Annotated in this window: 191 protein-coding genes, 2 tRNA genes, 13 pseudogenes and 3 riboswitches (2 of these 209 cut by a window edge); of the genes and pseudogenes, 118 read left to right on the top strand and 88 right to left on the bottom strand. The window is 63.1% G+C overall.

What is annotated here, in order from left to right; genetic code table 11:
• The 11 genes from PQV96_RS11465 to PQV96_RS11415 all read left to right on the top strand — a co-directional run.
• Positions 1-640: the 3' portion of a TIGR03749 family integrating conjugative element protein gene (locus PQV96_RS11465; protein ID WP_012761428.1), read on the top strand. It extends 278 nt beyond the left edge of the window; the window shows 640 of its 918 coding nt (coding positions 279-918); its start codon lies off the left edge, out of view; its stop codon occupies positions 638-640.
• Positions 630-2,099 carry a TIGR03752 family integrating conjugative element protein gene (locus PQV96_RS11460; protein WP_012761429.1) on the top strand — a complete coding sequence of 490 codons (1,470 nt, stop codon included), beginning with the start codon at positions 630-632 and terminating at the stop codon, positions 2,097-2,099. Before PQV96_RS11465 ends, PQV96_RS11460 begins: the two co-directional genes overlap by 11 nt.
• Positions 2,080-2,514 (top strand): TIGR03751 family conjugal transfer lipoprotein, encoded by a 435-nt coding sequence (locus PQV96_RS11455; RefSeq protein WP_012761430.1) that lies wholly within the window; start codon positions 2,080-2,082, stop codon positions 2,512-2,514. The genes PQV96_RS11460 and PQV96_RS11455 overlap by 20 nt, the downstream gene beginning before the upstream one ends.
• Positions 2,514-5,396 (top strand): conjugative transfer ATPase, encoded by a 2,883-nt coding sequence (locus PQV96_RS11450; protein WP_012761431.1) that lies wholly within the window; start codon positions 2,514-2,516, stop codon positions 5,394-5,396. Before PQV96_RS11455 ends, PQV96_RS11450 begins: the two co-directional genes overlap by 1 nt.
• A 13-nt stretch (positions 5,397-5,409) precedes the next feature.
• Positions 5,410-6,156 carry a DsbA family protein gene (locus PQV96_RS11445; RefSeq protein WP_012761432.1) on the top strand — a complete coding sequence of 249 codons (747 nt, stop codon included), beginning with the start codon at positions 5,410-5,412 and terminating at the stop codon, positions 6,154-6,156.
• Between the two features lie 194 nt (positions 6,157-6,350).
• The gene (radC, locus tag PQV96_RS11440; protein ID WP_012761433.1) at positions 6,351-6,845 is read left to right on the top strand and encodes a RadC family protein; all 495 of its coding nucleotides are present in this window, start codon (positions 6,351-6,353) and stop codon (positions 6,843-6,845) included.
• Positions 6,846-7,002: 157 nt separating this feature from the next.
• A complete protein-coding gene (locus tag PQV96_RS11435; RefSeq protein WP_012761434.1) occupies positions 7,003-7,449 on the top strand; it encodes a TIGR03757 family integrating conjugative element protein in 447 nt (148 codons plus the stop codon).
• Positions 7,446-8,396: a TIGR03756 family integrating conjugative element protein gene (locus tag PQV96_RS11430; protein ID WP_012761435.1), complete on the top strand. Its 951-nt coding sequence runs from the start codon at positions 7,446-7,448 to the stop codon at positions 8,394-8,396. The genes PQV96_RS11435 and PQV96_RS11430 overlap by 4 nt, the downstream gene beginning before the upstream one ends.
• Positions 8,397-8,405: 9 nt before the next feature.
• Positions 8,406-9,809, top strand: a complete 1,404-nt coding sequence (locus PQV96_RS11425) for an integrating conjugative element protein (RefSeq protein ID WP_012761436.1) — start codon at positions 8,406-8,408, stop codon at positions 9,807-9,809.
• Entirely contained in the window at positions 9,806-10,159 is a 354-nt protein-coding gene (locus tag PQV96_RS11420) for a hypothetical protein (protein WP_012761437.1), read from the top strand. The genes PQV96_RS11425 and PQV96_RS11420 overlap by 4 nt, the downstream gene beginning before the upstream one ends.
• A 15-nt stretch (positions 10,160-10,174) precedes the next feature.
• Positions 10,175-11,692, top strand: coding sequence for a conjugal transfer protein TraG N-terminal domain-containing protein (locus tag PQV96_RS11415; RefSeq protein ID WP_012761438.1), 1,518 nt, complete (start codon positions 10,175-10,177; stop codon positions 11,690-11,692).
• A gap of 5 nt (positions 11,693-11,697) precedes the next feature.
• Here PQV96_RS11415 and PQV96_RS11410 read toward each other — a convergent pair whose 3' ends face one another.
• The 3 genes from PQV96_RS11410 to PQV96_RS11400 all read right to left on the bottom strand — a co-directional run bounded on the left by PQV96_RS11410 (position 11,698) and on the right by PQV96_RS11400 (position 12,937).
• Positions 11,698-12,069: a DUF3742 family protein gene (locus PQV96_RS11410; protein WP_012761439.1), complete on the bottom strand. Its 372-nt coding sequence runs from the start codon at positions 12,067-12,069 to the stop codon at positions 11,698-11,700.
• 86 nt (positions 12,070-12,155) lie between these two features.
• On the bottom strand, positions 12,156-12,620 hold the full coding sequence (locus PQV96_RS11405; protein ID WP_012761440.1) for a type II toxin-antitoxin system YhaV family toxin: 465 nt from the start codon (positions 12,618-12,620) through the stop codon (positions 12,156-12,158).
• Complete coding sequence (locus PQV96_RS11400) at positions 12,620-12,937, bottom strand: type II toxin-antitoxin system PrlF family antitoxin (RefSeq protein WP_003454724.1); 318 nt, start codon at positions 12,935-12,937, stop codon at positions 12,620-12,622. The genes PQV96_RS11405 and PQV96_RS11400 overlap by 1 nt, the downstream gene beginning before the upstream one ends.
• Before the next feature lie 313 nt (positions 12,938-13,250).
• Here PQV96_RS11400 and mobH point away from each other — a divergent pair, with 313 nt between their 5' ends.
• Positions 13,251-15,098 carry a MobH family relaxase gene (gene mobH / locus PQV96_RS11395; RefSeq protein ID WP_012761441.1) on the top strand — a complete coding sequence of 616 codons (1,848 nt, stop codon included), beginning with the start codon at positions 13,251-13,253 and terminating at the stop codon, positions 15,096-15,098.
• A gap of 26 nt (positions 15,099-15,124) precedes the next feature.
• Here the strand turns inward: mobH and PQV96_RS11390 are convergent, their stop codons facing one another.
• Positions 15,125-15,430: a helix-turn-helix domain-containing protein gene (locus PQV96_RS11390; protein ID WP_003454714.1), complete on the bottom strand. Its 306-nt coding sequence runs from the start codon at positions 15,428-15,430 to the stop codon at positions 15,125-15,127.
• Between the two features lie 104 nt (positions 15,431-15,534).
• On the opposite strand from PQV96_RS11390, the gene PQV96_RS11385 reads away from it, so the two are divergent.
• Positions 15,535-16,161 carry a LysR substrate-binding domain-containing protein gene (locus tag PQV96_RS11385; RefSeq protein ID WP_012761442.1) on the top strand — a complete coding sequence of 209 codons (627 nt, stop codon included), beginning with the start codon at positions 15,535-15,537 and terminating at the stop codon, positions 16,159-16,161.
• Between the two features lie 32 nt (positions 16,162-16,193).
• On the opposite strand, the gene PQV96_RS11380 is transcribed toward PQV96_RS11385, so the two are convergent.
• The 3 genes from PQV96_RS11380 to PQV96_RS11370 form a co-directional block, all read right to left on the bottom strand.
• A complete protein-coding gene (locus tag PQV96_RS11380; RefSeq protein WP_012761443.1) occupies positions 16,194-18,050 on the bottom strand; it encodes a tyrosine-type recombinase/integrase in 1,857 nt (618 codons plus the stop codon).
• 238 nt (positions 18,051-18,288) lie between these two features.
• Positions 18,289-18,362: transfer RNA gene (locus PQV96_RS11375), tRNA-Gly, on the bottom strand.
• Positions 18,363-18,428: 66 nt separating this feature from the next.
• Positions 18,429-19,919 (bottom strand): NAD-dependent succinate-semialdehyde dehydrogenase, encoded by a 1,491-nt coding sequence (locus PQV96_RS11370; protein ID WP_273622976.1) that lies wholly within the window; start codon positions 19,917-19,919, stop codon positions 18,429-18,431.
• A gap of 371 nt (positions 19,920-20,290) precedes the next feature.
• Between PQV96_RS11370 and alaS the strand changes: the two genes are divergently transcribed.
• The 3 genes from alaS (at position 20,291) to PQV96_RS11355 (ending at position 24,430) form a co-directional block, all read left to right on the top strand.
• Positions 20,291-22,912, top strand: a complete 2,622-nt coding sequence (alaS, locus tag PQV96_RS11365; protein WP_198846440.1) for an alanine--tRNA ligase — start codon at positions 20,291-20,293, stop codon at positions 22,910-22,912.
• Between the two features lie 162 nt (positions 22,913-23,074).
• Positions 23,075-23,839 carry a 2OG-Fe dioxygenase family protein gene (locus PQV96_RS11360; RefSeq protein WP_066696081.1) on the top strand — a complete coding sequence of 255 codons (765 nt, stop codon included), beginning with the start codon at positions 23,075-23,077 and terminating at the stop codon, positions 23,837-23,839.
• A gap of 153 nt (positions 23,840-23,992) precedes the next feature.
• Positions 23,993-24,430, top strand: a complete 438-nt coding sequence (locus PQV96_RS11355; protein WP_044398472.1) for a universal stress protein — start codon at positions 23,993-23,995, stop codon at positions 24,428-24,430.
• Between the two features lie 219 nt (positions 24,431-24,649).
• Here the strand turns inward: PQV96_RS11355 and PQV96_RS11350 are convergent, their stop codons facing one another.
• The 4 genes from PQV96_RS11350 to PQV96_RS11335 all read right to left on the bottom strand — a co-directional run bounded on the left by PQV96_RS11350 (position 24,650) and on the right by PQV96_RS11335 (position 28,034).
• Positions 24,650-25,633: a Bug family tripartite tricarboxylate transporter substrate binding protein gene (locus PQV96_RS11350; RefSeq protein ID WP_066696044.1), complete on the bottom strand. Its 984-nt coding sequence runs from the start codon at positions 25,631-25,633 to the stop codon at positions 24,650-24,652.
• Between the two features lie 167 nt (positions 25,634-25,800).
• Positions 25,801-26,985, bottom strand: coding sequence for a beta-ketothiolase BktB (gene bktB / locus PQV96_RS11345; RefSeq protein WP_273622973.1), 1,185 nt, complete (start codon positions 26,983-26,985; stop codon positions 25,801-25,803).
• A 93-nt stretch (positions 26,986-27,078) separates the two neighbouring features.
• Positions 27,079-27,840, bottom strand: a complete 762-nt coding sequence (locus PQV96_RS11340) for an SDR family NAD(P)-dependent oxidoreductase (RefSeq protein WP_044398478.1) — start codon at positions 27,838-27,840, stop codon at positions 27,079-27,081.
• 29 nt (positions 27,841-27,869) lie between these two features.
• Positions 27,870-28,034, bottom strand: coding sequence for a hypothetical protein (locus PQV96_RS11335; protein ID WP_233100148.1), 165 nt, complete (start codon positions 28,032-28,034; stop codon positions 27,870-27,872).
• 49 nt (positions 28,035-28,083) lie between these two features.
• On the opposite strand from PQV96_RS11335, the pseudogene PQV96_RS11330 reads away from it, so the two are divergent.
• A pseudogene (locus PQV96_RS11330) lies at positions 28,084-28,230 on the top strand (EamA family transporter); the annotation flags it as partial.
• 72 nt (positions 28,231-28,302) lie between these two features.
• On the opposite strand, the gene PQV96_RS11325 reads toward PQV96_RS11330, so the two are convergent.
• Complete coding sequence (locus PQV96_RS11325) at positions 28,303-28,953, bottom strand: RluA family pseudouridine synthase (RefSeq protein WP_273622971.1); 651 nt, start codon at positions 28,951-28,953, stop codon at positions 28,303-28,305.
• Complete coding sequence (locus PQV96_RS11320; protein ID WP_273622970.1) at positions 28,937-31,135, bottom strand: PAS domain-containing hybrid sensor histidine kinase/response regulator; 2,199 nt, start codon at positions 31,133-31,135, stop codon at positions 28,937-28,939. The genes PQV96_RS11325 and PQV96_RS11320 overlap by 17 nt, the downstream gene beginning before the upstream one ends.
• A gap of 307 nt (positions 31,136-31,442) precedes the next feature.
• On the opposite strand from PQV96_RS11320, the gene PQV96_RS11315 reads away from it, so the two are divergent.
• Positions 31,443-32,105: an NAD(P)H-dependent oxidoreductase gene (locus PQV96_RS11315; protein WP_207372967.1), complete on the top strand. Its 663-nt coding sequence runs from the start codon at positions 31,443-31,445 to the stop codon at positions 32,103-32,105.
• A 163-nt stretch (positions 32,106-32,268) separates the two neighbouring features.
• Here the strand turns inward: PQV96_RS11315 and PQV96_RS11310 are convergent, their stop codons facing one another.
• On the bottom strand, positions 32,269-32,661 hold the full coding sequence (locus PQV96_RS11310; RefSeq protein ID WP_420482207.1) for an FKBP-type peptidyl-prolyl cis-trans isomerase: 393 nt from the start codon (positions 32,659-32,661) through the stop codon (positions 32,269-32,271).
• Between the two features lie 116 nt (positions 32,662-32,777).
• Between PQV96_RS11310 and PQV96_RS11305 the strand changes: the two genes are divergently transcribed.
• Complete coding sequence (locus PQV96_RS11305) at positions 32,778-34,106, top strand: IS4 family transposase (protein WP_082758840.1); 1,329 nt, start codon at positions 32,778-32,780, stop codon at positions 34,104-34,106.
• A gap of 293 nt (positions 34,107-34,399) precedes the next feature.
• Here the strand turns inward: PQV96_RS11305 and PQV96_RS11300 are convergent, their stop codons facing one another.
• Both PQV96_RS11300 and PQV96_RS11295 read right to left on the bottom strand, forming a co-directional pair.
• Positions 34,400-35,449, bottom strand: a complete 1,050-nt coding sequence (locus PQV96_RS11300; RefSeq protein WP_027814485.1) for an IS110 family RNA-guided transposase — start codon at positions 35,447-35,449, stop codon at positions 34,400-34,402.
• 93 nt (positions 35,450-35,542) lie between these two features.
• Positions 35,543-35,920: pseudogene (locus PQV96_RS11295) on the bottom strand (IS5 family transposase); the annotation flags it as partial.
• A 48-nt stretch (positions 35,921-35,968) separates the two neighbouring features.
• Here PQV96_RS11295 and PQV96_RS11290 point away from each other — a divergent pair.
• From PQV96_RS11290 to PQV96_RS11270, 5 genes are all read left to right on the top strand, one after another.
• Complete coding sequence (locus PQV96_RS11290; RefSeq protein WP_142082744.1) at positions 35,969-36,901, top strand: IS5-like element ISAav2 family transposase; 933 nt, start codon at positions 35,969-35,971, stop codon at positions 36,899-36,901.
• Between the two features lie 153 nt (positions 36,902-37,054).
• On the top strand, positions 37,055-38,065 hold the full coding sequence (locus tag PQV96_RS11285) for a porin (protein WP_207375697.1): 1,011 nt from the start codon (positions 37,055-37,057) through the stop codon (positions 38,063-38,065).
• A gap of 295 nt (positions 38,066-38,360) precedes the next feature.
• On the top strand, positions 38,361-38,642 hold the full coding sequence (gene copK / locus PQV96_RS11280) for a periplasmic Cu(I)/Cu(II)-binding protein CopK (protein WP_207375698.1): 282 nt from the start codon (positions 38,361-38,363) through the stop codon (positions 38,640-38,642).
• A gap of 97 nt (positions 38,643-38,739) precedes the next feature.
• Entirely contained in the window at positions 38,740-39,672 is a 933-nt protein-coding gene (locus PQV96_RS11275) for an IS5-like element ISAav2 family transposase (RefSeq protein ID WP_142083902.1), read from the top strand.
• Positions 39,673-39,695: 23 nt separating this feature from the next.
• Positions 39,696-40,505, top strand: coding sequence for an integron integrase (locus PQV96_RS11270; RefSeq protein WP_273622962.1), 810 nt, complete (start codon positions 39,696-39,698; stop codon positions 40,503-40,505).
• A gap of 69 nt (positions 40,506-40,574) precedes the next feature.
• Here PQV96_RS11270 and gcvP read toward each other — a convergent pair whose 3' ends face one another.
• The 6 genes from gcvP to PQV96_RS11240 form a co-directional block, all read right to left on the bottom strand.
• A complete protein-coding gene (gene gcvP, locus PQV96_RS11265; RefSeq protein ID WP_273622961.1) occupies positions 40,575-43,460 on the bottom strand; it encodes an aminomethyl-transferring glycine dehydrogenase in 2,886 nt (961 codons plus the stop codon).
• A 125-nt stretch (positions 43,461-43,585) separates the two neighbouring features.
• Positions 43,586-43,960, bottom strand: a complete 375-nt coding sequence (gene gcvH / locus PQV96_RS11260; RefSeq protein WP_044401996.1) for a glycine cleavage system protein GcvH — start codon at positions 43,958-43,960, stop codon at positions 43,586-43,588.
• Positions 43,961-44,066: 106 nt separating this feature from the next.
• Positions 44,067-45,233 (bottom strand): glycine cleavage system aminomethyltransferase GcvT, encoded by a 1,167-nt coding sequence (gene gcvT / locus PQV96_RS11255; protein ID WP_273622960.1) that lies wholly within the window; start codon positions 45,231-45,233, stop codon positions 44,067-44,069.
• Positions 45,234-45,280: 47 nt separating this feature from the next.
• Positions 45,281-45,406: riboswitch (glycine riboswitch) on the bottom strand.
• Between the two features lie 13 nt (positions 45,407-45,419).
• Positions 45,420-45,525, bottom strand: a riboswitch (glycine riboswitch).
• Positions 45,526-45,533: 8 nt separating this feature from the next.
• Positions 45,534-46,811, bottom strand: a complete 1,278-nt coding sequence (locus tag PQV96_RS11250; protein ID WP_273622959.1) for a TRAP transporter large permease — start codon at positions 46,809-46,811, stop codon at positions 45,534-45,536.
• Positions 46,808-47,302, bottom strand: coding sequence for a TRAP transporter small permease (locus PQV96_RS11245; protein WP_273622958.1), 495 nt, complete (start codon positions 47,300-47,302; stop codon positions 46,808-46,810). Before PQV96_RS11245 ends, PQV96_RS11250 begins: the two co-directional genes overlap by 4 nt.
• A gap of 80 nt (positions 47,303-47,382) precedes the next feature.
• Positions 47,383-48,354 carry a TRAP transporter substrate-binding protein gene (locus PQV96_RS11240; protein ID WP_273622957.1) on the bottom strand — a complete coding sequence of 324 codons (972 nt, stop codon included), beginning with the start codon at positions 48,352-48,354 and terminating at the stop codon, positions 47,383-47,385.
• Between the two features lie 345 nt (positions 48,355-48,699).
• Here PQV96_RS11240 and PQV96_RS11235 point away from each other — a divergent pair, with 345 nt between their 5' ends.
• On the top strand, positions 48,700-49,155 hold the full coding sequence (locus PQV96_RS11235; RefSeq protein WP_044402098.1) for an Lrp/AsnC family transcriptional regulator: 456 nt from the start codon (positions 48,700-48,702) through the stop codon (positions 49,153-49,155).
• A gap of 96 nt (positions 49,156-49,251) precedes the next feature.
• Here the strand turns inward: PQV96_RS11235 and PQV96_RS11230 are convergent, their stop codons facing one another.
• The 4 genes from PQV96_RS11230 to PQV96_RS11215 form a co-directional block, all read right to left on the bottom strand.
• Positions 49,252-50,046, bottom strand: coding sequence for an ABC transporter ATP-binding protein (locus tag PQV96_RS11230; protein ID WP_273622955.1), 795 nt, complete (start codon positions 50,044-50,046; stop codon positions 49,252-49,254).
• A gap of 22 nt (positions 50,047-50,068) precedes the next feature.
• Complete coding sequence (locus tag PQV96_RS11225; RefSeq protein ID WP_142084410.1) at positions 50,069-50,959, bottom strand: ABC transporter permease; 891 nt, start codon at positions 50,957-50,959, stop codon at positions 50,069-50,071.
• A 103-nt stretch (positions 50,960-51,062) separates the two neighbouring features.
• Positions 51,063-52,034, bottom strand: coding sequence for an ABC transporter substrate-binding protein (locus tag PQV96_RS11220; protein ID WP_142084408.1), 972 nt, complete (start codon positions 52,032-52,034; stop codon positions 51,063-51,065).
• A gap of 216 nt (positions 52,035-52,250) precedes the next feature.
• Entirely contained in the window at positions 52,251-53,951 is a 1,701-nt protein-coding gene (locus PQV96_RS11215; protein ID WP_273622952.1) for an electron transfer flavoprotein-ubiquinone oxidoreductase, read from the bottom strand.
• Positions 53,952-54,094: 143 nt separating this feature from the next.
• Here PQV96_RS11215 and PQV96_RS11210 point away from each other — a divergent pair, with 143 nt between their 5' ends.
• Together PQV96_RS11210 and PQV96_RS11205 are read left to right on the top strand one after the other, a co-directional pair.
• Complete coding sequence (locus tag PQV96_RS11210; RefSeq protein ID WP_044402016.1) at positions 54,095-54,877, top strand: SDR family oxidoreductase; 783 nt, start codon at positions 54,095-54,097, stop codon at positions 54,875-54,877.
• A gap of 33 nt (positions 54,878-54,910) precedes the next feature.
• Positions 54,911-55,324, top strand: a pseudogene (locus PQV96_RS11205) (acyl-CoA thioesterase); the annotation flags it as partial.
• Positions 55,325-55,438: 114 nt separating this feature from the next.
• Here PQV96_RS11205 and tnpA read toward each other — a convergent pair.
• The 3 genes from tnpA to PQV96_RS11190 all read right to left on the bottom strand — a co-directional run bounded on the left by tnpA (position 55,439) and on the right by PQV96_RS11190 (position 57,413).
• Entirely contained in the window at positions 55,439-55,870 is a 432-nt protein-coding gene (tnpA, locus tag PQV96_RS11200; protein WP_026437438.1) for an IS200/IS605 family transposase, read from the bottom strand.
• Positions 55,871-56,112: 242 nt separating this feature from the next.
• On the bottom strand, positions 56,113-56,835 hold the full coding sequence (locus PQV96_RS11195) for a hypothetical protein (RefSeq protein WP_273622942.1): 723 nt from the start codon (positions 56,833-56,835) through the stop codon (positions 56,113-56,115).
• A complete protein-coding gene (locus tag PQV96_RS11190) occupies positions 56,832-57,413 on the bottom strand; it encodes a peroxidase-related enzyme (RefSeq protein WP_066697741.1) in 582 nt (193 codons plus the stop codon). Before PQV96_RS11190 ends, PQV96_RS11195 begins: the two co-directional genes overlap by 4 nt.
• A 96-nt stretch (positions 57,414-57,509) precedes the next feature.
• On the opposite strand from PQV96_RS11190, the gene PQV96_RS11185 reads away from it, so the two are divergent.
• Positions 57,510-57,902 (top strand): carboxymuconolactone decarboxylase family protein, encoded by a 393-nt coding sequence (locus tag PQV96_RS11185; protein ID WP_066697743.1) that lies wholly within the window; start codon positions 57,510-57,512, stop codon positions 57,900-57,902.
• Positions 57,903-57,908: 6 nt separating this feature from the next.
• On the opposite strand, the gene PQV96_RS11180 is transcribed toward PQV96_RS11185, so the two are convergent.
• Complete coding sequence (locus PQV96_RS11180) at positions 57,909-58,454, bottom strand: PAS and helix-turn-helix domain-containing protein (RefSeq protein WP_044402105.1); 546 nt, start codon at positions 58,452-58,454, stop codon at positions 57,909-57,911.
• A 123-nt stretch (positions 58,455-58,577) separates the two neighbouring features.
• Between PQV96_RS11180 and PQV96_RS11175 the strand changes: the two genes are divergently transcribed.
• From PQV96_RS11175 to PQV96_RS11150, 6 genes are all read left to right on the top strand, one after another.
• The gene (locus PQV96_RS11175; protein ID WP_066696721.1) at positions 58,578-59,285 is read left to right on the top strand and encodes a CoA transferase subunit A; all 708 of its coding nucleotides are present in this window, start codon (positions 58,578-58,580) and stop codon (positions 59,283-59,285) included.
• 32 nt (positions 59,286-59,317) lie between these two features.
• Positions 59,318-59,959, top strand: coding sequence for a CoA transferase subunit B (locus PQV96_RS11170; protein WP_066696707.1), 642 nt, complete (start codon positions 59,318-59,320; stop codon positions 59,957-59,959).
• Between the two features lie 149 nt (positions 59,960-60,108).
• Positions 60,109-61,314: an MFS transporter gene (locus tag PQV96_RS11165; protein ID WP_273622933.1), complete on the top strand. Its 1,206-nt coding sequence runs from the start codon at positions 60,109-60,111 to the stop codon at positions 61,312-61,314.
• A 130-nt stretch (positions 61,315-61,444) separates the two neighbouring features.
• Positions 61,445-62,500 carry a methionine ABC transporter ATP-binding protein gene (locus PQV96_RS11160; protein ID WP_207373363.1) on the top strand — a complete coding sequence of 352 codons (1,056 nt, stop codon included), beginning with the start codon at positions 61,445-61,447 and terminating at the stop codon, positions 62,498-62,500.
• Between the two features lie 5 nt (positions 62,501-62,505).
• Positions 62,506-63,171 carry a methionine ABC transporter permease gene (locus tag PQV96_RS11155; RefSeq protein WP_044402037.1) on the top strand — a complete coding sequence of 222 codons (666 nt, stop codon included), beginning with the start codon at positions 62,506-62,508 and terminating at the stop codon, positions 63,169-63,171.
• A gap of 269 nt (positions 63,172-63,440) precedes the next feature.
• Positions 63,441-64,067, top strand: coding sequence for an Lcl C-terminal domain-containing protein (locus PQV96_RS11150; protein ID WP_207373362.1), 627 nt, complete (start codon positions 63,441-63,443; stop codon positions 64,065-64,067).
• A 21-nt stretch (positions 64,068-64,088) separates the two neighbouring features.
• On the opposite strand, the gene PQV96_RS11145 is transcribed toward PQV96_RS11150, so the two are convergent.
• Positions 64,089-65,825 carry a cation:proton antiporter domain-containing protein gene (locus tag PQV96_RS11145; protein ID WP_207373361.1) on the bottom strand — a complete coding sequence of 579 codons (1,737 nt, stop codon included), beginning with the start codon at positions 65,823-65,825 and terminating at the stop codon, positions 64,089-64,091.
• Positions 65,826-66,067: 242 nt separating this feature from the next.
• Between PQV96_RS11145 and PQV96_RS11140 the strand changes: the two genes are divergently transcribed.
• The gene (locus PQV96_RS11140) at positions 66,068-67,159 is read left to right on the top strand and encodes a DUF6817 domain-containing protein (RefSeq protein ID WP_207373360.1); all 1,092 of its coding nucleotides are present in this window, start codon (positions 66,068-66,070) and stop codon (positions 67,157-67,159) included.
• A gap of 151 nt (positions 67,160-67,310) precedes the next feature.
• Positions 67,311-68,108 (top strand): MetQ/NlpA family ABC transporter substrate-binding protein, encoded by a 798-nt coding sequence (locus PQV96_RS11135; protein ID WP_207373359.1) that lies wholly within the window; start codon positions 67,311-67,313, stop codon positions 68,106-68,108.
• Between the two features lie 248 nt (positions 68,109-68,356).
• On the opposite strand, the gene PQV96_RS11130 is transcribed toward PQV96_RS11135, so the two are convergent.
• From PQV96_RS11130 to PQV96_RS11120, 3 genes are all read right to left on the bottom strand, one after another.
• Positions 68,357-69,595: a GGDEF domain-containing protein gene (locus PQV96_RS11130; protein WP_273622920.1), complete on the bottom strand. Its 1,239-nt coding sequence runs from the start codon at positions 69,593-69,595 to the stop codon at positions 68,357-68,359.
• A 7-nt stretch (positions 69,596-69,602) separates the two neighbouring features.
• Positions 69,603-70,646 carry an ABC transporter substrate-binding protein gene (locus PQV96_RS11125; RefSeq protein ID WP_273622917.1) on the bottom strand — a complete coding sequence of 348 codons (1,044 nt, stop codon included), beginning with the start codon at positions 70,644-70,646 and terminating at the stop codon, positions 69,603-69,605.
• Between the two features lie 242 nt (positions 70,647-70,888).
• Positions 70,889-71,503: an FMN-dependent NADH-azoreductase gene (locus tag PQV96_RS11120; RefSeq protein WP_066696686.1), complete on the bottom strand. Its 615-nt coding sequence runs from the start codon at positions 71,501-71,503 to the stop codon at positions 70,889-70,891.
• A gap of 145 nt (positions 71,504-71,648) precedes the next feature.
• Here PQV96_RS11120 and PQV96_RS11115 point away from each other — a divergent pair, with 145 nt between their 5' ends.
• Together PQV96_RS11115 and PQV96_RS11110 are read left to right on the top strand one after the other, a co-directional pair.
• Positions 71,649-72,596 carry a LysR family transcriptional regulator gene (locus tag PQV96_RS11115; RefSeq protein WP_273622912.1) on the top strand — a complete coding sequence of 316 codons (948 nt, stop codon included), beginning with the start codon at positions 71,649-71,651 and terminating at the stop codon, positions 72,594-72,596.
• 137 nt (positions 72,597-72,733) lie between these two features.
• On the top strand, positions 72,734-73,621 hold the full coding sequence (locus PQV96_RS11110) for an HDOD domain-containing protein (RefSeq protein WP_273622910.1): 888 nt from the start codon (positions 72,734-72,736) through the stop codon (positions 73,619-73,621).
• A 60-nt stretch (positions 73,622-73,681) separates the two neighbouring features.
• Here the strand turns inward: PQV96_RS11110 and argA are convergent, their stop codons facing one another.
• Complete coding sequence (gene argA / locus PQV96_RS11105) at positions 73,682-75,028, bottom strand: amino-acid N-acetyltransferase (protein ID WP_198847020.1); 1,347 nt, start codon at positions 75,026-75,028, stop codon at positions 73,682-73,684.
• A gap of 197 nt (positions 75,029-75,225) precedes the next feature.
• On the opposite strand from argA, the gene hrpA reads away from it, so the two are divergent.
• Complete coding sequence (gene hrpA / locus PQV96_RS11100) at positions 75,226-79,272, top strand: ATP-dependent RNA helicase HrpA (protein WP_273622905.1); 4,047 nt, start codon at positions 75,226-75,228, stop codon at positions 79,270-79,272.
• 188 nt (positions 79,273-79,460) lie between these two features.
• Entirely contained in the window at positions 79,461-81,161 is a 1,701-nt protein-coding gene (locus tag PQV96_RS11095) for a long-chain fatty acid--CoA ligase (RefSeq protein ID WP_273622903.1), read from the top strand.
• A gap of 27 nt (positions 81,162-81,188) precedes the next feature.
• Here PQV96_RS11095 and PQV96_RS11090 read toward each other — a convergent pair whose 3' ends face one another.
• The gene (locus PQV96_RS11090; protein ID WP_207373352.1) at positions 81,189-81,566 is read right to left on the bottom strand and encodes a PilZ domain-containing protein; all 378 of its coding nucleotides are present in this window, start codon (positions 81,564-81,566) and stop codon (positions 81,189-81,191) included.
• A 226-nt stretch (positions 81,567-81,792) separates the two neighbouring features.
• Between PQV96_RS11090 and PQV96_RS11085 the strand changes: the two genes are divergently transcribed.
• Positions 81,793-82,248: a hypothetical protein gene (locus PQV96_RS11085; protein WP_273622900.1), complete on the top strand. Its 456-nt coding sequence runs from the start codon at positions 81,793-81,795 to the stop codon at positions 82,246-82,248.
• Between the two features lie 46 nt (positions 82,249-82,294).
• Here the strand turns inward: PQV96_RS11085 and PQV96_RS11080 are convergent, their stop codons facing one another.
• Positions 82,295-83,365: an AI-2E family transporter gene (locus PQV96_RS11080; RefSeq protein ID WP_273622898.1), complete on the bottom strand. Its 1,071-nt coding sequence runs from the start codon at positions 83,363-83,365 to the stop codon at positions 82,295-82,297.
• A 243-nt stretch (positions 83,366-83,608) separates the two neighbouring features.
• Between PQV96_RS11080 and PQV96_RS11075 the strand changes: the two genes are divergently transcribed.
• The 5 genes from PQV96_RS11075 to PQV96_RS11055 all read left to right on the top strand — a co-directional run bounded on the left by PQV96_RS11075 (position 83,609) and on the right by PQV96_RS11055 (position 91,256).
• Positions 83,609-86,485, top strand: a complete 2,877-nt coding sequence (locus tag PQV96_RS11075) for a 2-oxoglutarate dehydrogenase E1 component (protein ID WP_142084375.1) — start codon at positions 83,609-83,611, stop codon at positions 86,483-86,485.
• 48 nt (positions 86,486-86,533) lie between these two features.
• Positions 86,534-87,793: a 2-oxoglutarate dehydrogenase complex dihydrolipoyllysine-residue succinyltransferase gene (gene odhB, locus PQV96_RS11070; RefSeq protein WP_273622895.1), complete on the top strand. Its 1,260-nt coding sequence runs from the start codon at positions 86,534-86,536 to the stop codon at positions 87,791-87,793.
• A gap of 117 nt (positions 87,794-87,910) precedes the next feature.
• Entirely contained in the window at positions 87,911-89,338 is a 1,428-nt protein-coding gene (gene lpdA / locus PQV96_RS11065) for a dihydrolipoyl dehydrogenase (RefSeq protein ID WP_273622893.1), read from the top strand.
• Between the two features lie 119 nt (positions 89,339-89,457).
• Positions 89,458-90,555: a cell division protein ZapE gene (zapE, locus tag PQV96_RS11060; RefSeq protein ID WP_273622890.1), complete on the top strand. Its 1,098-nt coding sequence runs from the start codon at positions 89,458-89,460 to the stop codon at positions 90,553-90,555.
• Positions 90,552-91,256 carry a hypothetical protein gene (locus PQV96_RS11055; RefSeq protein ID WP_273622888.1) on the top strand — a complete coding sequence of 235 codons (705 nt, stop codon included), beginning with the start codon at positions 90,552-90,554 and terminating at the stop codon, positions 91,254-91,256. Before zapE ends, PQV96_RS11055 begins: the two co-directional genes overlap by 4 nt.
• 183 nt (positions 91,257-91,439) lie before the next feature.
• On the opposite strand, the gene PQV96_RS11050 is transcribed toward PQV96_RS11055, so the two are convergent.
• Positions 91,440-92,237 carry a PP2C family protein-serine/threonine phosphatase gene (locus PQV96_RS11050; protein WP_207373347.1) on the bottom strand — a complete coding sequence of 266 codons (798 nt, stop codon included), beginning with the start codon at positions 92,235-92,237 and terminating at the stop codon, positions 91,440-91,442.
• A 220-nt stretch (positions 92,238-92,457) separates the two neighbouring features.
• On the opposite strand from PQV96_RS11050, the gene PQV96_RS11045 reads away from it, so the two are divergent.
• Complete coding sequence (locus PQV96_RS11045) at positions 92,458-94,545, top strand: DNA repair helicase YoaA (protein ID WP_273622885.1); 2,088 nt, start codon at positions 92,458-92,460, stop codon at positions 94,543-94,545.
• Here PQV96_RS11045 and PQV96_RS11040 read toward each other — a convergent pair.
• Positions 94,508-95,308, bottom strand: coding sequence for an outer membrane protein assembly factor BamD (locus tag PQV96_RS11040; protein ID WP_207373346.1), 801 nt, complete (start codon positions 95,306-95,308; stop codon positions 94,508-94,510). The genes PQV96_RS11045 and PQV96_RS11040 overlap by 38 nt on opposite strands.
• Positions 95,309-95,485: 177 nt before the next feature.
• On the opposite strand from PQV96_RS11040, the gene dnaE reads away from it, so the two are divergent.
• From dnaE to PQV96_RS10995, 9 genes are all read left to right on the top strand, one after another.
• Positions 95,486-99,022, top strand: a complete 3,537-nt coding sequence (dnaE, locus tag PQV96_RS11035) for a DNA polymerase III subunit alpha (protein WP_273625252.1) — start codon at positions 95,486-95,488, stop codon at positions 99,020-99,022.
• A gap of 119 nt (positions 99,023-99,141) precedes the next feature.
• Positions 99,142-99,510 carry an ATP-dependent Clp protease adapter ClpS gene (clpS, locus tag PQV96_RS11030; protein ID WP_198847052.1) on the top strand — a complete coding sequence of 123 codons (369 nt, stop codon included), beginning with the start codon at positions 99,142-99,144 and terminating at the stop codon, positions 99,508-99,510.
• Positions 99,511-99,567: 57 nt separating this feature from the next.
• Complete coding sequence (gene clpA / locus PQV96_RS11025) at positions 99,568-101,913, top strand: ATP-dependent Clp protease ATP-binding subunit ClpA (protein ID WP_273622882.1); 2,346 nt, start codon at positions 99,568-99,570, stop codon at positions 101,911-101,913.
• Positions 101,914-102,058: 145 nt separating this feature from the next.
• Positions 102,059-103,366 (top strand): IS4 family transposase, encoded by a 1,308-nt coding sequence (locus PQV96_RS11020; protein WP_273622879.1) that lies wholly within the window; start codon positions 102,059-102,061, stop codon positions 103,364-103,366.
• Between the two features lie 292 nt (positions 103,367-103,658).
• Positions 103,659-103,781: a hypothetical protein gene (locus PQV96_RS11015; RefSeq protein WP_273622877.1), complete on the top strand. Its 123-nt coding sequence runs from the start codon at positions 103,659-103,661 to the stop codon at positions 103,779-103,781.
• Positions 103,782-103,866: 85 nt separating this feature from the next.
• Positions 103,867-105,174: a dicarboxylate/amino acid:cation symporter gene (locus PQV96_RS11010; protein WP_273622874.1), complete on the top strand. Its 1,308-nt coding sequence runs from the start codon at positions 103,867-103,869 to the stop codon at positions 105,172-105,174.
• Between the two features lie 157 nt (positions 105,175-105,331).
• Positions 105,332-106,450, top strand: a complete 1,119-nt coding sequence (locus PQV96_RS11005; protein WP_242638034.1) for a cache domain-containing protein — start codon at positions 105,332-105,334, stop codon at positions 106,448-106,450.
• A 3-nt stretch (positions 106,451-106,453) separates the two neighbouring features.
• Entirely contained in the window at positions 106,454-107,215 is a 762-nt protein-coding gene (locus tag PQV96_RS11000) for a sensor histidine kinase (protein WP_273622873.1), read from the top strand.
• Positions 107,212-108,558: a sigma-54-dependent transcriptional regulator gene (locus PQV96_RS10995; protein ID WP_207373342.1), complete on the top strand. Its 1,347-nt coding sequence runs from the start codon at positions 107,212-107,214 to the stop codon at positions 108,556-108,558. Before PQV96_RS11000 ends, PQV96_RS10995 begins: the two co-directional genes overlap by 4 nt.
• A gap of 25 nt (positions 108,559-108,583) precedes the next feature.
• On the opposite strand, the gene PQV96_RS10990 is transcribed toward PQV96_RS10995, so the two are convergent.
• Positions 108,584-109,945: a lytic murein transglycosylase gene (locus tag PQV96_RS10990; protein WP_273622871.1), complete on the bottom strand. Its 1,362-nt coding sequence runs from the start codon at positions 109,943-109,945 to the stop codon at positions 108,584-108,586.
• Between the two features lie 332 nt (positions 109,946-110,277).
• Between PQV96_RS10990 and sbcB the strand changes: the two genes are divergently transcribed.
• The 3 genes from sbcB to PQV96_RS10975 all read left to right on the top strand — a co-directional run bounded on the left by sbcB (position 110,278) and on the right by PQV96_RS10975 (position 114,378).
• Positions 110,278-111,723, top strand: a complete 1,446-nt coding sequence (gene sbcB, locus PQV96_RS10985; protein WP_273622869.1) for an exodeoxyribonuclease I — start codon at positions 110,278-110,280, stop codon at positions 111,721-111,723.
• A gap of 74 nt (positions 111,724-111,797) precedes the next feature.
• A complete protein-coding gene (locus PQV96_RS10980) occupies positions 111,798-113,042 on the top strand; it encodes a cystathionine gamma-synthase family protein (RefSeq protein ID WP_273622867.1) in 1,245 nt (414 codons plus the stop codon).
• A 22-nt stretch (positions 113,043-113,064) separates the two neighbouring features.
• Entirely contained in the window at positions 113,065-114,378 is a 1,314-nt protein-coding gene (locus tag PQV96_RS10975) for a protein kinase domain-containing protein (protein ID WP_273622866.1), read from the top strand.
• Between the two features lie 86 nt (positions 114,379-114,464).
• Here the strand turns inward: PQV96_RS10975 and PQV96_RS10970 are convergent, their stop codons facing one another.
• Positions 114,465-115,694, bottom strand: coding sequence for a nucleoside recognition domain-containing protein (locus tag PQV96_RS10970; RefSeq protein ID WP_273622865.1), 1,230 nt, complete (start codon positions 115,692-115,694; stop codon positions 114,465-114,467).
• Positions 115,695-116,061: 367 nt separating this feature from the next.
• On the opposite strand from PQV96_RS10970, the gene PQV96_RS10965 reads away from it, so the two are divergent.
• From PQV96_RS10965 to PQV96_RS10935, 7 genes are all read left to right on the top strand, one after another.
• Positions 116,062-117,846 carry a methyl-accepting chemotaxis protein gene (locus PQV96_RS10965; RefSeq protein ID WP_273622864.1) on the top strand — a complete coding sequence of 595 codons (1,785 nt, stop codon included), beginning with the start codon at positions 116,062-116,064 and terminating at the stop codon, positions 117,844-117,846.
• Between the two features lie 304 nt (positions 117,847-118,150).
• Positions 118,151-118,732, top strand: coding sequence for an RBBP9/YdeN family alpha/beta hydrolase (locus PQV96_RS10960; protein ID WP_273622863.1), 582 nt, complete (start codon positions 118,151-118,153; stop codon positions 118,730-118,732).
• A 236-nt stretch (positions 118,733-118,968) separates the two neighbouring features.
• Entirely contained in the window at positions 118,969-119,973 is a 1,005-nt protein-coding gene (locus tag PQV96_RS10955) for a sulfate ABC transporter substrate-binding protein (RefSeq protein ID WP_067513165.1), read from the top strand.
• Between the two features lie 24 nt (positions 119,974-119,997).
• Positions 119,998-120,867 carry a sulfate ABC transporter permease subunit CysT gene (gene cysT / locus PQV96_RS10950; protein ID WP_273622860.1) on the top strand — a complete coding sequence of 290 codons (870 nt, stop codon included), beginning with the start codon at positions 119,998-120,000 and terminating at the stop codon, positions 120,865-120,867.
• On the top strand, positions 120,864-121,766 hold the full coding sequence (cysW, locus tag PQV96_RS10945; RefSeq protein WP_198846423.1) for a sulfate ABC transporter permease subunit CysW: 903 nt from the start codon (positions 120,864-120,866) through the stop codon (positions 121,764-121,766). The genes cysT and cysW overlap by 4 nt, the downstream gene beginning before the upstream one ends.
• 12 nt (positions 121,767-121,778) lie before the next feature.
• On the top strand, positions 121,779-122,903 hold the full coding sequence (locus PQV96_RS10940; RefSeq protein WP_273622847.1) for a sulfate/molybdate ABC transporter ATP-binding protein: 1,125 nt from the start codon (positions 121,779-121,781) through the stop codon (positions 122,901-122,903).
• Positions 122,904-123,050: 147 nt separating this feature from the next.
• Complete coding sequence (locus PQV96_RS10935) at positions 123,051-123,581, top strand: disulfide bond formation protein B (RefSeq protein ID WP_066691781.1); 531 nt, start codon at positions 123,051-123,053, stop codon at positions 123,579-123,581.
• Between the two features lie 73 nt (positions 123,582-123,654).
• Here the strand turns inward: PQV96_RS10935 and PQV96_RS10930 are convergent, their stop codons facing one another.
• Together PQV96_RS10930 and trhO are read right to left on the bottom strand one after the other, a co-directional pair.
• Positions 123,655-124,308 (bottom strand): glutathione S-transferase, encoded by a 654-nt coding sequence (locus PQV96_RS10930; RefSeq protein WP_066696109.1) that lies wholly within the window; start codon positions 124,306-124,308, stop codon positions 123,655-123,657.
• The gene (gene trhO / locus PQV96_RS10925; protein WP_207373331.1) at positions 124,305-125,324 is read right to left on the bottom strand and encodes an oxygen-dependent tRNA uridine(34) hydroxylase TrhO; all 1,020 of its coding nucleotides are present in this window, start codon (positions 125,322-125,324) and stop codon (positions 124,305-124,307) included. The genes PQV96_RS10930 and trhO overlap by 4 nt, the downstream gene beginning before the upstream one ends.
• A 60-nt stretch (positions 125,325-125,384) precedes the next feature.
• Here trhO and PQV96_RS10920 point away from each other — a divergent pair, with 60 nt between their 5' ends.
• Positions 125,385-126,989, top strand: a complete 1,605-nt coding sequence (locus PQV96_RS10920; RefSeq protein WP_273622846.1) for a GAF and HD-GYP domain-containing protein — start codon at positions 125,385-125,387, stop codon at positions 126,987-126,989.
• A gap of 24 nt (positions 126,990-127,013) precedes the next feature.
• On the opposite strand, the pseudogene PQV96_RS10915 reads toward PQV96_RS10920, so the two are convergent.
• A pseudogene (locus PQV96_RS10915) lies at positions 127,014-127,878 on the bottom strand (LysR family transcriptional regulator).
• Between the two features lie 104 nt (positions 127,879-127,982).
• Between PQV96_RS10915 and PQV96_RS10910 the strand changes: the two are divergent.
• Both PQV96_RS10910 and PQV96_RS10905 read left to right on the top strand, forming a co-directional pair.
• Positions 127,983-128,447 (top strand): serine hydrolase, encoded by a 465-nt coding sequence (locus PQV96_RS10910; protein WP_337930627.1) that lies wholly within the window; start codon positions 127,983-127,985, stop codon positions 128,445-128,447.
• A complete protein-coding gene (locus PQV96_RS10905; protein ID WP_031635932.1) occupies positions 128,396-129,346 on the top strand; it encodes an IS30 family transposase in 951 nt (316 codons plus the stop codon). Before PQV96_RS10910 ends, PQV96_RS10905 begins: the two co-directional genes overlap by 52 nt.
• 133 nt (positions 129,347-129,479) lie before the next feature.
• On the opposite strand, the pseudogene PQV96_RS10900 reads toward PQV96_RS10905, so the two are convergent.
• The 3 genes and pseudogenes from PQV96_RS10900 to PQV96_RS10890 all read right to left on the bottom strand — a co-directional run bounded on the left by PQV96_RS10900 (position 129,480) and on the right by PQV96_RS10890 (position 136,872).
• Positions 129,480-132,397: pseudogene (locus PQV96_RS10900) on the bottom strand (Tn3-like element IS1071 family transposase).
• 295 nt (positions 132,398-132,692) lie between these two features.
• Entirely contained in the window at positions 132,693-133,757 is a 1,065-nt protein-coding gene (locus PQV96_RS10895) for a class I SAM-dependent methyltransferase (RefSeq protein WP_170207446.1), read from the bottom strand.
• A 197-nt stretch (positions 133,758-133,954) separates the two neighbouring features.
• Positions 133,955-136,872 (bottom strand): annotated as a pseudogene (locus PQV96_RS10890) (Tn3-like element IS1071 family transposase).
• 120 nt (positions 136,873-136,992) lie between these two features.
• Between PQV96_RS10890 and bla the strand changes: the two are divergent.
• On the top strand, positions 136,993-137,649 hold the full coding sequence (gene bla / locus PQV96_RS10885; RefSeq protein WP_337931940.1) for a class A beta-lactamase: 657 nt from the start codon (positions 136,993-136,995) through the stop codon (positions 137,647-137,649).
• Positions 137,650-137,687: 38 nt separating this feature from the next.
• Here bla and PQV96_RS10880 read toward each other — a convergent pair whose 3' ends face one another.
• The 5 genes from PQV96_RS10880 to PQV96_RS10860 form a co-directional block, all read right to left on the bottom strand.
• Positions 137,688-138,737 (bottom strand): GGDEF domain-containing protein, encoded by a 1,050-nt coding sequence (locus PQV96_RS10880; protein ID WP_273622843.1) that lies wholly within the window; start codon positions 138,735-138,737, stop codon positions 137,688-137,690.
• Positions 138,738-138,769: 32 nt separating this feature from the next.
• Positions 138,770-139,501, bottom strand: a complete 732-nt coding sequence (gene trmB / locus PQV96_RS10875) for a tRNA (guanosine(46)-N7)-methyltransferase TrmB (protein ID WP_370541224.1) — start codon at positions 139,499-139,501, stop codon at positions 138,770-138,772.
• Positions 139,502-139,515: 14 nt separating this feature from the next.
• The gene (gene gluQRS / locus PQV96_RS10870; RefSeq protein WP_273622841.1) at positions 139,516-140,538 is read right to left on the bottom strand and encodes a tRNA glutamyl-Q(34) synthetase GluQRS; all 1,023 of its coding nucleotides are present in this window, start codon (positions 140,536-140,538) and stop codon (positions 139,516-139,518) included.
• Positions 140,539-140,552: 14 nt separating this feature from the next.
• On the bottom strand, positions 140,553-141,656 hold the full coding sequence (locus tag PQV96_RS10865) for an NAD(P)/FAD-dependent oxidoreductase (RefSeq protein WP_273622839.1): 1,104 nt from the start codon (positions 141,654-141,656) through the stop codon (positions 140,553-140,555).
• Between the two features lie 97 nt (positions 141,657-141,753).
• Positions 141,754-142,692: a LysR family transcriptional regulator gene (locus PQV96_RS10860; protein ID WP_273622838.1), complete on the bottom strand. Its 939-nt coding sequence runs from the start codon at positions 142,690-142,692 to the stop codon at positions 141,754-141,756.
• A 106-nt stretch (positions 142,693-142,798) separates the two neighbouring features.
• Between PQV96_RS10860 and PQV96_RS10855 the strand changes: the two genes are divergently transcribed.
• The 3 genes from PQV96_RS10855 to PQV96_RS10845 all read left to right on the top strand — a co-directional run bounded on the left by PQV96_RS10855 (position 142,799) and on the right by PQV96_RS10845 (position 145,061).
• A complete protein-coding gene (locus PQV96_RS10855) occupies positions 142,799-143,500 on the top strand; it encodes a pirin family protein (RefSeq protein WP_273622836.1) in 702 nt (233 codons plus the stop codon).
• A 53-nt stretch (positions 143,501-143,553) separates the two neighbouring features.
• Entirely contained in the window at positions 143,554-144,108 is a 555-nt protein-coding gene (locus PQV96_RS10850; protein ID WP_044395197.1) for a flavodoxin family protein, read from the top strand.
• Between the two features lie 65 nt (positions 144,109-144,173).
• Positions 144,174-145,061, top strand: coding sequence for a pirin family protein (locus PQV96_RS10845; protein ID WP_273622835.1), 888 nt, complete (start codon positions 144,174-144,176; stop codon positions 145,059-145,061).
• A gap of 71 nt (positions 145,062-145,132) precedes the next feature.
• Here the strand turns inward: PQV96_RS10845 and PQV96_RS10840 are convergent, their stop codons facing one another.
• The 4 genes from PQV96_RS10840 to PQV96_RS10825 all read right to left on the bottom strand — a co-directional run bounded on the left by PQV96_RS10840 (position 145,133) and on the right by PQV96_RS10825 (position 149,420).
• Positions 145,133-145,906: a sulfurtransferase gene (locus PQV96_RS10840; protein WP_207373322.1), complete on the bottom strand. Its 774-nt coding sequence runs from the start codon at positions 145,904-145,906 to the stop codon at positions 145,133-145,135.
• Between the two features lie 128 nt (positions 145,907-146,034).
• On the bottom strand, positions 146,035-146,877 hold the full coding sequence (locus PQV96_RS10835) for a MinD/ParA family protein (RefSeq protein ID WP_142084325.1): 843 nt from the start codon (positions 146,875-146,877) through the stop codon (positions 146,035-146,037).
• Between the two features lie 10 nt (positions 146,878-146,887).
• Complete coding sequence (locus tag PQV96_RS10830) at positions 146,888-147,664, bottom strand: GGDEF domain-containing protein (protein ID WP_273622831.1); 777 nt, start codon at positions 147,662-147,664, stop codon at positions 146,888-146,890.
• Between the two features lie 79 nt (positions 147,665-147,743).
• A complete protein-coding gene (locus PQV96_RS10825) occupies positions 147,744-149,420 on the bottom strand; it encodes a SulP family inorganic anion transporter (RefSeq protein ID WP_273622829.1) in 1,677 nt (558 codons plus the stop codon).
• A 211-nt stretch (positions 149,421-149,631) separates the two neighbouring features.
• On the opposite strand from PQV96_RS10825, the gene PQV96_RS10820 reads away from it, so the two are divergent.
• The 4 genes from PQV96_RS10820 to PQV96_RS10805 all read left to right on the top strand — a co-directional run bounded on the left by PQV96_RS10820 (position 149,632) and on the right by PQV96_RS10805 (position 152,685).
• The gene (locus tag PQV96_RS10820; protein ID WP_142084320.1) at positions 149,632-150,174 is read left to right on the top strand and encodes a BON domain-containing protein; all 543 of its coding nucleotides are present in this window, start codon (positions 149,632-149,634) and stop codon (positions 150,172-150,174) included.
• Between the two features lie 41 nt (positions 150,175-150,215).
• Positions 150,216-151,454, top strand: a complete 1,239-nt coding sequence (locus tag PQV96_RS10815) for a PLP-dependent transferase (protein WP_273622826.1) — start codon at positions 150,216-150,218, stop codon at positions 151,452-151,454.
• 177 nt (positions 151,455-151,631) lie between these two features.
• Positions 151,632-152,447, top strand: coding sequence for a DUF2189 domain-containing protein (locus tag PQV96_RS10810; RefSeq protein ID WP_142084316.1), 816 nt, complete (start codon positions 151,632-151,634; stop codon positions 152,445-152,447).
• Positions 152,448-152,505: 58 nt separating this feature from the next.
• Positions 152,506-152,685, top strand: coding sequence for a hypothetical protein (locus tag PQV96_RS10805; protein ID WP_142084315.1), 180 nt, complete (start codon positions 152,506-152,508; stop codon positions 152,683-152,685).
• Between the two features lie 110 nt (positions 152,686-152,795).
• On the opposite strand, the gene PQV96_RS10800 is transcribed toward PQV96_RS10805, so the two are convergent.
• A complete protein-coding gene (locus tag PQV96_RS10800) occupies positions 152,796-153,431 on the bottom strand; it encodes an arylesterase (RefSeq protein ID WP_170207415.1) in 636 nt (211 codons plus the stop codon).
• A 60-nt stretch (positions 153,432-153,491) separates the two neighbouring features.
• Between PQV96_RS10800 and PQV96_RS10795 the strand changes: the two genes are divergently transcribed.
• Both PQV96_RS10795 and rlmB read left to right on the top strand, forming a co-directional pair.
• Positions 153,492-154,187, top strand: coding sequence for an ABC transporter ATP-binding protein (locus PQV96_RS10795; protein ID WP_066784428.1), 696 nt, complete (start codon positions 153,492-153,494; stop codon positions 154,185-154,187).
• Between the two features lie 141 nt (positions 154,188-154,328).
• Positions 154,329-155,078, top strand: a complete 750-nt coding sequence (gene rlmB, locus PQV96_RS10790; RefSeq protein ID WP_044395219.1) for a 23S rRNA (guanosine(2251)-2'-O)-methyltransferase RlmB — start codon at positions 154,329-154,331, stop codon at positions 155,076-155,078.
• Positions 155,079-155,138: 60 nt separating this feature from the next.
• Here rlmB and PQV96_RS10785 read toward each other — a convergent pair whose 3' ends face one another.
• The 4 genes from PQV96_RS10785 to PQV96_RS10770 all read right to left on the bottom strand — a co-directional run bounded on the left by PQV96_RS10785 (position 155,139) and on the right by PQV96_RS10770 (position 158,110).
• Positions 155,139-155,744, bottom strand: coding sequence for a chromate transporter (locus tag PQV96_RS10785; protein WP_273622821.1), 606 nt, complete (start codon positions 155,742-155,744; stop codon positions 155,139-155,141).
• Positions 155,741-156,343 (bottom strand): chromate transporter, encoded by a 603-nt coding sequence (locus PQV96_RS10780; protein ID WP_273622820.1) that lies wholly within the window; start codon positions 156,341-156,343, stop codon positions 155,741-155,743. The genes PQV96_RS10785 and PQV96_RS10780 overlap by 4 nt, the downstream gene beginning before the upstream one ends.
• 224 nt (positions 156,344-156,567) lie before the next feature.
• Positions 156,568-156,855 carry a 7(1) septoil knot domain-containing protein gene (locus PQV96_RS10775; RefSeq protein WP_273622818.1) on the bottom strand — a complete coding sequence of 96 codons (288 nt, stop codon included), beginning with the start codon at positions 156,853-156,855 and terminating at the stop codon, positions 156,568-156,570.
• A gap of 211 nt (positions 156,856-157,066) precedes the next feature.
• Positions 157,067-158,110, bottom strand: coding sequence for an IS630-like element ISStma10 family transposase (locus PQV96_RS10770; RefSeq protein WP_273622816.1), 1,044 nt, complete (start codon positions 158,108-158,110; stop codon positions 157,067-157,069).
• A gap of 89 nt (positions 158,111-158,199) precedes the next feature.
• Here PQV96_RS10770 and PQV96_RS10765 point away from each other — a divergent pair, with 89 nt between their 5' ends.
• Positions 158,200-159,333 carry an NAD(P)/FAD-dependent oxidoreductase gene (locus PQV96_RS10765; protein ID WP_273622815.1) on the top strand — a complete coding sequence of 378 codons (1,134 nt, stop codon included), beginning with the start codon at positions 158,200-158,202 and terminating at the stop codon, positions 159,331-159,333.
• Between the two features lie 44 nt (positions 159,334-159,377).
• On the opposite strand, the gene PQV96_RS10760 is transcribed toward PQV96_RS10765, so the two are convergent.
• From PQV96_RS10760 to PQV96_RS10745, 4 genes and pseudogenes are all read right to left on the bottom strand, one after another.
• Entirely contained in the window at positions 159,378-159,593 is a 216-nt protein-coding gene (locus tag PQV96_RS10760; protein WP_066691925.1) for a YjfB family protein, read from the bottom strand.
• A gap of 76 nt (positions 159,594-159,669) precedes the next feature.
• Complete coding sequence (locus PQV96_RS10755) at positions 159,670-161,085, bottom strand: dihydrolipoyl dehydrogenase (protein WP_207373317.1); 1,416 nt, start codon at positions 161,083-161,085, stop codon at positions 159,670-159,672.
• Between the two features lie 92 nt (positions 161,086-161,177).
• Positions 161,178-161,765: an IMPACT family protein gene (locus PQV96_RS10750; protein WP_207373316.1), complete on the bottom strand. Its 588-nt coding sequence runs from the start codon at positions 161,763-161,765 to the stop codon at positions 161,178-161,180.
• A 56-nt stretch (positions 161,766-161,821) separates the two neighbouring features.
• Positions 161,822-162,022: pseudogene (locus PQV96_RS10745) on the bottom strand (GNAT family N-acetyltransferase); the annotation flags it as partial.
• 222 nt (positions 162,023-162,244) lie between these two features.
• On the opposite strand from PQV96_RS10745, the gene PQV96_RS10740 reads away from it, so the two are divergent.
• Positions 162,245-164,662, top strand: a complete 2,418-nt coding sequence (locus PQV96_RS10740) for a YgiQ family radical SAM protein (protein ID WP_207373315.1) — start codon at positions 162,245-162,247, stop codon at positions 164,660-164,662.
• 24 nt (positions 164,663-164,686) lie between these two features.
• Here the strand turns inward: PQV96_RS10740 and PQV96_RS10735 are convergent, their stop codons facing one another.
• The 3 genes from PQV96_RS10735 to PQV96_RS10725 form a co-directional block, all read right to left on the bottom strand.
• Positions 164,687-165,148: a hypothetical protein gene (locus PQV96_RS10735; RefSeq protein WP_066691906.1), complete on the bottom strand. Its 462-nt coding sequence runs from the start codon at positions 165,146-165,148 to the stop codon at positions 164,687-164,689.
• Between the two features lie 242 nt (positions 165,149-165,390).
• Positions 165,391-166,137 carry a DUF1294 domain-containing protein gene (locus PQV96_RS10730; protein WP_066691903.1) on the bottom strand — a complete coding sequence of 249 codons (747 nt, stop codon included), beginning with the start codon at positions 166,135-166,137 and terminating at the stop codon, positions 165,391-165,393.
• Positions 166,138-166,154: 17 nt separating this feature from the next.
• Positions 166,155-167,045 carry a CoA transferase gene (locus PQV96_RS10725; RefSeq protein WP_207373314.1) on the bottom strand — a complete coding sequence of 297 codons (891 nt, stop codon included), beginning with the start codon at positions 167,043-167,045 and terminating at the stop codon, positions 166,155-166,157.
• 120 nt (positions 167,046-167,165) lie between these two features.
• Here PQV96_RS10725 and PQV96_RS10720 point away from each other — a divergent pair, with 120 nt between their 5' ends.
• The gene (locus tag PQV96_RS10720; protein WP_475557859.1) at positions 167,166-167,552 is read left to right on the top strand and encodes a DODA-type extradiol aromatic ring-opening family dioxygenase; all 387 of its coding nucleotides are present in this window, start codon (positions 167,166-167,168) and stop codon (positions 167,550-167,552) included.
• A 108-nt stretch (positions 167,553-167,660) separates the two neighbouring features.
• Here PQV96_RS10720 and PQV96_RS10715 read toward each other — a convergent pair whose 3' ends face one another.
• Positions 167,661-168,869 (bottom strand): amino acid aminotransferase, encoded by a 1,209-nt coding sequence (locus PQV96_RS10715; protein WP_207373313.1) that lies wholly within the window; start codon positions 168,867-168,869, stop codon positions 167,661-167,663.
• A 106-nt stretch (positions 168,870-168,975) separates the two neighbouring features.
• Here PQV96_RS10715 and uvrB point away from each other — a divergent pair, with 106 nt between their 5' ends.
• The 15 genes and pseudogenes from uvrB to PQV96_RS10640 all read left to right on the top strand — a co-directional run bounded on the left by uvrB (position 168,976) and on the right by PQV96_RS10640 (position 180,951).
• A complete protein-coding gene (uvrB, locus tag PQV96_RS10710; RefSeq protein WP_273622812.1) occupies positions 168,976-171,066 on the top strand; it encodes an excinuclease ABC subunit UvrB in 2,091 nt (696 codons plus the stop codon).
• A 242-nt stretch (positions 171,067-171,308) separates the two neighbouring features.
• Positions 171,309-171,845 carry a Fe-S cluster assembly transcriptional regulator IscR gene (gene iscR, locus PQV96_RS10705; protein ID WP_273622811.1) on the top strand — a complete coding sequence of 179 codons (537 nt, stop codon included), beginning with the start codon at positions 171,309-171,311 and terminating at the stop codon, positions 171,843-171,845.
• Positions 171,846-171,949: 104 nt separating this feature from the next.
• Complete coding sequence (locus PQV96_RS10700) at positions 171,950-173,170, top strand: IscS subfamily cysteine desulfurase (RefSeq protein ID WP_044395273.1); 1,221 nt, start codon at positions 171,950-171,952, stop codon at positions 173,168-173,170.
• A gap of 32 nt (positions 173,171-173,202) precedes the next feature.
• On the top strand, positions 173,203-173,598 hold the full coding sequence (iscU, locus tag PQV96_RS10695) for a Fe-S cluster assembly scaffold IscU (RefSeq protein ID WP_273622809.1): 396 nt from the start codon (positions 173,203-173,205) through the stop codon (positions 173,596-173,598).
• A gap of 4 nt (positions 173,599-173,602) precedes the next feature.
• On the top strand, positions 173,603-173,926 hold the full coding sequence (iscA, locus tag PQV96_RS10690; protein ID WP_066691893.1) for an iron-sulfur cluster assembly protein IscA: 324 nt from the start codon (positions 173,603-173,605) through the stop codon (positions 173,924-173,926).
• A gap of 103 nt (positions 173,927-174,029) precedes the next feature.
• On the top strand, positions 174,030-174,548 hold the full coding sequence (gene hscB / locus PQV96_RS10685) for a Fe-S protein assembly co-chaperone HscB (protein ID WP_207373312.1): 519 nt from the start codon (positions 174,030-174,032) through the stop codon (positions 174,546-174,548).
• A gap of 65 nt (positions 174,549-174,613) precedes the next feature.
• Positions 174,614-176,453: pseudogene (gene hscA, locus PQV96_RS10680) on the top strand (Fe-S protein assembly chaperone HscA).
• Between the two features lie 23 nt (positions 176,454-176,476).
• Complete coding sequence (gene fdx, locus PQV96_RS10675; RefSeq protein ID WP_066691884.1) at positions 176,477-176,815, top strand: ISC system 2Fe-2S type ferredoxin; 339 nt, start codon at positions 176,477-176,479, stop codon at positions 176,813-176,815.
• A complete protein-coding gene (gene dnaQ / locus PQV96_RS10670) occupies positions 176,815-177,531 on the top strand; it encodes a DNA polymerase III subunit epsilon (RefSeq protein WP_207373310.1) in 717 nt (238 codons plus the stop codon). The genes fdx and dnaQ overlap by 1 nt, the downstream gene beginning before the upstream one ends.
• A gap of 31 nt (positions 177,532-177,562) precedes the next feature.
• Positions 177,563-177,637, top strand: a tRNA-Val gene (locus tag PQV96_RS10665).
• Positions 177,612-177,839, top strand: coding sequence for a hypothetical protein (locus PQV96_RS10660; protein WP_207373309.1), 228 nt, complete (start codon positions 177,612-177,614; stop codon positions 177,837-177,839). The genes PQV96_RS10665 and PQV96_RS10660 overlap by 26 nt, the downstream gene beginning before the upstream one ends.
• On the top strand, positions 177,836-178,876 hold the full coding sequence (locus tag PQV96_RS10655; RefSeq protein WP_207373308.1) for a histone deacetylase family protein: 1,041 nt from the start codon (positions 177,836-177,838) through the stop codon (positions 178,874-178,876). The genes PQV96_RS10660 and PQV96_RS10655 overlap by 4 nt, the downstream gene beginning before the upstream one ends.
• Positions 178,877-178,921: 45 nt before the next feature.
• Positions 178,922-180,028, top strand: a complete 1,107-nt coding sequence (locus tag PQV96_RS10650; protein ID WP_207373307.1) for an NAD(P)/FAD-dependent oxidoreductase — start codon at positions 178,922-178,924, stop codon at positions 180,026-180,028.
• Positions 180,029-180,214: 186 nt separating this feature from the next.
• Positions 180,215-180,517, top strand: coding sequence for a DUF883 domain-containing protein (locus tag PQV96_RS10645; RefSeq protein ID WP_067512465.1), 303 nt, complete (start codon positions 180,215-180,217; stop codon positions 180,515-180,517).
• A gap of 38 nt (positions 180,518-180,555) precedes the next feature.
• Entirely contained in the window at positions 180,556-180,951 is a 396-nt protein-coding gene (locus tag PQV96_RS10640) for a phage holin family protein (RefSeq protein ID WP_066693003.1), read from the top strand.
• 427 nt (positions 180,952-181,378) lie between these two features.
• Here PQV96_RS10640 and PQV96_RS10635 read toward each other — a convergent pair whose 3' ends face one another.
• Positions 181,379-182,470 (bottom strand): quinone-dependent dihydroorotate dehydrogenase, encoded by a 1,092-nt coding sequence (locus PQV96_RS10635; protein ID WP_066692997.1) that lies wholly within the window; start codon positions 182,468-182,470, stop codon positions 181,379-181,381.
• 37 nt (positions 182,471-182,507) lie between these two features.
• Between PQV96_RS10635 and rpiA the strand changes: the two genes are divergently transcribed.
• Positions 182,508-183,197, top strand: a complete 690-nt coding sequence (gene rpiA, locus PQV96_RS10630) for a ribose-5-phosphate isomerase RpiA (protein WP_066692994.1) — start codon at positions 182,508-182,510, stop codon at positions 183,195-183,197.
• Between the two features lie 75 nt (positions 183,198-183,272).
• Here the strand turns inward: rpiA and PQV96_RS10625 are convergent, their stop codons facing one another.
• The 7 genes from PQV96_RS10625 to PQV96_RS10595 form a co-directional block, all read right to left on the bottom strand.
• Positions 183,273-183,932, bottom strand: coding sequence for a DUF4124 domain-containing protein (locus tag PQV96_RS10625; protein ID WP_207373306.1), 660 nt, complete (start codon positions 183,930-183,932; stop codon positions 183,273-183,275).
• Positions 183,933-183,973: 41 nt separating this feature from the next.
• Positions 183,974-186,007 carry a M3 family metallopeptidase gene (locus PQV96_RS10620; protein ID WP_273625211.1) on the bottom strand — a complete coding sequence of 678 codons (2,034 nt, stop codon included), beginning with the start codon at positions 186,005-186,007 and terminating at the stop codon, positions 183,974-183,976.
• A 69-nt stretch (positions 186,008-186,076) separates the two neighbouring features.
• Complete coding sequence (gene folD, locus PQV96_RS10615) at positions 186,077-186,928, bottom strand: bifunctional methylenetetrahydrofolate dehydrogenase/methenyltetrahydrofolate cyclohydrolase FolD (protein WP_044396751.1); 852 nt, start codon at positions 186,926-186,928, stop codon at positions 186,077-186,079.
• Between the two features lie 185 nt (positions 186,929-187,113).
• Positions 187,114-187,740, bottom strand: coding sequence for a response regulator transcription factor (locus PQV96_RS10610; protein WP_044396750.1), 627 nt, complete (start codon positions 187,738-187,740; stop codon positions 187,114-187,116).
• Complete coding sequence (locus PQV96_RS10605) at positions 187,737-190,298, bottom strand: PAS domain S-box protein (protein ID WP_273625210.1); 2,562 nt, start codon at positions 190,296-190,298, stop codon at positions 187,737-187,739. The genes PQV96_RS10610 and PQV96_RS10605 overlap by 4 nt, the downstream gene beginning before the upstream one ends.
• Positions 190,299-190,341: 43 nt before the next feature.
• Positions 190,342-193,311 (bottom strand): Tn3 family transposase, encoded by a 2,970-nt coding sequence (locus PQV96_RS10600; protein ID WP_273625209.1) that lies wholly within the window; start codon positions 193,309-193,311, stop codon positions 190,342-190,344.
• 2 nt (positions 193,312-193,313) lie between these two features.
• Positions 193,314-193,871: a recombinase family protein gene (locus PQV96_RS10595; protein ID WP_004213590.1), complete on the bottom strand. Its 558-nt coding sequence runs from the start codon at positions 193,869-193,871 to the stop codon at positions 193,314-193,316.
• Positions 193,872-194,427: 556 nt separating this feature from the next.
• Here PQV96_RS10595 and PQV96_RS10590 point away from each other — a divergent pair.
• From PQV96_RS10590 to PQV96_RS10580, 3 genes are all read left to right on the top strand, one after another.
• The gene (locus PQV96_RS10590) at positions 194,428-195,150 is read left to right on the top strand and encodes a hypothetical protein (protein ID WP_059401174.1); all 723 of its coding nucleotides are present in this window, start codon (positions 194,428-194,430) and stop codon (positions 195,148-195,150) included.
• 112 nt (positions 195,151-195,262) lie between these two features.
• Positions 195,263-198,028 (top strand): magnesium-translocating P-type ATPase, encoded by a 2,766-nt coding sequence (mgtA, locus tag PQV96_RS10585; RefSeq protein ID WP_059401175.1) that lies wholly within the window; start codon positions 195,263-195,265, stop codon positions 198,026-198,028.
• Positions 198,029-198,038: 10 nt separating this feature from the next.
• Positions 198,039-198,755, top strand: coding sequence for an MgtC/SapB family protein (locus PQV96_RS10580; RefSeq protein WP_059401176.1), 717 nt, complete (start codon positions 198,039-198,041; stop codon positions 198,753-198,755).
• 11 nt (positions 198,756-198,766) lie between these two features.
• Here PQV96_RS10580 and PQV96_RS10575 read toward each other — a convergent pair whose 3' ends face one another.
• Positions 198,767-199,408, bottom strand: coding sequence for a recombinase family protein (locus PQV96_RS10575; RefSeq protein ID WP_273625208.1), 642 nt, complete (start codon positions 199,406-199,408; stop codon positions 198,767-198,769).
• Between the two features lie 93 nt (positions 199,409-199,501).
• Positions 199,502-202,419, bottom strand: a pseudogene (locus PQV96_RS10570) (Tn3-like element IS1071 family transposase).
• A 163-nt stretch (positions 202,420-202,582) separates the two neighbouring features.
• On the opposite strand from PQV96_RS10570, the gene PQV96_RS10565 reads away from it, so the two are divergent.
• Positions 202,583-203,101, top strand: a complete 519-nt coding sequence (locus PQV96_RS10565) for a hypothetical protein (protein WP_273625207.1) — start codon at positions 202,583-202,585, stop codon at positions 203,099-203,101.
• 530 nt (positions 203,102-203,631) lie between these two features.
• Here the strand turns inward: PQV96_RS10565 and PQV96_RS10560 are convergent.
• Together PQV96_RS10560 and PQV96_RS10555 are read right to left on the bottom strand one after the other, a co-directional pair.
• On the bottom strand, positions 203,632-204,942 hold the full coding sequence (locus PQV96_RS10560; RefSeq protein WP_273625206.1) for an IS4 family transposase: 1,311 nt from the start codon (positions 204,940-204,942) through the stop codon (positions 203,632-203,634).
• 183 nt (positions 204,943-205,125) lie between these two features.
• The gene (locus tag PQV96_RS10555) at positions 205,126-205,674 is read right to left on the bottom strand and encodes a phasin family protein (protein ID WP_066695745.1); all 549 of its coding nucleotides are present in this window, start codon (positions 205,672-205,674) and stop codon (positions 205,126-205,128) included.
• 203 nt (positions 205,675-205,877) lie between these two features.
• Between PQV96_RS10555 and PQV96_RS10550 the strand changes: the two genes are divergently transcribed.
• From PQV96_RS10550 to cobT, 12 genes are all read left to right on the top strand, one after another.
• Positions 205,878-206,816, top strand: coding sequence for a histone deacetylase family protein (locus PQV96_RS10550; protein WP_142080934.1), 939 nt, complete (start codon positions 205,878-205,880; stop codon positions 206,814-206,816).
• Positions 206,813-207,298 carry an acyl-CoA thioesterase gene (locus tag PQV96_RS10545; RefSeq protein WP_066695747.1) on the top strand — a complete coding sequence of 162 codons (486 nt, stop codon included), beginning with the start codon at positions 206,813-206,815 and terminating at the stop codon, positions 207,296-207,298. Before PQV96_RS10550 ends, PQV96_RS10545 begins: the two co-directional genes overlap by 4 nt.
• Positions 207,299-207,513: 215 nt before the next feature.
• Positions 207,514-208,734, top strand: coding sequence for a nicotinate phosphoribosyltransferase (pncB, locus tag PQV96_RS10540; protein WP_142080932.1), 1,221 nt, complete (start codon positions 207,514-207,516; stop codon positions 208,732-208,734).
• A gap of 79 nt (positions 208,735-208,813) precedes the next feature.
• Positions 208,814-210,232 carry a sodium:proton antiporter gene (locus tag PQV96_RS10535; protein WP_420482198.1) on the top strand — a complete coding sequence of 473 codons (1,419 nt, stop codon included), beginning with the start codon at positions 208,814-208,816 and terminating at the stop codon, positions 210,230-210,232.
• A gap of 14 nt (positions 210,233-210,246) precedes the next feature.
• Positions 210,247-211,236 carry a 2-hydroxyacid dehydrogenase gene (locus PQV96_RS10530; protein WP_273625205.1) on the top strand — a complete coding sequence of 330 codons (990 nt, stop codon included), beginning with the start codon at positions 210,247-210,249 and terminating at the stop codon, positions 211,234-211,236.
• Positions 211,237-211,311: 75 nt separating this feature from the next.
• Complete coding sequence (locus PQV96_RS10525) at positions 211,312-213,162, top strand: DNA recombination protein RmuC (protein WP_273625204.1); 1,851 nt, start codon at positions 211,312-211,314, stop codon at positions 213,160-213,162.
• Positions 213,159-214,343 (top strand): MFS transporter, encoded by a 1,185-nt coding sequence (locus PQV96_RS10520; protein ID WP_067513071.1) that lies wholly within the window; start codon positions 213,159-213,161, stop codon positions 214,341-214,343. Before PQV96_RS10525 ends, PQV96_RS10520 begins: the two co-directional genes overlap by 4 nt.
• Positions 214,333-215,337 (top strand): adenosylcobinamide-phosphate synthase CbiB, encoded by a 1,005-nt coding sequence (gene cbiB / locus PQV96_RS10515; RefSeq protein WP_142080926.1) that lies wholly within the window; start codon positions 214,333-214,335, stop codon positions 215,335-215,337. The genes PQV96_RS10520 and cbiB overlap by 11 nt, the downstream gene beginning before the upstream one ends.
• A gap of 3 nt (positions 215,338-215,340) precedes the next feature.
• Positions 215,341-216,420 carry an aminotransferase class I/II-fold pyridoxal phosphate-dependent enzyme gene (locus PQV96_RS10510; RefSeq protein ID WP_142080924.1) on the top strand — a complete coding sequence of 360 codons (1,080 nt, stop codon included), beginning with the start codon at positions 215,341-215,343 and terminating at the stop codon, positions 216,418-216,420.
• Positions 216,421-216,503: 83 nt separating this feature from the next.
• Positions 216,504-218,123, top strand: a complete 1,620-nt coding sequence (locus PQV96_RS10505; protein ID WP_142082463.1) for a cobyric acid synthase — start codon at positions 216,504-216,506, stop codon at positions 218,121-218,123.
• A 22-nt stretch (positions 218,124-218,145) separates the two neighbouring features.
• A riboswitch (cobalamin riboswitch) is annotated at positions 218,146-218,336 on the top strand.
• A gap of 46 nt (positions 218,337-218,382) precedes the next feature.
• Positions 218,383-219,144: a 5,6-dimethylbenzimidazole synthase gene (gene bluB / locus PQV96_RS10500; protein ID WP_142080921.1), complete on the top strand. Its 762-nt coding sequence runs from the start codon at positions 218,383-218,385 to the stop codon at positions 219,142-219,144.
• A 94-nt stretch (positions 219,145-219,238) separates the two neighbouring features.
• Complete coding sequence (gene cobT / locus PQV96_RS10495; protein WP_142080920.1) at positions 219,239-220,303, top strand: nicotinate-nucleotide--dimethylbenzimidazole phosphoribosyltransferase; 1,065 nt, start codon at positions 219,239-219,241, stop codon at positions 220,301-220,303.
• Between the two features lie 455 nt (positions 220,304-220,758).
• On the opposite strand, the gene PQV96_RS10490 is transcribed toward cobT, so the two are convergent.
• Entirely contained in the window at positions 220,759-221,265 is a 507-nt protein-coding gene (locus PQV96_RS10490; protein WP_142080918.1) for a cupin domain-containing protein, read from the bottom strand.
• On the opposite strand from PQV96_RS10490, the pseudogene PQV96_RS10485 reads away from it, so the two are divergent.
• Positions 221,254-221,458 (top strand): annotated as a pseudogene (locus PQV96_RS10485) (IS1595-like element ISAte2 family transposase); the annotation flags it as partial. The gene PQV96_RS10490 and the pseudogene PQV96_RS10485 sit on opposite strands and share 12 nt — an antisense overlap.
• Before the next feature lie 137 nt (positions 221,459-221,595).
• Here the strand turns inward: PQV96_RS10485 and PQV96_RS10480 are convergent.
• The 4 genes from PQV96_RS10480 to PQV96_RS10465 all read right to left on the bottom strand — a co-directional run bounded on the left by PQV96_RS10480 (position 221,596) and on the right by PQV96_RS10465 (position 225,287).
• Positions 221,596-222,582, bottom strand: a complete 987-nt coding sequence (locus tag PQV96_RS10480; protein ID WP_273625203.1) for a Bug family tripartite tricarboxylate transporter substrate binding protein — start codon at positions 222,580-222,582, stop codon at positions 221,596-221,598.
• A gap of 130 nt (positions 222,583-222,712) precedes the next feature.
• Positions 222,713-223,702 carry a tripartite tricarboxylate transporter substrate binding protein gene (locus PQV96_RS10475; protein WP_370541213.1) on the bottom strand — a complete coding sequence of 330 codons (990 nt, stop codon included), beginning with the start codon at positions 223,700-223,702 and terminating at the stop codon, positions 222,713-222,715.
• A gap of 41 nt (positions 223,703-223,743) precedes the next feature.
• Complete coding sequence (catC, locus tag PQV96_RS10470) at positions 223,744-224,019, bottom strand: muconolactone Delta-isomerase (RefSeq protein ID WP_273625202.1); 276 nt, start codon at positions 224,017-224,019, stop codon at positions 223,744-223,746.
• A gap of 44 nt (positions 224,020-224,063) precedes the next feature.
• Positions 224,064-225,287 carry a muconate cycloisomerase family protein gene (locus PQV96_RS10465; protein WP_273625201.1) on the bottom strand — a complete coding sequence of 408 codons (1,224 nt, stop codon included), beginning with the start codon at positions 225,285-225,287 and terminating at the stop codon, positions 224,064-224,066.
• A 301-nt stretch (positions 225,288-225,588) separates the two neighbouring features.
• Here PQV96_RS10465 and cynR point away from each other — a divergent pair, with 301 nt between their 5' ends.
• Positions 225,589-226,455 carry a transcriptional regulator CynR gene (cynR, locus tag PQV96_RS10460; protein ID WP_273625200.1) on the top strand — a complete coding sequence of 289 codons (867 nt, stop codon included), beginning with the start codon at positions 225,589-225,591 and terminating at the stop codon, positions 226,453-226,455.
• 18 nt (positions 226,456-226,473) lie between these two features.
• Here the strand turns inward: cynR and nth are convergent, their stop codons facing one another.
• Complete coding sequence (gene nth, locus PQV96_RS10455; RefSeq protein WP_044396274.1) at positions 226,474-227,112, bottom strand: endonuclease III; 639 nt, start codon at positions 227,110-227,112, stop codon at positions 226,474-226,476.
• 147 nt (positions 227,113-227,259) lie between these two features.
• A pseudogene (locus tag PQV96_RS10450) lies at positions 227,260-227,571 on the bottom strand (LysR substrate-binding domain-containing protein); the annotation flags it as partial.
• Here PQV96_RS10450 and PQV96_RS10445 point away from each other — a divergent pair.
• A pseudogene (locus PQV96_RS10445) lies at positions 227,560-228,237 on the top strand (amidase family protein); the annotation flags it as partial. The pseudogenes PQV96_RS10450 and PQV96_RS10445 sit on opposite strands and share 12 nt — an antisense overlap.
• A gap of 106 nt (positions 228,238-228,343) precedes the next feature.
• A pseudogene (locus PQV96_RS10440) lies at positions 228,344-228,543 on the top strand (Bug family tripartite tricarboxylate transporter substrate binding protein); its annotated part runs 190 nt beyond the window's last position; the annotation flags it as partial.

Here is a 228,543-nt window from a genome sequence, read left to right as displayed (position 1 = left end):
ATCCGGCGCGCTGATCCTGCTGGACATCGCCGCCGAGCCGGCCAAGGCGGGCCAGCCTGCGCTCGAACCCGTGCGCATCGTCGATGGCGATGTGCCGGCCACCCGCTACGGCGAGCCGGCCAGCCCCTCGGCCACCGCGGACGACGATGCGCAGCGCCCGACACCAGCCGCCCGCCGCGCAACGCCGGTGGCCGTGGTGCTGACGCGCTACGCGGCGCAGAACCTGTACGCGCCGCTGCGCACCGTGGAGCCCATGGCCGGCATCGGCCGCGTCAACCTGCGTCGCAACCTCGCGCTGGACACCTTGCTGCCCACGCTGCCGGTGCGCGCGCAGGCGCTGGCCGTATGGCGGCTCGAAGACCAGTGGGTGACGGCCGTGAAGCTCACCAACACCTCCGGACGCTGGCTCGACCTCGATCCGCGTGCGCTGCAGGGCGACTTCCTCGCCGCGACCTTCCAGCACCCGACCCTGGGGCCGGCCGGCCGCGCGGCCGACACCACCGTGGTCTATCTCGTCACCCGTGGCCACGGCCTGGCCGAGTCGCTGCTGCCCAAGGTGGCGCCGATCGACGCGACGGTAAACCTGCCGCCGGCGGCGGCCGGCCAGGCCGAAGGAGGAGGAGCGCGCGATGAAAAGTAACCCCCTCCTGAAGTGGCTGCTGATCCCGATGGCGCTGGTGCTGGTGTTCGTCGGCATCAAGCTCTTCTCGGGCGAGCGCAGCGCCAGGCCGGCACCTCCCGGCAGCGCCAACCCGCTCACGCCCGAAGAGATGAAGGCGCTCGGCATCGAAGGCGACACGCCACGCGATACCGTCGCCACGCTGGTGGCCCAGGTCAAGCAGTTGCGCAACGAGCTGCAGACGGCACTCAACGACAACAAGAACCAGAAGACCGAGAACGAGCGCATGCGCGCGCGGGAAAGCGCGATCGACCAGCGCATCCAGTCCGCGCTCGACGGCGAGCGCGGCCGCCTGCAGCAGGACCGCGAGCAGTTGGCCGGCGACCGCCAGCAGACCCAGGGCCTGCTGCAAGACCTGCAGCGGCGCCTGGACGGCCTCTCCGGCAAGAGCGGCCAGGCCGACCTGCCGGTGGGCCTCGGGCTGGAGGAAGGCGACGGCAAGGGCTTCGGTGGCAACCAGGGCGGCAGTGCGCGCAACACCAACGGCACGCGCTGGGTGGAGCCGGACGATGCGAAACCCTCGGCGAAAAACGGCAGCAGCGGCGGCTTGAACTTCCCGACCAGCTTCGGGCCGGCGCAGAAGACGCTTTCCGACACGGCCGACGGCGTGGCAAGCACCGTCGCGGATGCAGGCAGCCGCGCCGTGGGCGCATCGTCCAAGCCGGTCTACACGGTACCGTCGAACTCGACGCTGATGGGCTCGATCGCGATGACCGCGCTGATCGGCCGTGTGCCGATCGACGGCACGGTCAACGACCCGTATCCCTTCAAGGTGCTGATCGGCCCCGACAACCTCACCGCCAATGGCATCGACATCCCCGACGTGGCCGGCGCGGTGGTCAGCGGCACGGCCTCGGGCGACTGGACGCTTTCCTGCGTGCGCGGCCAGATCCGCTCGGTCACGTTCGTCTTCAACGACGGCACGATCCGCACCGTGCCGGAGGACGGCAATCGGAATCGGAGCAGCGGCAATCAGGGCAACAGCGCGAACAGCACGACGCAGGGCGGCCTGGGCTGGATCAGCGATCCCTACGGCATCCCCTGCGTCAGCGGCGAGCGGCGCAGCAACGCGCAGCAGTACCTGGGCTCGCAGGCCCTCATCACCGCGGCCGGGGCTGGAGCGGCGTCCCTCATCAAGTCGGACAACGGCAGCGTGGCCGTGGTCGCCAACAGCAACGGTTCGCTCGGCACCGTCGGCATCAGCGGCAACGAGGCAATGGGCCGCATCCTGGCCGGCGGCGTGCGCGACATGGCCGATTGGGTCAACAAGCTCTACGGGCAGGCCTTCGCCGCAGTCTACGTGCGGCCCGGTGCCAAGGTCGCCGTGCATCTGGAGCAGCCGCTCAACATCGACTACGACGCCAAGGGGCGCCGGGTCAATCACCGCATCGGAGGTGCCCATGCGTCGGATTTGGATTGAATCGGCCGCGGCCCTGTGCGCGGTCATGGTGCTGGGCGGCTGCGCCACCAGCAAGGACGAGCTGCTGCCGCACGGCGATCACACCATGCTCGACGTGTGGAACCAGGAGACGGGCGGCAGCGCCGGTGGCGGACAAGCCGCCCGGCAACTGCTCGATGCGCGCCAGGGCCTGCGCCGGCCGCTGACCGAGGCCGACGTGCAGGCGGCGCCCGCCGCCGCTGCCGCCTACACGCGCACCGCGGCCAACGAGATTTACCGCCAGTTCCACCGGCTGCCGAACCCGGACCTGGTGATGTACGTGTTCCCGCACCTGGCCGGCACCGACCCGGTTCCCGTGCCCGGCTACACCACCGTGTTCCCGCTCTACCAGCGCGTGCAGTACGCGATGCCTGGCGAGCGCCTGGAGGACTACTGATGGCCTGGTCGTTGCCCTGGGCACGCAAGGTCGCCACGCCTGCCGGCCCCAGCCTGGAGGCCGATGACGCCTGGTCGCAGCATGTCTCGACGCTGGCCGCGCACGGTGTTCCCGAGCCCGGCAGCGCGGTGGGCGGCCAGCCGCGCCGGCCGGCCACCGAGGCGGACCTGCAGGCACTCTACGGCGTGGCGCCGTCCTTCGCCGACCTGCTCCCCTGGGTGGAGTATCTGCCCGACTCCAAGAGCGTGCTGCTGGAAGACGGCCAGTCGGTGGCGGCCTTCTTCGAGCTGGCGCCGGTCGGCACCGAGGGCCGCGAGATGGCCTGGCTGTGGCAGGCGCGCGATGCGTTGGAGAACGCGCTGCAGGACTCGTTCGACGAACTCGACGAGAACCCCTGGGTGGTGCAGCTCTACGCCCAGGACGAAGCAACCTGGGACAACTACCTGCGCGGGCTCACGAACTACGTGCGGCCGCGCGCGCAAGGCAGCGCCTTCACGGACTTCTACCTGCGCTTCTTCGGGCATCACCTGCGCGCCATCGCCAAGCCCGGCGGCCTGTTCGAGGACACGACGGTGACGCGCCTGCCGTGGCGCGGCCAGGTGCGGCGCGTGCGCATGGTGGTCTACCGGCGCGCGAGTGCGTCTGGCGCGTCCCGGCGCGGCCAGTCGCCCGAGCAGGCGCTGACGACGATCTGCGACCGGCTCGCAGGTGGCCTCGCCAATGCGGGCGTGAAGGCCCGGCGCATGGAGGCGCACGACATCCACGACTGGCTGCTGCGCTGGTTCAATCCGCACCCCACCATGCTTGGCCCTGCCGCCGACGACCGCGAGTGCTTCTACGCGCTGACCCGCTACCCCGAGGAAGCCGAGCAAGGCGAGATCGAGCTGGCCAGCGGGGACTTCGCGCAGCGCCTGTTCTTCGGCCAGCCGCGCTCGGACGTGGCGAACGGCACCTGGGTGTTCGACGGCATGCCGCACCGGGTCATCGTGATGGACCGGCTGCGCATGCCGCCCGCCACGGGCCACGTCACTGGCGAGACGCGCAAGGGCGGCGATGCGGTCAACGCGCTGTTCGACCAGATGCCCGAGGACACGGTGATGTGCCTGACGGTCGTGGCGACGCCGCAGGACGTGCTCGAAGCGCACCTGAACCACCTGAGCAAGAAGTCGGTCGGCGAGACGCTGGCCTCGGAGCAGACGCGCCGCGACGTGCAGGAAGCGCGCGGCCTGATCGGCAGCGCGCACAAGCTGTACCGCGGCGCGCTGGCCTTCTACCTGCGCGGGCGCGACCTCGCGCAGCTCGACGCCCGCGGCCTGCAACTGGTCAACGTCATGCTCAACGCGGGCCTGCAGCCGGTGCGCGAGGAAGACGAAGTGGCGCCGCTCAACAGCTACCTGCGCTGGCTGCCGTGCGTGTTCGATCCGGCCGCCGACAAGCGCCAGTGGTACACGCAACTGATGTTCGCGCAGCACGCGGCGAACCTCGCGCCCGTGTGGGGCCGCAGCCAGGGAACCGGCAATCCGGGCATCACGTTCTTCAACCGCGGCGGCGGGCCGATCACCTTCGACCCGCTGAACCGGCTCGACCGGCAGATGAACGCCCACCTGTTCCTGTTCGGCCCCACCGGCTCGGGCAAGAGCGCCACGCTCAACAACATCCTGAACCAGGTGACGGCGATCTACCGGCCGCGCCTGTTCATCGTGGAGGCGGGCAACAGCTTCGGCTTGTTCGGCGACTTCGCGGCGCGGCTGGGCATGAAGGTACATCGCATCAAGCTCGCGCCCGGCGCCGGGGTAAGCCTCGCTCCGTTCGCCGACGCCCACCGGTTGGTCGAAACGCCCAGCCAGGTGCAGACGCTGGATGCCGACGCCCTGGACGAGGATCGCGACGAGGCGGCACAGGCAGCGGATGCCGACGAGCAGCGTGACGTGCTGGGCGAACTGGAGATCACCGCGCGGCTGATGATTACCGGCGGCGAGGACAAGGAAGAGGCGCGCATGACGCGCGCCGACCGCAGCCTGATCCGCCAGTGCATCCTAGATGCGGCTCAGCGTTGCGTGGCCGACCAGCGCACCGTCCTCACGCGCGACGTGCGCGATGCGCTGCGCGAGCGCGCCCGCGACACGGCACTGCCCGAGGTGCGGCGCGCGCGGCTGCTGGAAATGGCCGACGCGATGGATATGTTCTGCCAGGGCGTGGACGGCGAGATGTTCGACCGGCCCGGCACGCCCTGGCCCGAGGCCGACATCACCATCGTCGATCTGGCGACCTTCGCACGCGAGGGCTACAACGCGCAGCTTTCCATCGCCTACATCAGCCTCATCAACACGGTCAACAACATCGCCGAGCGCGACCAGTTCCTCGGCCGCCCGATCATCAACGTGACGGACGAGGGGCACATCATCACCAAGAACCCGCTGCTCGCGCCCTACGTCGTGAAGATCACGAAGATGTGGCGCAAGCTCGGCGCCTGGTATTGGCTGGCGACGCAGAACATCGACGACCTGCCCAAGGCCGCCGAGCCCATGCTCAACATGATCGAGTGGTGGATCTGCCTCTCGATGCCACCGGACGAAGTGGAGAAGATCGCGCGCTTCCGCGAGCTGAACGCGGCGCAGAAGGCGCTGATGCTGTCGGCCCGCAAGGAGGCCGGCAAGTTCAGCGAGGGCGTGATCCTTTCCAAGAGCATGGAAGTGCTGTTCCGTGCGGTGCCGCCCAGCCTGTACCTGGCGCTGGCTCAGACCGAGCCGGAAGAGAAGGCCGAGCGTTTCCAGTTGATGCAGCAGTACGGCATCGGCGAACTGGATGCCGCTTTCAAGATCGCCGAGAAGATCGACCGCGCCCGCAGCATCGAGCCGCTGGCGCTCGATGCGCTGGCGTGACGGGGAGTCCACGATGCGCATCCCTCGCTTCGCGCCGTCCCGCACCGTCCTTGTCGTCGCGCTGCTGGCGGCCGCGGCCCTGACCACGGCCGCGTGGCTCGGCCTGCGGCCGCCGTCGCCACCCGCCGAGCCCGATTCTCCTTCGGCAGAAGCAACGCCTGCGCCGGCAACGGCGCCAGCCGGCCCGCCCTGGCGCTATGGCCGCGCCGATGCGCGCTTCACGGTGGTCGAGTACGCCGACCTCGAATGCCCGTTCTGCCGCGCGTACTTCGCGGTGCTCAAGCGCTGGATCGACGCGCACCCTGACGTGAGCTGGCAATGGCACCACCTGCCGTTGCCGTTGCACGAGCCGGCGGCGTCCGCCGGTGCGCGCCTGGTGGAGTGCGTCGGCGAGGCCGGCGGCCAGGCCGCGTTCTGGCAGGCTGCCGAGTGGGTCTACACGCACACCCGTGGCGACGGTCAGGGCCTGCCCGAGGGCCTGCGCTATCCCGACCTCACGCCGGCCGCGCAGCACTGCCTCGACAGCGACCGCCCCGACACGCTGATCCGCGCACAGTCGGCGAGCGCGGCGCAGGAGGGCATCAAGGTCACGCCCACGCTGCGCCTGCAGGATCGCCAGTCCGGCAAGACGCTGCTGCTGCACGGCCCGGTCGAAGGAGATGCCTTGCTGTCCGCGATCGACCTGCTGGCGGCCGGTGCAGCGACCGAACCCGCATCGAAGGAAATGCCTGCCGAGTCTCTCGGCGACATGCCCAGGTAGCCACGATCTTCAAGGCTACGACGCGGCTTGGCCGCGCTGATCGACCCCGTTCGCTGCGCATCCCTGGACGCGAACAGCCACTGCGCATGCGGTGGCGGATGCCCGCTCTTCTGCCGCTTGTTCTTCATCGTCCCCCGGAGGGTTTGTCCCTCCCGGGACAGGCGTCCTCCGACTTCATCCCGTGGAGGTTCGCCATGTCCTATGTCGTCGCCGACTCGTGTCCCGAGTCGCTCAGCCTGATCGCCGCCCAGCACGAAGACTGGATCATCCGCCAGGCCATCACCTTGCTGGAGCAACGCATCTTCAAGGCCGGTCCGATGCTGAACAGTCCCGCCGCCGTGCGCGACTACCTGCATCTGAAGCTGGTCGCGGAGCCCAACGAGGTCTTCTCCGTCGTGTTCCTCAACTGTCAGCACCAAGTCCTCGCCTACGAGCCGATGTTCAAGGGCACGGTCGATCAAACCTCGGTGTACCCGCGGGTGCTGGTGCAGCGCGCCCTGGCCCTCAACGCCTCGGCGGTCATCCTGGCCCACCAGCATCCATCCGGCATGACCGTGCCATCGGCCGCCGATCAGGTGCTGACCGACCGGCTCAAAGCCGCCCTGGCGATGGTCGATGTCCGGGTGGTGGATCACCTCATCGTCGGCAAAGGCACGCCGTACTCCTTCGCCGAATCCGGCCTGCTGTAGCGCCGCTGACCGCTCGGTCCCCGCGGGAGCCTCGGCTCCCGCTTTTTCTTTCACCTGTCTGCCCAAAGCGGAGCGCGCGCGGTGCGGATTCCTTGTCGCGGGTGGACTGCCTTCGGCGTTCGACTAGAGCCTTGCTCTCATTCCCAGGACGCCCGCCATGACGGCTCCCTTCTTGAAACCCATCCCGCGGCTGCGGGCCACGCGCATCGCCTGCGCGGGAGGGCTGCTGCTGTGCCTGCTCGGACAGGACGCATCCGCAGCCGACGTGCTGGTCGTGACCGACAGCCGCCATCCCGTGCAGTCCGCATCCGGCGCGCGCGTGATCGAGCTGGACCTGCCCGAGCGCATCGAGGCCGAGCTGGCCGCGGGCCTGCCTGCCGATCCGGGCCGCGCGGCCGCGCTCGTGCAGCAACGCCTGCGCGATGGCGGCCAGGCACTGCAGCGCCGCATCGGCAGCGCCTACCAGGGCGTCGCCGACGCCTGGGGCTTAGGGCTGGCCAAGGTGCCCGCCGTGGTGGTCGATCGCCGCTACGTGGTCTACGGAGAGCCCGATGTCGCGCGCGCCGTGGCCCGCATCGAATCCCACCGGAGGGCACAGCCATGAACCGCCTGCTGTCGGCGTCGTCGCGCCGGGCCCGCCTTGCCATCGCCTCGGTGCTGCTCGGCGGCGCCGCTTCGACGTTCGCGCTGAACACGGCCACCATCGTGTCCTCGGCCCTGTCGCCCGACTGCCTGGAGTACCGCGTGGTCGGCATCTGCTACTGGTTGTTCTGCACCTGGACGGGCTGCACGGTGCGCACCTCGGTGAAGGTGCGCCACTACGTGCCCGACGCCGTGGTATCGAGCTACAGCAACACCGGCGAGAACCCGTGGATCGAGGTGCGCGCCATGAGCATGCCCAACCCCACGGCGCAGGCCGGCGGCGACGGGACGACGAACCACGACAACGAGAACAACCTGGCGAAGTTCAAGAACGCCGACGTGATCGGGCATCCCGGTGGCTCGGTATTCAGCCAGTTCGCCAGCGCCTCCGGCTACGCCTGCCAGGGCGCAGGCACGGCCTTCATGCCGTACCTGCTGAGCACCCTCGACACGCTGGCCTGGCGCTACAACGTGCCGGAGATGGTGTACCCCGAGGCGCTGATCCCCGGCATGCGCGAGATCGGCGGCCGCACGACGCTCAACCTGTGGGGCAACGTCTATCCGCGCGGCGGCTTCCTGCACCAGACCGACGACTACAAGAGCGGCGCCGTCGTCGCGCAGCGCGCGGGCGATGTCGTCACGCGGCGCATGCAGCCGCACGTCTACCAGCCGCTGCTCGCGAGTTCGAGCGACGGCTACTGGCCGGCCGGCGCCCTGATGGAGAGCGATGCCTCCACGGGCAAGTGGCAGGAGCTGACGCCGACCCTCTCCAACTCCTGCGCTGTGTTCCCGCACAGCAATACGCGCGTGCAGGCCCAGCAAGGCGACTACGCCTGGGCGCTGTGGCGGCCCTATGCCTGCTGCCAGCGCCGCGGGCAGGTCTTCCTCGGCAGCGTCGATTTCCTCTGAGGTGTTCCCATGAAAGCGTCCCTTTCCCGTTTCGCACAGCGCGCCAGGCCCTACGCGCTCAGCATCGCGCTCGCCTGCGCCGTCACGGCCGCAGCCGGCGTCGCCTGGGCGCAGACCCGCATCGGCCCCACCGGCGTCGGCGTGAGCGGCAGCGTCATCGGCGACGACGTGCTCTACAGCATCGGCGGCGGCCGGGCCGTGTCCATGGGCGGCGCCGGGAACATGCAGAGCATCGGCGTGGGCATCGGCTGGAACAGCAACCTGATCTGCGGAAACATGAGCATCACGACGACGCTGCAGAACCAGTTGAACGGCCTCACCAATGGCTTTCAGCAGATCATGTCCTCGGTGATCCAGAGCGCCACCAGCGCCGTGGCGTCGCTGCCGGCCCTGATCATCCAGCGTGCCGATCCGGGCCTCTACAACCTGCTGACCAACGGCGTGCTGCAGGCGCGGCTCGATTTCGACCGCAGCAAATTGACGTGCAAGGCGATGGCCAACCGGATGGCGGACATGGCCGGCGGCCAGGCCGGGTGGGATCAGCTCGCCGAAGGTTTCGCGCTGCGCGATGCGGTGAGCAGCACCGATGCGGTGTCCGCCGTCGAGCAGGCCGAATCGAACAAGGGCAACAACGGCGTGCCCTGGGTGGGCGGCGGCAACGCGGGCGGCTCGGGCCAGGGTTCCATCAAGGTGGTCGGTGATGTGACCCGTGCCGGCTACAACCTGCTCAACAGTCGCGGTGTCAGCGACACCTCATCCATCCCGCGCGCGTCCTGCGGCAACCGGCTGACCTGCCAAACCTGGTCCTCGCCGCAGGCCGCAGCGGACTTCGCGACCCGCGTGCTCGGCGAGCGCGAGCAACGCACCTGCGAGACCTGCACCAAGACGCAGACGACGCCTGGCGTCGGCCTGACGCCGGTGATCCAGGAAGAGTACGAGACCAAGCTGCAGGCGCTGCAGGAGCTGGTGACGGGCGCGAAGCCGACGACGGTGGCGAACCTCGAAGCCGCCGGCAGCAACTCGCTGCCGATCACGCGCGGCGTGATCGAGGCGCTGCGCGACGAACCCGATCAAGACCTGCTCGGCAAGCGCCTGGCGTCCGAAGCCGCGCTGTCGAGCGTGCTGGAGAAGGCCCTGCTGTTGCAGCGCACGCTGCTGACCGGCAAGAAGGAGCCCAACGTCGCCGCCAACGAGCTGGCCGTGAAGGCCGTCGATCAAGAGAACACCGCGCTGGAGCAGGAGATCAACAACCTCAAGACCGAGCTGGAGCTGCGGCGCACGCTGGCCGGCAATTCGGCGATGGCGATCGTGCAGCGCCACGGCACCCGCGCCGCGGGCTCGCGCGGCATCTTCGAGGGCGACACGACGCGCGACCGCCTCAAGGAAGTGCAGAAGCCGCGGAGCGGGCCATGACCAGCCGGGCCTGGCTGCGGCCGGCATGGCTGCTCGGCCGCCGCGTCGGCATCGTGCTGCTGTGGGTGCTGCTGGTGGCGGGCATCGCGGTCGGCGTGAACGTCGTCGGCCTGCACGTCGTCGGCAGCATCGACGGCTGGGAGCAGTGGCTGCGCGAGCACTCGGGCCACTTCCTCGTCTGGCGGCTGCTGCTCTACGCGGCGACGGCCTGCGGCTGGTGGTGGATGCGTCGGCGCCTGCGCGAACGCGAGCCGTCGGCCGAGGCGCACCAGCGCCTGCTGCGCGTCGAGATCGCGGCCGTCGCCACCCTCGTGCTGCTCGAAGGCAGCCAGCTACTGCGCAATGGCTGAGCCCCGGAGAACGCCATGACGCTCAACACAACGGACTACCTGGAGTATTACCTGACCCTGGTCGGGTGGATCGTCAGCAACGGCATCTGGAACATCCTCGTGGCCAGCGGCGTGTTCGCGTTGCCGTTCGTGGTCATCGTGGTTCAGGAATGGCTGCGCGCGCGGGCCGAGGGCGCCGACGAGGGCAACAAGGGGGTGCTGTCCTCGATGCGCATCGAGAACCGCGTGTGGGTGGCGATCGTCGTCATCCTGTTCGCCGGCATTCCCTTCATTCCAGTCGACCTCAGCACCATCAAGTTCGACACGACGCGCTCCGCGCAATGCCAGGTCAGTGTCCCGCAGCCCACCGACACGGGATGGTCGAACGCCTACACCACGCTCAACAACCAGAGCGCGCTGGTGCCGGTGTGGTGGTTCTTCATGCACGCCATCTCGAAGGCGGTGACGGGCGGCGCGGTGGCGGCCATCCCCTGCGGGACGGATCTGCGTCAGATGCGCATGGACGTGGATGCCACGCGCATCGACGACCCGGTGCTGGCCCAGGAGGTCGGCGACTTCGTGCATGACTGCTACGGCCCCTCGCGCGCCAAGCTGTTCATGTCTCGGCCCGCACTCTCCGACGAGCAGATGAACGACGTGACCTGGATCGGTTCGAGCTACTTCCTGAACAACGCGGGCTTCTACGACACCTACCACTCCAACACGCCGCGCACGGCCTGGCCCTACGACGCGACGCGCGATGCAGGGCTGGCCCAGGTGGACAGCGGCGGGGGCTACCCCACGTGCCGGCAGTGGTGGTCGGACGGCGGCAGCGGCTTGCGCGCGCGCCTGCTGGCCCAGGTCGATCCCGACCTGCTGACGCGCATCGGCCGCTGGGCGGGCTTCCTGTCGCAGGCCGAGGTGAACGACTCGGTGATCCGCGCCGTGGTCTCGCCGCGGCAGCAGAAGATGAACCAGGGTTCGGTCTACACCGACTACGGCGGCCAGATCGAGAAGACGCTGCCCAACGTCGTGACGCGCGGCGCCGGCGACCTGGGGATGACCATGGGCTCGCTGGGCTTCTTCCCGGCGATGGACGTGGTGCGCCAGGCGCTGCCGATGGTGCTGTCGCTGCTCAAGATGGCGCTGGTGATCTGCATCCCGCTGGTGCTGGTCTTCGGCACCTACGAGCTGAAGGCGCTGGTCGCGGTGAGCTGCGTGCAGTTCGCGCTGTTCTTCGTGGACTTCTGGTTCCAGCTCGCGCGCTGGCTGGATTCCACCATCCTCGATGCGCTCTACGGCTGGGGGTTCGGCGCGAACCGGCCGCACAGCAACTTCGATCCGCTGATCGGCCTGAACAACGCCTTCGGCGACATGCTGCTGAACTTCGTCATGGCGACGATGTTCATCGTGCTGCCTACCTTCTGGGTGGCTGCGCTGGGCTGGGTAGGCGTGCGCGCGGGAACGGCAATTCAAGGGCTGGCGGCAGGAACCAGGGATGCCCAAGCTGCTGGCGGCAGGGGTGCGGGTGTCGCTATGAAAGCAGCGAAGTAATGCCTCTAGGCTTGCTCGTCTTCTGGATCGTGGGGGTCGATCCGGTAATCGTCATGGGTGTAGAGGCCGTACCCGGCAGGGCCGTATCGCCATTCCGGCTTGTGTTCCTCGTCGTAGCTCGCATCGTCGTTGCGGACTACCCAGGCGCCGACCAGCGCGAACGCAAGCAACAGCGCCAGCCAGAACGCGGTGTAGAGCAGGACACCGATCGCAGCGAGCTTGACGGCCAGCAGCGCGGCCTTGGCAATACCAGGCGCCCATCCCCGCGCGAGCAGCCAGCCCTGCGCCCGCTGATCCAGACGCGCGCAGCCTCTCCACGCCCGGCCCAGTGTCCGGCCGAGGCGTTCTGCGAAGGTGGTCTGTGCGGCGGTCTTCATGGTGGCTACCTCATGTTCATCCTGTCGTGTGGCTGTGATCCCTGTCCGTGTTGCGATTGAAACCTGTGCTGTTCTTCAACCGCGGTCTAGTCCTTGTCTACTGCGCGCCAGTCGGCCTGGCTTGCGGCCACCAGCGCCGCCCAATCGTCCGGCGGGTTGCCGCGTCCCAACATCTTCTCGAACACCGCATAGGGGTCGGACTTGCTGCCCGCCGACCGCAAGGTCTGCTCGTCGTTGACCCAGGCGAACACGATCGCCTTGGCCTTGGAGTCGTAGCGGAAGAACAGCCGGAACCGCCTCCCGATCTTCGCGCGCCGCCAGTGCCGGTAGGCCGGCCCCAAGGTGTTGCCCTGGCGGAATTCGTCGCGCGCAGGATCGCTCGGCACGACATCCATGATCAACTGGCTCAACGCCCGGAACAGCTTGACGTTGGCGTTGCTCTCGAACCCCTGCGGGTCGTTCTGTTCGGCCCGTTCCGCGGCCGCGTGCAGCTTGCGCAACTGCTCGATCACGCCCTCGTGGAACAGGAGCGTCCAACCGTGCCGCTGCATCAGAGCGCCACTTCGCCTTCGATGTCTTCATCGAGGTTCACCGCGTGGTGCGCGTTGGCCAGCATGGCCCGCGCCAGATCGTCCGGCAGGGACTGGACGTGCCGCCCGGCCCGGATGTCCGCTTCCAGCAGCCCCAGGAAGGCGCCGATGGCCGGGTCTTCATGGTCGGCGTCGGCGCGGGTCACGACGACTTCGCCGCCGCGCAGGTCGAACGCCACCTTGCCGCCGGTGTCCACGCCCAGCGCTTGCCGGATGGACTTGGGCAGCGTGATCTGACCCTTGGAGGTCAGCGTCGCGACTTCGTGGATTTCGGGCATGGCGGCACTCCTGATGGCAATGCCTGGATGGTAAGGAAATTTCCTTACCTTGTCAATCTGGGTGTGCATGGTGCTCCGTCCGGTCGATGAAACGGCTCCATCGTAGGGGCGGCACAGCCAGCCTTCCCGCATCAATCCGACTTGGGCCAAACCCGCATTGGTTGTGGTTCGGCAGGCGTCGTTGCCCTATATCCAAAGGTTTCCGTAAAGGCCAAAGGGCTGGGGAAGGGGCAAGGGAATGGGGCCAAGGGGAAAGGCCCTACCCGAAAAGGCCAAAAGGCTCTCCCGACCGGCCCGCCGTCCGGGGTTCGCCATGCTTTCGCTGTTCCAACGCAAACGGGTGTCGCCTGCCGCCAGTGCGCCAACGCCCAAACCTCCCGCCGAGCCCGGCAAAGGGCTGATGCGGCCGGAGCCGGCCGCATCGCTGCTGGCGGCACCGCGCCGACAGAAGCTGCTGGAACACATCTGGCAGCGCACCTCGCTGTCGCGCCGGCAGTTCGTCACGCTGTACCTCGCCCCGCTGGAACGCTACGCCGAGCTGGTCCAGCAATTCCCCGCGTCGGAGGCCCATCACCACGCCTATCCGGGCGGCATGCTGGACCACGGCCTGGAGATCGTCGCCTACGCGCTCAAGCTGCGGCAGTCGCATCTGCTGCCCGCCGGCGCCACGCCGGAGACGCAAGCCGCCCAGGCCGAGGCCTGGACCGCAGGCACCGCCTACGCGGCGCTGCTGCACGACATCGGCAAGATCGCGGTCGACCTGCACGTCGAGTACGCAGACGGCACGGTCTGGCACCCCTGGCACGGCCCGCTGCGGCGGCCGTACCGCTTCCGCTACCGCAGGGAGCGCGAATACCGGCTGCACAGCGCCGCCACCGGGCTGCTCTACGCCCGGCTGCTCGATCCGGGCATCTTCGACTGGCTCGCCGGCTATCCCGACCTCTGGGCCGCGCTGCTGTACGTGCTGGCCGGCCAGTACGAGCATGCCGGCATGCTCGGAGAACTGGTCGTGCAGGCGGACCAGGCATCGGTCGCCCAGGAACTCGGCGGCGATCCGAGCAAGGCCCTGGCAGCGCCCCGGCACGCACTGCAGCGCAAGCTGCTCGATGGCCTGCGCTACCTCCTGAAGGAAGAGTTCAAGCTGAACCAACCCCAGGCCTCGGATGGCTGGCTGACCCAGGACGCGCTCTGGCTGGTGAGCAAGACCGTCTCGGACAAGTTGCGCGCGCATCTGCTGTCGCAGGGCATCGACGGCATCCCGGCCAGCAACACGGCGGTGTTCAACGTGCTGCAGGATCACGGCATCGCCTTGGCCACACCGGACGGCAAGGCGATCTGGAAGGCCACCGTCACCAGCGATGCCGGCTGGTCGCACAGCTTCACCTTCCTGAAGCTGTCTCCGGCCATGGTCTGGGATGCGGCAGACCGGCCGGCACCGTTCGCGGGTCGCGTGCAGGCTGACGAGGAACCAGGGGCGCCGACGCCACAGGCACCGGCAGCCGAAGCGCCGGGCTTGGAAAGCGCCGATACCGTGCCACCGAGCACCGCGCCGACCGCGCCCGTGCCCGCCGACAACGGCGTGGCCGCGCTGCTCGATCTGCTGAGTGACACGGCCCCACCCGTAGCGCCGGAGGCTCCGAGCGACCCCGAGCCGGCCTCGCCACCGGCGCCTACGGTGCTGCCGCAGGTGAGCCCCGCGCCATCCCAGGATCGGCCGGAGCCTTCCGGCGAGCATTTCATGGCCTGGCTGCGTCAGGGTATCCAGACGCACAAGCTCATCATCAACGACGCCAAAGCCTTGGTGCATAGCGTCGTGGGAACGGCCTACTTGGTGAGCCCCGGCGTCTTCCAGCGCTATGCGCAAGAACATCTGCAAATTGCCGCACTGGCGAAACCGGAGAACCTGGAGGGATGGCAGTGGGTGCAGAAGCGTTTTGAGAAGCTGGGCCTGCACCGCAAGCAAGCAAGCGGGCTGAATATCTGGACCTGCGAAGTCACGGGGCCGCGCAAATCCAGGCGACTGCACGGCTACCTGCTGAGCGCTCCCGAAGCGCTGTTCCAGGAAATGCCTCCGGACAATCCATACCTGCGCCTCCTCACCGAGGCCGTAAAGCGCGAAAATTCAGCCGCCGGTAATAAGAACGACAACGAACAGGGGTAGACAAGGGGCCACGGCGCGGGCCGGCTTCAGTCCGCTGATTTAGGCGGAGCCGTCTCTGCCAGCTTGGCTTCAGTCAGCGCCATCAAGTGGGCAGAACTGCATTTCAGCGCACGGGCGATTTTGAGAATGAGGGGGAGCGTGGGGACATGCTCGCCACGCTCGATCTTTCCCATGTGTGAACGCTCGATTCCTGACAGATGAGCCAGCGTTTCCTGGGCGATGCCTTGACTGGTTCTTTCTTCGCGCACGGAGGCCCCAAACGCGATGGCTGGTTCCGCTTCGTAGGTTGTTGTGCCGGTGGGCCGGCCTCTTTGAATCGAACGCTTTTGCATTGCCAAAAGCGTCGAGGATTGACACGATATAAACCACGTTAAACTTAACTCACGAGAAGCGACTTCATCGGTCGCCGCGAGTTCACTGCCTGGGGGAACTGGACGTGAAATCGAGCGATGCCTCCACTGAAATCCGGGTGGCTGTGCTCGGCGAGTGGGTGCCTTCACCGCTTGCCGACTTGCTGGCGTTGCAGCGCGCCGAAGAGCCAGAGACCGCCACTGCTCTGATCGGATGCAGTGCCACGGCGCAGACGCACGAACTGCCGCACGATAACTTTGACTTGGCCTTGTCCACAGCCGCCTGGGAGTGGCCGGGCTGGGTGTGCGAGCCGTTGTGGCATGACACGCTGGCGGTCGCCGTCGCCAAGCGCTCGCACCTGCTGTCCTACCGTGAAGTGCCTCGCCAAGAACTGCTCAAGCAGCCGTTGATCTGCGCGCAGTCAACGGCCGTCGAGCCGTGGCGCGCGGTGGCGCATGGCCTGGTCGAGGATGCACCGCAGGGCCATGAGCAGACCGTCAGCACCTTTGACATGGCGATGACGCTCGTCTCCGCGGGCTACGGTATCGCCGTCGCACCCGCCGCGAGACTGACCTGCTACCTGCGTCGCGGCATCGCCGCGCGGCCATTGGCTGGCTCACCCATCATCGTAATGGCCTACCTGCTTCGCCCGTCCTCGTCCTTGACCGAGCCCCAGGAAAGATTCACTCGGCGCGCGCGCTCTGTGTCCTGACACAGGGGCGCGCACTGCTGGGCGCTGACGCGCTACGCAAACGCCACCTGCTGCGGGGACCACTCGCTTTCCTTCACCGTCGTGCTCACCGCCATGATGATCTTGTCGAGATTCGTGGCGCTGACGCTTTCCAGGGCCGAGCGGCCGCGCAGCATCGCGCGCGGCTGCAGGAGCGCGTTGTAGATCTGCCAAGGGTCGGCGCCCCTGGTCAGCTTGAGGACCGCCTGGATCAGCGCGTGCTTGACCGGATCGAGATGCCAATCCGGCACGCGCTGACCACGGTTGCCCAGGTTCAGCGCCAGCAGGTTGCCGGCCTTGATCTCGTAGCTGATCCACCGGCGGGACTTGCCCGCCATCTTCGCGTACTCGGCGACTGGCAGGTTGTGCGGTGCCTCGAAGACATCGACCAGTTCCATCCGCTGGCGCTGAATGTCGGACAGCGGTTCCTCCATGACGGAGCGCGGCAACGGCACTGCGGGCAGCCGATGCGTCTCGGCCGACACCAGTGGCATCGCGTCTCCCGGCTTGGTCACGATCAGGAGCGGCGCCGACGTGGCCGCTGCCTTGGGTGGCGCGCTCGCGGCTTCCTCGTCCGAGAGGACGGGTACGCCCTCCAGATGAATGGTGAGCGGCATGCTCGCTGCTTCGACCATGTTCTGCTCGAAGAGATCGAGCCGGTCGGCCCAGTCCTGCATCATCCGCCGCCGCTGCTCGACGTACTCGGCGTGGTTGTAGGTGGCGCTGACCTTGTTGGGATCGACGTGCGAGAGCTGCGCATCCACCCACACCTTCGGGTAGCCGATCTCGTTGAGCGCGGTGGACATCGTGCCCCGGATGCCGTGCCCGGTCAGCAGGTCGCGATAGCCCATGCGCTTGAGCGCACCGTTGAGCGTGTTCTCGCTCATGCGCTTCTTCAACTCGCTGTCGTGCCGGAACAGATAGTGCTGGGCCGGTTTGAACTGTTCCAGTAGGTGCCGGACGATCTCGATGGCTTGCACCGATAGCGGCACGATGTAGGGTGGAATGTCCTTGGGCAACTGGCGCTTCCTGCGCATGTCCACCTGGAGCTGCTTCACGACCTCGGGCGGGATGATCCACAGACCCCGATCGAGGTCGAACTGATCCGGCGTCGCCAGGCGCAGCTCGCCCGTGCGCACGCCGGTGAATAGCAGCAACCGCAGACCGAGCTGGGTCTGCAGCCGGCCACGATACTTGCGCAAGCGCTGCAGCAGCTTCGGCAACTCGGCCATGCGCAGGAACGGGTTGTGATTCACGGGGGGCAGCGGCAGCGCCACCACGTCGAGGTCGGAGGCCGGGTTCTGCTCTAAGCCCGGCACGACCACCAGCGCGTAGCGGAACATCTGGTTGAACCACGTCCTGACTTTCTCGGCGACGGAGAGCGCCTTGCGCCGCTCAATCCTGGCGATCACTTCCAGCAAGTCAGGGCGTTTGATGTCGTAGATCGAGCGCTTGCCCAGCAAGGGCAGCACATCCTTGGCGAAGACGCGAGGGAGGATCGAGAGCGTGGTCTGCCGGCCCTTCTTGAGGCCGAGTTCGCGGTGTGCAAGCCACTTCTTGTAGATCGCCTCGAAGGTGTTTTCACCAGCGAGTTTGACCGCGGCGCGCTTTTGCTTGCGGTGAAGACGCGGGTTGATGTCCTTGGCCACCAAGGCGCGTGCCTCGTCACGCAGGGCGCGTGCCTCACGAAGGGACACCTCGGGATAGGTGCCCAGCGACATGCGCTTGGGCTCCTTCATCCAGTAGTAACGGAAGTGCCAGCTCTTGCTACCCGTGGTCGTCACGGCCAGGGAGAGACCATCGATGTCTGGAAGGGTGTAAGCCTTGCCGGTGGCCTTGGCTTGGCGGACCACCAAGTCTGAGAGTGCCATGCTCTAGCTCCTGAACATGAGTCAGGAACCAGATGCTTAACCCATCGACCTCAGCACCCTAGCAACAATCCGGAAGCCGCCGTGCCCGCAAAAATGGACACAAAAATGGACATAAACGTCGTGGCTTCAGGTGGATTTCCGTGGAGCCCACTGGAACATCGAAGTGTCGAAAACTCAGCCTGAATCAACGACTTACGATGCTTATTGGACTTCCTCAGAATTCCCCGGAATGATGCAGTGGAGCGGGTGAAGGGAATCGAACCCTCGTATGAAGCTTGGGAAGCTGCCGTTCTACCATTGAACTACACCCGCACAGCCGCGCATTATAGACATGCCCTGCGCGGATTCAGGGGCGCTGGCGCGCCCCGCGCGGGGTGGTCATTTCTGAATGTCGCCAAGGCACAGGTACTTGATTTCCACGTAGTCATCCATGCCGTGGTGTGAGCCTTCGCGGCCCAGGCCGGACTGCTTCACACCGCCGAAGGGAACATGTTCGGTGGCCAGAATGCCCACGTTGATGCCCACCATGCCGTACTCCAGCGCTTCGCCCACGCGGAAGATGCGACCCACGTCGCGGCTGTAGAAGTAGCTGGCCAGGCCAAACTCGGTGTTGTTGGCAGCATCAATCGCTTCCTGTTCGGTCTTGAATTTGAAGACCGGCGCGAAGGGGCCAAAGGTTTCTTCGCGGGCGCAAAGCATGTCGGGCGTGGCGTTGGCCACCACGGTGGGCTCGAAGAACTGGCCTGAGCCCAGGGTCTTCAGGCGCTGGCCGCCGGCCACCACCTGGCCGCCCTTGGCCAGCGCGTCGTCCAGGTGGCGCTGCACCTTTTCCAGCGCGGCTTCCTCGATCAGCGGGCCCTGGTTCACGCCGTCTTCAAAGCCGTTGCCGACCTTGGCGGTCTTCACCTTGGCGGCAAACTTGGCCACGAACTCGTCGTACACGCCTTCCTGCACATAAAAGCGGTTGCTGCACACGCAGGTCTGGCCCGCGTTGCGGTACTTGCTGGCAAAGGCACCTTCCACGGCGCTGTCCACATCGGCATCGTCGAACACGATGAACGGCGCGTTGCCGCCCAGCTCCAGCGACATCTTCTTGACCGTGGGGGCCGACTGCGCCATCAGGATGCGGCCCACCTCGGTGCTGCCGGTGAAGCTGATGTGGCGCACCACGTCGCTTGCGCACAGCACCTTGCCAATGGCGATGGAGTTCGCGCTGTCAGCCGTGAGGATGTTGAGCACGCCTGCAGGAATGCCCGCACGGATGGCCAGCTCACCTGCGGCCAGGGCGGTGAGGGGTGTGAGTTCAGCAGGCTTGATGACCACGGGGCAGCCTGCGGCCAGCGCGGGCGCGACCTTGCGGGTGATCATGGCCAGCGGGAAGTTCCAGGGCGTGATGGCGGCGCACACGCCAATCGGCTGCTTGAGCACCAGCAGGCGGCGGTTGTTGTCGAACTGGGGCAGCGTCTCGCCGTTGACCCGCTTGGCTTCTTCGGCAAACCACTCGACAAAGCTGGCCCCGTAGGCCACTTCGCCTTTGGCTTCGGGGAAGGGCTTGCCTTGCTCGGCGGTCATGATGCGGGCCAGGTCGTCCTGGTGGGCCATGAGCAGGTCGAACCACTTGCGCAGAATGGCGCTGCGTTCTTTGGCTGTCTTGGTCTTCCACGGGCCCCAGGCGGCGTTGGCGGCGGCAATGGCGGCTTCGGCGTCTGCCGGGCCCAGGTTGGCCACGTCGGCCAGCTTCAGGCCGGTGGCCGGGTCGTTCACGTCAAAACGGCTGCTGCCGTCCAGCCAGTGGCCGTTGACCAGTGCAGCGGTCTTGAGCAAGCTGGGGTCTTTCAACAGGGCGAGGGGAGTGCTTGGGATGTCCATGTGTGTCTCGTATCGTTGTTTGATGTTTTGCGGCTTAAATGAAGGAGCGTAGCACCGCGAACGCCTTTGTGCTGCACGACAAGTTCTTCTGAATATGCTGTGGCTCAGGGCTTGCCATGCTCGGTATCCGTCTGGCCAGGCTGCAAGCACCAGCAATGCCCCCCCGGTGTAACCACGGTACCCGTGCGTTGATGGTCGGCCCGCCCCCGCATGGCTGGAGGCTGGACATGGAAAACTTCTACAGGCAGGGCGGCGTGAGGCACTGCGGCGGTGCGCCGCCAGAATCCGCTTGAAACCCCCTAAAATGCCCAGTTCGCCTGCTTTTTGCAGTGCAATCCTGCCGCAGCATTCTTGTTCGTGAAGAAGAGCCCATGACCCCCACATTCACCGTTGCCGATATCCGCAAGACCTTCCTGGATTTCTTTGCCTCCAAGGGCCACACCATCGTGGCATCGTCGTCGCTGGTGCCGGGCAACGACCCCACGCTGATGTTCACCAATTCGGGCATGGTGCAGTTCAAGGACGTGTTCCTGGGAACCGACAAGCGCTCCTACAACCGCGCTGTGTCGGTGCAAGCCTGCCTGCGTGCGGGCGGCAAGCACAACGACCTGGAAAACGTGGGCTACACCGCGCGCCACCACACCTTCTTTGAAATGCTGGGCAACTGGTCGTTCGGCGACTACTTCAAGCGCGAATCGCTGAAGTGGGCCTGGGAACTGCTGACCGAGGTCTACAAGCTGCCACCCGAGCGCCTGCTGGCCACGGTGTACCAGGAAGACGACGAGGCCTATGACATCTGGACCAAGGAAATCGGCCTGCCGCCCGAGCGCGTGATCCGCATTGGCGACAACAAGGGCGGCCGCTACAAGTCCGACAACTTCTGGATGATGGCGGACACCGGCCCCTGCGGCCCTTGCTCCGAGATCTTTTACGACCATGGCCCCGAAATTCCTGGCGGCCCTCCGGGCAGCCCTGAAGAAGACGGCGACCGCTTCATCGAGATCTGGAACAACGTGTTCATGCAGTTCGACATGAAGGAAGACGGCTCTGTGGTGCCGCTGCCTGCGCCCTGCGTGGACACCGGCATGGGCCTGGAGCGCCTGGCTGCCATCTTGCAGCATGTGCACAGCAACTACGAAATCGACATCTTCGACCAGCTCATCAAGGCCGCAGGCCGCGAGACCGGCGTGACCGACCTGGACAACAAGAGCCTACGCGTGATTGCTGACCACATCCGCGCTACCGCCTTCCTGGTGAGCGACGGCGTGATCCCCAGCAACGAAGGCCGCGGCTACGTGCAGCGCCGCATCGTGCGTCGCGCTATCCGCCACGGCTACAAGCTGGGCAAGAAGACACCGTTCTTCCACAAGCTGGTGGCCGACCTGGTGCGCCTGATGGGCGACGCCTATCCCGCTATCCGCGAGCAAGAGCAGCGCATCACCGACGTGCTCAAGACTGAGGAAGAGCGCTTCTTTGAAACGCTGGCCAACGGCATGGAAATTCTGGACGCTGCGCTGGACGGCGGTGCCAAGGTGCTGCCCGGCGAAGTGGCCTTCAAGCTGCACGACACCTATGGCTTCCCGCTCGATTTGACCAACGACGTGTGCCGCGAGCGCGACGTGGAAGTGGACGAGGCTGGCTTCAAGACCGCCATGGAAAAGCAGAAGGCCCAGGCCCGCGCTGCCGGCAAGTTCAAGATGGACAAGGCGCTGGAATACACCGGCGCTGCCAACCAGTTCACCGGTTATGAGCATCTTGCAGAAACTGCAAAAATCGTAGCGATCTACGTAGACGGGACAAGCGCTGCAGCCCTGAAGGCCGGTCAAAACGGCGTGGTGGTGCTGGACACGACTCCGTTCTACGCAGAAAGCGGCGGCCAGGTGGGCGACGAAGGCGTGATCACCAGCGGCTCGGCACGTTTTGCGGTGCGCGACACCCTCAAGATCAAGGCCGATGTGTTCGGCCACCACGGCACGCTGGAAGAAGGCACCCTGAACGTGGGCGACACCGTGCAGGCCCAGGTCAACACCGCAGTGCGTGCTGCCACCATGCGCAACCACTCGGTCACGCACATCATGCACAAGGCCCTGCGCGAAGTGCTGGGCAGCCATGTGCAGCAAAAGGGCAGCCTGGTGAATGCCGACCGCACCCGCTTTGACTTTGCGCACAACGCTCCCCTCACCGACGCCGAGATCCGCGAGATTGAACGCCGCGTGAACGAAGAAATTCTGGCCAACACCGCTACCGATGCGCGTGTGATGGACATTGAATCCGCCCAGAAGACCGGCGCCATGATGCTGTTTGGCGAAAAGTACGGCGAGACCGTGCGCGTGCTCGACATCGGTACCAGCCGCGAGCTGTGCGGCGGCACCCACGTGCAGCGCACGGGCGATATCGGCCTGTTCAAGGTGGTGGCCGAAGGCGGCGTGGCCGCTGGTGTGCGCCGTATTGAGGCCGTGACGGGTGCCAACGCGCTGGCCTACCTGCAAAGCCTGGAAGACACCGTGAACCAGGCTGCTGGCGCGCTCAAGTCCCCCGTGGCCGAGCTGAATGCCCGCATCGCCCAGGCTCTGGAAAACGCCCGCGCGCTCGAAAAAGAAGTGGCAGCCCTCAAGGGCAAGCTGGCTTCTGCCCAGGGCGACGAGTTGCTGACCCAGGCTGTGGACGTGAAGGGCCTGAAGGTGCTGGCTGCGGCACTGCCTGGCGCGGACGCCAAGACCCTGCGCGACACCATGGACAAGCTCAAGGACAAGCTCAAGACCGCCGCCATCGTGCTGGCCGCCGTGGACGGCGACAAGGTGCAGCTGGCCGCTGGTGTGACGGCTGACAGCGTGGGCAAGGTCAAGGCCGGTGAGCTGGTGAACTTTGTGGCCCAGCAAGTGGGCGGCAAGGGCGGCGGCAAGCCCGACATGGCCATGGCAGGCGGCACAGATGCCAGCAAGGTTCCTGCCGCACTGGCGTCGGTGCAGGCCTGGGTGGCAGAGCGCGTGTAACCACGGCGTTTGCCCCTGGCACGGCGCTGAGCCGTGTTCGTCAACAAAGCCGCTTCCCTGCACGGGGCAAGCGGCTTTTTTGTTGATCTGCCTTGTGCCGGGTGTGGCTTGCGCTGCAGCTCGCCCTGGCAGGCCCGCGCTGCGGTTAAGCTCGGCAGCTCTATGAGCCAAATCACTTTTTCACCGCCTTTTGTTCGTCCTTCCCAGGTGTCTGAGCAACTGCGCAGTGCCGGTTACGCGGTGCTGGCCCCCGCCGATGTGGCCGCCTGGGCTGGATGCGACTTGCAAGCCTTGATGGCGCTGAATGCCGACTGGAGTGGCTTGCCGCCCGATGAATTCCTGAAAGACGGCGGGCGCTACCGGCGCAGGCGCCACTCGTGCTTTGTGGTGACGGGCGCGGAGGTGCAACAGGTGCCGCATCGGCCCCACTGGCAGCCGGTGGAGTACAACGCCTTGCACGGCGGCATGCAGCGCTTGTTCGCCCCCATGCAGGATGCGACAGTGACAACCCCCGTGTGGAACCAGCTGCTGCGCTCTTTGGCGGGTGTGTCTGGCGAAGTCTTTGCCCATGCCGCAGGTGCTGAGCCCTGGTACCTGGAAGCGCACCAGTTCCGCATCGACACCAGGGACGGCATTGGCCGCCCGACGCCGGAGGGCGCGCACCGCGATGGCGTGGATCTGGTGGCCGTGTTCCTAGTGGGGCGCCACGCTGTCAAAGGCGGTGAAACCCGTGTTTTTGAGGCCGACGGCCCCAGCGGCGTGCGATTTACCCTGACCGAGCCCTGGTCCTTGCTGCTGCTGGATGACGCGCGCATGATCCACGAAACCACGCCAATCCAGCCTGTGGCCGAGGGTGGTTACCGCGACACACTGGTCGTCACCTGCCGGCGCGGCAACTTTCAGGGCGCTGATGTGCTGGGGGCGTGAGCCTCTGGTTTATAAACACCCGAGCCTGATCAGAACGCCACGCAATGAACCGCCCAGATTTGATGCGAATCAAGTCGCTGAAGGCGGTGCGGGGTCACACTCTGGCTTGTATTCGGGCCACCGCCTGATTTCCACTACCTAAGGAGCAACACCATGTTCAAGCACATTCTGGTTCCCATCGACGGTTCCGAAACCTCCATGCTCGCCGTATCCAAGGCGACTGCCCTGGCCAAGACTTTCGGCAGCGTCGTGACGGCACTGTACGTGGTGGACCCCTATCCCTTCACCGGCGTGGGCGCTGATTTTGCCTACGGCCAATCGCAGTACCTGAGCGCCGCCACGGCGGAAGCCAATACAGCCCTGGACGCAGCGCGCAAGGCCATGACCGAAGCGGGCGTGCCTGTGACCACCGTTGTGGGCGAAGGCCACGCAGTGCACGACGGCATCGTGCGCGCGCTGGAAAGCACTGGCGCTGACCTGATCGTGATGGGCTCCCATGGCCGCCGTGGCCTCGAAAAGCTCGTGCTGGGCAGCGTCACACAACGCGTGCTGGGCCTGGTGCATGTGCCTGTGCTGGTGGTGCGCGACTGACCCGTCAAATCACTTCTTGCAGAGCATGCACCACCACGTGTGTAGCATGTGCTGAAAAACAAAATGGCTCCAGATTGGAGCCATTTTTCATTGGATATCTCGGACACTGCGCCGTCCGTAGAGCAAGCGCGTCCTCAACCAATGCACCCGTGGAACTGGCTCTGCCAGGCCACCGGGTGCGTCCCCCTTCAGGGGGAAGGCGCAAAGCGCCTCAGGGGGTTACTCAATCTTCGCGCCAGAGGCCTCGACGATGCCCTTCCACTGGGTGTATTCCTTCTTGAGCAAGGTGCCCAGCTGTGCGGGCGACATGGCTTCAGGCTCAGCGCCTTGGGCCTGGATGGCCGCCTTCATGTCGGCGGTGGCCAGCAGCTTGTTGATTTCTGCGTTGACGGTGGTGACCACCGCAGCAGGCGTGCCAGCGGGGGCAAACACACCGTACCAGGTACTCACATCAAAGTCCTTGAAGCCCGATTCGGCCACGGTGGGCACATCGGGCAGCGAAGAGCTGCGCTTGGCAGAGGTAACGGCCAGCGGACGCAGCTTGCCTGCCTTGATCTGACCCATGGCCGACGGCAGCGAAGACACGAGCAAGTCCACATTGCCTGCCAGCGCGTCCATCAGCGCGGGGTTGGAGCCCTTGTAGGGGATGTGGCTGAGCTTGACTCCGGCGGCCTGTTCAAACAGGTGGCCCGCCAGGTGGATGGAGGTGCCATTGCCTGGAGAGCCGTAGGTGATGGTGCCGGGCGCTGCCTTGGCGCCATTCACCACGTCGGCCAGCGTCTTGTATTTGCTGTTGACGCTGGTGGCGATCACCACGGGGGTGTAGGCCACGTGCGCCACGGGCGTCAGGTCTTTGGTGGGATCCCAGCTCAGGTTCTTGTACAGCCAGGGGCCGATGACGAGGTTGTCCTTCTGGCCCATCACCAGGTCGTAGCCGGTGGGGGCAGCCTTCACGGCTTCACCAATGCCAATGGTGCCGCCAGCGCCCGCCTTGTTGTCGGCCACCACGGTCCACTTGGCGCCTTCGGTGAGCTTGGTGGCCACCAGGCGCGAGAGGATGTCAGTGCCGCCGCCGGGAGGGAAGGGCACGATCAGGCGGATGGGCTTGGTGGGGTAGGCGGCCGCTGGAGCGGGGGCCTGGGCGTATGCAGTGGTGCCCAGGGCCAGTGCCAGGGTGGAGAAGGAAAGCAGTTTGCGAATCATGGTCGGTGATGTCTCGGAAATTGTGGGGAAAGGCAGCGGTGCGATGTGCTGCCTGGCGTGCGGGTACGGTGCCGGCACGGGATGTGATGATCGCTGATCACCGGCCCGTGGGGCCTTGCCGATCCAGGATGGCGGCATCGCCACGGGCGATGCTGCCGCCGGGGCGATCACAGGCGTTCAAAAATCGCCGCAATGCCCTGGCCGCCGCCAATGCACATGGTCACCAGCGCGTAGCGGCCTTGCACGCGTTGCAGTTCGTGCAGCGCCTTCACGGTGATGAGTGCACCCGTGGCACCGATGGGGTGGCCCAGCGAGATGCCCGAGCCGTTGGGGTTGACCTTGGCGGGGTCCAGGCCCAGGTCTTTGGTCACAGCGCAGGCCTGGGCTGCGAAGGCTTCGTTGGCTTCGATCACATCCAGATCGTTGACGGTGAGACCCGCCTTTTTCAATGCCAGCTGGGTGGCAGGCACGGGGCCAATGCCCATGTACTTGGGGTCCACGCCCGCGTGGGCGTAGGCCACCAGGCGTGCCAGGGGCTTCGCGCCGCGTGCTTTGGCCGCGGCTGCGTCCATCAGCACCACGGCAGCAGCGGCGTCGTTGATGCCCGAGGCGTTGCCTGCCGTCACCGTGCCGTTTTCCTTCACGAACACGGGCTTGAGCTTGGCCATGTCGTCCATGGTGGCGCCGGGGCGGAAGTGCTCATCGGTGGCGTATTGCACATCGCCCTTTTTGCTCTTCAGGGTGACGGGGACGATCTGGTCCTTGAAGTAGCCGGCCTGCGTGGCGCGCTCGGCGCGGTTGTGGCTTTCCACGGCCAGCTTGTCCTGGTCTTCGCGCGTAATGCCCCACTTGGCGGCGATGTTCTCGGCCGTTACGCCCATGTGGATGGTGTGGAAGGGGTCGTGCAGCGCGCCGATCATCATGTCCACCATCTTGGTGTCACCCATGCGGGCGCCCCAGCGCATGTTCAGGCTGGCGAAGGGCGCGCGGCTCATCACCTCGGCACCTGCGCCAATGGTCACATCGGCATCGCCCAGCTGGATGGCCTGCGCGGCCGACACAATGGCCTGCAGGCCCGAGCCGCACAGGCGGTTAACGTTGAACGCAGGCGTGCCTTCGGCGCAGCCGCCGTTGATGGCCGCCACGCGCGAGAGGTACATGTCCTTGGGTTCGGTGTTCACCACATGGCCGAACACCACATGGCCCACATCCTTGCCTTCCACGCTGACGCGTGCCAGCGATTCCTTGACGACCAGCGCGCCCAGTTCGGTGGGGGGCACATCCTTGAGGCTGCCGCCAAAGGTGCCAATGGCCGTGCGCACTGCGCTGACGACGACGACTTCACGGGTCATGGGAAAGTCCTTTCAGATCAACTTAGAACCAAATAGGCCGCCAGCGCTTGATGGATAAGCGCTAGCAGCTATGAAAAGATGAGCAAATCATGCTCAGGCATCGCGCACATCGGCCACGGGGTTGGTGCCGAAGTCTGCGCGCTCCAGCCAGGCGAGCACGCGGGTAGCGGCGTCGGCAGGCGAGGTGAGCTGGCCACCCGTCTTGAGGTTGGCGAAATTCTGGCGGTCCGGGAAGGCGGCCGGGTCGGCGCCGCGCAGCTGGACCTGCATGTCGGTGTCGATCACACCGGGAGCCAGTGAGCATACCTTGGCCCCATGGGGCTTGATGGCTTCGTCCAGCGCCACGCAGCGCGTGAAATGGTCCATGCCCGCCTTGGCAGCGCAGTAGGCGGCCTGCGAGGCCATGGCCCGGCGGCCGAGGCCCGAGGAAATGTTGAGCACCTTGCGGGGCACAGTCCAGCTTTCGGTGGCCGCCAAAAATGCGGCGGTCAGCAGCATCGGCGCCTCCAGCCCCACGCGCAGCGCGTTGGCCAGGTCGGCCGCGTCGCTGGCAGACAGCGGCGCAATGCGCGGGATCACCCCCGCGTTGTTGATCAGTGTGGCGCTGGCAAACGCTTGCGGGCCCTGGGCATTCAGCCACGCCTGCAGCTGGTGCGCCGCCTGCTCGCCTTGCGACAGGTCTTGCTGCCATTGCTCCAGCGTGACGCCAGCGGCCTTGGCTTCCAAGGCCAGGTCGGGGTTGGCACTGCGGGCAATGCAGATCAGGGTGTTGCCGCTTTTGAGCAGCTGCTGGGCCATGGCCAGGCCCATGCCGCGCGAGGCGCCGGTGAGGATGGTGAGGTGGTTTTGAGGCATCCCACCATGTTACTGCGCTGGGCGCAGGATCACTGCTCCTCTGGGGACTCCAGCGCCGCCAGCAGCAGCGCCAGCCTGTGGTCCAGCGCCGCCAGATCGGCCGCCTTCAGGGCCGAAAGAATGCGGTGTTCGTTGGCCACGTGGGTTTCCACCGCACGGTCGATCAGCGCCAGCCTTGGGAGCGTGAGTTGCACCAGTGAGCTGCTGGAAACGGCCGGGTTGTGTAATAGCGCCCGCCAGGGCTGGTTGTTATGGTGTCGCGGCATTGCACGGTTGCCGTCGGTGGCGGTGTCATCGCTGGGTTTGCTCAGCCCCGTCACGGCCGTGTTGCTGGGTTGGGTGCTGCTGGGGCAGGCCATGACGCGTGCAGCGCTGCCAGCGGTGCGCTGAATGCACGGCTTTGAATGCTATTAAAAGTATAGCTGGTAGCGCTTGCTGGTTGTGCGCTAACGGCCGATTTTCTTAAAAATCAGCGGCCCACTCCAGCGCCACCGCATCCCCCGTGCTGGGGTGCGCAAAGGCCAGGTGACTGGCGTGCAGCAGCAGCCGGGGGGCAAGGGTCTGCACCTCTGCGGGTGCATACAGCGCATCCCCCAGGATGGGGTGGCCGATGGCTGCCATGTGCACGCGCAGCTGGTGTGTGCGGCCGGTGACGGGTTCCAGTTCGATGCGTGAGGTGCCAGTGGCCGCGTGGTGGCCCAGCAGGCGCCAGCGGGTCAGGCTGGGCTTGCCGTGTGCGGGGTCGATGACGCGCAGAGGGCGCCTTTCCCAGTCGGCAGCGATGGGTAGATTGATCTCGTTCCATGCGCCTTCCTGCGCCGCCAGCAGGCCCCACACCACCGCCTGGTAGCGCTTGTGCACTTGCCGCTCGGCAAAGGCATGGCTCAGGCGGCGCTGGGCGTCGATGTGCCTTGCCATCAGCACCAGGCCTGAGGTGGCTTGGTCCAGCCGGTGCACGATGAGTGCGCCCGGCCAGTGTTGCTGGGCGCGTGCGCTCAGGCAGTCTTGCTTGTCAGGGCCGCGCCCGGGCACGCACAGCAAGCCTGCGGGCTTTTGCAGCACCAGCAGGTCGGCGTCTTCATGCACCGCCTGCACATCAGCCAGCAACGTCATCCCCGGCAATCAGTCGCTGCACGGTGGCGCACAGCTCTTCCACATCGTTGGGCTTGTGAATCAGCGCGCGTGCGCCTTCGGCGATGGCGGCCTGTTCAATTTCGGCCGTGACGTAGCCAGAGGCCAGGGCCACCGGCAGATCGGGGCGGATCAGGCGCGCCTCGCGCACCAAATCCACGCCACAAAAACCGGGCATGTTGTAGTCGGTCACCAGCAGGTCGTAGTGGTGCGGTGCTTCGCGCAGCGCGGCCGTGGCCTCATGGGGGTCGGTGAAACCGCTCACGTCATAACCCCTGCGGCGCAGCAGGCGCTGCACCAGGAAGACCAGCGCCTGGTCGTCGTCCACGTACATGACGTGCGGCTTTTGGCGGGTGGCAGTGGGCGCGGCTGCGGGTGCCTGGGCAGGTGCTGCGGGCAGGGCGGCCACCGCCGTGCTGCTGGCGGCGGCTTGAGCGGTAGCGACCGGAAAGTACAGCGTAAACCGGCTGCCTTGCCCCGGCACACTTTGCACATCAATGCCGCCTTCGTGGGTGCGCATCACCCCATGCACCACGGCCAGGCCCAGGCCTGTGCCCTGGCCCACAGGCTTGGTGGTGAAAAAGGGTTCGAAGATGCGTTCCAGGGTCGCCGCGTCCATGCCCGGGCCGCTGTCGTGTACCGTCAGGGCCACATAGTCGCCGGGGGCCAGGCCCAGACGCTCGCCGAGGCGCTGGTCGGGGTGCACCAGCGCGGCTTCCACCAGAATGCTGCCGCGTTCACTGCCCTGGCCTTGAATCGCATGGATGGCGTTGGTGCACAGGTTCAGCACCGCCTGCTCCACCTGGGTGGCATCGGCCAGCACCGGCGGCAGGCCCGGCTGCAGTTGCATGTGCAGTTCAATGGCGGGGGGCAGGGTCACGCGCAGCAGGCGCTCGGTGTCGTGCACCACTTCGGCCAGCGACACGGCGGTGCGCTGTGGTGGCTCGTTGCGGCTGAAGGTAAGAATCTGCCGCACCAGGTCGCGCGCGCGGCGGCCTGCCTTGTCGATTTCAAGCAGGCTCTCCAGCACCGGCGAGCCCGGCGCGCAGTCGGCCTTGGCCAGTTCCACGTTGCCGAGGATGGCACCCAGGATGTTGTTGAAGTCGTGCGCAATGCCGCCCGCCATGGTGCCCACGGCCTGCATCTTGTGCGATTCGCGCAGCTGCGCTTCCAGCTCACTGCGGTGCGCCTCGGCCTTTTTGCGGCCGGTGAGATCGCGCGCAAACACGGTGGTGGTTTCACCCTCGGCATGGCGCTCGAACGACACGCTCACCTCTACCGCCAACTCTTTGGCGCTGGCGGTGCAGGCCGTCATTTCGCCCAGCATGGCCTGGGTGGTGAGCTGCGCAAACGCCAGCGCCTGCCCCGCCGCAGGCAAAAAACGCTCCAGCGGGCTGCCCAGTGCATCTTGCGCGCTGCACTGGAAGAGCGCCGCCGCTGTGGGGTTGAACACGGTGATGAGGCCGTTCTGGTCCACGCAGATGATGGCGTCGAGCGCGGAGTTGATGACGGCTTCCAGCCGCTTCTCGCTGGCGTGCAGCTGCTCGTTGCGCTGTTGCAGCGCTTGCGCGCTTTGCTGTAGCGCGTGGCGCTCGGCCAGCAGGGGGCCCTGGTCGATCACAGCGCACAAAAACTGCAGTTGCACGGGGCCGTCGCCCTGGTGGTCTTCAATGCGGGCAATGTGCAGGTCGCCGGTGATGCGGATGTGTGGCGCGATGGTGAACACCACCTCGGTCACCTCGCTGTGCCCCTGGGTGCGCGCCTGCGCAAAGGCCTCTTGCACGCGGGGGGCGTCGGTGTCTGACACGAACGGCATCAGCGCGGTGAGGGGGCGGTCGCGCTCAGTGGGCTGAAACGAGCGGTGCGCCATCGAATTGGCCTGCACCACCATGTCGTACTCGTCCACCACCATCAGCGCCAGCGGCACGCTGGCAAACAGGGTTTCAAACCGCTCAGACGCGCTCTCCGCCACCGTCTGGCTGTAGCGCAGCACCTTGTTCTGGCTTTCCAGCTCGGCCTGATAGGCGCGCAGCTCTGCAATCAGCGCGCTTACCGAGCCCTCTGGCGGTTCGGCAGTCACCGCTGGCGTGGGCTGCTCAGGCTCAGGGGCGGCAGCGGTGGGCTGCTCGGCTTTCAACAAGAAGGAGAGGTCCGGTTGGCTCATGGGGCGTGGTGCGAAGGGCGCGGGCAACCCTGCAAGGGCGGCAGGGCTCCTGCGAAGACTGGTGCGGCAGTGCCATCGCAGGGCGTCAGTGTAAGGGCCTGCGCCCCGGGGGCCAATCTGCAGCGCGCAACGCAATGGAGGCGATGGGCAGTATGGGTTGGCACAAGTTTCGCGCCTCAAAAGGCTTGATTGTTGCCAAGCGGCGAACAATGTGTTGCCTGTGGTGGGCTATTTGATGTCACGAATCAAAACTACATTTATCCCTGTCAACCCAACGGTTCGCCTTATTCCGAAAGTGATTCAGACCATGTCCAACACCACAACCCATTCTGCCGACAACGCCTTGCTCGACAAGCTGCAGTGGCGCTATGCCACCAAGAAGATGAACCCCGCCAAGGTGGTGCCCCAAGACAAGGTGGACCGCATTGTCGAAGCCGCACGCCTGGCGCCCACATCCAGCGGCCTGCAGCCGTTTGAGGTGTTTGTGGTGACCGATGCCGCTGTGCGCGAACGCATCAAGCCCATCGCCTGGAACCAGGGCCAGATCACCGATGGCTCGCACCTGCTGGTGTTTGCCGCCTGGGACGACTACACGCCCGAGCGCATCAACGCCATGTTTGACTACACCAACGAGGTGCGTGGCTTCAAGAACGAAGGCTGGGAAAACTACCGCAACATGCTGCTGAGCACCTACCCCCAGCGCGGCGCCGAAGTGAACCACCAGCACGCAGCCCGCCAAGCCTACATTGGCATGAGCGCTTCCATCATTGCCGCTGCCTTTGAAGAAGTGGACAGCACCCCCATGGAAGGCTTCGACCCCGCTGCCCTCGACGAAATCCTGGGCCTGCGCGCCAAGGGCCTGCGCAGCGTGGCCATCCTGCCGCTGGGTTACCGCGCGGATGAAGGCGACTGGCTGGTGGACTTGAAGAAGGTGCGCCGCCCCACTGAGCAGTTTGTGACCACCGTGTAAGCTGCAAAGCCCACACGGCCATAAAAAAGTAAGCCTCCCGTCCAAAAGACGGGAGGCTTTTTGCTTGGTGAGCTGGCCCTTTGAACTCAATACATCCGTTCGTGCTCAGTATGTCGATACCCAGCGCTTCGCATCAAGCACGCGAAGCCAGTTCTGCGGCGCTTCAGCGTTTCACAGAAATCAACTCGACCTCAAAGTTCAAAGTGGTGTTGGGCGGAATCACGCCACCCGCACCGCGCTCGCCATAGGCAATGCTGGCAGGGCAGGTCAGCTTGGCCTTGCCGCCCGGCTTCATGCGCTGCACACCTTCCGTCCAGCAAGGAATGACGCGGTTCAGCGGAAATTCGGTGGGCTCGCCACGCTTGTAAGAGCTGTCGAACTCCTTGCCATCCAGGAACATGCCCTTGTAATGCACCTTCACGGTGTCAGTGGCCTTGGGCGACTCGCCCGCGCCGTCCTTGATCGATTCATAGACCAGGCGGCTTTGTTGCACAAACCAGCCCCATTGCACTGGTAACCTCGGCGCATGAATGAACCCCAAGGGCCTAAGAACCATCCCTTTCAAGGTGTTGTCCCTGCTCCCGCAGCAGTAACCTTCGCCCCACAGAGGGAGAACTGCGGATGTGGAAAGAAGTCTTGGAGAGGTTTGAGAGCCATGCGCCGGTGAGCGTGATGACCCGGGTGGCGTTGGAGCATGCCTTGCCGGCGTGCTGGGTGGATGAAGTGTTCCAGACCAGCCGCCAACGCCAATATCCACGCGAGTTGCTGTTCTCCAGCGTGGTGGAGCTGATGATGCTGGTGAGCCTGGGGCTGCGCCCCTCGCTGCACGCGGCGGCCAAGAAGATGGCGCAGTTGCCCGTCACGCTGGCGGCGCTGTACGACAAGGTCAAGCGCACAGAGCCCCAGGTGCTGCGGGCACTGGTGCAAGGCAGCGCGGCGCGCCTGCAGCCGGTGGTTGCTGCGGTAGGCAGCCAGCCCAGCCTACAGGGCTGGCAACTGCGCATTCTCGATGGCAACCATTTGCCAGCCAGTGACAAACGCCTGGCGCCACTGCGCTCGCACCGGGGAGCGGCCATGCCGGGCCACACGCTGGTGGTCTACGACCCCGACAGCGCCCTGGTCACGGACATCCTGGCCTGCGAGGACGCGCACGAGAGCGAGCGCGTAGGCGCGGCCACCTTGCTGCAGCAGGCCCAGCAGGGCCAGGTGTGGATCGCCGACCGCCACTTCTGCACCCGCACCCTGCTGCAGGGCTGGCAACAGCGCCAAGCGGGCTTTATCGTGCGTGAGCACGCCAGGCACCCGAAGTTGGACAATACCGGCCCCTGGAGCGAAGCCGTGCCAACAGAGACAGGGCAGGTGCGTGAGCAAGCCATTGAGCTGGCGGCCACCCAGGAGACGGTGCTCGCCCCGCCGTCCTGGCGCCGCATCGAGATCCAGTTGCAGGCGCCCACCGAAGCGGGTGACCAAAGCATTGCCTTGTGGAGCAACCTGCCGGCGAGCATCGACGCGGCCACCATTGCGCAGTTGTACCGCAAGCGCTGGCGCATCGAGGGCTTGTTCGGACGGCTCGAATCGGTGCTGCACAGCGAGATCCGGACCTTGGGCCACCCGCGTGCGGCGCTGTTGGGGTTTGCTGCAGCAGTGCTGGCGTTCAACGTGTTGGCGCTACTCAAGCGCTGCGTGGAGCAGGCGCACTGCGAGCGAGCGCCTGGTCTGGATGTCTCGACCTATCACCTGGGCGTGCATGTGGCCAGCGACTACCAGGGCATGCTCATCGCGCTGCCATCTGAGGTGTGGCAATCGTGGTGCGAGGCGTCAGGCGGGGAGGTTGCGCAGCATCTGCTGCGCTTGGCAAGGACGGTCAACCCGCGCAGTGTTGCCACGGCCAAGCGCGGCCCCAAGAAGGAAAAGCCTGGGGGATACGTGGCTGGCGCTGTGGCTCGCAAGCAGCTGTCCACCGCTCGTGTCCTCAAACAGGCTGCGGGGACAAGACCTTGAAAGGGATGGGCCTAAGAACCTTATATGGACGCCCCGAATAAGCCAAGCCCTCACTCACTGCTGCCAAGAAGGTAAAGATTGCACCCGTATATCCGGACTTGTTGTGGCGCGAGCCACGGTCCCTGATGGGAATCGCTGGTGGAGGTCCTATCGGTTCAACGCACTCCAAGTGCCACGTTCTTATCGGATTTCATCCACCACGGTCTGACCTGTCTTGCCATCACTTCATGATTGCTTGAGCAATCGGTTGGTTTTCTCCCGCTCCTCGTTCTTGTCGTGCCGGCGCTAGTTGCTCAGACCGACTCTCGTACGTAGCCCGGCTCGTAGCTCCTGTCATGCGCGAGCAACGCCCACACGATGCGGGCATTCTTGTTGGCCAGCGCCACCGCCGCTACGTTCTTGTTGCGCCGCTGCAGCACACCATTGAGCCAGCCACACTGCGCGCTGCCCTGGCCTTGGTGCTGGTCTTTTTTCTGGGCGTGATAGATCACCGAGCGCGCTCCGTGAATCAGCAAGGTGCGCAAATACGTGTCGCCCCGTTTGCTGATACCCAGCAGGTTTTGTTTGCCCCCGCTGGAGTGTTGGCGTGGCACCAGCCCTAGCCAGGCTGCCACCTGCCTGCCATCCTTGAAGTTCTTTGCATCCCCCAGAGATGCCACCAATGCGCAGGCCGTGATGGGGCCAATGCCGGGGATCTGCCCGAGTTTGCGACTCAAGTCGCTTTGGCGGTGCCAGGCCACGATTTGTGCCTCCAGCTCCTGCACCTGGCAGTCAAGCTCCTTGAGGTGCTCGAGCAGACGTTGTATCAACAGTCTAAACACGCCGGGCAACTCGTTGGCTGCATCCTCAATGAGCATTGGCACCCGTTGGGTAATGTGGCCTATGCCTTGGGGAACGATCACCCCAAACTCGGCCAGCAGGCCCCGGATCTGGTTGGCCTGTGCAGTGCGGGCCTTGACAAAGCCCTGGCGCACCCGGTGCAGGGCCAGCACGCCTTGCTGCTCCACGTTCTTGATCGGTACGAAGCGCATGCTCGGGCGGGTGACGGCTTCGCAGATGGCAGCCGCATCGGCTGCATCGTTCTTGTTGGTCTTGACGTAGGGCTTGACGAACTGGGGTGCCATCAGGCGCACGGTGTGGCCCATGCCCTGAAGCTTGCGCGCCCAGTGGTGGGCGCTGCCGCAGGCTTCCATGCCAATCAGGCAGGGCGGCAGGTTCACGAAGAAGGCAGCCATCTGTTCGCGCTTGAGCGGCTTGTTGAACACGGCTTTGCCGTGCTCATCCACGCCGTGGACCTGGAACACATTCTTGGCCAAATCGATGCCAATGGTTGTAATCTTCATGGTGGACGCTCCTGCTCGTTGAGGTGGAAAAACTGACATCTCCACTGTGGCACTTTCGATGCCGTTTAGGGTGGGGGCGTCCATCCCATTGGTTCAAGATCTTTTGAGCAGCAGAGCCAAGAATGCCAGATGGACGAACTGCAAGCTGGTGTTCAGCAACCTCTCGCAGTTCTTCCACAACCGCCTGTTCTTCTCCAACCAGGCAAAGCTGCGCTCCACCACCCAACGCTTGGGCATCACCTTGAACGTATGCAGTTCACTGCGCTTGGCGATCTGTACCGCGACGTGTCCGCCCAGAATGTCTTGGACGCCCTGGGCAAACGGCCGGCCCACATAGCCGCTGTCACACAAAAGAGCTTGCACCCGGCTCAAAGAAGGTTTGCAGCGCTGCAGTGCCTGCAAGGCTCCTTTGCGGTCCGTTACCTGCGCCGTGGTCACCGCAATAGCGTGCGGTAGCCCCTGTGTGTCCACTGGGCGTTGTTGCACAAATGCCGGTCGCAGCTGATGTAGGCTCGGGAGATGAGAGAGACGAGCTGGGGTCGGGTTAAGTACCGCACAACGAACTGGAAGGCTTACAACGCAGCGTTGAAGGCGCGAGGTGAGCTGACCATTTGGCTCGATAGGGATATGCAGTGGCTAGCTCAGCCCACGGGCAAGCGTGGTCGTTGCCAAAAATTCTCAGATGCGGCCATTCAGTTTTGCCTGACCATCAAGTGCTTGTTTGGCCAGCCCTTGCGCCAGACACTGGGCCTGGTTGAGTCGCTATTGGGTATGGCAGGCCTGGATTGGCCAGTGCCCGACTACAGCACGGTGTGTCGCAGGCAAAAGAGCTTGGATGTGCAGGTGCGCTACCGTGCAAGTGACAAAGGCTTGCACATGCTGGCCGACTCCACGGGCATCAAGTTCTTGGGCGAAGGTGAGTGGAAAACCAAAAAGCACGGCGCACAGCGGCGCCGCCAGTGGCGCAAGGTGCATCTGGGTATTGATGCCCAGACACTGCAGATTCGGGCCATCGCAGTAACAACCAATGAAGTGGGCGACTCGCCCATGGCAGCAGACCTGCTAGGTCAAATTCCAAGCAATGAAGAGATAGCTAGCTTTACCGGTGATGGGGCGTACGACACGCAGGATGTACATAAGGCGTGCTACCTGCGGGGAGCCATTCCAATCATCCCGCCGCGCAAAGGAGCGAAGCTGCGCAAAGGGCTGGCATTTGCTCACCGCAATGAAGCGGTCAAGGCGTGTAGGCAGTTGGGGCGGGCTATCTGGAAACGCTGGAGCGGCTACCACCGAAGGTCACTGGTGGAGACCAAGATGAATTGCTTCAAGCGCCTGGGCGAGAAGGTCATGGCCAGGACGTTTGAGCGCCAGGTGACCGAGCTGCACATCCGAGCTTCAATCCTCAATCAATTTACCGATCTGGGCACGCCCCAGACGGTCGCTGCTGCGTAAATCTTTTTGGGATTGGGGATGCCTTGGCCTATGGCCGATTTATGCAACAAAGCCATATCACGCAACTGTAATATAGGATTGATACCATCGGTGCCGATGTGAATACAGCATCAATGTTGAAAATTTTTTCCTACTGACTTCCCGGAGATTTAAATGCAATATAAATTTGTGGCTGCGGCACTGCTCGCATCAATTCCGTTCGCGGCTGTCGCGCAATCCAGCGTCACGATCTATGGCATCGCTGATGCCGCCGTAGCGGCCGAGAATGACGGCAGCAACAAGGTCGTGAAACTCAACAACGGCGGTCGGTCCGCCAGCCGTCTGGGCTTTCGCGGTACCGAAGATCTGGGAGGCGGCCTGAATGCCCTTTTCAATCTTGAGTCCGGCATCGATCTCACTACCGGACAAAGCTCTAGCACGTCTACTTTTTTTAATCGCCGTGCGATCGTCGGTCTCAAAGGCGGCTTCGGCACAGTGACGCTGGGCCGCGAGTACTCGCCGATCGATAGCCTGGCTAGCCCTTCCGACATTATGGAACTGAGCTTTGCTGGTGGCTCCCTGAGTGCATTCGGTAGCGCCCGTAATCGTTTGACACGCCGTTTAGACAATTCGATCAATTACAAAACGCCGTCGTTCAACGGCTTGGTGGGCAGCCTCGCGTATGCCCTGGGCGAACAAGCCACGGGACCGTCGAAAGATTTGCTCGGCCTGGGGGTCAACTACTCAAATGGTAAGCTGTTCCTGGGCGCCGCCTACCAGACGTCCAAGCGCGTTGCCGCCGGCGACGACAAGGAGTACGCAGTTGGCGCCGGCTACAATTTCGGCGCGTTTGACGTGAAGGCAAACTATCTGGTCTCCGATCCGGATGGAGCAAACATCAAGTTCGAACAGTTCAACCTCGGCGCATCGGTTGGCTTGGGTAGCGGCCGCTTGTATGCCAACCTCCAGCAGAACAAGATCGAATCCGGCGCCAAGGGCAAGGGTTTTGCGGTTGCATATGCATATCCGCTGTCGAAGCGGACCAGCCTGTATACCTCGTATGCCACGCTGCGCAACAACGCTATCGGCCAATTCGGTATGGAATCGTCGGGCACGAAGCTAGCGCCAGCGGCGCTCGGCACCGATCCATCGGTGTTTGCGGTCGGCGTGCGGCATTTGTTTTAACGGGTAAACCGTGCATCGATAAATCGATGCACTGAATGGGCGATTGCAGGCCAATCGCTCTTCAGGATTTGGACGTGCTTGGCGATTTCGAACGCCAACACCGGTTATCGCGTCAACGGATACGCCGCCAGTGACGTATGGGGATGTCGTGAGCAAGAACACCGGGGAGAGCCAATCGGATACAATTGATCAGTCTGACCGATGAGTGACTGAATTGTCACTCATCGGTTGGCAAATTGTCAGGATCAACAACCTAATATTCACAGTGCAGTACAACTTCTTGAGGAGATTAAAAATGTTGAAGAAAATGCTTGCAATCGTGGCCCTGAGCTCACTGGGTTTTTCCGCCTACGCCGTTGATGCATCTCAAGTTGAGAAATCCATCGAACTGAAAGATGGCTCGACGGTTTATATCTTCAAAGACGGAAAGATGGCCATGGAAGATAAATTTGGCCGCTCGGTCCGCATGAAGAAGGATACCGTGATGGAAACCAAAGATGGCCAGAAAATCATGATGCACGGTGATGAGGTTATGCGCCTCGAGAATATTCTCCGCCTAGTGAGTAGTCGCGGTTAAGACTATTCTGCCGCAGTCACGGCTCCTTCGGGAGCCGTTATCAATTTGAAGGGCGTTGTTGCACAAATGCCGGTCGCAGCTGATGTAGGCTCGGGAGATGAGAGAGACGAGCTGGGGTCGGGTTAAGTACCGCACAACGAACTGGAAGGCTTACAACGCAGCGTTGAAGGCGCGAGGTGAGCTGACCATTTGGCTCGATAGGGATATGCAGTGGCTAGCTCAGCCCACGGGCAAGCGTGGTCGTTGCCAAAAATTCTCAGATGCGGCCATTCAGTTTTGCCTGACCATCAAGTGCTTGTTTGGCCAGCCCTTGCGCCAGACACTGGGCCTGGTTGAGTCGCTATTGGGTATGGCAGGCCTGGATTGGCCAGTGCCCGACTACAGCACGGTGTGTCGCAGGCAAAAGAGCTTGGATGTGCAGGTGCGCTACCGTGCAAGTGACAAAGGCTTGCACATGCTGGCCGACTCCACGGGCATCAAGTTCTTGGGCGAAGGTGAGTGGAAAACCAAAAAGCACGGCGCACAGCGGCGCCGCCAGTGGCGCAAGGTGCATCTGGGTATTGATGCCCAGACACTGCAGATTCGGGCCATCGCAGTAACAACCAATGAAGTGGGCGACTCGCCCATGGCAGCAGACCTGCTAGGTCAAATTCCAAGCAATGAAGAGATAGCTAGCTTTACCGGTGATGGGGCGTACGACACGCAGGATGTACATAAGGCGTGCTACCTGCGGGGAGCCATTCCAATCATCCCGCCGCGCAAAGGAGCGAAGCTGCGCAAAGGGCTGGCATTTGCTCACCGCAATGAAGCGGTCAAGGCGTGTAGGCAGTTGGGGCGGGCTATCTGGAAACGCTGGAGCGGCTACCACCGAAGGTCACTGGTGGAGACCAAGATGAATTGCTTCAAGCGCCTGGGCGAGAAGGTCATGGCCAGGACGTTTGAGCGCCAGGTGACCGAGCTGCACATCCGAGCTTCAATCCTCAATCAATTTACCGCTCTGGGCACGCCCCAGACGGTCGCTGCTGCGTAAATCTTTTTGGGATTGGGGATGCCTTGGCCTATGGCCGATTTATGCAACAAAGCCCCCAGAATCAGGCGAAAGCCGCAATTTTGTATTTGTACAAGCAGGTGCTGGGTGTGGATTTGCCTTGGCTGGACGATGTGGTGCAAGCCAAAACGCCCAGGCGTCTGCCGGTGGTGTTGACGGCCGCCGAGGTGCGCACTTTGCTGCTGCACACGCAGGGCACCACCGGGCTGATTGCGCAGTTGCTGTATGGCACGGGTATGCGTTTGCTGGAGGCGCTGCGCCTGCGCGTCAAGGATGTGGAGTTTGCCCGGCGCGAGATTGTGATTCGCGAAGGCAAAGGTAATAAAGACCGCATCACCGTGTTGCCCGAAAACCTGATCGGCCCTTTGCAGCAGCAATTGCAGAAGGCGCGGGCGTTGCACGAGAAGGATTTGGCGGCGGGATTTGGCCGTGTGCATTTGCCGCACGCGTTGGCGGTGAAGTACGCCCAGGCGGACCGCAGCTGGGCCTGGCAATGGGTGTTTCCGTCGCCTGTGCGCTCAGTGGATCCGCGCCCCGACGCGGCGTCGGGTGCCTTGCTGGAGCGGCGCCACCATGTGTACCCTGAGTCGGTGCAGCGCGCGGTACGCGAGGCGGCCCAGTTGGCGCAGATCGACAAGCCGGTGAGTCCGCATGTGCTACGCCACTCGTTTGCAACGCATCTGCTGCAAGCGGGCTATGACATTCGCACGGTGCAAGAGTTGCTCGGCCATGCGGATGTGAGCACCACCATGATTTATACGCATGTGCTGAGCAAGGGCGGGCGCGGGGTGCTCAGCCCGCTCGATGCTCTGTAATGCACAAAGGCCCGTCACCGGGCCTTTGTTTTTATGGGCAGCGCCATCACAGCGCTGCATCAGCGGGCTTTACGCCAATTCGCTCACCGGCAAGCAGCTGCAGAACAGGTTGCGGTCGCCGTAGACGTTGTCCACCCGGCCCACGGGCGACCAGTATTTGGACTGGCGCAGGGCGGCCACGGGGTAGGCGGCGGCTTCGCGGGTGTAGGGGCGGTTCCACTCGGTGCCCAGCAGGCTTTCTGCGGTGTGGGGCGCGTTCTTGAGCGGGTTGTTGTCCTGTGGCAGTTGGCCGTTTTCGATCTGGCGGATTTCTTCGCGGATGGCGATCATTGCGTCGATGAAGCGGTCCAGCTCAAACAGGGTTTCGCTCTCGGTGGGCTCCACCATCAGCGTGTTGGGCACAGGGAAGCTGAGCGTAGGGGCGTGGAAGCCGTAGTCAATCAGGCGCTTGGCCACATCTTCGGCCATCACGCCGCTGGTGTCCTTGAGCTGGCGCAGGTCCAGAATGCACTCGTGGGCCACGTGGCCGTTTTCGCTGGCGTACAGCGTGGGGTAGTGGTCCTTGAGGCGGGCGCTGATGTAGTTGGCGCTGAGGATGGCGGTTTCGGTCGCGGCCTTCAGGCCTTCGGCGCCCATCATGCGGATGTACATCCAGCTGATGGGCAGCACGGCAGCATTGCCCAGGGGCGCGGCGCTGACGGCACCCACGCCGCCCTTCACGCCGCCGGTGTCATGGCCGGGCAGGAAGGGCACCAGGTCTTCCACCACGCAGACGGGGCCGACGCCAGGGCCGCCACCGCCGTGGGGGATGCAGAAGGTTTTGTGCAGGTTCAGGTGGCTCACGTCGCCGCCGAACTCGCCGGGGGCGGCCACACCGACCAGGGCGTTCATGTTGGCGCCGTCCACGTACACGCGGCCGCCGTGGCTGTGCACCAGGGCGCACAGTTCTTTCACGCTGGTTTCAAACACGCCGTGCGTGCTGGGGTAGGTGATCATGATCGCGGCCAAATTGGCGCTGTGCTGTTCGCACTTGGCCTTGAGGTCGGCCATGTCCACGTTGCCGTTGTCGTCGCACTTGGTCACCACCACCTGCATGCCCACCATCTGGGCGCTGGCGGGGTTGGTGCCGTGGGCGCTGCTGGGGATGAGGCAGATGTTGCGGTGGCCTTCGCCACGCGATTCGTGGTAGCCCTTGATGGCCAGCAGGCCAGCGTACTCACCTTGCGAACCCGCGTTGGGTTGCAGGCTGATGCCTGCGTAGCCGGTGGCCTGGCACAGCCAGGCGCGCAGCAGTTCGTCCAGTTCCTTGTAGCCTTGCTGCTGGTCTGCAGGGGCAAAGGGGTGCACGTTGGCAAACTCGGGCCAGGTGATGGGGATCATCTCGCTGGTGGCGTTGAGCTTCATGGTGCACGAGCCCAGCGGGATCATGCTGCGGTCCAGTGCCAAGTCTTTGTCAGACAGCGCGCGGATGTAGCGCAGCATGCCGGTTTCGGAGTGGTGGGTGTTGAACACCGGGTGTGTGAGGTAGCTGCTGGTGCGGCGCAGGGCGGCAGGGATCAGCGACTCCACGCCGTTTTCAAAGGCGTCGAAGGTGGGAAGCTGCTGGCCTTCTTTGGCAAACACCTTCCACAGCAGCTCGATGTCGGCGCGTGTGGTGGTCTCGTCCAGCGAGATGCACAGGTATTCTTCAAAGTAAATTCGCAGGTTAGCGCCCATGGATACAGCGCGAGCAGCTATGGATTTGGTAGCGGCTCCGGTGTGCAGGCTCAGCGTGTCGAAGCTGGCTTGTTCACGCACGGGGGCGCCCAGTTGCTTCAGGCCTTGCGCCAGGATGGCGGTGTAGCTGGCCACGCGCTGTGCGATGCGCTTGAGGCCTTCGGGGCCGTGGTACACGGCGTACATGCTGGCGATGACGGCGGGCAGCACCTGCGCAGTGCAGATGTTGGAGGTGGCCTTTTCGCGGCGGATGTGCTGTTCGCGTGTTTGCAGCGCCAGGCGGTAGGCGGGCTTGCCATGCACGTCCACGCTCACGCCCACCAGGCGGCCGGGCATGCTGCGCTTGAATTCGTCGCGGCAGGCCATGTAGGCGGCGTGCGGGCCGCCCGCGCCCATGGGCATGCCAAAGCGCTGGGTGGTGCCGACCACGATGTCGGCGCCTTGTTCGCCGGGCGGTGTGATCAGCGTCAGGGCCAGCAGGTCGGCTGCCACGATGAAGGCGGCTTGCTTGGCGTGCGCCTTTTCCACATCAGCGCGCAGGTCGTCGATGCGGCCGCTGGTGGCGGGGTATTGGGCCAGCACGGCGAAGTAATCGCCGTCCAGCAGGGTGTTCCATTCTTCGGCCGAGTTGGCCAGGCGCACTTCCAGGCCCAGGGGCTTGGCGCGGGTCTGGATGACTTCAATGGTTTGGGGGTGGGCATCGCCCGCCACCACGAACACGTTGCTCTTGCTCTTGACCGAGCGCCTGGCCAGCGTCATCGCTTCGGCGGCCGCCGTGGCTTCGTCGAGCATGGACGCATTGGCAATGGGCATGCCCGTCAGGTCGCACACCATGGTCTGGAAGTTGACCAGGGCTTCCATGCGGCCTTGGGAGATTTCAGCCTGGTAGGGCGTGTAGGCGGTGTACCAGGCGGGGTTCTCCAGAATGTTGCGCAGGATGACGCCCGGCGTGTGCGTGCCGTAGTAGCCCTGGCCGATGAAGCTCTTGAGCAGCTTGTTCTTGCCCGCGATGGCCTTGAGCTCGGCCAGCGCCGCTGCCTCGGTGGTAGCCGGGGGCAGGTCCATGGCCTGGGTGCGCGCGATGGAGCGCGGCACGATGGAGTCGATGAGCGCGCGGCGCGAGGCCTCGCCAATCACAGACAGCATGTGGGCTTCGTCCGCTGCGTCGATGCCGATGTGGCGGGGCAGGAATTCGGCGGCGTTCTCAAGCGCAGACAGGGGCAGGGCAGGCGCGTTCATGGTGCGGGCAAGGGTGGGCAGGTGAAAGAAAAGCTGCCGCGCTGTGTGGTTCCTGTTTCAGAGGTTTTTGGCTCTGAAGGCTTCAGGAATAAGCGCTGGCAGCTATGATTTTTATAGTGAAAGAATCAGGCGCTGGCAGCGAATGCGCTGTAGGCGGTTTCGTCCATCAGGTCGTTGAGCTGTGCAGCGTCTGCCAGCTTGACCTTGAAGAACCAGCCAGCGTTGAGCGGGTCGCTGTTGGCAAGGGATGGGTCTGCGCGCAGGGCTTCGTTCACTTCCACGATTTCGCCGGTGACGGGCATGTACACGTCTGCAGCGGCTTTCACCGACTCGACCACGCCAGCCACTTCGCCTTGCGCGAAGGTCTTGCCCACTTCGGGCAGGTCCACAAACACCACGTCGCCCAGCGCGTCTTGCGCATGCACGGTGATGCCCACCACAGCGGCGTTGGCATCAGCAGCGTTGATCCACTCGTGGTCTTTGGAGAATTTGACGGTCATGGGGAGCTCCTCAAGCAATTGAAAAAGTTTAGGAATCTGCAATGTAAGCGGCTTGGCCCGTTTTGTGGCGGGCCGTTCTGCGCCCGGTGGGGGCGCGCTGGGCTGCTTATCCGCGGAAGTAGTTGGCGGGCACGAAAGGCATGGCGCGCACTTCCATGGGCACGGCCTTGCCGCGCACCATGGCGTTGACGCGTGTGCCCACCGCTGCGAAGGCGGGTGTGACATAGCCGATGGCGATGGGTTCGTTCACGGTGGGGCCCAGCAGGCCGCTGGTCACTTCGCCAATCTTCTGGCCGCCTTCGCTTTGCAGTTCGGTGTGTTCGCGCACGGGCACGCGCTCCAGCGCCACCAGGCCCACGCGCTTGCGTGGCAGCGTGGCGGGGTTGTCGATCTGGGCCAGCACCTTGTCGGCGCCGGGGAAGCCGCCTGCACGGGCACCACCGGTGCGGCGCACCTTCTGAATGGCCCAGTTCAGCGCAGCTTCAGGGGGCGTGGTGGTGGTGTCGATGTCGTTGCCATACAGGCACAAGCCGGCTTCCAGGCGCAGCGAGTTGCGAGCGCCCAGGCCAATGGGCTTGACTTCGGGCTGGGCCAGCAGGGCGCGGGCCAGGGTGTCGGCCTGTGCGGCGGGCACCGAGATTTCAAAACCGTCTTCACCGGTGTAGCCGCTGCGGGTTACAAAGCAGTCGCAGCCTGCGATGCTGAATGCGCCACCGGTCATGAACACCAGCTTTTCCACACCGGGTGCCAGGCGGGCGAGGGCCGTGGCTGCCTGCGGGCCTTGCAGCGCCAGCAGCGCGTGGTCGGGCATGGGCACCACTTTGCAGCGCTGGCCGATGCGCGCCTGGATGTGGGCAATGTCACCCACCTTGCACGCGCCATTCACGATGACGAACAGCGTAGGCTCGCCATCCACCACGCCCTGGTTGAAAAACATCAGGTCGTCGATGATGGTGCCTTCGTCGGTCAGCAGCAGGCCGTAACGCTGCTTGCCCACGGGCAGGTCGATCACGTCCACGGGCATCAGGGTTTCAAACGCGGCAGCAGCATCCGCTCCGATGAGCTTGAGCTGGCCCATGTGCGACACGTCGAACAGGCCTGCAGCGGTGCGGGTGTGTACGTGCTCGGCCATCAGGCCAGCGGGGTACTGCACGGGCATGGAGTAACCGGCAAACGGCACCATGCGGGCACCCAGTTTGATGTGCAGGGCGTTCAGCGGTGTGGTGAGCAGGGGAGCGGCTGGCGTGGCAGGTGCGGAAGAGGCTGCGGACATGGGATGACTCCAGGGCAAATGGGGGCCGCAACCCGGTGGGTTACGGAATTTGCCCTGCTGTCCGCTTTACCTGAGAGATTCACCGCAGCGCCTTGGCTGGCCGTGCGGTTTGCTCCTTCGGTGGATGGCTTCATCACGCACTGTGCGAGCCATCTCTCTCCAGCAAGGGAACGCCCGCATCACTGCGGGCGGTTGTCAGTCCTTTTGCCTGAGCGTTCGGCTGCTGCCTGCGCCTTCGGCGGTGCCGCGCTGCCTTCATCGAAGGTGGGGCACTCTCTCCTGACGGCCGCGATTGTAAGCCTACTTTGCGTAGACCAGGTCGCGCAGCCCTAACGAGATCGATGGCACATAGGTGATGACCAGCAGGCACACCAGGATCACGCCCACGAACGGCAGCAGGTGGCCGACGATGCGATCGAGCGAAATCCTGGCCACCGTGCAGGCCGCAAACAAGTTCACGCCGAAGGGCGGCGTGATCATGCCCAGCGCCAGATTCACCACCATGATGAGCCCGAAGTGCACCGGGTCCACACCAAAGTGCATCGCCACCGGCGCAAGGATGGGCGCCAGCACGATGATGGCGGCGCTGGTCTCGATGAACATGCCGATGATGAACAGCGCAGCATTCACCCCCAGCAGGAACATGGTGGGCGACTGCAGCACGGCTTCAAGCCAGCGGCCAATCGCATCGGGCACACCTGCGCGCGTGATGAGGAAGGCGAACAGCCCGGCGTTGGCAATGATGAACATGATCACGGCCGACGAGAGAGCCGACTTGCGCAGGATGGCGTACAGGTCTTTGACCTTGATCTCGCGGTAGATCACCACGCCCACGAGGAGTGCATAGAACACCGCCACGGCCGAGGCTTCGGTGGGGGTGAACACGCCGCCATAGATGCCGCCCAGGATGATGACGGGCATCAGCAGCGCCCAGCCCGCCTGCAAGGTGGCCTTGCCAAAGGACAGGCGCCCATCTCCATCGTTCTTGCCCCAGCCTTTGATCTTGCAGTACACCCACACAAACGCCATCAGCGCCAGGCTGATGAGGATGCCGGGGCCAAAGCCCGCGATGAACAGCTCGCCAATCGACACTTCGGCGCTCACGCCGTAAAGAATCATGGGGATGGAGGGTGGAATGATCACGCCCAGCTCGGCACTGGTGGCCTGCAGGGCTGCTGCGTAGCTGGTGGGGTAGCCGTGCTTGATGAGCGCAGGAATCAAAATGGCGCCAATCGCAAACGTGGTGGCCACCGACGAGCCCGACACCGCCGCAAAGATCATGCAGGTGAGCACGCAGGTCATGGGCAGGCCGCCTTGCACGCCGCCCACAATGCTCTTGGCAAATTCCACCAGGCGGCGTGAGATACCGCCGGTTTCCATCAGGTTGCCTGCGAGGATGAAGAATGGAATGGCCGCCAGCGGAAACTTGTTGATCGAGGCGAACATTTCCTTCACCGAGATCAGCATGTTGGCGTTGGATACCTGAATGCCCAGAATGGACGCAAGCCCGATGGACACGGCCACCGAGACGGTGAGTGCAAAGCACAACACCATGGTGAAAAGCATGGTGGTGGTCATTGCGCTGTCTCCAGTTCCTGGCGTTGGGGGTCAACCCAGTTGCCGATGATTCCTACGGCGCTGAACAGCCCACCCACGGGCAGCGCCAAATAGGCCCAGAACATGGACACCGATTCCAGCCCCGCCATGGTCTGCACACCGCCGCGCTTGGCGTAGTCCCAGCCAAACCAGACGATCACCGCAATCAGTGCCAGTGCGGCCAGGCTCACCACCGCATCCAGCACGCGGCGCAGGGCTGGCGGGCTCCAGCGGTAGAGGACGTCCACGCTCACCATCGCCCCCTGGCGAAAGGCTGCGGGAATGGCCAGAAACACCATCCAGATCAGGCTGAAGCGGATGAGCACCTCGGTCCACTCGGCAGGCTGCTCCAACACAAAGCGCATCAGGATCTGGAACATGCCCAGCGACGAGGCGATGGCCAGCATCAGGCAGGCCGCTGCCATGGCTGCGCCGGTGGTCCACCGCTCTAATTGAAGAAAAGTTTTTTTCATGAACGAAAAAGCCCGTTGGCGCAATGCCAACGGGCGGTACTAGCTATGATTTGTGTAGCGAACGCGAAGATTCCATGCGATTACTTCACGGCACGGATCTTGTCGAGTGTGGCCTTGCCGAATTGCTTTTCAAACTCGGCATTCACTGGGGCCAGGGCTGCCACAAACTTGGACTTGTCGGGGTTGTCCACCACGGTCATGCCCTTGGCGCGCAGGTCGGCCACGCCCTTGGCGTCGTCTTCGTCCACACGGGCGCGGTTGGCCTTGGTGCCTTCCTTGGCGGCGTCGATGAAGGCCTGCTTGTCTGCAGCGCTGAGCTTGTCAAACGCGGCCTTGTTCATCACGAAGATGCAGGGCGAGTAGACGTGGCCCGTCAGCGTCAAGTGCTTTTGCACCTGGTCGAACTTGGCCGAGATGATCACGGGCAGGGGGTTCTCCTGGCCGTCCACGGTGCCTTGTTGCAGAGCAGTGAACACTTCAGGGAAGGCCATGGGCGTGGTGATGATGCCAAAACCCTTGTAGGCGGCGATGTGCACGGGGTTCTCCATGGTGCGCATCTTCAGGCCCTTGAGGTCTTCAGGGCCGTTTACCGAACGCTTGCTGTTCGTCATGTGACGGAAGCCGTTTTCTGCCCAGGCCAGGGCCTTGAAGCCCTTGGCGTCGAACTTGGCCAGCAGCTCTTGGCCGATGGGGCCATCGAGCACCGCGCGGGCATGGGCCTTGTCGCGGAAGAGGAAGGGTACGTCGAGGATTTTGGTCTCGGGCACAAAGTTGGGGATGGGGCCACTGGAGCTGAAGGCCAGCTCTTGCGTGCCCAACTGCACGGCTTCGATGGATTCGCGCTCACCGCCCAGTGCGCCGTTGTAGAAGGTCTGAACCTTGTAGCGGCCGCCCGTGCGCTTTTCCACTTCCTTGGCAAACGTGTCGATGGCCACGCCCTGGTGCGAGTTCTGGGCGACAGAGATGCTGATGCGCATGGTGGTCTGCGCGGCCGCTGTGGCAACAAAGCCCAAAGCAAGGCTCAGGCCGACGACGAGTTTGGTCAATTGCATGGTGTCTCCTGTGGTGGGGCGCAGCCACGGTGGCGCGCCGGTTCAATTCCATTATGTTGGCCTCCGTCGCGCCAGAGCATCGGGGTTTGTGCTGGTAAGTGTGCTTATCAGTCGCCTGGGCAACTGCGCAGTCTGCCCATAGCTGTTGTGGGGCCCTGAATGGCAAGCGCCCCGTGCTGGCGGTAACCAGCCGGGGCCTTGGCAGTTGGGGCGGCTCCGGTAAGAGCGCCTTGATGCAGTGAGTATGCAGACCGCGCCCCGGTTTTGTTTTCTGTTTTGTCTTCAAATTTTGAATAAAACAGAAATATCTTCTGATTTGGTGTCCGTGGCGGAATAATGGCTGCCATGGACAAGATTGACCGAAAAATTCTCGCTGTATTGCAGGCCGATGCCCGAGCCAGCCTGCAAGAGATTGGGCAGGCCGTGGGGCTGAGCCCTTCGCCTTGCTGGGGGCGCATCAAGAAGATGGAGGAAGCCGGGGTGATCCAGGGCTACACGGTGCGTATCAACCCGCAGGCGCTCGATTTGGCCGATACGGTGCTGGTACAGGTCACGCTCGACAGCCATTCAGACAACACGCTGGAGAAGTTTGGTGAGACGCTGGCCAGCATCCCGGAGGTGATCGAGGCGCACCTGGTATCGGGCGACTACGACTACCTGCTGCGCATCGTGGTGAAAGACACGCGCGACTACGAGCGCCTGCTGCGTGAGAAGCTCTACAAGATCAAAGGCATTCGCCACAGCCGTTCCAGCTTTGTGCTGCGCACGCTGAAAAAGGCGGATCTACCGTTGGGCGTGTAATGGGGGCGTTATGAACAAAAATAGCTGCTGGCGCTTATGTAGTAAGCGCCAGCAGCTATTAATTCAGTAGCGTCTTGGTGGAGCGGCTGGCTGCTGTCAGCCCAGCAGCAGTGCGTCGTCGGCCAGCTTTTCGCCGCGCACCTTCTCGAACATCTGCAGCAGGTCGGGCACATCCAGGCGCTTGCGCTCTTCGCCCGACACATCCAGCACCACCTGGCCCTGGTGCAGCATCACCGTGCGGTCGCCCACATCCAGCGCCTGGCGCATGCTGTGCGTGACCATCATGGTGGTCAGCTGGCTTTCGGCCACGATGCGTTCGGTCAGCCGCAGCACGAAGTCAGCGGTGCGCGGGTCGAGTGCGGCGGTGTGCTCGTCAAGCAGCAGGATGCGCGAGGGCTGCAGCGCTGCCATCAGCAGGCTCACGGCCTGGCGCTGGCCGCCCGAGAGCAGGCCAATCCGGTCAGTCAGGCGGTTTTCCAGCCCCAGGCCCAGTGTGGCCAGGCGCTCGCGAAAGCCCTCGCGCATCGATGCCTTGACGGCGCGGCCCAGGTTGCGGAACGTGCCGCGGCGCTGGGCCAGTGCCATGTTTTCTTCGATGGTGAGGTCTTCGCAGGTGCCCGCCATCGGGTCCTGGAACACGCGGGCCACGCGCTCGGCACGGGCCCACACGGGCATACGGGTGACGTCCACGCCATCGATGGCGATGCGGCCGCTGTCCACTGTCTGATCGCCCGAAATGGCGTTCAAAAAGGTGGACTTGCCGGCGCCATTGGAGCCAATGACGGTGACGAACTGCCCGGCCGGGATGTCCAGCGACATGCCGCGCAGTGCGCGCGTTTCGATCGGCGTGCCGGGGTTGAAGGTGATTTCGAGGTGTTGGGCGCTCAGCATGGGGCTCTTTCGGTGCGCGGGTTCAGGACGGCTTGCGCTTGGCGAACTTGCGCTTGAGCTGCGGAATCACCAGCGCCACGGCCACCAGCACGGCGGTGACCAGGTTCAGGTCTTGTGCCTTGAGGCCGATGAAGTCGCTGTTGAGCGCCAGAGCAATGAAGAAGCGGTAGGCGATGGCGCCGATGATGACCGCCAGCGTGGCATAGATCAGGCGGCGCGAGGGCAGGATGCTCTCGCCCACGATCACGGCAGCCAGGCCGATGACGATGGTGCCGATGCCCATGGAAATGTCCGAGCCGCCCTGCGTTTGCGCAAACAGCGCACCGGCCAGGCCCACCAGCCCGTTGGAGATGGCCATGCCCAGCAGCAGCATGGCGCCGGTGTTCACGCCCTGCGCGCGGGCCATGCGGGCATTCGACCCGGTGGCGCGAATGGCCAGGCCGCGTTCGGTAGCAAAGAACCAGTCCAGCAGCAGCTTGGCGGCCACCACGATGACGGCGAGGATCAGCGGGCGCGCAATGTAGTCCTGCATGCCTTCGGGCTGCAGCAGCACGAACAGGGTGGGGTCGTTGATGAGAGGCACGTTGGGCCCGCCCATGATGCGCAGGTTGATGGAGTACAGCGCAATCATCATCAGGATGCTGGCCAGCAGGTCCATGATCTTGAGCTTGACGTTGAGCCAGCCGGTGATCAGCCCGGCCACGGCACCTGCCGCCGTGGCAGCCAGCGTGGCCACCCAGGCGTTGGTGCCGGTGGAAATCAGAATGGCGCAGACGGCGCCGCCCAGCGGAAAGCTGCCATCCACCGTGAGGTCAGGAAAGCGCAGCAGCCGGAACGAAATGAAAACGCCCAGGGCCACCAGGCTGAAGATCAGGCCGATTTCAACGGCGCCGAGCAGGGAAAAGAAGGACATGGGCAGCGGGGCCAGCAAGGGGAAAAACAAAGCAGGAGCCACGCGGGGCATGGCTCCTGCCGGAGGGGCCGGGCATACGCCCAGCCCTGCAGCACGGCGGTGCTTACTGCACCACTTGCGCGGCCGACTTGACCAGCGCGTCGGACAGCTTCACGCCCTGCTTTTCGGCAGCGCCGGGGTTCACGAACAGTTCCATCTTGGTGCTGATCTCGGGCTTGATGTCGCCAGGCTTTTCACCCTTGAGGATGCGCGCCACCATGCGGCCGGTCTGCTCGCCTAGGTCGCGGTAGTTGATGCCGAAGGCAGCGATGGCGCCGCGCTTGACGCTGTCGGTGTCGGATGCTACGAGTGGGATCTTGGCGTCCTGGCCCACCTTCACCAGTGCCTCGTAGGCCGACACCACGTTGTTGTCGGTGCTGGTGTAGATCACATCGACCTTGCCGATCAGGCTGCGTGCGGCGCTGCTCACGTCCACCGAGCGGGGCGCTGCGGCTTCCACCAGCGTCATGCCCAGCTTGGGCAACAGGGTCTGCAATTGCTTGACCACGACCACCGAGTTGGCTTCGCCGGGGTTGTAGACCACGCCCACGCGCTTGGCGTTGGGCACCACTTGCTTGACCAGCTCCATCTGCTTGTCTAGCGCCAGCAGGTCGGACACCCCGGTCACGTTGCCGCGCGATGGCTCCCAGTCTTTCACCAGCTTGGCAGCCACGGGGTCGGTCACGGCGGAGAAGACCACGGGCACCGTCTTGGTCGATGCAATCACGGCCTGGGCCGAGGGCGTGGCAATGGCCACGATGGCGTCGGGATTGTCACCCACGAACTTGCGGGCGATTTGCGCAGCGGTGCCGGTGTTGCCCTGGGCGCTTTGGTACTGCCACTTCAGGTTTTTGCCGGACTCGAAGCCTGCCTTTTTCAGGGCTGCCTGCACGCCGTCGCGAACCGAGTCAAGGGCAGGGTGTTCCACGATGGCCGTCACGGCCACAGATTTTTGCTGTGCGCTGGCGGGGGAGATGGCGGCTACGGCCAGGGCGAGGGCGCCCAAGGACATCCAGGGCAATTGCTTCAAGTTCATCTTCGGGGACTTTCTGAGGAGGAGAGATACCGCGGGCCCCGGTGAGGCTGCGTTGGGGCCAGCCCATGAGTTTACTTCGCTGTGCCTGGCAGGCCGCGTGCTTGCGGCAGCCGTCCCACGCGGGTGCTCTGCTATTCGTGCCGCCATCGGTTATCCAAAGAAAAAGGGCCTGCAAGGCAGGCCCTTCAAGCGCAATGCGCTATGGTTTTTGCTGGCTTACATGCCAGCGTAGTTCGGGCCGCCACCGCCTTCTGGCGTGACCCACACGATGTTCTGTGTGGGGTCCTTGATGTCGCAGGTCTTGCAGTGCACGCAGTTTTGCGCGTTGATCTGCAGGCGCTGGGCATCGCCGCCCTTGGTGGTGTCGGGCACAAACTCGTACACCCCGGCCGGGCAGTAGCGTGCCTCGGGGCCGGCGTACTTCGCCAGGTTGATCTTCACCGGCACGCTGGCGTCCTTGAGCGTCAAGTGCGCAGGCTGGTTCTCTTCGTGGTTGGTGTTGCTGATGAACACGCTGGAGAGGCGGTCAAACGTCAGCTTGCCATCGGGCTTGGGGTAGTCGATGGGTTTGCACTGCGCTGCAGGCTTCAGGTAGGCGTGGTCGGGCTTGTCGCGGTGCAGCGTCCAGGGGATATGGCCGCGCAGCACAAACTGCTCAAAGCCGTTCATCAGCGTGGCGGTGGTCAGGCCGTATTTGAACCAGTTCTTGAAGTTGCGGTCCTTGTTCAGCTCGGTGTGCAGCCAGCTGGCCTCAAACGCCTTGGGGTAGGCGCTCAGCTCGTCGTGCTGGCGGCCCGCCACCACGGCTTCATAGGCGGCTTCTGCGGCCAGCATGCCGGTCTTGATGGCGGCGTGGCTGCCCTTGATGCGGCCCACGTTCAGGTAACCCGCATTGCAGCCCACCAGTGCGCCGCCAGGGAACACCGTCTTGGGCAGCGAGTTGATGCCGCTGGCGTTGATGGCACGTGCGCCGTACGACAGGCGCTTGGCGGTGATTTCGCCCTTCTCGTTTTCGAAGTAGTAGCGGACGTTGGGGTGGGTCTTCCAGCGCTGGAATTCTTCAAAGGGGCTGAGGTAGGGGTTGGAATAGCCCAGACCCGTCACAAAACCGACGGCGACCTTGTTGCCTTCGAGGTGGTACAGGAACGCGCCGCCATAAGTGTCGTTCTCCATGGGCCAGCCAGCGGTGTGCATCACAAAGCCGGGCTGGTGGCGCTTGGGGTCAATTTCCCACAGTTCCTTGATGCCGATGCCGAAGCTTTGCGGGTCACGGCCTTCGTCCAGGTGGTACTTGGAAATCAGTTGCTTGCCCAGGTGGCCGCGTGCGCCTTCGGCAAACACGGTGTACTTGCCCAGCAGTTCCATGCCGAGCTGGAAGTTGTCGGTGGGCTCGCCTTCCTTGCTGATGCCCAGGTTGCCCGTGGCCACGCCGCGCACCGAGCCGTCTTCGTTGTACAGCACCTCAGCCGCCGCGAAGCCGGGGAAGATTTCCACGCCCAGGGCTTCGGCCTGCTCGGCCAGCCACTTGGTGACAGCGCCCAGGCTCACGATGTAGTTGCCGTGGTTGTGTGCAAAGGGGGGCAGCAGCGGGTTGGGCACGCGAAAGCCCGACTTCTTGCTCAGGAAGATGTAGGCATCGTCGGTCACCGGCTGGTTCAGTGGCGCGCCCTTGGCCTTCCAGTCGGGGATCAGCTCGGTCAGGGCCTTGGGGTCCATGATGGCGCCCGACAGAATGTGCGCGCCGGCCTCAGAGCCTTTTTCCAGCACGACCACGGACACATCCTTGCCGTTTTCAGCAGCCAGTTGCTTGAGGCGAATGGCTGTCGACAGACCGGCAGGGCCACCGCCGACCACCACCACGTCGTACTCCATGGATTCGCGGGGACCGTACTGGGCAAGAATTTCTTCGTTTGTCATGAGCGTCTCGTCGGGCGTTTGATAATGGTTTGATTTTCTACCGGCAATGGTGCGTCCACTGTCTGGCTGGGGACTGATTGTATGCAAGCGAACGCACACAATCGAACGATCGTTCTATTTTTCGGAATTTGGAGGAAATTCAAATGGCATACAGCATCGACCTGTCTGGCCGCGTGGCCTTCGTGACCGGCGCTTCCAGCGGCCTGGGCGCCCAGTTTGCACGCACCCTGGCCCGTGCGGGCGCAGGCGTGGTGCTGGCCAGCCGCCGCATCGAAAAGCTCAAGGAGCTGCGCGCCCGCATCGAAGGCGAGGGCGGCGACGCCCACGTGGTGGAGCTGGACGTGACGGACCACGATTCCATCAAAGCCGCCGTGGCACACGCCGAGACGGAGATGGGCTCCATCGACATCCTGGTCAACAACTCGGGCGTGAGCACGACCCAGCGCATCCAGGACGTGACGCCTGAGGACTACGACTTCATCTTCAACACCAACGTCAAGGGCGCCTTCTTTGTGGCGCAAGAGGTGGGCAAGCGCATGCTGGCCCGCTCGCGCGGCGCGGCGCCGGGCAGCTTCACGGGCGGGCGCATCATCAACATTGCCTCGATGGCAGGCCTGAAGGTGCTGCCGCAGATTGGCGCCTATTGCATGAGCAAGGCCGCCGTGGTGCAGATGACGCGCGCGATGGCGCTGGAGTGGGGCAAGTTCGGCATCAACACCAACGCCATCTGCCCTGGTTACATCGACACCGAAATCAACCACCACCACTGGCAGACCGAGCAAGGCCAGAAGCTGGTGAACATGCTGCCGCGCAAGCGCGTGGGCAGCCCCGAAGACCTGGACGCACTGCTGGTGATGCTGGCCAGCGACCAGAGCCATTTCATCAACGGCGCGGTGATTGCCGCAGACGATGGTTTTGCGGTTTGATGTGCGTGGCGTGATGGGCAGCGGGGGCGGGTGATGCGGATTGAAATTCCTGAAGTCAAAAAGCTGGTGTACGAGATGCGCTTCCCCGTGCGCTGGGGAGACATGGACGCCATGGGCCATGTCAACAACACGGTGTACTTCCGCTACCTGGAGACAGCGCGCATCGAATGGATGCGCTCCGTGGGCTGCAACCCCGCGCCCGATGGCCAGGGGCCGGTCATCGTCAACGCCTTCTGCAACTTCTATCGCCAGCTTGAATACCCTGCGGATGTGCTGCTCAGGCTGTATGTGAGCGACCCCGGCCGCACCACCTTTGAAACCTGGGGCACGATGGAGCGAGTGGACGAGCCTGGCGTGATCTGCGCGGCAGGCGGGGCCACCACGATCTGGGTGGATTTCCCGCAGCAAAAAGCCATCACGCTGCCGGACTGGATGCGGGCCTTGGTGGAGGTAACCATCCCCCGGCAAAGCCGGGGGCATTCGGGATGTGAGCCGCTCAAAGCGGCTGTAAGGGGTCGCTAACGCGGCCCCTCATTCTTGGGGCCACCTATCGGTGGCTACTCACCTCCATAGACCGAGTTGGTCCAACCTCTCGTCTTCCTTCTCCTGGTTTCGGATGTACTCCCGTATCACCGCTTCGTCGCGTCCCACCGTCGAGACGAAGTACCCTCGCGCCCAGAAGTGCTGACCCACGAAGTTGCGCTTTCGCTCTCCGTACACCCGCGCAAGGTGGATTGCGCTCTTGCCTTTGATAAAGCCCACCACCTGCGACACCGAGTACTTCGGTGGGATCGACAGCATCATGTGCACGTGATCGGGCATCAGATGCCCCTCTTCAACCCTGCATTCCTTTTGCGCGGCCAACTTTCTGAATACCTCACCCAGGTGTTCGCGTAGCTGCTTGTACAGCGTTCGCCTTCGACACTTGGGGATGAAGACCACGTGATATTTGCAATCCCAGGCCGTGTGACTCAAACTTTCATACTTGTCCATCGTGTTTCTTCCTTTCGTTTGCTTGGCGGCTCACGATTGAAAGTCTCTACGGTGGACAACCTCCTGAAAAGTCAAACTTCTACTGCCTCCCCGGCAGAGCCGGGGGGCCTCCTTTTGGTAGCTAGGTTGAGTGAAATCTAATGAAAAGTGGCTGCAGCGCTTTCTGGGTAAGCGCTGGTAGCTATCAAATAAAGAGCAAACTTCTGCCGACACCCTGCTGGGTGGGTTGGCTTAGTCTGCGTTCAAGGCAGCACCACGCACTGCCACAGCGGCATGCCCCGGTCTTGCGCAGCACCCAGCAGCAGAACGCGCTGCAGGCCCGGCAGGAAGCGGATGGCCGTTTGGGGCGCGGTGTAGGCGGCGGTGTCGTTCAGCCGCTCCACCAGTTGCAGGTGGCGGCCAGAGGGAACGTGCGTGATGGTGAGCGTGCGGGTGCCGGTGTGCAGCGTTTGCGGGATACGTCCTTCGGTGCCATAAAAGCCGCCCCGCACGGTGCGCACGCGTTGCGTGCCGGCAAAGGTGGTGTGGATGCGCAATTGCCCGTCAGTGCTGGTGCAGTCGTCGGTAAAGCCTGCGGCGCAGGTCATGGGCAGCAGTTCGCTGTGCTGCACCGCGTGCACATCTGGCCCTTTGGCTTCACTGAGGGGCACGTTGATCAGTCGGGCGCAAGTGGCCGTGGCTTCTACACGCCACGCTATGGCCAGGGGGTGGTCTTCGATGTCCAGGCGCTGCACCCCCAGGCCTGCTGCGACCCAATAAGTGGGCGGTTGCCCGCCGTTGTGCAACAGCGAATGGCTGGGCCAGGGCTGCATGCGGCCCGCAGGCAGCGCGATAGGCAAGGGGTGCAGGGGCAGGGCGTTGGGCTGGCCCGCCACCCATTGAAAGCCACCCGCCACTGCCCCCGCGCAGCCCAGGCTCGCAAGCCCGCTGGCCGCCGTGCGCAGCAGCCAGGGCAGCTGCGTCATGCCTTGGTTTTGGGCAGCCGGCCCATGGCGTAAAACTCGGGGTTGGGCACCATGCCCGCGAAGCTGGCCATGCGGTTGCTCAGCCCGAAGAATGCCGTGATGGCTGCGATGTCCCAGATGTCCTCATCGTCAAAACCATGCGCGTGCAGGGAGGTGAAATCGGCCTCTTCGATGGCGTGCGAGTTCTGGCAGACCTTCATCGCAAAGTCGAGCATGGCGCGCTGGCGTGGCGAGATGTCGGCCTTGCGGTAGTTCACCGCCACCTGGTCGGCCACCAGAGGTTTTTTCTCGTAAATGCGCAAGATGGCGCCATGGGCCACCACGCAGTACAGGCACTGGTTGGCCGCGCTGGTGGTGGTGACGATCATCTCGCGCTCACCCTTCGTCAGGTTGCCTTCTTCTTTGAGCATGAGGGCATCGTGGTATGCGAAGAAGGCCCTCCATTCGGCCGGACGGCGCGCAAATGCCAGGAAGACGTTGGGAATGAAACCCGCCTTTTCCTGCACTTCCAGGATGCGGGCACGGATGTCTTCGGGCAGGCTGTTGAGGTCGGGGTGGGGAAAGCGGGGCGTGGTCATGGGGTGTCTCCGGTTCTTGTGGTGCACGGCTTGATTTGCCTACGCATCATCATAGGATTGCCGCCGCAGTTTCTTCCCTTTCCAGAAGGTACCTTGATGACCACTTCCGCTTCCAAAGATTTTGAAAAAGGCCTCGCCACCCGCAAGCAGGTGATGGGCGAAGACTTTGTGGCGAATGCCTTTGCCAACGCCACCGAGTTCACCATGCCCATGCAGGAATACATCACGCGCAACGCGTGGGGCGATGTGTGGCAACGCCCTGGGCTCGACATGAAAACACGCAGCCTGGTCACCGTGGCCCTGCTCGCCGCGCTGGGCAAGCAGCATGAACTCAAGGGCCACGTGCGTGGCGCGCTCAACAACGGCGCCACTGCGCAGGAGATTCAAGAGGTGCTGCTGCACACCAGCATTTACTGCGGCGTGCCCACGGCGGTGGATGCCTTCCGCTCGGCCGCCGAGGTGATTGACGGGCCCAAGAAGCCTGCCTGACGGTGTTTACTGCCCCGCCAGCAGCTTGTGCACCAGGTCTGCCGCTGTGGATGCGTTGTACTTGCGCATGAGGCGGGCGCGGTAGATTTCGACCGTGCGGTGGCTGATCTCCAGGGCCTTGCCGATTTCCTTGGAGGTGAGCCCTTCCAGCAGGCGGGCGGCCACCTCGCGTTCGCGCCCGGTGAGTTCAGCGCGCACGGGCCGCTGCGAGCTGAGGTCTTCAAAACTCCAGATGCCCGAGGCGTGCGGGTCGTCGCGATTGAGCGCGCGGCCCGACACATGGCACCAGAACAGCTCGCCATTGGCGCGCTTCATCACGCGGTTGTCGGCGTAGTGGCCCTTGGCGTTGAGGATAGGCGCCATGTGTGCGCCCAGGCGTTCGTACTCATCGGCGCTGGGATAGAGAATCTGGAACGACTGGCCCATCAATACCTCGCGCGACGCGCCAAACATTTCGCACACATGGCGGTTGCAGTCCACCATCGTGCGGTTGCGTGAAAGCACCAGGCCCACGGGGGCCAAGTCAAAAGCCAATCGGTAATCTACGTCCATGGGGCGGGGTGGTTGTTCTGGGCGGGGCGGGCCCCAATGAGGGCAAATCTTTACGGGGTACTACTTACGGGTCTACGTAGTATCGTAGTGCATCCCAATCCAAATATTCGCAAGGAGATCGCGGTGAACAAGTTATTTCCCTCCGCAGCCAAGGCGCTCGAAGGCGTGGTGGCTGACGGCCAGCTGCTGGCCGTGGGCGGCTTCGGGCTGTGCGGCATCCCGGAAGCCCTGATTGATGCCTTGCGCGACTCGGCCGTGAAGGACCTCACGGTTATCTCCAACAACGCCGGCGTGGACGGTTTTGGCCTGGGCAAGCTGCTGGAGACCCGGCAGATCAAGAAGATGATTTCTTCGTACGTGGGTGAAAACAAAGAGTTCGAGCGCCAGTACCTTGCGGGCGAGCTGGAGCTGGAATTCACCCCCCAGGGCACGCTGGCCGAAAAGTTGCGTGCGGGCGGTGCGGGCATTCCTGCCTTCTTCACCAAAACCGGCGTGGGCACCATCGTGGCCGAAGGCAAGGAGCTGCGCGAGTTTGATGGCGAAACCTATGTGATGGAGCGCTCGCTGGTGCCCGATGTGTCGCTGGTCAAGGCCTGGCGTGCCGACAAGGCCGGCAACCTGCAGTTCCGCCTGACGGCGCGCAACTTCAACCCTGCGGTGGCGATGGCTGGCAAGCTGTGCATCGTCGAGGTGGAAGAGGTGGTGGAAACCGGCGCCATGGCGCCCGACCAGATCCATCTGCCCGGCATTTACGTGCACCGCATCGTGCACAACCCCACGCCCGAAAAGCGCATTGAAAAGCGCACCATCACCGAAAAGGCTGGCGTCTGAGCCCGTACTACTGAACCGCTGGAGAACGAACTATGTCGTGGAGTCAAGACCAAATGGCGGCCCGTGCCGCCCAAGAGCTCGAAGACGGCTTTTATGTGAACCTGGGCATTGGCATCCCCACCCTGGTGGCCAACTTTGTGCCTGCCGATAAGGAAGTGTGGCTGCAGTCCGAAAACGGCATGCTGGGCATTGGCCCCTTCCCGACCGAAGACGAAGTGGATGCCGACCTGATCAACGCCGGCAAGCAGACCGTCACCACCATCAAGGGCTCATCCATCTTTGGCAGCGACCAATCGTTTGCCATGATCCGGGGCGGCAAGATCAACCTGTCCATCCTGGGCGCGATGCAAGTCAGCGAAAAGGGCGACCTGGCCAACTGGATGATCCCCGGCAAGATGGTCAAGGGCATGGGCGGTGCCATGGACCTGGTGGCGGGCGTCAAGCGGGTGATCGTGCTCATGGAGCATGTGGCCCGCAAGAAGGACGGCACTGAAGACCTGAAGATTCTGCCCAGCTGCACCTTGCCCCTGACGGGCGTGGGCGTGGTAGACCGCATCATCACCGACCTGGGCGTGATGGACGTGACGCCCGAAGGCCTGAGGCTGGTGGAATTGGCTCCTGGCGTGAGCTTTGAGCAGATCCAGTCCAAAACCGGCGTGACCTTGCTGCGCTGAACCACCGCTGTTTGCAAACTGAATGAAGAGGCCGATTGCCCTGGGTGGCAGTCGGCCTTTTTTTGTTTGCATTTCCGCCTCGCGCACGAATGCAGGGCATTGCAGACCCTGCCCAGCGCTCTGTTGACGAAGCCGTGACAATCGCCGCCATGCATTCCACTTCCCCTGAATCCACCCAACGCACGTTGCGCTTCATGGCGCTGGCGGCTTTTGCCAGCATGGCCTCGATGCGCGTGTGCGACCCGATGCTGCCGGCCTTGTCCCAGGAGTTCAACGTCAGCACCGGTGATGCCTCGGCCGTGATCGCGGCCTTTGCGGTGGCGTATGGCGTGCTGCAACTGTTTTATGGCCCGCTGGGCGACCGTCTGGGCAAAACCCGCGTGGTGCTGGGGGCCACGTCGGCGTGTGCGTTCTTCAGCGCCATCACGGCGCTGGCGCCCAACCTCACGGCGCTGGTGGTATCGCGGGCGGCCATGGGCGCTTCGGCGGCGGGCATCATCCCGCTGTGCATGGCCTGGATTGGCGACCAGGTGCCCTACGAGCAGCGCCAGGAGACTTTGGCCGGGCTGATGGTGGCCACGGTGTCGGGGATGATGGCCGGCCAGTGGTTTGGCGGCTTTGCGGTGGAGGCGCTGGGCTGGCGCGTGGCATTTGCGGTGCTGGCGTTCCTGTTTGCCACGGCTGCCACACTGCTGTGGCGGCAGGTGAATGCGTCCACGCCAGGTGTTGGCAGCGCGAGTCAATCCTCTGCGCCTTTTTCATTGGCCGCTTACCTTGCCAACACCCGCCAGTTGCTGGCCATGCCGCGCGTGCGCTGGGTGCTCACTGTGGTCACCATTGAAGGCGCACTGGCGTTTGGCACGCTGGCCTTTGTGCCCAGCCGCATGGTGGAGGGGTATGGCCTCTCGGCAGCGGCCGCGGGCGGGGGGATGGTGCTGTTTGGCATTGGCGGTCTGGTGTACAGCTTGTTCGCGCGCCGTTGGCTGGCTTTGCTGGGTGAGCATGGGTTGGCGCTGCTGGGTGCCAGCGCCATCGCCACCGGCTTGTTGCTGCTGGCTTGGTCGCCCTCCGTGGCGTGGGCCGTGGCGGGCTGCTTTGCGGCGGGGCTGGGCTTTTACATGCTGCACAACACCCTGCAGACGCAGGCCACGCAGATGGCGCCGCAGGCGCGGGGCATGGCGGTTACGCTGTTTGCGTGCCTTCTGTTTCTGGGGCAGTCAGCCGGTGTGTTTTTGATGGCATTGAGCGTGGACAGGGGCTGGCTGGTGTCTGTGTTCACGGCGGCGGCGGTGGGGGTGATTGCCCTGAGCGTGGTCATTTCGCGGTCATTGCGCCTGCGCAGTGCTGCGGCGTAATAACCTGCGCTTCTTATGACGTAATTATTCGATGGTTTGATTTTTTATAGCGAAGTTATACAGTCCAGCCCCTTACCCAACTTTCCAGCGCCGCAGCGGGTGATGCACCTGGGCGGCGCGATTTGTTTGCATGATTCATTTACGGGGCATCACCCAGACGTACCAGGGTTCACAAGGCCCGGTGGAGGCCCTGCGGGGCATTGACCTGCAGATCACCCCAGGCGAGGTGTTCGGCATTATCGGGCGCAGCGGCGCGGGCAAAAGCTCGCTGGTGCGCGTCATCAACCTGCTCAACCGGCCCACGCGGGGCGAAGTCATCGTCAATGGCCGCGACCTGACCAAGCTGAACGACTCGCAGTTGCGCGAGGCGCGCCGCGACATCGGCATGGTGTTCCAGCACTTCAACTTGCTGTCGTCACGCACCGTGTACGACAACGTGGCTTTGCCGCTGGAGCTGGCGGGCATGGACAAAGCCGCCATTCGCGAACGTGTGAGCCCGCTGCTGGAGCTGGTGGGCCTGGCCGCGCTGGCCGACCGCTACCCCGCGCAAATCAGCGGCGGCCAAAAGCAGCGCGTGGGCATTGCACGCGCGCTGGCCAGCCGGCCCAAGGTGCTGCTCAGCGACGAGGCCACCTCGGCGCTGGACCCGGAGACGACCCGCTCGATCCTCGACCTGCTGCGCCAGGTGAACCGTGAGCTGGGCCTGACGGTGGTGCTCATCACCCACCAGATGCAGGTCATCAAGCAGGTGGCCGACCGCGTGGCCGTGATCGACGCCGGCCAGATCGTGGAACAAGGCCGGGTGCTGGACGTGTTCACCCGCCCCCAAAAGCCCATCACCAAGAGCCTGATCGACGAAATCCTGCCGCAAGAGCTGCCCGCCAGCGTGCTGCAGCATGTGCACCAGCTGGCCAGCCAGTTGCGCACCACGGCGCCGGGGCATGTAGGCCAGTTGCTGCGCCTGTCGTACTCGGGCGACAACGCCTACCAGCCGGTGCTCTCGCGCATGGTGCGCGAGTACGGCGTGGACATGAGCATCCTGCACGGGCAGGTCGATGAAATCCAGGACCAGACCTTTGGCTCGCTGGCACTGTATGCCACGGGCGAGCCAGCGCGCCTGAACGGGGCGGTAGAGCATTTGCGCGCCAGCGGCGTGGAAGTGCAAGTTGTTGAGAGCGGGAGGTAAGGGCCATGTTTGCAAATTTCACCGAAGCCATGCTGGAGCTGTTTGTCACCTCGCTGTGGGAAACCATCGTCATGGTGGGCATTTCAGGCGTGGTGGGGGCTCTGCTGGGCATTCCCCTGGGCGTGTTTCTGCGGTTGACCGACCATGGCGGCGTGCTGGAAAACGGCCCCGTCAACAAGCTGGTGGGCTGGGTTGTGAACGCGGTGCGCTCCACGCCTTTCATCATCTTGCTGGTGGCCATCATTCCGCTCACGCGCTTTGTGACGGGCTCGTCAATCGGCACGGCCGCCGCCGTGGTACCGCTCACCATTGCTGCGGCGCCCTTTGTGGCCCGATTGGTGGAATCTGCCTTGCGTGAGGTGGACCACGGTTTGGTCGAGGCCGCCCAGGCCATGGGCGCCACCACCAGCCAGATCGTCTGGAAGGTGCTGCTGCCCGAGGCGCTGCCCGGCATTGTGGCGGGCCTGACCATCACCTTCGTGAGCCTGACCGGTTATTCGGCCATGGCCGGTGCCATTGGCGGCGGCGGGCTGGGTGATCTGGGCATACGCTACGGTTACCAGCGCTTTCTGCCGGAAATCATGCTGGCCGTGGTGCTGGTGCTGATCTTCTTCGTGCAGGCCGTGCAAAGCCTGGGCGACTGGGCGGTGCGCAAGCTCAGCCACCGCTAAAGCCTGGGGGCTTCGCAGCCCAGGGCTGTTGTTTGCTTCTCTTTTGATAGCTGCCAGCGCTTGCCGGATAAGCGCTGGCGGCTATTTTTGTTTGAGGTTGATTGGCGGCTGCTGACCATAGGCCCGAAGCCTATGGCAAAAGCAGGGCAGGGCTCCAGAGCACGGCTTTGGATCTGCATCAGAGCGCGCCGTGGTGAACTGGGCAAAGTGGCCGCGTGGATGTACAAACGCATTACCGGCCTGGCCGAGTGCATGAAAGAATGGCTGCCATGAAACGTCTTCAACCTCTGTCGATCTCCCATCGGGTTGCCGTGTCCATGCTGCGGGGCGCGTGCGTGGCCTGGCTGGGCTTTGCCAGCGCGGGTGCCGCGATTGCGCAGGCCGAACCGGTGGCTGCCAACGGACTGGTGGTGTCTGCAGACGGCACCTACGTGACCGATGAGCGGCTCAAACTGATCTGGGCACGCTGCGTGGAGGGCATGGCCTGGGATGGCAAAACCTGCACCGGCAAGCCGCTGATGCTGAACCGCGCCGAGGCGCGGGCCCGCGCGGTGGAGCGCTGGAAGGCTGAGGGCGTGAACTGGCGCCTGCCGCGCGTTCCAGAGCTGCAGCGCCTGTTCAACAAATCGGCCCAGCCACCAGGGCTGGATTTGACGGTGTTCCCCGCCGCGCCGCTGGACTGGACCTGGACATCGACCTCCGACGTGAAGTCGGCGCAGCAAAACCAATACGCCTATGGCAACGCGATGCAGAGCCGCACTGGCAGCACGGTCAACCAGATGTCGTATTTGCATGGCTGGGCGGTGCACATGCGCACGGGGGAGTCGCGCAAGGACGTGAGCAAGGACGCGAAGCTGCCGGTGCGGCTGGTGCGGCCGCTGCCTGTAGAGCCCTGAATCCGCGCCAGCCCGCCGCCCTCAGTGCTGCGGGCTTGTCTGCAGGGGGGCGCGTGCTGATGCCGGGTCGGCCTCGAAGCGCTGCAGGATATGCCGCGTCATGGCCTGGGTCAGGGCTTCGTCGCGCACCACCACCGTGCCCACCTGGTCGGCGCGCAGCAGGGCTGATTCTTCTTCGCTGTGGCTGCGCACCACGATCTCGATGTTGGGGTTCAGCGCACGGGCAATTTCGACCATCTGCCGCACATGCAGGGTGTCTGGGATGGCAATGACCAGGATGGCGGCGTTGGCGATATGGGCCTGGATCAGCACTTCCGGCTCTGCTGCGTTGCCCGACACGGCGGCAATGCCCGCGTGGCGCAGTGATTCCACCAGTTCCCGGTTTTGCTCGGCCACGATGCAGGGAATGCTGGCCGCAGCCAGAGCCTTGGCAATGCCCCGGCCCACCTGGCCGTAGCCCACCAGCACCACTTGCCCTTCCAGATATTTGCGCTCGGTGCTCATCGGCAGCTCGGCAAAGGGGTCGTCGCGCCTTTCCAGCTCGCGGGCCAGTTCTGAGCGTTTGAGCAGCCAGGCTTGCAGCGGCGCGATGGCCGCAAACAGCAAGGGGTTCAGCGCAATCGAGATCAAGGCACCCGCCAGCACCAGGCTCATGCCCACGGCAGGCAGCAGCCCCAGGGCTACGCCCAGGCCGGCCAGGATGAACGAAAACTCGCCGATCTGCGCCAGACTGGCCGCCACGGTCAGGGCCGTGTTCAAGGGGTAGCGGAACGACAGCACCAGCGCCAATGCCGCCAGCGATTTGCCCACCATGATGATGGCCACCACGCCCAGCACGGGTAGCGGCTGTTCCACCAGCACCCTGGGCTCAAACAGCATGCCCACCGATACAAAAAACAGCACCGAGAACGCATCGCGCAGCGGCAGCGACTCTTGTGCGGCGCGGTGACTGAGGGCCGATTCGCGCATCACCGTGCCAGCGAAGAAGGCCCCTAAAGCGAACGAAACGCTGAACAGTGCCGAAGCCCCGTAGGCAATGCCGATGGCCGCAGCAATCACCGACAGCGTGAACAATTCGCGCGAGCCCGTTTTCACCACCTGCCACAGCAGCCAGGGCAGCACGCGGCGGCCTACCAGCAGCATCAGGGCGATGAATGCCGCCACCTGTAGCAGGGTCTGGCCCAAAGCCTGCCACAGCGGGCGTGCCTCTTCGGCAGGCGCTGCGCCACCACCCAGCAAACCGGCCAGCGGCGGCATCAGCACCAGCACCAGCACGCAGGCCAGGTCTTCCACCACCAGCCAGCCCACGGCAATGCGGCCATTCATCGAATCGAGCACGCCCCGTGCCTCCAGGGCCTTGAGCAGCACCACCGTGCTGGCGCACGAGAGCGACAGCCCAAAAATCAAACCGCTGCCCACGCCCCAGCCCATCCACCACGCCAGCCCCATGCCCAGCAGGGTGGCCACGCTCATCTGCACCACCGCCCCCGGCACCGCCAGGCGGCGCACCGAGAGCAGGTCGCCCAGTGAAAAGTGCAGGCCCACGCCAAACATCAGCAGCATCACGCCAATTTCAGACAACTGCGAGGCGATGTGCACATCGGCCACAAAACCTGGCGTGGCAGGGCCAATCAGAATGCCGGCCAGCAGGTAGCCCACCAGGGCCGGCAGGCGCAGCTTTTCGGCGAGGAAGCCAAGCACCAGCGCCCCGCCAAATCCGGCAGCGATGGTGGTGATCAAGGTCAGGTTGTGGTCCATGCCTGGTGGAAGGTGTGGGTCAGCCAAGAAAGAGGGAGGCCGCAGAGAATCCCGGCGCGATGGCCGGCAGCCAAGCGCGGCACAACGTTGGTGCAGTATCAGGCAAAGCAGCTTCTGTTCCAACCGTTCTGCTCTGGCAAGGGCTTTACCGCGTGGCTTCTCGGTGTGTTCGCGCCATACTTGGCACACAACAACGTGCCGCATGAGCACGCCACTCAACCCCGATTGGAGACAACACCACCATGCCCATTCCGTTCCAGACCTTCGACCCTGACCTGTTTGCCCGCGCACAGCCCCTGCTGGATGACGAGTGGCTGGCCCGCGACCCTGAACTGGCGCCCGTGCTGCCCACCGTGCTGGCCCGCAATGTAGGGCAGGACTGGCACAAGGCGGGCACCTTTCGGCACCACCTGGTGGGGGTGACCCGTTCGCTCACCGTGTGGCAGCAACCGCGCGATGTGCGCCTGCTGGGCTTGCTGCACAGCGTGTATGGCAATGCGTTTGTGGATCTGGTCAAGTTTGACCCTGCCAGCGAACGTGCGCGCCTGCGTGAGCTGGTGGGCGAAAGCGCCGAGCACTTGGTCTACCTGTTTTGCACGCAGTCGCGCACGCAGTTTGTGCAGAAGGTACTGGGGCAGGGCATGGAGGAGGACGGTAGCCTGTTGCTCGACAAGGACGCCACGCAGCACCGGCTCACGCCCTACGAGGTGGCCGCCTTCACCATCGTGAGCATGGCAGACACCATTGAGCAGTGGTTCAGCTGGCAGGACGATATCTACTCGCGCTTTCCGCATGTGCAGCACAGGCCGCAGGCGGTGCACTGGGCGGCATCGCTGTGGCCGGGGCCCATGCGCCCCACCGGCCGCATGGTGCACCAGATCAATGGGCTGTCCAAAGCGCTGAAGCACCCCGGCCTCAAGGGCTTGCTGCCCACGCCGCCGGTGTTCGGGCACTGCAATCACCACTTGTCGGCTGCCAACGAGGCCGCAGCGGCATCGCTGTATTGGTCGGTCATCCAGCAAGACCAGCCTTTGGTGGACCTAGACGTGGCCACGGGCGTGCTTGAAAGCGCAGTGCGCCACAACCCCTGGGTGGGCGAGCCGCAAATGGTGTTGGCGCAGCTGTACCTTGCCGCTGGCCGCCACGACGATGCCAGGCAGGCCGCCAGCAGCGCACTGCACCTGTTCAGCGCCTGGGGCAATTCGTGGGACAAGCGCGTGCAGTGGGACGCCTGGGTGGCCTGGACGCGCATCCTGCTGCAAGCCGCCGAGGGCGGGCCCTGGCCAGAACGCCTGGACAAGCTCAACAACGTGGCGCTGCGCGGAGCGCATTGAAGCTGGCGGGCCCAGTTTGCATGCGGCCGTGGCTGCCACGGCTGATGCGCTTCATACTAATTACTGGCTAAGATAATTAAAACTTATTCTTTTGAGTTTTAAGAATTGCTGCGTACGATCGGAAACATCTCCATACGAAAGGTGTTTTTCTGTGAACAAGCGCTCTCTGTTGCAATCCGCCCTCGCTCTGGCCCTGGTGTCTGGTTTTTCTGCCAGCGCCATGGCGCAAGACAAGCCCTTGAAAATTGGCGTGACGGGTGGCCCCCACGCACAGATTTTTGAAGTGGTGAAGAAGGTTGCCGAGAAAGACGGCCTGAAGATCCAGGTCATCGAGTTCAGCGACTACGTGCAGCCCAATGCCGCGCTGGCTTCGGGTGACCTGGACGCCAACAGCTACCAGCACAAGCCTTACCTGGACCAGCAGGTGAAAGACCGTGGCTACAAGTTCGTGTCTGCGGGCTACACCGTCAACTTCCCCATCGGTATCTACTCCAAGAAGATCAAGAGCCTGAACGACCTCAAGCAAGGTGCGAAGTTTGGTATTCCGAACGACCCCACCAATGGCGGCCGCGTGCTGCTGGTGCTACAGGACAAGGGCCTGATCAAGCTGCGCCCCGAAGCGGGCCTGAAGGCCACGCCGCTGGACGTGATCGACAACCCCAAGAAGATCAAGTTCGTGGAGCTCGACGCCGCCCAGTTGCCCCGTTCGCTGGATGACCTGGACGCGTCTGCCATCAACACCAACTTCGCGCTTTCCGCAGGCCTGAACCCTGGCAAGGACGCCATTGCGCAGGAAAGCGCGAAGAGCCCCTACGTCAACCTGATCGCAGTGCGCGAAGCCGACAAGGACAAGCCCTGGGTGAGCAAGCTGGTCAAGGCCTACCAGTCGGAAGAAGTGCGCAAGTTCATCCAGACCGAGTTCAAGGGCGCTGTGATCCCTGGTTTCTAAGGGTCAGGTGGGTGCCGGTGGCGACGTCGGTGCCCAGGCTCCAACACTCAGCGGGCTTCGGCCCGCTTTTTTTCGGCTGTGCTGGGGTGAATGCGCTGAATGACGTGCCGCCGCCCGCTCAGGCAGTGGAGTGGGTGATGCAGCCCCCACGCCGGTCATTTAAGTGAAATTAGCCTCTAAGGCGCTCTGGGTAAGCGCTACCAGCTATTGATTTGGTAGCGATTGTGCCCGTTAGGCGACTTGCTCGTTCAAGCGCCAGCAACCACCTGTTGCCGGCCTGCCGACTTGGCCTGGTAGACCAGGGTGTCTGCGCGCGAGAGCAGGGCAAGGGCATCCTCGCCCGGCCGGTAGGCCGTGACCCCGAAGCTCGCGCTGATGTACACCGAGCCCCCCCGGGGGTTGGGCACCGCGTGTTGCGGCAGGGCGTCGCACAGCCGGTGGGCTATGGCGATGGCGGCTTCGAGCGGGGTTTCGGGCAGCACCAGCACAAACTCTTCACCGCCGTAGCGCGCAATCCAATCTACGCCTTGGCGCAGCGCGCCCGCGACATGCTTTGCTGCACTGCGCAAGACTTCATCGCCCAACTGGTGGCCGTGCTGGTCGTTGAACTGCTTGAAGTGGTCAATGTCCATGAACACCACCGCCAGCGGGCGGTGGTATCGCTGGGCACGTTCGATTTCCTCGGGCAGCTTGTCTTGCAGCGCACGCCGGTTGTAGCAGCCGGTCAGGCCGTCGGTGACGGACAGGTGGCGTATCTCCTCCAGCAGCTTTTCGAGTTGGGCCGTGCGTTCATTCACCAGGTCGTCAAGGTTGTGGATGTGCTCGTGCAATGCCGTCTGCAGCTTGACCACGCCCTGTTCCAGCAGGTCAATCTCATCGCTGTGGGGTTGGGGGGCTCGGTTCAGCCGCAAGGGAGTGGTCAGCTGGTGGGGAGTGAGTTCGCTCGCAAAACCGGCAACGGTGGACAGCGGCTTTTGCAGCAACTGCTTGAGCATGAAGGCAATCAGCGCGCAAATGCTGGCGGTGAGTGCGCTGTAGCCCAGCAAGATGCGCAGTGCCTCGGCCTGCAACCCTTGCCACAGGTACTGCGGGTTGCCGCTCAGGTGCAGCACGCCCAGCGCCTGGGTGCCGTGCGGGGCGTAGATGGTGATGCTGCGTATCGCTTCTTGCAGGGCCAGTTCAGAGTTGCCTGCCTCAAACACCTGGCCCCCGGCGGCCTGCAGCCGGGCAAAACCGATGGCAGGCTTCTTGGCAATGAATTGCAGCTGGGCCTGGACGGCCTGGGTTTCAATGTCCCACAGCGCGGCGGCCAGCAGGGGCACGCTGGTGTTGGCCACATCGCTCATCACGGCCTCGAACTGCCTTTGGTGCTCGGAGCGCAGCAGCCAGCTCTGCACGCAGAAAAAGACCACCATGCACAGCACCGCCAGCACGATGGTGCGCTGGATCAGCACGCTGGCAATGGAGCGAAAGGGACGCGCGGTCATACAGCGATTAAAGCAACTGCTCGAAGCCAAACTGGTAGCGCTTCACCTTGGGATTGAGCACCTTGCTGTAGCTGCGCACGTTCAGGCTGGCAAAACCGTTACCGAAGCGCTGCTGGTAGCGCTGGGCCAGATCAGGGGTAAGCAGGGCGAACATGGGGCGTTCCAGCTCCAGCCCTTCGGAGGCGAAGTCGCGCCCGCGATGGTAGTCATAGACCATGACCAAGGCCCACGCACCCGCAATGAAATGCCCGCCTGCCAACGCTGTGAGCTGCCCGTTGCGCAAGCGCTTGATGGCTTCTGTGGTGGTATTGACGGAGCTGAACCACATGTCCTGGCCAGGCGCTGCCGTGCCGGCCTTGGCGAGTGCATCCATGGCACCAAAAGCCATCAGGTCGCTTCCTGTCCACACCAGACGGGCCTGGGGGTGGCGCTGCTGCAGCCAGGTCATCTGCTCTTCAGCTTTGGTGCGCGACCAGCCCGCGTACACCGTCTGGTGCAGCACCACATCGGGTGCCTCACCCACGGCCTTGAGCATGCCTTCGTTGCGCTGAATGGAGGAGGTGGTGGACCGGTCCCCCGCAATCGCCAACAGATGCAGCTTGCCATCCGGGCCATGGGCGCGTTGGGCTCTGCCCGCGGCAATCAGTGCCTGGGCGGTGAGATAGCCGGCATCCGTGGCCCGAGGTTCCAGTGATCCGATCCAGTGACTGAAGCGCTCCCGTGGCCCGCCGTTTTCTGCCTTCTGGGCGGCGGTGAGGGTGCTGAAGGCCAGGAACACGCGGATGCCGCTGCCTTCGAAAATCCGCAGCATCTCGGGGCCGGTGCCGTAGTCGTTGGTGAGGATGACGTAGTCGGGTCGTTTGTCAGCCGGACGGGCGACGATGGAGCGGGCGATTTCAAACGAGCGCACGTGCTCTCGCCGCACAAAATATTCTTCCAGTGGCACACCCAGACTGCGCGCGGCAGCGTTCATCGACTCACTGACCGTGCGCCAATACGGCTCGTCTGGATGTCCGGGATTGATGAATGCTACCGCCTGGGCCCAGCCCATGAAGGGAAGGCCACAGACCAAAAACGCCAACAACCGACGCACATACGAAGCTGCCAAATCAATCGTCCCAGGTACCCACTCACATCTCGTACATCACCGAAAGATGCATACAGTGTAAGTGTGACATTACTGCGTGGTTTTTTGTGCGTGGGGGTAATAATTGTTTGCAAATGAAAAAAGCCCCGGCTTCTGAATGTTGCGCATGGGTGCAACATTCAGAAGCCGGGGCTTTGTAGAGACGGTCAGGCCGCTGTGTGCTGGCGCGTGTGCTCAGCGGCGGCAGCCAGGGCTTGCGCCTTGGCTTCCGGGCCCATGGCGACGCCTTCGGCGCGCACGAAGCGCACGTCCGTCACACCAAAGAACCCCATCACGGTCTGCAGGTAGCTTTCCTGGTGCTCCATGGCCTGGCCACCAGCGCTGGTCGAATAAACGCCACCCCGTGCAGATGCCACGATCACGGTCTTGCCCTTGGCCAGGCCTTCGGGGCCGTTGGCACCGTATTTGAACGTGCGGCCTGGCTGGGCGATGCGGTCAATCCAGGCCTTGAGCTGGGTGGGGATGCCAAAGTTGTAGAACGGGGCGCCAATGACCACCACGTCTGCTGCCAGGAACTGGCTCACGAGCTGTTCGGACACGGCGTTTTCACGCTTCTGCGCTTCTGTCAAACCGTCGGTCTGGCCAGTGCGGGGGGCCATTGCGTCCATCGTGAAATGGTTGGGGGCGTTGACAGCCAGGTCCAGGTAAGTGACTTGGGTGCCTGGGTGGCTGGCCTTCCAGGCTTCCACGACCTGGGCCGTGAGTTGACGCGAAACGGAAGCATCGCCAGTGATGGATGAGTCGATGTGAAGCAGTTGCATGGGGTTCTCCTCGTTAAGTTGCCGCGACGGTCACGGCTTGAGGAGAATTGTCGATTTGTTCACAAAATTTGATAAGCCGCCCGAATCGCGATAGATTGTTCTATTAATGGAACAGTATTCAAGCTGACAACGGAGGGAGCGCGACGTGCAAGATCTGAATGACATGCTGTACTTTGCCGAGGTGGTGGAGCGTGGCGGCTTTGCTGCCGCCGGCCGGGCGCTGGGCATTCCTAAATCGCGACTCTCCAGGCGTGTGTCTGATCTGGAAGCCCATCTGGGTGTGAGGCTCTTGCAGCGCACCACCCGCAAGCTGTCATTGACCGAAGTGGGAGAGGCTTACCTGCGGCACTGCCAGTCCATTCGCGAATCGGCCCAGGCGGCGGCTGATGCAGTGGCCCAGGTGCAGACCGAGCCGCGTGGCACCGTGCGGGTGAGTTGCCCCGTGACCCTGGCCCAGACCGTACTTGCTGAATTGATGCCTACCTTCCTGGCCCAGCACCCTTTGGTTCGCGTGGAAATGCAGGTGACCAACAGGGCGGTGAACGTGGTGGAAGAGGGCATTGACGTGGCGCTGCGGGTGCGTCCCTCGCTCGAAGACAGTGCCAGCATGGTGGTCAAACGCCTGGACCAAGCCCGCCAGGTGCTGGTGGCCAGCCCTGACTTGCTCATTCGCCAGGGCACGCCCACCAAGCTGGAAGACCTTGCCAAGCTGGACAGCATTGCCATGTCGGCGCCCGACGGACGGGCTTCCTGGAACTTGATCGGCCCCGGTGGCGCCCACCAGGTGGTGCATTACACCCCGCGCTACGTCGCAGATGACCTGCTCACCCTTAAATTTGCCGCCGTGGCGGGTACGGGTATTTGCTGGCTGCCCGATTACATGTGCCAGGAGGAGATGCGCGACCGGCGACTGGTGCGCGTGCTGCCCGACTGGGCGCCTCAGCCTGCCATCGTGCATGCAGTGTTCGCGTCTCGCAGGGGGCTCTCGCCTGCAGTGCGGCGGTTTTTGGACTACCTGGGCGAGACCATGCCGGGGCGCAACAGCCTGGACAGCCGCGCGGGACTGCACGGCGTGGGCGGCGCTGGTATTTGAGGTGCTGGGGAGGCGGGCATTGCGCAATGCCCCCTCGTTACCGTGCGGCAGATCCTTCCGCGGATCTTTTGGCTGCACAATGCAACCAATTGAAACCGTGTCGAACCCGTACCGAAAGCGCGACCATGCCGGCTTTGATGTCAGTGCGATCCCCCGCCGCGACCTCCCACTCCATAGACCATGACATCGAGACAGCCCGCGCCCACCCCAGCGTGCGCGCCATCGTCATTCCGCCCTGCCCAGACTCGCTGGTGAGGTTGCAGGAGATCGCGTCGGCCCCCGAGCTCGATTCGCAGGCCTTGGAGCAACTGGCTTCGTCAGACGTGGCCATGGCGGCTGCACTGATCCGTACCGCCAACAGCCCGTTGTACGGCTTGGCGCAACCAGTGCAGACCGTGGGCATGGCACTCACGGTGCTGGGCTTGCAGCCCGCCCTGGAGTTGCTTACTGCGTTCATCACCCGCAATGCACTGCATGTGCGTACTCCGCTGCTGGAACATTTTTGGGAAAGCTCCCAGCGCAAGGCCATCGCCTGCGAATACATTGGCCGCCAGCTTTACAGCTTTGACCCGGGGCTGGGCTACAGCTTCGGTCTTTTCTGCCACGTGGGCATGCCTGTGCTGGTGAAGGCAGTGCGCGGCTATGCAGGCACGGTGACGGAAGCCCTGGCGCGCAAGGACCGCACCTTCACGCAAACCGAGAATGCCGCACACCGCACGGACCATGCGGTGATGGGCGCCATCGTGGCGCGCACCTGGCATCTGCCCCCTGATGTGGCCCAGGCCATCTGGCTGCACCACGACTTTTCCTGCCTGAGCGATGAACGATTCGATGCCACCGTGCGGCATCTGGTAGCGCTGGGGTTGCTGGCGGAATATTTGGTCCACCACCACGAAAACCTGACGCCGACCCGTGAATGGACGCTGCACGGCCAGGCATGCATGGACCACCTGCATGTCACGCAGGATGAGCTCAACCACTGGATCGACGAGCTTTACCCGGCCTTCGAGGCCGTGGCGTTGTAGTCGCTTTGGTCAGTCAGGGCTGCCCGGCATGGCTGCGCATGCAGCTCGCCGGGCAGTAAATCAGAGCTTTTTCACCAGCACCTGGCTGCGGCGGTCCCAGTTGTACTTGCGCTTGCGTGCATCGGGCAGCCAGTCAGGGTCCACGGGCTGAAAGCCGCGTTTGATGAACCAGTGCATGGTGCGGGTGGTCAGCACAAAGATGCTGTCCAGCCCCATGGCGCGGGCGCGCTGCTCAATGCGCTTGAGCAGCTTTTCACCGTCGCCCGTGCCCTGGCTTTGGGGCGATACCGTGACCGCCGCCATCTCCGCTGTCTTGGCTTCGGGGTAGGGGTAGAGGGCTGCGCAACCAAAAATCACCCCATCGTGCTCGATCACGGTGTAGGTGGCGATATCGCGCTCGATTTCGGTGCGGTCGCGCTTGACCAGCGTGCCATCTTTCTCGAACGGCTCGATCAGTTGCAAGATGCCGCCCACGTCATCAATGGTGGCCTCGCGCAGCTCTTCCAGCTTTTCGTCGATGACCATGGTGCCGATGCCGTCGTGCACATACACCTCCAGCAGCAGCGAGCCGTCGAGTGCAAACGGAATGATGTGGCTGCGCTCCACGCCCGCTTTACAGGCCTTCACGCAGTGCTGCAAATAAAACCCCGTATCAGTCGGTTGCTGCGCGGGCGGCAGCTTTGCCAGCAAGGCCTGTGCTGCCGCCAGCGGCAGTTCGGTGTCGATGGGGTTGTCCTCGCTCTCGGGCTCGGTGGGCTGCATGCGAATGCCGGGCACTTCCGTGAGGAAAATCAGCTTGTCTGCCCGCAACTCAATCGCCACGCTGGTGGCTACTTCTTCCATGCTCAGGTTGAACGCCTCGCCCGTGGGGGAAAAACCAAAGGGTGACAGCAGCACCAGCGCGCCCATGTCCAGCGTGCGCTGGATGCCGGCCACATCCACCTTGCGCACCAGGCCCGAGTGCTGGAAATCCACCCCATCCACAATGCCCACGGGCCGTGCGGTGAGAAAGTTACCTGAAATTACCCGCACCGTGGCGCCTGCCATGGGCGTGTTTGGCAACCCCTGGCTGAAGGCGGCTTCAATCTCGTAACGCAACTGGCCAGCGGCTTCCTGCGCGCAATCCAGCGCCACCGAATCCGTGATGCGGATGCCGTGCGAGTACTTGGCGGCGTGCCCCTTGGCGGCCAACTGTTCATTCACCTGAGGGCGGAAGCCGTGCACCAGCACGATCTTGACCCCCATGGCCTGGATCAGCGCCAAGTCTTGCGCAATGTTGTGCAGCTTGCCGGCGGCAATGGCCTCACCCGTCAGCCCGATCACAAAGGTCTGGTTGCGAAACTTGTGGATGTAGGGCGCCACCGACCGGAACCAGGGCACGAAAGTGAAATTGAAAACGGCAGACATGGCGGTGGGGAAGAAGCCTTGGAATATGCAGGAGGCACAGATGACGGAAGGCGACCGCCGGGGTCGCCAAGTCGCGCATCATAAGCATGCGAAGCGCTGATGTGTGGAAAAAAGAAGTGGCATGAAACCGTGGAAACAGCGTGGCCACGGTTTGTTTCGGGCTGGAACAGGGGCGTGGCTATCGATAATGCACGGCTATGTCTTCAGAACAGCGTCCGCCAGAGCTTCCCCGCACCCCTTCGCGCCCCGCAGCCCCCCTGCACATCGAGTTTCCTGAGTCGCTTCCGGTATCGGGCAAGCGCGAAGAGATCATGGCTGCCATCGAAAAGCACCAGGTCGTCATCGTGTGCGGCGAGACGGGTTCGGGCAAGACCACGCAGCTGCCCAAGATTGCGCTGGCACTGGGCCGGGGCAAGTGCAATGCCAAGCCGGGGCAAAAAGGCCAGCTGATTGGCCACACCCAGCCACGCCGCATTGCCGCCAGCAGCGTGGCCAAGCGCATTGCCGAAGAGCTGAAGACACCGCTGGGCGAGGTGGTGGGCTACAAGGTGCGCTTCCAGGACCGGCTGAGCCGTGATGCCTCCGTCAAGCTGATGACGGACGGCATTTTGCTGGCCGAGACGCAGACTGATCCGCTGCTCAAAAACTACGACACGCTCATCATCGACGAGGCGCACGAGCGCAGCCTCAACATCGACTTTCTGCTGGGCTATATCCGCCAGATCCTGCCGCGCCGGCCAGATCTGAAAGTTATCGTCACCTCGGCCACCATCGACGCGGACCGGTTTGCCAAACACTTTGAGAGCGCCAAAGGCCCCGCGCCCGTCATCATGGTGTCGGGCCGCACCTTTCCGGTGGAGCAGCGCTATCGCCCGTTTGAAGACAGCCGCGACTACGGCCTGAACGAGGCCATTGCCGATGGGGTGGATGAGCTGTGGCAGGGCAATGCGGGTGGAGACATATTGATCTTCCTGCCAGGCGAACGCGAGATCCGCGAGGCGGCCGACCACCTGCGCAAGCACTTGTCGCACCAGCCGGTAATGCGCAACGCCGAGGTGCTGCCACTGTTCGCGCGCCTGTCGCAGGCCGAGCAAGACCGTATTTTTGATGGCCACACGGGCCGCCGCATCGTGCTGGCCACCAATGTGGCCGAGACTTCGCTCACGGTGCCAGGTATCCGATATGTGATTGACGCTGGCACAGCGCGCGTCAAGCGCTATTCTTTCCGTAGCAAGGTGGAGCAGTTGCTGGTGGAGCCCATCAGCCAGGCTGCTGCCAACCAGCGCGCGGGCCGTTGCGGCCGCGTGGCCAACGGTATCTGTATTCGCCTGTATGACGAGGCGGACTTCAACAGCCGCCCGCGCTTCACCGACCCGGAAATCCTGCGCTCGTCCCTGGCCGGTGTCATCCTGCGCATGAAGTCGCTGCACCTGGGCGACGTAGCGCAGTTTCCGTTCATCGAGGCGCCCTCGGGCCGCGCCATTGCCGACGGCTACCAACTTCTGTCCGAACTGGGCGCGGTGGACGATGCGAACGAGCTGACGCCCATGGGCGTGGAGCTGTCCAAGCTGCCGCTGGACCCGCGCGTGGGCCGCATGATTCTGGAAGCCCGCGAACGCCGAGCGCTGGACGAGGTGCTGGTGATTGCCAGCGCCCTGAGCGTGCAAGATGTGCGCGACCGCCCGCTGGAAGCACAGCAGCAGGCCGACCAGGCGCACGCCAAGTTTGATGACGAAAAGAGCGAGTTCAGCGGCTACCTGAAGCTGTGGAAGTGGATCAACGAAGCTCGGGGCGGGGCACCCAGCCTGCCATCGGCCCGTGCGCAAAAGGCCATGGCGCTCAAGAAAGCGCCTTCGCAGGCCATCTTGCCCGTGGGGCAGCGGGTAGCAGCGCCAGCGGCCGCCACGGCTGCAACACCTGAGGTCGCACCCACGCACAAGCTCAGCAACCGCCAGTACGAGGCACTGCTGCGGCAGAACTTCATCAGCATCCGCCGCCTGCGCGAGTGGCGCGACATCCACACCCAGCTGCTCACGGTGGTGACCGAGCACGGCTGGCGCATCAACACGCAACCGGCCAGCTATGAGCAGATTCACCTGTCGATGCTGGCAGGCCTGCTGGGCAACGTGGGCTGCAAGAGCGACGAGGACGACTGGTACCTGGGCGCGCGCGGCATCAAGTTTTACAAGCACCCCGGCGCGCACCTGAACAAGAAGCCGGGCCGCTGGATCGTGGCGGCCGAATTGGTGGAGACCACGCGCCTGTTTGGCCGGGGCATTGCCGCGATTGAGCCGCAATGGATAGAGCAGATTGGCGGCCACCTGCTCAAGAAGCAGATGCTGGACCCGCACTGGGAGAAAAAGGCCGCCCAGGTCACTGCGCTGGAGCGCGCCACGCTGTACGGCATCGTCATCTACAACAACCGCCGGGTGGACTTTGGCAAGGTGGACCCCCACGGTGCGCGCGACATCTTTCTGCGCGAGGCGCTGGTGCAGGGCGAGTGGGAAACCCGCCTGCCGTTTCTGGCCGCCAACCAGAAGCTGATCGCCAAGGTGGAAGAGCTGGAGCACAAATCCCGCCGCCAGGACGTGCTGGTGGATGACGAGCTGATCTACGCCTTCTACGACCAGCAGGTGCCACAGGATGTGTGCAGCGGCGCGAGCTTTGAGCGCTGGTACAAGGACGCGAGCCGCGCCAACCCCGAGCTGCTCAAGCTCACCCGCGACGAGCTGATGCGACACGAGGCCGCAGGCATCACCACCAGCGCCTTCCCCAAGACCGTGCGCCTGGGCGGCGTGGACTGCACCGCCAGCTACCTGCACGAGCCAGGTGACCCGCGCGACGGCATCACCGTGACGGTGCCGCTGTTTGTGCTGAACCAGGTGAGCGAGGAGCGCTGCGAATGGCTGGTGCCCGGCATGCTCAAGGACAAAATCCAGGCCTTGCTCAAGAGCCTGCCCCAGCGCCCGCGCAGCCGCTTTGTGCCACTGCCCGAATCGGCCATGCGGCTGGCCGAGCTGTTCACCGCGCCTGAGCGCTTTGGCACTGGCAGCCTGACGGACGCGCTGCTCAAGCAAGTGCGTGACGAGACCTCGCTGGATGTGAAGCGGGCAGACTTCAAGCTCGATATGCTCAGCCCGCATCTGTTCATGAACTTCCGCGTGGTGGACGAGCATGGCCGCCAGCTCGGCCATGGCCGCAACCTGGGCGCGCTCAAGGCCGAATGGGGCGCCAAGGCGCGGGGGGCCTTCCAGGCGCTGGCGGGGCTCAAGCTGGGCGGGCAGGGTGGATCAGAGCAAAAAAGGGCTCCAGCGCCCGAGGGTAAAGCGCAAGCAGCTATTAAAAATGTAGCAAAGGCTACCCCTGCACCGGCTTCAGCACCAACCGCCCCGGCGGGCCAGCGCTACACCACCTGGACGTTTGGTGAGCTGCCCGAACTCATGGAAATCAAAAAGGGCGGACAGACGCTGGTGGGCTTCCCGGCGCTGATCGATGGCGGTGATGCGGTCACCATCGAGGTTTTCGACGAGCCTGAGGTGGCGGCCACCAAGCACCGTGCGGGTCTGCGTCGCTTGTTTGCGCTGCAGATCAAGGACGCGCTCAAGTACCTTGAAAAGAACATCCCCGACCTGCAGAAGATGGCTGTGGCCTATATGCCGCTGGGCACGCAGGATGAGCTGCGTGCCCAGATCATCGATGTGGCGCTGGACCGCGCTTTTCTGCTCGACCCGCTGCCCACCGACGAGGCCGCCTTCAAACGCCGAGTGGACGAAGGCCGGGGCCGCCTGACGCTGATTGCCAACGAGGTGGCTCGCCTGGCGGGCACCATCCTCATCGAATACGCGGCTGCCGCCCGCAAGCTCAAGGACACCAAGAACGCGCCGGACGCTACGGCCGATGTGGCCCAGCAGTTGCAGCGCCTGATGCCCAAGCAGTTCATTGCCCAGGCCCCCTGGGCGCAACTGGCGCACTTTCCGCGCTACCTCAAGGCCGTCACCCTGCGCCTGGACAAGTACCGCGCTGACCCCGCACGCGATGCTGCCAAGCTGGCCGAATTGCGCCCGCAAGAGCAACGCTATTGGCGTCTGGTGGCCGAGCGCAAGGGCGCGGTGGACGCTCGCATGCAAGAGCTGCGCTGGCTGCTGGAAGAGCTGCGCGTGAGCTTCTTCGCGCAAGAGCTGCGCACGCCCCAGCCGGTGAGCGTGAAGCGGCTGGACAAGCTGTGGGCGCAGGTGAACAGCTAACGGTGGGGCTTTGCTGCATGCGCTGTGCCTTGCCCATCAAGGCACACGAGGGGCTCAGCAGATCACGCAGGCGGCTGTGACGGCGATGCCTGTGTCTCGGTCACCTTGGTGACGGCCTGGCGGGCGATCCCCATTGCCCGCTTGCCTGTAGGCATCTAGGCTTGCAGGCAAAGGAGACTGTTCGCCCTATGCGCTCGCACCACAAGTTCTGGCCCCGTCGTCTGCCCCATGCCATCACTGTTCCATCCACCTCGCTGTGGGACAACCTGGCCATCAGCGCCCAGCGTTATCCGGACAAGGTGGCGCTGGTTTTCTTTGGTCGTACGCTGACTTATCGTCAGCTCAAGGAGGGCGCTGAGCGCCTGGCTGCCTACTTGGCGACTTTGGGTGTGAAACGGGGCGATCGCGTGGCGCTGTGCATGCAGAACTGCCCTCAACTCGTGATGGCGCACTTTGCCATTTTGCGGGCCAACGCGGTGGTGGTGCCCGTCAACCCGATGAACCGGGCCGAAGAACTCAAGCACTACATCACCGATCCCGATACCAAGATCGCCATCACCACGGGCGACCTGGCGGCTGAATGGGTTCAGGCCAGTGATGCATTGCCACCAGCCGAGCGCCTGGCGCACCTTGTCGTTACCCAGTTCACCGATGCGTTCGATGCCAACGTGAGCGGTGATGATGCTCCCCCCTCTGCGTGGGCAGACTGGCTGGGCACGCGCCACCCTTTGCCTGCGCTGCAGCAAGGCCAGGCACATGCCTGGAGCGATGCCATCGCCTGCACCAGCGAACCGCCCGCCCTGGCGGTGGGGCCGCAGGACTTGGCTTTGTTGCCCTACACCAGCGGCACCACCGGGCTGCCCAAGGGGTGTATGCACCCGCACAAAAGCATCATGCACAACGCGGTGGCCAGTGCGCTTTGGGGGGCTGGGTCGGCCGATAACGTCACCCTCGCGGTGGTGCCCATGTTCCACATCACTGGCATGGTCAGTGTGATGCATGCCTCGATCTACAGTGCTGCCACCATTGTGATCATGCCCCGATGGGACCGCGATTTGGCGGGCCGCCTGATTTCACGCTGGCAGGTGACGAACTGGACCAATATCCCCACCATGGTCATTGACCTGCTGGCCAGCCCGCATTTTGCAAGCTATGACCTGTCGAGCCTGGTCTACATCGGCGGTGGCGGCGCAGCCATGCCGCAGGCGGTAGCACAGCGGTTGCTGGAGCAATATGGGCTGCGTTATGCCGAGGGGTATGGACTGACCGAAACCGCTGCGCCGTCGCACTCCAACCCGCCTGACAATCCCAAGCAGCAGTGCCTGGGAATCCCCTTCATGAGCACTGATGCCCGTGTGATGGACCCTGACACGCTGCAGGAGGTGCCTGTGGGTGAGCAGGGCGAGATCATCATCCACGGCCCCGAGGTGTTTGAGGGCTACTGGAAGCGGCCCGACGCCACGGCTTCGGCGTTCATCGAGTTCGAGGGCAAGCGGTTTTTCCGCTCGGGCGACCTGGGGCGTATGGATGAAGACGGCTATTTCTTTTTGACGGACCGGCTCAAGCGCATGATCAACGCCAGCGGCTTCAAGGTCTGGCCGGCCGAGGTGGAGGCATTGATGTTCCGCCACCCAGCGATTCAAGAGGCCTGCATCATCGCCGCCAAGGACAGCTACCGGGGCGAAACGGTGAAGGCGGTGGTGGTGCTGCGCGCTACCCACAAGGACACCACTGAGCAGCAGATCATTGACTGGTGCCGCGAGAACATGGCGGTGTACAAGGTGCCGCGCATCGTGCAGTTTGTGCCCGCCTTGCCTAAGAGCGGCAGTGGCAAGGTGATGTGGCGCGCGTTGCAGGAAAACGAGTTGGCCGCCGAGGCAAAGGCCTGACGGCCGCCCCCGTTACCGCGCGGGGGATTACTCGGCAGAACTCGATGACTGAATGAGTTCTGCCAGATCGCGCTCCAGCAATGCGGGGTCGCCCAGTTGCAGTTCAATCAAGCGCCGCAGGTGGGTGACGCTGTCCAGGTCAATGCTTCTGCACAGCAGCCCCGCACGATTCCCATCCACATGGGCAATGCCTGCGGTCATCGAGATGCAATCCTCCGTTTCGGCCAGCGGCACGTCGAGCTGGCAGGGCATGCCGGCAGGAACCTGCGCGTTTTCAGGCAGGGTGATCAACGCACCCTTGAGAGACAAGTCCAGCACCTGCACGTTGAAGGCTGCTGTGGCCAGGGTCAACACAGCGGGTGCATCAAACTGCACGCGCACGTAGTGGCGTCGTTCATAGGGCATGGCAGGCTTTCATGAGGGGGGTTTGGCGCATGCTAATCCACTGCGCCAATCCGGTTACCAAATATTTAGTGCCGTCTGCACTTGCTATCGGTGCGTGAAGTGACGCGATAGCCGTTTCATTTTCTGGACGGCTGCCAACAGCCGCTTACAAAAAAACATCGTGGAGCAATGTTCAGCCCAGCGGAGGCGGTTACAAATGATGATGAAAGTACTTTGGAGTGAACAAATGATCGTGAATTTGTTGCCGCACAAGCTCTTGGCTGCTGGCGCAGGGCTTTTGCTGGGGTTGGCGGGCAACGTGGCTTGGGCGCAGAGCTACGTAAACGCCACCGTGGATGGACAGTTGGCGCCGGGTGTGTACGGTCGGATTCAGATCGGAAGCGGTGGTCCACCTCCGTTGATCTATGCAGAGCCCGTCATCATTCAACGGCCCCCGGTAGCGGTTCACCGCTCTCCTATTTACATGTATGTGCCGCCAGGGCATGCGAAGAACTGGGCCAAACACTGTGGGCGCTACAACGCCTGTGGTCAGCCGGTGTACTTCGTGAAAGAGCCTGGAAGCCGTCCGCCGAAGCGGGGCGGTCACCACGCGGGGCCGCAGGGCGATGACCATCGTCATGGGCACCGTGATGATCGGCACCCCCACGGCAATGGCCGGGGGCATGGTGGCCACAAGGACTGACGGATGGAAGGGAGCACGGAAGGGCTCCCTTTTTTGTTTGAGCAGATCACGCGTTGGGCGGTGGCGCTCCAGAACCTTCCGCAGGAGCAAACAGATCCCAGCAGGCCATGAAGAGGGCGGCAATGACCGGGCCGATCACAAAGCCGGTCAATCCAAACAAGGCCATGCCGCCCAAGGTGGAGATCAGCACGACATAGTCGGGCATTTTGGTGTCCTTGCCGACCAGTATCGGGCGCAGCACGTTGTCCACCAGGCCGATGACAAAAACGCCGAAGAGCGTGAGCACTGCGCTTTGCCAAATGGCCCCCGTAGCCAAAAAGTAGATGGCCACCGGCACCCAGATCAAGCCAGCCCCGACAGCGGGCAGCAACGACAGAAACGCCATGAGCACGCCCCACAGCACCGGCCCCTGGATGCCCAGAATCCAGAAAATCAGCCCGCCCAGAGCCCCTTGAGATGCTGCCACAACGATGTTGCCCTTCACAGTGGCCCGGATCACAGTGGTGAATTTGCTCACCAGCTTTCTCTTGTGGTCGTTGTCGAGCGGCGTGGCATGGTTGATGCGAAGCGCTAGAGCGCGCCCATCGCGCAGCAGGAAAAACAGCAGGTACAGCATGATCCCGAAGCCGACGAGAAATTCAAGCGTGTTTTGGCCAATATTCACCGCCTGGGAGGCCAGGAATTGGCTGGCTTGAACAGCCACGGACGAGAGCTTTTGCTGAAGCTCTTCCAAAGTGGTGAGGTTCAAGCGTTCCAGCAGCTGGGTGACCCAGGCGGGGAGCGCCGCTACCACCTGCTGAACGTAGGCCCCAAAGTTGAGTTGCCCGCTTTTGAGCCGTTCATAAATGGCCGTGGCCTCCTGTATTAATGAGACGCCGATGAGCGTCATGGGCAAAATCACCATGACCATGCACAGCCCCAGCGTGCAAAGGGCGGCCAAATTTTCGCGCCGGGGCATGCGCTGCAGCATTATGCGGTGCAGGGGGGTGAAGAGGATAGCCAGCACGATTCCCCAGAAAATTGCGCCATGGAACTGCCAGAGGATGGCGCCAAATGCGACGCTCACGATGGCCAGCAGCAGCAGAAATGCCTTGTTTTGAAGTGGGTGTTGAGTCATTTACCAGGTTGCATTCGGGCAATACAGCCCCGCAATGTACGACACGCCACCTGATTATTTCGCGGCAGAGCAAAGGCACTTTCCAGCTCGACCTTGGTCAATGCCCGGTTCAGTGGCACAATCGCCACCGCAACCCTAGGCCCTTCCCCAGCCACAGTCGCATCCGCCAACCGGTTCAGCCGTGTCGCGGAAGGTTTACCAACCAGCTAATGCTCCCTGCAGGGGAGCGGAGGTCAGCGGAATATGAGCGATACGACATCCGTCTATCAAGCCTACCAAGGCAACACCTACCTCTTCGGCGGCAATGCGCCGTATGTCGAAGAGATGTATGAAAACTACCTTGCCAATCCTGGCAGCGTGCCCGACACGTGGCGCGAGTATTTTGATGCACTGCAGCACGTACCCGCTGTGGATGGCTCCAATGCCAAGGACGTTCCGCACCTTCCCGTGGTCAACGCGTTCGCTGAGCGCGCAAAGGCTGGCGGCACCAAAGTGGTGGTTGCAAGCGCTGACGCCGAAATGGGCCGCAAGCGCACCGCCGTTCAGCAGCTGATTGCCGCCTACCGCAACGTGGGTCAGCGCTGGGCTGATCTGGACCCCCTCAAGCGCACTGAGCGCCCCAACATTCCAGAACTGGAGCCTTCGTTCTACGGCTTCAGCGACGCCGACCAGGAAACCGTGTTCGACACCAGCAACACGTTCTTCGGCAAGGACAAGATGCCCCTGCGCGAGCTGCTGAACGCGCTGCGCGAGACCTACTGCGGCACCATCGGCGTGGAGTACATGTACGCCACCGACCAGGTGCAAAAGCGCTGGTGGCAGCAAAAGCTGGAAAGCATCCGCAGCAAGCCCAACTTCTCTGCCGACAAGAAAAAGCGCATCCTGGAGCGCCTGACGGCCGCCGAAGGCCTGGAACGCTACCTGCACACCAAGTACGTGGGCCAGAAGCGCTTCTCGCTCGAGGGGGGCGAGTCCTTCATTGCCGCCATGGACGAGTTGATCAACTCCGCAGGCGCAAAGGGCGTGCAGGAAGTGGTGATCGGCATGGCCCACCGCGGCCGCCTGAACGTGCTGGTCAACACCCTGGGCAAGATGCCCAAGGACCTGTTCGCCGAGTTCGAGCACACCGCCCCCGAGGACCTGCCCGCCGGTGACGTGAAGTACCACCAGGGCTTTTCCTCCGACGTCTCCACGACCGGCGGCCCGGTGCATCTGTCGCTGGCCTTCAACCCCTCGCACCTGGAAATCGTGAACCCCGTGGTCGAGGGCTCGGTGCGCTCGCGCATGGACCGCCGCGGCGACCCCAAGGGTAAACAGGTGCTGCCCGTGCTGGTGCACGGTGACGCGGCCTTTGCCGGCCAGGGCGTGAACCAGGAAACCCTGGCCCTGTCCGAAACCCGTGGCTACACCACGGGCGGTACGGTGCACCTGATCATCAACAACCAGATCGGCTTCACCACCTCCGACCCGCGCGACCTGCGCTCCAGCACGTTCTGTACCGACATCGTGAAGATGGTCGAGTCGCCCGTGTTGCACGTCAATGGCGATGATCCAGAAGCCGTGGTGCTGGCCACCCAGCTGGCCCTGGAGTTCCGCATGGAATTCCGCCAGGACGTGGTGGTGGACATCACCTGCTTCCGCAAGCTGGGCCACAACGAGCAGGACACTCCTGCTTTGACCCAGCCGCTGATGTACAAGAAGATTGCCCAGCATCCCGGCACGCGCAAGCTGTACGCCGACAAGCTGGCTGCTCAAGGCCTGGGTGAGACTCTGGGCGATGAGATGGCCAAGGCCTACCGGGCCGCCTTGGACGCTGGCAAGCACACCGTGGATCCTGTGCTGACCAACTTCAAGAGCAAGTACGCAGTGGACTGGTCGCCCTTCCTGGGCAAGAAGTGGACGGACGCTGGTGACACCGCCATTCCTCTGACCGAGTGGAAGCGCCTGGCCGAGAAGATCACCACGATCCCCGAGACCGTTACCCCACACCAGCTGGTGAAGAAGGTATACGACGACCGCGCCGCCATGGGCCGTGGCGAGATCAACGTGGACTGGGGCATGGGCGAGCACATGGCCTTCGCATCGCTGGTGGCCTCGGGCTACCCGGTGCGCCTGTCGGGCGAGGACAGCGGCCGCGGCACGTTCACGCACCGCCACGCCGTCATCCACGACCAAAAGCGCGAGAAGTGGGACGAAGGCACCTACGTGCCGCTGCAGAACGTCGCCGAGAACCAGGCTCCGTTCACTGTCATCGACTCCATCCTGTCCGAGGAGGCCGTGCTGGCCTTCGAATACGGCTACGCCTCTAACGACCCCAACACCCTGGTGATCTGGGAAGCGCAGTTCGGTGACTTCGCCAACGGCGCGCAGGTGGTGATCGACCAGTTCATCGCCTCGGGTGAGGTGAAGTGGGGCCGCTTGAACGGCATCACGCTGATGCTGCCGCACGGCTACGAAGGCCAGGGCCCGGAGCATAGCTCGGCCCGCGTGGAGCGCTTCATGCAGCTGGCCGCTGACGCCAACATGCAGCTCGTGCAGCCCACCACGGCCAGCCAGATCTTCCACGTGCTGCGTCGCCAGATGGTGCGTGACCTGCGCAAGCCGCTGGTCATCTTCACGCCCAAGTCGCTGCTGCGCAACAAGGACGCCACTTCGCCGCTGACCGAGTTCACGAAGGGCAGCTTCCAGACGGTGATCCCTGAGCAGGATGACGCCATCGAGAAGAAGGCAGCCAAGGTCAAGCGTGTGATCGCTTGCTCGGGCAAGGTGTACTACGACCTGGTGAAGAAGCGCACCGAAAAGGAAGCCGACGACGTCGCCATCATTCGTGTGGAACAGCTGTACCCCTTCCCGCACAAGGCATTTGCCGCTGAGCTGAAGAAGTACCCCAATGCGACCGAAATCGTGTGGTGCCAGGACGAGCCCCAAAACCAGGGCGCCTGGTTCTTCATCCAGCACAACATCCACGAGAACATGCTCGATGGCCAGAAGCTGGGTTATGCCGGCCGTGCAGCCTCCGCATCGCCTGCGGTGGGTTACTCGCACCTGCACCAGGAACAGCAAAAGGCCCTGGTGGATGCCGCCTTCGCCAAGCTCAAGGGTTTTGTCCTGACCAAGTAAGGCCGGAAACCCGAATACAGAACAAAACCCTCACTGAAAGAATTTGTCATGGCTATCGTAGAAGTCAAAGTCCCCCAGTTGTCTGAATCCGTGGCGGAAGCCACCATGCTGACCTGGAAGAAAAAAGCCGGTGAAGCTGTTGCTGCCGATGAAATCCTGATCGAAATCGAAACCGACAAGGTCGTGCTCGAAGTGCCCGCACCTGCGGCTGGCGTGCTGGCTGAGCTGGTGGTGGGTGATGGCGGCACCGTGGTGTCTGACCAGGTCATCGCCAAGATCGACACCGAAGGCAAGGCTGGCGCGGCTGCGCCTGCTGCTGCCCCCGCAGCCGCAGCTGCGGCCCCTGCTGCCGCCGTGGCGGCACCTGCTGCTGGTGGCTCCAAGGGCGACGTGGCCATGCCTGCCGCCGCCAAGCTGCTGGCCGACAACAACCTGTCTGTTGGCGACGTGGCTGGCTCCGGCAAGGATGGCCGCGTGACCAAGGGTGACGTGTTGGCCGCCGTGGCCGGCGGTGCCAAGCCCGCTGTCGCTCCTAGCGTGATCCCCACAGGCGTGCCCACCAAGGCGCTGCCCCAGGTGGCAGCTCCTGCCGCCCCCAACCTGGGTGACCGTCCAGAGCAGCGCGTGCCTATGACCCGCCTGCGTGCCCGTGTGGCCGAGCGTCTGCTGCAGTCGCAATCGACCAACGCCATCCTGACCACGTTCAACGAAGTGAACATGGCACCCGTGATGGACATGCGCAAGAAGTTCCAGGACGCGTTCACCAAGGAACATGGCGTGAAGATCGGCTTCATGAGCTTCTTCGTGAAGGCGGCTGTGCACGCCCTCAAGAAGTTCCCTGTGCTGAACGCCTCTGTCGACGGCAACGACATCGTTTACCACGGCTACTTCGACATCGGCATCGCCGTGGGTTCGCCCCGTGGTCTGGTGGTGCCCATCCTGCGCAATGCCGACCAGATGAGCTTTGCCGAGATCGAGAAGAAGATCGCCGAGTTCGGCAAAAAGGCTGCCGAAGGCAAGCTGGGTATTGAAGAATTGACTGGCGGCACGTTCTCGATTTCGAACGGCGGCACTTTTGGCTCGATGATGTCTACCCCCATCATCAACCCACCCCAGTCCGCCATCTTGGGCGTGCACGCGACCAAGGACCGCGCTGTGGTGGAAAACGGCCAGATCGTGATCCGTCCGATGAACTACCTGGCAATGTCTTACGACCACCGCATCATCGACGGCCGCGAAGCCGTGCTGGGCTTGGTCGCCATGAAGGAAGCGCTGGAAGACCCAGCCCGTCTGCTGTTCGACATCTGATCGAGCTTTGACACCCGTCCTCTGAAACCGGAACCCACCTGTGAAGCCCCTGGCGCAAGCACTGCGCGGCGCTATTCACCGGTGGGTTTTTCTTCAACTGAATCAACGAGATTTCTTATGAGCAAGCAATTCGACGTCATCGTCATCGGTGGTGGCCCTGGTGGCTACATCGCGGCCATCCGTGCCGCCCAGCTGGGCAAGACTGTGGCCTGTATCGACGAATGGAAGAACGAGAAGGGTGGCCCCGCACCCGGCGGCACCTGCACGAACGTGGGCTGCATTCCCTCCAAGGCATTGCTGCAATCTTCCGAACACTTCGAGCACGCCAACCACCACTTTGCGGACCATGGCATTTCCGCCAAGGACATCAAGATCGATGTGGCCAAGATGATCGGCCGCAAAGATGCAGTGGTGAAGCAGAACAACGACGGCATCCTGTACCTGTTCAAGAAGAACAAGGTCAGCTTCTTCCACGGCCGTGGTTCGTTCGTGAAGGCTGCCGAAGGCGGCTATGAGATCAAGGTGGCTGGCGCCGCCGAAGAAACGCTGGTGGGCAAGCACATCATCGTTGCCACGGGTTCCAACGCCCGCGCGCTGCCTGGCGTGCCATTTGACGAAGTGAACGTGCTGTCCAACGACGGCGCACTGCGCATTGGTGCCACCCCCAAGAAGCTGGCCGTGATTGGCTCGGGCGTGATTGGCCTGGAGATGGGCTCTGTGTGGCGCCGTCTGGGCGCGGATGTCACCATTCTGGAAGGCCTGCCCACGTTCCTGGGTGCCGTGGACGAGCAGATCGCCAAGGAAGCCAAGAAGGCGTTCGACAAGCAAGGCCTGAAGATCGAACTGGGCGTGAAAGTGGGTGAGATCAAGAACAGCAAGTCCGGCGTGAGCATTGCCTACACCAATGCCAAGGGTGAAGCCCAGACATTGGACGCCGACAAGCTGATCGTCTCCATCGGCCGCGTGCCTAACACCATTGGCCTGAACGCCGAAGCCGTGGGCCTGCAACTGGGCGAGCGTGGCGAGATCGTGGTGGACGGCGATTGCAAGACCAACCTGCCCGGCGTGTGGGCTGTGGGTGACGTGGTGCGTGGCCCGATGCTGGCGCACAAGGCGGAGGAAGAAGGCGTTGCCGTGGCCGAGCGCATTGCTGGCCAGCATGGTCACGTCAACTTCAACACCATCCCCTGGGTCATCTACACCAGCCCCGAGATCGCTTGGGTGGGCCGTACCGAGCAGCAGCTCAAGGCCGATGGCGTGAAGTACAAGGCGGGCACGTTCCCCTTCCTGGCCAACGGGCGCGCACGCGCACTGGGCGACACGACTGGCATGGTCAAGTTCCTGGCCGACGCAACCACAGACGAAATCCTGGGCGTGCACATCGTGGGCCCCATGGCCTCCGAGCTGATCTCTGAAGCCGTGGTGGCCATGGAGTTCAAGGCCAGCGCCGAAGACATCGCGCGCATTTGCCACGCCCACCCGTCCCTGAGCGAAGCCACCAAGGAAGCTGCTCTGGCCGTGGACAAGCGCACACTGAACTTCTGACTTCAGAATTTCAGTCAAAATAGCCGCTAGCGCACTATGGGTAAGCGCTGGCAGCTATTAAATTAATAGCTAACCCTCGCGCCACTGCGGGGGTTAGCCTTTTCTGAGGCATCAACACCGTGAGCGTCAAACAGGCGTACCTGGCCGAGCTGGCCGCCAAAGGCTTTCAAAGTGACCCTGCGCAGCTGCGTGCGATCGACGCTTTGCAGCGCTGTGCCGACGATTGGGCAGCGTACAAGTCCAAACGGTCGAATGCCCTCAAGAAGCTGCTGAACCGGCCCGACATCCCGAAGGGTGTTTACATGTACGGCGGGGTGGGGCGCGGAAAAAGTTTTTTGATGGACTGCTTTTTCAATGCGGTGCCCATCAAGCGCAAGGTGCGCCTGCACTTTCACGAATTCATGCGCGAGGTGCATCGTGAGCTGGTGGCGCTGCAGGGCACGGTGAACCCCCTGGATGTGCTGGGCGCCCGCATTTCCAAGCGCTACAAGCTCATTTGCTTCGACGAGTTTCACGTCGCTGACATCACGGACGCGATGATCCTGCATCGCTTGCTGGTGTCCCTGTTTGACAACGGTGTGGGGTTTGTGACCACCTCGAACTTCGTGCCCGATGGCCTGTACCCAGACGGTCTGCACCGTGACCGCATTCTTCCCGCAATTGCCCTGCTCAACGAGCGCATGGAAGTCGTCAACGTAGACAACGGCACAGACTACCGTCGCCGTGCGTTGGAGCACGTCAAGCTCTATCACACCCCGCTGGGGCCCGAGGCTGACGCGGCCATGAACGAGGCATTCAACCAGCTGGCAGAGGTGCATGACGAAGACCCGGTGCTGCACATCGAGGCGCGCGAGATTCGTGCGCGCCGCAAGGCAGGCGGGGTGGTGTGGCTTGACTTCAACGCGCTGTGCGGTGGCCCGCGTTCGCAGAACGATTACCTTGAAATAGCCGCCCAGTTCCATACGGTGCTGCTGTCGGGTGTTCCCTACATGCCAGTCAACATGGCTTCGCCGGCACGCCGTTTCACCTGGCTGATCGATGTGCTGTATGACCGCCGCGTCAAGCTGATCGTCTCGGCTGCCGTGCCGCCAGAGCAGTTGTATACCGAGGGGCCGCTGTCCCACGAGTTTCCTCGCACGGTATCGCGCCTGAATGAAATGCAGTCCAAAGAATTCCTGGATCTGGAGCGGCGCTTGGTGGACACGGGGCTGACATGAAAGCGCGACAACTCATCACCTTATCGGTTCTTGCTCTCTGGTTGGGGGTGGCCGGAGCCCAGTCGGGCGAGCAGGAGGCTCATGGTCAACTTGCCTCAGCAGGTCTAGAGGCTTCGGCAGCAGCCCAGCGGGATGCCGAGCGCGCAGCGATTGAGCAGGTTCGCCGACGCAACGCAGAGCAGCGCACGCAAGCGCAAACGAAGTGCTACCAGTTGTTTGCGGTGGAGGATTGCTTGCGTGATGTTCGCAACCAGTGGCGAGAGGTCGAGTCCCGGCTGCGCGCGCGCGAGGTTCAGCTCAATGATGCCGAGCGCAAGGAAAAAGCCCAGCAACGTCTTCGGCAAATCGAGGAGAAGCAGGCCTCAGCTGCTGCGGCGACGACACCGCCTGCATCGGCTGTGGTGCGCAAGGCTGAACCGACAGGCAGGTCTGGGGCACGTGAAAATACCGCCGGTTCCGTGAAGCTGCGTGACCGCGAAGCCGCAGCCCGTGCCAGCCAGCAACGCGAGCGTCAGCAAAGCCAGGCGGCAGAGCAAGCGTTGCGGGAGAAGGAATCGGCAGAGCGAGCGGCCCAGGCCCGTCAGAGGCAGCTGGAGGTGGAGAAGGCCGCTCAAGCCCGCCGCGCAAAGCGCGAGCAGGAGAAGGCGGATGCTGCAGCCAATGGACACAAGCCAGCGGCTACCCTGCCTACGCCTCCTTGAGAGGCGTTGAGCCTGGAGAGTGATCGGCTGACCGTCTTTTAGGTCGGCACAGCGTGCCAGCTACTCGCTTTGCATGAGCTGGAGCACTCTTGGCTAGAAGCAGGGCAGAACGCATACCGCCTGCATCACGGCCATTGCCATGTACTGGTTTGGGTGGATGGGGGCCACTGGCACCCATTTCTTTCAAGGCGCGGTGGAAGCCAGGCGCGGTATCTTTTTCTCTTCGACCAATGCTTCGATCTTGACGATGACCAGCGACAGGTTGTCGCCGCCGCCTCGGGCTCGTGAGCGTGCTTTCTCGATCAGAAATTCCGTCGCTTCGCGCGGGGAGAGCGAATCGACCACGGAGGCCAGCTCGGTGGGCGAGAAGTAGTGCCACACGCCGTCACTGCAGGCCAGCAGGACATCCCCTGGGCGCAATTGCGAAATCATGTGGGTTGTGGCCGGCGGGTCACTTTCTGTGCCCAGGCACCCGACCAGAATGTTCGAATGCGGATGGTTGTTGGCTTCAGCCTCCGTCAGCTCTCCGCGATCTACCAGCGCCTGAACGTAGGAGTGGTCACTGGTACGGTGGATGAGCCGACCACCCTGGAAATGGTAGATGCGTGAATCCCCGGCGTGCACCCAGTGGCAGTCGCCCCGCGGATTGATGAGGAATGCCGCAATGGTGCTGTGCGGTTCCTGCTCTGCCGAAATGGCGGTCAGCCGAATGACGATGTGCGCTTCTTCCACCATGGCTTTGAGCATGGCGGCAGGGTCGTCGGTTTCGGGGGAGTAGCGCTCAAAAAGCTGGCGGGCCGTCATCATGACCTGGTCAGACGCTTTGCGCCCACCACTGCGCCCGCCCATGCCGTCCGCCACAACCCCCAGCACGCAGCCGTTGTGACGGCTGTGAGAAATCAAGGACACCTGATCCTGCTGGTACTCCCGGTCCCCTTTGTGGATACCGGTGGAGGCGATAAGACGGAACGCTTTGGTCATTCTGAAGATTGTGGTGCGTGCGGGAGCGCTGCCGGTCGTTTTGGGGTGCTGAGCCGCTTATTATCGGCGCGCCTGTGGCATTTTCGCCATTTTGGTGTGCACCGGACTTTGGTGAAAAGTACGGCAAGCTCCCTCTGCTCCAACATCTCCTCACAAATTCACTGGTTGGCCCCGTTTCGCCAGCGCACCTGGTGCACTGGAACATCTGCTTGAGATACGCATGACGATGACCGATTCCCAGACCTCAGCTGTGGAGCTTTGCGCCATGGTGGAGTCGGTGTTTTCCGTGGACGGCGTGTTGGCACGGGCGGACCCGCATTACCAGCCGCGGGAAGGTCAGCTGGCCATGGCCCAGGCTGTAGCCCATGCGATGGGAGCAGGGGAGGTGTTGGTGGCCGAGGCAGGTACTGGTGTGGGTAAAACCTATGCGTACCTGGTGCCCGCCTTGCTCAGCGGTGAGCGGGTGCTGTTGTCCACGGCCACCAAGGCATTGCAGGACCAGTTGTTTTCACGCGATATTCCCCGCCTTGTGCAGGCGCTGGAGGTTCCCGTGCGTGTGGCGTTGCTCAAAGGGCGCAGCAGCTACCTGTGCTTGCACCGCCTTGGTATGGCGCGCCATGCCGTGGGGGGCGAGTCGCCGCAGCAGATCCGTGTGCTCGCAAAGATTGAAGAGTGGTCACGCAGCACCCGCAGCGGCGACTTGTCGGAGCTCACGGGCCTGGACGACCGGTCGCCCGTCATTCCCTGGGTCACTTCAACGCGCGAAAACTGCCTGGGCAGCCATTGCCCCAATGCCAAGGACTGCCACGTGAACCAGGCCCGCCGGCAAGCCATGGCCGCCGATCTGGTGGTGGTCAACCACCACCTGTTTTTTGCCGACATGGCCGTGCGCGAGTCGGGGGTAGCAGAGCTGTTGCCATCAGTGCGCGTGGTGGTGTTTGACGAGGCGCACCAGCTCAGCGATGCAGGCCTTCAGTTTTTGGGGATTCAACTATCGACCGGGCAGTTCGTTGAATTTGCCCGCGATGCGCTCTCAGCCGGTCTGGCGCATGCCCGTGGCTATGCCGATTGGCCACAACTTGCAGTTGGCCTGGAAGGCGCGGTCTTGCGGTGGCGCCATGCAGCGGGCGATGGTCTTGCATCTTCAGGAAAGCGCGGCTGGGCACAAGGTGCGCCCGACGGTGTTGTTGCACCTGACTGGGAAGCTGCCATGGCAGCGGTGCTCCAGTCATGCAGCCTGCTGGCGCAGGCGCTGGACGCGTACCATGACATCGCCCCGGACATCACCCGCCTGTCGGAGCGCGGTACGTCCCTGTTGGCGCGCCTGGAGCGCTTTGGCCAGCCTTGCCCGCAGGGCAGTGTGCGGTGGCTTGATGTGGGCGGCGGCTTGCGGCTCGTGGAGTCCCCCCTGGATATTGCCGATGCCATGCGCACCCGTTTTTTGCCCCAGCCGCAAGAAAGTGTGGACGACGATGGCTGGCCTGCCACCAGTGAAGGCCTGGGGCGGGCGTGGATCTTCACCTCTGCCACGCTGGGCCATGATGCAGAGCTTTCATGGTTTGTGAAACGCTGCGGATTGGAAGGGGCGCGCATTTTGCGAGTACCCAGCCCATTTGACTACGCCGCGCAGGCCGCTATGTATGTGCCTGAGGATTTCCCGTCACCCTCCGACCCACGGCACGGTAGCGCTGTGGCTGCGCTGGTCGCGAATGCTGCCATGTCGCTGGGTGGTCGAACCCTGGTCCTTACGACAACGCTGCGCGCTATTGCAGTGATTGCCCAGGTGCTGCGGCAGCAGTTGGCGCAACTGGGTTCATCCCTGGAGGTGCTGGCGCAAGGGGAGTGGCCCAAACTTCGTCTGATGGAGCGGTTCCGCGCAGGGGCAGGGCCACAGGGCGGCTGCATTCTCGTGGCTTCCGCCAGTTTTTGGGAGGGGTTTGATGTGCCAGGGGACGCGCTGCAATTGGTGGTAATTGACAAGCTGCCCTTCCCCCCGCCGGGTGACCCTCTGGTGGAGGCCCGTACCTTGCAGATCGAGCAGTCTGGCGGTAGTGCGTTCAAAGAATACGCGCTTGCAGAAGCTGCCGTGGCGCTCAAACAAGGGGCCGGACGCCTGATTCGCCACGAAAGCGACCGAGGCGTTCTGGTCGTTTGCGATTCACGCCTGGTGCGCATGGGTTACGGCAAACGACTGATTGCCGCGCTGCCGCCCATGCGGCGGCTGTCAGGTGCTGAGGAATTTCATGCTGCCCTGGAAGACTTGGCGTCTGTCACCAGAACTTCCACCACGGATCAGACTTTTCTCTGAACTTGCCGTCGCGCAAGTAGGTGCTTTGAGGATAAGAGGCGCTCATCACGCGGCGAGCGTCGTCGCGCAGTTGCGTCATGCCCAGTGCGTCGTATGAGCGGATCAGGATGAACAGCGCTTCTTCCAGCGCAGGCACATCCTTGTAGTCGGCCAGCGCCACCTGCGCGCGGCTGATGGCTGCAACGTAAGCGCCGCGCTCATAGTAGTAGCGCGCCACATGAACTTCGTACTGGGCTAGCGAATTGACGATGTACGTCATGCGCTGACGTGAGTCCTGAGCGTAACGCGACTCAGGAAAACGGGTGACCAGCTCGTTGAAGGACTCAAACGAGTCCTTGGCCGCTTTTTGGTCGCGCTCCGACAGGTCTTGGCGCGAAATCCAGGAGAACAGTCCGAGGTTGTCATTGAAGTTGACCAAGCCCTTAAGGTACAGCGCGTAGTCCAGCGCGGGACTGGCGGGGTGCAACTTCATGAAGCGATCGAGCGTTGCAATGGCCTGGGCTTTTTCGCCGCCTTTGTACTGTGCGTAGGCTTTATCGAGCTGCGCCTGTTGCGCCAGCGGAGTGCCTGCCGCACGGCCTTCGAGCTTTTCCAGCAGCGGGACGGCCTTGTCGTAGGCACCGCTGTTCATTTCGTCCTTGGCTTCAGAATGAATGCGGTTCGGACTCCAGCCCGCGGTTTTGTCTTCTGGCGTGCTGGAACACCCGGCAAGCGCGAGAGATACAAGCACAACGGAGCAAACAGGCAGGGGAGCAAAACGCATCGCAAGCAGCTTTCAGGCAATTAGAGGAACGCATCTTCCGAGATAGTTCGAATCGCTCTGTGGGAGCGTTCCACCCACCAAGGCAATGGACCGAGTCGGCATTGTAATGGCCCTGTTTGTGCCCGACATTGGGCGCGGGTGGGGATTTGCAGCATGGGCGCTTTCTACAATGGCGGCATGTACGTTCACTTGCGCCTGCACACAGAATTCTCCGTCGTTGACGGCACCACTCGTATCGATGAAGTGGTCAAAGCCGCTGCGGCAGACGGGCAACCCGCCCTTGCCATCACTGATCTCAACAATCTGTTCGGAGCCATCAAGTTCTACAAGGAAGGGCGTGGCAAGGGCGTCAAGCCATTGCTGGGTGCCGAGATTTACCTTGAAACCGAGGGAGGTGGCGACCCATCCCGGATGCTGGTGCTGGTGCAGAACAAGCAGGGTTATCTGAATCTTTCAGAACTGCTCGCCAGGGCATGGACGAAAAACGTCGTCAAAAACCTGGCGGTGTGCACTTGGGCATGGCTGCAAGAACTGTCCGAAGGCTTGGTGGCGCTTTCGGGCGCGCAGGCTGGGCCTGTGGGGCAAGCGCTGCTCAAAGGGGATGAAGCACGAGCTGCCAGCTTGGCGCTGAGACTCGCGGGCATCTTTCCCCATCGCTTCTACATGGAGCTTCAGCGTGCTGGGCGGGCTGACGACGAGAGCCATGTGGCGGCTGCCGTGCAACTGGCGGCTAGGCTCCAGTTGCCGGTGGTGGCGACCCATCCCATCCAGTTTCTGACGGCTGATGACTACGAGGCACACGAAGCGCGGGTGTGCATTGCCGGAGGGGAAATCCTGGCCAACCCTCGTCGCGTGCGGCGTTTCACCCGAGAGCAGTACTTCAAGTCGGCGCAGCAGATGCAAGAGTTGTTTGCAGACGTGCCCTCAGCGTTAGCTAACACCGTAGAAATTGCCAAGCGCTGCAGTTTGACGCTGGTGCTGGGCAAACCGCAGTTGCCGGCTTTCCCTACGCCCAACGGCATGCCGGCGGAGGAGTACTTTCGCTTTGCCTCGTTTGAAGGTCTGGAAGAGCGCCTCAAGCACTTGTATCCGGACGAGGCACGGCGCGACAAAGAACGGCCGCGTTACGTAGAGCGCCTGGAGTTTGAGTTGGGCACCATCCTCAAGATGGGGTTCCCCGGGTACTTTCTCATTGTGGGTGACTTCATTCAGTGGGCCAAGAACAATGGCTGCCCTGTAGGCCCGGGGCGGGGGTCGGGCGCGGGTTCGTTGGTGGCGTACGCCCTCAAGATCACGGATTTGGACCCGCTGGAATACAACCTGCTGTTTGAGCGCTTCTTGAATCCCGAGCGGGTTTCGATGCCCGACTTCGATATCGACTTCTGTCAGTCCAATCGCGACCGGGTGATTGACTATGTGAAGGAAAAGTACGGCAAAAACGCCGTCAGTCAGATCGCCACTTTTGGCACCATGGCTGCCAAGGCGGCGATTCGTGACGTGGGCCGTGTCATGGACATGAGCTACACCTTCTGCGACGGCATCTCGAAGCTGGTTCCCGGAAAGCCGGGTATGTCGTACACGCTGGCGTATCCGCCGGAAGTGAAGAAAGAAGGCGACAAGAACAACTACGCGCTCGAGCTGGAGCCCATGCTGTACGAGCGTGTGCGCAAGGAAGAAGACGTCAAGACCGTGATCGAGATGGCACAAAAGCTCGAAGGCATGACGCGAAACATCGGGATGCACGCGGGCGGTGTGCTGATTGCTCCGGGCAAGCTCACAGACTTCTGCCCCCTGTACCAGCAGCCCGGTAGTGAATCGGCTGTGAGCCAGTACGACAAGGACGATGTGGAAGCCATTGGCCTTGTGAAGTTTGACTTCTTGGGGCTGGCCACGCTCACCATCCTGGAGATTGCGCGCGAATTCATCATCAAGCGCCACAAGGGCCAGGAAAACTTCGCCTACGAAAACATACCGCTGGACGATGGCCCCACTTACCGGCTGTTCTCTGACGGCAAAACGGAGGCTGTGTTCCAGTTTGAAAGCCGAGGCATGCAGGGCATGCTCAAAGAGGCACGTCCGAGCCGTCTGGAAGATCTGATCGCGCTGAACGCGCTGTACCGCCCAGGGCCGATGGACCTGATCCCCACCTTCGTGAACCGCAAGCACGGAAAAGAGCCGGTGGAATACCCGCATCCGCTGGTGGAACCCGTGCTGGCCGAGACCTACGGGATCATGGTGTACCAAGAGCAGGTGATGCAGACCGCCCAGGTTCTGGGTGGCTACAGCCTTGGCGGCGCCGACATGCTGCGCCGTGCCATGGGCAAGAAAAAGGCCGAAGAAATGGCCGAGCATCGGGCCATCTTCCGCAAGGGAGCTGCTGAAAAGGGGATCGATCAAGACAAGGCGGACGAGGTCTTCGACTTGATGGAGAAGTTTGCGGGCTACGGCTTCAACAAGTCGCACGCGGCTGCCTATTCCTTGCTGGCGTACCACACCGGCTGGCTCAAGGTCCATTACACGGCGGAGTTTTTCTGCGCCAACATGACGGTGGAAATGGACGACACCGACAAGCTCAAGGTGCTCTATGAAGATGCTGTCAAAAACTTCGGGCTGAGTTTTGAGTCGCCTGACGTCAACCGTGGCACCTACCGTTTCGAGCCGGTTACCGACAAGGTCATACGCTATGGTTTGGGTGCGATCAAAGGCACCGGTCAGCAGGCGATAGAGGCGATGGTGGCTGCGCGCGAAGGCCGCGGTGAAGGGCCTCAGGGTTCCACCAAAGGCCCCTTCAAGAGCTTGTTCGACTTCTGTGTTCGCGTGGACAAGGCGCGGCTGAACAAGCGCACGCTGGAGGCCTTGATCAAAGCCGGGGCGTTTGACTCCATAAACATGAACCGTGCCGCGCTGGTGGCATCCATCGACCGGGCCTTTGACTTTGCCGCAGCCACTTTGGCCAACGTGAACCAGGGCGGGTTGTTTGACATGATGGGCGACGACGCCCATGGCTCGAGCACACAAGAGCCCGACCTGGTAGATGCGATTCCGTGGGGCATCAAGGAGCGCCTGACCCAGGAGAAAACCGCCATTGGTTTTTACTTGTCAGGCCACCTGTTTGATGAGGTGGCGTCTGAAGTGCGCAAGTTTGTCCGCACGCAGATCGACGAGTTGATCGACAGCCGCGAACCGCAGGTACTGGCAGGCATCGTGAGCGATTTCCGGGTGATCAACGGTCAGCGGGGCAAGCTGGGCTTGTTCAAGATTGACGACAAGTCGGGAATGATCGAAGCCTCAGCGGATGAAGCGCTGCTCAACACTTACCGAAATCAACTCAAGGAAGATGAGTTTGTGGTGGTGGTGGGGCGCCTGCAGATGGATCATTTCAGCGGTGGCTTGCGGGTCAAGGTGCAACAGGTGTGGGACTTGGCCGGTGCGCGTTGCCGCTTCGGCAAGTATCTGCACATCGCCATGGGGAATATGCAGCCCGATGTGAAGCGTCTCGTGTCGGAGTTTCCGCCTCGCCGTGAAGAAACCGAGGAGGGTGAAATCCTGCACGGCCTGCGCGTGCGCATGGGCGTGCGCTGCCAGTCCGACCAGGGCGGCGCCGTGGCAGAGCTGCAGCTGGGTGAAGGGAGCCGGTTTTTCCCGACGGACGCTGCGCTGGCGGCATGGAGCGCGCAGGCTGGAAGCGGCTCCGCAACCGTGGTTTACGAGTGAGCGGCGCTGAAACAGGGCACTGCATGTCACTTCATGGGTACGCGGGGCTGCAGTCACTTGAAAAATAGACTGCAGTCACCAGTTTTCTCATGCGGCCATCGGTCTCGCGGGTCGCTAGAATGAATTTCATGGCAACAAAACCACCTTCTCCCCCCACCGCGCTGCCCGTCTCCCGGCCTGCGCGGGATGACGGCGGTTCAGTCGTGCTTGAACGACGTACCCAGAAAACCAAGCCTCCGCAGATGTACCAGGTGGTGATGCTCAACGATGACTACACCCCCATGGAGTTTGTCATCGTGGTTCTGCAGGAGTTTTTCAGCAAAGACCGCGAGCAGGCCACCCAAATCATGTTGAAGATCCATCTGGATGGTAAAGGCGTTTGCGGGGTCTACTCCCGCGACATTGCTGCCACCAAGGTGGAACAGGTGCTCGATGCCGCAGCCAAGGCGGGGCACCCCCTCCAATGTGTCAGTGAACCTGTTGAATAACAGGTCTTTGATCCCGATCTACAGTCATCCCTTCCACGCAAGCATAAAGGAGTTCACATGATTGCCCAGGAACTGGAAGTCAGCTTGCACATGGCCTTTGTTGAGGCCCGCCAGCAGCGCCACGAGTTCATCACCGTGGAGCATCTGTTGCTTGCACTGCTTGATAACCCCAGCGCAGCCGAAGTGCTGCGCGCGTGTTCGGCCAACATCGACGACCTGCGGTCCTCGCTGGCCAATTTCATCAAAGACAACACCCCTCAGGTGGCTGGCACCGATGAGGTGGACGCCCAGCCCACGCTGGGCTTCCAGCGCGTCATCCAGCGCGCCATCATGCACGTGCAGTCCACGGGCAATGGCAAGAAGGAAGTCACTGGGGCCAACGTGCTCGTCGCCATCTTTGGCGAGAAAGACTCGCACGCGGTGTACTACCTGCATCAGCAGGGCGTTACCCGCCTTGATGTGGTGAATTTCATCGCCCACGGCATTAAGAAGGGTGAGCCGCCAGAGCCCGCCAAGACTGACAGCCCCGCAGAAAGCGAAGAGGGTGGTGGTGAGCGCAACGAGAAGGCGTCGCCTCTGGAGCAGTACACCCAAAACCTGAACCAGGCTGCCAAGGACGGCAAGATCGATCCTCTGATCGGGCGCCACTACGAAGTGGAGCGCGCTATCCAGATCCTGTGCCGCCGCCGCAAGAACAACCCGCTGCTGGTGGGTGAGGCTGGCGTCGGCAAGACCGCGATTGCCGAGGGCCTCGCATGGCGCATCACCCAGAATGATGTGCCCGAGATTCTGGCCGAGGCGGTGGTCTATTCGCTCGACATGGGCGCTTTGCTGGCAGGCACCAAATACCGTGGCGACTTTGAGCAGCGGCTCAAGGGCGTACTCAAGGCTTTGAAAGACAAGCCCAACGCCGTTCTCTTCATCGATGAGATCCACACCCTGATCGGTGCGGGCGCAGCATCGGGGGGCACGCTGGACGCATCGAACCTGCTCAAACCCGCGTTGTCCAGCGGGCAGCTCAAGTGCATTGGTGCGACGACATTCACCGAGTACCGTGGCATTTTCGAAAAAGACGCTGCGCTGTCGCGCCGCTTCCAGAAGGTGGATGTGGTCGAACCCACGGTGCAGGAAACCGTGGACATTCTCAAGGGACTGAAGTCGCGGTTTGAAGAGCACCACAGCGTCAAATACGCGGCGGCTGCTCTGCAGGCTGCAGCCGAATTGAGTGCCAAGTACATCAATGACCGGCACCTGCCCGACAAGGCCATTGACGTCATTGACGAGGCCGGTGCTGCGCAACGTATCCTGGTGCCCAGCAAGCGCAAGAAGACCATTGGCAAGGCCGAGATCGAGGAGATCGTGGCCAAGATCGCGCGCATTCCGCCTGCGAATGTGTCCAACGACGACCGCAGCAAGCTGCAAACACTGGAGCGTGACCTCAAGAGCGTGGTGTTCGGTCAGGACAAGGCTCTCGAAGTGCTGGCCAGCTCCGTCAAGATGGCGCGCTCGGGTCTGGGCAAGGGCGACAAGCCGATTGGCTCATTCCTGTTCAGCGGTCCTACCGGCGTTGGCAAGACCGAAGCGGCCAAGCAGCTTGCCTACATCATGGGCATTGAGCTGATCCGCTTTGACATGTCCGAGTACATGGAGCGCCATGCCGTGAGCCGCCTGATTGGTGCTCCTCCCGGTTACGTGGGTTTTGACCAAGGCGGTTTGCTGACCGAGGCCATCACCAAGAAGCCGCACGCCGTGCTGCTGCTGGACGAAATCGAGAAGGCCCACCCGGACATCTTCAACGTGCTCCTGCAGGTCATGGACCATGGCACATTGACGGACAACAATGGCCGCAAGGCCGACTTCCGCAATGTGCTCATCATCATGACGACCAATGCGGGCGCCGAGACGATGAACAAGGCCACCATCGGCTTCACCAATCCGCGCCAGGCGGGCGACGAGATGGGCGACATCAAGCGCCTGTTCACGCCAGAGTTCCGCAACCGGCTGGATGCCATCGTCAACTTCAAGGCGCTGGACGAGCAGATCATCCTGCGCGTGGTTGACAAGTTCCTGTTGCAGCTGGAAACCCAGCTGGCCGAGAAGAAAGTGGAAGTCACCTTCACCGACGCCTTACGCAAGCACTTGGCCAAGAAGGGCTTCGATCCGCTCATGGGTGCACGTCCCATGCAGCGCCTCATCCAGGACACCATTCGCCGTGCCCTGGCTGATGAGCTGCTGTTTGGCCGCTTGACAGAAGGTGGCCGCCTGACGGTGGACATTGACGTCAAGACCGATGACAAGGGTGTGGAGGCTTCTGAGGTGCGCTTGGATATCCAGCCGCTGCCCAAGAAAGAGCGCTCTGCCAAATCAGAGCCCGCAGAGCCTGAAGAGGCAACGACTGATTGATGGAAGGGCGAGAGCCCTGGCGCCCCCTGAGGCGCTCCCCGTCGCTGAAAAGCCGGCCCTTGTGGCTAATGCCAGTCAGTTAAGCCCGCAGGCGGCTTGATCCAGTAAAAAGGGGACGTGTTCAACACGTTCCCTTTTTTGCTTGATGAGCCTGCTTGCAAACGCCTTGCGCCAGACCCTGCCCCGAGTACCTGATCGCCTCGAGCAGCTCAGCGCGTTGATAGACCCCACCTGGATCGCACAGGCGCTGGGGACCAGCGGCAAGGCCTCCATCCGCCGGCGCAAGCTGCCTGCCGAACATGCCGTGTGGCTTGTGATCGGACTGGCGCTGTTTCGCGACCGGCCACTGTGGCAGGTGGTGCAGCAGCTGGATTTGAGCCTGGATGGACAAGCGCCGCCCGCACCGAGCGTCAGCGTGCAAGCCCGCCAGCGCCTGGGCGAGGAGCCTCTGGCCGAGCTGTTCGCTCTACTGACCCAAGCCTGGAGCCGTCCTGCGGTGAATGTGCGCCAGCCACTGCGCGTACTGGCTGTGGATGGTGTGGTCTGGTCGGCGCCGGACACCCCTGAGAATCGAGTCGAACTGGGCAGCTGCAGCAACCAGCATGGCCTCTCGCCCTGGCCGCAGATCCGCGCCACTTGCCTGATGGACACACACAGCCACGAGATGCTTGATGCCAAGCTCGGCGCCATGGACTGCGGCGAATTGAGCCTGGCAGCGCAGTTGCGCGGCGAGGATCACTCGGTGACCCTGTTCGACCGGGCGTACTTCTCGGCCGCGTTCCTGTTGGACTGGCAGGCTGCGGGTACGCAGCGCCACTGGTTGATGCGCGCGCGGGACAATCTGCGCCATGAGATCGTCCAGCAACTGGCGTGCGGCGATGCGCTGATCCGCATGCCGGTGTCCCCACAAGCGCGCAAGGCACACCCGCATCTGCCCAGCCACTGGCAGGCACGCCTGATCGAGGTGAGCGTGGGTGGACGGCTGCGCCGCTTCATCACATCCTTGCTGTGTCCCCGCACGCATCCGGCGCAGGAGCTGGCCGAGCTCTACCGCCAGCGTTGGGAGATCGAGTTGGGGTTCCGGGAGATCAAGCAGACCCTGCAGGAGGGTGAGCCGGTGCTGCGCAGCAAGCAGCCCGCGCTGGTGCGCCAGGAGCTGTGGGGTGTGCTGATCGCCTACACGCTGCTGCGCCGCTGGATGCGCGAGATGGCAGCGCACGTCCAGGTCGAGCCCCAGCGCATCAGCTTCCACACAGCCAGCTACGCCATCGTGAACTTACTGGCGGTCCCCAGCCTGGACTCTGCCGGCACCTTGCCCAAGCAGTTGGCAGCCCTGTTGGCGCAATCGCGACACTTCGTGCTGCGGCCACGCCGCACTGGGCGCAGCTTCCCAAGGGTCGTCAAAAAACGCGCTTCCAAATTCCCAACAAAAAAAATGCCAGTCAGCTCTTAACTGACTGGCATTGGGCCCTTGTGGCCGGCTTTTTCTTTGGCGATGTGCCACGGGCCTGAGGCGTAGGCAGAAGAGTGCGCGCTATGAGTGTGGTGACGCAGTGTTCTGGTTTTCGAACAAGACCGAACCAGATGTTCGAAATACCGAACGCGGTGCGTGGGATGGACGCACCTGTTGCTTGGCAAATCAACAACTTAGAGCCAACTGTGTGGAAGCGCAGGCTTGGCACGTTGCGTGCAATGACAGCGGCAAGCCGTGCAAGAGCCGGCCCAACGTTCTTTGGAGACAAGCCATGCAACAACCCACGGTGGTCAAAGCACTGATCTGGGCCTGGGCGCAAGTCCCGCAAGTGCAGTGCCATTGCCCCTGCCGCCCAGAGCCCCGGTGCAGCGCCAATCCCGTGGAGCGTTGCTGAGCGCTACCCGGCAGCCCTGGCCTGTGCACGGTGCCTCATGGGGCGCAGAGACCTGGGTTTTCTTTACACATCCATCACACATCGCATGAAACTCAATCGCTTGACCACCCTGGTCATCCTGGCCATGGTTCTGGGGGTATTGGTCGGCTACGTCTGCCACGCCTGGGCGCCGACACCCGAAGCCGCCAAGGAAATCGCGGGTTACTTTGGCCTGCTGACGGATATTTTTCTGCGCATGATCAAAATGATCATCGCGCCCCTGGTGTTTGCGACCCTGGCTGCGGGTATGTCCACCATGGGCGATTCGCGCACCGTAGGGCGTATCGGCACGCGGGCGCTGGCTTGGTTCATGGGTGCTTCGCTGATCTCGCTGACGCTGGGCCTGCTGATTGCCAACCTCACCCAGCCCGGCAGTTCCATGTCGATTCCGCTGTCAGAGGCGGGCACCGCCACGCAGCTCAAGACCGGAGCGCTGAACCTGCGCGATTTCATCACCCAGGTGTTTCCGAAGAGCATCGTCGAGTCGATGGCCAACAACGCTATCTTGCAGATCCTGGTGTTCTCGCTGTTCTTCGGCATGGCACTGGGGCACTTGCACAACCAGGCTGCGCGCACGCTGGTCGCCACGCTGGACGAGGTGGTCCATGTGATGCTCAAGGTCACCGACTACGTGATGCGCTTCGCTCCGGTCGGTGTGTTCGGCGCAGTGGCCGGTGCCATCACCACCCAGGGCCTGGGCATGTTGGGTGTTTTTGGCAAGTTCATGCTCAGCTTCTACCTGGCGCTGGCAGCGCTGTGGCTGGTGCTTGTGTTTGCGGGTTACGTGGTGCTGGGCCGCGATGTGTTTCGCCTGCTCAAGCTCATCCGCACACCCATGCTGATTGGCTTTTCCACGGCTAGCAGCGAGTCTGTGTATCCCAAGCTGATGGAACAGCTGGAGAAGTTTGGTGTTCGGCCCAAGGTGACGGGCTTTGTATTGCCCCTGGGGTATTCGTTCAACCTCGACGGCTCGATGATCTACACCACCTTCGCGGCAATTTTCATCGCCCAGGCCTATGGCATTGACATGCCGCTGTCGGCGCAGATCACCATGCTGCTGGTGCTGATGGTGTCCAGCAAAGGGATTGCGGGCGTGCCGCGCGCTTCGCTCGTCGTGGTGGCTGCGGTGTTGCCCATGTTCAACCTGCCAGAGGCCGGTGTGTTGTTGATCTTGGGCATTGACCACTTCCTGGACATGGGCCGTACCCTGACCAACGTGATGGGCAACGCCATTGCCACCGCCGTGGTGGCAAAGTGGGAGGGGGCCATCGACCCCGTGCCGGATGCGCTGGCTGAGCGTGAGGAGATGATTCCCGCCCCAGGGGATGACGAGGCAGCGCGGGCCACGGCCTGAGCGTCACTGTGCGCGGTGCTTTCATCGCTGCACACCAAGGCTGGCGTTGGCCAGCCTTTTTTCATCCCGCCGTCACCCTCTGGCCTATTCCACAGGCACTGCGTGACGGGCGGCCGTCTTTCATCGCACTGCTACCATCGCCCACCTGACTTCTGACATGCCTTTGCGCCGATCCCTGCGTCACTTGATGGTTTTGCTGTTGCTGGGCGCGGTGCTGCTCAGCGGCGGGTTGGCCTACATGGTGGCTTTGCGTGTGGGGCAGGCGCAGATCCAGGCCACGGGGCTGCACCGGCTGGAGCTGTACACCGCCAGCTTGCAGCGTGAGATCAGCAAATACGCCTTTCTTCCTGGCACGCTGGATCTGGAAAAAGAGGTGCTGGCCCTGCTGGCGCCCGATGCCTCCGCCGCGCAGGCCGAGGAAGTCAGCGCCTATCTCGAGCAGCTGAATGAGCGCGCAGGCACGCTGTCTATCTACGTCATCAACCTGGATGGCCGGGTGGTAGCCACCAGTAACTGGCGGCGGCCTGACAGCTTCATGGGCGAGGACCTGCAGTTCCGCCCCTACTTTCGCGATGCACTCAGCAGTGGCACCGGGCGCCTGTTTGGCATCGGCACCACGCGCGGAGAGCCCGGCTACTACCTGGCATCTGCGCTGCTCGACGGCAACCGCACCGTGGGGGTGGCGGTCACCAAGGTCAGCCTTGACCAGCTCGAGCAGTCGTGGTCCACCGTTGAGGCCCCGGTCATCGTGACCGACGAGAACGGCGTGGTGATTCTCGGCTCGGTGCCCGACTGGAAATTCACGGCTCTGCGCCCGCTGGACGAGAACACGCGCAGGGCGTTTGACCAAACCCTGCAGTACAACCGCCGTGCCCTCTCGCCCCTGGGCATCAAGGTGCTGAGCGATCTGGACCAGGGCGCGCGTGTGGTGCGTGTGGCGCGCGAGGGCACCGAGATGGCATCGGTGTACCCGGTCACTGGCCGGTTCCTGACCCAGGCGCGTGCCTTGCCGGGCACACCGTGGACGCTCACCGTGTTCTCGCACATGGCGCGGGCCGACGAGGCGGCCCAGAGTTACGCCCTGATTGCCAGCACGGGCGCGGCCTTCTTGGCGCTGCTTGGTTTCATGCTCAACCAGCGGCGGCGCCACCAGCGCGATCGCGTGCGTGACCGCCTGGCCGCACGCGAAGCGCTGCAGGCCGCGCACGACGAGCTGGAGCGCAAGGTGCAGCAGCGCACGTCCGATTTGCAACAAACCAACGAACGCCTGCAGTAGGAAGTGCAAGAGCGCATCCGCGCAGAAGCCACTCTCAGGGCCGCACAGAACGAGCTGGTGCAGGCGGGCAAGCTGGCGGTGATTGGGCAGCTCTCCACCGGCGTGGCCCATGAACTGAACCAGCCCCTGACGGCGCTGCGTACTTTGTCGGGCAACAGCCTGCGGTTTCTGGAGCGGGGCGACCTGGCCACCGTGCAGGTCAACCTAGAACGCATTGCCCAGCTGGCCGACCGCATGGGCCTCATCACGGGCGAATTGCGTGCGTTTGCGCGCAAGTCTTCCGGCGAGCCGGGTGCCGTGCCGGTGCGCGCAGCCCTTGGCAATGCCTTGGCGGTGCTGGAGTCACGCATTCAACAAGCCGCTGCAAAGGTGGATGTGCAGGTGGCAGAACCTGAGCCGGTGGCCTGGTGCGATGGCAATCGCCTGGAGCAGGTACTGGTCAACCTGATCAACAACGCGCTCGATGCCATGGGGGGTGCGCCCACGCCGTGTGTGGATGTGCGGTGTGAGCTGCTCCATGGGCAGGTGCATGTGCAGGTGCGTGACCATGGGCCAGGGCTGTCTGAACAGGCACTTGCCCATTTGTTTGAGCCGTTCTTCACAACCAAGAGCTCAGGTGACGGCCTGGGCCTGGGCCTGGCCTTGTCGGCCGGTATCGTGCGCGAATCGGGCGGCACGCTCGGCGGTGCCAACCACCCCGGCGGTGGCGCAGTCTTCCACCTCACCCTGCCTGCGGCACAGCCGGGCCAGCCACAACCATCATGACTGATGACCTCAAGGTGCTGATCGTCGAAGACGATCCCGACATTGTTCTGGGTTGCGAGCAGGCCTTGCAGCTCGAAGGCATTGCCACTGAAAGCGCCCCCAGCGCAGAGAAGGCGCGTGCGCGGCTGGGGCGTGATTTTCGGGGTGTGGTGGTTAGCGACATTCGCTTGCCGCAAATGGATGGCATGGCTTTTCTCCAAGAAATCATGCGCACCGACCCCGAACTGCCGGTGGTGCTGATCACGGGCCATGGCGATATTTCCATGGCCGTGCAAGCCATGAAGGATGGCGCGCACGACTTCATTCAGAAGCCGTTCACGCCAGAGCAACTGGTAGGCGCCGTGCGCCGTGCACTGGACAAGCGCCGCCTGGTGCTGGAAGTGCGTGATTTGCGCAGCCAGCTGGCGCAGCGCGACGCCATTGAGCGGCTGGTGATGGGCCGCACGCCCAACATGCGGCAACTGCGCGAAGTGCTCTCGGGGCTAGCCGCCAGCTCGGTGGATGTGCTGATCTACGGCGAGACCGGCACCGGCAAGGAGCTGGTGGCCCGCTGCCTGCACGAAGCCAGCCCACGCAGCAAGGGCCACTTTGTGGCCATCAACTGCGGCGGGCTGCCCGACACGCTTTTCGACAGCGAAATGTTTGGCAACGAAGCCGGAGCCTTCACCGGCGCGGGCAAGCGGCGCATTGGCAAGCTGGAACATGCCAGCGGTGGCACGCTGTTCCTCGATGAAATCGAGAGCATGCCCATGGCCATGCAGATCAAGCTGCTGCGCGTGCTCCAAGAGCGTGTGCTCGAACGCCTGGGCTCCAACACCCTCATACCCATCGACTGCCGCGTGGTGGCCGCCACGAAGGTGGATCTGCTGGACCTGTGCAAACAAGGCAAGTTTCGCGAAGACCTGTACTACCGCCTGAGCATCGCCACGGTGGATCTGCCGCCGCTGCGCGAGCGGCGTGAAGACGTACCGTTGCTCTTCGAGCACTTTCTGATGCTGAGCGCGGCGCGCCACCAGCTGCCCGTGCCCGAGCTGGCCCCCGGCCAGCTACAGCAACTGCTGGGCTACCACTGGCCCGGCAATGTGCGTGAACTGCGCAACGTGGCCGAGCGGGCGGTGCTGGGCATTGCCGCCAGCGCTGCGCCATTTGCCGCGAAGGCGGGCGAGGGCACAGAACCCGCGCCCGTGCAGGCCCTGGCTGCCGCGGTGGATGCTTTTGAGCGCACCTTGATTGCCGAGGCCTTGCGCCAGCACGGCGGCAACCTCACCCGCACGGCCGAGGCCTTGCGGGTACCCAAGACCACACTGCACGACAAGGTCCGCAGGCATGGCCTGGGCTCTTGACCTCAGCGGCTGCGTGCAAGCGCCGCTATGGGGTGGTGCCTGCAGCCGCCAGCGAGCGCAGCAACTCCAGCGTGGGATAGCCATCGGCCACCAGCCCCTGGCTTTGCTGGTACTTGCGCAGCCCGGCGCGTGTGGCGGGGCCCAGAACACCGTCAGGGGTGCCCGTGTCAAAGCCCTTGGCGTTCAGCGCCGTTTGCAGTTGCCGCGTTTGCTCGCGCGACAGGGGTTGCAGGTCGCGCGGCCATTCAGCCACCACGCCAGGGCCGCCGCTCAGGCGTTGCGACAGCAGCGCCACGGCCAGTGCGTAGTTGGTGGAATTGTTGTAGCGCAGGATGGTGCGGAAGTTCTTCCCCACCAAAAATGCAGGGCCCCTTGCACCGGCGGGCGCCAGGATGGAGGCAGAGGCCAGGTCGGGCAGGGCGTTGCCGTCCATGGCGCGCACCCCTTCAGCAGCCCACTGGGCAGTGCTTTGCCGCACACTCAACTCAGCCCTGGCGTGGTCAAAGCCCGGAGGTAGCTGCACCTCAGTGCCCCAGGTTTCACCGGGCACCCAGCCCTCTCGCACCAGAAAATGCGCGGTCGATGCCGCCACGTCGGGGATGCTGCCCCAGATGTCGCGGCGCCCGTCGCCATCGGCGTCCACCGCGTAGGCCTGGAACACGGTGGGAATGAACTGCGTGTGCCCCATGGCCCCGGCCCAGGAGCCGATCATGGCTTCTGCAGCAATATCGCCCCGGTCAATGATGCGCAGCGCTGCCAACAGCTGCGAGCGCGCCCAGTCGTGCCGCCGGCCCTCATAGGCCAGTGTGGCCAGGGCGTCCACGGTTTTGAAGGTGCCGAAGTTGCTTCCGTAGTTGCTCTCGATGCCCCAGATGGCGGTGACCACGCTGGCGGGCACACCGTAGCGCTCAGCCGCAGCCTGCAGCGGGGTGCTGTGCTGCTCCAGCTTGGCAAGGCCCTGGCTGACGCGCAGGGGTGACACGGCGCTGTCCAGATACGCCCAGGGCGTGCGTGTGAATTCGGGCTGTGAGCGGTCCAGCTCGATGACGCGGGGCTGCCATTGGGCCTGGGCCAGCACGTTGCGCACCGTGTCGGGCCGAATGCCTTCAGCCAGCGCCTGCGCGGCAAAGGCAGTGCGCCATTGAACAAAGCCTTCTTCATGCCCGCCCGCCGCTGAGGGGGCTGCTGGCACGGCAGCGGCTGGGGGCGGAACGGCAGGTGCCGCAGGCGCAGCAGGTGGCTGGGCTGCGGGTGTGCCTGCGCCGGGCGCCGTGGCGCAGCCGCCCAAAGCCAGGGCGCAGGCCAGTGCCATCGCCGATGCCTTGGCCGTGAAGGGGACTGGAGAGCGGAGGCAGGGCAGGGGTGGTGTGGGGTGAAAGTAACGCATGCCCCAATTGTCCCGCCTCGCCGGTGCGCCCCTGTGTCAGTTGGTATAAGAGCGGCTAACAAAACTCTTCTGGCGTCGTTGCTGTGTCTTGTCGTACCACTCGTACTGCCGACGACACAGCGCCTAGCCAGAACCGCTTCGCTGAGTTTTGTTAGCCGCTCTAAGCAAATTGCTATCTATTTGGTAGCTGCTCGCGCTTGTCCAATAAGCGCTGCGTGCCAAAATGACTGTAAACCCGGTTACAGTTGACGCTTTTCGCGGGCCCGCCACTGGCTTTGGGGGGCTTTCTCCATCGCGCTGGTTTCCAGGCGGAAGTTTTCCCACCGAGCACCATGGCTTCTCACACCTTTCTCTGGCACGACTACGAAACCTTTGGTGCCAACACGCGGCTGGATCGCCCGGCGCAGTTTGCCGCCATCCGCACCGATGCCGAGCTCAACGAGATCGGTGAGCCGCTGATGATCTACTGCCGGCCCGCCAACGACTACCTGCCCGATCCGCAGTCGTGCCTCATCACCGGCATCACCCCCCAGCTGTGCCTGGAAAAAGGCCTGCCCGAGCGCGAGTTTGCGAACCGCATCGAGGCCGAGTTTGCGCAGCCCGGCACCATCGGCGTGGGCTACAACACCATCCGGTTTGACGATGAAATCACGCGCTTCATGTTCTGGCGCAACCTCATCGACCCCTATGCGCGCGAATGGCAGAACCAGTGCGGCCGGTGGGACTTGCTGGACGTGGTGCGCATGACGTATGCGCTGCGGCCCGACGGCATCACCTGGCCGAAAAAGGAAGATGGCTCGCCCAGCTTCAAGCTGGAACACCTCTCCAAAGCCAACGGCCTGGTGCACGAGGCCGCGCACGATGCGCTGTCGGACGTGCGCGCCACCATTGCGCTGGCGCGGCTCATTCGCCAGCACAACCCCAAGCTGTTTGACTTTGCCCTGGCGCTGCACAAAAAGGACCGCGTGGCGGCCGAGTTGCGCCTGCCCGCCACGGCGCTCACGGCGCGGCCTTTTCTGCATGTGTCGGGCATGTTCCCGGCAGAGCGGGGCTGCCTGGCGGTGATGTGGCCGCTGGCCAGCCACCCCACCAACAAGAACGAGCTGATTGCCTGGGACCTGGCGCATGACCCGCGCGAGCTGGCGACCTTGAATGTGGACGACATTCGCCTGCGCTTGTTCACCCGCGCGGCAGACCTGCCCGAGGGCGTGGCGCGCCTGCCCATCAAGACCATCCACCTCAACAAATCCCCCATGGTGGTGGGCAATGTGAATACTCTTACACCCGCGTTGGCGCAGCGCTGGGGCATTGACCTGGCCCAGGCGGCAGCGCATGCGGAGGTGGCCCGCAGCCTGCCAGATATGAGCGGCATCTGGCCCGCCGTGTTTGCCCGCCCGCAAGAGCCTGCGCCCGATGTGGACCAGGACCTGTACGGCGGCTTTGTGGGCAACAGCGATCGGCACCACCTGAACGACTTGCGCACCATGGGTGGCGCCAAGCTGGCCACGGCCCGCACGGGGTTTGACGACCCGCGACTGACGGAGCTGGTGTGGCGCTACCGGGCCCGCAACTTCCCGGAAACCCTCACGCCCGAAGAGCAGGAACGCTGGGAAGCCCACCGCGCTGCCTGCCTGTTTGACGGGCAGGGCGGGGCGCGCACGGTGGAGCAGTTGTTTGCGCAGATCGACGAGATCTCTGAAACCGCTGACGATGAGCGCACGCAGGACATTTTGGGTGCGCTGTACGATTACGCCGAACATATCGCGCCCGAGCGCTGATCCGGCGCACCGCGCCGGCCACCCCGGCGCGCTGAACGCCTTCTTCTCTTTTTCCAGTTTTCGCATTCGCCAATATGAGCACCAAGCCTGCCGTTGATTTCACGACCCAGATCGTTCACGCCGACCGCTGGGGCGGGGCCGAAAAGGGCGCCATCCACCAAGCCATCCACTCGTCCGTGCAATACGGCTACGACCAGGTGGAAGACTTGATTGCCGTCTTCCAGGGCACGGCCAAGGGCGGCTACAACTATGCGCGCCAGGGCACGCCCACCACGGCGGCACTAGAGGCCAAGATCACCCAGATGGAAGGCGGCACCGGCTCCATCGTCTTTTCTACCGGCATGGCTGCGCTGTGCGCCATGTTCTTCACGCTGCTGAAGGCGGGCGACCACCTGGTGGCCAGCAAGTTCGTGTTTGGCAACACCAACAGCGTGTTTGGCACGCTGGCCGACCTGGGTGTGCAGGTGACCACGGTGGACGCCACCGACGCAGCCCAGGTGCAAGCGGCCGTGCGCCCCAACACCCGCATGGTGTTTGTCGAAACCATTGCCAACCCCGGCACGCAAGTGCCCGACCTGGAAGGCATTGGCGCCCTGTGCCGCGACAAGGGGCTGCTGTACGTGGTGGACAACACCGTGGCATCGCCCTACCTGTTCCGCCCGGCCACGGTGGGCGCGGGTCTGGTGATGAATTCGCTGACCAAGAGCATTGGCGGCCACGGCGATGCGCTAGGCGGCGCTATCACCGATACCGGCCTGTTCGACTGGGCCGGTTACCCCAACATCTTCGAGGCCTACCGCAAGGGCGACCCCAAGAGCTGGGGGCTGCAGCAGGTGCGCAAGAAAGGCCTGCGCGACATGGGCGGCACCCTGGCTTCGCACAGCGCCCACCAGATCGCTGTGGGGGCCGAAACCCTGGCCCTGCGCATGGAACGCACCAGCGCCACCGCGCTGGCGCTGGCGCAGTGGCTGGAGCAACACCCGGCCGTGGCCAAGGTGCACTACCCACTGCTGCCATCGCACCCGCAATACGCGCGCGCCCGCAAGCATTTCAAGGCAGGCTCGTGGCTGCTGTCGTTTGAGCTGAAAGACCCCGGCGATTGTTTGCCCTTGTGCAACCGCCTGCGCCTGCCCATCAAGGCCACGGGCCTGGCCGACACGCGCACGCTGATCATTCCGGTGGCCCACACCATTTTTTGGGAAGCGGGCCCCGAGGTGCGCGCCAACATGGGCATTGGCGACAGCATGATCCGCCTGTCGGTGGGCCTGGAAGACGCGCAGGACCTGCTGGCTGATTTTGCACAGGCGCTGGCGGGCTGAGGCAGCCTCGCCTTTCACGGCCATGAACGCGCCCTCGGCCTTGCCCCTGCACATTGGCAAATACCAGGTGCAAGCCGAGCTGGGCCGGGGCGCCAGCGGGGTGGTGTACCGGGCGGTAGATGCGTTCAAACGCCGTCAGGTGGCTATCAAACAGTTGCACGCCCACCTGCTGCGCCAGCCCGAGCAGGCTGAACGCTACCGCAAGCTGCTGCGCAATGAAGTGATGCTCACCGCGCGGCTGCGGCACCCCAACATCGTGCGCTTGCTGGATGCGGATGAGCATGCCGCGCAGCCATACCTGGTGCTCGAATACGTGGCCGGGCAGCCGCTGTCAGCGTTTGCCAGTGCAAATACTTTGCTGCCCCTGGCGCAGGTGCTGGACATTGCCTACAAATGTTGCAATGCGCTGGAACACGCCCAGCGCGAAGGGCTGGTGCACCGCGACATCAAGCCCGCCAACGTGCTGCTGTCCGAACAAGGTGAAGTCAAGCTCACCGACTTTGGCGCTGCCCTGGCCGTGCGCAGTGACGCCACGCAATTGGCTGGGCTGGTGGGCTCGCCCTCGTACATGTCGCCCGAGCAGGTGCAGGAGCAGGACCTGGGCCACCACAGCGACATGTTCTCGCTGGCGGTGGTGGTGTATGAACTGCTCACCGGGCGCCGCCCCTTTGATGGCGACACCGACTTTGCCACCCTGTACCGCATCACGCACGAGGCGCCTACGCCGCCCCGGCTGCTGCGCACCGACTTGCCCGAGCATCTGGACGCCGTGCTGCTGCGGGCGCTGGCCAAGCGGCCGCAAGAGCGGTTTACCACCTGGGCAGACTTTGCCAGTGCCTTGCTGGCCGTGCAGCACGCGCTGCCCGCCACACGCCCGCAAGATTCCGAAGCCCAGCGCTTTGCCCTGCTGCGCGCATTGCCGTTTTTTGCCGACTTCCACGACGTAGCGCTGTGGGAGCTGATGCGCCTGGGCCGCTGGCGCTGGGCGCCCAAAGGCAAGGTGATCTTGCAGGAAGGGCTGGCTGGGGATTCGTTCTATGTGCTGGTGGAAGGCCAGGTCAGCATCACCCGCGAAGGCTGGCACCTGAGCACGCTGGGCCCGGGCGCCACGCTGGGCGAGATGACCTACCTGCAGCCCGACAACCGGGTGCGCAGCGCCACGGCGGTGGCGCAGACAGATGCCCTGGTCATCAAGGTGCCGAACCCCGCTTTGCGCGAGGCGTCTGCCGACCTGCAGTCGCGGTTTGACAAGGCCTTCATCAAGGTGCTGGTGTCACGCCTGGCGGCCACCAGCAAGCAACTGGGGGCGGCGGATTTGGGGTCAGGTGCCGACTGAAGTGCTGGTATTGAGGGTGCTATGTTTTTAATAGCTGGTAGCGCTTGACTATATTGCGCTAGCGGCTATTTTTCCTTGAAATCCGATCACCCAAAGAACTGGTAGCACACCGCAATGGCGGCCACCACGCCCGCCAGTTCTGCCAGCAGGGCGCAGCCCACCGCGTGGCGCGCACGCTGTATGCCCACCGCGCCAAAGTACACCGCCAGCACATAGAACGTAGTCTCGGTGCTGCCCTGGATGGTGGCGGCTGCCAGCGCCGCAAAGCTGTCCACGCCCTGCGTTTGCATGGTCTCGATCAGCATGGCCCGCGCCGCGCTGCCTGAAAAGGGCTTGACCAGCGCGGTGGGCAGGGCATCCACAAACCGTGTGTCCATGCCAATGGCTTCCACGCACCAGCGGATTCCCTCCAGCGCGTACCCCAGGGCCCCCGAGGTGCGCAGCACCCCCACGGCGCAGAGCATGGCCACCAAATAGGGCAGCAGGCCCTTGGCCACGTCAAAACCTTCGCGGGCGCCCTCTACAAACGCTTCGTACACGGGCACCTTGCGCCACGCCCCCACCAGCACAAACATCACCACCAGGCTGAACAGGGTCAGGTTGCCCAGCAGCGATGACAACTGCGCCAGCGCGGCCGCGCTGAGCGTAGTGAGCAGCGCCATGAACCCGCCCAGCACCAGCGCCACCGGCAGCAGGTAGGCCAGCACCACCGGGTGCCACAGCGGCAGCCGCTGCACCACGGCCACGGCCAGCAGCCCGGCCAGGGTGGATGCCGAAGTGGCCAGCAAAATGGGCAGAAAGACCAGCGTGGGGTCTGCCGCCCCTTGCTGCATGCGGTACATGAAGATGCTTACCGGCAGCAGCGTGAGTGACGATGCGTTGAGCACCAGGAACAGGATTTGCGCGTTGGTGGCGGTGTCGGGCTTGGGGTTCAGCTCTTGTAGTGCACGCATGGCCTTGAGGCCCATGGGTGTGGCTGCGTTGTCCAGGCCCAGCGCATTGGCCGCAAAGTTCAACGTCATCAAGCCCAGGGCAGGGTGGCCACGGGGCACCTCGGGCATCAGGCGGGCAAACAGGGGCGCCAGCCAGCGCGCCAGCACATCCACAACGCCGGCCTTTTCTGCGATGCGCAAAAAGCCCAGCCACAGCGTGAGCGTGCCAAACAGCAGCACCATCACCTCCACCGAGAGCTTGGCCATGGCAAACAGCGACTCGACCATGGTCGCAAACACCTGGGCCTGGCCGCCCAAAAGCCATTGCGCCAGCGCTGAAATGGCAGCCGTGATGAAAAAGCCCAGCCAAAGGGTGTTGAGCATGTGGAAGCCAGGTGCAGGGGGAGATCGGAAATGCCAGAGGTGGTGCAGGGTGCCCTACAGCCGTTGGCAGTTTAAGGCACCCAACAGCGCCCTGTGCCACGCCCGTGGCAACGTTGGGTGGACGATGGGCAACATTCCCACTTTGTTGACCAGCTTTAAAAATCATTTTGCTTTTATCACGTTTGCTGCATTTTTGATAAGTTACAGTTGTTGCTTCTAGCAAAGAACTCAGGCGTAAACTTCTAAGCGAGACCGCCTGTGCACCCTCCTGTCATTGCCTGGGGTGTGTTTTGCAAAAGGGTGTTGGGTTCGTCTGCGCAGCACTGCCGGTGCGTGCCTTGGTTCAAGTCGTTTTAAAGAGGGTTCTATGAAAAACTTGAAGATTTCCACTCGCCTGTCTGGCGCATTTGCACTGCTGGTGCTGATGCTGGTGGGGTTGGCTGTCGCGGCCATGGCGCAGCTGTCTAGCATGCGCGCCGCCACGGTTGAAATCACCGAGAACTGGTTGCCCAGTATCGAGGTGGTGAACGCCATTGATGCCGAGGCTGCTATGCTGCGATTGATTGCGCTGAACCACATCATGAGCACCGATGATGCGGCCAGGGCGAAGATCGATCAGCAGCTCATCGCAGAGCGGGAAAAGATGGTGCAGTTGCGCAAAAAGTATGAAGCACTGATCAGCAGCCCGGAAGAAAAAAAGTTGTACGACGAATTTGCCAGCAATTGGACCAAGAACATCGCGGTCAATAACACGGCGCTGGCCCATTCACGCAAAAACGAGAGCGACCAAGCGCGGGCCATTATGGAAGGTGAATCTGCCAAGCTGTTCGCGATTAGCAAAGAGATTTTGGACAAGCTTGTGAAGCTGAATGCGGATGGGGCGGCTCAATCTAAAAATGATGCTGATACGACCTACACCACAGCCCGCAACATGCTCCTCATCACGGCTGCACTGGCGATTGCGGTGGCCATTGCCGCAGCCGTCTGGCTCATCCGCTCCATCACCGCGCCTCTGGCCCGTGCGGTGGAGGTGGCCGACCGCGTGGCGGGCGGCGACCTGACGACCCACATCGATGTGGACTCGCGCGATGAAACCGGCCAGTTGCTTGGCGCCTTGCAACGCATGCAGCAAAGCCTGGTGCGCACGGTGAGCGTGGTGCGCCAAAACTCGGAAAGCGTGGCCTCGGCCTCGGCCCAGATTGCCTCGGGCAACAACGACCTGAGCGCGCGCACAGAACAACAAGCCAGCGCTCTGGAAGAAACCGCCGCATCGATGGAAGAACTCGGCTCCACCGTGCGGCAAAACGCAGACAACGCCCGCACCGCCAACCAGCTGGCCATGAACGCATCTACCGTCGCCACCCAGGGCGGTGAAGTTGTGGCCGAAGTGGTGGAGACCATGAAAGGCATCAACGCCAGCAGCAACAAGATTGCCGACATCATCAGCGTGATCGACGGCATAGCCTTCCAGACCAACATCCTGGCGCTGAACGCTGCCGTGGAAGCCGCCAGAGCCGGCGAACAAGGCCGAGGCTTTGCGGTGGTAGCCAGCGAAGTACGCAGCCTGGCCCAGCGCAGCGCAGAAGCGGCCAAAGAAATCAAGAGCTTGATCATGGCCAGCGTAGAGCGGGTAGAGCAAGGCACCCTGCTGGTAGACAAAGCAGGAGCCACCATGACAGAAGTCGTCACCGCCATCCGGCGCGTGACAGACATCATGGGAGAGATCAGCGCGGCCAGCAGCGAACAAAGCGCAGGCGTGGGGCAGGTGGGAGAGGCTGTCACGCAGATGGACCAGGCCACGCAGCAGAATGCGGCTTTGGTCGAAGAGATGGCGGCGGCAGCGGCCAGCCTGAACACCCAGGCGGGCGAGTTGGTCCAGGCCGTGGCTGTGTTCAAACTGGCGCAAGACTCAGCTTACAGCGCAGGAACACGGCTCGGTGCCACGGCGGGGCCTGCGGCCAGTGCTCCATCCAGCCGCCCCGTGCTGGGTGCCGCCAAAGCCGCCAGTGCACTGCGCCCCGCAGCAACGAAGGCCCCCAAGCCAGCCGCCAGCCTGGCTGCACCGGGTGGGAAGGCCCACGCGCCCACCCCCGCAGCAGCACCCGCCGCATCAGGCAAGGGCGGTGCGGATGACGAGTGGGAAAGCTTTTGAGCCCACTGGCTGAACATTGCCAGTAGCGCTGGTGCCGCCCCAGCGAAAACCTGGCGGATCACTCCAAAAGCACGCTGCAACCCAGCGTGCTTTTTTCTGGGCCCATGGTTCTTGCTCGATTCAGGGACGGCTCTGCAGTCACCGCCTTAAAGATAGTTTGGTCATTAAGTAAAAGCCATATATTCGTTTGGGTTTTAACGTTGCCCTCCCAAAATCAGCCCTGACTTCCAACCACACAAACCCGAAACCGCACTGAACCAGCCCGCCAAAAGGGTGGGGCGGGGCGGTCGGGGCAGGGACTGCCGTGACTTCCACCTCCATCATCATCGTGCCCGGCTGGCGGGATTCCGGGCCTGGGCATTGGCAAACGCTGTGGGCCGAACGGCTGCCGCAGGCCCGGCGGGTCGTGCAGGACGACTGGCACACGCCCACCCGCTCTGCCTGGGTGGCGCGGCTGGAAGAGACCGTGCTTGAACAACCAGGCCCCGTGGTCATCGTGGCCCACAGCCTGGGCTGCATCACCACCGCCCACATGAGTCCCGAAGCCGCAGCGCGGGTGCGTGGCGCCTTGCTGGTGGCGCCTGCCGACCCCGAGCGCCGCGCGGTGCTGAGCGACTTTGCCCCGGTGCCCTACGCCGCACTGCCTTACCGCAGCATTCTGGTGGCCAGCAGCAATGACCCGTACTGCCCCATCCGCCTGGCCGGCGCCTATGCGCGCGCCTGGGGCAGCGAGTTTGTGCGTCTGCAAAACGCAGGGCACATCAATGTGGATTCAGGCCATGGCGAATGGCCGCTGGGCCGTGCGCTGTTGCAATCGCTGACGGACGTGGAGCAACCCTCACAGGCGACGCCGGCAGAAGAGGTAGCGCAGGGTGCGATGACTTGATTTTGCTATTGAATTGATAGCTGCTTGCGCTTTTATGACGAGCGCTGGAGCCACTTTTTCTTAGAAGGCGGTGACATCGCCAAGGATTGGACTTTTGCGAGGCCAGGGAGCCTGTTCATCAGGATTTATAGCTTGATATTCCAAATCCTGATTACTTAACAAAAATATATTCTTTTGAGTTTTAAGCAATGCGTGGGGACAATGAAACATCTACAGCTTTTTGCGAGCGACGCGACATGACTTCTTTGAAACTCAAGACCCTCCTGGCTTCTTTGGCTCTGGCTGCCAGCGGCCTGGCCAGTGCCCAGAACACGCTGTTGAACGTGTCTTACGACGTGGCCCGCGAGTTCTACAAGGACTACAACGCCGCCTTCGCTGCGCACTACAAGAAGACCACCGGGCAAGACGTGAAGATCGACCAGTCACACGCGGGCTCCAGCGCCCAGGCCCGTGCCGTGAACGACGGCCTGGCGGCAGATGTTGTCACCATGAACACCACCACCGACGTGCAGTTCCTGGCCGACAACGGCGTGGTAGCGAAGGATTGGACCAAGAAATTCCCGCACGACGCATCGCCCACCACCTCGACCATGCTGTTCCTGGTGCGCAACGGCAACCCCAAGGGCATCAAGGACTGGGAAGACCTCATCAAGCCTGGCGTGCAGGTGATCGTGGTGAACCCCAAGACCGGCGGTAACGGCCGCTACGCCTACCTGGCCGCCTGGGGCGCCATCCGCGAAAAGGGCGGCACCGAAGCGCAAGCCGCCGAATTCGTGAGCAAGCTCTACAAAAATGTGCCGGTGCTGGCCAAAGGCGGGCGTGATGCTACTGCCACCTTCCTGCAGCGCAACCAGGGCGATGTGCTCATCACCTTCGAATCCGAAGTGGTGTCCATTGACCGCGAATTCGGCGCCGGCAAGGTCGATGCGATCTACCCATCGGTCAGCATCGTGGCCGAGAACCCTGTGGCAGTGGTCGAACGCACCGTGGCCAAGAAGGGCACGGCGCAGCTGGCCAAGGCTTACCTGGACTACCTGTACTCGGACGAAGCCCAGGAAATTGCCGCCAAGCACGCCATCCGCCCCCGCTCTGAAGCGGTGCTCAAGAAGTACGCCGCTACCTTCAAGCCGCTGAAGCAATTCACCGTGGCGAAGTACTTTGGCTCGCTGACTGAAGCACAAAAGGTGCACTTCAACGATGGCGGCCAGTTTGACAAGCTCTACACCCCTGGCGCCAAGTAAGCCGATCTCGCTGCAAATTCACCTATGACCACCGCGACTGCTGTGGCTGCATCCCCGGCCGGACGGCGTGCGCCCAAGCGCGTGCTGCCCGGCTTTGGGCTGTCGCTGGGCTACACCCTGTTTTACCTGAGCATCATCGTGCTGATTCCGCTGTCAGCACTGATCTTCAAGACCTTCACCCTCACCTGGGAACAGTTCTGGGCCGCCATCAGCGCGCCGCGCGTGCTGGCGTCGTACCGGCTGACGTTTGGCGCATCGTTCATCGCAGCGCTGGTCAACCTGGTGTTCGGTCTGCTGATTGCCTGGGTGCTGGTGCGCTACAAGTTTCCGGGCAAGAAGATCGTGGACGCGCTGGTTGATTTGCCGTTTGCGCTGCCTACGGCTGTGGCCGGCATCTCGCTGACCGCCTTGCTGGCGGGCAACGGCTGGGTGGGCAGCATTCTGGAGCCCATGGGCGTACAGCTCGCGTTCAAGCCCGCAGGCATCGTGATTGCGCTCATCTTCATTGGCCTGCCGTTTGTGGTGCGCACGGTGCAACCGGTGCTGGAAGACGCCGAGAAGGAACTGGAGGAAGCCGCCACCTGCCTGGGCGCCACGCGCTGGCAGACCTTCACCAAGGTCATCCTGCCTTCCATCACCCCCGCGCTGCTCACCGGCTTTGCCATGGCGTTTGCGCGGGCGGTGGGTGAATACGGCTCGGTGATCTTCATCGCGGGCAACATGCCCATGGTGTCTGAGATCACGCCGCTCATCATCATCGGCAAGCTGGAGCAGTACGACTACGCAGGCGCTACCGCCGTGGCCGTGGTGATGCTGGTCATCTCCTTCATCCTGCTGCTCATCATCAACGCGCTGCAAGCTTGGCAGCGCCGCCACGCGGGGGCACCAGCATGAGCGGCGCCAACTCTCGAACTGTTCGCCGCGCACAAGCGGGTACCACCGAAGCACCCTGGGTGCGCTACACGCTGATCGCGCTGGCACTGGCCTTCATGCTGCTGTTCCTGGTGCTGCCGCTGGCCGCCGTGTTTGCCGAGGCGCTGCGCAAGGGCTTTGGCGCGTACCTTGAAGGCCTGCGCGAGCCCGATGCCTGGTCGGCCATCAAGCTCACACTCATCACGGCGCTGATTGCGGTGCCGTTGAATCTGGTGTTTGGCGTGGCAGCGGCCTGGTGTATTGCCAAGTACGAGTTCAAAGGCAAGGCGTTTTTGACGACGCTGGTGGACCTGCCTTTCTCTGTGTCGCCTGTGGTGGCCGGCTTGATCTACGTACTGATGTTTGGCGCGCAGGGCTGGTTTGGCCCGTGGCTGCAGGCGCACGACATCAAGATCATCTTTGCCGTGCCGGGCATCGTGCTGGCCACTGTGTTTGTCACGTTCCCGTTCATCGCTCGCGAGCTGATTCCGCTGATGCAGGCGCAGGGCAACGACGAGGAGCAGGCCGCTATCGTGCTGGGCGCTACCGGCTGGCAGACTTTTTGGTACGTAACCCTGCCCAACATCAAGTGGGGCCTGCTGTATGGCGTGATTTTGTGCAATGCGCGGGCCATGGGCGAGTTTGGCGCGGTGTCGGTGGTTTCGGGCCACATCCGGGGCCAGACCAACACCATCCCGCTGCACGTCGAGATTCTCTACAACGAATACCAGTCGGTGGCCGCGTTTGCTGCTGCCTCGCTGCTGGCCTTGCTGGCGCTGGTCACCCTGGTCATCAAGACGATTGCCGAACACCGCAACGAGCAGGCCCTGAAGGCCGCCGCTGAATTGCCGCCCGAGCGCCCCGCGCCCGCTGGCGTGTGAAGGAAACAGAACATGAGCATTGAAATCCGTAACGTCAGCAAGCAGTTTGGCGACTTTCAGGCCCTGCGCGATGTGAGTCTCGACATTGCCTCGGGTGAACTCATCGCATTGCTTGGTCCCTCGGGCTGCGGCAAGACCACATTGCTTCGCATCATCGCGGGCCTGGAGACGGCCGATGTGGGCACCATTCACTTCAGCGGCGAAGACACCACCGACGTGCATGTGCGCGAGCGCAACGTGGGCTTCGTGTTCCAGCACTACGCACTGTTCCGCCATATGACCGTGTTCGAGAACGTGGCATTTGGCCTGCGCGTGAAGCCCCGCAGCGAGCGCCCGAGCGAGGCGCAGATCAAGAAAAAGGTGATGGACCTGCTCAAGCTGGTGCAGCTCGACTGGCTGGCCGAGCGCTACCCCTCGCAGCTGTCGGGCGGCCAGCGCCAGCGCATTGCCCTGGCCCGCGCGCTGGCGGTGGAGCCCAAGGTGCTGCTGCTTGACGAGCCCTTCGGCGCGCTCGATGCCAAGGTGCGCAAGGAATTGCGCCGCTGGCTGCGCCGCCTGCACGACGAGTTGCATGTCACCAGCATCTTCGTGACCCATGACCAGGAAGAAGCGCTGGAAGTGGCCGACCGCGTGGTGGTGATCAACCAGGGCAAGATCGAGCAGAGCGGCTCGCCCCAGCAGGTGTGGGAGCACCCCGCCAGCCCGTTTGTGTATGGCTTTTTGGGTGATGTGAACCTGTTCCATGGGCGTGCCCACGAGGGCCTGGTGCACCTGGAAGGCATGCAGATCGACTCGCCCGAACACCAAGCGGCGCAGAACGCCAAGGCCTTTGCCTACGTGCGCCCGCACGACCTGGATGTGGAGCGTTATGCGCCTGGCGCCGGGCTGGACGCCGAAGGCCGCCCCCGCGGCATCGTGGCACAGCTGAGCCGCGCCATCGTGGTGGGGCCCATCGCGCGGCTGGAACTTATTCCCTCCCAAGACCACAAACCAGCGGACAATGCGTCCCCAGACTCCTTGATCGAAGCGCAGATCCCTGCGCAGCAGTTCAAGGAGCAGGGCTTCAAAGAGGGCGAAACGCTGGTGGTGACACCGCGCCGCGCCCGTGTTTTTCTGGACCACGCTGCTGGAATCTGACTCCCCCTGAGCCGCTTCGCGTCTTCCCCCAAGGGGGACGACGGCCTTTGCTGCGGGGCGGCCCTTGCTGGCCGTCCGCGCGCTGGGGCTGTGACGGTTTCAGAGAGCAATGCTCTAGCGGCGACTGTTGGATGAGAGATAAGAATGATGGTGTTGAACTGGATCGATCAGGCCCCGCGCCGTGTGCTGGCACTGATCAGCGTAGCGTGCGTTGCCATGCTGGCGTTTGGCATGTATTTGCAGCATGTGGTGGGCCTGGAGCCTTGCCCGATGTGCATCGTGCAGCGTTATGCTCTCATTTTGGTAGCTGTCTTCGCTGGTCTGGCAAGCGCTAGAGGCTCAAAAGGCTGGTGGATGAGTTTTGCGGCGCTGGCGCTGCTCGCGGCTGGCTTCGGTGCGTTTGTGGCCGCCCGCCAGAGCTGGCTGCAGTGGTACCCGCCTGAGGTAGCCACCTGCGGCCGTGACTTCTACGGCATGATCGAAAACTACCCCATCGGCCGCGCCATTCCCATGATTTTCCGTGGCTCGGGCGATTGCACGGCCATTGACTGGACTTTCCTGGGCGGCTCGATTGCCAACTGGTCCTTCCTCTGCTTCATGGGCTTTGGTCTGGTGTTGCTGGCGTTGTTGGCCCGTGCGGGCCGCAGCAAAAACGATGGGCGCGCAGCCCTGGCCTGAGCTTGATCAAATCCTCCAAGGCGCCCATTGCGGCGCCTTTTTTTATGGGTGGGGCTTGGGTGCAGCGCCTACCTCAGGCAGGCGGAAAAGTAATCCCTGCTTCTCCGTCCACCCAGGCGGGGTATTTCTCCATCACGCTGGCAAGCAAGCTGCTGGCTTGCCACTGCGCCAGCCAGGCCTGCAGACGCGGCCAGGGCTGGGCCTGCCACCAGGCGGGGTCCACCCCCGCAAACTGCCGCACAAACGGGGCAATCGCCATGTCTGCCAGAGCGCAGTGTTCTCCAAACAGAAAAGGATGCTCGTTCAGGCGGGCTTCCAGCGCGCCCAGCCAGCGGGCGGCTTGTGCCCGTTCATACGCCGGGTCGCATTCTGGATAGCGCGTGGGGTACTTGGTGCGGTCCAGGGCCTGTTTGAACGGGCCATCGCATTCGGCGATCAGTGCTTGCATCTCTGCCTGCGTGCCCTGGCTGGGGTGCAGCCAGCTTTGTGGGTCGTGCTGGCCCAGCGCCCACAGCATGATGTCCAGGCTCTGCTCCAGCACTTGACCACCCGGCAGCACCAGCACGGGCACCGTGCCTTTGGGCGATGCCTGCAGCAAGCCCTGGGGCTTGGCCTTGAGCACCACCTCGCGCAGCTCGCATCTTTGGCCGCTCACCGCCAGTGCCAGCCGCGCACGCATGGCATAGGGGCAGCGGCGGAAAGAATAGAGCACGGGCAGGGCGCTCATGCAGAAGTGTCCTCGTCGGTATGCGGGGGTGGGGGCGTGGCCTGCTGTGGTTTGGCACCAATGTGCGCTTGGCCGCGCTTTGCAGCCAGTTGCACCTGCCGTTCGCGTTCTGCCAGGGCCCGTTCCTGCTCGGGTGTGCGGGTGCCGTGGCAGTAGGGGCAGCTCACGCCCGGCACATAGTGGGGCGATTGCAGCTCTGCCTCGCCCAACGGCATGCGGCAGGAGCGGCACAGCTGGTGGTGGCCACGCAGCAGGCCGTGGCCTACGGAAACCCGTTCGTCAAACACAAAGCAGTCACCATGCCAGCGGCTGGACTCCTCAGGCACTGTTTCCAGGTACTTGAGAATGCCGCCTTCCAGGTGGTACACCTCCTCAAAGCCTTGTGATTTGAGAAAGGCCGTGGATTTTTCGCAGCGAATGCCACCCGTGCAAAACATTGCCACCTTGGGGTTGCCAGCCAGCACACCACCGGGCTGCGATTGTTCTGCCACCCACGCCGGAAATTCAGAAAAGCTGCGGGTGTGCGGGTTGATGGCGCGGTCAAACGTCCCGATGCCCACTTCGTAATCGTTGCGCGTGTCGATGACCACCACGCCGGGGTCGTCAATCAGTGCGTTCCAATCATCGGGCTTCACGTAGGTGCCGGCATTGCGTGCAGGGTTCAGTCCGGGCACGCCCAGCGTGACGATTTCCTTCTTGAGCCGCACGCGCATGCGGTAGAACGGCATGGCATCGGTCGCGGCCTCTTTGTGCTGCAAGGCTGCAAAGCGGGGGTCTTTGCGTAGCCAGGCCAGTACGGCTTGCACACCCTCTGTCGGGCCCGCAATGGTGCCGTTGATGCCCTCATGGGCCAGCAGAAGCATGCCGCGCACGCCATGGGATTCGCACAGTGCCTGCAGCGGCGCACGCAGCTCGGCAAAGTCGGGCAGGTTCACAAACTGGTAGAGAGCGGCGGTGAGGTAGCGGGGGGCGGCAGGGTCCACAGAAAAAACGCAGGCAGGCAAGAAGGTCGCCATGATAGCGGTCACCTTTCGTTTCGATGCGGGGATCACCAACGCTGTATCCGAGGCGGGCGCATGAGCAAGGAATCCACTCTCAATCTGTTCCGGCGGCTGGAACAGCTCAATGGCATCGGCGCAGCCCTGTCGCGTGAGCGTGACATTGAGCGCTTGCTGGAAAATATTCTGGAAGCGGCCAAAACCATCACCGGTGCGGATGGCGGCACGCTGTACAGCGTGACCGAGGACCAGTCTGCGCTGAAGTTCGAGATTCTGCGCACGGATTCACTGGGCATTCGCCTGGGCGGCACCACGGGCAAAGCGGTGGATTTGCCGCTGCTGCCCCTGCGCACGCCCGAGGGCGCGCCCAATGATTCGCTGATAGCCGCCCATGCGGCCATTCACGACCGCACGGTGAACATTGCCGATGCCTACTGCGCCAAGGGCTTCGACTTTTCTGGCACCCGGGCCTTTGATGAGCGAACGGGTTACCGCTCGCAGTCCTTCCTGACGGTGCCGATGAAGAACCACGACCGGGAGCTGATCGGCGTGCTGCAGCTCATCAATGCGCGCGACCCGGAGACGGGTGCCATCATTCCCTTCTCGCAAGCCGACCAGAGCCTGGCCGAATCGCTGGCATCCCAGGCAGCCATTGCGCTTACCAACCGGCTGCTCGTCTCCCAGTTGGAGCGGTTGTTCGAATCGTTCGTCAACCTCATCAACCTGGCCATTGACGAAAAGTCGCCCTACACCGGCGGACATTGCCAGCGCGTGCCTGCCCTCACGATGATGCTGGCCGAAGCAGCGCATGCGGCGCAGGAGGGGCCGCTGGCAGGTTTTCACATGACCGAGCGCGACCGGTACGAGCTCAAGATGGCGGGTTTGCTGCACGACTGCGGCAAGATCACCACCCCTGTGCATGTGGTGGACAAGGCTACCAAGCTGCAAACGCTGTATGACCGCATTGGCCTGGTAGAAACGCGTGTTGAGGTGCTCAAGCGCGACGCTGAACTCGCGGCCCTGCGGCGACAGCTGGCCCTGTGGCCGGTGGTCGATGCTGCTGCCGAGGCCAGCATCCAGCAGGCGCTGCAGCAAGAGCTGACGGCGCTGGACGAAGACCGCGATTTTTTGCGTGCCGTGAACCAGGGGGTGGAGGCGATGAGCCCGGCCGACCAGCAGCGGGTGCGTGACATGGGTGCGCAACGCCAATGGCGCAATCCGCAGGGCGTACAAACCAGTTTTCTGACGGCGGACGAGGTGGAGAACCTCACCATCCGGTCGGGCACGTTGACCCAGGCCGAGCGCGACATCATCAACCACCACATCGTCGCCACCAACCGGATGCTGGAGACGCTGCCCTGGCCGCGCCACCTCAAGAACGTGCCCGAATACGCGGGCGGGCACCACGAGCGCATGGACGGGCGCGGATACCCCAAAGGGCTCACGCGTGAGCAGATGTCCCTGCAGGCCCGCATGATCGGCGTGGCCGATGTGTTTGAAGCCCTCACGGCCGCTGACCGGCCCTACAAAAGCGGGATGAGCCTGTCGCAAGCGCTGGACATCATGGTCAAGATGCGCAACGGCGGCCACATCGACCCCGATTTGTTCGACGTGTTTGTGAGCCAGGGGGTGCCCCAACGCTACGCGCAAGAGTTCCTGGACCCAGCACAGATCGACGTTTGACCGTACTCCCGAGATTGGCTGCCGTCAGTGGGTCTGCTCCAGAAGCCACTGCCCAAATGCTTGCATGGCGGCGGTGGGCGTGCGCGACTGCAGGTGGGTCAGCCAGTAGGCGCCACGGTGCAATTCCAGGGCAAAGGGCTGCACCAGCCGGCCCTGTTGCAGCTCACGCGTGAACAAGGCCACTGGCAACAGGGCCACCCCTGCGCCCTGCGCCCTGCGCTGCAGCCTCGGCCAGGGTGAGGGAGGAGTCAAACACCGCGCCCCGCAGCACCGGGCAGGGCAGGCCCGCTGCCGCAAACCATGCCGTCCACTCATCGGTACGGTAGCTGCGCAGCAAGGGCAGCCTGGCCAGGTCACTCGGCTGCTGCAGCCCCTGGGCCAAGGCGGGGGTGCACATGGGCGAGAGTGGTGCCTGAAAAATCTGCTGGGCGTGGGTGCCATGCCAGGCACCGTCACCAAAGCGGATGGCATAGTCCAGCCCTTCTCCAGCCATGTCCACCCGGTTGTTGTGGGTGAGCAGGCGCAGGTCCACAAACGGGTGGGTCTGCTGAAAGTGTCGCAGCCGAGGCAGCAGCCAGCCCACGGCGAACGTGCCCACCACGCCCACGGTCAGCACTTCGCGCGGCCGTTTTTCGCGAATCTGTTCCAGTGCCGTCTCCATGCGTGCGAAGGCATTGCTCAACGTGGGCAGCAGCGCCAGCCCCTCATCCGTCAATGCCAGGCCCCGGGGTAATCGCCGAAAAAGCGGCTTGCCCAGATGATCTTCCAGCTTGCGAATGTGCTGGCTCACCGCGGTTTGGGTGACGTGCAGCTCCAGCGCTGCGCGGGTGAGGTTCAGGTGCCGTGCGGAGGCTTCAAACGCTCGCAGGGCATTGAGAGGCAAGTGCATGGTGATCCATTAGTTTTTCTTGGGTCTGCTCTCAATGATTGCCATTGGCGCAACGCGCAGCGGCGCTATATCGTCGCGATCTTTCAAAATGATGGAGTTTCAGAATGCAAAGGCGAGAGTTTTCCTTGGGGTTGGCCGCGCTGGGGCTTTCCCCGTTGGCGGGTTGCGCAGTTCAGGCCGCACCTGGCGCAGGCATCTCCAAAACTTGGAACAGCGCGATGGAGGGGATTGAGCAAAACGCGCAGGGTCGCTTGGGGGTGTCCATGCTGGATACCGAAACCGGCCTGGCTTTGGGCTGGCGTCAGGACGAACGTTTTGCAATGTGCAGCACCTTCAAGCTGCTGCTGGCGGGGTGGATGCTGTCGCTGGTGGACCAGGGCCGCGAAAAGCTTGATGGGGTCTCCTCGTTTTCAGTGGCGGATTCAAGTACGAAGCGCAACAAAGATGAACCCGGTGACGGGTGGCTGAGGATGCCAAGGCATCATGGCCGCTCAAACCGCCAAGTCCAAGTTGCCCGATGTACAAGCACCTCAGCCGAGAAGAACGATACCAAATCCACAGTCTCTTGAAAGCCAATCACACCATCAGCGAGATTGCCCGCCTGCTGGGTCGAAGCCGCAGCACCATCAGCCGCGAATTGAACCGCGGTCGTGGTCAGCGCGGGTACCGCGCTGAGCAGGCGTGCCGCAAGGCAGCCCAACGAGCGCAGCGCAGCCGCAACGCCCGACGCGTGAGTGCTCAGGTCTGGGGCGATGTAGTGTTCTACCTTGGACTGCAATGGAGTCCTGAGCAGATTGCCCAGAAGGTTGCAGTCAGCCACGAGAGCGTGTACCTGCGTGTCTATGCGGACAAGGCCGCTGGTGGCAAGCTGCACCAGAACCTGCGCAGTCAAAAACCTCGGCGCAAACGCTATCTACACGGCCGCGACAGACGCGGGCAAATCCCCAACAGACGCCCGATCAGCGAGCGGCCAGGCCATATTGAAGAGCGCAAGCAGGTAGGCCACTGGGAGGGCGACACCGTCATTGGCGCAGCACACAAGCAGGCCATCGTGACTTTGGTAGAGCGCAAGAGCGGCTATGCCGTTTTGGCCAAGGTCAGCAACAAGACCGCTGATCTGGTGGGCCAAGCCATTGAGGACAAACTGGGGCCCTTGGCTGCGCGGGTGAAGACGTTGACGGTGGACAACGGAAAGGAGTTTGCCAACCACCAGGCCATCGATCAGGCCTTGGGCATCCAGACCTACTTTGCCGATCCGTATTGCAGCTGGCAGCGCGGAAGCAACGAGAACTTCAATGGGCTGCTGCGCCAGTACATCCCAAAGAAGCGGCGCATGGAAACCGTGACGGATGAAGAGCTGGCTATGATCCAAAACAGATTGAATCACAGACCTCGAAAGCGGCTCGGATTCAAGACACCCCACGAGGTGTTTCACGCCTCGTTAAACCGTGTTGCACCTCGTACTTGAATCCGCCAGTGCAATAAGTGACGGTACGAAAAGCTAGCACTGGCGCGGAGGTGGTGTTGGTAGATCGTTGATTTCATTGACTTTCCTGTTCACTTTCAAATCTGCGATTCGTGGCGTCAAACCGTGGTCGGTTTCATCCATTGGTGCCAGTTATCGATGCATTTGGCCGCGAAGGCAGGATTTGGTCAGCATAGCGGTCAACCGGGAAGCGAAACACACCCCGCAAGTTGATGCTCTCCAGCCTGGTGGGCGCAATCTTCCCGATCAGTTCCGGTGGAATGACCTGGCGGCGGTTCGACCAGCGATCCAGGACCGCCTGCATCTGTGAGGTATTCCACGCCATCACGATGTTGGCCATCAGGCTCAAGGCATCGGCCACAGCCTGCATTTCATCGACACGTTTGGCCTGCGCCGGGCTGATCCGGCCGGTATAAATGGCGCGCTTGAGGGCGTTAACAGCCTCGCCCCGATTGAGCACCCGGCGCAACTCGTTCCTGAAAGCGTCCTTGACAAAGTAGTCAGCCAAAAACGCCGTACGCAGCAACCGCCCCAATTGCACGCCAGCCTCATAGATTGGATCGCCCTGGGCGGCAGAACCGAACCGCGCAAGAGCTGCCACCGCACTGGCATGTCCGCTCATGACCGAGGCTGCCAGGTGCACCAGACTATCCCAATGCTTTTCGATCAAAGCGACGTCGACATTGGCTTCGCACACCGCAGCGATTTCTGCGGGCACTTTGGTGCCGCGTGGCACAAAGAGGTGGCGCTGTTTGAGTTCCTTCAACCGCGGGCAAAGATCAAAACCAAGCAAACGGGCATGTGACATGGCAAAGTCGGTGTAGCCATGGGTATCCACAGCAAGCTGGCTGGTCTCCAGCTTTTCTTGGCGGATGACACCTTCAATGGCCACGCCCGCCTGGCGCTCATTGAGCACAAAGGGCTGCGCATGGAAGATGCCCCACCGGTCTTTTACATGGGAGTAGATTCCAATGGAAGGTGTGTTGCGCCGAGGATCAAGCCGGGCTTGCCACACCCGTTTGGTGGTCTCCATGCTCATCATGTCAGAAGATGCCAAATCGGACCGCCCCCAGGTGGCGGCAATCGGGTGTCGCTGCATGAATTCCAGCACAGCCTGGCAGGCCTCTGGCTCAGACGCCGTTCGTCCCGCGCCCAGCGCATGGCCTGGCGAATGCTGGTGGCAGACAATTGCGGAATCATGCGCGCGCATTCGACCGCAGTCAGACTGGTGCCGTGGGCCATGATGCCGGCATAGACCATCAGCAGCTCGTCGGTAGAGCGCGGCTCACGTCCGAGCATGATCCAGCTAAAGCGCACCTGGGCGTCAACGGCCAGAATCACTTCCGGCAATTGAACCTCACCGATGCGGTGATCCAAAGCCGCGCGCAGCTTGGTCACTTCTGGGTCTTCGTCCTCTGCGGGCAATGGCGACAAATGGAGTTCATCATCCACGCGCAGTACGCCACTGCGGGCTGCAGCGGCCACCGCATCGACACCGGCAGTTACTCTGGCCAGCAAAGGCTTCAAGAAAGTGGCAGCCTTGCTGGGTAACGATAGACGGGCATAGTGTTTCTTGGACTCTGCCTGCCAACGCTCGTCCGTGAAGAACAAGCGCGCACGACCCCGAAAGCTCAGGCTGTGCTCAATCCAGACCGAGCCATTGCGCACCGCGCGGCGCAGGGCAAACAGGGTGGCCACCTCCAACGCCTGAAACGCCCGTTCCCGGTCTGGGCTGGAGATCGAAACCTGCCAGATCATTCCCAGACTTGGTGCCACCACTTCAACTGGCAGCTTTCTGGATCCTTTGAGATATAAAGCTTGCAGCTTGGCAGGGTACTCGATGGCAGGATGCTCGCCGGTGGCCTGCCAGGGCAGCTTTGCAATGGCGACGAGCAACGACCGCACGGGGCGAATTCCATCAATCAATCCCTCGCGGACCAGGGAGGCCCTGCTCGGTGGTTTGCGTTTCTGGGTTTCGGTGATCAAGGCTTCAAGACGGGCACGCAACTCAGCATCTGGCACCGCACCTTGCGCGCTCAAGGCAACAAGTTCGCCGAGCAGCGTTTTGTACATTGCGGCCCAATTGACGGTAGCGGGGACATCGGCGGCAGCCTGACGCCACAGATCGGCGATCCGGCGCTGCACCATAAGGATCAACTGGTCTGTGGTGGTGAACAGGCAATACCGAAGAAAGCATGCGACCTCCACGGTGCGCGCTGGCTCTTTGATCTTGGCTCCGGCTGAGGGCGGCCTGGAGACAAGTCGGCGCGCGTAGCGGCGCAAGATGAGATCGGGGATGTCTGCCAGGTGCTTATGAACGTCCAGCGTGTAAAGCAGGTCGATGCGCTCCAGTACCTCGCTGATTTGGCGGGTTGAGTGTTTCGCCGGTGCAGCCCATAGCCAACTCTGCTGGGTTTGTCCATCTGGGCGCAGCTCTGAAACTGAGGCTCGCCAGCGATCAAGTGTTGCTGGATCAACGCTGGCGGCGATGGCGGTGCCTGTTTCAACTTCAAGCTGGGCAAGTGCCGCCGCAATCAGTGTCCGAATTGCCCGCTCGTGCACGATCACCAGCTTGTTCTTGTACAGCCATTGACGCGCCCGCACGAGTAGCTGATCGCGGTCGGCGCAGCGCGCCACTTCGTCGCGCAGTTCACGTACCAGTGAGCGGCGCTGGTGCTCGCTCATCCACTGGAATCCAAGGACCGTGCAGGCTACTTGTTGGTGATCGAATAGCGTGCGCCCGCGTTCATACATGGCTCTCAGCGAGGCGACTTCTGGTGCTGCAATGCCAAGCTCGTTGCCAAGGTGGCGCCACAAGGCTACTGGAATTACCCGAAAGGCACCGAGCAAACGCCCACTCATGCGCAGGAAACCAATATGGAGCGCCAGACCAAGCTTGTGGGAATCACCTCGGCGTGCATTGATTGCGTCGCGCTCGGCACCATCGAAGGTGAAAAATGCCTTCATCTCGAAGTCGCTGATATCGCGGGGGAGCCCACGCATCCCCAAAAACGTTGTGTGCCAACCCTGCATCGTGAACCTCAAAAGTGGGAGGCCACCATACCCGTTTACAAAGCGAACAGGAAAGTCAATGAAATCAACGGTCTACCCAGACCACCCCCGCGCCAGTGCTAGCTTTGCGTACCGTCACTTATTGCACTGAAAACGAGGAGACCCCGTTTTGCGCCTTGCAGTCCATCCCGATCCGCAGCGCACACTTGCCGCTCGATTCGTGCAGAGGATCCCGGGCGGGACGCCAACGGCTCCCGCACCAGCCGGATCGTGTCAGGTCAGAGGTCGATGGCGGCACCCAGGCCACCCCCGATGCTCAGCGCCGCCAGGGCTTGCAAGCGGGTTGACTGCACCCACCCGATGTGGCGGCCGGGGCACCCGGCAGGCGGAGCTCATCCTGGTAAAGGGCGTCCAGCAGGCTTCGCGCCGACGAGACGCCCCGCACCGCTTGTTTTTCTTCCTGGCGCTGGCGAAGCTTGCGCAACCAACGACCGCTGCGAAGCTGGTCCGCCAGGTAGGCGGGCCACGTCCGCCGGTTTTGGGCTTCGATCAGTGCGCGGCCGGGTTGCCAGCTGGCAGGCACATGGGCGGCGCCGGGGTCAGGTGCCGGGCGCGCCAGCACCATGAGGTTGTCGTCGTCTGCATGGTTGTGCGCCACCACACTCCAACCGCCTGCACGGAGGGTTTGGTGCAGCGATGCCTGGGTGAAGTAAAGGGTATGCGCCCTGAAAAACATGTAGCGGGGTGCACAGAAACGAGTTGCGTTCGGCACCTCGATCAGCAAGTGCCCCTGTGGCGACACTTTGCGCGCAAACAGGCGCAAGGTTTCCACCGGATCGACCAGGTGCTCCAGCACGTGGAACATGCTGATGAGGTCGAAACGCTGGTCTGCCTGCCGGGGTAGAACCTGGTGCAGCGCGCCATGCTCGACCGACAGGCCCAATGTCTCGCGGGCGTGGGCAGCATAGCCCGCATGGGGTTCGATGCCGTGGGCCTGCATGCCACGCTGGCGCATCAGGTCGACGAACTCGCCACTGGAGGCTCCAATGTCCAGCGTGACGGCGGACGAAGGCAAATGCCCGACGCCTTGCGCAAGTTGCGTCTGCAACCACCCCCATCGGTCGAGCGCATTGCGACCAGCCCGCAACACATGCCTGAGCGCGGGTGAAACGGCTTGTTTGTAGTCCTGTCGGTAGCGGTGGGTGTACCAGGCTTCCAGTTCTGGCTGAGTGGGCAAGGGGTCAATGCGGCCCAGGCCGCAGGCGCTGCAATTGACGGTAAGCAGCGTTTCGCCCGTTTTGCCATCGACACGGGCGATGGGTTCAATGGCCTGTGAGCCGCAAACGGGGCAAGGCGTGGAGGCGATGTGGGATGCGCTCATGGGCATAAGCAGGCAAGAAATGTGTGATGCGGATGTGCTGGCGACCGCATTGTAGGGGTCTCCTCGTTTTCAGTGCAATAAGTGACGGTACGAAAAGCTAGCACTGGCGCGGAGGTGGTGTTGGTAGATCGTTGATTTCATTGACTTTCCTGTTCACTTTCAAATCTGCGATTCGTGGCGTCAAACCGTGGTCGGTTTCATCCATTGGTGCCAGTTATCGATGCATTTGGCCGCGAAGGCAGGATTTGGTCAGCATAGCGGTCAACCGGGAAGCGAAACACACCCCGCAAGTTGATGCTCTCCAGCCTGGTGGGCGCAATCTTCCCGATCAGTTCCGGTGGAATGACCTGGCGGCGGTTCGACCAGCGATCCAGGACCGCCTGCATCTGTGAGGTATTCCACGCCATCACGATGTTGGCCATCAGGCTCAAGGCATCGGCCACAGCCTGCATTTCATCGACACGTTTGGCCTGCGCCGGGCTGATCCGGCCGGTATAAATGGCGCGCTTGAGGGCGTTAACAGCCTCGCCCCGATTGAGCACCCGGCGCAACTCGTTCCTGAAAGCGTCCTTGACAAAGTAGTCAGCCAAAAACGCCGTACGCAGCAACCGCCCCAATTGCACGCCAGCCTCATAGATTGGATCGCCCTGGGCGGCAGAACCGAACCGCGCAAGAGCTGCCACCGCACTGGCATGTCCGCTCATGACCGAGGCTGCCAGGTGCACCAGACTATCCCAATGCTTTTCGATCAAAGCGACGTCGACATTGGCTTCGCACACCGCAGCGATTTCTGCGGGCACTTTGGTGCCGCGTGGCACAAAGAGGTGGCGCTGTTTGAGTTCCTTCAACCGCGGGCAAAGATCAAAACCAAGCAAACGGGCATGTGACATGGCAAAGTCGGTGTAGCCATGGGTATCCACAGCAAGCTGGCTGGTCTCCAGCTTTTCTTGGCGGATGACACCTTCAATGGCCACGCCCGCCTGGCGCTCATTGAGCACAAAGGGCTGCGCATGGAAGATGCCCCACCGGTCTTTTACATGGGAGTAGATTCCAATGGAAGGTGTGTTGCGCCGAGGATCAAGCCGGGCTTGCCACACCCGTTTGGTGGTCTCCATGCTCATCATGTCAGAAGATGCCAAATCGGACCGCCCCCAGGTGGCGGCAATCGGGTGTCGCTGCATGAATTCCAGCACAGCCTGGCAGGCCTCTGGCTCAGACGCCGTTCGTCCCGCGCCCAGCGCATGGCCTGGCGAATGCTGGTGGCAGACAATTGCGGAATCATGCGCGCGCATTCGACCGCAGTCAGACTGGTGCCGTGGGCCATGATGCCGGCATAGACCATCAGCAGCTCGTCGGTAGAGCGCGGCTCACGTCCGAGCATGATCCAGCTAAAGCGCACCTGGGCGTCAACGGCCAGAATCACTTCCGGCAATTGAACCTCACCGATGCGGTGATCCAAAGCCGCGCGCAGCTTGGTCACTTCTGGGTCTTCGTCCTCTGCGGGCAATGGCGACAAATGGAGTTCATCATCCACGCGCAGTACGCCACTGCGGGCTGCAGCGGCCACCGCATCGACACCGGCAGTTACTCTGGCCAGCAAAGGCTTCAAGAAAGTGGCAGCCTTGCTGGGTAACGATAGACGGGCATAGTGTTTCTTGGACTCTGCCTGCCAACGCTCGTCCGTGAAGAACAAGCGCGCACGACCCCGAAAGCTCAGGCTGTGCTCAATCCAGACCGAGCCATTGCGCACCGCGCGGCGCAGGGCAAACAGGGTGGCCACCTCCAACGCCTGAAACGCCCGTTCCCGGTCTGGGCTGGAGATCGAAACCTGCCAGATCATTCCCAGACTTGGTGCCACCACTTCAACTGGCAGCTTTCTGGATCCTTTGAGATATAAAGCTTGCAGCTTGGCAGGGTACTCGATGGCAGGATGCTCGCCGGTGGCCTGCCAGGGCAGCTTTGCAATGGCGACGAGCAACGACCGCACGGGGCGAATTCCATCAATCAATCCCTCGCGGACCAGGGAGGCCCTGCTCGGTGGTTTGCGTTTCTGGGTTTCGGTGATCAAGGCTTCAAGACGGGCACGCAACTCAGCATCTGGCACCGCACCTTGCGCGCTCAAGGCAACAAGTTCGCCGAGCAGCGTTTTGTACATTGCGGCCCAATTGACGGTAGCGGGGACATCGGCGGCAGCCTGACGCCACAGATCGGCGATCCGGCGCTGCACCATAAGGATCAACTGGTCTGTGGTGGTGAACAGGCAATACCGAAGAAAGCATGCGACCTCCACGGTGCGCGCTGGCTCTTTGATCTTGGCTCCGGCTGAGGGCGGCCTGGAGACAAGTCGGCGCGCGTAGCGGCGCAAGATGAGATCGGGGATGTCTGCCAGGTGCTTATGAACGTCCAGCGTGTAAAGCAGGTCGATGCGCTCCAGTACCTCGCTGATTTGGCGGGTTGAGTGTTTCGCCGGTGCAGCCCATAGCCAACTCTGCTGGGTTTGTCCATCTGGGCGCAGCTCTGAAACTGAGGCTCGCCAGCGATCAAGTGTTGCTGGATCAACGCTGGCGGCGATGGCGGTGCCTGTTTCAACTTCAAGCTGGGCAAGTGCCGCCGCAATCAGTGTCCGAATTGCCCGCTCGTGCACGATCACCAGCTTGTTCTTGTACAGCCATTGACGCGCCCGCACGAGTAGCTGATCGCGGTCGGCGCAGCGCGCCACTTCGTCGCGCAGTTCACGTACCAGTGAGCGGCGCTGGTGCTCGCTCATCCACTGGAATCCAAGGACCGTGCAGGCTACTGGTTGGTGATCGAATAGCGTGCGCCCGCGTTCATACATGGCTCTCAGCGAGGCGACTTCTGGTGCTGCAATGCCAAGCTCGTTGCCAAGGTGGCGCCACAAGGCTACTGGAATTACCCGAAAGGCACCGAGCAAACGCCCACTCATGCGCAGGAAACCAATATGGAGCGCCAGACCAAGCTTGTGGGAATCACCTCGGCGTGCATTGATTGCGTCGCGCTCGGCACCATCGAAGGTGAAAAATGCCTTCATCTCGAAGTCGCTGATATCGCGGGGGAGCCCACGCATCCCCAAAAACGTTGTGTGCCAACCCTGCATCGTGAACCTCAAAAGTGGGAGGCCACCATACCCGTTTACAAAGCGAACAGGAAAGTCAATGAAATCAACGGTCTACCCAGACCACCCCCGCGCCAGTGCTAGCTTTGCGTACCGTCACTTATTGCACTGAAAACGAGGAGACCCCTTGATGCGCGTGTGCACTACGCGCCTGCCGATGTGGTCGACTACTCGCCCGTCAGCGGGCCGCGCGCAGGCACAGGCGGGGGCTTGACGGTGGGTGAACTGTGCTCTGCCACGGTGAGCCTGAGCGACAACACTGCAGCCAACGTCTTGCTGGAACGCCACGGCGGCCCGGCTGCGCTCACCCGTTACCTGCGTGCGCTGGGCGATCCCATCACGCGCCTGGACCGCAATGAGCCCACCCTGAACGAGGCCGCCATTGGCGATGTGCGCGACACCACCACCCCGCGGGCCATGCTCCAGACCATGCAAAAGCTGGTGTTGGGCGAATCACTGTCTGCCTCGTCCCGCGCGTGGCTGCAGCGTTGGCTCATTGAAACCAGCACCGGCGACAAGCGCTTGCGCGCGGGGGCCCCGGGCTGGAAGGTGGGGGACAAGACAGGCACTGCCGGCAGCAGTGGTACTGCCAACGATGTGGCCGTGCTTTGGCCGCCAGGCGCCAGCGGTCACCGCGGGGCAGTGCTGGTGACCTGCTATCTCACCCGATCTGCGGTAGCGCCAGAGCAGCGCGATGCCGCGATTGCTGCTGTAGGCCGCGCGGTGGTGAGGGCAAGCTTGGCATCGCGCGGAACCTGATCGCTGGCGTTCAGGCTGCCTGCAGCCGCCTGAAGCGCTTAAAAAAGCTCTACGTCGTCGTTGGCCACTTTGGTGGCCAGCTCGCCAGAGGCGACCAGATCTTCGTAGAAGCGCACCTGGTTGCGACCATGTTCCTTGGCGTAATAAAGCGCCTGGTCTGCCTGGCCCAGAATTTCCACTGGCGACCCGCGCGAGGTGCCGACAAAACCCAGGCTCACCGTGACGTTGCCAACCTGCGGGAAGTGGTATTCCTGCACCGCTTCGCGGAAGCGGTTGAACACCTTGTGGGCTTTGGAAAGCGTGGTGTTGCGCAGCAGCACCACGAACTCTTCACCACCAAAACGGAAGATGCGGTCGTGCGAGCGGAAAGAGCTGCGCAGAATGTTGGCGACCAGAATCAGCACTTCGTCGCCATACAGGTGCCCGAAGCGGTCATTGACTTGCTTGAAGTGGTCAATGTCCACCACCGCCAGCCAGTTCTGTACGGGCTCACTGGTGGGGCTGACTTCTTCTGAAATCATCGACTCCGCGCTCTGGGGCTTGCTGCTGCTCAGGCCGGGCAGGGCGTTGCGGGCAAATTGCTCGTCGAAGGTCTTGCGGTTGAACAGCCCGGTCAGCGCATCGCGCTCTGAATAGTCCAGCAGGCTCTGGTAGTTCTGGTAGACGAGGAACACGCCTTTGAGCACATCCAGCTTGTGGGCCGAGAAGGGGCGCGACTGCGTGATTTCCAGGCAGGTGCTGACTTTTTCGTGCATCCACACCGGCAGCCACAGCGTGTGCCGACCAGGGCGCGGGTGCGCCAGGGCGCTGTCGCCCTGCGTGGTCACGCAGTGCATCAGTTCGGGGTAATGCTCCAGCGGCTCCTTGCGCGGGTCTGCGGCGGCCTCGGAGTCGGTAGACACCAGCTGGCCGTCCTGCACCCAGGTGCGTGGGCGGATATGGGGCTGGCCGTCGTCGGTGAACAGCTCCAGCGCCCGCACTTCCTTGATACCGCTGAGCTTTTGCAGGGTCGAGAGCACCGACACTTCCAGCCGCAAGTGGTCGCGGTGGCCAGTCATCTCGACCAGGTGTTGCAATATGGGCTTCATAGGCGGGGAAGTGCGTGCGGCTCAGGCAGAGGTCAACGGCGCTTGAAAACGATGTCCCACACCCCGTGGCCCAACCGCAAACCGCGGTTTTCGAACTTGGTGAGAGGGCGATAGTCCGGCTGGGGCGCGTAGCCTTCAGCCGTATTGGCCAGCAAGGGCTCCTGGCCCAGCACTTCAAGCATCTGCTCTGCATAGGGCTGCCAGTCGGTGGCGCAGTGCAGATACCCGCCGGGCTTGAGGCGTGCCGCCAGCTTGGCGACCAGCGGGCTCTGGATCAGGCGGCGCTTGTTGTGCTTTTTCTTGTGCCAGGGGTCTGGAAAGAAAATGTGGATGCCGTCCAGGCTGCCCGGGGCGAGCATGTGGTCAATGACCTCCACGGCGTCGTGCTGGAGGATGCGAATGTTGGTGATGTCTTGTTCGCCAATGCGCTTGAGCAGGGCGCCCACGCCTGGCTCATGCACTTCGCAGCACAAGAAATTGTCGGCGGGCCGCACACGGGCGATGTGCGCCGTGGCCTCGCCCATGCCAAAGCCAATTTCCAGAATCAACGGAGCATTGCGGCCAAAGGCGGCAGTGGCGTCGAAGGGCTCTGCCCGGTAATTGAGCAAAAAGCGGGGGCCCAGGTCTTCAAAGGCCTTGGCCTGCCCTGTGGTGGTGCGGCCGGCGCGCCGCACATAGCTCTTGATGGTTTTGGGAAATGCCACGCCAGCGGGTGCAGCGCCAGCGGCTTGTGGCGCAGCGGAAGGCTCTGCGCTAGTGGAAATATTGTTCTGTTCGATCACGGTGCGTCATTGTAGATTCGTGACCAAGCCTGAACCCAGTGCGCAAGCGCATCGGACACCGAAATGTGGTGTGAATCTGCCACTGCGGGTAAACCCAGAGCCTGCGCTGCCTGGTTCAACGCCATGAGCGGGTTGGACAGGTCCACCGCAGCAGCGCCGTTTTGCTTGGATAGCTTCTCGCCATTCACATCCAGCACCAGGGGGGTGTGGAGGTAGGCAGGTGTGGGCAGCTCCAGTGCTTTTTGCAGCAGGATCTGGCGCGGGGTGTTGTCGGCCAGGTCTTCGCCGCGCACGATGTGGGTGACCGATTGCTCGGCGTCGTCCACCACCACGGCCAGCTGGTACGCCCACAGGCCGTCTGCACGCTTGAGAACGAAGTCGCCCACGGCGCTGACCACGTCTTGCACTTGTAGGCCCAGCCGCCGATCCTTCCATGGCAGGACGTTTGCTTCTGAATTGATAGCTGCTGGCGCTTGTGGGGTAAGCGCTGGAGCCACTTTTTGGTAAAAGTCGGTCGTATTGAAACGCCATGCGCGCGGGCTTCGGCCATGCAGGCCCTGGCGGCAAGTGCCTGGGTAAGGCAGGGCGGCGTGGCGCTCCTTGGCATGGCCCAGGGCGAGCTGGGCGGCTTCGATCTCCTTGCGGGAGCATGCGCAAGGGTAGGCCAGGCCTTGTGCGACCAGCGAGTCCAGCGCCTGCTGGTACAGCGCGCTGCGCTGAGACTGCCACGCGACGGGCCCATCGGGGTGCAGACCGCACTGGGCCAGTTGGCTCAGAATGGTCTGGTCCGCCCCGGGAATGCAGCGAGGCGTGTCCACATCTTCAATGCGCACCAGCCAGGTGCCCTTGGCCGCGCGGGCATCCAGCCAGCTGGCCAGCGCCGCGACCAGCGAGCCTGCGTGCAGCGGCCCCGTGGGTGAGGGCGCAAAGCGCCCGATGTAGGGGCGGGGTGCGTGGGGCACATTGCGGCTGCAGGCGGAGGACGCAAGGGCTGTGGAGCCCTGGTGAAGGGCTCCCATCACGCTCCCCCCACTCATTTAACCGCAAGTGCCAGTTCCAGGCCCGAGATGAAAGCGTCTTCCAGGCGGTGGCCCAGGCACCAGTCGCCGCAAGCGCCCAGGCCCATGCTGGCGTCCCACAGATGGCTTTGGCCCAGCGGGTGGGTGGTCTGGGCATAGGGCCAGCAGTGCAGGGCCACATGGGCAGGCTCGGCACGCAGGCCGGTGACTTCGCCAAAGGCCTTGAGCAGCTTGGCTTGCACGCGGGCTTCGTCGTCTTGCAGGTGTTCTGCGGACCAGGCAGGGTTGGCCTGCACTGTCCAGCGCTCCACCGTGCCGCGGCCGGGCTTGGACGATTCGCGGGCCAGCCAGGCAATGCGGTGGTGGGTGCTGCGCGCCACGTTCCACTGGGGGCCCAGGGTGGTCAGCCCTGGCCGCACGGCCTGGGGGTAGGCCAAAGTCAGCGTCCAGCAGGGGGCCATGGCCACCTTTGACAGGGGCGTGGTCAGCGTGCAGTCAATGGCCGACTTGACCAGCAACGCCTGCGCTGCCGTGGCGGGCTGGCTGAACAGCACTGCATCAAATCCCGCATACACATGCTGGGAGCCATCCGAGCCTTGGGTGCGCAATTGCCAGCCTTGGGGGTTCAGGCTGTCGCGCTCCACGCGCTGCACTTGTGTGTTGAGCTGTACCTGACCCGCCTGTTGCAGTGGCTGCGCCCAGGCAGCCACCAGCGATTGCATGCCGGGGCTGGGCACCCAATGCGCTTCGCGCGACAGCAGGCCCTGCGAGGTGACGCGGCCGGTGGCGTCCAGCACGCGGACGTTGTTCGCGCTCCAGGGCTTGCAAAGCCCGGGCACGGTGTCGATGGCGCGGGCAAAGCGCGGGTCGCGCACGGTGAAGTATTGCGCGCCAATGTCAAACGAGCCGAACACTGTGTTCACGGTGGCCGTGCGGCCCCCTGGCGCATCAGCCTGCTCGAACACCGTGACGCGGTGGCCTGCCTGCACCAGGGTACGGGCGCACGCAATGCCAGCCATGCCTGCACCGATGATGGCGAAGTGGCGCGGGCCGGGCGCCGGGGTGTATGTGTCGTTGCGTCGGGGCCGCTTGGAGGGGCGGGAAACGGTTTTGCTCATGGTTTGCCTTTCAGAGACGTTCAGAGACAGCGGAAGTGACGTTCGACGTTGAATACTGGACGGTACCCACTCTACACGCGCGCCGGTCTGTCGCGGCTCAAAAATGGTGGTGGTTTTCCAGCAGGGCCTTGCGCGTGGTGGGGCTTTGCAACTGCTGCAGCCACCATTGCAACGCGCGCCCCGGTGCCGTGAAGCCCGGGCCGCCCCAGGCATAGTGCAGGCGCAACTGGCGCTCGGGGCGGGCCACGCGCTTGGCCACCAGGCGGCCGGCTTCCAGGTAGGGGCGCACCATGGGTTCTGGCAAAAAGCCACCTCCCAGGCCGCGCAACTGCACCTGCACCTTGGCTTGCATGGTGTCCACCGTCAGCACATCCTGCCCGCCCAGCAGGCCCATGGTCATGCCCCCGCGCTGGGCCGAATCAGCCACCGCCACGGCCCGGTGGCGCAACATCACGGCATCGGTGATGGGCTCGGGCATGCTGGCCAGCGGGTGGTGGGGGGCCACCACGTAGATGAAAAGCAGGTCACCCAGTGGTGCCTGCTGCAGCCCGGCCACGTCGGATGCGATGTTGGAAACTCCAATCGCCAGGTCAGCCCGGCCCGACGTCAATGCCTCGCGCGTGCCGCTCATGATGCCGTCGCGCAGCTTCAGGCGGGTGGGGGGCGACATGGCGTAAAAGCCCTCCACCAGTTCCAGCATGGTGTGCGGAGAGATCACTCCGTCAATCGACAGCGTGAGCTGCGGCTCCCAGCCCGTGGCCACCCGGCGCACGCGGTTGGCTACGGCATCAATATCCTGCAGCAGCCGGCCGCCCTCGCGCAGCAGCTCGGCCCCAGCCTCTGTGGGCTTGGCCTGGCGGGCGCTGCGGTCGAACAGCAGCACATCCAGCGCGTCTTCGATCTGCCGAACGCGGTAGGTGAGGGCGCTGGGCACCAGCCCCAGTTGCCGGGCGGCGGCGGCAAAGCTGCCTGCTTCGGCAATCACCTGCAGCATGGTCAGGCTGTCAGGCGTGAGGACATCGCGAGCGTTTTGCATGGTCGGCTCATTTTTGTTCAAGCGTTTTGAATGATGCCATCAATCGGACAGAGCCTGTGCAAGCCCCGCGCGTCCTACAGTGGAGGCATTGAAAGGAGCAATCACCATGCTGACGATTCGCAAATCACAAGACCGGGGCTATGCCGATCATGGCTGGCTGCAGTCCTTCCACAGCTTCTCTTTTGCCGGCTACTACGACCCCCGTCACATGGGCTTTGGCAACCTGCGCGTCATCAACGAAGACCGCATTGCGCCCGGCACCGGCTTTGGCACCCATGGCCACCGTGACATGGAGATCATCAGCTACGTGCTGTCGGGTGAACTGGCCCACAAAGACAGCATGGGCAACGTCAAGGGCATTCCACCTGGAGACGTGCAGCGCATGAGTGCAGGCACCGGCGTGATGCACAGCGAGTTCAACCACGCTGCCGGGCAGACCACGCACTTTTTGCAAATCTGGATCGAGCCTAACGTGCGCGGCATTGCGCCCAGCTACGAGCAAAAGAGCTTCAGCGACGCCGAGAAGCGCGGCAAGCTGCACCTCGTGGCATCGCCCGATGGGGCGCAAGGCTCGGTGTTGATCCATGCCGATGCCGCCATTTACGCGGGCTTGCTGAGCGGTGACGAGACGGCCACCTTGCCCATGCAGCCGGGTCGCAAGGGTTATGTGCAACTGGTGCGCGGTACCGTCATGGTCAATGGCGAATGCCTCAAGGCGGGCGACGCCGCGATGCTGGAAAATGAAAGGCAGGTCTCGCTGTCTGGCGGGCAGGATGCGGAAGTGCTGGTGTTTGATCTGGCAAACTGATCGCTCGTCTTTTTAGTCTGTTTACATTGGTCTGTTGATTTAAGGAGTTTCTGATGTCCCAAATCGTTGTGGTTTACCACTCTGGCTACGGCCACACCCAGCGCGTCGCCCAGCAAGTGGCCGATGGCGCAAATGCCCAGTTGCTGGCGATTGACGCCGAGGGCAACCTGCCTGAAGGCGGCTGGGAAACGCTCAACGCCGCGGATGCCATCATCTTCGGCACCCCCACCTACATGGGCGGCCCCAGCTGGCAGTTCAAGAAGTTTGCCGATGCGTCATCCAAAGCGTGGTTTTCTCGCGCTTGGCAAGACAAGGTGTTTGGTGGCTTTACCAACAGCGCCAGCCTCAGCGGCGACAAGCAGGTCACGCTGATTGCGCTGCAAACCCTGGCGTCGCAACATGGTGGCGTGTGGGTGAGCCTGGGCATGTTGCCCAGCAACAGCAAGGCTGCTACGCGCAGCGATGTGAACAACCTGGGCGGCTCGGTGGGCTTGCTGGTGCAGTCGCCATCTGACGCGTCTGTGGCAGAAATTCCCCAGGGCGACCTGGACACCGCCAAGCTGTACGGCAAGCGGGTGGCCGATATCACGGCGCGCCTCAAGGGCTGACGCTCCCCGGCTTGATCTGCCCTGACCCTGGATGGGGCGGGGCCATTACAGAAAAGGCAAACACCATGGCAGCCATGCAAACCATCACAGCGCACGACAAAGACCTGGGCGGCGGGTTCAAGGTGCGCAGGCTGTTGCCTGCCGTGGGGCGCCAATCCATCGGGCCGTTTCTGTTCTTTGATCACTTTGGCCCGGTCACCGTCACGCCGGAGTCAGAGCACGATGTGCGCCCGCACCCGCACATTGGCCTGGCCACGGTGACCTACCTGTTCTCGGGCGCCATCATGCACTGCGACAGTCTGGGCTCGGTGCAGCAAATCGAGCCAGGCGCCATCAACTGGATGACCGCGGGCAAAGGCATCGTCCACTCCGAACGTCGCCCGCAGGCACTGGCGCAGACAAGCTACGTGAACCACGGCATTCAGCTGTGGGCAGCGCTGCCGGTGGAGGCAGAAGAGGCGGAGCCCAGCTTTGTGCACACCCCGGCAGACGCCATACCGCAGCTGCAAGTGGGGGACGCCACGGTGCGTGTGCTCATAGGCCAGGCTTGGGGGCAGCAGTCCCCGGTGGTCAGCCTGGCGCCGGCTCTGTACCTGGATATCCAGCTGCCTGCCGGTGGGGTGCTCCCGTTGCCCGCAGGCTTGGCGCAAGAGGCGGGTTTGTACACCGTGGATGCTGCTGTCACCCTGGACGGCGTCACGCTCGCCGCCCAGACTTTGACGGTGCTGCCCACAGACCAGCCCATGCAGCTGCGAGCAGGAGACAGCGCCGTGCGCTGCATGCTGGTAGGCGGCGACGCTTTGCTCCAGCGCCGGCACATCTGGTGGAACTTTGTCTCCACCCGCAAAGAACGCATCGTTCAGGCAGCCGACGACTGGGAGGCCCAGCGCATGGGCCATGTGCCGGGTGAGACAGAGTCCATACCGCTGCCCGAGCGACGTTTCAAGCCCTGACAGGGTTTGATTTAAAAGTGGCTCTAGCGCTTATTTGACAAGCGCAAGCAGCTCACTTTTTGATAGTAAATTCAACTGGATGCACTGGCATCTTCGTCGCCAGCCTTGGCAGATGGCTGTGCAGAAAGATCGGGCGCCAGCACGGTGCGCTCGTCAAACACGAAGCAGCCGCCGTGGTAGTGCGCTCCGTCGGTGTGTTCAAAGTATTTGAGGATGCCGCCTTCAAGCTGGTAGACATGCTCCAGCCCTTCCTCCCGCATCAGGATGGCTGCCTTTTCGCAGCGAATGCCCCCGGTGCAGAAGCTCACCACGGTTTTGTCCTGCAGCTCCGCCTTGTGCGCGCGAAAGGCGTCAGGAAACTCCGTGAACTTGGCAATGCGCCAGTCAATTGCGTCGGCGAACGTCCCGGCGTCCACCTCGAACGCGTTACGCGTATCCAGCGTCACCACCTCGCGGCCAGCGTCGTCATGGCCTTGTTCCAGCCAGCGGTGCAGCGTGGCCGGGTCCACCGACGGGGCACGCCCCTGCGCCGGGCGGATAGTGGGGTGGTCCATGCGGATGATCTCGCGCTTGACCTTGACCAGCATCTTGCGAAACGGCACCGTGTCGGACCAGCTCTCCTTGGGCTCCAGGTCGGCAAAGCGCTCGTCCACCCGCATGCCGTTCACAAAGCCGCGCACTGCTTCGGCGGCGCCCGCCAAAAAGAAGTTGATACCTTCTTCGGCCAGCAAGATCGTGCCCTTCAGGCCTGCAGCCACCGCTTGCGCGTGGAGCCGTTCACGCAACTCGGCTGCGTCAGGCAGGGGCACGAATTTGTAGCAGGAGATGTTGAGTACGGATGTCACGGCGGGATAGGGTAGACAAGCTGCGAAGCGGGCCTGCCGAAACCGGGGGCGGTTGTCGAAAGCGCAGGCAGCCCAAAGAGCAGGGTGCGGGGCACGAAGCCCGGCCCGGCAGGTAAGCACGGCGAGAATTATGCCGTGGGGGTCAGCAGCGCTGTCTCGATCTTGTTCGCCAGCTGCGAAATGGCCAGCGCCGCAGGGCAGCCGGGCGTGTTCACCAGCAAGAGCTGGCGGCGCATCACCGCATCACGCACCGATGGGTCGGCAGGAATATCGCCCATGTGGATCAAGCGCACGGGGCGGCCTGATTGGGTGCTGACGAAGCGGTCGAGCACCTGCTGCAGCTGGCTGGTAATGGCCCGCCCGTCGCCCGGACGCGCAGCCTGGTTGATGACCATGCGCACATGCTGGCGCTGTTGCTGCATGGCCAGCACCTTGATGGCGGCGTAGGCGTCCGTCAGCGAGGTGGGCTCGGGCGTGGCCACGATCAGCACTTCGGAAGCCAGCGACACGGAAAAGAGCACCACGTCGGAAATGCCAGCGCCCGTATCCAGCAGCACCACGTCGTATTGAGGCGTCAGCGCCTGGATCACGCTCAAGAACTGGTTGCGCACTTCAGGCGTGAGGCGCGAGTACTCGACCATGCCAGAGCCTGCCAGCAACACCGAAAACCCGCCCGGGGCTTTGATGATGGCGTCTTCCAGGCGGGCCTTGCCCGTGAACACATCGTGCAGCGTGATCTTGGGGTGCAGGTTGAGCACCACGTCCAGGTTGGCGAGGCCGAGGTCGGCGTCCAACACCAAGACGCGCTGGCCTCTGCGCGTCAATGCCGCCGCGAGGTTGGCTGAAACAAAGGTTTTTCCGACGCCACCTTTGCCACTTGTGATGGCAATGATGCGCGCTCCCGTGGCAGGGACTGCCTGCACGGGCGCTGCGTTGGGCGTCATGGGTTGGGGGGACAGCGCGTCGCTCATCATCTAACTTTCAGTAGGCGCTGCCTGTTGCATCCAGCGGGGGCGGTAGATCGCCCCAGCCCGAAGGAGAATACAGCGGGCCAAACAACAAGCTCTTTTCTTCAGCACTGACGGTGCTGTCGGGCTGCTCCTCGATGCTCACGCGGTTGCGTCCTAGAGATTTTGCCTGATAGAGCTGATTGTCAGCCCGATCAATCCACAGCAGAGTGGTAGAGCGGATCCATTGCAGCGCAAATGCGCCGCCAATGCTCACGGTGACATTCAGCTCGACCGAGGGAGAAATTCGAATTGGCGTATTGGCCACGGCACGGCGGATACGCTCGGCAACCACATGCCCAAACGCCGAGTGGCAGGCGGGAAGCACCACCGCAAACTCTTCACCGCCGTAGCGGGCCAGGGTGTCCATGGGCCGCACACAGGCACTCAGGGTGCGCGCTACCGATTGCAGCACCAGGTCACCCGCAGAGTGTCCGTGCACATCGTTCACTTTCTTGAAGTGGTCGATGTCCAGCATCAGCAGCAGTGCTGCTTCGCCAGAGCGTGTCACCCGGTCAATTTCGCGTTCCAGCACCGCACGAAAATGCCTGCGGTTGGCCAAGCCTGTCAGGGGGTCTTTCAGCGAAAGCTCGCACAGCCCGTCAATCAGGCCTTGCAGGTACTGCCGTGGATGGGCGTAGTCAGAGGCGGTAGCTGGCCCGCCGCCGTGGACCTGGGATACCAGGGCGTGGGCAGTGTCCAGGCGCAAATCGCGCAGGTCTACAAGGTGAGGGGCCGCCGAATCAGACACAAATGGTTGCTTCTAAAGTTGGTTCGAGTGTAGCAGCGGCCACGCCTTGCGTAATGCAATCAGGGCGCGGGTAACGGGGTTAGCGGCCACTCGGAAGTTGCTGCAAGGCCACAAGTGCTTCGGCGTCTGTACGGTAGGTGACCAGACCTGCCGCAGCGGGTAGAACCCCCGCTTTGCGCAGCGCTGTTTCCACCGGCAGTTTGAGCCCGCTCACATGCAGACAGCCCCCGCGGGCCAGCATCAGCGCGTGCAGTTGGGCAAATACCTCCAGACCCGTCACGTCGATGCGATTGATGGGCTGGGCCAGGAGGCACAGGTGCCTGACGTCGGGGTGCGCGCCAAGGTCTTGCGCCACCCTTTGTTCCAGCGCGCTGGCCGAGGCAAAGTCGAGTTCGGCATCCATGCGCAGGGCCAGCACGTGCGGCGCCAGTGGCTCCAGGCCCCAAAGGTGCCGATCACGCAGGCTTCCGTCCGGGTGCAGGCCCACCTCTATGATGCGCGGGTGCAGACGCTGGTACAGAAAATGGCACAGGTTCATCAGCAAGCCCGCCAGCACCCCCCAGTACATGCGTGGCGCAGTGGCCAGGGTGAGGCCGAACGTGACGATGGCAATCAACGACTCAACACGCGACACACGCCAGAGCCGGGTGATGGAAGAGGGCTTGATGAGGCTGAACACCGCGGTGACCACAATCGCTGCCAGCGCCGAGGTAGGCACGTAGTACAGCGCAGGTGTGAGCCACAGCAGCACCACCAGCACCACGCCAATCGAAAACACCGTGGCCCAACCCGTTTGTGCGCCCGCATACAGGTTGATGGCAGAGCGCGAAAAGGATGCGCTGGTGGCGAAGCTGCCGCACAGACCGCTGCTGATTTTGGACAGACCCTGGCCGATCAGGTCCTGGTTTTCGTTCCAGCGCTCGCTCGAGCGCTGGCTTTCCACCTTGGCGCTGGAAGCAGTCTCCAGAAAGCTCACCAGTGTCACGACCAGCACCGGCATCAGCAGTGAGGCCAGGTCAGACCAGGGCAGCCAGCCGGGCCAATGCAGCGTTGGCAGGCCTTGGGGCAGATGCCCCACCACCGCGCCGCCCGCATCGGCATAACCGGTGGCCCAGCTGATGGCGCCTGTAGCACCCACCACGGCGATGGCGGCGGGAAACGTCGGCTTCAGCTTTTTGGCCAGAAGCAGCGCCCCCACGCTACCGACACCAAAGGCCAGCGCAGCCAGGTCAAAAAGCCCTAAGGACGGGGTGGCCAGCAACGCCCCCCAGTTCGACCGAAGCCCCGTGAGGGCCCCTAGCTGAGAAGCCAGGATCAACAACGCCGCCGCTTGGGTAAAGCCGTTGAGCACCGGCGACGTGACGATGTTCACCACCCAGCCAAACCGGGCCAGCCCCATCACGCACTGCAAGGCACCTGACAGCAGCGCAATCCACACCGCCATCTGAACCCACTGAGCGCTGCCCGGCTCGGCAAGACCCGTGAGCGAAGCCCCGATGAGCAGACTGGTCAGCGCCGTGGGGCCCACGCCAAGGCGGGTGGAGGAGCTGAACAGCACAGCCACCAGGGCGGGCAGCAGCGATGCGTAAATGCCGGTGATCAGCGGCATACCCGCCAGCGCAGCATAGGCCACCCCTTGGGGCACCAGCATCAAGCCCACCGTCATACCTGCCAGGAACTCACCACGCAGCAAAGAGGCAGATGGCCGAGGCCAGGACAAAAACGGGAGCCAGGATCGGAGAACGGAGCGCAGCATGGGGAGGGATTGTCGTTGTAGCGGCCTTCTCGGTCGGCGTGAGGGACTCTCTTTTGCCGGTGGCGGCACACATCGATCCGCTGACCGGGCGCGTTCTTGGGCTGACGGGTGGCTTCAGCCGCGTCCTACACGGTTTTGGCAGGCATCCCACACGGCCGGGGGCTAGGCCTGCCTACAGTCTCTCCATCTTTGTCATTACGAGGAACTTGTCATGAACATCAACGGATTGAACCCACAGGAAGTCACCACCTCTCGCCCCCAATGCAGCAAGGTTGCTCGCATTGCCTCCATTCTGGCCGTGAGCGCGCTGGCCTTGGGCTTGACCGCATGTGGCCGCAACGAAGAGCCCACCGTGGGGCAGCGCCTGGATTCTGCTGTCGAAAAAACAGAACAAGCCGCGGCAGACGCGAGGGCGAAAACCGAGGCTGCCATGGAAAAGGCTGATGCCCGCATGGACCAAAGCGCTGAGCGCGCCGAAGCCATGGCGAAGGACCTGGGTGAATCTGCCAAGCAGGCCGCCAACGCCGCGATGGACAAGGTGGACGATGCGACCATCACCGCTCAGGTGTCTGCGGGCCTGGCCAAAGACCCGGATCTGAGTGCCGTCAAGATCAACGTGGACACCAAAAACGGTGCCGTCACCCTCAATGGCCCAGCGCCCAACCTGGCCGCCAAAGACCGCGCACAGACCATCGCCAAGAGCATCAAGGGCGTCACTTCCGTGACCAATTTGCTGGTGATTTCTGGCGGTTAAAGACTGCCATGGGTCGGTGCAGGTGGCGCTAACATGCACGCATGAAAGCATCAGCCCTTGCACCCCACATCTCCACCCGCCTCATCCACCACGCCTACACGCCCCCCGCTGAGTTCGCAGCGCCCCAACCGGGCGTGTTCAAAGCCTCCACCGTCATCTTCCCCAACGTTGCCGCCATGCGCGCCCGCGATTGGAAAGACAAGAGCGGCTACACCTACGGCCTGCACGGCACGCCCACCACCTTTTTGCTGGAAGAACGTTTGTGCGAGCTGGAAGGCGGCACCGAATGCGTGCTCGTGCCCAGCGGTTTGGCTGCCATTGCCACCGTGGGTTTGGCATTGCTGAAAGCGGGCGATGAAGTTCTGATCCCCGACAACGCGTACGGCCCAGGCAAAGACTTTGCCGTGGTGGAACTGGCACGTTATGGCATCACCCACGCATTTTTCGATGCCTTGAATCCTGACGACCTGGCCCAGCGCATTACGCCCAAAACGCGGCTGGTCTGGCTGGAAGCCCCTGGCTCTGTGACCATGGAGTTTCCTGATCTGATTGCCCAGGTGCACATTTGCTGTGAGCGTGGGGTTCTCACGGCTCTGGACAACACCTGGGGCGCCGGATTGGCTTTTGCGCCATTTGATTTTCTGGGCGATGGCTCACTGGGTGTGGATGTGTCTGCCCACGCGCTCACCAAATACCCCAGCGGCGGTGGTGACGTGCTGATGGGCAGTGTGATGACCCGGTCGAACGCTCTGCACATGAAGATCAAGCTCACGCATATGCGGCTGGGCTTGGGGGTGGGGGCAAATGACGTCGAGGCGGTTTTGCGCTCATTGCCCAGCGTGGAGCTTCGCTATGCCGCGCACGACCGCGTGGCCCGCGAATTGGCCCATTGGCTGCAAACCCAGCCCGCCATTGCACAGGTGCTGCATCCGGCCATTGAAGGCTCGCCCGGCCATGAACATTGGCGCGCCTTGTGCGGCGCAGCCAACGCGGGGCAGGGCGCGGCGGCCGGGTTGTTCAGTGTGATGATCGATGCACGCTACAGCCAGGCGCAGGTGGATGCGTTCTGCGATGCGCTGCGTTTGTTCAAGCTGGGTTACAGCTGGGGCGGCCCGATCAGCCTGGTGGTGCCCTACAACCTGCCGAGCATGCGCAGCGGCCCCACACCGCACCTGAAGCCGGGCACCTTGGTGCGCTTTGCGATTGGCCTGGAAGCCGCCCCGGATTTGCGTGCCGACCTGGCCCAGGCGCTTGAGGTGATGGAGCGCGCTCCAGCCTGATCACCACGGCACAGAACCCCCAGACATCTTGTGCAGAGATGCAGGGGCGCGCGGAGGGCGGGGGGAGGGGCGGGGTGGTAGTTTCCTCAGTGGTAAAGCACGGCAGGCTGCATTACGGTGTGGTCAGCGCCCACTTGATGTGGGTTAAGTCCTCGTTTTACCTCGCAGTGCCCCCTCATGTCAGACACCCCCGTCCCCGAGGTTCCTCCCACCCGCGATGCTGCCCCCATCGTTCTGCAGCGTCTGACGTTGGCAGACCCCTTCCGCTGGCTGGCACAGGGCATTCAGGATTTGCGCGCTGCGCCGGGTATTGCCGTGTTTTACGGCCTGTGTTTCTGGTTCATGGCGATGGTGCTGGGCTGGGTGTTCCGCACGCGGCCGGAATACACGATGTCCCTGGCCAGTGGCTGTCTGCTGGTTGGGCCCTTTCTGGCGATGGGGTTGTACGAAACCAGCCGCCGGCGCGAAGCAGGCATTCCGCCACAGCTCAGCGAGTCCCTGACTTGCTGGGACAGCCACATGGGCAGCATGGGCATGCTGGTCTTGGTGCTCATCGTGCTGGAGTTGTTGTGGGGCCGGGCGTCGCTGGTGGTGTTTGCCGTGTTCTTCAACACGGGCATGCCGTCCACCACGGGCGTGTTGCAGGCGGTGTTCAACCGTGAGAACTGGAGCTTTGTCGCGGTGTACTCGGCAGTGGGCGGGGTGTTTGCTGCCCTGGTGTTCTCCACCTCGGTGGTGTCCATTCCCATGATCCTTGACCGCGACACCGATGCCCTGACGGCTGGGATCACCAGCATTCGCGTGGTGCTGGAGAACCCCTTGACGATGCTGCTGTGGGGTGCTCTCATCACTTTGCTGGTGGGCGCATCATTGTGGGCGGGCAGTGTGGCATTGGTGCTGGTGGGGCCGCTGCTGGGCCATGCCAGTTGGCATGCCTACCGTGCCGCTGTGCAGCGCGTGCCTGCCGCTGCCATGCAGCCCGAATTGGCTTGAGCCTTGGCCCCGAAAGCCAAGCTGTTACAGTGGGCCTCTACTTCAGAAAGCAAACACCTTGGCAACACCTAACTACGGATACGAAAAACGCCAGCGCGAACTCGCTAAGAAACAAAAAAAAGAAGAGAAGCTGAGAGCCAAAGCACAACGCCGGCCGGACGATCCGCAGACGGGAAACGCTGAGGGCGATCAGGATGCAGCGCCCTCCGCAGCACCCAGTGAAGGCACGAACAACTGACACTTTGGGCCCGGCGCGCAGAAGGTTTTTTCTGGTGCCCAGGCAAAGTCTCGCTCACAAGCCCCGCAACCGCTGGTTTCAGCGTTTGCAGGGCTTTTTGTTTTGGCGCGTCAGCGCAGCATTTTCTTCAGCTCTGGCCACACATTGGCCAGCATGAGCGGGTGGGCCTCGGCCTTGGGGTGAATGCGGTCGGGCTGGAACATGCCGGCGGGGTCGGCTTCATCGGCCACACCTTTGAGGAAGAACGGCACCACCGCCGCTTTCTGCGCCTTGGCCACCGTTTCAAACAGCGCGGCAAAGCGGTTGGCGTAATCGGTGCCGTAGTTGGGCGGCACCTGCATGCCCACCAGCAGCACTTTGGCGCCCGCTTTCTGGGCGGCCTGGGTCATGAAGGTCAGGTTGTCCTGGGTGTTTTGCAGCGGCAGCCCGCGCAGCGCGTCGTTGCCACCCAGTTCGATTACCACATGGCTGGGCTGGTGCTGCTGGAGCAGCGCCGCTATGCGCGAGCGGCCGCCCGAGGTGGTTTCGCCGCTCACGCTGGCGTTGACCACAGACGCGCTGATCTTGTCGGCAGCCAATTGCTTTTCCAGCAGGGCCACCCAGCCCGAGCCGCGCGGCAAACCGTACTCGGCGCTCAACGAGTCGCCCAGCACCAGAATGACCGCTGACTTGGCTGCTTTGGGGGCTGCGCGCGCTGTGGTTTGGGCCCCGATGCCAGGCGCGTAAATCCCCATGGCGGCAGCCATGGAGGCGGTGAGGATAAAGTGACGCCGATACAGATCGCGAATCAAAGTAAAGAGCCTTTCATGCCTGAATCTCCCTCGTTGCCCGTAACGCCCATTATTGCTGTCGAGCATGTGTTCAAGTCGGTGACGGACTCCACCGGGACGCTGGACATTTTGCGGGATATTGATTTCCGTCTGGCGCCAAGGGAGACGGCGGCCATTGTGGGCGCCTCGGGCTCGGGCAAGAGCACGCTGCTGTCCATCATTGCCGGCCTGGACACCCCCACACGCGGCACGGTGCGGCTGGATGGGCAAGACCTTTTCGCGCTGAGCGAGGACGACCGGGCCGCCCTGCGGGCGCAAAAGGTGGGCTTCGTCTTCCAGAGCTTTCAGCTCATGGGCAACCTCACCGCGCTCGAAAACGTGATGCTGCCCCTGGAGTTGGCCGAGCGGCGCGATGCCCGCAAGGCCGCTGCCGAGATGCTGGAGCGTGTGGGACTGGGCCAGCGCCTGGGGCATTACCCCAAGGTGCTCTCGGGCGGCGAGCAGCAGCGCGTGGCCTTGGCGCGTGCCTTTGTGGTGCAGCCCGCTTTGTTGCTGGCCGACGAGCCCACCGGCAGCCTGGACTTTGCGACGGGTGAATCCATCATGCGGCTGATGTTTGAACTCAACCGCGAATTGGGAACCACGCTGGTGCTGGTGACCCACGACCGGGCCATCGCCGCGCAGTGCGAGCGGCGCATCACCATCGACGCAGGGCGTGTGGCAGAGGGTTGATGGGTTTTTTGCCTCCGGCGCTTGCCCGCCAAGCGCAAGCAGCTATTAATTTAATAGCAACCCATTGCGCAAAGTGAAGCGCCAGCGCTTTGGCTGCGTGGCCCTGGAAGGGGGCGGCGCCAGGGCAACGATAATGCCCGCATGTCCTCCCCCAAAGTTCTCTTCGGCTTTCATGCCGTGGGCGTGCGCCTGAAGACCGCGCCCCAATCGATCATCGAGATTTATTACGAAGCCACGCGCCGCGATGCGCGCATGCGGCAGTTTCTGGACCGTGCCAAAGAGGCCGGTGCCCGCCTGATCGAAGCCGACAGCGTTCGCATCGCCAAGCTGGCGGGCAGCCACGGCCACCAGGGTGTTGCAGCGCGCGTGGAGCCTGTGGCCCAGATCACCTCGCTGGACGAGCTGCTGGAGAACCTGGAAGCCGCAGGCATTGAGCAGCCCTTGCTGCTGGTGCTGGACGGAGTGACCGACCCGCACAATCTGGGCGCGTGCCTGCGCGTGGCAGACGGTGCCGGTGCGCACGCAGTGATTGCCCCCAAAGACCATGCCGTGGGCATCAACGCCACCGTGGCCAAGGTGGCCAGCGGTGCTGCCGAAACCATGCCTTACTTCATGGTGACCAACCTGGCGCGTACCCTGAACGAACTCAAGGAACGCAACATCTGGTGCATCGGCACCAGCGATGACGCGCCCAAGACCGTCTATCAGGTGGACCTCAAAGGCCCGGTGGCATTGGTGCTGGGCGCGGAGGGTGACGGCATGCGCCAGCTCACCCGCAAAACCTGCGATGAGCTGGTCTCTATCCCGATGAAGGGCGCGGTCGAGAGCCTGAACGTTTCTGTGGCCAGCGGTGTGTGCCTGTACGAGGCACTACGCCAGCGTTCGCTGTAAACCCGCCCAAGGCTGGTAGCCCTGCTACCGGCTTGGGCCAGGGCTGGCGGCCCAGGCCGTTCAGATCCAGCCCATGCCCCCGGCCACTGCGCCGGCCCCGAGCATCCACAGCAGGTGCAGCTTGGTGCGCCACACCAGCAGGGTGGTGGCGGCCGTGATGGCCCACAGCGGCCAGTTGACCAGTTCAGCGCCATGGGCACGTGTCAGCACCCATGCCGTGGCCAGCAGCAAGCCAATGACCACCGGAGCCATGCCCTGCTTGAAGGCGCGCACGCTACGCCGGTTGCGGTTGCGGTGCCCCCAGCGGGTGGCCTGCCAGGTCAGCAGGCTGCTGGGCAACATCACACCCACCATGCACACCAGAATGCCGAGCAGGCCCAGCGCCCAGCCTGCGGCGCCAGGGCCACCGGCGTTGATGCCGATGTTCCACCCCAGCAGGGCAATGAACAGCACATTGGGGCCCGGCGCGGCCTGCGCGATGGCGATGGAGGCGTTGAACTGTGGATCGGTGAGCCAGGCATTGCGCTCCACCAGAAAACGGTGCATATCCGGCGCGGTGCTGATGGCCCCGCCCACTGCCAGCAACGACAGCGACAGGTAGTACAGGAACAGTTGCAACCAGTCCCACGAAGACAGGGCCACGATGGCGGGCACAGCAGTGGTCATGGGGCGATCTTTCTCCAGGTCAGCACGCAGGCGAGCAGGCCCACGCTGGGCAACGTCCAGAACAGAGGCCAGCGCAACACCGCCATGGCAATCACCGTGAGCGCGACCAGACCTCCGCAGACCACCAGGCCCAGCGGGTGTTTGCGCAAGGTGGACGAGAGCTTGAGGCCCATGCCGGCAATCAGCCCGGCGGCTACCGCCCCCATGCCCCGCAACGCGCCAGCCACGGCGGGAAGGGAGGCAAACTGGGCATACACCACGGCCACCGCCAGCACCAGAATGAGTGGGAAGGTCAACATGCCCGCCAGGGCCGCCACGGCGCCGCGCCAGCCAAAGTAGCGCTCGCCGATCATGATGGAGAGGTTCACCACGTTGGGGCCCGGCATGATCTGGGCCACTGCCCAGTCTTCCACGAACTCGTCGTTCGTCATCCAGCGTTTTTTCTCGACCAGTTCGCGTTGCACCACGGCCAGCACGCCGCCAAAGCCTTGCAGCGCCAGCCAGGTGAAGGACCAGAACAGATCGGCGCAGTCGCGCGGTTGGGGGCGGGGGGCAGCGGGGTCGGTGCCAGCAGCAGTCACATCAGGGGTGTCGGCCATGGGTCGGGGCGAAATTGGCCTCTGGCGCTTATCCATAAAGCGCAAGCAGCTATCAAATCAGGAGCAATCTTGCAGCTTGGACACCTTGCCGGAGTGGCGTAAGGCGCAGAGCCAAGCCGCGTCAAGCCTGCGATGTTAGCCCGCAAAGCAAGGCCGAGCGCCCGGCTGCCCTTCGCGTTGCGGCAAGGCCGGGGCGATGAATGGTGTGCCCCGGCCGCAGCCGCTCACTTCCCCAGTTTGCCTTCCAGCGCGTGCCCCTGCGTGCGCCAGCCCGCCTGCGCCAGGTGCTTGACCTTGAAGATGCGCAGATCCGCCTGGGCTTCGTACTTCACCTTGAAAATCTTGAAGGTGGCCTGGCTTTCATAGTGAACCATGTGCCACACGGCGTCGCCTGTGGCCTGCTGCTCGTACGGAACCTCCAGAACGGCGAGGTCTGCCTGGCTTTCATACGGGGTTTCAAACACTTTGGCGTCGGCCTGGTTTTCGTACTTCACGACGAGGACTTGTGCCATGGGTCAGTTCCTGTGATGGGGTGAATGGATGCCACGGGTCAGCACCCGAACGATACCCATCAGGGTACCGCGCAAGCGCTAATCCTGGTCCACCGTCTGGACAAGCGAGCCGTTTGGTTGCCCCATCGGCATGTGCACGCCGCGCTACCATTTGCCCACGCGGCCCCAGCGCATCCGCAGGGCGCCTTCCTATTGATCCGGCGGGGATTATTCATGAGGCCGCATAGGCGACATGCTTGTCACCAAAGTACTTCTTGACCCGCTCTGGTGTGTTCTCCAACATCGTCACGTGTTCAGTCGCCGCTGCGCGCAGCTTGGCCTTGGTTCGCACCGGAACCTTGCTGCCAATCGCATGCTTCAAATCTGCGTTCAGCCGCTCCTCTGGGTTGAGCTCAGGGCTGTAGCTGGGCAGGTAGAACAATTCAATGTCCTGTTTGTGCTGTGTCGCCCACTCCTTGACTGGCTTGCTGTGGTGCACCCTCAGGTTGTCCAGAATCAGGAATATCTTCTTGCCCTGCGACTCCTTGATCAAGGCCTGCATGAACTCGATCAGCCTGTCTGAATTGAACGCCTCGTCAATGATCATCCAGCGCGTTTTGCCCTGGTTGGTGACGGTGGCAATCATGGAGAGCTTTTGCCGCGTTCCGCCGACTGCGCGCGTCACTGGTGTTTGGCCCGCAGGTGCGTAACTTCTGCCACGCACATCCGTGTTGACCAGCGCTGTTTCGTCACCCCAATGAATTTCTGCGCCTTCACGCTTGGCTCTGGCCTCAATGGTGGGGTATTCATCTTCGAGCCAGGCCTGGACGGCCTCGGGCCGCTGCTCGTAGGCTTTCTTGATCGGCTTTTGCGGTGTAAAACCCCAGCGTGCCAGATAGTCGCCCACCGCCCGCACAGACAGCTTGATCCCCAGGTCGCGTTCAATGAGTTCGCGCACTGCGGGCCGACTCCAAAGCGCGAACTCCATCTTGATCTGCTCTGGGCGTTTGTCGATGATGGTCATTCGAATCACGCGCTCTTGCTCAGTGCTCAGGCTGCGTCCACTACCTGGTTTCTTTCCCCTGGCGTGGGGCTTGAGTGCGGCCGCACCGCCTTGCTCGAACAGGCGCAGTGCAGTGTTAACCCCAGACCAACTGAGCCCGGTTTGCTCAACGATCTGCATCACGCCAACACCTTTTCGATGCAAGCGAATGACCTGCTTGCGCCGTTCATGCAGCACTTCCCGCGACTGCTTGCGTGCATCTTCTTTTTCCATGAACGTTCGACTCACGCAATCTACAAAAGTTCATGAATAAATCATGCCGAGTTTATAACGCACCACACCACACCACAGCGACGCAACCCATGCAGACAGCAGACTACATCGTCATCGGCGCCGGTATTGCAGGCGCTTCCATTGCCTGGCAGCTTGTACAAAACGGGCGCAGCAGCGTGCTGCTGCTGGAGCGGGAATCGCAGCCGGGCTATCACACCACCGGGCGCTCGGCTGCGCTGTACATGGCTACGTATGGCACGCCCAACATCCAGGCCCTGACGCGTGCCAGCCGTGCGTTCTACGACGCGCCACCGCTGGAGTTTGGCGCGGACCCCATCCTCTCGCCGCGTGGCGTGATTTACGTGGCGGGGCCAGACCAGCTGGATCTGCTGAAACGGGCCTACGACGATGCCCGTGCGGCATCCCCTAATGTGGAATGGGTGGACAAGCCCGCGCTGCTGGCCCAGCTGCCTTGCCTGAAACCCGAGGCCGTGGCCGCCGGCATGAGTGAGCCCGAAGCGGCTGACATCGACGTACATGCGCTGCACCAGGGTTACCTGCGCGGCCTGCGCCAGCGGGGCGGGCAGGTGCTGACCCAGGCAGAGGTGGTGGGCTTGCGAAAAGAGGGGGATGCCTGGCACGTGGCGCTGGCCGATGGCCGGCAATTGCGGGGCAGCACCATCGTCAATGCCGCGGGCGCCTGGGCGGATGTGGTGGCCGCCATGGCGGGCGTGCCGCCCATCGGGCTAGAGCCGCGCAGGCGCACCGCCTTCACGTTTGCTGTGCCAGAGGGGATGGACGCCAGCCATTGGCCCGCCGTGATTGGCATTGACGAGAGCTTTTACTTCAAACCCGATGCTGGCCAGTTGCTGGGCTCTCCCGCCAATGCTGACCCCACCCATCCACACGATGTGGTGCCTGAAGAGCTGGACGTAGCCACGGGCATTTACCACATTGAAGAATTGACCACGTTCCAAATCCGCCGCCCCTCGCACACCTGGGCAGGGCTGCGCTCGTTCGTGCCCGACGGCGACATGGTGATTGGCTGGGACAACCACGTGCCCGGCTTTTTCTGGCTGGCGGGGCAGGGTGGGTACGGCATCCAGAGCGCGGCAGGAGCATCGCTGCTGGCCAAAAGGTTGCTGCGGGGCGAGTCGTTGGGCCCCGAGCTGGAGGGGGAAGGCGTTGAGCCACAAGGGCTCTCGCCAGCCAGGTTGCGTTAAAGGTGGTGCGGGGCGTGCCCCGCGCCATCCCTCTGAGCAGTTTCTTAAGCGAAGGTGTTGGGCTGCGTACCCTGTGTCCCCGAAGTGGCCAGTGCAGGCTGGGGCATGGATTGCTGCATGGCGTCGATCATGGTGGCGGCGCTTGATGCCTGAACGTCAAGCGCTTTTTTCAGCACCGCCATGTTCAGGGCGTCAGAGGTCTGTGCACTGGCAAGGCTGGTGGCGGTGGCCACGATGCTGTTGGAGAGTGCAACGTCCATGAAGGGCTCCTGCTGGGTTACACAGCCTTATCGGCTGTTTTTGCCGTGTACTTGACCGTTGTTACATCTGTCGCGCTCATTCCAGTGCCGGCACACCGATGCCGCCACAGGTGGCCAGGTCGGAATCCGCAGGCTCCGGCAGCTGCCGAGCGGCATCACGCAGGGCCGTGCGCAACCCCTCCTCGTAAGTGGGGTGGTAGAAAGGCATTCCCAGCAGATCTCGCACCGTGAGTTTTTGCTGAACGGCCAGCGCCAGAAGATGTGCCATGTGTTCCGCCTGCGGGGTGCACATCTCCGCGCCATGCAGGCGGCCCGTGGCCTTGTCGGCGTAAATGCACAGCCGCCCCGCGTTGCGCAGGGCCGTGCGCGCACGCCCCTGGTCATGAAAACTGGCGCAACCCGTGACGGTGGTGTGGGCGTCCAGGTCCGCCCACCGGCGGCCCACGGCAGCCACCTGCGGGTCTGAAAAAACAATGGCCAGCGGCGTACGGCGCCGGAACTTGCGCGGCGTGCCGGCCAGCGCGTTGATGCCCGCAATGTGGCCTTCGTCGGCCCCCTCGTGCAGCAAGGGCAGGTGGCCATTGGCATCGCCCGCCATGAACACGGGCAGGTTACCGATCTGCTGGGTTTGCGGGTCTACGGGCGGCAGGCCCCGTTCATTCAGCGGCACGCCCAGGGTTTCCAGCCCCAGGTGCTCGATGTTGGGCGTGCGCCCCATGGCCGCCACCACCTGATCGACCACCACGGCCTGGTTGCCGCTGCGCACCTCGATGCCGCCCGCCACCTCCCGCAGCTCGGCGGGTGCCCCGGTGTACAGCCGCATGTCGGCTTTGAGCACCTGGGCCAGCTCGGTGTTGATGTCTGCATCGCGAATGCCCGCGAAGTGCTCGCCTGTGCTGAAGGCAGACACCTGCAGCCCCAGCCGTGCCAGGGCCTGGGCCATTTCCACCCCCAGCGGGCCCATGCCGATCACGGCGATGCGTGGGCCGAGCGTGGGCTGTTCAAACAGCGTGTCGGTGGTGAGCATGCGGTCGCCAAAGGCCAGCCATTCGTCGGGCAGCCGGGGGCGCGACCCGGTGGCAATGATGATGCTGCGCGTGGCATAGGCTTTTCCGCCAATTTCCACCAGCCCGGGCCCCAGCAGCGTGGCACGGCCCGACTTTTGCGCGCTGCCCAGGTTCTGGGTGGCCTTCAAGGCCCCGGCGACCAGCTCATCGCGCAGTGCGCGCACCCGCTGTAGCACGGCGGGCAGGTCGGCCACCAGCGCCGTGGCGCCGCGCAGGCCCAGTTCATTCCAGACATGGCGCCGGTGGAACGTGCTGGCCGCCTCGATGAGCATCTTGGAAGGCATGCAGCCCACCCGGGCGCATGTGGTGCCCCAGGGGCCGTCGTTCACGATGAGGTAGCGATCGGTGCGCTTGCGCACCTCGCGCAGGGCCGCCAGCCCCGCAGTGCCCGCGCCGATGATGATGGTATCCAAGGGTGCCCCCATGTGCCCTTCTCCAAATTGAGGTGAGAGCAGCGAGTGTGAGCGGCCCGTGGCTGGGCGCGTGTAGGCCTACAGCCCAAATTGGGTGAGCGCTGCTAGGGTGTGACCCACCCCACGCGGCCCTGCCCGTGGTCGTTGATGCGTTGTACGAAAGCCGGTGCCTGCGCCTCGGGCAAACGCAGCTGCAGGCTGACGAGCGAGCCGTGTTGCACATCGAGCAGCTGCGCTCCTGCGGCTTCCACTTCGCGGCGAATCATGCCTTCCAGTGCGTAGGGCACCTGGCATTGCAGGGTTTTCATGCGCTGCAGGGTGATCTTGGGGGCCGTGAGCAGCGCCTGTGCCACCGTATCGGTGTAGGCCCGCACCAGGCCGCCCGCGCCCAGCTTCACCCCGCCAAAGTAACGCACCACGGTGGCCAGCACGCCTTCCAGGTCCTGGTGGCGCAGCACGTCCAGCATGGGCCGGCCTGCGGTTCCGCCCGGTTCGCCGTCGTCCACTGCGGCTGACTGGCCACCCGCCAGCAACGCCCAGCAAATGTGTGCGGCGCCGGGGTGCTGCTTCCAGAGCGCATCCACCACGGCCTGGGCGCTGGCACGGTCGGCCATGGGCTGCACGCAGCCGATGAAGCGGCTTTTCTTGATGATGAGTTCGCTGTGGGCGGGTTCGGCCAGGGTGTAGGGCATGGGGGCGCAAGTGTACGGCGGTAAAAAAGGGGGCAGTCTGCCCTGCGCAGGTAGGCCTACAGCTTCAGCGCCCAGGTCTCCCCCACCAAGTGCTGCCCAAAGCCCTCGTAAGGCTCAGACTTCAACAGCACAAATCCCCGCCGTGCGTAGATGTGCCGGGGGGTGGTCAGGCAGCTGTTGGTCCAGAGCACCATTTTTTTGTAGCCCTTGGCGCGGGCAAAGCTGATGCACTCGTCGGTGAGCCGCGCCCCCAGCCCAGGTCACCCGGGGCCAGTGCGCGCAGGGTGATGGGGCTTGGGGGCATGGGGTGCGTCATGGCAAGAGTCAGGGATTGGGCTGCCAGCAGTATAGAAACAGGCCGCCAAGCCAAGGGGCCATCGGCCCATGCAGCGACAAAAACCGGCGGGCGCCGTAAAATCGCGGTCTCCCCACGATATGACGGTGGCCGCCAAGCTTCTTCGGCGGCCATTCCCCATTGCATGAACGCCCCCGTTGACGTCTCCTTTTTTGCGCGCGCCGCAAAGCCCTTGACCAGCTACCGTCCGTACTGGGCCAAGCGCTTCGGCACGGCCCCGTTCCTGCCAATGAGCCGCGCGGAGATGGACAAACTGGGCTGGGACAGTTGCGACATCATCCTGGTGACGGGCGACGCGTATGTGGACCACCCCAGCTTCGGCATGGCCGTGATTGGCCGCACGCTGGAGGCCCAGGGCTTTCGCGTGGGCATCATTGCCCAGCCCGACTGGCAAAGCGCCGAGCCCTTCAAGGTGCTGGGCAAGCCCAACCTGTTCTGGGGCGTGACGGCGGGCAACATGGATTCGATGATCAACCGGTACACCGCCGACCGGAAGATTCGCAGCGACGACGCCTACACCCCCGGTGACGTGGGCGGCAAGCGCCCCGACCGCGCCGCCATCGTCTACAGCCAGCGCTGCCGCGAGGCGTACAAGGACGTGCCCATCGTCCTTGGTGGCATTGAAGGCAGCCTGCGCCGCATTGCGCATTACGACTACTGGAGCGACAAGGTGCGCCGCTCCATCGTGGTGGACAGCAAGTGCGACCTGCTGCTGTACGGCAACGCCGAGCGCGCGCTGGTCGAAGTGGCCCACCGCATTGCGGCACGCGAGCCGGTGGAAAAAATCACCGATGTGCGCGGCACAGCCTTTGTGCGCCGGCCTGATGATGAAAGCGGCAAGGGCTGGTTCGAGATCGACTCCACTACCGTGGACGAGCCCGGCCCGGTGGAAGCGCACATCAACCCCTACATGACCACCAGCGAGCAGGCCGCCGCCCAAGGCGCCAGCTGCAGCAAGGAAGAGGGGGGTGCTACTGATTCAGGAGCTGCCAGCGCTTGTGGGACGGGCGCTAGCGGCCAAAATGACCCCAACCCTGTGATCGCGCCAATCCAGTTTGTGGCCAACCCGGCACTCAAGTCCAAGCTCAAGGTGCCCCCGCGCGAGAAGACGGTGATCCGCCTGCCCAGCTACGAGCAGGTGAAAAGCGACCCCGTGCTTTACGCCCACGCCAATCGCGTGCTGCACCTTGAGACCAACCCCGGCAACGCCCGCGCCCTGGTGCAGGCGCATGGCGAAGGTGCCACGGCGCGCGATGTGTGGATCAACCCGCCCCCCATCCCGCTCACCACGGCCGAGATGGACTACGTGTTCGACCTGCCCTACGCGCGCAGCCCGCACCCCGCTTATGCCGACGAAAACGGCAGCCACGACGGCGCGACCAAGATCCCCGCGTGGGAGATGATTCGTTTCTCGATCAACATCATGCGCGGCTGCTTTGGCGGCTGCACCTTCTGCTCCATCACCGAGCACGAAGGCCGCATCATCCAGAGCCGGTCCGAGGATTCGATCATTCAGGAGATCGAGGACATCCGCGACAAGGTCAAGGGCTTCACCGGCACCATTTCTGACCTGGGTGGCCCCACGGCCAACATGTACCGCCTGGGCTGCCGCAGCCCCGAGATCGAGGCCGCCTGCCGCAAGCCCAGTTGCGTCTACCCAGGCATCTGCCAGAACCTGACCACCGACCACGGCCCGCTCATCAAGATCTACCGCCGCGGCCGCGCGCTCAAGGGCATCAAGAAGATTTTGATCGGCTCGGGCTTGCGCTACGACCTGGCCGTGAAGTCGCCCGAATACGTGAAAGAGCTGGTGCAGCACCACGTGGGCGGCTACCTGAAGATTGCGCCCGAGCACACCGAGCAGGGGCCGCTGTCCAAGATGATGAAGCCGGGCATTGGCAGCTATGACCGCTTCAAGCAGATGTTCGAGAAGTTCAGCGAAGAGGCGGGCAAGAAGCAGTTCCTGATCCCGTACTTCATCGCTGCCCACCCCGGCACCAGCGACGAGGACATGATGCACCTCGCCATCTGGCTGAAGAAGAACGGTTTCCGGGCCGACCAGGTGCAGACCTTCTACCCCAGCCCCATGGCGACCGCCACGGCCATGTACCACTCGGGCCGCAACCCGCTGACTCGCGTGCGCCGCCAGATGCGCGACGAGGCGGACGAGTCCGTGGACATCGTGCGCGGCGAAAAGCGCCGCCGTCTGCACAAGGCCTTCCTGCGCTACCACGACCCGAACAACTGGCCGCTGCTGCGCGAAGCGCTCAAGGCCATGGGCCGGGCGGATTTGATCGGCAACGGCAAGCACCACCTCATTCCGACCTTCCAGCCGTTGACGGATGGCAGCTACCAAAGTGCGCGCCGCAAAAACTCCACCCCCGTGGGGCAAAAGGCTGTAGCGGCCAAGCCGCAAGGGCAGGCCGCCAAGCCGGGCCAGCCCCAAAAGGGCCGGTTGCTTACGCAGCACACGGGCCTTCCGCCTCGGGTCACGGGCAGCGGCAAGCCATCTTTCAAGGCGGCAGCCCGCAAGCCACGTTGATGGTGCAGGTGGCGCGCGGCTCCGCTAGATCGGCCCCGCGTGTGTTCCCACCACCACCGATTGGCTTTCCTGCTCCGGCGCCTGCGGCACCAGGTCTTCAATGATGAAGGTGCGGTAGTAAAACGCCGCTGCGGCGCCTTCGGGCGCAATGGCCGCCACCACATGTTCGGGCGTGTCCTTGTCTGCCATGCTGATCAGCACACCGTGGTGGCCGGTGCCCGCCAGGTCGGCAATGCGCCGCACCATGTCCCCTTCTGCACCCACCGAGGGCAGGGGAATGTCAGTGCCCCCCAAGGTGCGAACGATTTCTTGCAGAATGAATTCAGGGCTGGCGTGTGCCAGCTCGCCTTGATGGCTGGCGCTGTGCAGCGCGGCGGCCGCCTGGCGCGCGCAGTCCTCATCGGGGAACAGCGCAAACACATAGCCGGTGGGGTAGAACACGCCGGACATGTTGGTCATGCTGGAGTCAAGGATGAGTGGCTTCATGGAGCGGTTCCCGTGGTGTTGCAGACACTGACATTGAAGCCCGCGCGGAAAAGGCGGGGTGTAGGCGCCGGGGCCCTTCGGGTGTCAGCCAGCGGTTTGACTGCGAACTGCGGGGAACGCAGCACTTGGCATCTGAGCTTTACATCAAAAGCGCCTCTGGCGCCCATCCATCAAGCGCCAGCAGCTATGATTTTTGAAGTGCTTGCGTGCTCACTCTGCCCGGGCTTGCCACCCAGGCCAGCTCATCCAACCAGCCCCAGCAGCCAGGCTGCCAGGGCGCCGCAATGCGCCACCACCGTCAGGGCGTAGACGGCGCGAAACGCTGCTTTTTGAGACTTGTGCCGCAGCATTTGCTGCGCCAGCCAGGCGGCAGGCCAGCCTCCCACCAGGGCCAGCAGGTGCAAATGACTTTCCTTGGTGCGCCACATGCCACGCTGCGCTGCGCTTTTGTCAGAGGCGTAGGCCAAAAAAGTGAACAGGTTCAGCCCCAGGGCTGCACCCACCGTCCACAGGGGCAGGCGCTGCGCCCAAACGGCCCAGGCCAGCATGGCCATCCACACCACAGCCATGGCGCTGATGAGCAGCAGTTCCCCGGCAGGCAAGGACGTTACCCGCTGGGTACGCCGCCGCACCTGGGCTGGTGGCCGCGAAGCCGCGCGCGGGTGTGCCCCGGTGGTGCGCTGCGCAGCGGAAGGGCCTCGGCGTGCAGACTGGGGTGCTTCACGCGAGGCGGTGCTACCCGCACCACGCGGGACGGCTGCGCGGCCTGGCGCGCCCACCGCCTGCGCACTGGGGCGCACTGCCATGGCCCGTGGCCCTTTGCCGCCCACATGGATTTCCTCAAAAACCACTGCCATGCCCATGCGCGGTGCTGCTGGGCCTTGAAAGTCGCGCAGATGGAAGAACACATCGGCCACAGAGTCTGGGCTACGGATGAAGCCGAAGGCGCGCTCGGCATCCCAGCGGGTGATTTGCCCTGTCTTTTGCATGGGTTGCGCTCAGTCTTTCACGCCAGCGTGTGCAGGGGAATGTCCTGGGCGAGCGCCAGCGCGTCCAGCTGGGCGCGGGTTTGGGTGCGGATGAAATTCGCCACCGCCTCGTGCGTGGCAGGGGCGCGCAAGGTGGGCCCGTCGCCCACGGCGGGCAGCCCAGCGGCTGCGCACAGGCGGGCAGCAAAGTGGGGTTCCAGTGCGGCCACGGCCACGCGGCCATCGGCACAGGGGTAGAGGCGGTAGCCAGCGTGGGCGCCGCCCACATCGCCATCGGGCGTTGTCAGGCCCCAGTGCCGGGGCTGGGCCAGCCAGGCGGCGGCGTCGGCCAGGGCCACTTCCAGCAGGGCGCCCTGGCCGGTTTGGGCGCGAACCAGCAGGGTTTGCAGCACGGCCTCGCTCGCCATCAGGGCGCCGCCCATGTCGGCATACAGCGTGGGGGGCATCTCGGTGCCTGTGGCCAAGCCAGCGTCGGCCAGGTAGGTCAGGTCGTGCCCAGGCTCTTCGGCCCGTTCACCCGCGGCACCCACGATGCGCACCAGGGACAGGCGCGGGTAGCGGGCTTGCAAGGCATCCCACCCCAGGCCGAGTTTGGTGAGGGCCGAAGGGCGGAAGGAGGTGATCAACACGTCCGTGCGCTCCAGCTCTGCGTGCAGCGCCGCCTGGCCTTCCTCGGTTTTGAGGTGGGCCTGCACCACGCGGATGCCCTGGTGCATGTCGGTGTAAGCCTGTGGGCTGTAAAGCGCCATGGGGTCTGCGCTGGTGTGGGGCGCGGGGGCCAGAGGTTCGAGCTTGGTGCAGGTGGCGCCCATGCGTGCGCAGCGCATGAGGGCGGCGGGGCCGGGCAGGTTCAGCGCCAGGCTCAGAATGCGGGTGCCGTTCAGCGGCTGGGGAGCGGAAGAGGACATGGGTGGCATGAGGCGGTTGAAAGGGCGGGTAGGGTGAGTGATCGCTGGGGAGTGCGGAACTTTGCCCGCAGCCTCCTTCAAAGGGTTATACATACATTGTTACCGGCGCTGCAGCTGAGCATGGACTACAGCCGCCCGCCAGCCGAGCACTACGCACTGGGCCAGCAGCTTCAGCGCCTGCGCGAGCGGGGCGTGCTGATTGTGGGCAGCGGCAACATCGTGCACAACCTGCGCGCCACCCGCCGTGGAACCGCCGCCAATGAGGCATATGACTGGGCCACAGAGTTCGACACCGTGGTGCAAGACCAGATCAAGAAGGGCCAACTGGCGGCGCTGCCCAACTTCATGGGCCTGGGCGCGGTGGCCAAGCAAGCCCACCCGACGCACGAGCACTACTTGCCCTTGCTATATGCCGCAGGGGCCGTGCAGCCTTCGGAAATGCCCCGGTTCTTCAACACGGGCTACCAGTCGGCCTCGATCTCCATGCGATCTGTGTTGTGGGGTTAGCTATTGAATTGATAGCTGCTGGCGCTTGATGGATAAGCGTTAGAGGCATAAAAAGCAAAAAACCGCCCGAAGGCGGTTTTTTGTTGTGGTCAAGCGCAAGGAAGCAGGTTAGATGACCTTGGCAATCGCTTGGCAGACGTAGTCGATGTTCTTGCTGTTCAGGGCAGCCACGCACATGCGGCCGGTGTCGGTGCCGTACACGCCGAATTCCGTGCGCAGGCGCACCATCTGGTCCTTCGAGAGGCCGGAGTAGCTGAACATGCCGATCTGGGTGGTGATGAAGGACATGTCCTTGGTCACGCCGGCGGCCTTCAGGCCATCAACCAGCTTTTGGCGCATGGCCTTGATGCGCACGCGCATTTCGCCCAGTTCCTTTTCCCACAGAGCGCGCAGCTCGGGGTTGCCCAGCACGGCAGCCACGATGGCGCCACCGTGGGTGGGTGGGTTGGAGTAGTTGGTGCGGATGGCGATCTTGAGCTGGCTCAGCACGCGGTCGGTTTCTTCCTTGCTGCTGCCGACCACGCTCAGTGCGCCCACGCGCTCGCCGTACAGGCTGAAGCTCTTGGAGAAGCTGGTGGAGACAAAGATGTTCAGACCCGCAGCCACGAACTTGGCGATCACGGCGCCGTCTTCAGCAATGCCGTAGCCGAAGCCTTGGTACGCCATGTCCAGGAAGGCGGTGAGGTTGCGTTCCTTCACCACGGCAATCACGTGATCCCACTGGGCGGGGGTGATGTCGTAGCCGGTGGGGTTGTGGCAGCAGGCGTGCAGCAGCACGATGGTGCCGGCGGCGGCGGCCTTCAGCTTGGCCAGCATGCCGTCGAAGTTGATGCCGCCCAGGCCGCCGTTGGCGCTCTGGTCAAAGTAGGGGTAGGTATCAACGGTGAACCCGGCGTTGGTGAACAGCGCGCGGTGGTTTTCCCAGCTAGGGTCAGAGATCAGCACGGTCGCGTTGGGGCTGATCTTCTTGAGAAAGTCGGCACCGATCTTCAGGCCGCCGGTGCCGCCAATGGCTTGCACGGTGGCCACGCGGCCGCTCTTGACGACTTCGGAGTCTGCGCCGAACACCAGGCCCTTCACGGCTGCGTCATAGGCAGCGATACCGTCGATGGGCAAGTAGCCACGGGCGGTGGGCTTTTCCATCATGGTCTTTTCAGCGGCTTGCACGCACTGCAGCAGGGGCAGCTTGCCGTTGTCGTCGAAATACACGCCCACGCCCAGGTTGACCTTGTTGGGGTTGGTGTCGGCGTTGAATTGTTCGTTCAGACCCAGGATAGGGTCGCGGGGGGCCATTTCGACGGCGGTGAACAGAGACATGAAAATCCTTGAAAGGTTGTCAGTAGCGAAGAATCCGGGCGTGGTGTACTGTGCCGGGTTCCGCCGATTTTAACGGGCGGCCTGCTCCATCTGTTGACCACGCCCCATGCCAGATATCACCGAAGTCATTCCTGAAAAGCAAGACGGCGAGTTCGTCCGCTTCCCGGACTCGCCGTTTGAGTTGTTTCAGCCGTACCCCCCCGCTGGCGACCAGCCTGAGGCCATCAACAAGCTGGTGGAGGGGCTGCGGGATGGCGAAGCCTTCCAGACGCTGCTGGGGGTGACTGGCTCGGGCAAGACCTTCACCATGGCCAATGTCATCGCCCGCATGGGCCGCCCGGCCATCGTTTTTGCGCCCAACAAGACCTTGGCGGCACAGCTGTACAGCGAGTTTCGAGAGTTCTTCCCCAAGAACGCGGTGGAGTATTTCGTCAGCTACTACGACTACTACCAGCCCGAAGCCTATGTGCCGCAGCGCGACCTGTTCATCGAGAAGGACAGTGCGATCAATGAGCACATCGAGCAGATGCGCCTGAGTTGCACCAAGAGCCTGATGGAACGGCGCGACGTGGTGATCGTGGCCACCGTGTCGGCCATCTACGGTATTGGCGAGCCCGAGAGCTATCACCGCATGGTGATGACGCTGCGCGTGGGGGACAAGCTGGGCCAGCGCGACGTGATTGCGCAGCTCATCCGCATGCAGTACCAGCGCAACGAAGCCGATTTTTCGCGCGGCAAGTTTCGGGTGCGTGGCGACACGATCGACGTGTTCCCGGCAGAACATTCCGAGCTAGCCATTCGCATTGAGCTGTTTGATGACGAGATCGAGAGCCTTCAGCTGTTCGACCCGCTTACGGGGCGCGTCAAGCAGAAGATTCCACGCTTTACCGTGTACCCCAGCAGCCACTACGTCACCCCGCGTGACAAGGTGCTGGCAGCGGTGGAGACCATCAAGCTGGAGCTGGCCGAGCGCCTGCAGCAACTGGTGGCTGACGGCAAATTGGTGGAAGCCCAGCGACTGGAACAACGCACCCGGTTTGACCTGGAAATGCTCAGCGAAGTAGGGCACTGCAAGGGCATTGAAAACTACACGCGCCACCTGTCGGGTGCAGCGCCGGGAGACCCGCCCAGCACGCTGACCGACTACATGCCCAAGGACTCCATCATGTTCCTGGACGAGAGCCACCAGATGATCGGGCAGCTGTCGGCCATGTACAACGGCGACCGGGCTCGCAAGACCACGCTGGTGGAATATGGCTTTCGCCTGCCTTCGGCGCTGGACAACCGGCCGCTCAAGTTCGAGGAATTTGAGCAGCGCATGCGGCAAGCGATTTTCGTAACGGCGACGCCAGCCGACTACGAGAAAACCCACTCTGGTCAGATCGTGGATCAGGTGGTGCGCCCCACAGGGCTGGTGGACCCGGTGGTGGAGGTGCGGCCCGCCACCCATCAGGTGGACGACGTGCTGCAGGAAATCCGCATTCGCGTGGAAAAGCATGAGCGCGTTCTGATCACCACACTGACCAAGCGCATGGCCGAGCAACTCACCGATTACCTCACCGACAACGGCGTGAAGGTGCGCTACCTGCACAGCGATGTAGACACCGTGGAGCGGGTGGAAATCATCCGCGACCTGCGGCTGGGCGCATTCGATGTGCTGGTGGGTATCAACCTGCTGCGTGAGGGGCTGGATATTCCCGAGGTGTCGCTGGTGGCCATTCTGGACGCGGACAAGGAAGGTTTTTTGCGCGCGGAGCGCAGCCTGATTCAGACCATTGGCCGCGCGGCGCGCAACCTGAATGGCCGCGCCATTCTGTATGCCGACCGCATCACCGACTCCATGAAAAAGGCCATGGACGAAACCGAGCGACGGCGTACCAAGCAGATCGCCCACAACGAAGCCCACGGCATTACGCCGCGCGGCATTGTCAAGCGGGTAAGAGACCTGATTGACGGCGTTTACAGCGAAAAAGCGGGGAAAGACGCGGAGCGCATGGAACAAGAGGCCATGCAAAGGGCTCAGGTGGAAGAGATGTCCGAGAAGGACATTTCGCGCGAGATCAAGCGCCTGGAGAAGCTGATGCTGGAACACGCTCGCAACCTCGAATTCGAGCAGGCTGCGCGCGTGCGCGATCAACTGACCAAACTCAAGGACCGCGCCTTTGGTGCGCCTGGAAGCGATTCGATCACGGCCTGATCCGCTTTGCCGAGGTCAATACGGGTCAGGGGGAATTGTGACCTGTTGGTTTTTTAACCTGAGCAATTCGATAGGGATTTGTGATATACTCTTACAAAATACTCAACAACAAAGCCCAACGATGAAGGGCTCCGTGACAGGCAAGGCTGAGCGGAGTAAGGGGCGGAGACGGTGCCTGTGCTGACCATTCGCCAGCGCAGGCAGTTTCTTTAACGAACGAGCCTCAGCACAAGGAGCTTTCCATGCGTCTCACCACCAAAGGCCGTTTCGCGGTCACCGCGATGATTGACTTGGCTCTGCGTCAAAACAATGGTCCCGTCACGCTGGCGGCCATCAGCCAGCGCCAGCAAATCTCCCTGTCTTATCTTGAACAGCTGTTCGGCAAACTTCGCCGTCATGAACTGGTCGAGTCCACCCGTGGCCCCGGCGGCGGCTACACGCTGGCCCGCAAGGCTGGTGAGATCACCGTGGCTGACATCATTGTCTCGGTGGACGAGCCGATCGACGCCACACAGTGCGGCGGCAAAGAGAACTGCCTGGGCGAAGCTGGCCGTTGCATGACCCACGAGTTGTGGGCTTCGCTGAATCAGCGCATGGTGGAGTTTCTGGACTCCGTCACGCTGCAAAAGCTGGTGGACGAGCAGCTTGCCAAGGGCGTGCAAATTGAAGACAAGCCCGTCGTGCGCCGCGCTATTTCCACCACGCCTGTGGTCAAACCGATCCGCGTGAACGCCCCGAACTCCGTGTTCGCGCTGGGCAACGCATTCGCCAAATCCTGAAAGCCATGCGATGTGCGCGGCCTTCAAGGCCAGCATCGCCCTGTACGTTTACCTGTTTTTGACAACCGTTTTTGCTGCCAGCCAGAAACGCAACTGAGCCAGCCATCAACATGACCCCACACTTTCCTATTTATCTCGACTACGGCGCCACCACCCCCGTGGACCCTCGCGTGGTGGACGCGATGATTCCCTGGTTGCGCGAGCACTTTGGCAACCCCGCTTCCCGCAGCCACGCCTGGGGTTGGGAAGCGGAAGAGGCCGTGGAGAAGGCGCGCGCCCAAGTGGCCGACCTGATCGGTGCCGACCCCCGTGAAATCGTGTGGACCAGTGGCGCTACTGAATCGATCAATCTGGCCCTGAAGGGCGCGGCCCAGTTCTACAAAGGCAAGGGCAAGCATCTGATCACGCTCAAGACAGAACACAAGGCTGTTCTCGACACGATGCGTGAACTGGAGCGCCAGGGTTTTGAAGTGACCTACCTGGATGTGCAGGAAGATGGCCTGGTGAGCATGGACGCCCTGAAGGCTGCCATCCGCCCTGACACCATCCTGATCAGCATCCTCTTCGTGAACAACGAAATCGGTGTGATTCAGGACATTCCTGCGATCGGCGCCCTCTGCCGCGAAAAGGGCATCTTGCTGCATGTGGATGCAGCGCAGGCCACAGGCCGCGTCGAGATTGACATGAACGTGCTGCCCATCGACCTGATGAGCATGACCGCGCACAAGACCTACGGCCCCAAGGGCGTGGGCGCCCTCTACGTGCGCCGCAAGCCTCGCGTGCGCCTGGAAGCCCAGATGCATGGTGGTGGTCACGAGCGCGGCATGCGCTCGGGCACCTTGCCTACGCACCAGATCGTGGGCATGGGTGAAGCCTTCCGCATTGCCAAGGAAGAAATGGCCGAGAGCAATGCCAAGGCCCGTGCCTTGCAACAGCGCTTGCTCGACGGTCTGAAGGACATTGAGCAAGTGTTCATCAACGGCAGCATGGAGCGCCGTGTGCCCCAGAACCTGAACATGAGCTTCAACTTCGTTGAAGGCGAATCGTTGATCATGGGTATCAAGGGTCTGGCGGTGTCTTCTGGCTCGGCCTGTACCTCGGCAAGCCTGGAGCCTAGCTATGTGCTGCGCGCCCTCGGCCGTAGCGACGAGCTGGCACACAGCAGCCTGCGCATGACCATCGGCCGTTTTACGACCGAAGAAGAAATTGATTACGCGATCTCCACCATCCGCGAAAACGTAGCCCGTCTGCGTGAACTCAGCCCCCTGTGGGAGATGTACAAGGATGGCGTCGATCTCAGCACCATCCAATGGGCTGCGCACTGATCGCGCCCTGAAACGACCTAAGAGGACTTGCCATGGCTTATTCTGAAAAAGTGGTTGACCATTACGAGAACCCCCGTAACGTGGGCTCTTTCGACAAGGGTGATGAGTCGGTGGGCACCGGCATGGTGGGTGCGCCTGCCTGTGGTGACGTGATGAAACTGCAGATCAAGGTGAACCCCCAGACGGGCGTGATTGAAGACGCGCGCTTCAAGACCTATGGCTGCGGCTCTGCGATTGCTTCTTCGTCGCTGGTGACGGAGTGGGTGACGGGCAAGACCCTGGACGAAGCAGCGGCCCTCAAGAACAGCGTGATCGCTGAAGAGTTGGCGCTGCCGCCTGTGAAGATCCATTGCTCCATCCTCGCGGAAGATGCCATCAAGGCAGCCGTGAACGATTACAAAGCCAAGCACGCTACCCCTGCAGCCTGAAGCAATGGCCATTACCCTCACAGAAGCGGCGGCACGCCATGTCAGCAGGTACCTTGCCCGCCGCGGCAAGGGCTTGGGTGTGCGCCTAGGAGTCAAGACCACTGGCTGCTCGGGCTTGGCCTACAAGCTGGAGTACGTGGACGAGTCGGAGCCTGAGGACGTGGTCTTTGAGAACCACGGCGTCAAGGTGTTGATCGACCCTAAGAGCTTGGCCTACATCGACGGGACAGAGTTGGATTTTGTGCGTGAAGGCCTCAACGAAGGCTTCAAGTTCAACAACCCCAACGAGCGTGACCGCTGCGGCTGTGGAGAGAGCTTCCGCGTTTGACACACAGGCCTTCCGGCTTGGCTGTCCCCCATGAAACCGCCAGCGCACTGTGTGTTGGCGGTTTTTTCTTGAGCACGACTGATCTTTCTGCGAGCACTGCAGCATGAACCTGCAATCCAACGACTTTGAACTCTTTGGTGTACCTGAGCGCTTTGCTCAAGACCGGGCAGCCCTGGATGCCCGCTGGAAGGAACTTCAAAAAGAAGCCCACCCCGACAAATTTGCGGCGCAAGGTGTTGCAGCCCAGCGGGTGGCGATGCAGTGGTCAGTGCGCATCAACGAGGCGTACCAGCGCTTGAAAGATCCGCTGCGGCGTGCAGCCTACCTGTGCGAGCTCCACGGGGCGCCGATCCAGGCCCACGACAACACCGCCATGCCGCCCGCGTTTCTGATGCAGCAAATGGAATGGCGCGAAGCGCTGGAAGATGCCGCCACCCCTGCTGCTGTGGATGCCCTGGAAGGTGAGGTCATGCAGGCACGCAAAGCAGGTTTGGCGCGGTGTGAAGCGTTGATAGACCAACAAGGTGACTTCCCTGCGGCCGCGCAGCAAGTGAGAGCCCTCATGTTCATTGCGCGATTTGCCGACGATATCGATCGCCGGCGCGAGCAACTGGGACAATAGCAGTTGTTACCTTTTCGACCCTTGGTCAACGTGCCAAGGTCACTCACGTAGAACAAACGAATTCCATGGCGCTTTTGCAGATCTCCGAGCCCGGACAGTCCCCCGACCCCCATCAGCGCCGCATTGCGGTGGGTATTGATCTGGGAACCACGCACTCCCTGGTGGCAGCCGTTCGCAACGGCGTGGCTGAATGCCTGCCCGACAGCGAAGGCCGCGTGCTGTTGCCCTCCGTAGTGCGTTATCTGGGGCAAGGTGGGCGCCAGATTGGCTACCAGGCTGTTGCCGCCCAGGCCAGCGATGCCAGCAATACGATTGCCTCGGTCAAGCGGTTCATGGGCCGCGGGCTGCAAGACGTGGCCCAGGCCGGCCAGCTGCCCTACGAATTTGTGCAGCCAGCTGAAGGCGGCATGGTCAGCATTTCCACGGCCGATGGCGTGAAAACCCCCGTGGAGGTCAGCGCCGAGATCCTGGCCACACTGCGCTATCGGGCGGAAGACACCTTCAACGATGATTTGTACGGCGCTGTCATCACGGTGCCTGCGTACTTCGACGATGCCCAGCGCCAGGCGACCAAGGATGCAGCCAAGCTGGCAGGCATCAATCTGCTACGCCTTATCAACGAACCCACCGCCGCTGCCATTGCCTACGGTTTGGACAATGCCAGCGAGGGTGTGTACGCGGTGTATGACCTGGGCGGCGGTACCTTCGATATCTCTATCCTGCGACTGACGCAGGGTGTGTTCGAAGTGATTGCCACCGGCGGCGATTCTGCCTTGGGGGGGGACGACTACGATGCGGCGTTGGCCGATTGGGTGGTGTCCCAAACTGGTTGCAAGGTCCAGAGCCCTGCAGACAAAGCAGCCATTCGGCTGGCGGCGCGCGCTTGCAAGGAAGCCTTGACTGCTACAGAAAAAGTAGCGTTTAGCGCTGATCTGTCGGGCGGTAACGTGCAATTTGATGTGAATCGCGCTGATTTTGACGCAGCCACTGCCGCGCTCACCGCGCGCTCCATGGCAGCTGTGCGCAGAGCACTGCGTGACGCCCAGCTTGAACGTGAAGAGGTGAAGGGCGTTGTGATGGTGGGCGGCTCGACCCGCATGCCGCAGGTGCAACGTGCTGTGGCCGAATTTTTCGGCCGCGAGCCACTGACCAACCTGAACCCTGACGAGGTCGTGGCGCTTGGCGCAGCCATCCAGGCCAACCAGCTCGCAGGAAACAACACTGCAGGCGACTTGCTGTTGCTGGACGTGATCCCTCTGTCGCTGGGCATTGAAACCATGGGTGGCCTGGTGGAACGGATCGTGGCTCGCAATGAAACCATCCCCACGGCCAAGGCACAGGACTTCACCACCTACAAAGATGGGCAAACCGCCCTTGCCATCCATGTGGTGCAGGGAGAGCGTGATCTGGTGCAAGACTGCCGCAGCCTGGCACGCTTTGAACTGCGGGGCATTCCGCCCATGGCTGCCGGTGCCGCCCGCATTCGGGTGACGTTCACGGTGGATGCGGATGGCCTTTTGTCCGTCAGTGCGAAAGAGCAGGGCAGTGGTGTGGAAGCGCGCATTGATGTGAAGCCCTCGTATGGCCTCTCCGATGAGCAAATCGCGCGCATGCTGCAAGACGGCTTTGCCACAGCTGCGCAAGACATGCGTGCCCGCGCCGTGGTGGAAGCCCGGGTAGACGCGGACCGCACTGGATGCCGATGGCGATCTGCTCACAGTGCAGGAGCGTGCTGGCATTGACGCGCTGATGCAGGCCCTGCGCGATCAGCTTCAAGCGGAGGATGCAGCAGTCATCGAAGCGGCGACCGAAGCATTGGCCAAAGGTACCGAACCTTTCGCAGCACAACGGATGAACCGAGGCATTCAGCAGGCACTGGCCGGCAAGAATGTCCAATCCCTCTAATACCAAGCACTGAACCAGACGCCATGCCCGTCATCAAAATTCTTCCCCATCCAGAATACTGCCCCGCAGGAACCGAAATCACGGCCCCCGCAGGTACATCCATTTGCGAGGCTTTGCTGGACAACCAGATCAACATTGAGCACGCCTGCGATATGAGCTGCGCCTGCACCACCTGCCATGTGATCGTGCGCGAGGGGCTGGCTTCGTTGAACGCAGCGGAAGAAGAGGAAGAAGACCTGCTGGATCGCGCATGGGGTTTGGAGCCGCAGTCGCGCCTGTCGTGCCAGGCCATCCTGGCCCAGAAAGACCTGGTCATCGAGATTCCCAAGTACACGATCAACCACGCCAAGGAAAACCACTGATGTCCCGCCAGATTGTTCTGGACACGGAAACCACCGGCCTTTCGGCGGAGGGTGGCGACCGCATCATCGAATTGGGGTGCGTGGAGCTGCTCAACCGCAAGCTCACGGGCAACAACCTGCACCTGTACTTCAACCCAGGGCGCGACAGCCATGAAGATGCGCTCAAGGTTCACGGCATCAGCAACGAGTTCCTGAAGGACAAGCCGAAGTTCGCCGATGTCGCCCCCCAAATCCTGGACTATTTGCAGGGCGCCGAGATCATCATCCACAACGCAGCGTTCGACGTGGGCTTCCTGAACAAGGAACTGGAGTTGACCGGGCGGGCGCCCTTCAGTACCTATGTGGCCAGCATCACGGACACCTTGGCCATGGCCAAGGAGATGTATCCGGGCAAGCGCAACTCCCTGGATGCACTGTGTGACCGCCTTGGCGTTGACAACTCGGGCCGCACGCTGCACGGAGCCTTGCTAGACGCAGAACTGCTGGCCGACGTCTACATCAACCTGACCCGCGGCCAGGATGCGTTGCTCATCGTGGACGACGCGCAAGAAGGCGCGGAGGGCGGGGCATCAGCACAAGTCGACCTGAGCCGTTTCACGCTGCAGGTCATCAAGGCCAATGAGCAAGAGTTGGCAACGCATGAAGACGTCATGGCGCAGATCGACAAATCCAGCGGTGGCAAAACAATTTGGCGAAAATTGTCGGCGGCCGTTTAATTTGTGCCATAATCTAAGGCTTGACGCAAACGGGTGATTAGCTCAGCGGTAGAGCACTGCCTTCACACGGCAGGGGTCACATGTTCGATCCATGTATCACCCACCAAATTCAAAAGCGCCTTGCAGCATTGCAAGGCGCTTTTTTCTTTGTGTCTTCACACAGACACGTTGGCGCGCTCGGGACGGGGCAGGTTGCAGGCACAATGATCAAGCGCCTGTTTCAACAAATGTTCGCTTTCGTTTTGCACCAGATGCACGCCTGCTCAGAAAAGCTACTGGGTGCCAACCGCTGCGGAGCCATCATATGATCAGCTTTCATAACCCACTACACCACCTGCACGCTCCGGCACACGAGTTTTTTCGGGGCAATCGCGTGGACTGCTTTGAAAAACCCGCGCGCGCCGATTACGTCGAGCAGGCACTGCGCCAGGCGGGCTACGAACTGCTGGCCCCCGACTCAGAGGCCACAGGAGCGCTGAAAAAAGTACATAGCCAGCGCTACCTCGACTTTTTGGCATCCGCCTGGGCGCAGTGGGTGGCGCTGGACCCGGTCAACGCCACCACGCAACCATTCCCATCGGTCTGGCCCGTGCGCACGTTGCGCAGTGATATGGAACCCACCAACTTCATTGCCAAGCTGGGCCTCTACTCCATGGACAATGGAACGCCCTTGGCCCAAGGCACTTGGGAAGCCGCCAAAGCGGGTGCAGACGCAGCAGCCAGTGCCGCCATGCGCATTGCCGCAGGCGCGCCCGCAGCGTTTTGCTGCACACGGCCTCCGGGTCACCATGCCGGCCCTGATTTCATGGGCGGCTACTGCTTTCTGAACAATGCAGCGGTGGCCGCCCAGACGCTGCTGGATCAAGGAGCCAAACGGGTGGTTGTGCTGGATGTGGACTACCACCACGGCAATGGCACGCAGAGCATCTTCTACCAGCGCGCAGATGTGCTTTTCATCAGCATCCACGGCGACCCGCTGACCGAATACCCCTTTTATTTGGGGCATGCGGACGAGCAGGGCGAGGGCGCCGGGTTGGGCTTCAACCTGAACCTGCCGCTGCCCGCAGGCAGCTCCGTCGCGAAGTGGTTTGCGGCTCTGGATGCCGCCTGCACTCGCATTTCTCAATATACTCCCGATGCTCTGGTGGTCTCGTTGGGGCTGGACACCTATGTGGGTGATCCCATCTCGCAATTTGCGCTGGCCACGGAAGACTTCTCAACGCTGGGCCGCAGGTTGGCAGCCCTGGGCTTGCCGACAGCACTGGTGCTGGAAGGCGGGTATGCCGCCGCTGAGCTGGGGGCCAACGCACTCCAGGTCATTCACGGCTTTGAAGCGGGTCGGTGAGACCGCTGGCACAAACAGCAGGACCCATAGAAAAGGCGAGGAACGATGGATCAAGTGGAATGTGTGGTGGTCGGGGCGGGTGTAGTAGGTTTGGCTATAGCGCGAAAACTTGCTTTACAAGGGCTTGAAGTGATGGTGCTGGAAGCGGCAGACGCCATCGGCACAGGCACCAGTTCCCGCAACAGCGAAGTCATCCATGCGGGCCTTTACTACCCCACCGGCTCGCTCAAAGCGCGCTTGTGCGTTGCAGGCCGTCAGCAGCTTTATGCGTATGCCCAGGAGCGCGGCGTGGAGCACCGACGGTGCGGTAAATTACTGGTGGCTACTGCAGATGAGCAGCGCGAAGGCCTCCGAAGCATTTACGACCGTGCGCTCAGCAATGGTGTCACAGACTTGCAATGGCTGGATCGAGCCCAGGCGCAAGCCATGGAACCCGCGCTGGAATGCGTTGCTGCCTTGTTTTCGCCCAGCACCGGCATCATCGACAGCCACGGGTTGATGTTGGCGCTGCAGGGTGACCTGGAGAACGCGGGAGGACTTGTTGCATTGAATTCGGCCTTGGCGCACGCCAGCATTGCGCAAGGTGCTATTGATTTGGCAGCAACTGACGGTACCCGTTTGAGAACCCGCTTGCTCATCAATGCAGCGGGGCTGCACGCCCCTCAACTGGCTCGGCAATTTGCCGGTTTGGATCCGGTTCATGTGCCCGAGCCACGGTTTGCCAAAGGCAACTACTTCACCCTCTCTGGCAAGGCACCCTTCAGCCATTTGATTTACCCGGTGCCCGAGGCGGCGGGCTTGGGCGTGCATCTGACGCTGGACTTGGGCGGGCAGGCCAAATTTGGGCCAGATGTGCAGTGGGTGGACTCCGCAGATGACCTGGTGGTCGATCCTCGCCGGGGTGATGCGTTTTACGCCGAAGTACGCAAATATTGGCCTGCGTTGCCCGACGGTGCGTTGCTCCCTGGCTATGCGGGTATCAGGCCCAAAATTCATGGCCCCGGAGAGCCTGCGCCTGATTTCTGCATCCAGGGCCCTCAAGACCATGGCATCGCGGGCCTGGTGAACCTCTTCGGCATCGAATCCCCTGGCTTGACCAGTTCACTGGCAATTGCTGACCATGTTGCAGAGTTACTCGGCCAGGGTGGGTGATCAACTCCCTGCAAAGTTTGTAACCCTACGCGACGATGTCCTACAGGCTGGCAGGGTGTAGCGGCGCTAAGATGCTTTCACACGGACACTTCCAATGGTTACCTCATTGATGTCAGCATCCAATGCGGACACCGTTGGTGCTTTGCAGGTTTAGGTCTCAACTTGTCTTTTTAAAAAGGAAATGCCATGAACACATCTGAACACTTCACCACTCAAGGCGAACTGGAGAAACTGGTGTCTGACTTGCGCGGCTTGCTGGCCAACAAAGACCTGGACGTCGTTCCCGAGATCAAGCTGCTGCGTCAACGCCTGGACGACGGCATCCACTCCGCCCGTGAATCCGCCATTCGTGCAGCGCAAGACGCCGCTCGCCAAGCCAAGGACGCAGCGATTGCTGCCGACCGCTACGCCCATGACGAACCTTGGCGCGTGGCCGGTGCCGCCTTGGCCGTTGGCGCCCTCGTGGGCTTTTTGCTGGCCCGCCGTTAAAGCGCGGTGGCTTCCACTCCTCCGATCTACAGCATGCTATGAATTGGCTGGCTTTGTTAGGGCTGGATGTGATCGTCGCCCGTTGGCGTGTGGCGGCGATTGAAGGCGCCATCGCGGTGGAAGACCGCATGGAGCTGGCCAAGCTGGAGTGGCAAGACCAAAAACGCTACATCCGGCGCGTATTGGCGCTGGCCATGGCGGTGGCTGGATTGACCGTGGTGAGCATGGTGATGGTCTCCATGGCCGTGCTCGTCCAGTTTTGGGACACCCCGTACCGCAGCGTTGCGGGCTGGGTGGTGGCCGGGGTTTGGTTGGCCGCTTGGCTTGGCCTGCTCGTCGCGCTACTGCGCAGCGTACAGCGGGCGGAAGACGGATTTCCTTTAACGCGCCGCGAGCTTGCGCAGGACTGGCGTGACATCAAGGATATGCTATGAGTGACCCAACCCCTTCTATGCATCCAGAGGAGCCTCAGGGGCCTGCCACGCCTGCACAGCAAAAGATTCTCCATCGGATCGCTGCGCAGCGGGAACGGATTCAGGCCCGCCGCAAGGCCTATGCGCAAGCCAACAGCGCTGCGGAGGCCGGTGCTGCTGGAATTGGCGACGATTCACTCGTACTGCGCTGTGTGGCATTTGCCAAGCAGCATCCAGCGGCAGTGGTCGCTTTGGCAGGCGCTGCAATGGCACTTGGCCCCAGCCGCCTCGTGCGCTGGGCCAGCGTCGCGCTACCTTGGATATTGCGCTTTCGCCGCTGATCACGCCAGAACAGGGCGCCCGCTGCAAGTGAGGCCAGGCCAGTATTGCGGCCAGCAATTCGCATGCAGCCGGGTCTTTCCACAGACCCACCACTGCACTGCTAACTTCAGCGTTTAATCCGTGAAGCCTTGATGGCCTTGGCGGCCTGCTCTACCAGTGCAGGGCCTTCATAAATCAGCCCGGTGTAGATCTGCACCACGTCGGCACCCGCCTCGATTTTGCTAACGGCATCTTTGGCACTCATGATGCCGCCGACACCCACAATCGGAAAGTCACGGCCCAGCGCTGCTCTGAGCTGACGAATCACACGGTTGCTGGCCTCCAGCACCGGCGCTCCGCTGAGACCACCCGTTTCTGTGGAGTGGGGCATGCCCTGCACGGCATCGCGCGCGATGGTGGTGTTGGTGGCGATCACTCCGTCCATGCCATGGCGTTGCAGGGTGCTGGCAATCACCCCGACCTGTACCTCGTCCAGATCGGGAGCAATCTTCACAAAAATAGGGACCCTGCGTTTGGTGCGTCCAGCGCTACCTGCGTGTGGCAACTCCTGGTTCGCCAGCCACTCGCGCCGCTCGGCAATGGCTCCCAGCAAAACATCCAGTGCTTCATCGCTTTGCAGAGCCCGCAGGTTTTGCGTGTTGGGCGAGCTGATATTGACGGTCACGTAATCGGCATGCGGGTATACGCCATCCAGGCACGCAAGATAGTCGCTGGTGGCATTTTCGATGGGCGTGCTGGCGTTTTTGCCAATGTTCAGCCCCAGCAACATGGGTGTTGCGCAATGCTGCTTGCGGAACTGAGCCCGCTGCACGTTGTGGATGAATGCATCAAGGCCCTCATTGTTGAACCCCAGGCGGTTGATCAGTGCACGGGCCTCGGGCAGTCTGAACATGCGCGGCTTGGGGTTGCCTGGCTGGGGCTTGGGGGTGACGGTACCCACCTCCACAAAGCCAAAGCCCATGGCTCCCAAGGCGTCGATGCACCGGGCGTTTTTGTCCAGCCCTGCAGCCATTCCCACCCGATTCGGAAATCGCAAACCGGCCAGTTCCACAGGGTCGTCCACACGCGTTTGGCACCAGGCCCACTGCAACGGGGTTCGTTGCCCCTTGGCCAGCATGTCCATGGTCAGGTCATGCGCGGCCTCCGGGTCCATGCCAAACAGAAAGGAGCGGGTGAGGGAGTAGGGGATGAGAGACATGGAACGATAATTGAAGAATTACCTTTGATTTTCTCCCATGACGACACCTTCATCACTCACCCAAGACGAACTCAAGACCCTGGTAGGCCAAGCCGCGCTGCAATACGTGGTGCCCGGCGACATCGTGGGCGTGGGCACGGGCTCCACCGTCAACAAGTTCATTGATGCTTTAGCCAGTATCAAGTCGACCATCAAGGGGGCTGTATCCAGCTCTGTGGCCAGCACCGAACGTCTTCAGGCTTTGGGTATTCCAGTGTTTGATGCGAACGAAGTGCAGTCTCTGTCGGTGTACATCGATGGTGCAGACGAAATCGACGGTAACGGCAACATGATCAAGGGCGGTGGTGCTGCCTTGACCCGTGAAAAAATCGTGGCCGCCCTGGCGCAGCGGTTTGTTTGCATCGCAGACGAGTCCAAGCGCGTGGAGGCGCTGGGCAAGTTTCCGTTGCCGGTGGAAGTCATCCCCATGGCCACACAGCACATTGCCCGCCGCTTTGAAGCCATGGGCGGGGTGGCCAAGGTGCGGCTGAAAGATGGCAAGCCCCTCGTGACCGACAACGGCCAGCACATCCTGGATGTCACGGGCCTCTCCATTCACAACCCGCTGGAATTTGAATCGCAAGTGAACCAGTGGCCTGGCGTGGTGACTGTGGGCGTTTTTGCCCACCAGAAGGCGGCCGTGTGCTTGCTGGGCACCGCCCAAGGGGTGCAAACCTTGATTTATTGATCTGCGCCGATCAACAGTCAGCTGCAAAAAAGGGGTGCCAGAAGGCACCCCTTTTTGTTTACAACCTGAGTGTTATCAGAACTTGATTCCCGCAGGGTTGTTCGGGTTGGGGGCATTCGGATCGGGTGCGGCCACAGGGGGGCGGGCCAATCGACGCACAGTTTCGGTCGCAGCAGGAGCCGTATCAGCCGCTGCCGCAGCAGGCGCTGGCTTGGGTGGTGTCAGCGGAGTTGCTGCAGGACGGCGGTAGTTGCTGGGCAACTGCGAAGTCTTTGGGTAACCCGCTGCGTCAAGGTAGGAGTTCCATTCCGAATCCGAGAAACCCGACAGTTGCTGCCCGCCAATGGTGGCGAAAGGCAAGCTCGAATCGCTGCCCAGCTTCGTCAGGGCTTGCAGGTCTTCCGACGTGTTGATCGTGCGTTCAGAGAAAGGCACACCCCGGGCTTCCAGCATGCGCCGCGCCGTATCGCAGGGCGCGCAGTTCTGGCCGGTGTACAGAGTGACCGGAAAACGCGCTGCCACTTTGCCCAGTTCAAAGGGCAGACCTGCGCCCGCAGCAGAGGAGCTACCGGGCGTACCTGCTGTCGTTTGCGCCGGTTTGGCGGCCGTATCGGGGGCCCGGTCAGAGAACGTCACCTTCCCGTCAGGGCCAACGATGCGGTAGACGGTTTGCGCATGGGCCCCCATCGACAGCAATGCAAGCATCAGGGACAAAGACAAAACTTTGGGCAGCATATGGTTTCTCCTCAAGAAGGGCTGTATCCCAGGAATGGGGCTTATTGGCTCATTCCCTGGTGGCGCAGCAGGGCGTCCAGTTGCGGCTCACGGCCACGGAATTCTTTGAATGACTCCATGGCTGGGCGGCTACCGCCTGCTTCCAGAATTGCCTTGCGATAGCGGCGACCTGTTTCAATGCTCGGCTGGCCGTCAGCCCCCACCGTTTCTTCAAAGGCTGCGTAGGCATCGGCACTCAAGACCTCGGCCCACTTGTAGCTGTAATAGCCCGCCGCGTAACCGCCCGCAAAAATATGGCTGAAGGTGTGGGGCGTGCGGCTGAAGGCCGGAGGCTGCAAGACGGCCACTTCATTGCGCACCTTGGCCAGCAAAGGCATCACGTCATTGGCTGGGTCGTGCTCGGTGTGCAGCAGCATGTCAAACAGGGCAAATTCAATCTGGCGCAGTGTCTGCATGCCTGCCTGGAAATTCTTGGCGGCAATCATCTTGTCAAACAACGCGCGGGGCAACGACTCTCCGGTCTCGACGTGAGCCGTCATGTGCTTGAGGACATCCCATTCCCAGCAGAAATTTTCCATGAACTGGCTGGGCAACTCCACTGCATCCCATTCCACACCGCCAATGCCCGACACGTCGCGCTCGTTCACCTGCGTGAGCATGTGGTGCAGGCCGTGGCCAAACTCATGGAACAGGGTGATGACGTCGTCGTGCGTCAGCAGCGCAGGTTTGCCATCCACGCCATCGGCAAAGTTGCAGACCAGATGGGCTACGGGGGTTTGCAGCTTGCCGGTATCCGGGCGCAACCAGCGGGTGCGCACGTCATCCATCCAGGCGCCGCCGCGCTTGCCGGTACGGGCGGGCTGGTCCAGGTAGAACTGGCCTACCAGTTCACCGTTGCGTTCAATGCGGTAAAACTCCACCGAGGGATGCCACACGGGTGCGCTGTCACGGCGAATTGCTACCTCAAACAACGTTTCGATGATCTTGAACAGCCCCGCCAGCACTTTGGGGGCTGTGAAGTACTGCTTGACCTCTTGCTCGCTGAAGGCGTAGCGTGCCTCCTTGAGCTTTTCAGCAATGTAGGGCCAATCCCAGGCTTCAGGCGCTGCAAGACCCAGCTCCGCGCGGGCAAATTCGCGCATGTCAGCCACGTCTTTTTCAGCGTAAGGACGTGCACGGTGGGCCAAGTCACGCAAGAAGTGAATGACTTCGGCGGGCGACTTCGCCATCTTCGGCACCACAGACACCTCGCCAAAATTGGCGTAGCCCAGCAGCTGCGCTTCTTCCTTGCGCAGTGCCAGGATTTCGTTGATCAGCGCGGTGTTGTCAAACTTGCGGGCATCGCCCTCGGCTTGTTCGGAAGCGCGTGTCACGAAAGCGCGGTAGAGCTTTTCACGCAGATCCGCACGTTGGGCGAATTGCATGACCGGCAGGTAGCAAGGCATCTTCAGCGTGAGCTTGTAGCCATCTTTACCCTCGGCCTTGGCAGCGGCCAGCGCAGCCTGCTGCACATCGGCCGGTACGCCTTCCAGTTCTTCGGCAGTGGCGTAGTAGGCAAAGGCATCCGTCGCATCCAGGGCGTTTTCGCTGAACTTCTGGCTCAACTCTGCCTGGCGCTCCTGGATTTGCGCGAAGCGCTCTTTGGCGGGGCCAGTCAGTTCAGCGCCGCTCAACACAAAATTGCGAATGGCGTTGTGGTGAGCACGCTGCTGCTCGGCGTTGAGCGTGGCGGGGTCAATGGCCTTGTACTTGGCGTACAGGCGCTCATCCGCACCCAGGCGTGTCCAAAACTCGGTGACCTGTGGCAGTGCCGCGTTGTAGGCCGCACGCAGCTCCGGCGTATCGGCCACGCTGTTGAGGTGGCTCACGCTGCCCCAGGCAATGCCCAATTGCTCGGTGGCAACATCCAGCACCTTGGCAATGGCGTTCCATTCGGCCGGAAAGTCCGGCGCGGTCACGGTTTCAAGCGCTGCGTTCGCTTTTTCCAGCAGCGCATCGACGGCGGGGCCGACGTCGGCAGGCTGGATGCGATCAAACGCGGGCAGGGCGGAGAAGTCGAGAAGGGCGTTGCTCATGCGGATGTAGATAGCGGCGCAGCGCGCAGGTTCAAGTTGCAATGCAGCCGAAAAGGATTTCTGCCCGAATTAACCGGCAGCGCGCTCTGCGGCTTCCATGGTGTTGACCAGCAGCATGGTGATGGTCATGGGGCCCACGCCACCGGGCACAGGGGTGATGTGGCCGGCTACGGCCTTCACGCCTTCAAAGTCCACATCACCGCAGAGCTTGCCTTCGTCGTTGCGGTTCATGCCCACGTCCAGCACCACGGCGCCGGGCTTGACCATGTCGGCAGTCAGCACGTTGCGCTTGCCCACGGCGGCGACGATCACATCAGCCTGCAGGGTCTGGGCCTTGAGGTCAGCCGTGCGCGAGTGGCAAATGGTGACGGTGGCGTCTTTTTGCAGCAGCATCAAGGCCATGGGCTTGCCCACGATATTGCTGCGGCCAATCACCACCGCGTGCTTGCCCTTGAGGTCGTAGCCAATGCTCTCCAGCATCTTCATGCAGCCGTACGGCGTGCAGGGCCAGAAGCCAGGCATGCCGGTCATCAGTGCGCCTGCGCTGGCAATGTGGAACCCGTCCACGTCCTTGGCGGGGGAGATGGCTTCGATCACCTTTTGTGCATCAATGTGGGCAGGCAACGGCAATTGCACCAGGATGCCGTGGATGCTGGGGTCGTTGTTCAGCGCCTCTACACGCGCCAGCAGCTCTGCCTCGGTCATGCTGGCATCGTGCTTTTCCAGCACAGAGTACAAACCACTGTCTTCGCAGGCCTTGACCTTGTTGCGCACGTACACCTGGCTGGCCGGGTTGTCGCCGACCAGGATCACCGCCAAGCCGGGAGTCACCCCCCGGGCTTTGAGGGCAGCGGCACGTTCGGCCACTTGGGTGCGCAGTTGGCGGGAGAGGGCGTTGCCGTCGATGAGTTGAGCAGTCATTCTGTTTTACAAATAAAAACAGGCTCTTCTAGCGAATAGTAGTGATGGAAATCGCCGCACGTCTGTAAACGACGATTTCGACGTACGACATTTATCGAGTGCATCACTAGCATTCGCTAGAAGAGCCTAAAAACAGCTGCCAGCGCAGATTGGATAAGCGCAGGCAGCTATGAAAATAGGAGCAATCAGGCCTTGGGCGCGTTCTGGCCCAGAGCAATTTTCAGCAGATCGGCCACGGTGTTGGCATTGAGCTTTTCCATGATGTTGGCACGGTGCGCCTCCACGGTCTTGATGCTGATGCCCAGGTCGTCGGCGATCTGCTTGTTCAGGCGGCCTGCAACGATGCGTTCGAGCACCTGCGCTTCGCGGCTGGTGAGCTTGGAGAGCAGGGCATCGCGGCTGGCGGCTTGCTGAAAGCCCGCAAAAGCTTCGCGGGCATGGTCCAGCATGCGCTCAACCAAGCCCAGCAGTTCTTCTTCATCAAAAGGCTTCTGGATGAAATCCAGCGCGCCTTTTTTCATGGTGTTCACCGCCATGGGCACATCGCCGTGGCCGGTGATGAAAACGATGGGCAGAGGCGACTTGCGCTCGATCAACCGGTCTTGCAATTCAAGGCCCGTCATGCCGCCCATGCGGATGTCCACAATCAGGCAGGCCACTTCGCGCGGGTCATAGCGCGAGAGGAAGGTCTCAGCCGAATCAAAGCAGCGTACGCGGTAATCCTTGCCCTCCAGCAGCCATTGCAGCGAATCGCGCACGGCCTCGTCATCATCTACAACGTAAACAGTGCCTTTTTTCGGAATCAAGCTCATGCAATTGTCCTCGGAGTTTGCTCGTTTGCTACAGAGTTTGTAGTGTCATCGGCAGGCTTTGCCAGCGGAAGCCAGAAGGAGAACCGGCAGCCAACGACGTCCGTTCCATTGTAGATGTTCTGCGCCTGCATCCTTCCCTGGTGGGACTCGACGATGCTGCGGCACAAATTCAGGCCCATGCCCATGCCTTCCTGCTTGGTGGAGAAGAAGGCTTCAAACAGCCGCTCCAGCACTTCAGGGGCCAGGCCTTTGCCCGTGTCCTGCACCGAAAATTCGACAACCTCGCCTTCGTCCGTGTGCTTGGGAACCACGCGCAACTCCACACTGCGGCCCGAAGGAGGGCGCTGCGCATGCTGGATGGACTCGGCGCCGTTCTTCATCAGGTTGACCAAGACCTGCTCGATCAGGATGGTGTCGGCCATCACGGGGGGCAGGCGGGCTGCAATGTAGTGGGTGAGGCGCACGTTGTGACGGCGCAGTTCAATGTCTGCCAGCTCCACGGCTTCAGACACCATGCTGTGCACGTCGGCCAACGTGCGGTTGGGTTCGCTCTTTTTCACAAAGGCGCGGATGCGCTGGATGATTTGGCCCGCACGCTGCGCCTGGTGGGCGGTTTTTTGCAGTGCCGACAACAACGCTTCTTCCGTGATCTGCCCACTTTGGATGCGCGAGACCATGCCCGAACAGTAATTGTTGATGGCGGTGAGCGGTTGGTTGAGTTCATGCGCCACGCTGGAGGCCATTTCACCCATGGTGATGAGGCGGCTGACCGATTGGGCGCGCTCCGCCTGGCGCTCGGCTTGCTCTTCAGCCAGGCGACGGGGGGTGATATCGGTGGCAATGACCATCTGAGCCAAGCGGCCGTCCACCCAGTTCAGGTAGCGTGAGCGTACTTCCAGCCATTTGCCCAGGTCGGGCAGGTAAATCTCGGCGTTTTCAGACCGCGCGCTGGTCAACGGGTCGGTGGGCAGCCCCATCAGGCCATCTTCGTCATCCACCCCGCTGTTGCTGGCGACCGGCAGCACACCGGCCTGGGCCACCAGTTGCAAGTGCCCCGCCGTCTGGGATCCGAACCATTGGCGATAGAGCTTGTTGGCAAACAGCAGTTCTTCGCTGCCCAGCGGCGCCACCGACACCGAGGCGTCCAGCGACTCCAGCACGATGGTGAAACGCTCATGCGCAGCCGTGAGTTGCTGGCGCACGCGGTTGGGCTCGGTGATGTCGGTCATCGACGTCATCCACCCGGTTTGCTGGCCGTGGGCGTCAATCAGGGGCGAGACATACAAGCGGGCATCGAACAGCGTGCCGTTTTTGCGCTGCACGCGCACCTGGAATCCGCCGGACCCGCTGCGGCCGCTCAGCTCGTCGCGCAGCTTGGCATGCAGGGATTCATGGTCTTCCTTGGGCCAGTAGGGGTAGGGGGGCTTCAGGCCCACCAGTTCGGCTTCGCTCCAGCCAGTCATCTGGCACAGCGCCGCGTTCACGTAGGTGATGCGTCCTTCCATGTCCAGCGCGCGCATCCCGGTCAGGATGGAGTTTTCCATGGCGCGACGGAAGTTGGTCTCAGCCACCAGGGCTTGCTGCGCCTGCATGCGCCTGCGGGTGTGGCGCCAGGTGGCAATCAGCATCCAGGCCGTCATGGCGCTCAAAGTGCCCACCAGCCAGAACAAGCCGCTACCCACCACGCCCAGCGAGGTGCGGTAAGCCTGCGCACGCAGCACCAACCCATTGCCGACGGGAGACACCGGCACTTCGTATTCGTTGGCCTTGGGCGTCCAGGGCAGTAACTGGGTGGCAGGGTTGCGCGGAGGCAGGGGGGTACCTGCCAGCACCTGGCCACGGGCATCCATCAACGTAACGGCATAGCGCGCCAGCACTTCGGTAGGAGTGCCATAGCGCAGCAGGCTGTCGATGGAGTACTCGCCCAGCACGACGCCTGCGAACTTACCCTGGTTGTTCAAAGGCACCTGCAATTGCAGCAAGGGCGACGCATCCCCCTTCGCGGCAGCTGGCTGGGCGTAAACCGGTTGCTGCAGGTCACGGGCCAGGCCGTAGGTGTCTGCGGTCTCTCCAGGCTTGAGCAACTCGCCCGCCACCCGCAACTGCTGGCTCGACAGCGTGGGCGCCGCATGGCTGGCGCGAATCTTTCGGCGCTCATCAATCCAGGTGATGGCCTGCAGCTCGGGGTATTGGCTGATGAGGGCCTCGGCCCTGTTCACAAATTCCGCACGCTCCAGCTCCTGGTTGGAGATGTCGCGGGCAATGCGCATCAGTTGTTCCTGGCGTTCCAGCAGGCGCAGGCGAACCCGCTGCTGCGCATATTCCACGTCACGGCGAAGGGCTTCTTGCTCGCGCTCGGCCTCCTCCGCGCGCAGATACCAGAACGCGGCCACGATGGCGGCCAGAAACATCATCACCGCAGCCAGGGGTGCCAGGGCGGCAAACCGGTCCTGGCGCGTGGGCGATAGGCTGCGCCACCACTTGCGCCACCAGCGTGCGGGCGCGGCAATGGCCGATGGCTCGGGGGCTGTTGTGGTCTCTGGGCTTGTCGTTTCCATGGCTGAAGTGGGGATCGTCTCAGAAAACGGAAAATAAAGCACGTTAAGCCGGTGGCAGTGGTCGCAACGGTCTGAACTTGCCTGCGCCGACCTTGGTGCTGCTGCGCCAGAGGTAATCGCCGGTCAGATTGATGTGTTCCCACCCCAGCGGTGACAGGTATTGAAACAGCGTCTCGTCTACCGGTTTGCCGTGCCCGTTCAAAGCATTGGTTGCCCGTTCCAGATAGGCCGTGTTCCAAAGCACGATGGCCGCCGTTACCAGATTGAGGCCGCTGGCCCGGTAGCGTTGTTGCTCAAAACTGCGGTCGCGGATTTCGCCCAGTCGGTTGAAGAACACCGCCCTGGCCAGCGCGTTGCGCGCCTCGCCTTTGTTGAGTCCGGCCTGCACGCGGCGGCGCAGCTCCACGCTTTGCAGCCAATCCAGTATGAACAGCGTGCGCTCAATGCGCCCCAGCTCGCGCAGTGCAACGGCCAGTCCGTTCTGACGCGGATAGCTGCCGAGCTTGCGCAACATCAGCGAGGCCGTCACCGTACCCTGCTTGATCGAAGTGGCGAACCGCAAGATTTCATCCCAATGGGCGCGTATCTGCTTGATGTTCAGCCGGTCGCTGCTAATCACCGGCTTGAGCGCGTCATAGGCGGCATCGCCCTTTGGGATGAATAGCTTGGTGTCGCCCAGGTCTCGGATACGTGGCGCGAATCGGAAGCCCAGTAGGTGCATCAGGCCGAAGACATGATCGGTAAAGCCCGCTGTGTCGGTGTAGTGCTCCTCGATCCGCAAGTCCGACTCGTGGTACAGCAGGCCATCGAGCACATAGGTTGAATCACGCACGCCGACGTTGACTACCTTGGTGCTGAAGGGCGCGTACTGGTCGGAGATATGGGTATAAAACGTCCGGCCTGGACTGCTTCCATACTTCGGGTTGATATGCCCGGTGCTCTCCGCTTTGCTGCCGGTTCTGAAATTTTGGCCATCCGACGATGACGTGGTGCCATCGCCCCAGTTTCCGGCAAAGGATTGCCGGAACTGCGCGTTGACCAGTTCGGCCAGCGCCGTTGAGTACGTTTCATCCCGGATGTGCCAGGCTTGCAGCCACGACAGCTTGGCGTAAGTCGTGCCTGGGCAGGACTCGGCCATCTTGGTTAGCCCGAGATTGATGCCATCAGCCAGGATCGTCGTCAGCAGCAAGGTTTTGTCCTTGGCCGTGTCGCCGGTCTTCAGATGCGTGAAATGCCGGGTGAAGCCTGTCCACTCATCAACTTCCATCAGCAGTTCGGTAATCTTGACGTGTGGCAGCAGCATCGCCGACTGGTCGATTAGGGCTTGTGCGGTCTCCGGCACCGCCGCGTCCAGCGGCGTGATCTTCAGGCCGGACTCGGTAATGATGGCATCCGGCAGATCATTGGCCGCCGCCATGCGGTTGACGGTGGCAAGCTGCTGTTCCAGCAATGCCAGTCGGTCGTGCAAATACTGATCGCAATCGGTGGCCACTGCCAGCGACAATTCGTTGGCCAGCTTCAGAGTAGCGAACTTCTCGGCCGGCACCAGGTACTCATCAAAGTCCTTGAACTGGCGCGAACCCTGCACCCAGAAATCGCCTGATCGCAGCGCGTTCTTTAGCTCTGACAGGGCGCACAGCTCGTAGTAGCGCCGGTCAATGCCATCGTCCGTGAGCACCAGTTTCGCCCAGCGTGGCTTGATGAATGCGGTCGGCGCGTCGGCGGGCACCTTGCGGGCGTTGTCGCTGTTCATGCCGCGAAGCACCTCGATGGCATCGAGTACGCCCTTGGCGGCTGGTGCCGCCCGTAACTTAAGTACGTCCAGGAACTGCGGCGCGTAGCGGCGCAACGTGGCGTAGCTTTCACCGATGCGATGCAGAAAGTCGAAGCTCTCCGGCTGCGCGAGCTTTTGCGCCTCCGTGACGCTGGCGGCGAAGGTATCCCACGGCATTACGGCCTCGATGGCGGCGAACGGATCGCCGCCGCTCTGTTTGGCTTCCAGCAAGGCTTGGCCGATGCGGCCATACATCCGCACCTTGTCATTGATCGCCTTGCCGGAAGCCTGAAACTGCTGCTGATGCTTGTTCTTGGCGGCGTTGAATAGTTTGCCAATGATGCGGTCGTGCAGGTCGATGATTTCGTCGGTGACGGTGGCCATACCTTCAATGGCCAGCGAAACCAGAGTGGCATAGCGTCGTTGCATCTCGAACTTTGCCAGATCGGCAGGCGTCATCTGCCCACCCTCACGGGCGATCTTGAGCAGGCGGTTCTGGTGAACTTGTCGCTCGATGCCTGCGGGAAGGTCAAGCGCCTGCCAAGCCTTGAGGCGCTCGATGTGTTCAAGCATATGCCGAGAGTTCGGCTTGACGGGCGACTGGCGCAGCCATGCCAGCCACGTCAATTTGCTGCCGTCCTTGCGCTTGAGAAGTTCGTCCAGGCGCTGACGGTGGAGCGATAACAAAGAATCGGTCAACGCCGCGTAAATACGCCGGTTGGCACGGGTGATGGCCTCGGCGCTCGCGCGCTCGATGGCATTCATGGCGGGCAGGATGATGCTCTGCCGCCGCAGGTTTTCGACAAGGGTGCTGGCCAGCACAATCCCTTTATCGGTCTGCAAGGCCAGCTCGGTCAATGTATGCACGGCTTGCCGGTAGTGACTCATGGTGAAGGGCTTGAACCCGAACACCGTTTGCAGCTCGACCAAGTGCTCCCGCCGCGTCTGCTCGCGCTGGCCGTAATCGTTCCAACTTTCCACCGGCACCTTGAGTTGTGCGGCCACCATGCGCAACAGGGGCGGAAACGGAGGCTCATCGATGCCCAAGAAGATGCCAGGGAATCGCAAGTAGCAAAGCTGCACGGCGAAGCCCAATCGATTCGCAGCGCCGCGACGCTGGCGGATCACCGATAGGTCGGTTTCGTTGAACGTGTAGTGCCGTATCAGTTCGTCTTTGGCATCTGGTAGTGCCAGCAGGCTTTCGCGCTCGGTGGCGGACAGGATTGAGCGGCGCGGCATGATCAGTCTTCCCGCAGGTACTGGTACAAGGTTTCGCGACTGATGCCGAAGTCACGGGCCACCAAGGTTTTTTGATCGCCTGCCGCGACTCGCTGTTTCAACTTGGCAATTTGTTCGCTGTTCAGCGATTTCTTTCGTCCCCGGTAGGCACCGCGCTGCTTGGCCAGCACGATTCCCTCGCGCTGGCGTTCGCGGATCAGTGCGCGCTCGAACTCCGCAAAAGCCCCCATGACCGACAGCATCAAATTGGCCATCGGTGAGTCATCGCCGGTGAACGCCAGCCCTTCTTTGACAAACTCCATCCGCACGCCCCGTTGTGTCAGCCCCTGAACGATGCGGCGCAGGTCATCGAGATTGCGTGCCAACCTGTCCATGCTGTGCACCACCACGGTGTCGCCCTCGCGCACAAAGGCCAGCAGCCTTTCAAGTTCGGGACGTTGCGTGTCCTTGCCGGAAGCCTTATCGGTGAATACCTTACCGACTTCGATTTGCTCCAGTTGCCGATCAGGGTTCTGGTCGAAGCTGCTGACGCGGATATAGCCAATGCGTTGACCTTGCAAGGTGCCTCCAAAGGTAAAAGTGTCAGGATGAAATCCATTACCCTTGGCGGCTTGTGTCAATAAATACAAACTACAACTCTATTCTGACGTGCTTTGCGCCAAGCATCTGACATCAGGTTTGTCGTTTTCAGAAGGCGATTGCACACATTTTCAAAAGTGCACTGCACTATGGCAAATAGGAGAAGCTTGCTCTACCTCTTGGGTTCGGGGATTGTCCAGTCAATGCCGTGAGAGTAGAATTACGGCCTTCATCAACTGCGGAGTTCCCAAGTGGGCACTTGTTCGAGTGACAGTAGTCAGCCGGTTTTAAGCGCCGGCACCCTCTCGGCAAGATAACGCGCAGGTTCTCCCTGCCGCTGTCTCGCCGAACGCGAGAGGCGGCAACCCGTCGCAGCATCCGCTGCACGTCATTCGCCTCCCAGACGACTGATTGGCTGATCGCCCCAAGGTGATCGGCCACGAACGTCGCTTGCCGTGTGCATCAACCAAGGTGCCACGCGATGAGCCGTGCACGCGACAGGGCTTCGCCTCGATCCAAGAGGAGAACGCTGTGCGTATGACCCGTTTCCGACACCCCGGCCGCTTCGGCGCGGCCTACCCGCCACTCCGGTCGGCGCTGCTGAGTGCCGCTTTGCTGGCAGGCAGCACCGCCCATGCGGCACGCCCCATGATTACCGACGACGCCCGCATCGTCGATGCCAAGGCGTGCCAGCTCGAAAGCTGGGTCAAGAAGAACCCGGACAGCACTGAATTCTGGGCGCTTCCGGCTTGCAACTTCACCGGCAATCTGGAGCTGACCCTGGGCGGAGCCTCCACCCGCGAAGCGGGCAGTGCCAAAACCACAGATGTCGTCATGCAGGGCAAGACCCTGTTCAAAACCATGGACACCAATGGCTGGGGCATCGGCTTGGCGGTCGGTACGGTTCGCCACCCACAAGCGGATACCCGCGACTGGTATGCCTATGTGCCGACCAGCTTTTCCTTCCGCGACGATGCCGTGGTCGTTCATACCAATGTGGGCTGGCTGCGCGAGGGGGAGCCCCGGCACAACCGTTTGACCTGGGGCCTGGGCACCGAAGCCCAGCTCACTGAACGCACCTGGCTGATCGCCGAGACCTTCGGTCAGAACCAGGGCAAGCCCTTTCATCAACTGGGTCTGCGTCACTGGCTGGTGCCGGATCGCATCCAGCTCGATGCGACTTACGGCAACCGCAACGGCGGCGGCGAACGATGGTTTTCCATCGGCCTGCGCCTGCTGTCGGTGCCGTTCCTGCCGTGATGCCATGACCGTCACAAAACCTTAGCAAACTATGCCAGACCCTGAATATCGGCTGCCTGCCTGAGCACGCTTTCAACAGTGTGGATCGGGCAGGCCGCCCCGGAGAACAAGAATGAACTTCACACTGCTGAAAGAGCTGTTCGCAGGCTTCCTGCGTACCCGGCACCTCGCCAGACACTTCCGCCGCCTGACGCTGCTGGACACCCTCGCACAGACCGGCGTCAGCCGCGAAGTGCCGCCAGAGCTGACCCAGACCCTGGTCAGCGCCGCGACGACCGACCCCGCCACATTGCTGCGGCAACTGGACAGCCACGCCGATGGCTTGTCCGAATCGCAGGCCGAGGCCGTTCGGACCCGCGTCGGCCTGAACGAGGTTGAGCACGAGAAGCCGCTGCCTTGGTGGACCCACCTGTGGCACTGCTACAAGAACCCGTTCAACCTGCTGCTGACGCTGCTGGCCGTCATCTCCTACCTTACCGAGGATATGAAGGCCACCGTGGTGATTGGCACCATGGTCGTGCTCTCGACCTTGTTGCGCTTCTGGCAGGAAGCCAAGTCCAACAAGGCCGCCGATGCGCTCAAGGCCATGGTCAGCAACACGGCCACCGTCATCCGCCGTGATCTGTCCGAGGATGCCGCGCCGATCTTCGAGCAGTACTACGGCGCGCATCTGCATGTGAAAGATGCCAATCGCATCGAGCTGCCGATCAAGCTGCTGGTACCTGGCGATCTGATTGTGCTGTCGGCGGGCGACATGATCCCTGCCGACTGCCGCGTGCTCAGCGCCAAGGATCTGTTCGTGGCCCAGGCCGCCATGACCGGGGAGTCGATGCCGGTGGAGAAGTTCGCCACCCAACGCGACGCCAAGGCGATCAACCCGCTGGAACTCGACAACATCCTGTTCATGGGCACCAACGTAGTGTCCGGCTCGGCCACGGCCGTGGTGCTCGGCACCGGTAACGCCACGTACTTCGGCGCGCTGGCTTCCCGCGTCACGGCGACCGACCGCGCACCCACGGCATTCCAGTCCGGCGTCAACAAGGTGAGCTGGCTGCTGATCCGCTTCATGTTCGTGATGGCCCCGCTGGTGCTCTTCATCAACGGCTTCACCAAAGGTGACTGGATGGAAGCGCTGCTGTTCGCGCTGTCCATCGCGGTGGGCCTCACGCCCGAGATGCTGCCGATGATCGTGACCTCAACGCTGGCCAAGGGCGCGGTGATCCTGTCGCGCAAGAAGGTCATCGTCAAGCGCCTGGACGCGATCCAGAACTTCGGTGCGATGGATGTGCTGTGCACCGACAAGACCGGCACGCTCACGCAGGACAAGATTTTCTTGGCCCGGCATGTGGATGTCTGGGGCGAGGAGTCCGACGAGGTGCTGGAAGCGGCCTACCTCAACAGCTACTACCAAACCGGCTTGAAAAATCTGCTGGACGTGGCAGTGCTCGAACACGTGGAAGTGCATCAGGAACTGAACCCGGCCAACAACTACCGCAAGGTCGATGAAATCCCGTTCGACTTCAACCGCCGCCGTATGTCGGTGGTGGTGAGTGAGCGCGAGGACCACCACGAGCTGGTCACCAAGGGCGCTGTCGAAGAAATTCTGAGCGTGTGCACGCAGGTGCGCCATGGCGACGCCGTGGAGCCGCTGACGCCCGATCTGCTGGCCCGCATCCGCGAAGTCACCGCCGCGCTGAACGAAGAGGGGCTGCGCGTGGTGGCAGTGGCGATGAAGGAGGTACCGCCGACCCAAGACACCTACGGCATTTCCGATGAGCGCGAGCTGACCCTGATCGGCTATGTGGCCTTCCTCGACCCACCAAAGGAATCGACCGCGCCTGCGCTCAAAGCACTGGCCGAGCATGGCGTCACCGTCAAAGTGCTGACCGGCGACAACGAGCTGGTGACGGCCAAGATTTGCCGCGAGGTCGGGCTGGATCAGCAGGGCGTGCTGCTGGGCAGCGACATCGAGCGCATGAGCGACAAGGTGCTGGCCGAAGCCGTGGAAAGCCACAACGTCTTTGCCAAGCTCACGCCCTCCCACAAGGAGCGCATCGTGCGCCTGCTGAAAGCCAACGGCCATGTCGTTGGCTTCATGGGCGACGGCATCAATGACGCGCCGGCGCTGCGCACAGCCGACATCGGCATCTCGGTGGACACGGCGGTGGATATCGCCAAAGAAGCCGCCGACATCATCCTGTTGGAAAAGAGCCTGATGGTCTTGGAGGAAGGCGTGCTGGAAGGCCGCCGCACCTTCGCCAACATGCTCAAGTACATCAAGATGACGGCCAGCTCGAACTTCGGCAATGTGTTCTCGGTGCTGGTGGCCTCGGCCTTCATCCCCTTCCTGCCGATGCTGCCGATGCACCTGCTGGTGCAGAACCTGCTGTACGACATCTCCCAGATCGCCATCCCCTTCGACAATGTGGATGACGAACTGCTGAAGAAGCCGCAGCGCTGGCAGCCGGGCGATGTGGGCCGCTTCATGGTGTTCTTCGGGCCGATCAGCTCGATCTTCGACATCACCACCTACGCCATGATGTGGTTCGTGTTCAGCGCCAACACGCCGGAAGAACAAACCCTGTTCCAGTCCGGCTGGTTCATCGTCGGCCTGCTGACCCAGACCTTGATCGTGCACATGATCCGCACGCCGAAAATTCCGTTCATCCAGAGCCGGGCAGCGACGCCGCTGCTGGTGATGACGGCGGTGATCATGGCCATCGGCATCTTCCTGCCGATGGGGCCGTTGGCGCACTACTTCAAGCTGCAAGCCCTGCCGCCGCTGTACTTCGTGTTTCTGCCCATGATCCTGCTGGCGTACATGGGGCTGACCCAGGCCATGAAGGGCATCTATTTCCGCCGCTACGGCTGGCAATAAGGAGGCGAGCATGGAGGCAATTCAAAACATCAACCTGACCTCCCTGCTCGACACCCTGATCAGCCTGGCCGCAGCCTTCGTGCTCGGTGGGCTGATCGGCTTCGAGCGGCAGTACCGGCAACGCACGGCGGGCCTGCGCACCAACGTACTGGTGGCCGTGGGCGCGGCCTTGTTCGTTGATTTGGCCAATCGGCTGCACGGTCACGATGGGGCCGTGCATGTCATGGCCTATGTGGTGTCCGGCATCGGCTTCCTCGGTGCGGGCGTGATCATGCGCGAAGAGGGCAATGTGCGCGGCCTGAACACCGCCGCCACCCTATGGGGGTCAGCGGCAGTCGGTGCGGCAGCGGGTGCCGACCTGATCGTGGAGGCAGTATTAGGTGCCTTGTTCGTGCTGGCAGCCAACACCCTGCTGCGCCCCATCGTCAACACCATCAACCGCAAGCCGCTGGACGTGGAATCGGTCGAGGTGACGAATACCGTCTATGTGATCGCCGAGCGAGCGCATCAGAAGATGGTGATGGCCCAGCTTGAGGAAGAGCTGGAACGCAGCAGCTATCCGACGCGAGACCTCGATATTCACGCCTTCGGCGAGGAGGATGTCGAGATCGAAGCGACCTTGGTGGCCACGTCGGTCGATGGTGACGACCTGGATGCGCTGGTCAAACGACTTGCGGCACTACCGGCTGTTCGCCAGGCATTCTGGAGTCCGAGTACGACCGAGTGACCTTAAGGCCGTCAGGCATGCCCCAGCAATTTCGCACCATCCGGACGCAACTCTCCCTTGGGCGAGAGATGCCGGTACAGCGTCTGCCTGGTGATGCCCAGCTCCTGGCACAGATCACTGACCTTGGTTTCTGGCTGCCCCATCGCGGCCATCGCCAAGCGCAACTTGGCGGCGGTCATTTTGAAAGGCCGCCCGCCTTTGCGGCCCCGCGCCCGCGCCGAGGCCAGGCCAGCCACGGTGCGCTCGGCAATCAGCTCGCGCTCGAACTCGGCAAGCGCCGCGAAGATGCCGAAAACCAGTTTACCGGCAGCCGTCGTGGTGTCGATGGCGGCACCATGCCCCGTCAGCACCTTGAGACCGATGCCACGTCCGGTCAGGTCGTGCACGGTGTTGATCAGATGGCGCAGGTCGCGCCCGAGACGATCCAGTTTCCACACGACCAACGTGTCGCCTGAGCGCAGCGCCTTCAAGCAGCTTGCCAGACCAGGCCGATCCTCGCGCTTCCCCGATGCCTGGTCTTCGTAAAGATGGGCCGAATCGACACCAGCCGCAATCAGCGCATCGCGCTGTAGGTCGGTGGCTTGGGAGCCATCCGCCTTCGATGGGGTCTCCTCGTTTTCAGTGCAATAAGTGACGGTACGAAAAGCTAGCACTGGCGCGGAGGTGGTGTTGGTAGATCGTTGATTTCATTGACTTTCCTGTTCACTTTCAAATCTGCGATTCGTGGCGTCAAACCGTGGTCGGTTTCATCCATTGGTGCCAGTTATCGATGCATTTGGCCGCGAAGGCAGGATTTGGTCAGCATAGCGGTCAACCGGGAAGCGAAACACACCCCGCAAGTTGATGCTCTCCAGCCTGGTGGGCGCAATCTTCCCGATCAGTTCCGGTGGAATGACCTGGCGGCGGTTCGACCAGCGATCCAGGACCGCCTGCATCTGTGAGGTATTCCACGCCATCACGATGTTGGCCATCAGGCTCAAGGCATCGGCCACAGCCTGCATTTCATCGACACGTTTGGCCTGCGCCGGGCTGATCCGGCCGGTATAAATGGCGCGCTTGAGGGCGTTAACAGCCTCGCCCCGATTGAGCACCCGGCGCAACTCGTTCCTGAAAGCGTCCTTGACAAAGTAGTCAGCCAAAAACGCCGTACGCAGCAACCGCCCCAATTGCACGCCAGCCTCATAGATTGGATCGCCCTGGGCGGCAGAACCGAACCGCGCAAGAGCTGCCACCGCACTGGCATGTCCGCTCATGACCGAGGCTGCCAGGTGCACCAGACTATCCCAATGCTTTTCGATCAAAGCGACGTCGACATTGGCTTCGCACACCGCAGCGATTTCTGCGGGCACTTTGGTGCCGCGTGGCACAAAGAGGTGGCGCTGTTTGAGTTCCTTCAACCGCGGGCAAAGATCAAAACCAAGCAAACGGGCATGTGACATGGCAAAGTCGGTGTAGCCATGGGTATCCACAGCAAGCTGGCTGGTCTCCAGCTTTTCTTGGCGGATGACACCTTCAATGGCCACGCCCGCCTGGCGCTCATTGAGCACAAAGGGCTGCGCATGGAAGATGCCCCACCGGTCTTTTACATGGGAGTAGATTCCAATGGAAGGTGTGTTGCGCCGAGGATCAAGCCGGGCTTGCCACACCCGTTTGGTGGTCTCCATGCTCATCATGTCAGAAGATGCCAAATCGGACCGCCCCCAGGTGGCGGCAATCGGGTGTCGCTGCATGAATTCCAGCACAGCCTGGCAGGCCTCTGGCTCAGACGCCGTTCGTCCCGCGCCCAGCGCATGGCCTGGCGAATGCTGGTGGCAGACAATTGCGGAATCATGCGCGCGCATTCGACCGCAGTCAGACTGGTGCCGTGGGCCATGATGCCGGCATAGACCATCAGCAGCTCGTCGGTAGAGCGCGGCTCACGTCCGAGCATGATCCAGCTAAAGCGCACCTGGGCGTCAACGGCCAGAATCACTTCCGGCAATTGAACCTCACCGATGCGGTGATCCAAAGCCGCGCGCAGCTTGGTCACTTCTGGGTCTTCGTCCTCTGCGGGCAATGGCGACAAATGGAGTTCATCATCCACGCGCAGTACGCCACTGCGGGCTGCAGCGGCCACCGCATCGACACCGGCAGTTACTCTGGCCAGCAAAGGCTTCAAGAAAGTGGCAGCCTTGCTGGGTAACGATAGACGGGCATAGTGTTTCTTGGACTCTGCCTGCCAACGCTCGTCCGTGAAGAACAAGCGCGCACGACCCCGAAAGCTCAGGCTGTGCTCAATCCAGACCGAGCCATTGCGCACCGCGCGGCGCAGGGCAAACAGGGTGGCCACCTCCAACGCCTGAAACGCCCGTTCCCGGTCTGGGCTGGAGATCGAAACCTGCCAGATCATTCCCAGACTTGGTGCCACCACTTCAACTGGCAGCTTTCTGGATCCTTTGAGATATAAAGCTTGCAGCTTGGCAGGGTACTCGATGGCAGGATGCTCGCCGGTGGCCTGCCAGGGCAGCTTTGCAATGGCGACGAGCAACGACCGCACGGGGCGAATTCCATCAATCAATCCCTCGCGGACCAGGGAGGCCCTGCTCGGTGGTTTGCGTTTCTGGGTTTCGGTGATCAAGGCTTCAAGACGGGCACGCAACTCAGCATCTGGCACCGCACCTTGCGCGCTCAAGGCAACAAGTTCGCCGAGCAGCGTTTTGTACATTGCGGCCCAATTGACGGTAGCGGGGACATCGGCGGCAGCCTGACGCCACAGATCGGCGATCCGGCGCTGCACCATAAGGATCAACTGGTCTGTGGTGGTGAACAGGCAATACCGAAGAAAGCATGCGACCTCCACGGTGCGCGCTGGCTCTTTGATCTTGGCTCCGGCTGAGGGCGGCCTGGAGACAAGTCGGCGCGCGTAGCGGCGCAAGATGAGATCGGGGATGTCTGCCAGGTGCTTATGAACGTCCAGCGTGTAAAGCAGGTCGATGCGCTCCAGTACCTCGCTGATTTGGCGGGTTGAGTGTTTCGCCGGTGCAGCCCATAGCCAACTCTGCTGGGTTTGTCCATCTGGGCGCAGCTCTGAAACTGAGGCTCGCCAGCGATCAAGTGTTGCTGGATCAACGCTGGCGGCGATGGCGGTGCCTGTTTCAACTTCAAGCTGGGCAAGTGCCGCCGCAATCAGTGTCCGAATTGCCCGCTCGTGCACGATCACCAGCTTGTTCTTGTACAGCCATTGACGCGCCCGCACGAGTAGCTGATCGCGGTCGGCGCAGCGCGCCACTTCGTCGCGCAGTTCACGTACCAGTGAGCGGCGCTGGTGCTCGCTCATCCACTGGAATCCAAGGACCGTGCAGGCTACTGGTTGGTGATCGAATAGCGTGCGCCCGCGTTCATACATGGCTCTCAGCGAGGCGACTTCTGGTGCTGCAATGCCAAGCTCGTTGCCAAGGTGGCGCCACAAGGCTACTGGAATTACCCGAAAGGCACCGAGCAAACGCCCACTCATGCGCAGGAAACCAATATGGAGCGCCAGACCAAGCTTGTGGGAATCACCTCGGCGTGCATTGATTGCGTCGCGCTCGGCACCATCGAAGGTGAAAAATGCCTTCATCTCGAAGTCGCTGATATCGCGGGGGAGCCCACGCATCCCCAAAAACGTTGTGTGCCAACCCTGCATCGTGAACCTCAAAAGTGGGAGGCCACCATACCCGTTTACAAAGCGAACAGGAAAGTCAATGAAATCAACGGTCTACCCAGACCACCCCCGCGCCAGTGCTAGCTTTGCGTACCGTCACTTATTGCACTGAAAACGAGGAGACCCCTTCAAGAATGTCGTGGCGATGAACTTGATGGAGAAGATCGAGGAACGCCTGGCTGCGATGGTGGCGCGCAACCCCACTCGTGTGGACCTCTATGAGCGTTATCAGGAAATCGTTCAGGAATACAACAAAGACAAGGATGCGGCAGAAATACAGAAGGTGATGGACGACCTGTTTGCCTTCAATGACGATTGCAGCGAAGAGGAAAAACGCTACCTGCGCGAAGGGCTCGATAGCGAAACTGAACTGGCCGTGTTCGACTTGCTTCAGAAGGATTCACTCACCAAGGGTGATCGTGAAGCGATCAAGAAAGTCGCCAAGGACTTACTGGGCAAATTGGCCGATCAACGTTTCGCGCTGGAGCGCTTGCGCAGTATGGCGACCGTGCAGGCGCAAATGAAGGCAGAGATCATCAAGCACTTGTATGCCCACCTGCCAGCCAGCGCCTATGACCCTGACGAAATCAACATCAAGGCGGGCGCCGTGTTCGCACACATCTACAGCGCCGGCCTGGGCGGGGGGACGCCGGTTTACCACTGAGGGAAAACGGCTACGTGGTACATCAACCTCTATGCTCAAAAAGGCGAATGCTGGACAGTTGTTCGAAATTTTCGAATAACTGCCTGCAAGCTTGGTACTCAAACAGTCAGGATCGCTGTTGAACGAGTGGTGACATCAACATCAACGATGGGCGATAGAAGTCAGTTGTCCTGAAATTTCGGATAACTGCGCGCGAACCCGCAGCAACCCGCGCCAGTGCTCATGAGCTCGGGAGGCCAGTCGGCACATGGTCAACTGTCCGCCACCACACAAGACACCGCCACACACTGGAAACCCCAGTCTGTGGCGGTTTTTCTTTGTGTCTCGGTGTCGTGTGGTGTCCTGATATTCACACTGATTTCACATCGAATTCACACGGGTCATCTGGATGCGGCAACACGCGCTCTAATCGTGTCTGCATACAAGGCCACTTGCCTCGCAGCCATAACACTGTCCAGGATGGATGTTGAGGGCCGGAGAAGATCGCCCCGTCCCTGAAACAAAAAAAGCCCGGCAGAGCCCAATGCCAGTCAGTTAAGAGCTGACTGGCATTTTTTCGTTGGGAATTTGGAAGCGCGTTTTTTGACGACCCTTGGGAAGCTGCGCCCAGTGCGGCGTGGCCGCAGCACGAAGTGTCGCGATTGCGCCAACAGGGCTGCCAACTGCTTGGGCAAGGTGCCGGCAGAGTCCAGGCTGGGGACCGCCAGCAAGTTCACGATGGCGTAGCTGGCCGTATGGAAGCTGATGCGCTGGGGCTCGACTTGGACGTGCGCTGCCATCTCGCGCATCCAGCGGCGCAGCAGCGTGTAGGCGATCAGCACGCCCCACAGCTCCTGGCGCACCAGCGCGGGCTGCTTGCTGCGCAGCACCGGCTCACCCTCCTGCAGGGTCTGCTTGATCTCCCGGAACCCCAACTCGATCTCCCAGCGCTGGTGGTAGAGCTCGGCCAGCTCCTGCGCAGGATGCGTGCGGGGACACGGCAAGGATGTGATGAAGCGGCGCAGCCGTCCACCCACGCTCACCTCGATCAGGCGTGCCTGCCAGTGGCTGGGCAGATGCGGGTGTGCCTTGCGCGCTTGTGGGGACACCGGCATGCGGATCAGCGCATCGCCGCACGCCAGTTGCTGGACGATCTCATGGCGCAGATTGTCCCGCGCGCGCATCAACCAGTGGCGCTGCGTACCCGCAGCCTGCCAGTCCAACAGGAACGCGGCCGAGAAGTACGCCCGGTCGAACAGGGTCACCGAGTGATCCTCGCCGCGCAACTGCGCTGCCAGGCTCAATTCGCCGCAGTCCATGGCGCCGAGCTTGGCATCAAGCATCTCGTGGCTGTGTGTGTCCATCAGGCAAGTGGCGCGGATCTGCGGCCAGGGCGAGAGGCCATGCTGGTTGCTGCAGCTGCCCAGTTCGACTCGATTCTCAGGGGTGTCCGGCGCCGACCAGACCACACCATCCACAGCCAGTACGCGCAGTGGCTGGCGCACATTCACCGCAGGACGGCTCCAGGCTTGGGTCAGTAGAGCGAACAGCTCGGCCAGAGGCTCCTCGCCCAGGCGCTGGCGGGCTTGCACGCTGACACTCGGTGCAGGCGGCGCTTGTCCATCCAGGCTCAAATCCAGCTGCTGCACCACCTGCCACAGTGGCCGGTCGCGAAACAGCGCCAGTCCGATCACAAGCCACACGGCATGTTCGGCAGGCAGCTTGCGCCGGCGGATGGAGGCCTTGCCGCTGGTCCCCAGCGCCTGTGCGATCCAGGCAGGGTCTATCAACGCGCTGAGCTGCTCGAGGCGATCAGGTACTCGGGGCAGGGTCTGGCGCAAGGCGTTTGCAAGCAGGCTCATCAAGAAAAAAGGGAACGTGTTGAACACGCTCCCTTTTTACTGGATCAAGCCGCCTGCGGGCTTAACTAACTGGCATTACGGCAGAGCCGGGCTTGAAGTGGATCCGTGAAACCCGTGTTTCGAGAGGATCCAAGGAGACAACTGGAGTGAAACCGGCGGAGGTCTGCCGATTTCTGGGCGTGCTTAGCGCTTGCGTGGTGCAGCTGTCTTGGCTGCGTTCACGGCGGTGTTGGTCACGGCGTTGAAGTTGGCTTCGGCCATGTCGCTGGCTTGCTTGACGGCCTTCTGGACCGATTCAAAAGCGTTGTTGGCAGCAGAGACGGCGCTCTTCATCATGGCGACAGCGGTTTCGGAGCCGGCAGGAGCGTTCTTTGCAGCGCTGTCCACCAAGTTGGTGAAGGCCTTTTGTGCGTCAGCGGTCTTGGCTTCGAAAGCCTTGCCGAATTCAGCGCCGGTGCCCGAGGCGATGTCGTACAGGTGGCGGCTGTAAGCGGCAGTCTTTTCCGCCAGGGGCTGGAACAGGCTGGCTTGCAGGGCCAGCAGCTCTTGCGCGTCCTTCACGCCCAGCACGGCTTGTGTGTGGCTGGCGGCTTCAGTCAGGGCTGCACGTGAAGCGGTCACGTTCAATTCGACCAGCTTTTCCACGCCTTCGAATGCCTTGGTGGTCAGGCCGAACAGGGTTTCGATGTTGGCTTTGTGGGATGCCAGGATTTGTTCTGCGGTCAGCGTCATGTGATATCTCCTAAAAAGGTGGGTCTCGAAAGACCGGGTACTTACAGACATCTGCGCTGACGTTGTGATTCGCATGAATCATGTTGCAGTGCAGCATGGGTTGAATTTTAGGCAGCTATGGTGTGATTGCAAGTGTTTTTTGTTGCAATGCAGCAAATTAGAGGCAACCCTCCAGGAAATGCCCGAGTTGCCACAATCACATCATGGATGCCTATTACGCCGATGAATTTGTGCTGCCGTTGCCCGAGGGGCATCGCTTTCCCATGGCGAAGTACCGCCTGTTGCGCGACCGCATTGCCGAGGAGTTGCCTGAAACCCGTCTGCATATAGCGCCCACGGCAGAAGACGAGGATTTGGCGCGCGTGCATTCGCCTGAATACATCGCCGCCATTGCCCAGGGCACGCTGGAGCCCGCTGCGCAGCGGGAAATCGGTTTCCCCTGGAGTGAGGCCATGGCCGAGCGCGCGCGCCGCTCGGTGGGGGCTACGCTGGCTGCGGCCCGCTCGGCCCTGCGCCACGGCCTGGCAGGCAACCTGGCGGGGGGAACACACCATGCCTATGCCGGCAAAGGCAGTGGCTTTTGCGTGTTCAACGATGTGGCAGTGGCGGCGCGTTGCATGCAGGCGGAATGGGCCCAGGCCCACCCAGGTCGCGCGCAGCCCTTGCAGGTGGCCGTGATTGATCTGGACGTGCACCAGGGCAATGGCACTGCGCACATCTTTCAAGGCGATGCCAGTGTGTTCACCCTGTCATTGCACGGCGAGCGCAACTTTCCGTTCCGCAAGGAAGACAGCGACCTGGATGTGCCGCTGCCGGATGGATGTGGCGACGCGCAATACCTGGATGCGCTGGAACATGCACTGCAGACTCTGGAGCAGCGCTTCGAGCCCGGCCTGGTGCTGTACCTGGCGGGCGCCGACCCGCACGAAGGCGACCGGCTGGGGCGCCTGGCCTTGAGCTACGACGGGCTGGAAGCACGGGACCGCAGGGTGTTCGACTGGGCGTGGCAGCGGCGGGTGCCGCTGGCGTTTTCCATGGCCGGAGGATATGGGCATGACATCGCCACGACCGTGCAAGCCCAACTGAACACCTGGCGCGTGGCACTGCAATACCACAGCCGCTGGCAGAATGCAGCGCCATGAGCACGCCAACCCCTTCCTCTGCCGCGCCCAGCCAGGCGCCAGCCCGCCCCGCACCACAGCCGCGCAGCGCCTACCGGGCCTTCCGCTCCATCAGCACCCGCTGGGCCGACAACGATGTGTACGGCCATGTAAACAACGTCGTGTACTACAGCTGGTTCGACACCGCCGTGAACGCCCATTTAATTGAGCAGGGTGTGCTCGACATCCACGCGGGCGGCACGATTGGGCTGGTGATCGAAACCCAGTGCAACTACTTTGCACCGCTGGCCTTTCCGCAGACGGTGGAGGCTGGCATTCGGGTAGCGAAGCTCGGTGGCTCCAGCGTGCGTTACGAAGTAGGGCTGTTTGCGCAAGGCGAGGCGATGACTGCGGCGGCCGGCCATTTTGTGCACGTGTACGTTGACCGTGACACCCGCCGCCCGGTCCCGGTGCCCGCGCCCCTGCGGGCGGTGCTGGAAAAACTGCTGGTTCCCGCCCAATAAACATCAAAAAGCATAGCTGCCAGCGCTTGCCAGATAAGCGCTAGAGGCAGTTTTTGCTTGAGGTTCTCGCTGGCGGCGCGGCGGTGAAAGTCGTCAGGCAAATGCTGGCCTGCAGCCATGTCGGTTGTTCTGCAAGGGCTACACTTTGGGGCTTCGTTCCTGAGCGCACGTGCCGTGCCGTACTTCGGGGCTTTTGCAAGGGCTCCGCACCGTCCATGATCATCACCAGCCTGCTCGATACCGACCTGTACAAGTTCACCATGATGCAAGTGGTGCTGCACCAGTTTCCGAGTGCCCAGGTCGAATACCGCTTCAAGTGCCGCAACCCTGGCGTGCAACTGGCGCCGTTTGTGGGCGAGATCCGGGACGAGATACGCTCGCTGTGCAGCCTGCAGTTTCAAGATGCCGAACTGGCTTACCTGCGCTCGCTGCGGTTCATCAAGAGCGATTTTGTGGATTTTCTGGGGCTGTTCCGGCTCAACGAAAAGTACATCACCATCACCCCCCAGCCCTCGGGCGAGATCGAGATCGTTATCCGTGGGCCCTGGCTGCACACCATCTTGTTCGAGATTCCGGTGCTGGCGATCATCAACGAGGTGTACTTCCGCAACACGCAAAAGGTGCCCGACTTCCCCGAAGGCCGCCGTCGGCTGGACGCCAAGATTGCCGCCCTGCAGGCCGATGGCCTGGGCGATCTGAAAATTGCCGACTACGGCACCCGCCGCCGCTTTTCCCGTGCCTGGCATGAAGAAGTGCTGCGCGTGCTGGTGGCCCGCCTGGGTACGGGCGACCGCCGCCCCGGCTCGCCGCAAGGGCCGGGGCAGTTTGCGGGCACCAGCAATGTGCTGTACGCCATGAAGCTGGGTGTGACGCCCCTGGGCACGATGGCCCATGAATATCTGCAGGCTTGCCAGGCCCTGGGCCCGCGCTTGCGCGACAGCCAGGTGTTCGGTTTTGAAATGTGGGCCAAGGAATACAGGGGTGACCTGGGCATTGCGCTGTCGGACGTGTACGGCATGAGCGCCTTCCTGCGCGACTTCGACCTGTATTTCTGCAAGCTGTTCGATGGCGCACGCCACGACAGCGGCGACCCCTTTGCCTGGGGCGAGCGCTTGCTGGAGCATTACCGCACCAACCGCGTGGACCCGCTCACCAAGACCCTGATCTTCAGCGACGGGCTCACCATTCCGCGCATCATCGAGCTGTACAACCAGTTCCGTGGGCGCTGCCAACTGGCCTTTGGCATTGGCACCAACCTCACCAACGACCTGGGCGACCCGCCCGCGCACGAGCCGTTGCAGGTCGTCATCAAGATGACCCGCTGCAACGGCCAGCCGGTGGCCAAGCTGTCAGACACCCCCGGCAAGGGCATGTGCGACGACGAAAAATACCTGGCCTACCTGCGCCAGGTGTTCGATATCCCTGCACCCCAGTGAAACCCCAGTGATTTTTTGCCCCGCAGCGCAACGCGCCGGGGCCTGCCCGATGACATAACGCATTGATGGAGACAACACTATGAAAATTTCTCGCCGCGCTGCGCCTTGGGTGGCCGCTGCCGGGGCCCTGTTGCCTGGCCTGTGCATGGCTGCCGACATCGATGGCAGCACGCTCTCGGTGCTGTGGGGTGTGCCGTTCGCGGGCATCCTGCTGTCGATTGCGCTCATGCCGCTCTTGGCCCCCATCTTCTGGCACCACCACTTTGGCAAGGTGGCTGCGGCCTGGGGCCTGGCGTTTCTGCTGCCCTTTGCCATCACCTTCGGGCCCGCGGTGGCGGGCGTGAGCCTGGTGCATGCGCTGCTGGCCGAATACATCCCGTTCGTGATCCTGCTCACCGCGCTGTTCACTGTGGCGGGCGGCATCTTCATTCGGGGCAACCTGCACGGCAGCCCGGGGCTCAACACAGCCATCCTGGCGATTGGTGCAGTGCTGGCCAGCTTCATGGGCACCACGGGCGCGTCCATGCTGCTCATTCGCCCGCTGATCCGCGCCAACGACAACCGCAAGCATGTGGCCCATGTGGTGGTGTTCTTCATCTTCATCGTCTCCAACGCCGGGGGCTCGCTCACGCCGCTGGGCGATCCGCCACTGTTCCTGGGTTTCCTGAAGGGCGTGGACTTCTTCTGGACGGTGCGCCACATCTTCCCCGAAACCCTGTTCCTCATCGGCGCGCTGCTGGCCATCTTCTTCGTGCTCGACAGCTGGTACTACCGCCGCCGCGAAGAGGTGCTCAAGGCCGACCCCACGCCCGACAGCCGCTCGATTGGCTTTGACGGCAAGGTCAACTTTGCGCTGCTGGGCGCGGTGGTGGGGCTGGTGCTGCTCAGCGGTTTCTGGAAGTCGCCGGTGGTGTTCAACATTGCGGGCACCGAAGTGGGCCTGCCCGGCATCGTGCGCGATGTGGGCCTGATCCTGGTGACTTTTGCGTCGCTGTGGCTCACGCCCAAGCAGGTGCATGAGGACAACCAGTTCGGCTGGGGGCCCATGCAGGAAGTGGCCAAGCTGTTTGCGGGCATCTTCCTCACCATCATCCCCGTCATCGCCATGCTCAAGGCCGGCGTCAACGGCCCCTTCGGCGCCATCGTGGCGGCCGTCACGCGGCCCGATGGTTCGCCCGACCCGGCCATGTACTTCTGGGCCACAGGCGCGCTCAGCTCGTTCCTCGACAACGCGCCCACCTACCTCGTGTTCTTCAACACCGCCGGTGGCGACCCTGCCGTGCTGATGACGACCCTGGCGCCCACGCTGGCCGCCATTTCGGCCGGGGCCGTGTTCATGGGCGCCAACACCTATATCGGCAATGCACCCAACCTCATGGTCAAGGCCATTGCGGAAGACCGAGGCGTGAAGATGCCCAGCTTCTTCGGCTACATGCTGTGGTCGGGCGGCATTCTGGTGCCGCTGTTCATCGTGATGACGTTCATCTGGTTCCGGTGACCGGGAGATTGAATATGAGCAAACCCCGCATCCTGGTCGCCCGTGCGATCTTCCCTGACATCGTGGACCGTCTGCGCGAGCATTTCGACGTGGAAGACAACCCGCATGACGCCATCTGGTCGCCGCAAGAGCTGGCCGAGCGCCTGGCCGACAAGGACGGTGTGCTCACCACTGGCAGCCAGCGTGTGGATGCCGCGCTGCTGGCCGCCGCGCCACGCCTCAAAATCTGCGCCAACATGGCCGTGGGCTACAACAACTTTGATGTGGACGCCATGACCGCCGCCGGCGTGCAGGGCACCAACACGCCCGATGTGCTGACCGAGACCACGGCCGACTTCGGCTTTGCATTGCTCATGGCCACGGCCCGCCGCATGACCGAGAGCGAGCATTACCTGCGCGCCGGAAAGTGGACCAAGTGGAGCTACGACATGTTTGCGGGCAGCGACATCCACGGCAGCACGCTGGGCGTCATCGGCATGGGGCGCATCGGGCAGGGCATTGCCAAGCGCGGCGCGCACGGTTTTGGCATGAAGGTGATCTACCACAACCGCTCACGCCTCGCCCCCGCGTTGGAGGCCGAATGCAAGGCCACCTACGTGGGCAAGGAAGAGCTGCTGCGCACGGCAGACCACGTGATGCTGGTGGTGCCCTACAGCGCGGCATCGCACCACACCATTGGCGCGGCCGAGCTGGCGCTGATGAAGCCCACGGCCACCCTCATCAACATTGCGCGCGGCGGCATCGTGGACGATGCGGCGCTAGCCGTGGCGTTGCGTGAGCAGCGCATTGCCGCAGCGGGCCTGGATGTGTTTGAGGGTGAGCCCAAGGTACACCCCGATCTGCTCACCGTGCCCAACGTGGTGCTCACCCCGCACATCGCCAGCGCCACAGTGCCCACGCGCCGCGCCATGGCCAACCTGGCGGCAGACAACCTGATCGCGTTCCTGGGCGGGCGTGGCCCGCTCACCCCCGTCAACCAGCCCGTGCCCGGCTTGCGTGCCTGAGCTGTTTTGAGTGAAATTGGCCTCCAGTGCTTATGCATCAAGCGCTGGCAGCTATTAAAAACATAGTAACCTGCCTTGACTACCGATACCCTCGTTTTGCTGGCCGCTGTGGCCCTGGTGCTGGTTTTGCTCGTGCTGATCCTGCTGCGCCGCCCGCGGGTCGATCTGCCGCCCGAGTGGCTGGCCCGCCTGCAGGCGCTGGAGCAAACCGCGCAAGCCACCCAGCTTGCCGTGGCCAAAAACGATGGCGCGATGGACGGCATGGGCCAGCAACTGCGCGGCTTTACACAAACCACGCAGACCATGCTGGAAGGCCTGCGCGGCGCGGTAGACGAGCGCCTGGCGCAGGCCGTGGCCGAATCGCGCAATGGCCGCGCCGAGCTGCTCAGCGCCTTCACCGGGTTTGAGGGCCGTCTGGAGCAACGCTTCACGGCGTTTGACAGTGCCTTGACCCAGCGCCAGGCCGCACAAGACGCCGCCCTGGCCCAGCGCTTTGACGCCCTGCAACTGGCCGTGGCCAGCCGCCTGGAAGAAAGCAGTAAGGCGCTGCTGGCCCACCTGGCGCAAGGGCAGGCCGATGCAGCGGTTGCGCGCAAGGAGCTGTCAGACACGCTCACCGGCTTTCGCGCCGAGCTGACCACCACCACGACGGCTTTGGCCGCCGAAAGCGTCAAGTCCCGCGAGACCATGGCCGAGAGCACAGCGCTGTTTGAAAAGCGCATTCAAGAGCGCTTTGAGGCCCTGCAGGCCGCCACGCGGCTCACGCTCGATTCGCTCAAGGGCGACATCCAGACGCAACTGGGCGCCATGTCCACCGCGCTCAAAGACCAGCTCGAAGCCAATGGCTTTCAGATCAAGAACCAGTTCTCGGTGCTGCAGGACGCCGTCTCGCAGCAACTGGTGGGCATGGTGCAGGGCAGCCAGCAAAACGCTGAGCAACTGCGCACCGCGCTCAACGAACGCCTTGCCGCCATCCAGGCCGACAACGCCACCAAGCTGGAAGAAATGCGCCGCACGGTGGACGAAAAGCTGCACGCCACGCTCGAGCAGCGCCTGGGCGAATCTTTCAAACTCGTCAGCGACCGGCTCGAACAGGTGCACAAGGGCCTGGGCGAGATGCAGACCCTGGCGGGCAGCGTGGGCGACCTGAAGCGCGTGATGACCAACGTGAAGACGCGCGGCACGTGGGGCGAAATGCAGCTGGGCGCCATCATCGACAACGTGCTCACGCCCGACCAGTACGCACGCAACGTCAAGACCGTGCCGGGCAGCGACGAGCTGGTGGAATTTGCCATCCGCCTGCCAGGCAAGCGCGAAGAAGAGCCCGTGTGGCTGCCCATCGACTCCAAATATCCCGTGGAGCAATACCAGCGCCTGCTAGATGCGCAAGACGCGGCAGACAAGGCGGCCATCCAGTCGGCAGGCAATGCGTTTGAAAGCTCCATCAAGCTCGAGGCGAAAAAGATCTTCGCCAAGTACGTCTCGCCGCCGCACACCACCGACTTTGCGGTGCTCTACCTGCCCACCGAAGGCCTGTTTGCCGAAGTCATGCGCCGCCCCGGCCTGGTCGAAGCCGTGCAGAACGACTGCCGCGTGATGATTACCGGCCCCGCCAACCTGGCCGCCATGCTCAACAGCCTGCAAATGGGCTTCAAGACGCTGGCGATTGAAAAGCGCTCGTCCGAGGTGTGGAGCCTGCTGGGCGTGGTCAAGACCGAGTTTGTCAAGTTTGGTGATGTGGTGGAGGCTACCAAGAAGTCCATCGACGCCGCCGCCAAGAAGTTTGACGAGGTGGGCGTGCGCACCCGCGCCATCCAGCGCAAGCTGCGCGATGTGCAGGAGCTGCCCGCGCCCGACGCCGCAACGTCTTCCGCAGTACCTGGCGCCACGGCATCGCTGCTGGGCCTGGAGGACGACGCCCCGTGAACATGGCGCTGGCCCGCCTGATTGCCGGGCAGATTTTTCTGCACGCCTGCATGACGGGCATGCGCATGGCCACGCCGCTGCTGGCGCTGCGCGAGGGCTACAGCGCCGCTGCCGTGGGGGTGCTGCTGGCGCTGTTTGCGCTCACGCAGGTGTTTCTGGCGCTGCCTGCGGGGCGTTACGCAGACCGGCATGGCCTCAAGCGCCCCGTGGGCATTGCGGTGGTCATGGCGTGTGCGGGGGCAGGACTTTCGCTGATTTTTCCGGTGTTTTCGGTGATGTGCCTGTCGGCTCTGATGACGGGCGGTGCCACAGGCTTGGCCATCATTGCGCTGCAACGCCATGTGGGCCGCGCTGCGCATGACACCACCCAGCTGCGCCAGGTGTTCAGCTGGCTGGCCATTGGCCCGGCGGTGTCCAACTTCATCGGGCCATTTTTTGCGGGGCTGATGATTGACCACGCGGGCAGCACTGCGGGCAGCACCGAGGGGTACCGCGCCGCGTTTGCCTTACTGGCCGTGCTGCCTTTAGCCACCTGGTTCTGGGTGCGCCACACCGAAGAATTGCCGCCCGTGATCGCCGCTGCCGGCGGCCCGCCCCAGCGCTCGTGGGATCTGCTCAACGAGCCTGCGTTTCGCCGCCTCATCATCGTGAACTGGGTGCTCTCTTCCTGCTGGGATGTGCACACCTTTGTGGTGCCGCTCATCGGGCACGAACGGGGGCTGTCGGCCTCGGTCATCGGTTCCATCCTGGGTGCGTTCGCTGTGGCCGCGGCCGTGGTGCGGCTGCTGCTGCCGCTGGTGGCCAAGCATGTGCGTGAACACGCCGTGGTGGCGGGCGCCATGGTGGTCACGGCCGTGTTATTCGGGGTGTACCCGGTCTTGCCATCGGCCCTGGCGATGGGCTTGTGCTCGGTGCTGCTGGGCTTTGCGCTGGGCTCGGTGCAGCCCATGGTCATGAGCCTGCTACACCAGATCACGCCCGAGCATCGCCATGGCGAAGCCCTGGGCCTGCGGCTCATGGCCATCAACGCGTCCAGCGTGGTCATGCCCATGCTGTTCGGCACGGCAGGTGCCGTCATTGGGGTGGCGGGCGTGTTCTGGGTGGTGGGTGCCACTGTGGGGGCATGTGCACGCACCGCATGGCGCATGAATGTGGAGGAGGGCAGGGCGCATGGCAGGTAGTTGGCTCAGCGCTGGGGGCACGCCGGGCCTGGCGTGGGCGCTGGTGTGCGCGCTGGCGCTGGGCTTGGCCTTGCTGGTGGATTGGTACCTGGGCGAGCCACCGGTGCGCCTGCACCCTGTGGTGTGGATGGGGCGCTACCTGGGCTGGGCCGGGCCGCACATTGCGCCGCTGACCACGGCGGACCCCCCGCGCCACGCACAAAAACGCCGTTCTTTCTGGCTGGGCGCGCTGGCGTGGTGCACCGGGGCCGGTGCCACAGGCGCGTTGGCCTGGTGGCTGCAAAGCCAGTTGCAGCAAGCGCCCTGGTGGCTGGCGGCTCCCTTGCTGGCAGTGCTGCTCAAGCCCCTGCTGGCGTGGCGCATGCTGCGCGATGAAGTCTTGGCGGTGGAACGGGCGCTGGCCCGCTCGCTGCCCGAGGGGCGCGAACAACTGGCCCGCCTGGTCAGCCGCGACGTGAGCCAGCTCACCCCTGCCGAGGTGCGTGAATCGGCCATCGAATCGCTGGCCGAAAACCTCAACGATTCGGTGGTGGCGCCCGTGTTCTGGTTCGTGCTGCTGGGCCTGCCCGGTGCGGCCATCTACCGTTTTGCCAACACGGCCGATGCCATGTGGGGCTACCCCGGCAGTCGGGGCGCGCGCTACTGGCAATGGGCAGGCAAGTGGGCCGCACGGGCTGACGATGTGCTCTCGTGGCTGCCCGCGCGCATCACCGCGCTGCTGCTGGCCGCACTGCATGGCGGCTTGCCCGCCCGGGCGCTGGCCAAAGAGGCGCGCAAAACCCCATCGCCCAACAGCGGCTGGCCCATGGCCGCCATGGCCCTGGCGCTGGGTGTGCGGCTGGCCAAGCCGGGGGTGTACACCTTGCACCCGGGCGGGCATGCGCCGGGCCCGCTGCACACGCAGCGCGCTGCAGCTTATGGGGAAAAAGTGGTTCTGACGCTTATTCCATCAGCGCTGGCAGCTCTTGTTTTAATAGCGATGGCCGGAGGTTGAGGCATGCTGACCCTTCCATCCATCCCGCTGGGCGTGCATGGTGGCCCGGACGCGCTGGGCGTGCCGGTGCATGATTTTTCCACCAACAGCAATGCGTGCGGCCCATGCCCTGCCGTGCTGGATGCACTGCAGCAGGCCGATGCCACGCGCTACCCCGACCCCGCCTACACCGCCCTGCGCGCCGCGCTGGCCGCGCTGCATGGTGTGACGCCCGATCGCATCGTGGTGGCGGGTAGCGCGTCTGAGTTCATCCACCGTATCACCACCTGGGCACGGCTGCACGGCTGCACCCAGGTGCAGCTGCCGCCCCACAGCTACGGTGACTACGCCCAGGCGGCCCAGGCCCATGGGCTGGCGGTGTTGCGACGCAGTGCCAAGGCTCTGGTGGGCATGGAGGGTACGGACGCTGCCGCACCCGCCACCTTGCACTGGGCCTGCGAGCCCGCCAGCCCGCTGGGCACGGTGGACGGTGTGCTGTCTGCATGGCACGGCCCCACGCCGCCCGGCAGCGTGCGGGTGCTGGACTGTGCCTACCGCCCGCTGCGGCTCGCGGTCAACAGCACAGATCCGGCGCTACCTGCATCCGCGTGGCAACTGTGGTCGCCCAACAAATCCCTGGGCTTGACGGGCGTGCGTGCTGCCTACGCCGTGGCCCCTGCAGGCGCAGAGGGCACAGTGCTGGCGCTGCAAGGCCTGGCGGCATCCTGGCCCGTGGGCGCACATGGCGTGGCCTTGTTAGAGGTCTGGGCCACACCGGCCGTGCAGCAATGGGTGGCAGACTGCTTGCCTACCCTGCGCAGCTGGAAAGACCGGCAAATGGCCCTGTGTACCCAACTGGGCTGGTCCGTGGTGCCCGGCAGCCTGGCCAACTACTTTGTCGCCACCTTGCCCACAGCACAGTGCGCGGGTGACTCCAGCGCGCAAACAGCCAGCCTGCTGGCCGCGCTGCGCCAACATGGCATCAAGCTGCGCGACTGCACCTCGTTTGGCTTGCCTGGTGCCGTGCGCCTGGGTGTACTGCCGCCCGCGTCGCAGGATGCCTTGCGGACTGCGTGGCAGGCGATGCACGTTGGAGGCCCGTAGGCCGCACCTTTGGAACGAACATGAATGCACCGATGAACACTCCCGTGACTGCTCCGCCCGCCCATCCGCTGGCCCGCTGCGTGATGGTGCTGGGCACCACCAGCGGCGCCGGCAAAAGCTGGCTTACCACCGCGCTGTGCCGCTACTACAGCAACCTGGGCCTGAAGGTGGCGCCGTTCAAGGCGCAGAACATGAGCAACAACGCCCGCGTGGTAGCTGCCCCCACGCTTGCCACTGCGTCTGCTGCGCTGCCCCCCGAGGGGGCGCACCCCGCCTTGGGGCGGCCCGGCGGCGGGGTGGCAGGCATCGAAGGCGCCTGGGGCGAGATCGGCTCGGCGCAGTATTTCCAGGCCTTGGCTGCGCGCGCCGTGCCTGAAGTGCGCATGAACCCGCTCCTCCTCAAGCCCGAGGCCGACACGCGCAGCCAGGTGGTGCTGATGGGTCAGGTGAGCGCCGAGCTCACCGCGCTGCCCTGGCGCGGCCGCAGCCAACTGGTGTGGCCGCAGATTGCCGCCGCGCTTGATGCGCTGCGCGCCGAGAACGACGTGGTAGTGATCGAGGGCGCGGGTTCGCCCGCCGAGACCAACCTGCACGCCAGCGACATCGTGAACATGCGCGTGGCGCGCCACGCCGGTGCGCGCTGCCTGTTGGTCACCGACATCGACCGGGGCGGCGCTTTTGCCCACCTGTATGGCACCTGGGCGCTACTGCCCGAGGACGAGCGGGCGCTGATCCACGGCTTCGTGCTCAACAAGTTCCGGGGCGATGCCAGCCTGCTCGCGCCCGCGCCGCAGCACCTGCAGGAGCGCACCGGCGTGCCCACCGTGGCCACCATTCCCATGCAGTGGCACCACGGCCTGCCCGAGGAAGACGGTGTGTTTGATATGACCCCCACGCTCGGCACTGGCGTGTCCTCGCTGCCCCCCGAGGGGGCTCTCGCGGCTAGGGGCGGCCCGTCGCCGCTCAATCGACCGCACACCACGCCCGGCGCCGTGCACACCACCGTGGCCGTGGTGGCCTACCCGCGCATCAGCAACCTCGATGAATTCCAGCCGCTCAAAAACGTGCCCGGCCTGCGCCTGCAATGGGTGCGCAGCCCGGCCGATGTGGCAGGCCTGCGGCCAACGGACTGGATCGTGCTGCCCGGCTCCAAAGCCACCGCCGCCGACCTGGCCTGGCTGCGCGCGCAGGGGCTGGACCAGTCCATCGCTGCGCACGCGGGGCAGGGCGGCACCGTGCTGGGTGTGTGCGGCGGCCTGCAGATGCTGGGCGAGGCGCTGATCGACCCCGAGGGCATCGACGGCAACGCTCCCGGCCTGGGCCTGCTGCCCCTGGTCACCGTGTTCGAGCCTGCCAAGACCGTGCAGCGCACCAGCGCAGCCTTCGGGCAGCTCACGGGTGCCTGGGCGCCGCTCTCGGGCGTGGCTGCCTGCGGCTACGAAATCCACCACGGCCAGACCGCCCAGCACCCCGCCATGGCCGCCAAGGGTGATGTGGCGCGCGAGGTCATGCCCGGTATTGCCTGGCAGAACCCGGCGGGCAATGTGCTGGGCGTGTACCTGCACGGTTTGTTCGAGGACGCCGCCGTGCTGCACGCCCTGTTTGGCGCCCAGGCCCCCACGCTCGATACCGTGTTCGACGGCCTGGCCGATGGGGTGGCCCGGCACTTCGACCCGGGCGTGCTGGACGCGCTGATCGCGTAAGAAATACGCGGTTCACCGGCTGCTATCATCCCCGCCCTCAGGTGCCCAATGCGATGACGCAAAGGGAGAATCGGGAAGGCGGTGCAACTCCGCCGCGTGCCCAACGCTGTAAGGACGATGCCGCCCGCTGAATGCCACTGGTCGCCAAGGCCGGGAAGGTGCGGGGGCCAGATGACTCCAAGCCAGAAGACCGGCCTGAGCCATTTTTGGCGCTGCAAGGCCGGGCAGCGCTGCCACTATTCACGCACAGGGGACTGCCATGAATACCAGCGCAGTGGCGCAAGCCACGCCCAGCGCGCACGCCTTCACGCAACAAGCGCGCGACGCCATCTACCACGCCATCTTTTCACGCCGCGACGTGCGCGGGCAGTTTTTGCCCACGCCGGTGCCTGACGAGGTGCTCAGCCGCATCCTCACCGCCGCGCACCACGCGCCCTCGGTGGGCTTCATGCAGCCCTGGAACTTTCTCGTGGTGCGTTCGCCAGACACCAAGCGCCGCGTGCAGGGTGCCTTTGCCAAGGCCCACGCCGAGGCCGCCGGCATGTTCGAGGGCGACAAACGTTCCACGTACCAAAAGCTCAAGCTCGAAGGCATCATCGAGTCGCCCGTCGGCATCTGCATCACCTGCGACCGTGAGCGCACCGGCCCCGTGGTGGTGGGCCGCACCCACATGAAGACCATGGACCTGTACAGCAGTGTCTGCGCCGTGCAGAACCTGTGGCTGGCCGCGCGCGCCGAAGGGTTGGGTGTGGGCTGGGTCAGCATCTTCCACCAGGCCGACCTGCAAGAGGCGCTGGGTATTCCCAAGGGCATCACCCCCATTGCCTACCTGTGCGTGGGCTACGTGAGCCACTTCCACGCCAAGCCCGAGCTGGAAACCGCTGGCTGGCTGCCGCGCCTGCCCATCGAAGACCTGGTGTACTTCGACCAATGGGGCCAGCGCGACGACCAACAGCCGCTCATTGCGCACTTGCAGCGTGACCAGGCCGCCGCCCAGCGCGGGCGGGAAACCATCGCCTGACCTTGCCGCCGCGCCCTTGCTTGACGCGCAACGCCGTTGATTTGCGCGGGCCTGCGAGTGCGGGCCGCGCTTCCCTGTTGAAAGTTGAAAAGCCATGAATGCCCACCTGCCCCTGATTGCCGACATCGCCGACCCGCAACTCACCCAGGCCCTGCAACACAAGCTGGACCACAAGACCAAACCCCTCGGTTCGCTGGGCCGCCTGGAGCAGCTTGCGCTGCGCCTGGGCCAGATCCAGGGCACCGCATCCCCCCGGCTGGAGCAGCCGCAAATGGTCGTTTTCGCAGGCGACCACGGCCTGGCCGCGCGCGGCGTCTCGGCCTTTCCGAGCGACGTGACCTGGCAGATGGTGGAGAACTTCCTCGCCGGTGGCGCCGCCGTCAGCGTGCTGGCGCGCCAGCATGGCCTGGCCCTCACGGTGGTGGACTGCGGCGTGGCGCGCGACATTGCTCCGCGCGAAGCCGCCCCCGGCCAGCCGAGCCTGCTGCTGCGCAAGGTGGCCCCCGGCACGAATGACGCAAGCCAAGGCCCAGCCATGAGCACCGACCAATGCGTGCAGGCGCTGACCAACGGAATGGAACTGGTGCGCGACCTGCCGGGCAATGCGCTGCTGCTGGGTGAAATGGGCATTGGCAACACCTCGGTGGCCTCGCTGCTGCTGGCGCGCCTGTGCGGCCTCTCACTGGCCGAATGCACCGGCGCGGGCACCGGGCTGGACGCCGCAGGCATTGAACGCAAACGCGCCGTGCTGCAACAGGCGCTGGACGTGAATGCCGCCGCCACCACGCCGCTCGACGCGCTGGCAGCGCTCGGCGGCTACGAAGTCGCCACCATGGTGGGTGCCGTGCTGCAGGCCGCAGCTGAGCGCCGTGTGATCCTGGTGGACGGCTTCATCACCAGCGCCGCCGTGCTGGTTGCCAGCCGCCTGCAGCCCCATGTGCTGCAACGCTGTGTGTTTGCCCACCGCTCGGGCGAACGCGGCCACCAACTCATGCTGGCGCAGATGCAGGCCGAGCCGTTGCTCGACCTGGGCTTGCGCCTGGGCGAAGGCTCCGGCGCGGCGCTGGCCTGGCCCCTGCTGCCCTCGGCCTGCGCCATCCTGCGCGAGATGGCGAGCTTCGAAGCGGCAGGGGTGTCGGAGCAGACTGCGGCAGCATAAGAATCTGCCTTTGCGTTGCCACTACTGAGCAGCCGCAAAGTGTGCTGAATGCTATTAAAGTGATAGCTGCTAGCGCTTATCAGATAAGCGCTGCAGAGCTATTTGGTTTGAGTTTTGAGCAGCCCCGCTCAGGGGCCACTCCCATCGCGTGATGGGGCAGCCCGCCGCTGTCAGACAGGACTGACACCAGCGTAGGAACTCGTCCCGCTGATGCCTTGAGGATTGATACCTATCCTCACGGTTTTCAACAGGAGGAAGCATCATGCCGATCTGGTTCTGGGTTGTGGGCTTGCAGGCCATTGCGGTGGCTGCTGCTACAGTCATCCTGACGGCGGCCAGTCGGTTTTGATGCCCTGCGGCGTCTGCTGCTCTGCAGTCGCTCAGGCGCAGAGGGCTTCAGTGGCCGGGTTCCCCTGGCAGGCGCTGCTACCCAGCACCAGCACCAAGCAGCGTTGTCACGCTCTGGTCAGCCGATGGATCAGTTCAGCGTGTTGTGGGTAGCAGGCAAGAAGCTGCTTCGCTTGCGCCAATTCAAAGTCAGCAAAGTCAAAACCGGGTGCCACCGTGCAGCCCACCAGGGCAAAGTCGCCTTCGGCCAACTCTGCGCCAAACCAGCAGCCCGCAGGCACCACGGCCTGGAAGTGTTCGCCCGCAGCCAGGTTGGCGCCGAGTTTCCACTCCTGGTACGTGCCATCTGGAAAGATGCCGTGCACGCGCAGTGTGGAGCCTGCATAAAAGTGCCACACCTCGTCAGACTGAATGCGGTGCAGCGCCGAGATGTCGCCCGCCTCCAGCAAGAAGTAGATGGCGGTGGAAGCAGACCGGTCTCCGCCAAACCGCGCGGGCAGGGCTTGTGCGGCAAGCTTGTCGCTGGCGCGGTAGGTTTCCTTGAACCAGCCTCCTTCGGGATGGCGGGCCAGTGCCAGTTGTTCGATGAGCGTCTTTGCGGTGGTGCTGTGCATGGGCAGAAGGTTAATGCCTATGTCAGCCGGCTGCGAGGGTGGATGCAACGATTCAAGGGTGTTGCGACGAAATACCTTGATTCGTCTCTGGGTTGGTTCAGGTTGTTGGACCGATCAGACCCCAGGGGGGCTGCAGCCCGCACTGGTGCTGGAGGCGGCCATGGGAAATCAAAGTGTCAGTAGCATTCGCTAGAAGAGCCTCTTTAGCCTTCTAGCTCTCGTCGTTAAAGCGCAGGCCGCTATGAAATTAGTAGCATTTAAGGCAAAAAAAAACCGCCTTGGTGAGGCGGCTTGCGGGGCTGCTGCCGCAGGGGCAGCGGTGCCGATCGGTCAGTCCAGCGTTGCGCCAGAGGTCTTCACGCGTTCGCCCTGCACCTTGAGGTCGCGGGCCAGGAAGGCCTTGTATTCGGCGGGGGTGGAAGCCACGGCCACGTAGGAGTAGGCGTCCACGTTGGTCTTGCGGAACTCGGGGTCCATCAGGATGCGGCGCACGTCAGCGGCGATTTTTTCCACGATGGCGGCGGGCGTACCAGCAGGGGCGACGAGGCCGATGTTGAACACGGCGTCAATGTCCTTCACGCCAGCTTCCTTGAACGTAGGTACGTCAGGCAGCGCCAGGCTGCGTGCTTCTGATGAAACGGCCAGGGCCTTGAGCTTGCCTGACTTCACGTGCTGCTCGATCACCGACACGCCCAGCACGGCAGAGTCGATCTGGCCGGAGATGACTTCCGGAATCAGCGGTGCGGCGCCCTTGTAGGGCACGTGCACCATTTCCAGGCCTTCTTGCTTGGCGAACATCGCCAAGGGCAGGTGGACGATGCCGCCCGCGCCGGAGGAGCCATAAGTCAGTGGCGTGCCCTTGGCGTTTTTGGCCAGCTCGATGAACTCCTTCAAGGTGTTGGCCTTGGAGGCCTTGGGCACGAAGAACACCATGGGCACGCTGATGAGGCGCGAGATGGGGGTGAAGTCCTTCTCGGGGTTGTACGGCAGCTTCTTGTACAGGTGCGGGTTCATGGTGAGCGCGGCCTCGGTGGCGGCGAACAGTGTGTAGCCGTCAGCGGGGCTCTTGGCCACGAATTCCGCGCCGATGATTTCGTTGGCGCCGGTTTTGTTGACCACCAGCACCGACTGACCCCATTCCTTGCCCAGGCGGGTGGCCAGCATGCGAGCGAGGTTGTCCACCGGGCCGCCAGGGGCGTAAGGCACAACGATGCTCACAGGCTTTGAGGGGAAGGCAGGGGCTTGTGCGTGAGCCAAGGGCAGCGCGAGGATGGCGGCCAGCGACAGGGCCAGGTGGGCAAGGGTGCGTTTTTTCATGATGGGGGGAGAGAACAGAAAAGGAAATCGAAGGCTGCGGCTGGTGCACAGGCGCGCGGGCGCACCGCACCGGCACCCCGCTGTGGGGGTGCGTGGCGCAGGCGGCCCTGCCAGCAGCGGGGAGGGCGAATCAGTCGAGCTTGATGCCGCGTTCCTGGATCAGCTTGGTCCAGCGTTCGCTTTCGCGCGCCAGGTGCTGTGCCATTTCTTCGGGCGTGGAGCCCACGGGTTCGGCGCCGATGGTTTCAAAGCGCTTGACCACATCGGGGTCTTTCATGGCTTCGAGCAAGGCGGCGTTGACCTTGGCCACGATGTCCTTGGGCGTGGCGGCGGGCATGAACACGGCGAACCAGGGCGAGACTTCGTAGCCGGGCAGACCCGCTTCGGCCAGCGTGGGCACGTTGGGCAGCGACTTGGAACGCTTGGCAGTCGTCAGGCCCAGTGCGCGCAGCTTGCCCGATTCAATGTGCGGGCGCGCCGAGGTGATGCTGTCGAACATATAGTTGACCTGGCCGCCCAGCAGGTCGGACACGGCCGGGCCGCTTCCCTTGTAGGGCACATGCAGCATGTCCACCTGCGCCAGCGAGGTGAACACTTCGCCCGCCAGGTGGATGGAGGTGCCGTTGCCAGCCGAGGCGTAGGTGAGCTTACCGGGCGCCTTGCGCGCGGCGGCAATCACGTCCTTGGCGGTCTTTACGTCGGGCTGGGTCGCGTTTGTCACCAGCACGTTGGGCACCACGGCCAGCAGGCTCACCGGGGCAAAGTCCTTGATGGGGTCGTAACTCAGCTTGCCGTACAACGGCTTGTTGGTGGCCATGCCGATGGAGGTGATCATCAGCGTGTAGCCATCGCCCGGCTGCTTGGCCACGAAGTCGGCACCAATGTTGCCGCCCGCGCCGGGCTTGTTCTCGATGACGAAGGGCTGGCCCAGCGTCTTGCCAGCCTTCTCGCCCAGCGTGCGCGCAATGGCGTTCATGGCGCCGCCCGGAGGGAAGGGCACCACCCAGCGGATGGGCTTGCTGGGCCAGGAGGCAGCAGGTGCCTGGGCGCGGGCTGCAGGCAGGGTGGCCGAGGCCAGGGCGCAGGCCAGCAAGGCCAGCGTCTGCCGTTTCGTCATCATGGTCTTGTCTCGTTATGGGGTTGTTGCAGGTGCTGCAGGAATCAGATGGCCGAGGGGTGCGTGGCCAGAGGGGTCACGTGAATCTTCATGAACGGGAACAGGGGCAGGCCCTGCAGCAGCTGGTGCAGCTCGTCGTTGGAAGACACGTCGAAGATGCTGTAGTTGGCGTATTCGCCCACCACGCGCCAGATGCTCTTCCAGCGGCTATCGCGCTGCAGGTCTTGCGAGTAGGCCTTTTCGCGGGCCTTGATTTCATTGGCCTGGGCTTCGGGAAGGTCTCGGGGGATGTTCACATCCATACGAACCAGAAACAGCATGGTTTGCTCCTTGAAGGGGTCAGAAAAATGGGGCGCGTTGCCCATCAGGCAACGGTTGGGGTGGTGGGTGCCATATCGACATGCACGGGCGCCTGGCCCTGGCGTGCGCGGTCAAAGCGGTTGAGCTGTGCAAGCGACACCTCGACGCCAAAGCCGGGGCCGTCGGGCAGTTGCAGTGCAAAGTTGGTGATGGGCATTTGCTGCTCCACGATGTCGTCCACCAGCAGTTGCGGGCCAAACAGCTCGCAGCCGTGGTGCTGTGTGCCCAGGGTAGAGAACACATGGGCTGACGCGGCGCTGCCGAGCGATGTCTCCAGCATGGTGCCTCCATACCAGCCGATGTCGGCCGCTTCAGCCACCGCCGCAATCTTTCGGGTGCGCACCAGGCCGCCATGCTTGGCCACCTTGAGCGAGAAAACATGGCTGGCCTTGAGGCTGGCCAGCATGAACGCGTCTTGCGGGGTACACACGGTTTCGTCGGCCATGATGAGTGCACCGTCCAGCGTGGCAGTGAGGCTGCGCAGTGCCTCCACGTTCCAGCGTGCCACGGGTTGTTCGATCAGCGTCACGCCGGCTGCTACCAGTGGGGGCAGGTAGCGGCGGGCGGTGTTGCCGTCCCATGCCTGGTTCACATCCACCGTGAGTGTGGCCTTGCCTTGCAGGCCGCGGGCGATTTGTGCTACGTGCGCCACGTCGTCCTCGGGTGCGCGGGCGCCAATTTTCATCTTGAAGATGTGGTGGCGTTTTTGCTCCAGCCGCAGGTGCGCCTCTTGCAGGTCGCGCGCCACGTCGCCACTGGCCAGCGTCCAGGCCAGGGGCAGGCTTTGGTGCACCTTGCCGCCCAGCAGTTGCCAGGCGGGCATGTTCAGGGTGCGGGCTACGGCATCCACCAGCGCCATCTCTACCGCGCTTTTGGCGAAGGCGTTGCCCTTGCAGGCACGGTCCATGCGCGCCAGGGCGCTCTCAAAGCCGCCGCCAAACTCGCCGAGCAGTGCGGGGGCCAGGTACTGCGTAATGGCGTGGAGGATGCTCTCGGGCGATTCTTCGTTCCACGAAGGGCCGCCGATCGTGGCCGCCTCGCCAAAACCGCAGGCACCGTTCTTCAGCCAGAGCTGAACGATGACGGGGCTTTGCCGGCTGATGGAGCCGAACGACAGCTTGTGCGGGCGAATGGTGGGAATGTCCAGAATGCGCGCCTCAATGCGTTCAATGGCAAAGCCCGCCAGATCGTGCGCGGGGTTTTCTGTAGCGGAGGACAAAAGGGTCATGCGTGTATAGGTTCTCAACGGGCCGCCCAGGGGCGGGGCAAAGGCTTGGGCTGACTTCTGCATGGTGAAGTGTTGCTCGCGGCCAGTGCGGGGTATGGGTGGGGCTGTCGCGCTGCGTTTTCCAAGATGCTTCGACAGGTTTTCCGCGCGAGCATAGTTTTTGCAATGAAACTAATCCAATGATTCCTTTGGAACTGTTCGTTCGATAACATCGATGATTCGAGGCGCCCCTGTGTAGGCCACATGGCCGCCCCTGAAGCCTTGCTCTGCCGGTCTGCCTCGCCCTTCACGCCCACTTGCCATGGAAATCCGCCAGCTTCGCTACTTTCTCGACATCGCGCGCACCGAGCACCTGACCCAGTCGGCCCACAACCTGTTCGTCACGCAGTCCACCTTGTCGCACGGACTGCGGCAACTGGAGCAGGAGCTGGGCGTGGATCTGTTTGACCGCGTGGGACGGCGGCTGCGGCTTTCGCAGGCCGGGCTGGCGTTTAGGGTGTACGCGGCGCGGGCGCTGCATGAGATTGAGGCAGGCCGTATGGCGCTGGCCGATCTGGGAGCGCTGCGATCCGGCTCGCTGACCGTGGGGGTCATCCCCACCTTCTTGCACACACTGGTGCCTGCGGCGGTGGCGGCCTTCAGCCGGGCCTACCCAGGGGTGAGTGTCGTGGTGCGCGACCTGCGCGCGGGCCCGATTGAAGAACAGCTGGTGGAGGGCTTGCTGGATGTGGGCATTGCCTTCTACCCCACCGAACGCGAGGACATCGACACCGAGCCCTTGTTTGAAGAGCGCATGCAGCTGGTGGTGAACCCCGCCCACCCCCTGGCGCGGCGCAAGAGCCTGGCGGTGAAAGACCTCGCCCAGGTGCCGCTGGCCATGTTGCCGCGTGCCTTCGCTACCCGGCGGCTGGTGGATGACAGCCTGCGCGCCGCCGGGGTGGTGCCCCAGGTGCGGGTGGAAATGGAATCGGTAGAAGGGCTGCTGGATGTGTGCCGCTGGGGTGACCTGGCCTGCATTGCGCCCGAGCGTGCGGCCCGGCAGGCGAGTGATCTGCGCACCATTGAACTGCGCTCGCCCGCCATGGTGCGGCACGCGGGCATTCTGTGGCGCAAGGGCGCTTCGCGCAGCCGCGCAGCGCTGGAGTTTGCGGCCTTGCTCAAACAGTAAGGCGCGCGTGATGTCTGGTCAGGCGGCTGTGGTCTTGGGCTGGTAGTCGCAATAGCTGCTCACCGCGCATTCCCAGCAGCGAGGCTTGCGTGCCTGGCACACATAGCGGCCGTGCAGGATGAGCCAGTGGTGCGAATCCACGGCGTATTCCTTGGGCACGCGCTTCATCAGCTGCAGCTCCACAGCCAGCGGGTTTTTGCCCGGCGCCAGGCCCGTGCGGTTGCTCACGCGAAAGATGTGCGTGTCCACCGCCATGGTGGGCTGGCCGAAGGCCACGTTCAGTACCACGTTGGCGGTTTTGCGGCCCACACCGGGCAGTTGTTCCAGTTCTTCGCGCGTGCGGGGCACCACGCCGCCGTGCCGCTCCACCAGAATGCGGCAAGTCTCCATCAGGTGCCGGGCCTTGCTTTTGTAGAGGCCAATCGTCTTGATGTAGCCCTCCAGCCCTTCCAGCCCCAAATCCAGAATGGCCTGCGGCGTGCCCGCCACCGGGAACAGTTTGCGCGTGGCCTTGTTCACCCCCACATCGGTGGCCTGGGCTGACAGCAGCACGGCGGCCAGCAACTCGAACACGGTGGTGTATTCCAGCTCGGTATTGGGCAGCGGGTTGGCGGCCCGCAGGGTGGCAAAAAAGGGTTCGATGTGGGCGGTTTTCATCGGGTCAGCACGGTGTGGGGCTCTGCCTGGCGGCAGGCCGGTGGATCAATAGCGCCGCATTGTCGGTCAGGTGGGGGGCAGTTGCTGGCGCAGGTGGGAAATGAAGGCGCGCACGCCTTCGGGCAGGGTGCGGCCGGCCAGGGTCTGCAGCTCAATGTCACGTTCGGCCGTGCGGCTGTAGGTGAGGCCAATGTCGGCTTCGGTGTTGAGCACCGCCTGCGTCACAGCGGCGGGGGCCGCCACGCGCAGGTGGAACTGCATGCCGGGGTGCTGCTCGCGGAACTGGGCCATGGCCTTGGGCAGAAACTCAATCGCAAAGCCTGCCGAGCAGCACACCCGGATCAACCCGCGCCGCAGGCCCTGTAGCGCTTCGATGTCGGCCACCACACGGTCGGCCTCCAGTGCATTGCGCAGCGCGTGGGTGGCCAGCAGCTCCCCGGCAGGTCTGGCGGCCACACCTTCAACCCCGTGTACGGCACCACGCGCAACGCCTTTGACCCACAGCGCTCGGCTGGCGGCAGCAGCGGTGGCGCAGGTGTGGCCGTGGCTTTGCGCATGCTGCCGGTGGCCGACGGCTCGGACATGATGGGGTCGCTGCGCACCCCCTCGGCGTTCAACAACGTGTATGGCCTGCGCACCTCCATGGGCTGCGTGCCGCATGGGCCCACCGACGAGGTGTTCTTCCAGCAGTTCAGCGTGGCGGGCCCCATGGCGCGCAACATTCCTGATCTGGCGATGCTGCTGTCGGTGCAGGCGGGGTTTGATGCCCGCCTGCCGCTGACCCGCCGCAGTGAGGGCCCCCAAGACCGGAGCTGGGCGCTGGAGCGGGACTTTCGCGGCACACGCATCGGCTGGTTGGGTGATCTGGGCGGTCACCTGCCGACGGAGCCAGGGTTGCTGGACACCTGCCGCGCGGCGCTGGGCCATTTCAAAACCATTGGCTGCGCGGTGGAGGAGGTGACCCCCGCGTTTGACTTTGAACAGGTGTGGCGCGCCTGGATTGACCTGCGCAGCTTCATGGTGGCGGGCGCCAACGCGGCGCTGTACCGCAGCCCCGCCCGCCGCGCCTTGCTCAAACCCGAAGCGCTATGGAAGATCGAGTGCGGGCTGGCCCTGTCGGCCATGGTGCGCAGCCCCCTGTTGGCTGCAGAGCGCCGTTGATGAGCGTGACTGAGTGGTGCTCAGCCGCAGTTGTTTCGTGTTTCTTTTCCTGCTTTGAGGAGTTTGCGCCATGGCCATGACACGTTTTCGCTTTCTTTCCTGCCTGGGCGCTGGTGCCCTGGCGCTGGGCTTGCCCGGGGTGGCGCTGGCGCAGGGGTACCCTGAGCGCCCGATCAAGTTCGTCATTCCCTATGCCGCAGGCGGCGCCACTGACATTCTGGGCCGCTTGCTCGCCTCGGGCTTGAGCGAAAAGCTGGGCCAGCCCGTGGT

Origin of the sequence: Acidovorax temperans, from assembly GCF_028596105.1 — a bacterium.
Classification (GTDB): Bacteria; Pseudomonadota; Gammaproteobacteria; order Burkholderiales; family Burkholderiaceae_C; genus Acidovorax; species Acidovorax temperans.
Note: the sequence above shows the minus strand (reverse complement) of the source record. Positions and strands in the feature narration are given on the sequence as shown.

What these genes read in the sequence shown, in the direction of transcription:
- PQV96_RS11460 (WP_012761429.1), top strand. Translation starts at nt 630, where the DNA reads ATGAAAAGTAACCCCCTCCTGAAGTGGCTGCTGATCCCGATGGCGCTG.
- PQV96_RS11455 (WP_012761430.1), top strand. Translation starts at nt 2,080, where the DNA reads ATGCGTCGGATTTGGATTGAATCGGCCGCGGCCCTGTGCGCGGTCATG.
- PQV96_RS11450 (WP_012761431.1), top strand. Translation starts at nt 2,514, where the DNA reads ATGGCCTGGTCGTTGCCCTGGGCACGCAAGGTCGCCACGCCTGCCGGC.
- PQV96_RS11445 (WP_012761432.1), top strand. Translation starts at nt 5,410, where the DNA reads ATGCGCATCCCTCGCTTCGCGCCGTCCCGCACCGTCCTTGTCGTCGCG.
- radC (WP_012761433.1), top strand. Translation starts at nt 6,351, where the DNA reads ATGTCCTATGTCGTCGCCGACTCGTGTCCCGAGTCGCTCAGCCTGATC.
- PQV96_RS11435 (WP_012761434.1), top strand. Translation starts at nt 7,003, where the DNA reads ATGACGGCTCCCTTCTTGAAACCCATCCCGCGGCTGCGGGCCACGCGC.
- PQV96_RS11430 (WP_012761435.1), top strand. Translation starts at nt 7,446, where the DNA reads ATGAACCGCCTGCTGTCGGCGTCGTCGCGCCGGGCCCGCCTTGCCATC.
- PQV96_RS11425 (WP_012761436.1), top strand. Translation starts at nt 8,406, where the DNA reads ATGAAAGCGTCCCTTTCCCGTTTCGCACAGCGCGCCAGGCCCTACGCG.
- PQV96_RS11420 (WP_012761437.1), top strand. Translation starts at nt 9,806, where the DNA reads ATGACCAGCCGGGCCTGGCTGCGGCCGGCATGGCTGCTCGGCCGCCGC.
- PQV96_RS11415 (WP_012761438.1), top strand. Translation starts at nt 10,175, where the DNA reads ATGACGCTCAACACAACGGACTACCTGGAGTATTACCTGACCCTGGTC.
- PQV96_RS11410 (WP_012761439.1), bottom strand. Translation starts at nt 12,069, where the DNA reads ATGAAGACCGCCGCACAGACCACCTTCGCAGAACGCCTCGGCCGGACA.
- PQV96_RS11405 (WP_012761440.1), bottom strand. Translation starts at nt 12,620, where the DNA reads ATGCAGCGGCACGGTTGGACGCTCCTGTTCCACGAGGGCGTGATCGAG.
- PQV96_RS11400 (WP_003454724.1), bottom strand. Translation starts at nt 12,937, where the DNA reads ATGCCCGAAATCCACGAAGTCGCGACGCTGACCTCCAAGGGTCAGATC.
- mobH (WP_012761441.1), top strand. Translation starts at nt 13,251, where the DNA reads ATGCTTTCGCTGTTCCAACGCAAACGGGTGTCGCCTGCCGCCAGTGCG.
- PQV96_RS11390 (WP_003454714.1), bottom strand. Translation starts at nt 15,430, where the DNA reads ATGCAAAAGCGTTCGATTCAAAGAGGCCGGCCCACCGGCACAACAACC.
- PQV96_RS11380 (WP_012761443.1), bottom strand. Translation starts at nt 18,050, where the DNA reads ATGGCACTCTCAGACTTGGTGGTCCGCCAAGCCAAGGCCACCGGCAAG.
- PQV96_RS11370 (WP_273622976.1), bottom strand. Translation starts at nt 19,919, where the DNA reads ATGGACATCCCAAGCACTCCCCTCGCCCTGTTGAAAGACCCCAGCTTG.
- alaS (WP_198846440.1), top strand. Translation starts at nt 20,291, where the DNA reads ATGACCCCCACATTCACCGTTGCCGATATCCGCAAGACCTTCCTGGAT.
- PQV96_RS11360 (WP_066696081.1), top strand. Translation starts at nt 23,075, where the DNA reads ATGAGCCAAATCACTTTTTCACCGCCTTTTGTTCGTCCTTCCCAGGTG.
- PQV96_RS11355 (WP_044398472.1), top strand. Translation starts at nt 23,993, where the DNA reads ATGTTCAAGCACATTCTGGTTCCCATCGACGGTTCCGAAACCTCCATG.
- PQV96_RS11350 (WP_066696044.1), bottom strand. Translation starts at nt 25,633, where the DNA reads ATGATTCGCAAACTGCTTTCCTTCTCCACCCTGGCACTGGCCCTGGGC.
- bktB (WP_273622973.1), bottom strand. Translation starts at nt 26,985, where the DNA reads ATGACCCGTGAAGTCGTCGTCGTCAGCGCAGTGCGCACGGCCATTGGC.
- PQV96_RS11340 (WP_044398478.1), bottom strand. Translation starts at nt 27,840, where the DNA reads ATGCCTCAAAACCACCTCACCATCCTCACCGGCGCCTCGCGCGGCATG.
- PQV96_RS11325 (WP_273622971.1), bottom strand. Translation starts at nt 28,953, where the DNA reads ATGACGTTGCTGGCTGATGTGCAGGCGGTGCATGAAGACGCCGACCTG.
- PQV96_RS11320 (WP_273622970.1), bottom strand. Translation starts at nt 31,135, where the DNA reads ATGAGCCAACCGGACCTCTCCTTCTTGTTGAAAGCCGAGCAGCCCACC.
- PQV96_RS11315 (WP_207372967.1), top strand. Translation starts at nt 31,443, where the DNA reads ATGTCCAACACCACAACCCATTCTGCCGACAACGCCTTGCTCGACAAG.
- PQV96_RS11310 (WP_420482207.1), bottom strand. Translation starts at nt 32,661, where the DNA reads ATGGTTCTTAGGCCCTTGGGGTTCATTCATGCGCCGAGGTTACCAGTG.
- PQV96_RS11305 (WP_082758840.1), top strand. Translation starts at nt 32,778, where the DNA reads ATGACCCGGGTGGCGTTGGAGCATGCCTTGCCGGCGTGCTGGGTGGAT.
- PQV96_RS11300 (WP_027814485.1), bottom strand. Translation starts at nt 35,449, where the DNA reads ATGAAGATTACAACCATTGGCATCGATTTGGCCAAGAATGTGTTCCAG.
- PQV96_RS11290 (WP_142082744.1), top strand. Translation starts at nt 35,969, where the DNA reads ATGAGAGAGACGAGCTGGGGTCGGGTTAAGTACCGCACAACGAACTGG.
- PQV96_RS11285 (WP_207375697.1), top strand. Translation starts at nt 37,055, where the DNA reads ATGCAATATAAATTTGTGGCTGCGGCACTGCTCGCATCAATTCCGTTC.
- copK (WP_207375698.1), top strand. Translation starts at nt 38,361, where the DNA reads ATGTTGAAGAAAATGCTTGCAATCGTGGCCCTGAGCTCACTGGGTTTT.
- PQV96_RS11275 (WP_142083902.1), top strand. Translation starts at nt 38,740, where the DNA reads ATGAGAGAGACGAGCTGGGGTCGGGTTAAGTACCGCACAACGAACTGG.
- gcvP (WP_273622961.1), bottom strand. Translation starts at nt 43,460, where the DNA reads ATGAACGCGCCTGCCCTGCCCCTGTCTGCGCTTGAGAACGCCGCCGAA.
- gcvH (WP_044401996.1), bottom strand. Translation starts at nt 43,960, where the DNA reads ATGACCGTCAAATTCTCCAAAGACCACGAGTGGATCAACGCTGCTGAT.
- gcvT (WP_273622960.1), bottom strand. Translation starts at nt 45,233, where the DNA reads ATGTCCGCAGCCTCTTCCGCACCTGCCACGCCAGCCGCTCCCCTGCTC.
- PQV96_RS11250 (WP_273622959.1), bottom strand. Translation starts at nt 46,811, where the DNA reads ATGACCACCACCATGCTTTTCACCATGGTGTTGTGCTTTGCACTCACC.
- PQV96_RS11245 (WP_273622958.1), bottom strand. Translation starts at nt 47,302, where the DNA reads ATGAAAAAAACTTTTCTTCAATTAGAGCGGTGGACCACCGGCGCAGCC.
- PQV96_RS11240 (WP_273622957.1), bottom strand. Translation starts at nt 48,354, where the DNA reads ATGCAATTGACCAAACTCGTCGTCGGCCTGAGCCTTGCTTTGGGCTTT.
- PQV96_RS11235 (WP_044402098.1), top strand. Translation starts at nt 48,700, where the DNA reads ATGGACAAGATTGACCGAAAAATTCTCGCTGTATTGCAGGCCGATGCC.
- PQV96_RS11230 (WP_273622955.1), bottom strand. Translation starts at nt 50,046, where the DNA reads ATGCTGAGCGCCCAACACCTCGAAATCACCTTCAACCCCGGCACGCCG.
- PQV96_RS11225 (WP_142084410.1), bottom strand. Translation starts at nt 50,959, where the DNA reads ATGTCCTTCTTTTCCCTGCTCGGCGCCGTTGAAATCGGCCTGATCTTC.
- PQV96_RS11220 (WP_142084408.1), bottom strand. Translation starts at nt 52,034, where the DNA reads ATGAACTTGAAGCAATTGCCCTGGATGTCCTTGGGCGCCCTCGCCCTG.
- PQV96_RS11215 (WP_273622952.1), bottom strand. Translation starts at nt 53,951, where the DNA reads ATGACAAACGAAGAAATTCTTGCCCAGTACGGTCCCCGCGAATCCATG.
- PQV96_RS11210 (WP_044402016.1), top strand. Translation starts at nt 54,095, where the DNA reads ATGGCATACAGCATCGACCTGTCTGGCCGCGTGGCCTTCGTGACCGGC.
- tnpA (WP_026437438.1), bottom strand. Translation starts at nt 55,870, where the DNA reads ATGGACAAGTATGAAAGTTTGAGTCACACGGCCTGGGATTGCAAATAT.
- PQV96_RS11195 (WP_273622942.1), bottom strand. Translation starts at nt 56,835, where the DNA reads ATGACGCAGCTGCCCTGGCTGCTGCGCACGGCGGCCAGCGGGCTTGCG.
- PQV96_RS11190 (WP_066697741.1), bottom strand. Translation starts at nt 57,413, where the DNA reads ATGACCACGCCCCGCTTTCCCCACCCCGACCTCAACAGCCTGCCCGAA.
- PQV96_RS11185 (WP_066697743.1), top strand. Translation starts at nt 57,510, where the DNA reads ATGACCACTTCCGCTTCCAAAGATTTTGAAAAAGGCCTCGCCACCCGC.
- PQV96_RS11180 (WP_044402105.1), bottom strand. Translation starts at nt 58,454, where the DNA reads ATGGACGTAGATTACCGATTGGCTTTTGACTTGGCCCCCGTGGGCCTG.
- PQV96_RS11170 (WP_066696707.1), top strand. Translation starts at nt 59,318, where the DNA reads ATGTCGTGGAGTCAAGACCAAATGGCGGCCCGTGCCGCCCAAGAGCTC.
- PQV96_RS11165 (WP_273622933.1), top strand. Translation starts at nt 60,109, where the DNA reads ATGCATTCCACTTCCCCTGAATCCACCCAACGCACGTTGCGCTTCATG.
- PQV96_RS11160 (WP_207373363.1), top strand. Translation starts at nt 61,445, where the DNA reads ATGATTCATTTACGGGGCATCACCCAGACGTACCAGGGTTCACAAGGC.
- PQV96_RS11155 (WP_044402037.1), top strand. Translation starts at nt 62,506, where the DNA reads ATGTTTGCAAATTTCACCGAAGCCATGCTGGAGCTGTTTGTCACCTCG.
- PQV96_RS11150 (WP_207373362.1), top strand. Translation starts at nt 63,441, where the DNA reads ATGAAACGTCTTCAACCTCTGTCGATCTCCCATCGGGTTGCCGTGTCC.
- PQV96_RS11145 (WP_207373361.1), bottom strand. Translation starts at nt 65,825, where the DNA reads ATGGACCACAACCTGACCTTGATCACCACCATCGCTGCCGGATTTGGC.
- PQV96_RS11140 (WP_207373360.1), top strand. Translation starts at nt 66,068, where the DNA reads ATGCCCATTCCGTTCCAGACCTTCGACCCTGACCTGTTTGCCCGCGCA.
- PQV96_RS11130 (WP_273622920.1), bottom strand. Translation starts at nt 69,595, where the DNA reads ATGACCGCGCGTCCCTTTCGCTCCATTGCCAGCGTGCTGATCCAGCGC.
- PQV96_RS11125 (WP_273622917.1), bottom strand. Translation starts at nt 70,646, where the DNA reads ATGGGCTGGGCCCAGGCGGTAGCATTCATCAATCCCGGACATCCAGAC.
- PQV96_RS11120 (WP_066696686.1), bottom strand. Translation starts at nt 71,503, where the DNA reads ATGCAACTGCTTCACATCGACTCATCCATCACTGGCGATGCTTCCGTT.
- PQV96_RS11110 (WP_273622910.1), top strand. Translation starts at nt 72,734, where the DNA reads ATGTCAGTGCGATCCCCCGCCGCGACCTCCCACTCCATAGACCATGAC.
- argA (WP_198847020.1), bottom strand. Translation starts at nt 75,028, where the DNA reads ATGTCTGCCGTTTTCAATTTCACTTTCGTGCCCTGGTTCCGGTCGGTG.
- hrpA (WP_273622905.1), top strand. Translation starts at nt 75,226, where the DNA reads ATGTCTTCAGAACAGCGTCCGCCAGAGCTTCCCCGCACCCCTTCGCGC.
- PQV96_RS11095 (WP_273622903.1), top strand. Translation starts at nt 79,461, where the DNA reads ATGCGCTCGCACCACAAGTTCTGGCCCCGTCGTCTGCCCCATGCCATC.
- PQV96_RS11090 (WP_207373352.1), bottom strand. Translation starts at nt 81,566, where the DNA reads ATGCCCTATGAACGACGCCACTACGTGCGCGTGCAGTTTGATGCACCC.
- PQV96_RS11085 (WP_273622900.1), top strand. Translation starts at nt 81,793, where the DNA reads ATGATCGTGAATTTGTTGCCGCACAAGCTCTTGGCTGCTGGCGCAGGG.
- PQV96_RS11080 (WP_273622898.1), bottom strand. Translation starts at nt 83,365, where the DNA reads ATGACTCAACACCCACTTCAAAACAAGGCATTTCTGCTGCTGCTGGCC.
- PQV96_RS11075 (WP_142084375.1), top strand. Translation starts at nt 83,609, where the DNA reads ATGAGCGATACGACATCCGTCTATCAAGCCTACCAAGGCAACACCTAC.
- odhB (WP_273622895.1), top strand. Translation starts at nt 86,534, where the DNA reads ATGGCTATCGTAGAAGTCAAAGTCCCCCAGTTGTCTGAATCCGTGGCG.
- lpdA (WP_273622893.1), top strand. Translation starts at nt 87,911, where the DNA reads ATGAGCAAGCAATTCGACGTCATCGTCATCGGTGGTGGCCCTGGTGGC.
- PQV96_RS11055 (WP_273622888.1), top strand. Translation starts at nt 90,552, where the DNA reads ATGAAAGCGCGACAACTCATCACCTTATCGGTTCTTGCTCTCTGGTTG.
- PQV96_RS11050 (WP_207373347.1), bottom strand. Translation starts at nt 92,237, where the DNA reads ATGACCAAAGCGTTCCGTCTTATCGCCTCCACCGGTATCCACAAAGGG.
- PQV96_RS11045 (WP_273622885.1), top strand. Translation starts at nt 92,458, where the DNA reads ATGACGATGACCGATTCCCAGACCTCAGCTGTGGAGCTTTGCGCCATG.
- PQV96_RS11040 (WP_207373346.1), bottom strand. Translation starts at nt 95,308, where the DNA reads ATGCGTTTTGCTCCCCTGCCTGTTTGCTCCGTTGTGCTTGTATCTCTC.
- dnaE (WP_273625252.1), top strand. Translation starts at nt 95,486, where the DNA reads ATGTACGTTCACTTGCGCCTGCACACAGAATTCTCCGTCGTTGACGGC.
- clpS (WP_198847052.1), top strand. Translation starts at nt 99,142, where the DNA reads ATGAATTTCATGGCAACAAAACCACCTTCTCCCCCCACCGCGCTGCCC.
- clpA (WP_273622882.1), top strand. Translation starts at nt 99,568, where the DNA reads ATGATTGCCCAGGAACTGGAAGTCAGCTTGCACATGGCCTTTGTTGAG.
- PQV96_RS11020 (WP_273622879.1), top strand. Translation starts at nt 102,059, where the DNA reads ATGAGCCTGCTTGCAAACGCCTTGCGCCAGACCCTGCCCCGAGTACCT.
- PQV96_RS11015 (WP_273622877.1), top strand. Translation starts at nt 103,659, where the DNA reads ATGCAACAACCCACGGTGGTCAAAGCACTGATCTGGGCCTGGGCGCAA.
- PQV96_RS11010 (WP_273622874.1), top strand. Translation starts at nt 103,867, where the DNA reads ATGAAACTCAATCGCTTGACCACCCTGGTCATCCTGGCCATGGTTCTG.
- PQV96_RS11005 (WP_242638034.1), top strand. Translation starts at nt 105,332, where the DNA reads ATGCCTTTGCGCCGATCCCTGCGTCACTTGATGGTTTTGCTGTTGCTG.
- PQV96_RS10995 (WP_207373342.1), top strand. Translation starts at nt 107,212, where the DNA reads ATGACTGATGACCTCAAGGTGCTGATCGTCGAAGACGATCCCGACATT.
- PQV96_RS10990 (WP_273622871.1), bottom strand. Translation starts at nt 109,945, where the DNA reads ATGCGTTACTTTCACCCCACACCACCCCTGCCCTGCCTCCGCTCTCCA.
- sbcB (WP_273622869.1), top strand. Translation starts at nt 110,278, where the DNA reads ATGGCTTCTCACACCTTTCTCTGGCACGACTACGAAACCTTTGGTGCC.
- PQV96_RS10980 (WP_273622867.1), top strand. Translation starts at nt 111,798, where the DNA reads ATGAGCACCAAGCCTGCCGTTGATTTCACGACCCAGATCGTTCACGCC.
- PQV96_RS10975 (WP_273622866.1), top strand. Translation starts at nt 113,065, where the DNA reads ATGAACGCGCCCTCGGCCTTGCCCCTGCACATTGGCAAATACCAGGTG.
- PQV96_RS10970 (WP_273622865.1), bottom strand. Translation starts at nt 115,694, where the DNA reads ATGCTCAACACCCTTTGGCTGGGCTTTTTCATCACGGCTGCCATTTCA.
- PQV96_RS10965 (WP_273622864.1), top strand. Translation starts at nt 116,062, where the DNA reads ATGAAAAACTTGAAGATTTCCACTCGCCTGTCTGGCGCATTTGCACTG.
- PQV96_RS10955 (WP_067513165.1), top strand. Translation starts at nt 118,969, where the DNA reads ATGACTTCTTTGAAACTCAAGACCCTCCTGGCTTCTTTGGCTCTGGCT.
- cysT (WP_273622860.1), top strand. Translation starts at nt 119,998, where the DNA reads ATGACCACCGCGACTGCTGTGGCTGCATCCCCGGCCGGACGGCGTGCG.
- cysW (WP_198846423.1), top strand. Translation starts at nt 120,864, where the DNA reads ATGAGCGGCGCCAACTCTCGAACTGTTCGCCGCGCACAAGCGGGTACC.
- PQV96_RS10940 (WP_273622847.1), top strand. Translation starts at nt 121,779, where the DNA reads ATGAGCATTGAAATCCGTAACGTCAGCAAGCAGTTTGGCGACTTTCAG.
- PQV96_RS10935 (WP_066691781.1), top strand. Translation starts at nt 123,051, where the DNA reads ATGGTGTTGAACTGGATCGATCAGGCCCCGCGCCGTGTGCTGGCACTG.
- PQV96_RS10930 (WP_066696109.1), bottom strand. Translation starts at nt 124,308, where the DNA reads ATGAGCGCCCTGCCCGTGCTCTATTCTTTCCGCCGCTGCCCCTATGCC.
- trhO (WP_207373331.1), bottom strand. Translation starts at nt 125,324, where the DNA reads ATGGCGACCTTCTTGCCTGCCTGCGTTTTTTCTGTGGACCCTGCCGCC.
- PQV96_RS10920 (WP_273622846.1), top strand. Translation starts at nt 125,385, where the DNA reads ATGAGCAAGGAATCCACTCTCAATCTGTTCCGGCGGCTGGAACAGCTC.
- PQV96_RS10910 (WP_337930627.1), top strand. Translation starts at nt 127,983, where the DNA reads ATGCAAAGGCGAGAGTTTTCCTTGGGGTTGGCCGCGCTGGGGCTTTCC.
- PQV96_RS10905 (WP_031635932.1), top strand. Translation starts at nt 128,396, where the DNA reads ATGTACAAGCACCTCAGCCGAGAAGAACGATACCAAATCCACAGTCTC.
- PQV96_RS10895 (WP_170207446.1), bottom strand. Translation starts at nt 133,757, where the DNA reads ATGAGCGCATCCCACATCGCCTCCACGCCTTGCCCCGTTTGCGGCTCA.
- PQV96_RS10880 (WP_273622843.1), bottom strand. Translation starts at nt 138,737, where the DNA reads ATGAAGCCCATATTGCAACACCTGGTCGAGATGACTGGCCACCGCGAC.
- gluQRS (WP_273622841.1), bottom strand. Translation starts at nt 140,538, where the DNA reads ATGGGAGCCCTTCACCAGGGCTCCACAGCCCTTGCGTCCTCCGCCTGC.
- PQV96_RS10865 (WP_273622839.1), bottom strand. Translation starts at nt 141,656, where the DNA reads ATGAGCAAAACCGTTTCCCGCCCCTCCAAGCGGCCCCGACGCAACGAC.
- PQV96_RS10860 (WP_273622838.1), bottom strand. Translation starts at nt 142,692, where the DNA reads ATGCAAAACGCTCGCGATGTCCTCACGCCTGACAGCCTGACCATGCTG.
- PQV96_RS10855 (WP_273622836.1), top strand. Translation starts at nt 142,799, where the DNA reads ATGCTGACGATTCGCAAATCACAAGACCGGGGCTATGCCGATCATGGC.
- PQV96_RS10850 (WP_044395197.1), top strand. Translation starts at nt 143,554, where the DNA reads ATGTCCCAAATCGTTGTGGTTTACCACTCTGGCTACGGCCACACCCAG.
- PQV96_RS10845 (WP_273622835.1), top strand. Translation starts at nt 144,174, where the DNA reads ATGGCAGCCATGCAAACCATCACAGCGCACGACAAAGACCTGGGCGGC.
- PQV96_RS10835 (WP_142084325.1), bottom strand. Translation starts at nt 146,877, where the DNA reads ATGAGCGACGCGCTGTCCCCCCAACCCATGACGCCCAACGCAGCGCCC.
- PQV96_RS10825 (WP_273622829.1), bottom strand. Translation starts at nt 149,420, where the DNA reads ATGCTGCGCTCCGTTCTCCGATCCTGGCTCCCGTTTTTGTCCTGGCCT.
- PQV96_RS10820 (WP_142084320.1), top strand. Translation starts at nt 149,632, where the DNA reads ATGAACATCAACGGATTGAACCCACAGGAAGTCACCACCTCTCGCCCC.
- PQV96_RS10815 (WP_273622826.1), top strand. Translation starts at nt 150,216, where the DNA reads ATGAAAGCATCAGCCCTTGCACCCCACATCTCCACCCGCCTCATCCAC.
- PQV96_RS10810 (WP_142084316.1), top strand. Translation starts at nt 151,632, where the DNA reads ATGTCAGACACCCCCGTCCCCGAGGTTCCTCCCACCCGCGATGCTGCC.
- PQV96_RS10800 (WP_170207415.1), bottom strand. Translation starts at nt 153,431, where the DNA reads ATGGCTGCCGCCATGGGGATTTACGCGCCTGGCATCGGGGCCCAAACC.
- PQV96_RS10795 (WP_066784428.1), top strand. Translation starts at nt 153,492, where the DNA reads ATGCCTGAATCTCCCTCGTTGCCCGTAACGCCCATTATTGCTGTCGAG.
- rlmB (WP_044395219.1), top strand. Translation starts at nt 154,329, where the DNA reads ATGTCCTCCCCCAAAGTTCTCTTCGGCTTTCATGCCGTGGGCGTGCGC.
- PQV96_RS10785 (WP_273622821.1), bottom strand. Translation starts at nt 155,744, where the DNA reads ATGACCACTGCTGTGCCCGCCATCGTGGCCCTGTCTTCGTGGGACTGG.
- PQV96_RS10780 (WP_273622820.1), bottom strand. Translation starts at nt 156,343, where the DNA reads ATGGCCGACACCCCTGATGTGACTGCTGCTGGCACCGACCCCGCTGCC.
- PQV96_RS10775 (WP_273622818.1), bottom strand. Translation starts at nt 156,855, where the DNA reads ATGGCACAAGTCCTCGTCGTGAAGTACGAAAACCAGGCCGACGCCAAA.
- PQV96_RS10770 (WP_273622816.1), bottom strand. Translation starts at nt 158,110, where the DNA reads ATGGAAAAAGAAGATGCACGCAAGCAGTCGCGGGAAGTGCTGCATGAA.
- PQV96_RS10765 (WP_273622815.1), top strand. Translation starts at nt 158,200, where the DNA reads ATGCAGACAGCAGACTACATCGTCATCGGCGCCGGTATTGCAGGCGCT.
- PQV96_RS10760 (WP_066691925.1), bottom strand. Translation starts at nt 159,593, where the DNA reads ATGGACGTTGCACTCTCCAACAGCATCGTGGCCACCGCCACCAGCCTT.
- PQV96_RS10755 (WP_207373317.1), bottom strand. Translation starts at nt 161,085, where the DNA reads ATGGGGGCACCCTTGGATACCATCATCATCGGCGCGGGCACTGCGGGG.
- PQV96_RS10750 (WP_207373316.1), bottom strand. Translation starts at nt 161,765, where the DNA reads ATGCCCTACACCCTGGCCGAACCCGCCCACAGCGAACTCATCATCAAG.
- PQV96_RS10740 (WP_207373315.1), top strand. Translation starts at nt 162,245, where the DNA reads ATGAACGCCCCCGTTGACGTCTCCTTTTTTGCGCGCGCCGCAAAGCCC.
- PQV96_RS10735 (WP_066691906.1), bottom strand. Translation starts at nt 165,148, where the DNA reads ATGAAGCCACTCATCCTTGACTCCAGCATGACCAACATGTCCGGCGTG.
- PQV96_RS10730 (WP_066691903.1), bottom strand. Translation starts at nt 166,137, where the DNA reads ATGCAAAAGACAGGGCAAATCACCCGCTGGGATGCCGAGCGCGCCTTC.
- PQV96_RS10725 (WP_207373314.1), bottom strand. Translation starts at nt 167,045, where the DNA reads ATGTCCTCTTCCGCTCCCCAGCCGCTGAACGGCACCCGCATTCTGAGC.
- PQV96_RS10720 (WP_475557859.1), top strand. Translation starts at nt 167,166, where the DNA reads ATGGACTACAGCCGCCCGCCAGCCGAGCACTACGCACTGGGCCAGCAG.
- PQV96_RS10715 (WP_207373313.1), bottom strand. Translation starts at nt 168,869, where the DNA reads ATGTCTCTGTTCACCGCCGTCGAAATGGCCCCCCGCGACCCTATCCTG.
- uvrB (WP_273622812.1), top strand. Translation starts at nt 168,976, where the DNA reads ATGCCAGATATCACCGAAGTCATTCCTGAAAAGCAAGACGGCGAGTTC.
- iscR (WP_273622811.1), top strand. Translation starts at nt 171,309, where the DNA reads ATGCGTCTCACCACCAAAGGCCGTTTCGCGGTCACCGCGATGATTGAC.
- iscU (WP_273622809.1), top strand. Translation starts at nt 173,203, where the DNA reads ATGGCTTATTCTGAAAAAGTGGTTGACCATTACGAGAACCCCCGTAAC.
- iscA (WP_066691893.1), top strand. Translation starts at nt 173,603, where the DNA reads ATGGCCATTACCCTCACAGAAGCGGCGGCACGCCATGTCAGCAGGTAC.
- hscB (WP_207373312.1), top strand. Translation starts at nt 174,030, where the DNA reads ATGAACCTGCAATCCAACGACTTTGAACTCTTTGGTGTACCTGAGCGC.
- fdx (WP_066691884.1), top strand. Translation starts at nt 176,477, where the DNA reads ATGCCCGTCATCAAAATTCTTCCCCATCCAGAATACTGCCCCGCAGGA.
- dnaQ (WP_207373310.1), top strand. Translation starts at nt 176,815, where the DNA reads ATGTCCCGCCAGATTGTTCTGGACACGGAAACCACCGGCCTTTCGGCG.
- PQV96_RS10660 (WP_207373309.1), top strand. Translation starts at nt 177,612, where the DNA reads ATGTTCGATCCATGTATCACCCACCAAATTCAAAAGCGCCTTGCAGCA.
- PQV96_RS10655 (WP_207373308.1), top strand. Translation starts at nt 177,836, where the DNA reads ATGATCAGCTTTCATAACCCACTACACCACCTGCACGCTCCGGCACAC.
- PQV96_RS10650 (WP_207373307.1), top strand. Translation starts at nt 178,922, where the DNA reads ATGGATCAAGTGGAATGTGTGGTGGTCGGGGCGGGTGTAGTAGGTTTG.
- PQV96_RS10645 (WP_067512465.1), top strand. Translation starts at nt 180,215, where the DNA reads ATGAACACATCTGAACACTTCACCACTCAAGGCGAACTGGAGAAACTG.
- PQV96_RS10640 (WP_066693003.1), top strand. Translation starts at nt 180,556, where the DNA reads ATGAATTGGCTGGCTTTGTTAGGGCTGGATGTGATCGTCGCCCGTTGG.
- PQV96_RS10635 (WP_066692997.1), bottom strand. Translation starts at nt 182,470, where the DNA reads ATGTCTCTCATCCCCTACTCCCTCACCCGCTCCTTTCTGTTTGGCATG.
- rpiA (WP_066692994.1), top strand. Translation starts at nt 182,508, where the DNA reads ATGACGACACCTTCATCACTCACCCAAGACGAACTCAAGACCCTGGTA.
- PQV96_RS10625 (WP_207373306.1), bottom strand. Translation starts at nt 183,932, where the DNA reads ATGCTGCCCAAAGTTTTGTCTTTGTCCCTGATGCTTGCATTGCTGTCG.
- PQV96_RS10620 (WP_273625211.1), bottom strand. Translation starts at nt 186,007, where the DNA reads ATGAGCAACGCCCTTCTCGACTTCTCCGCCCTGCCCGCGTTTGATCGC.
- folD (WP_044396751.1), bottom strand. Translation starts at nt 186,928, where the DNA reads ATGACTGCTCAACTCATCGACGGCAACGCCCTCTCCCGCCAACTGCGC.
- PQV96_RS10610 (WP_044396750.1), bottom strand. Translation starts at nt 187,740, where the DNA reads ATGAGCTTGATTCCGAAAAAAGGCACTGTTTACGTTGTAGATGATGAC.
- PQV96_RS10605 (WP_273625210.1), bottom strand. Translation starts at nt 190,298, where the DNA reads ATGGAAACGACAAGCCCAGAGACCACAACAGCCCCCGAGCCATCGGCC.
- PQV96_RS10600 (WP_273625209.1), bottom strand. Translation starts at nt 193,311, where the DNA reads ATGCCGCGCCGCTCAATCCTGTCCGCCACCGAGCGCGAAAGCCTGCTG.
- PQV96_RS10590 (WP_059401174.1), top strand. Translation starts at nt 194,428, where the DNA reads ATGACCCGTTTCCGACACCCCGGCCGCTTCGGCGCGGCCTACCCGCCA.
- mgtA (WP_059401175.1), top strand. Translation starts at nt 195,263, where the DNA reads ATGAACTTCACACTGCTGAAAGAGCTGTTCGCAGGCTTCCTGCGTACC.
- PQV96_RS10580 (WP_059401176.1), top strand. Translation starts at nt 198,039, where the DNA reads ATGGAGGCAATTCAAAACATCAACCTGACCTCCCTGCTCGACACCCTG.
- PQV96_RS10565 (WP_273625207.1), top strand. Translation starts at nt 202,583, where the DNA reads ATGAACTTGATGGAGAAGATCGAGGAACGCCTGGCTGCGATGGTGGCG.
- PQV96_RS10560 (WP_273625206.1), bottom strand. Translation starts at nt 204,942, where the DNA reads ATGAGCCTGCTTGCAAACGCCTTGCGCCAGACCCTGCCCCGAGTACCT.
- PQV96_RS10555 (WP_066695745.1), bottom strand. Translation starts at nt 205,674, where the DNA reads ATGACGCTGACCGCAGAACAAATCCTGGCATCCCACAAAGCCAACATC.
- PQV96_RS10550 (WP_142080934.1), top strand. Translation starts at nt 205,878, where the DNA reads ATGGATGCCTATTACGCCGATGAATTTGTGCTGCCGTTGCCCGAGGGG.
- PQV96_RS10545 (WP_066695747.1), top strand. Translation starts at nt 206,813, where the DNA reads ATGAGCACGCCAACCCCTTCCTCTGCCGCGCCCAGCCAGGCGCCAGCC.
- pncB (WP_142080932.1), top strand. Translation starts at nt 207,514, where the DNA reads ATGATCATCACCAGCCTGCTCGATACCGACCTGTACAAGTTCACCATG.
- PQV96_RS10535 (WP_420482198.1), top strand. Translation starts at nt 208,814, where the DNA reads ATGAAAATTTCTCGCCGCGCTGCGCCTTGGGTGGCCGCTGCCGGGGCC.
- PQV96_RS10530 (WP_273625205.1), top strand. Translation starts at nt 210,247, where the DNA reads ATGAGCAAACCCCGCATCCTGGTCGCCCGTGCGATCTTCCCTGACATC.
- cbiB (WP_142080926.1), top strand. Translation starts at nt 214,333, where the DNA reads ATGGCAGGTAGTTGGCTCAGCGCTGGGGGCACGCCGGGCCTGGCGTGG.
- PQV96_RS10510 (WP_142080924.1), top strand. Translation starts at nt 215,341, where the DNA reads ATGCTGACCCTTCCATCCATCCCGCTGGGCGTGCATGGTGGCCCGGAC.
- PQV96_RS10505 (WP_142082463.1), top strand. Translation starts at nt 216,504, where the DNA reads ATGGTGCTGGGCACCACCAGCGGCGCCGGCAAAAGCTGGCTTACCACC.
- bluB (WP_142080921.1), top strand. Translation starts at nt 218,383, where the DNA reads ATGAATACCAGCGCAGTGGCGCAAGCCACGCCCAGCGCGCACGCCTTC.
- cobT (WP_142080920.1), top strand. Translation starts at nt 219,239, where the DNA reads ATGAATGCCCACCTGCCCCTGATTGCCGACATCGCCGACCCGCAACTC.
- PQV96_RS10490 (WP_142080918.1), bottom strand. Translation starts at nt 221,265, where the DNA reads ATGCACAGCACCACCGCAAAGACGCTCATCGAACAACTGGCACTGGCC.
- PQV96_RS10480 (WP_273625203.1), bottom strand. Translation starts at nt 222,582, where the DNA reads ATGAAAAAACGCACCCTTGCCCACCTGGCCCTGTCGCTGGCCGCCATC.
- PQV96_RS10475 (WP_370541213.1), bottom strand. Translation starts at nt 223,702, where the DNA reads ATGATGACGAAACGGCAGACGCTGGCCTTGCTGGCCTGCGCCCTGGCC.
- catC (WP_273625202.1), bottom strand. Translation starts at nt 224,019, where the DNA reads ATGCTGTTTCTGGTTCGTATGGATGTGAACATCCCCCGAGACCTTCCC.
- PQV96_RS10465 (WP_273625201.1), bottom strand. Translation starts at nt 225,287, where the DNA reads ATGACCCTTTTGTCCTCCGCTACAGAAAACCCCGCGCACGATCTGGCG.
- cynR (WP_273625200.1), top strand. Translation starts at nt 225,589, where the DNA reads ATGGAAATCCGCCAGCTTCGCTACTTTCTCGACATCGCGCGCACCGAG.
- nth (WP_044396274.1), bottom strand. Translation starts at nt 227,112, where the DNA reads ATGAAAACCGCCCACATCGAACCCTTTTTTGCCACCCTGCGGGCCGCC.